Here is a 230,686-nt window from a genome sequence, read left to right on the forward strand (position 1 = left end):
GCAGGATCTCGTCCTGCAGACCTCCAAGGTTTATATTGATGCTTATGAACGCATCACCGGACAGCGCTTCGTTCCCGACGATAGCGGCGAAACGCCGCTTGCAAGGGTACGCCGGAATCTGGAGCCGTTCTTCCCCGGAGTCTGACCCGTGAGCAAAACGATCGAACAGGCGAGAAAGGGCGACAGGAAGAATGACCTTCCCGTGCGGCGCCGGCCTCGTCGTTCCGCCGAGGAAACCCGGCGGGACATTCTCGCCAAAGCCGAAGAGCTTTTCCGCCAGCGCGGTTTCAATGCGGTGGCGATTGCGGATATCGCCGCGGCGCTCGGCATGTCGCCTGCGAATGTCTTCAAGAATTTCAGTTCCAAGAACGCACTCGTTGATGCGATCGCTTTCGAGCAGATCGGCGCGTTCGAACGGGACATCAAGCCGCTGGATAAAAGCCACGAGCCGCTTTCGAGACTGCGCCATCTAACACGCACCCTGATGGAACAGCACCACCGGGATTTAAACGACAATCCCTACATATTCGAAATGATCCTGATGACGGCAAAGCAGGACATGAAATGCGGCGACTATTACAAATCCGTCATTGCAAACCTTCTGGCCGACATTATCCGTGACGGTGTCGCTGCGGGACTCTATGCCCCCGCCGACATTCCGCCCCTTGCGAACACCGTGCTCCACGCGCTTACAAGCGTAATCCATCCCGTCCTCCTAGCACGGGAAGACATCGGCAATTTAGCAACACGTTGCGATCAACTCGTCGATTTAATCGATGCGGGGTTGCGCAATCCGCTTGCTAAGTGACGATTCCCAATTTACGTCACCTTCTCGCAATTGCTTGCGAAGCGCATAAGCCTGCGCTTCTATGGGCGTGGCGGTCCGGACAGAATGAGCGAAAAGGGTCACTTCCAAGGCCTTCGCCTTTTGTGTCTGTTTCCGGACGCGCATCCGCCGAGCGACATTGCGCTTATAGTTGAATGCGATCGATACGCAGGGAAGAACAATGAGCCGACGTATTTTGCCCCTATTTGCTTCTCTGTGTGTAACCGCCCTTCTGGCGGGTTGCAGCGATGGCGGCGAGAGCAGCCAGAACGCCGCCCAAAATACGGAGCGTCCGCCGTCTCCGGTCAGCGTCATCCTGATGAAGACCGGGGAATACCCGTTGACCACGGTCCTGCCCGGTCGCGCCAGCGCGTTCCAGACAGCGGAAATCCGCCCGCGCGTCACCGGCATCATCCGCGAAATTCCCTTCAAGGAAGGCAGCGAGGTCAAGCAGGGCGATGTTCTCTACCAGATCGAGGACAATACCTATCTGGCAGAAGTGGCGCAGGCCAAGGCGAGCGTGGCGAAGGCGGAAGCAAGCGTTCCGAGCGCCGAGGCGAACCTTGCCCGTTACGAACGTCTGGTCAACAGCGGCGCGACGCAGATCGAATATGAAAACGCCAAGGTGACGCTGCTGCAGGCGCAAGCCGATGTGGCGCAGACCAAGGCTGCGCTGGAAACGGCGGAAATCAACCTCGATCTCACCAAGGTCCGCGCCCCCTTCGACGGCATCACCAGCGCAACAGCCTTCAGCATCGGCAACGTGGTGACGGCCAACCAGACGACGGCTTTGACGACGCTGCGCCGCATCGATCCGATCTATATCGACCTGATGGAATCCAGCATCAATCTTCTGCGTCTGAAAAAGGCGATCTCGTCGGGCCAGCTCGGCGGCGACACGAAGGAGACCGGTATTCACCTGACGCTGGAAGACGGCACCGAATACAAGCATGACGGCAAGATCGACATGTCCGACATGGCGGTGAGCGAAACCACCGGCACCTTCTCCATCCGCGCCCTGTTCGAGAACCCGGACGATCTCCTGCTTCCCGGCACCTATGTCCGCGCCACGCTGACCATCGGCAAGGAAAAGGGCTTCCGCATTCCGCAGCGCGCCGCGAGCCGCAACGCCAGTGGCGAACTGACGGCGAAATTCGTGACGGCGGAAAACAAGGTGGAAACCCGCACCTTCCCGTCCAGTCAGCAGTCGGGCAACGCCTGGCTGGTGACGGAAAACGTCAAGGATGGCGACAAGCTGATCGTCGACGGCTTCCAGTGGATTGCCGAAGGCGCGACTGTCGCACCGGTTGAAGTGACCATCGACGATCGCGGTATCGTCGTTCTGCCGCAGCAAGCTCCGCCTGCCGCCGCCCCCACGAAATAAGCATGAGCACGAAACCCTCGGTCGAAGCTCGTAAAAGGTAAGGCAGGACTGCCATGGCCCATTTCTTCATCCGGCGCCCCGTGTTTGCATGGGTTATCGCCATCGTCATCATGCTGGGCGGCGCCCTCGCGATCTGGACATTGTCCATTTCGCAGTACCCGGATATTGCGCCGACGACGGTTCGCGTCAGCGCGACTTATAACGGAGCCAGCGCCGAAACCGTCGAAAAATCGGTGACGACCATCATCGAGGACGGCATGACCGGCCTCGATGACCTCACCTATATGACATCGTCGTCCTCAACGGGCAGCGCCGAAGTGACGCTGACCTTCGGCAACAGCATTCTGCCTGACATTGCGCAGGTTCAGGTGCAGAACAAATTGCAGCTTGTCCAGTCGCAATTGCCCGATACCGTGCAGCAGCAGGGTATCCAGGTCAGCCGCTCGACATCGAGTATTCTGATGGTCGGGGCGCTGATCTCGACCGACGGCAAACGCAACTCGGCCGATCTCGGCGACGTGTTCTCCTCGCGTGTCGAGGACCAGATCAAGCGTCTTGAGGGTGTGGGCAGCATCAACGTCTTCGGTTCTGAATATGCGATGCGCATCTGGCTGGATCCGTTCAAGCTCAACAAATACCAGCTGACGACCGCCGACGTGACCAGCGCCATCCAGAGCCAGAACACCCAGGTTTCGGTCGGCTCGCTCGGCGCGGTACCGGCCGTCAAGGGCCAGCAGCTCAACGTGACGGTAACGGCGCAGAGCCAGCTTACCACCGTCGCCGATTTCGAGAAGGTCATTCTCAAAGTCGAGAAGGATGGCGCTACCGTTCGCCTCAGCGACGTGGCGCGCATCGAAATCGGCCAGGAAACCTATGGCGGCGATTCCCGCTCCAACGGCCGTCCGTCCGCCGGTTTCGCAGTCAACCTCGCCACGGGCGCCAACGCGCTCGATACGGCGGCCCGCGTGAAAGCGGCCCTGACGAATGTCGAGGGTTCGTTGCCCGAGGGGGTTTCGATTGAATATCCCTATGACACCACGCCCTTCGTGAAACTGTCGATCGAGAAAGTGGTGCACACGCTGATCGAGGCGATCATTCTCGTCTTCGTGGTACTTCTGGTATTCCTGCAAAACCTCAGAGCCACCTTCATCCCGATGATCGCCGTGCCGGTGGTTCTCTTGGGCACATTCGGCGTGCTTGCGTTGACAGGTTATTCGATCAACACGCTGACCATGTTCGCCATGGTGCTTGCCATCGGCCTTCTCGTGGACGACGCCATCGTCGTCGTCGAAAACGTCGAACGTATCATGTCGGAAGAAGGCCTGTCGCCGGTTGAGGCGACGGAAAAGTCGATGGGCGAGATCACCGGTGCTATCGTTGGTATCGCACTCGTGCTGACCGCCGTGTTCATTCCGATGGCCTTTTTCGGCGGATCGACCGGCATCATCTATCGCCAGTTCTCGATCACCATCGTGTCAGCTATGCTGCTGTCGGCTGTGGTCGCCATCGTTCTGACACCGGCGCTTTGCGCCACGATGCTGAAACCGATCAACCATCACAAGAAGCAGCGCGGACCGGGCGCCTGGTTCAACCGCGGCTTCGGCAAAACGACGGACGGTTATGTGTCCTCCATCGGCTATCTGCTGAAGCGTCCGCTGCGCGTGATGATCATTTTCGCGGTCGTTATCGGAGGCTGCGTCTGGTTCTTCAGCAAGCTGCCTAGCTCGTTCCTGCCGCAGGAAGACCAGGGTGTTCTTCTGACGATCATCCAGACGCCGACCGGTTCGAACATCGAACGCACCAACGAGGTGGTGAAGCAGGTTGAAAACTACTTCCGCGAAAAGGAAGCCGCCAATGTCGAATCGGTCTTCGGCGTGCTCGGCTTCAGCTTCAGCGGTTCTGGCCAGAACAACGCCATCGTTTTCACCAAGCTCAAGGATTTCGAAGAACGCACGGCGCCGGATCAACATGCCGGTGCCATCGTTCAGCGCGCCATGGGCACCTTCTTCGGTTTCCGCGACGCGCAGGTCTTCCCGCTTCTGCCTCCGGCCATTCAGGGCATGGGCACATCGAGCGGTTTCTCGATGTATCTCGTGGATAGCGGCCGCAACGGCACCGATGCCCTGACCGCCACGTCCAAGGAACTGATCGCGCTGGCGACCAGCAATCCGAAGGTCAGCTCGCTCAGAAGCGGCAACCAGGACAATGAAACGCAGATGAAGATCGTTCTCGATCAGGAAAAGATGGGAGCCATGGGGGTCGATCTGTCCTCAGTGAACCTCATGCTGTCGACGATCTTTGCCGGCCGGGATGTCAACGACTTCACGCTCAACGGCGAGCTGAAGCCGGTCTATGTTCAGGGTGATGCGCCCTATCGCATGCAGCCGGACGACCTCAAGTTCTGGTACGCCCGCAATACCAATGGCGAAATGGTGCCTTTCTCTTCCTTCAGCGAAGTGAAATGGATCAATGCGCCTCCGTCTCTCGCCCGCTTCAACGGCACGGGCGCCATCTCGCTCGAAGGCACCGCCGGTGCAGGCGTTGCATCCGGTGACGCCATGGACGAGATGGAACGGCTGACGGCGAGCCTGCCGGGCGGCTACACGGTGGCGTGGCAGGGCATTTCCTATCAGGAACGCCTTTCCGGCTCTCAGGCGCCGATGCTCTATGCGTTGTCGGTACTGATCGTGTTCCTTTGCCTTGCCGCTCTCTATGAAAGCTGGTCGATCCCCTTCTCGGTCATTCTGGCCGTTCCGGTGGGTGTCCTCGGCGCTTTGACTGCGGCCCATTTCTTCGGCCAGACGAATGACGTTTACTTCAAGGTGGGCCTGCTGACGACTATCGGTCTCGCGGCGAAAAACGCGATCCTGATCGTCGAGTTCGCCAAGGAGAGGCAGGAGCACGGGTTAAGTCTTGTGGAAGCGGCGCTGGAGGCAGCCAAGCTGCGCCTGCGTCCGATCATCATGACGTCGCTGGCTTTCATCCTGGGTGTCGTGCCTCTGGCAATCGCAACTGGAGCGGGTTCCGCCGCGCAAAATGCAATCGGAATCGGGGTTCTGGGTGGTATGCTTTCTGCAACACTGCTCGGAATTTTCTTCGTTCCGTCCTTTTTCGTCATCATTCGCCGCCTTTCAAGGCGTTAACAAAACAAAAATGGGCTGTGCCAACCGTTAATACGCTGCTAGAAATGTTGCCGATTTGGCTAATGCACGTTTCTAGGGCATATCGACCGCGCAGCCCGTTTGTCAGCAAGCCGCGCTCGGTAAGCCAACCTAAGAATTGGGAAAATTACATGCTGTCTATTCGCGCTACTCTTCCCCTGACAATGCTGCTGCTCTCAGGCTGCGTCGTCGGGCCCGACCACAAAACGCCGGAAATTCAATTGCCGGGAAAGTTTGCGGAAGCCGGAAAAACCAGTAATGGCGACATCAGCAGCGTTGCGTGGTGGACGGCCTTTAACGATAGCCGCCTCAATGGTTACGTTTCCACGGGCCTCAGTCAGAACCTGACCGTGATGCAGGCGATCGAGCGCATCAATCAGGCGCAGGCACAGGTGATCGTGGACGGCGCTGGCGGCCTGCCAAGCCTGACGGCAAGCGGCAGCCACTCGACCAGCGAGACCAAGGGCAGCTATCGAGATGTTCCCGTCACGAACGTGTCGTCGGGCGGCCTCAGCGTTTCCTGGTTCCTAGACCTCTTCGGCCGTTACCGCCGCGCCACCGAAAGCGCCAATGCATCGCTCGATGCCGCTTACTCCACGGTCGACGTTCAGCGCCTGACGCTGATTTCAGCCGTCGCCGCCGCCTATATCGACGTGCGCTACTATCAGGAACGTCTGGAGATCGCTCGCCAGAACCTGGGCTCGCGCCGCGAAACGCTCGATCTGACCAAGTTGCAGCTCGAAGCCGGTGCGGCCTCGCGACTCGATGTCGTCCAGTCCGAAGGTCTGGTCAATTCGACGCTGTCGCAGATCCCCGGCCTCGAAACCAGCTTCCGCAAGGCCGCGCACCGCATCGCGACCCTGCTCGGCATGCCGGCCTCGTCGCTCATCGCTGAACTGCAGAAGGGCGCACGCCAGCCTGTTGCGCGGGCAGTTCCCCCCACGGGTATTCCGGCCGACCTGATACGCAACCGCCCGGACATCCGCGTCGCCGAACGTAATCTCGCCGCTGCGGTCGCCACGATCGGCGTGACCGAGGCGCAACTTTATCCAAGCATAGAGCTTGGTGGTGCGATCACCCCGAGCTATAATTTCCTGAGCGGCGGCGCTAGAGGAACGGCCAATAGCTGGTCCTTCGGTCCGAGCCTAACTCTTCCGATTCTCGACGGCGGCAGACTGCGCGCCAATGTCGACATCGCCAACTCACAGGCGCGAGAGCAATATCTCGTCTGGAAGGCAACTGTTCTCAATGCGGTGGAAGAAGTCGAAAACGCCCTGGCCGCTATCAATCGCGACCAGCGTACCGTCAACGCTCTGAGAAAGACCGTCGCCTCCTACCAGGAAGCGCTACAACTCTCCACTGCCAGCTATCGTGACGGTGCATCGTCTCTGCTCGATGTTCTGGATGCTCAGCGCTCGGTCTCAGATGCACAGGCAAACCTTGCCACGGCGATCCAAACGACCGCGCAGGACTACGTCTCGCTCAACGTAGCGCTCGGCGGCGGTTACGCCGTTGGCCAGACCACGGCTCCGAAGAAGGCGCCCGGCCCGACCCGGACCGCGGCCAAGGCCATGTAAGACACGCCGCAAGGCAAAGAAAAAGCCCGCGTCTCGACGCGGGCTTTTTATTGTTCGTGATACAAAAAACACCGGTCGCCCGGTGCTTTTTTAACTGGCCGTCAGGCTCAGTTCTTGGCGCGCTCGACGTAGGAATTGTCTTCGGTCGCGATGACCACGCGGATACCGGCATCGATATGCGGCGGCACCATGGTGCGGATGCCATTGGAGAGAATTGCCGGCTTGTAGGAAGAAGACGCCGTCTGGCCCTTGACGACCGGTTCGGTTTCCGTGATTTCCAACGTGACGTGACGCGGTAGTTCAACGGCCAGCGGATTGCCTTCGTGGATGGAAAGAACGCAGGTCATGCCTTCCTGAAGATAGGCCTTCTGGTCACCCATCGTCTCGACATCGACCACGACCTGATCGTAGTTTTCCGGGTTCATGAAGTGGAAGCCTTCGCCGTCTTCATAAAGGAACTGGAAGTTCAGGTCTTCGACGAAAGCCCGCTCGACCTGCTCGGTGGTGCGCCAGCGCTCGGAGACCTTCACGCCGTCAACGATGCGGCGCATGTCCACCTGCGTGACCGGCGTGCCTTTGCCGGGGTGAAAGTTCTGCGCAGTGAGAACGACGTAAAGCTTGCCGTCCACGTCGAGAACATTGCCCTTGCGGACGGATGAGGCGATAACCTTGACCATATGACTTCCTTGTAACTCGATGAAATGCGTCGTAAAGGACTGCGTGGCAGCACCGGCCCCGGCAGACGTTTTGTCTTTTTTCTGGGGCGCAACTACCTTAAATCCGCACGAATTGCCAGCCTTCTACAGCAATTCGCGGAAGAGCGCCTAGCGGTTTTCCGCCCGGAAATGCTTTAAATGATGCGATCAGGCGTTTTGCGGGCCATTTATCCGCAATTGAGCGCCGCAGAGAAGACGGAAAAGAACTGAGAATGCGCGCAAGCAAAGAGACAATGTCGCCATGGTGGACGCCTGATGTCCACGCGGATCGACGCGCGTTTCTCATTGAGCGCAATGCGATCCAGTCGGCCTTTCGCGGCTATTTCGCCAGCGCCGATTTTCTTGAGGTCGATACCGCGACATTGCAGGTTTCCCCCGGCAACGAGGCTCATCTGCATGCTTTCGCTACGCAAGGCCTGACGCCGGCCGGCGACGCCGCGCCGCTTTATCTTCACACTTCTCCCGAATTTGCCTGCAAGAAGCTGCTCGCCGCCGGTGAAAAACGCATCACCTGTTTTGCCCATGTTTACAGAAACCGGGAAAGAGGCCCTCTGCACCATCCGGAATTCACCATGCTGGAGTGGTATCGAGTCGGCGAAAACTATGAGAGCCTAATGAAGGACAGCGCCAATCTTCTGGCGCTGGCAGCTGAAACCGCAAAGGCGAAGAGTTTCACCTATCGTGGTCGCAGCGTCGATCCGTTTCTCGAACCTGAGCGGGTAAGCGTCGCCGAAGCCTTCGAGCGATATGCCGGTGTGGACCTGCTGGCCACCATCAGCCGAAACGGCGAAACCGACAGTCGCCATCTTGCCGCGAGCCTCACCAATGCCGGCATTCGCGTGGCCGATGACGATACCTGGGCGGATATGTTCAGCCGTGTCATCGTGGAACGGGTGGAACCGGAACTGGGTTTCGGCAGAGCGACCATTCTTGACGAATATCCGACCGCAGAAGCGGCCCTTGCCCGCAAGTCCCCTGGGGATGCGCGGGTGGCGGAGCGTTTCGAGCTATATGCCTGCGGCGTTGAACTCGCCAACGCCTTTGGTGAATTGACCGACGCGACTGAGCAGAGACGGCGTTTCGAAATGGAAATGGCCGAGAAGCAGCGCATTTACGGCGAGACCTATCCGCTGGACGAGGATTTTCTGGCCGCACTCGCCATCATGCCGCCTGCAAGCGGCATAGCACTCGGGTTCGATCGGCTGGTGATGCTGGCGACAGGCGCCCCCCGTATCGATCTCGTCATGTGGGCCCCAGTCGCGGAATATGGACGATGACAGGGCTTGAGATCATAAAGACACCCGAAGCGCTTCTCGAAGCGGGGCTGATTGAAGCCGAAGCGCTGGAGAACCTGCGCGCGGTGACGCAGCGTTACGCACTCGCCATCACGCCATCGATTGCCGGGCTGATCGACAGCCGCGACCCGCAGGATCCCATTGCCCGGCAATTCGTACCGGACGCGGCCGAACTCGTTCACCTTCCCGAAGAGCGCGACGACCCGATTGGCGACGACGCACACAGCCCCGTCCACGGCATCGTCCACCGTTATCCCGACCGGGTTCTTCTAAAGGCGGTGCACGTCTGCCCCGTCTATTGCCGCTTCTGTTTCCGCCGGGAAATGGTCGGACCGCAGGGCAATGGCATGATGAGCCCGGCTGAGCTTGACGCCGCATTCGACTATATAAATGCGAACCCCGCCATCTGGGAGGTCATCCTGACCGGTGGCGATCCGCTGGTGCTTTCCCCCCGGCGCCTGTCTGACCTGATGACGCGCCTGAAAAACATACCGCATGTGAAGATCGTCCGATTCCATACCCGCGTGCCGGTGGTCGATCCCGACCGTATCGACGTGGCACTGATCGATGCGCTGAAGGCCAGCGGCAAAACCACCTATGTGGCCCTGCACGCGAATCATGCCCGTGAACTCAGCGAAACCGCAAGGCGCGCCTCGGCGCGCCTGATCGACGCCGGCATCGCGATGGTCAGCCAGACCGTCCTTTTGAAAGGCGTCAATGACGACCCGGCGGTTCTTGCCGAGTTGATGCGCGCCTTTGTCGAGACCCGTATCAAGCCCTATTATCTGCATCATCCCGATCTTGCGCCCGGCACCAGCCATTTCCGGCTAACGATCGACGAGGGCCAGCGAATCGTTTCGGCGTTACGCGGAAACGTCTCCGGGCTCTGCCAGCCGACCTATGTTCTCGACATTCCCGGCGGTCACGGCAAGGCCGCTATCAGCCGAAATGCGGCCGAAAAGACCCGCGATGGCTGTTACTCCGTTTCCGATTTCAACGGAAACGATCATATTTACCCACCGCCCGCTACCGGCGGCAATTAAAACAAACATAAAAAGCCCGCTGCACCGGGCTTTTCGTGGCGGCCTCGGCCGAAAACAAAAATTTCACAATTCCGCCCCTCTCCTGTCATCATAAAGAAAAATATTCTACCTATAACAATCAGCATTGATTTTAGTGCTGGTCTGGATTATCAGTGTGGAACTGGAGAACGAGTCTCCTGATTCTGGGCCAACACCAATACAGGGAGTGTGTCATGTCAAAACATATCAACATCAACGCAATCCTTGGTCTTGAGTCCTGGAATGCTGGATTTAAATCCACGTGTTCCCGCTGCTGTCGAATGTGACCTGACGGTCTCAATTTCCTGAAAATCAGTTCGACAACATGCTGTGTAAATAAGCCACAGCGGGAGTATACCTATGCAAAAGCAAGTTATTGAATTCGCTGGCGAACCCGTCGGCATCGTCATACCGGACAACGACCGGCTGAAGTTCATCGCGGTGAAGTTCCACGTTCACGATCTGGACGAACAGAAGTTCGACAGCGCCGACGACGTGCGGATTGCCATCCGCGATCTCGTGCGCAACCGGAATCTGGCCGCAGTCGCCTGATGCGGGAAAACTTTCGCCCGCTCACAGAACCGTCAAAATTAGGCCGCGCCAAATATCGGACCCCGAACAGCGGTCCGATGGCGCGCTCTTCTCTTGCATGCCTCTTCTCTTGCATGTCTTGCGCGATAATCCGGCTGCCTGCATTGCGCTGACCGCAGATCGCCAAATCTGCCCTGAAGAATAGAGCATAAAGGCACCCCACCTGCTTCCCATCCTCAGGCAGAAAACATTCCAGCAAAATCAAAGTGGCGCATGGCCCCCGTGCAAAATCGCACTCCTGGGGCTCTACCCCGCGGCCCGCATGTATCGTCAGATAGGCTGCATCAAAACGCGGTAAACGTCAGCGTCGTCAGCGAGCGCACGATTCCCGGAATATTGACGATGTTCTGGTTGATGAACTTGCCGATATCCTCTTCCTGCGGCAGATAGATTTTCAGCAACAGATCATATTCACCGCTGGTGGAATAAAGCTCGGAAACCAGTTCCGTTTTGTAGATGGCGTCGGCGACATCATAGGTCTTGCCGGGCTCACATTGAAGCTGAACGAAAATGGGCTTCACGGACATCTCCCGTATTTGAACTTTCGGTGCATGGCTGCTCGTGCCACGCGTCATGGCGCACTATTGGCTGAGCTGCGTCCGTCTTGCAAGGCCGGTTACCGGATTACGCCGAAAACTGGCCCGGCATGCCGTTCGCCCCAATTGCGGCCTCGGAAACGATCCATCGCCGAAAACTCTCAAGCGGAGCATAACCAGCGCGATCCGGCATGCAAGCGAGATAATAGGCTTCCTCGCTCTCCACTTGCCCCGCGACAGCCGCAACCAGACGACCGCTTCGCAACTCTTCCTCGATCATGAAGGACGGAATGAGCGACGCCCCGACACCGGCGCTTGCCGCCTCGGCAATCGTCGTGAACTGATCAAAAAGCATGCCATGCACATTGTCGAAACTGACGCAATGACTGCGAAACCATTGTTCCCAGGCGTCCGGCCGGGTCGTCATGTGCAGCAACGGGACATGCAGCAGATCGTCCGGCTTTGAAAGTCCTTGTCGCTCCTTGAAGGCCGGGCTGCAGACCGGAATGACCTTTTCATGCATAAGGAAAACCAGCTCGGTGCCCGGCCAATGCGGCAATCCGAAATGGATCGCCGCATCAACAGTGTCCGTGCGGAAATCGAATAGCGATGATCGCGTCAGAAGATTGACCGAAACGCCCGGGTGTCTGGCAATGAAATCGGGAAGACGCGGCACCAGCCAGCGCGTGCCGAAGCTCGGCAGGACGCCGAGATTGAGCGTGCCGCCATCCGGATTGGCGCGCAGGTTGAGTGAGGCCGTCGATATTCGCCGCAACGCCTCGCGGATTTCCCTTGCATAACCCTCCCCGGCCCTTGTCAGCCGGATCGTCTGCCTCTCGCGCAGGAATAGCGCCGCGCCAAGCTGCTCTTCAAGCGCCAGAATTTGGCGGCTGACCGCACCCTGCGTCAGCCCCAGTTCCCTCGCCGCGGCGGTGACACTGCCCGTCCGGGAAGCGGCTTCGAAAGCCGCCAGCAGCGAAAGCGACGGCAGAAAACGGCGTGGCGGCAGCACCATATTCCCTCACGGAATGAACTCTTGACGATATGTCGATATTCAACAGGCAAGACCGCTTGTAAAGTCTTATAAACAAGGGCTTGTCACTCATACGAAGAACAAATGAACTGGCCCGGAACATGGTGGAACGATGTATAATGACCCCCGCTCGCATGGCCTCTGGGAAAAGACCGCGCCACAGCCGCCCGTAACGCCCGCCTTGGAGGGCGCAACGGTTGCTGATGTCGTCATTGTCGGAGGTGGCTTCACCGGCCAGTCCGCCGCCCTTCATCTTGCCGAATGCGGTGTGGATGTCGTTCTTCTCGAAGCAAGGGAAATCGGCTTCGGCGGCGCCGGCCGCAATGTCGGTCTCATCAATGGCGGCATGTGGGTCATGCCGAAAGAACTGCCCGGCGTGCTGGGTTCGACTTACGGCGAACGGCTTCTCGATCTTCTGGGCAATGCGCCCCTCCTCGTTCGCGAGTTGGTGGAGAAACACGCGATTCCCTGCGAAATCGAAAAAAACGGCACGCTGCATTGTGCCGTCGACGACAAAGGGCTCGCCGAAATCCGCGAGCGCTGCGAACAATGGGCTGCGAGAGGCGCACCTGTCCGCATTCTTGATGCCGAGGAGACAGCGAGACGTACCGGCAGCACGGCCTATTCCGGTGCGCTTCTGGATACACGCGCCGGTACGATACAGCCGCTCGCTTATGTTCGAGGCCTTGCCGCAGCCGCCCGGAAAGCGGGTGCACGTCTGCACACCGAAAGCCCCGTGGTAGCGACCGAACGCAGCAACGGAAAATGGGTGGTGAAGACGCCGCAAGGGTCTGTAACCGCCAACTGGATCGTTGTGGCCACCGAAGCCTATAGCACCGGCCCATGGCAGATCGTTCGCGATGAGCAGATCTACCTACCCTATTTCAATTTCGCGACGAGACCGCTCGGCGACAACCTGCAAAAGAGCATCCTGCCCGGCCGTGAAGGTTGCTGGGATACGAAGGAGATTCTCTCATCCTTCCGCATGGACAAAGCCGGCCGGTTGGTTTTCGGCAGTGTCGGTGCGCTACGCGGCACCGGCGCCGCCATTCATCGTGCCTGGGCAAAACGATCGCTGAAGCGGCTTTTCCCGCAGCTTGGAGACACGGAATTCGAATGTGAATGGTATGGCCAGATCGGCATGACGGACAATGCCGTTCCACGGTTTCACAAATTTGCGGAGAACGTCGTCGGCTTCTCGGGCTATAACGGTCGCGGCATTGCGCCGGGCACGGCCTTCGGCACGGTGATCGCGCAGTATATTCTCGGTGAGATTGCTGAAGCCGAGTTGCCCCTACCCGTAACGGAGCCGAAAGCGCAGAATTTGCGGGGGATTAAGGAAGCCTATTACGAGGCAGGCGCACAGATCGCCCATTTCGCCGGCGAGCGTTTTTGATCGGCCTTCCAACGCACGACACGAACGTTCGGGCCGATGCTTCATTACGACGTTCGCCGTTATCGGATGCGCTCACCATCCCTCATCCCTATGCTTCTCACCAGGATTCAGCCAGCCCGCTAAGGGCTTTTTTCCACCCCGCGATATATCCTTGAAAATATAATGATTGCCCTATAGGCCTATCGATATATTCATAGGAATATTTTGAAACGGGGTAACACACCATGAGACTTTTGCGTCGCAGCTTTCTCAAAACCATTGCCGCAGCCACATCCTTCTGGATGGCGGCCTCACTCGCGGCCGTTCCGGCCCATGCAGCCGAAAAAGTCACGGTGTTTGCCGCCGCGAGCATGAAAAACGCCCTCGACGCCATCAATGCCGAATGGGCAAAGGAAAGCGGTAACGAAGCAACCGTTTCTTATGCAGCAAGCTCGGCGCTGGCCAAGCAGATCGAGCAGGGCGCGCCGGCGGATATCTTCATTTCCGCCGACCTTGCATGGATGGACTATATCGCCGAAAAGAAGCTGATCAACGCTGACAGCCGCTCCAATCTTCTCGGCAACCGCATCGTTCTCGTCGCTCCGGCTGACAAGGCAAAGCCGGTCGAGATCAAGCAGGGCTTCGATCTTGCTGCTCTGGTGGGCGACGGCCGTCTGGCCATGGGCGCAGTCGATTCCGTACCGGCGGGCAAATACGGCAAGGCCGCTCTGGAAAAACTCGGGGTCTGGTCCTCGGTCGAACAAAAGGTCGCCGGCGCGGAAAGCGTGCGTGCAGCGCTGCTGCTCGTCTCGCGCGGCGAAGCACCCTATGGCATCGTCTACCAGACCGATGCCGCCGCCGATCCGGGTGTGAAGATCGTCGGCGCCTTCCCGGAAGACAGCCATCCGCCGATCATCTACCCGGTCGCCATTCTTTCGGAAGCCAAGTCCCCGGCAGCAAAAGCCTATCTGGATTTCCTGAAATCGGCCAAGGCAACGCCCTTCTTCGAAAAGCAAGGCTTTACCGTTTTGAAATAAACTGCCTTTCGTGAGCCCAGCCTATTGGCCGCGAGAGATGACGATTGCAGGATATGGCATTGCCTTGGTGGACACTCAGCCCTGAAGAATGGACGGCAATCAGGCTCAGCCTGTGGGTGTCCTCCATCGCCATGCTCGCCAGCCTGCCTTTCGGCATTGCGGTTGCCGTGGCGCTGGCGCGCGGCCGCTTCTGGGGCAAATCGCTTCTTAACGGCATCGTCCACCTGCCGCTCATCCTGCCGCCCGTCGTCACCGGCTTTCTGCTACTCGTCCTGTTCGGCCGCCGGGGCGCAATCGGGCAATTTCTCGATAGCTGGTTCGGCATCGTCTTTTCCTTCCGCTGGACCGGGGCGGCGCTCGCCTGCGCCGTGATGGCCTTTCCGCTGATGGTGCGTTCCATCCGGCTCTCCATCGAAGCGGTGGACCGAAAGCTGGAGGAAGCGGCGGGCACATTGGGGGCAAGCCCGTTCTGGGTTTTCCTCACTGTCACGCTTCCTCTGACATTGCCTGGCATCATCGCCGGCATGATCCTGGCTTTCGCCAAGGCCATGGGCGAATTCGGCGCGACCATCACCTTCGTGTCCAATATTCCCGGCGAGACCCAGACTTTGTCCGCCGCCATCTATACCTTCACCCAGGTTCCGGGCGGCGATGCCGGTGCGTTGCGGCTAACCATTGTCTCCGTCGTGATTTCCATGCTCGCTTTGCTCGTCTCAGAGTTTCTGGCCCGCATCATCGGCAAACGGGTGAGCATGGAATGACGCTTTCGGTCACCACCCGCCATCGCCTCGGCTCCTTCGAACTCGATGCGTCATTCACCTCGCAAGGCGGCGTCACCGCGCTGTTTGGACGCTCCGGTTCCGGCAAGACCTCGATGATCCGCATCATCGCGGGCCTGCTGCGGCCGGATGAGGGACAGGTTTTGCTGGACGGCGAAGTGCTGGCCGATAGCGAAAAGCGACTGTTCGTGCCGGCCCATAAACGCCGTTTCGGTTATGTCTTTCAGGAGGCGCGGCTTTTCCCGCATCTCAGCGTGGCGCAAAATCTGCACTACGGTAGCTGGTTCACCGCAGACAAAACGAAGGTCGCGCAGGAAGACCATATCATCGACATGCTCGGCATCGGCCATCTCTTGCAGCGGCGTCCAAACAAACTCTCGGGCGGCGAAAAACAGCGCGTTGCCATCGGCCGCGCACTGCTTTCTTCCCCCAGACTGCTGCTGATGGACGAACCGCTCGCCTCGCTGGACGAGCAGCGGAAAGCCGAGATCATTCCTTATCTCGAACGGCTGCGCGACGAGACAAAAATCCCTGTTGTCTATGTCAGCCACTCTATTCAGGAGGTCGCCCGCCTCGCAGACCGCATCGTGGTGATGAAGGACGGCAAGGTGGAAGCGCAGGGAAAAGCAGCCGACGTGCTTTCCAGACCGGATTTCAGCACGCATCTCGAACGGCGTGAGGCAGGCAGCATTCTTTCCGGGCACATTGAAAGCTTTGATGAGCGGCACGGACTTGCCGCCGTGAGGCTAAAGACCATGCTGCTCCATGTTCCGGCCAAAAGGGGAACATCCGGCAGCCCGGCGCGCGTGCTTATACCGGCGCGTGACGTGATGCTGGCAACCGTAAAACCCGAAGGCTTGAGCGCCCTCAACATTCTCGAGGGTCGTGTCGCAACTGTCTCAGCCAGTGAAGACGGCATGGTCACGATTCAGGTGGATTGCGGCGGCGACATCATCCAGTCGCGCATCACCGATCTGTCACGCGAGAGGCTGCAGCTGGAACCCGGAAGACGAGTGCATGCGATCATAAAGTCGGCGGCTCTTGATCCCTATTGAGGGCCGCGGCGGGATTACGATTGGCCTCCAGCCAGTCGATATCGGCGCGCAAGGCCTCGTTCATCCGCTTTTCCATGCCGCGGTAACGCTCCAGAACCTCAGTGCCGAAAGCGGTCAGCGCCGCACCGCCGCCCTGTTTGCCGCCACGCTGCGATTCAATAACCGGTTGCCGGAACATATGGTTCAGCGCATCCACCAGCAGCCATGCGCGACGATAGGACATGTCCATCGCCCGCCCGGCGGCAGAGATGGAGCCGGTCTCGACAATCAGCTCCATCAATTCGATCTTGCCGTGCCCCAATCGCTCTCCGGGCGGAAAATCGATACGAAGAACAGGTTTCAGTGGAGCGAGGGCCTCACTCATCGTTCAAAGGCTCCGTCCATGAAGATCGCGATAGGCCTTTTGCGCTCCATCCACCGGCAAGGCCGTCGCCTCATAGACGCCACGCGCCACCGCGCGCGCCATCACGATGGTGGCAAGATGGCAAAGTTCGGCGAAATGAACGCCGCCCTCAAGCGGCTTTTCACCGGTCGCGGCCGCGAACATGGTGTCGCCGTCGCTTGGCAGATGGGCGGGCAGAACGGCGCGCGCCAAACCGTCATGCGCCATGATGGAAAGGCGATGCGCCTGCGCTTTGGTGAGCACGGCATCCGTCACCACCGCACCGATGGTCGTTGCCGTGAGATTGACCCCCTTGAGGCGCAGCGCGGTATGATCCCGCTCGAAACGATCGGGAAAACCGCAATCGCCATATTCACTCCGCACTTCAAACGGCGCGGACCAGAAATGGCGGCTCGTTCCAACCGTTGCGGAGCCGAGCGCATTGACGGCAACGATGGCCGCCACTTTGTAATCGCCGGAACTGACGGTGCTTGCGGAGCCGAGCCCGCCCTTGAAGGTGGCGGTCGTCGCACCCGTTCCAGCCCCGGCTGTTCCGAGTTCGAAGGGCGTCGCACGCGCCGCCTTGAAGGCCGCATATCCCATCTCGCGATAGGGTGAATGCAGACCCCAGCCCTTATCACCGCCATTCAGCAGATCCATCAGGATCGCCTGCGGCACGATGGGAACGCGGGTGGACCCCACCTGCAGGCCACGCCCGATTTCGCGCAGCCCGGCCTGAACGCCGCCCGCCGCATCCAGTCCGAAGGCAGAACCGCCCGACAGCACGAAGGCGTCCACCGTTTCCACCGTCATCGCGGGGTCGAGCAGGCCGGTATCGCGCCCGCCCGGCGCACCACCCAAAACAGAACCGGAAGCGATGACGGGCTTTTCGAAAACAATCGCCGTAACACCGGAGCCAAGGGCAAGATCGGTGACATTACCGACCGAAACGCCGCCTATGTCAGTCAGAAGATTTGTGAGTGCCGCCATGCCGTTTCCCTTTTCTCCCGGTATCCCGCCACCATCAGGCACTGTCAACGCAAAACGTGACGTGCCTGATGTCTACGACAAGCCGCGATCAGGAAAAGACAGCCGTTCCGATCACCGGCGTCGAGGGAACGGCCATGTCCCTCGGCTCCAGCGGCCCGGAGAGATATGCCTGATGGCCGGCTTCTATGGCGCGAGCGAAAGCCTCCGCCATGCCGACCGGATCACCCGCGCCCGCAACCGCCGTGTTGAGCAGAACGGCATCGTAACCAAGCTCCATCACCGTGACCGCATGGGACGGGCGGCCGATACCGGCATCGACAATCATCGGCACATCCGAAAAACGCGCCCGCATGGATTTCAGCGCCGTTAGATTGAGCGGTCCCATGGCGCTGCCGATCGGCGCGCACCAGGGCATCAGTACCCTGCAACCCGCCTCCAGCAGCTTTTCGGCGACGACCAGATCGTCCGTCGTATAAGGAAAGACCTCGAAACCATCGTCGCAGAGGATTTTCGCCGCCTCGACAAGTGCGAAGACATCGGGCTGCAACGTATCGTGATGGCCGATAACCTCCAGCTTGATCCAGTTAGTGCGGAACACATCGCGGGCCATCTTTGCCGTCAGCACCGCTTCCTTGACCGTGTGGCAGCCGGCGGTATTGGGCAGAATGTGGCGATCCAGCTCGCGGATAAGCTCGAAAAACTGACCGCCCTTCTTGCCGCCCGCCGTTTCCCGGCGCAGCGAAATTGTCAGAATATCTGTGTTGCTCGCCCGCACGGCGTCGGCAAGCACGGCAGGAGACGGATAGCGCGCTGTGCCGAGCAGGAGACGGGATGAGACCTCGCGGCCATAGAGCGTCAGCATGGTTTCAGCCTCCCTGCATCGGCGAGAGGATTTCGATACGGTCAAAGGCCTTCAACCTATAATCGGCGCGCTCTTCCGAATGCACCAGGTCACCGTTCACCGCCGTCGCCAGCCACTCACCCTCGTATTCGAGGCTGGCAAGCAGGCCGGCCAGCGTCTCGGCGGCGAGATCAAGCTCGTCGCCATTCACCAGAAGTTTCATGATCCCGTTCCTTTTGAGAGAGAGTTTGGCAAACGACTTCAGCCGCCTTCCGCGCCATCGCCGGCGACAGCAGAAAGCCGTGCCGGTGCGCGCCGTTGATGAAAATGGTCCGGCCATCCTGCGTGACATCAGGCAGATTGTCAGGATAGGCGGGGCGCACGCCGGTGCCCGTCTCGATGATTTCCGCCTCCGCGAAAGCCGGATGCACGGCATAGGCGGCATTCAGGAATTCCATCATTGAGCGGGCGGAAATGGCGCCCGCATCTTCCGTCTCGATCATCGTTGCGCCCACCATGAAACGACCCGGCTCGCGCGGCACGATGTAAAGCGGAATGCGCGGATGCAGCAGCCGGACAGGACGAGACAGGGAAACCTCCGGCGTGGCGAGATAGAGCATTTCTCCCCGCACACCGCGAAGATCGGAAATCCCGCCGATTGCCGCAGAGCCAGTGCAATCCACCACGCGGTCGAACGGCTCTTCATCCAACGGGATACCCATATGGAACCGTACACCCATGGTGCAGAGCCGCTCATGCAGCGATTTCAGTGCAAGACGCGGATCGAGGTGCCCCTCGCCCGGGAAATAAAGCCCGGAACGAAATCGCCCGGCAAGATCAGGCTCCAGCGCGGCGATTTCGCCCTCATCCACCCAGCGATAGCCAGCGGTCCGCGATGCGAAACGCGAAAGCTCCACCTTGTCGCGGGCTGGCGCAACGACCAGCGTACCGTGCCGCACGACAAGGCCGGGTGTCGCGTCATCCCACCAGTCGAGCGCCGCCTGACCGAGCGTCAGAACCGCCGCTTCAGCGCTTTCACGCTCGCACCAGGGCGCCAACATGCCGCCCGCATACCAGGATGCACCGCGAGAAGGTTCGGCATTGCGCTCGCAGACCTCGACAGTAACGCCGGTCCGCACCAGTTCGAAGGCCGCCGTCAAACCGGCGACCCCCGTTCCCTTGACCAGAACGCGCATGCTATTCGGCATCCGCAGGGGTCGCGAGCGGCATGTAAAGCTCACCGCCTTCCTTGAAGCGTGCGGCCATGGCCTCCAGCCCCTCCTTCTGCGCCTCGGCGCGGATATCGTGGGAAATCCGCATCGAGCAGAATTTCGGCCCGCACATGGAGCAGAAATGCGCGACCTTGTGCGCTTCCTTTGGCAACGTCTCGTCATGGAAGGAGCGCGCCGTATCCGGGTCCAGCGACAGGTTGAACTGGTCCTCCCAACGGAACTCGAACCGCGCGCGCGACAGCGCATCGTCCCGCACCTGTGCTGCCGGATGCCCCTTGGCGAGATCGGCGGCGTGGGCAGCGATCTTGTAGGTGATGACGCCGACCTTCACGTCGTTACGGTCAGGCAGGCCGAGATGTTCCTTGGGCGTGACGTAGCAGAGCATCGCCGTTCCGAACCAGCCGATCATCGCAGCACCGATGCCCGACGTGATGTGATCGTAACCGGGCGCAATATCGGTGGTGAGCGGCCCGAGCGTATAAAAGGGCGCCTCGCCGCAGGTCTTCAACTGCTTGTCCATGTTTTCCTTGATCTTGTGCATCGGCACATGGCCGGGGCCTTCGATCATCACCTGGCAATCCTTCGCCCAGGCGATCTGCGTCAACTCGCCGAGCGTCTCCAGCTCGGCAAACTGAGCCGCGTCATTGGCATCGGCAATCGACCCGGGACGCAGGCCATCACCAAGCGAGAAGGAGACGTCATAGGCGCGGCAAATGTCGCAAATCTCGTCGAAATGCTCATAAAGGAAACTTTCCTTGTGGTGATGCAGACACCACTTGGCCATGATCGAGCCGCCGCGCGAAACGATGCCGGTGACGCGGTTGACGGTGAGCGGGATGTAATGCAGCCGCACGCCGGCATGGATGGTGAAATAATCCACGCCCTGTTCCGCCTGCTCGATCAGCGTGTCGCGGAACACTTCCCAGCTCAGATCTTCGGCAATGCCGTTGACCTTCTCAAGCGCCTGATAAAGCGGCACCGTGCCGATCGGCACCGGCGAGTTGCGGATGATCCATTCGCGGATATTGTGGATGTTGCGGCCGGTCGACAGGTCCATGACGGTATCCGCACCCCAGCGGATGGCCCAAACCATCTTCTCCACCTCTTCAGCCATGGAGGAGGTGACGGCGGAATTGCCGATATTGGCGTTGATCTTGACGAGAAAATTGCGGCCGATGATCATCGGCTCAAGTTCCGGGTGGTTGATATTGGCCGGAATGATGGCGCGGCCCGACGCCACTTCCTGACGCACGAATTCCGCCGTGACATAATCAGGAATATGCGCGCCAAAGCTTTCGCCGTCACGCGCGAGCTTTTCTTTCACGGCCTCGCGCCCGAGATTTTCGCGGATGGCGATGAATTCCATTTCCGGCGTGATAATGCCCGCCCTGGCATAGGCAAGTTGCGTCACCGCCTTGCCCGCCGTCGCTTTCAGCGGCTGGTGACGCACACCGAATTCAGGCGTCAGGCGCTCGCCTGTGGCAAAGCCGTTATCCTCCGGCTTGACGTGTCGCCCCTCATAAGCCTCGACATCACCGCGGGCCACGATCCAGTCTTGACGCAGGCGCGGCAGACCCTTTTCAATCAAAACGGCATGGGCAGGATCGGTATAGGGGCCGGAAGAATCATAGACCGTCACCGGCGGTTCGCCGGCTGTGGGATGAACGGCGATCTCGCGCATCGGCACGCGGATATGGGGATGTAGAATGCCGGCTTTGTGGATTTTCTTGGAGGCGGCATGCGGCCCGGTGGTGACCGTAAGCGGGATAGTCTTGGCAGCGATATTCATCTTGAGGCTCCAAAGTTTGACAGTGGAGACCCAGTTCGAGCCGGAATGATGGAAAATACCGAATTGCCGAAACGCAACGTCATGCGCCCGCCCGACATCAGGTCTTTGCACCGTCCCTACGCCAGTATGAACTGGATCAGGTTCAACGGGTCACTGCGCATGAAAGCAGAATCTCAGCCCCTTGACGGGACACCCCTGGTGAATGGTCCCAGCAAAAAACACCGCCCGGCATTTGTCAAGGCCGACGATCCGTACTTGGCAAAGGTGCGGGAATGTCGCATGCTGCCGTTAGTTGTAATTAACCTAACGGTTTAGGCGAATATTATCGTTTGCGGCATAACGATAAGCACAAACCTACCTAATGTTGATTTCATTGGAGATACGTCGGAATGAATGCGACTATTCGTGAAATACTGGCAAAATTCGGCCAGCTTCCAACCCCCGTCGATACGATTGCAGACGAAGCCGATCTTTATGCAGCGGGCCTTTCTTCCTTTGCGTCGGTACAATTGATGCTCGGCATCGAAGAGGCATTCGACATCGAATTCCCCGACAATCTCCTGAACCGCAAATCCTTTGCGAGCATCAGGGCGATTGAAGACACCGTTAAGCTCATTCTGGATGGTAAAGAGGCAGCCTGATGAACGTCACCGTAGCGCCGCAGGATGAAACGCTGTCCGCGCGCGCGGGCCGTGTCGCGGCAATTGCCGCCAGACATGCGGATGCGGTAGATGTCACCGGCCGCTTTCCGCAGGAAGCTGTTGATGCGCTGCGACAGGAACGTCTGCTCGGCATTCAGGTCCCCTCTTCGCTGGGCGGCGAAAGCGCTTCCTTACAGGAAATCGCCGATATCTGCGCCCGGCTCGGGCAGGCATGTTCGGCAACCGCGATGATTTTCGCCATGCACCACATCAAGCTGTCAAGCCTTGTGGAACATGGCGTCGAGAGCAACTGGCATCCGGGCTTCATGCGTCGCGTTGCCAACGAACAGCTCCTGCTCGGCTCCGCCACCACGGAAGGCGGCATCGGCGGCAATCTGCGCAACTCCATCTGTGCGATCGAAGTCGAAGGCGATAGCTGCCGGCTGGAAAAGGATGCCACCGTCATTTCCTATGGCAGCAATGCCGATGCGATCCTCATCACCTCGCGCGCTCACAAGGATGCCGCGCCCGCCGACCAGGTGATGACCGTCTTCCTGAAAAATCAGTACACGCTCGAAAAGACCCATGTCTGGGATACGCTCGGCATGCGTGGCACCTGTTCGGACGGCTTCCTGTTCCGCGGCGAAGCGCCGGCGGCGCAGATATTCCCGAAACCCTTTGCCGAAATCGCCGCACAATCCATGCTTGCAAGCTCGCATCTCCTGTGGAGCGCCGTCTGGTATGGCATCGCCTCGGACGCCGTGCTGCGCGCCCAGTCTTTCGTCAGAGCCGCGGCGCGCAAATCGCCGGGCACCGCTCCTCCCGGCGCAATCCGCCTTGCTGAAGTTTCCACCAAGCTGCAGGTCGTGAAATCCAACATCATCGCCGGCATCAAGGCTTACGAGGACACCAAGAGCGACCCCGAAAAACTGATGTCCATGGCCTTTGCCGTCGCCATGAACAATGTGAAGATCTGCTCTTCGGAAACCATTCTCGAGATCATCGACCACGCCATGCTGGTCTGCGGCATCATGGGCTACAAGAACGGCACACCCTACAGTCTCGGCCGACACCTGCGCGACGCACATTCCGCCCGGCTGATGATTTCCAACGACCGCATTCTCGGCAATTCCGCCAATCTCCTGCTGGTTCACAAGCAGGACACCAGCCTCTTGGGATAAGACCATGGACATGCAAACATCGTTTCTCGATCGACTGTTCGAAGAAGGCCTGCTGATTGAAACCGGTGTGGACGGTCTTTATGGACGCAGCGGCCAGTTCGAGGATGTGATTGCCGCCTTCGAGCGGCTGATCGACCGCACCGGTGGCGCTGACGGCGCCGAAGCGATCCGCTTCCCGCCCGGCATCAACCGCGCCTATTTCGAAAAGAGCGGTTACATGAAGAGCTTCCCGCAGCTCGCCGGCACGGTCCATTCCTTCTGCGGCTGTGAGCTCGACCATGTCAGCCTGCTGAAGACGATGGATGAGGGCGGCGACTGGACCAAGGACCAGAAAGCCACCGACATCGTGCTGACGCCGGCGGCCTGCTACCCCCTTTATCCGACGATTGCCAAGCGCGGCGCGCTACCTGCCGGCGGCGGCCTCTATGACATCCAGTCCTATTGCTTCCGCCATGAACCCTCCAAGGATCCGGCGCGCCAGCAGCTTTTCCGCATGCGTGAATATGTCTGCATGGGCACCGAGGCGAACGTCACCGAATTCCGCCAGACCTGGATGGATCGCGGCGTGGAAATGATGAAAGCGGTCGGGCTCGACGTCACCATCGATATCGCCAACGATCCCTTCTTCGGCCGCGCCGGAAAAATGCTCGCCAACAACCAGCGCGACCAGAACCTGAAATTCGAACTCTTGATCCCGGTCACATCGACGACGAACCCAACAGCCTGCATGAGTTTCAACTACCACCAGGATGCTTTCGGCCAGAAGTGGGGCCTGAACCTCGATAATGGCGATGTTGCCCATACCGCCTGCGTCGGTTTCGGCCTTGAGCGCATCGCGCTGGCGCTGTTTGCGCATCATGGTCTCGATGTGAAGAAATGGCCTGCGAAGGTCGTGGAAACGCTCTGGGGCTGATCATTCATGCGGCAGATTTTTCCCGGTCTCGATCCCCAAAATTATGTGCAGCATCCGCTCCATTCCTCCGAGAGAATGTGGCCGGAAACCAATTGCTACATCGATTTGTGGATCGAAGTGCTGGCCTCGAAGGGCCTGCCGCCAGAGGCCATGTTCGGTTTCACGCTGACGCAGGATTTCGAAGGCGACCAGTTCACCTTCTTCAAGGTGCCGCTGGAAGACCTCGAGGCGCTTTATGGCGTTCGCACCACCGAGCTTGCGATCTTCGACAGGGTGGAAAATCACATCGACGCGCAGCTCGCACGCGGCCGCATCTGCCTGATCGAGATGGACAGCTTCTATATGCCTGATACCCATGGGGTGGGCTATCGGAAAGAACATGGCAAGACCACCGTCGCCATCAACCGGCTCGACCTCGAAAACCGCGAACTCGACTATTTCCACAATGCCGGCTTTTTCCATCTTGCAGGCGAAGATTTTGACGGTCTGTTCCAGCATCATCTCGCCGAGACCGACCCACCCTTCCTGCCCTATACCGAATTTGCAAAATTCGCGGATAGCAGCCCCTCGCCCGCACATATTCGCAAGACGGCCGAACGGCTCCTGAAGTTCCATTTTTCCAGACGGCCCTCCACCAATCCGGTCCGCGCTTTTGCCGGCGTTTTTCCGACGCAGGTGGAAAAGGTCGCCGACCGACCCTTCGGTTTTTTTCACAAATACGCGTTCAACACGCTGCGCCAGCTCGGCGCCAATTTCGAACTGGCGGCAAGCCACTTCGAATGGCTGGACGCGGACGGTTTTTCTGAAGCAAGAGACCACGCGCTCAAGATTTCCGAGGTTGCCAAGACCGTGCAGTTCCAGCTTGCCCGCGCCGTCACCCGCCGCAAATTTGATGCGCTGGCCACCGTGCTCGATCCAGCAGCGGATGCATGGGACGGCGTAATGGAAGCGCTTTCGACTAAACTCACTGATGCCAGCGAGGCCGCGTGAGGACTTATCTTCCCGGCGAAAGCGAGGAATCGCTGAGTGAAGGCTGGACGCTGACGCTGACACCGGCCGATGCCTATGAGACGCCGGCCGATATTCCCGCATCGCTCGAAAGCCTTCACGTTTCCGTTCCCGGCACCGTGGCGCAGGCTCTGGAGGCGGCCGGAAAATTCGACCGTCTCGCTCCGCGCCCCCTCAATGACAGGGATGCCTGGTACCGGCTGACAATGATTTCCGATGCCCGGGAGCGTGCCGCCCTGCGCTTCGATGGTCTCTCCACCATTGCTGAAATCTTCTTCAATGGCGAGCTGATCGCCGCGAGCCAGAGCATGTTCGAAAGGCTGGAAGTGCCGGTCGAACTCACGGGCGCGGACGAGCTTTGCATCTGCTTCCGGGCGCTTGCGCCGAGACTTGAAAAAACCGGCCCCCGCGCCCGCTGGCGGCCGCAGATGATGAATACCCAGGGTTTGCGTCTGATCCGCACCACCGCACTCGGTTACATGCCCGGCTGGTGCCCGGAAATCCACGCCGCTGGCCCATGGCGGCCCATCAGTCTGATCAGACAGGAAGCTGTACTTTGCACGCTCCGATCTTCACTGGACGAGGCAGGAACGGGAATTGTCGCCATCTCGCTGGAAACCAGCCGGCCCATACAATCGGCACGGCTTGGCTGCGCGGGTTATAGCGCCGATCTTTCCAAGGATGAGAACGGCAAGTTTTCCGGCGAGCTCCACATACCCGATGTCGAAACATGGTGGCCGCACACCCATGGCAGGCCTGCGCTGCACGACACGCTTTTGGAACTGGACGGCGAACAACATAGGCTGGGGCGTACCGGCTTCCGGCGGGTCGAGATCGATCATGGCGAAGACGGTAACGGTTTCGGCCTCAAGGTGAACGGTCAGCCGGTCTTCAGCCGCGGTGCGGTCTGGACGACAGCCGATATCGTGCGCCTGCCGGGAACAGGGGCCGACTACGAGCCATGGCTTAGAAAAGCCGCGGAAGCCGGCATGAACATGATCCGCATCGGCGGCACCATGGCTTATGAGACGCCGGAATTTTTCGCCCTTTGCGACGAATTAGGCATTATGGTCTGGCAGGACGCCATGCTCGCCAATTTCGATTACCCGGCAAAGGACGAGAGCCTGCGCCAGCATATCGTCACGGAAATCTCGCAGTTCCTCGAAGCCACCGCGCTTTCTCCATCGCTCACCGTCTTTTGCGGCGGCAGTGAAATGTACCAGCAGGGCGCGATGCTCGGTCTGCCGGAACAGATATGGAAGGGAACGCTCACCGAGGAGGTTCTGCCGGAACTCCTTGCCGAGAAACGGCCGGATGCAGCCTATGTCGCCAATTCCCCCTCCGGCGGTGCATTGCCCTTCTTTCCCAACGCCGGGGTCGGCCACTATTACGGCGTGGGCGCCTATTGCCGCCCGCTGGAAGATGCGCGCCGCGCCGATCTGCGCTTCGCCGCCGAATGCCTCGCCTTCGCCAATATTCCCGAACAGGAAACACTGGACAAATATCTACCCGGCATGGCCGTGCACGATCCGCGATGGAAGGCGCGCGCACCGCGGGATCGTGGGGCATCCTGGGACTTCGAGGATGTTCGCGGCCATTATCTGAACCTGCTCTACGGCGTCGAACCGGATGTTCTGCGTCGCGAAGACGGCGGCCTTTATCTCGACATGTCCCGGGCCGCCACAGCCGAGGTCATGGAGGCGACTTTCGCCGAATGGCGGCGCAGCGGCTCCTCCTGTCAGGGCGCTCTGGTCTGGACCCTGCAAGATCTCGTTCCCGGCGCCGGCTGGGGTGTCATCGATGCCACCGGCCGGCCCAAATCTGTCTGGCACGCGTTGAAAAGGGCGTTCCGCCCCATTCAGGTTACTTTTTCCGATGAGGGCACGAACGGGCTGGATATACACCTCATCAACGAGACCGGCGGCGGCCTCGAAGCCATGCTGGAACTGAGCTGCCTGCGCGAAGGTGTGCAACCCGTTGTCCACGCCAAACGACCGCTCACGCTTTTACCCCGACAGAGCCAGACCATTGCCGCAACAGATTTGTTCGGCGCCTTTTTCGACACGACCTATGCCTATCGTTTCGGCCCTCCATCCCATGACGTTACCGTCGCCCGGCTTCGCGACGTTGCGACAGGACACGTGATCGCCGACGCATTCCATTTCCCTCTCGGCCGTAAAAAGGCGCTGCACGCCGCAAACCTTCAGGTCGCGATCAGTGAAACGAGCGGCAACTGGTCTCTTGAAATCGGCACGGACCGACTGGCGCAATCCGTCCATGTCGAAGTGCAGGGTTATTACGCCTCGGAAAACTGGTTCCACCTCGGCCCCGGCGAAACCAGAAAAATCAGCCTCCTGCCGGAGACCCCGGCGACGGAAGCTCCTCCTTCCGGAGAGGTCGTCTCACTGGGTTCCAGCCGGCGATTTTCCTTCTAGGGGATGACGGCCAGGCATTTTACTGCAAATGCTCGAGAGCCAGCCGCTTCACCGCGTCGATATAGACTTGCCTTGCTTCCGGCGTTGAAAGATTGTGATCGGCATCGGGAATAATGGTCAGCGACACGTTCCTATAGGCCGCCAGTCCTTCGCCATTGGCGTCGAAGTAATATTGGAAGTGCTCCAGACCATCGTCGTTGTCGCTGTAGAGCAGATGAACGGCGGTATCATTCGCTTTCAATTTGTCGAATGCGCCATAGACGGCACGCCCTTCCTCGCTGCCCCTGCGGAACAGCCTCGCCGTTTTTGTCGAAAGCCTCTTGATCGTCGCCTTGACGATATTCAGCCCCGCACTTGCCACATCGACATCACCGCTGACGAGACGCCTGAATGTCGCGCCCTGTCGAAAGCGCTGGCTGTATTCCCCGAAGGAACGCGGGCGTTTATGCAGGGCCTCATCCACCGAGCGGCCTTTGCGCCAATGGAAGACAACCGGATTGACCGCGACCACGGCGCCGATCCGCTCATCGGCGATTGCGCTGTTGAAGGCGAGATAAGCGCCGCTGCACCGGCCCGCCGCAATGAAAGGTCCCTTACCACGCTTGCCGAGAAAATCGAGTGCGGCAGCCACGTCGTCATTTTGCGCGGTATCGTAAAGAACCTGCTCGGGCACGTTTTTGACCGGAGGGCTGTCGGCAATATTGGCGGCGTCGAAGCGAAGAGATGCCACCCCCTCGCGCGCCAATGCACGGGCCATCTGCACCGAAAGCCTGCCCCAGCCCGCATGCCGGTCATAAGCGGCGCCAAGCAGAAGAACCGAAGAAACCACCTCCCGACCATCCGGCCCGCAAAAAACACCGAAAAGCCGCCCGCCTTCTCCAAATTGCACCGGCTGCTCGATAAAACCGCGCCCACGCTGCGGAGCATTGACGGTGAAATCCTCCTCGGGGGTCACCGCACTCTCGGCATGGGTCTGGGAGAGGATCCAAACGACGAGCCGGTTGACCACATCGTCGGATATTTTCGAGAGCGTGGGGCTGGAGACGAGATCGTCGTAACCTGAAAACTCCGCCTCCTCCACCGACCCGCCAATCGCAACGAGATGCCTGGCGAAATCGGCATCCGTTACGCGGCCTGGCCGGGAGAGCACCAGAATGGTGCGCGCCGGAGCAGCGGTCAGATTTGAAAGATTGGCCTTCCTGATCGCATCCGCAACACCGGCGGGCATGGCCATGCCGGCAATCGATCCCGCCTCCGCCATGCGTTGCGTAGGCAGAAGACCGAGGCCATCATCGATCATGGAGGACCACATCGCCAACTCACGCAGATAGGCGCGGCCGGAAACGACCGGCGCCAGAAGCGCCATGGAACTCACAACGGGGACATCGGCAAACGCCTGCGCAGCGATAAGGCAGCCGAGGCCCTGAGCGACAACGACCACTTCGGCGCAGCCGGAAAGACGCTTCAGACAGTTGAGCGCCGCGCGCGCGTCGGAAATCCAGTCCGCTGCACGGCCCGCATCATCAGGATCGAAGGCGTCGCCCGCGCCCAAATAATCGAATCGCAGGCTGGCGACACCGCAAGCGGCCAACCGCTCGGCCAGCAGCCGTTGAAACTTGCGGCTGCACAGCTCCTCCATGCCCCACGGGCTGACGAAAAGAACGGCATGGCGCTGTCTGACGTCCTTGCGCGCCGGATGGAAAATCCCTGTAAGCCCATCAAAAGAGACCGGATGCGCAACCGCCCCATTCGAGGCAATGCCGGAAAGCGACAATGCATCAAGAGACGGATCGCTTGCTGTACGCTCTGAAATATCTATCGCCATCGACCTTGCCATCGTTGCGCCAGTGTCTGGCTCAACCATTACGGGATCCTTATATCGAAACGTCTTACCGCCTGATCTACAATAAAAACAACAACATTAGAGAAGTCTAAAAATATAGTCGCATTTATATCCATTGCCGCCCACCCGTTGTAAAACCGAACGCCGGGATGGCGGGCTAGTCGCGACGGGGCCGCTATTTCGCTCGAAACCGCTTGAATATACTGATAAATAGCGAGTCCCATACCTATTTGCAGGAGGAGGTTGCGCCACCCAGCCGCAGGATCGTCTAGACACCGCGCAAACCAACACCCCGGGCCACGCCCGACAGGTCATAGAAGTTTTATATGGAACAAAGCCTTACGCGTTATATCTGGTCGCACACGAGGCGGCAGCAGCTTTTCATTCTGCTGATCGTGGCTCTGTCGATGATTCCCTATTTCCTCGCCTTCGATCTGCCCAAGCAAATCGTCAACGGCCCAATTCAGGGGGATGGTTTCGAAGGGGCGAATGCGACGCAACTTTTCATGCATCTCACGGTCGATATTCCCTATTGGGGCACTGTGACATTATTCCCCGGGCTCGAACTCGACCGCATGTCGATGCTGATGGCGCTAAGCCTGACGTTTCTTGCGCTTGTTATCGTCAACGGGCTCTTCAAATATTACATCAACACATATAAGGGCCGCCTTGGCGAACGGCTCCTGCGACGTATCCGCTTCGAGCTCATAGACAAGATTTTGCGTTTCCCGCCCTCGCATTTCAAGCGGGTCAAGGGCGCTGAAATCTCCAGCATGGTGAAGGACGAGGTGGAGCCGCTCGGTGGATTTACCGGTGACGCCTTCGTGCAGCCGGCCCTTCTCGGCGGCCAGGCGCTCTCTGCGCTCTTCTTCATTCTCGTTCAGAATTTCTGGCTGGGCCTGATCGCGGCTTTCATGGCGGCGATCCAGGTGGGTATCATTCCCAAAATGCGCCGCCGCCTTATCGAACTCGGACGTCAGCGGCAGCTAAGTGCGCGCCAGCTTGCCGGACGCATCGGCGAAATGGTTGACGGTATCGGCACCATCCACGCCTATGACACGTCCAATTACGAGCGCGCGGATGCCTCACACCGGCTCGGTGACATTTTCAAGATCCGCTACGATCTCTATCAGTGGAAGTTCCTGGTCAAATTCATCAACAACTTCCTCGCCCAGCTCACGCCCTTCTTCTTTTATGCGCTTGGCGGTTATCTGACCCTCAAAGGCAGCCTTGATGTCGGGCAGCTGGTCGCCGTCATCAATGCCTACAAGGAATTGCCGGGGCCCCTGAAAGAACTGATTGACTGGGATCAGGCGCGTCAGGACGTGCAGGTGAAATACGAGCAGGTCTTCGAGCAATTCGACGCCCCGAACATGATCGACGAAAAGGTGCAGAAACTGTCTCCCGGCGCAGTCGCGGCGATCACCGCCCCGATCGTCGTCGCCAATCTGACGCTCGAGGACGATAGCGGCAGCCGGCTTCTGGAACAGGCATCGCTGAAGGTCGAGCCGGGCGAGGTTATCGCCATCGTCGGCGGCTCAGGCGCCGAAGCGCTGGCGGATGCAATCGGCCGCACGCTCTGGCCGACCTCGGGCAAGATCAGCATCAACGACGTCGATATATTGGAACTGCCGGAATCGCTGACCGGAAGACGCATTTCCTATGTCTCCTCGGACAGCTATTTCTTCCACGCCAGCCTGAAGGACAATCTGCTTTACGGCCTCAAACACGCCCCCCTTGCGGACAAGAACTATGAGGGCGCCGCGTTGGAACACCGCAAGTGGGAAATCCGTGAAGCCAGGATGGCGGGCAATCTGCTGATCGATATCAACAGCGAATGGATCGACTACGCCTCAAGTCCTGCAGGTGATGGCAAGCCGGAGAATCTCATCCAGGCCATTCTGGCCGTCCTCGACAGCGTGGAACTGTCGCAGGATATTCTCGAATTTGCGCTGCGTTCGTCTATCGATCCTTTGACCGACCTGCATCTTGCCGCCCGCATGGTGGAACTCAGGCATGTCCTGCGCACCGAGCTGGAAAAGGAAAATCTGAGCGGTCTCATCGCACCTTTTGAACTGGAGAGCTATAACAGCGAGGCGACGGTCGGCGAAAACCTGCTGTTCGGCACCATGCGGGACTCCTCCCAGACAATCAGAACCGTCATCGAGAGCGACTATTTCCGTTCGCTGATGCGCGAAACCGGCCTCGTCAAAACCCTGTTCGAAATGGGCTACACGATTGCCGAGAACATCGTGGAAATCTTCGCCGACCTGCCGGGAGACCACCCCTTCTTCCAACAGCTCACCTTCATGACGCCAGACGACATTCCGGTCTATCAGCAGATGCTGCAACGACTTCAGGGAAAGGGTTTCGACGAGGCCAATGAAAGTGAAAAGCGCGCAATGTTGCGGTTGAGCTTTTTCTACATAGAACCTCGCCAGCGTTTCGGCCTGCTGTCACCGGAGATCATGGAGCGGATCGTCGAAGTCCGGCACATGTTCCACGAGAACCTGCCCGACAGCCTGAAAAACGTAATCGAAATCTACGATCCGACCAAATATATGAGCGCCACCAGCCTGCTGGACAATATTCTCTTCGGCAAGGTCAGTCACCGCTATACTGACGCCTCGCGGCGCATCACCCGCATTGTCGCAGATGTCATGCGCAAGCAGGGTGTCTATGAACGTGTGCTGGCCGTGGGGCTGGACTTTAACCTCGGCGCCGGCGGCAAGCGCCTTGGCCCGCTGCAACGCCAGAAACTCAACCTTGCGCGCGCATTGATCCGCAAATCCGATTATTACGTCTTCAACCGCCCCCTCCCCGGCCTCGACCCCCGACAGCAGGAAGAAATTGTCGAACGGGTCATCACACTCCTGAAACAGAACAACAATAACCCCTCGATCATGTGGGTTCTCTCGAATGCACATCTTTCACGCATGTTCGAGCGGGTGATCGTTGTTCACCAGGGCCTGATCACGGCTGACGGAAGTTACGAGACTCTCGCCGAGGAAAACGGTACATTCAAGGACATGGTCGCGACATAAATCCAAGAATGTGACCGAGGTGGAACAAGAACAGGGTAAGGCAATGCTGTTTAAAGACGAAATTCAGATGTTGAAGAGGGTCCCGTTTTTTTCGGAAATGGAACCGTCGAAACTCAAGCTGCTCGCATTCGCATCCGACCGGGTGTCCTATCACGCCGGGGATATACTCTTCCGCCAGGGGGATGTCGGCGATGCGGCCTATGTTCTCCTGACCGGAAAAGTGGATGTTCTGGTCGATTCCCCATCGGGCACACTGAAAGTGGCCGAAATGACCGGTAACGCCATTGTCGGCGAAATCGCCATCCTCTGCGACAGCGTCAGAACCGCAACCGTTCGCGCCTCCACCAATGTCGAGGCTCTGCGCATCGGAAAAGAGCAGTTTTTCAAGCTCATGTCAGATTTCCCCGACATCACAATCAAGGTCATGCGCGTTCTGGCGGAACGCCTCACCCAGACGACGACCGAACTGACCAAAGCACGGGCGAGCGCCAAAACATAACCAACAATTCCTTGCTACCGTGAATGGCGATATTGGAAAAATAAATGTCGTACTATTGCAATATAAATGAAATGCTGACTGAATAAGGGGTAAAGGCAGCCGCTCCTACGAGGGCGGATAATAAGAATCTATAGAGACAACGGGCTTCATGGGAGGAAGCGTGCAAGATTCCGTTGTTATTGGGGTGTGCTATGGCGTTGGATTCCGACACAACACGTCGGGAAAGTAATAGAAATTTTCGGGTAAAGATCTGGGGTGCGCGGGGAACGCTTCCTGTTTCAGGTGAAAACTTCCGAAAATACGGCGGGAATACCATCTGCATTGAGGTGAGATGCGGCGATCACGTTCTTTTGTTCGATGCGGGTTCGGGCTTGCATCCTGCCGGCCTTGCTCTGCGGGCGGAAGGCATTACTGACGTCAACCTGTTTTTCTCGCATTGCCATTACGACCACATTGTCGGCTTCCCCTATTTCAAGCCCTTTTATAACAGCTCCAACGATGTCGCCATCTGGTCTGGTCACCTCGCTGGCACCATGACCACCCGGGAAATGCTCAAGGACTTCATGAGCCCGCCTTGGTTCCCCGTGCCGCTGGAAATTTGCTGCGCAAAAATCGACACGCGGGACTTCATGCCGGGTGACGTGCTCGATGTGCATCCCGGCCTTTCGATCAGGACCGGAATGCTCAATCATCCAGGCAACGCCATCGGATACCGGTTGGACTGGGAAGGAAAGTCCCTCGCCATCATCACCGATACCGAACATGAGCCGGGCAGCATCGACGAAACTGTGCTCGATCTGATCAGGGACGTCGATCTTTTCCTTTATGATGCCATGTTCACCGATGAGGAAATGGGCCTATACCGTGGTTACGGCCATTCCTCCTGGCAACAGGCGATCCGCCTCGCCAAGCTTGCAGGTGCAAAAAATGTCGGCTTCATCCATCACGCCCCAAGCCGCAGCGACGAAGAACTGGATAATATCGAAAAACAGGCGAAAGCCGATTTCAGCGGTGCGTTCGCGGCCATGGACGGGCAGATCATAGTGCTTTGACGCAATCTGGCTCCGGCGAAGTCAACTTGCGAGACCGCCTTCTCGAAATCCTGATTTCAATATCCTATGCGACGCGGGCATTCGAACACGCACAATTGACCGTTCCCGATCGATTGCTCCACGATATTGCCACGAGACGGCCTGCAATAAGGGTGCCACCACTTACGACATGATGATTCTGCGCCGAATGACCACATGATGGGATTTGCATGATCCGTTTCTTTTCGGAGACCAATTTGAGACGCGCCCGGATTTTATCCGGCCTCATCATATTTGCTTTCGTATTTTCCCACCTTTTCAATCACTCCCTCGCACTCATCTCCATCGATACCGCCGAACGGGCGCGAAAATGGTTCAGCCTGATCTGGCTCAATCCCGTCAGCAGCCTGCTTTTTTACGGTTCGGTCGTGCTGCATGTCTGTCTTGTTCTACGCTCGCTTTATTTGCGCAGAACACTGCGAATGCCGCTCCGCGAAGCACTTCAGGTCATCTTCGGTCTGTCTATCCCGTTCCTGATCATCGGCCACGCCGTCAATATCCGTGTGTCGCATATGCTTTATGGCATTGATGTCGGCTATTATTCGGTCATCCGCAGGCTGTGGATCAACAACCCGATACAGGGCGCCTGGCAAAGCCTCGCCTTGATCGTGATCTGGGTCCACGGATGCATTGGCCTCTATTTCTGGCTGCGTTATCGAGACTGGTATCCGCGAATAGCCGGGCTGTTCATGACGGTGGCCGTGATGCTGCCGCTTCTGGCGCTGCTGGGCTTCAGCGATGCCGGTCGATGGCTGGCGGAAATAGACAAAAAATACGCGCTTCCGCCCGGACTTGTCGACAATACGATTCAAAAGGACGAGCTGCCACTGCAGCGGGAAATGGAAACACGGATCCGTTTCATCACCGGCACAGCGGAGACGCTGTTCGTCGGCGCGGTGATGCTGGTCTTCGCCATGCGTGGCGTACGCAGCTTTCGGCAACGATTGACGGCGATAGAAATCCGCTATGAACACGGCGCGCAGGCGCATGTACCGGCCGGTCTCAGCATTCTGGAAGCGAGCCGCCTTGCCGGAATTCCGCATTATTCCGTCTGCGGCGGCAAAGGGCGCTGCTCAACCTGTCGTGTCAAGGTTCTGAACAGCAAAGGCCCGCTGCCGCCACCGGGAGACATTGAGCAAACCACATTGAGGCGCATCCATGCCGATTCCGACGTCCGGCTCGGCTGCCAGCTACGCCCCACCAGCGATATTGATATCGCGCTTCTCGTTTCGCCGCCCCAGCAGAGCGACCTGCCAGCCGATGCACAACCGGCCCGCCCCGGCCGGGAAGAAGAAATAGCCATACTCTTTTGCGATTTGCGCAACTTCACCACGCTTTCCGAAGCGAAGCTGCCCTATGATGTCGTCTTCCTTCTGAATCGCTATTTCACCATCGTCGGGCAGGCGGTAGAGCAGGCGGGAGGCCATCTCGACAAATTCATCGGCGATGGCGCCATGGCGCTTTTCGGACTTGGCGAGGACGCGGAACAAGCCTGCCGCAAAGCCATGAAGGCGGCCGCAACCATATTGCGGGATATCGCAATCCTGAACGAGGGGCTGGAGAAACAATTCACCGTCCGCCTGGAAGTCGTCGTCGGAATTCATTCCGGTCCGAGCATCGTCGGCGTCATGGGATATGGCGCGGCCAAAACCCTCACGGCCATCGGCGATACCGTCAACGTGGCAAGCAGGCTCGAATCCAAGGCCAAGGAATTCGGCGCCGCCATCGTTGTTTCCGAACCGGCCATCATTCAGGCGGGACAGGAGATTGCCGATCTCAGAAGCGAAGAAATCGCCATCCGCGGCCGCAACTCGCAAATGAAGGTCTTCCTGCTCTCGAAAGAAGAGAGCGAGCGCTATTTATGAGATAGCCCAGACACGAGTGTCGGAGCGTCCAATCTCAAATCTTGCGATACAGAAAATAGCGGTCCGTCGGTACGCTTGCCGGCACCGGCAAAGGCTTCAGCATGGGATGATCCAGAGGCAAGCCGCTGACCGCGATGCCGCCTTTCGCCAGCATGCCCGCCGCAAGATCGGGCAACCATGTGAGGGTGACGGCATCCTTTTCCGGATAACCCGTGCCGATATCGGCATGCACGAACGCCGCTTCCTTGCCAATGAAAGCTGGAGCGGTTTGCGATATTTCACCGATCACCAGATCTTCCTGCACCGGAACGGAGGAAGCATGCGCACCCATGGCCCTGTCGAAAGCGACGATGCGGCGGTTGGGAAACAGCTCCCGCAGATGATTGAAAGTGCGCCCGTTGCCAAGGCCAATTTCCATAAGCGCGCCTTCACCCGGCAGATCAAGATCAGCTGCAACATGGTTGAGAATATCCCGCTGCGCGGTCAGCCGGCGGATGAAACTATCGAGTCTGCTCATATTATCAGGCCTTGATGATGTGTTTTGCAGCCATATCCCGACGCGCGAAAACATTTCGCGTGTCAATGATAAGCGGCGCCCATTCGCTTAGAGCGGCATAATCGACGTTGTCATGGTCGGTCGCAACGAGAACGGCGTCGAAAGCGCCGATCGCCTCCCTTTCCCACGGCACGGATTTCATGCCCATCAGATGGCTATACTCCCGGGTTTTCGGGATTTCTGCAACAAAGGGATCGAAGTAGGCCGCTTCGCCGCCACGCTCCTGAATAATCTCGATGAGCTTCAGCGATGGGCTTTCGCGAATGTCAGGCACATTCTTTTTATAGGCGAGCCCGACGACCAGCACCTTCGAGCGGCTGAGCGCCTTGCCGGAATGAATATCGAGCGCCTCCGCGACCCGCCCGATGACATGACGCGGCATGCCGGTATTGATCTCTCCGGCCAGCTCGATGAATCGCGTCGGCAATTCATATTCACGCGATTTCCAGGTGAGATAGAACGGGTCGATCGGTATGCAATGGCCGCCGAGACCCGGACCGGGATAAAACGGCATGAAACCGAACGGCTTGGTCTTCGCCGCATCGATCACTTCCCATATGTCGATGCCCATTGCCTCGTAGACGACCTTGAGTTCGTTGACCAGCGCGATATTCACGGCACGGAAGACGTTTTCGGTAATTTTTACCGCCTCGGCCGTGGCGTTTGTCGAGACGGGGACGATCTTTTTAACCACCGAACCGTAAAATGCCGCCATCAGCTTTCCGGCCGCCTCGCCATCGCCAGCGACAACCTTCGGAATGGTCGAGGTCTCGAAATCGCGATTGCCGGGATCTTCCCGTTCAGGTGAAAAGCCGATGAAGAAATCGACGCCGGAGACAAGCCCGGCACTTTCCAGAATGGTCTTTACCACCCCGTCAGTCGTACCGGGATAGGTGGTCGATTCCAGAACCACGAGCTGCCCCTTGCGCAGATGGGCGGCAATATCGCGGCAGGTCTTTTCGACATAAGAAAGGTCCGGCTCGCGATATTTCGTCAGGGGCGTGGGCACGCAGATGGCGATGACATCGCATTCGGCCAGCTTGGAGAAATCCGAGGTGGCGACAAAACCTTCATCCTGTCTCACACTCGCCAGAACCTCATCGGAAACGGCCTCGATATAGCTGCGCCCGGCCTCGATCGCGGTAATTTTGCCGGGATCGATATCGAAACCGACAACCTTGAAACCGCCCCTGGCGATCGTCATGGCAAGCGGCAGACCGACATAGCCGAGGCCGATCACCCCCGCTTTGGCGCTTTTGTTTTCAATACTGGAAAGCAGGTTCCGGGAGATGTCTGGGGAAGTCAAAGCGTGTCACGCTCCGCGCATGTGCAAAAGATACCTCTCAGTTGGGCAAGAATGACGGACCTGTCAAGGCTCGGGCCTTTCAAATTCCGGTTGACGCGCGAGCCGCCGGCAACGCACAACCTTCGCCATGAAGATCGCCTTTTATGCGCCGCTCAAATCTCCCAACCATCCGGTTCCCTCCGGCGACCGGCTGATGGCTCGCCTGTTGATGAAAGCGATGACGATTGGCGGTCACGATGTTTCCGTCGCCTCGGAATTGCGCAGTTTTCTGAAACAGGCGGATGCCCCGGCAAGAGTCTTGCTCGCCGATGAGGCCGAGCGGGAAATCGAGGTCATCACGCGACGCTGGGAGCGGGAGGGCGTGCCGGATCTCTGGTTTTGTTACCACCCCTATTACAAGGCACCGGACTTGCTTGGACCGGAACTGGGCAGACGTTTCAGCATCCCCTATGTCACCGCCGAAGCGTCCTACTCGCCGAAGCGAAATGGGATGGGATGGCAGGCGGTCCAGGATGGGTTGCTGGCCGCATGGAACGCCGCCGCCATCAATATCTGCTTCACCGCACGGGATCGTGAAGGCCTCTTGCGGGCCTCGCCCGCCCTTCGCTGGGCCATGCTGCCACCTTTCATCGATGCCGAGGCCTTTCTCAGAAACTCACCCCAGCCGACACCTGCAAGGCTCATCACCGTCGCCATGATGCGGGCTGGTGACAAGCTCGACAGCTACCGCGCCCTTTCCCAAGCGCTCGCCCTGTTGCCGCAGGATTTCGACTGGACGCTGGATATCGTCGGCGACGGACCGGAACGCACGGCCGTGCAGGCCATATTCAGCGCGTTTCCCAATCGCCGTCTCGTCTGGCACGGGGAAAAAACCGCGACCGAGATCGCCATGCTTCTTTCAAAAGCCTCTCTCTATGTCTGGCCGGGCCATGGCGAGGCCTATGGTCTCGCCTATCTCGAGGCGCAGGCTGCCGGCCTGCCCGTTGTGGCCGAAGAAGTGGCTGGCGTCCCCGAAGTGGTAAAATCCGGCGCCACAGGATTACTGACACCAGAAAATGATAGAGCCGCCTATGCCGACGCGATTAAAACCCTGCTCGGCGACGACACACAGCGCAAAGAACTGGCGCAGGCGGCCCGGCAGTTCGTCAGGAATGAACGGTCTCTGGAAAACGCCGCAAAAGAACTGAACCATATACTGCTGCAAGCAAAGGCGCGAACATCATGAGTCTGGAAAAACTCGTTGCGGCACTCGACGAATGCGGGCGGCGCGGCATATCCGCCGATCTCTGGCTCCGCGACGACGATGCGGTGGAGCCGACGCCCGCGCTCGACACGTTGCTCGATCTTTGCGGCGGCTTTTCCGCTCCGGTCACGCTCGCGGTCATCCCCGAGATGACGACCGATAAGCTCGCACGGCATCTGGATGTGTCGGACATTGCCCAGGTCGCCGTGCATGGCTGGTCCCATACGAATTATGCCAGCGAGAAGGAAAAGAAACAGGAACTCGGATCGCATCGCGATCCCGCTGTCGTTCTCGATGAATTGCAATCCGGACTGGATAAACTCCACGACCTGCATGGCGGGCGTTTGGTGCCGATGCTCGTGCCGCCGTGGAACCGCATAGATGCCGGTATCGTGAAGGCACTCGCGGGCCTCGGATATCGCGCCCTATCCGTTTTCGGGCCGGAGAAAAGCACCTTGCCGCCCTGCCTGAACACCCATGTCGATGTGATCGACTGGCACGGCAGCCGCGGTGGCCGCGACGACGACGTGCTCTTTGCGGAAACCGCCGCCCGCATCCTGATGACCGCCGAAAACGGCGGCACGACCGGCATCCTCACCCACCATCTCGTCCATGATGACAATGTCTGGCGCTTTCTGAGACGGTTTTTCAAGGTGACCACCGATCATCCCGCCGCACGCTGGCGCTCTTCAAGAGACCTCATCGACGAAATCTCACCATGATTTCCAGGCAATCAGCAACCCGCTCGCCTCGGTAGAAAGTTCCCGCCTGACCGCTTCCACCGCCTCAAAAGGCGCGCGATCGGGAAGGGACGCGGCAACGAACCCCGCCGGCGCGAGGCTGATGCTCCCTGCCCGGGCGATGACGGTGAAGATCAAGGGGCCGGTCGACCACCAGGCGGGCGCGCGCGGCATGTCTTCGATAATTCCGGGGAAGGCTTCCAGCATCCTGCTGAAAACAGGATGTCCGGCAGGCGCTGCTATGAAGGAATTGGCAAGCAGCATGCTACCCTGCCCCGTGTCCCGCGGGGTTTTTTCGTCAAACGCCGTCAGCCCCGTCAGAGGCAGGAATGTATCGAAACTCGCGTCGTCCCGTGCCGGATACCAGTCGCAATCGAGATAGATTCCGCCAAACCGCTCCAGCAGCATATAACGGGCCACATCCACCGCGCCCGGATAATCGCCCTTTTCCAGCATGATTTTGAAGACGCCGTTGGAAAACACGCCTTGCCGCTCAAGATCGGCCTCCCGCCAGAGCCGATAGCCGTAACCGTGGTTCGAAGCGTGGGCGGCCCATGCCTCAACCGACACTGGCGGAGCTTTCTCCCCGATCCATATCTGGTGGATGAGCCTTGGCACATCTTCACGGCTTTTGACACTGATCGCGCGACGGTCTTGCGTGGAAAACCGCACATATTTCTCCAGCACCTGCGGCGGTGGAACCAGCGTATATTGATAACCGATCTTGGCGATCACATCGCCCTCGGCTTTGGCGAGGCGCAGCCTCGCCGCATGCAAGCGGCGCGGCAGGCCGAGCACCGTCCGCTCACCCATCAGGTGGCTGTCCTTTGCTGCAACCAGCGATAAGAGAAGCGCATTGGCTTCTACATACTGGCCGCCATTTTGCAACTGCCGGGCTTTATCCAGCTGGGCGTCGTAATATTTCTTGTCGGACATGGACCCTCATCCAGAAACGCACGTTAACATATCGCCAAACAAAAGGCGTCAGGCAAGCCGTCGTGTTTCGGAAGCCGGCTTCGAATTTGCTAAACAATTCGATGTTTCAGAGGCATAGACAGACAACAAACCCTGCGATAACGTTGATTTAAGCCCTCCTAAGCAAATTGTCACAACGCAACGATAAAGAGACGGCAAGGAACCCTTTGGCATGAGCGCAGGCGCAGATTTGCTCCGTATTGAAAATCTGCAGGTCTCGTTTTCTCTCATGGGCGGCACCATCAATGCCGTCAGGGGCACAAGCCTTCGCATTCTTCCGGGGAAAGTCACAGCGCTCGTCGGCGAGTCCGGTTCGGGAAAATCCGTCATCGGCCAGACCATCATGGGCATCCATCCCAAGACGGCGCGTGTGAATGGACGCGTGCTATTCACCGATCCGGAAAATGCCGCGGCCGGCCCTGTCGATCTGCTGCAACTGCCGAAGGACGGCCGAGAAATCCGTTCGATACGCGGAAATCGCATCGGCCTGATCTTTCAGGAGCCGATGACATCTTTTTCGCCGCTGCACACCATCGGCAACCAGATCGACGAGGCGCTCAGGATTCACAGCATCCTGTCACCGGCCGAACGCGCGGAAAAAATGCATGAAACGCTCGACCTCGTGGGGTTTTCCAACCCCAAGAAGGTCGTGAACATGTATCCCTTCGAGCTGTCGGGCGGCATGCGCCAGCGCGCCATGATCGCCATGGCGCTGATCTGTCGTCCCGCACTTCTGATCGCCGACGAGCCGACAACGGCGCTGGATGTGACGATACAGGCGCAAATCCTCAAGCTGCTACATGACCTCCAGAGCCGCCTGAATATGAGCATGCTGCTCATCACCCACGATCTCGGCGTGGTGGCGAACATCGCCGATGAGGTCGCCGTAATCTATCAGGGCGAGATCATGGAGGCCGGAACCGTCGACGATATTTTCAGGGCGCCAGCCCATCCCTATCTCAAGGGCCTCATGGCGGCCGTGCCCCATTTCGACATGAAGCCCGGCGAAAGGCTGAAGGCGCTGCGCGAAATCAACATCGACCACGAAAGCCTCGTCGGCAAGAAGACGGCCGCGTTCAATAAAACTCCCGGCCCCCTCCTTACCGTGAACAATATCAGCAAGACCTTCACTACCCGGAAATCGAGCTGGTTCAGCAAAGGCGCCGCCAACGCCACCAAGGCTGTCGACAGCGTCAGCTTCGAAATCCGACGTGGCGAATGCCTCGGACTGGTCGGCGAAAGCGGCAGCGGCAAAACCACAGTCAGCAAAATCCTCATGCGCGCCGTACGCCCGGATGAGGGTTCGGTGACCTTTCACCGGCCTGAAGGCGACATCGATGTCCTCAATGCCAGGGATGGAGACCTGAAAGAGCTGCGGTCGAAGATACAGATGGTCTTTCAGGACCCGATATCCTCGCTGTCTCCGCGCATGACCGTGGGCAACATCCTGAGCGAACCCCTAGAAATCCATGGGCGGGGTGACGCGAAATACCGCGCGGAGAAAGTTCGCGGTCTCGTCAGGGCCATCGGGCTTGGAGAAAGTGCACTCAACCGTTATCCCCACAGTTTCTCGGGCGGACAGAGGCAGCGTATCGGCATCGCCAGGGCATTGGCGCTCGGCCCCGAACTTCTCATCTGCGACGAACCCGTTTCCGCCCTCGATGTCTCCGTACAGGCGCAAATCCTCAATCTTCTTAAGGATTTGCAGCAGGATCTCGGGCTGACCTATCTCTTCATTTCGCACAATCTCGCGGTGGTGGACTATATGGCCGACCGCGTGGCCGTGATGTGCGAAGGCCGTATCGTGGAACTGGCGCCGCGCGAAATCCTGATGCGCTCTCCGGTTCATCCCTATACCAAATCCCTGCTGGCGGCCGTGCCTTTCCCCGATCTCGACCGCCCGCTCGATTTCCGCACCATCGGCAAGATCAGCGCGACGGGCAAATTCGACTGGGGTAAACAGTTTCGTGACGAGGGTGATGGCGACATGATTTCCGCCGATCTCGGCGAAGGCCATTTCGTCCTTGCAAACGGCAATGCCGATATCCGGGAGCTTCGCCCTTGATCACGCGTCGCACCACCCTTGCCCTCTTGGCTTCCGTCTTCCTGCCGGCCTATGCGCGGGCCGCCTACACCGACCCCAGCTATTTCAAGGAAAAACGGGAAAAGGGTGAATTGCCCGACGTGGCCGAGCGCCTGCCGAAAAAACCGCGCGTCATTGACATGAAAGCGCTTGGCCGCGAGCCGGGAAAACATGGCGGCTCGGTGCGTATGCTCATTGGCGGCCAGCGCGACATTCGCCTGATGCCGATCAGCAGCTATGCCCGTCTTGTCGGTTATGACGAAAAATTCGAACTGCATCCGGATATCCTCGAAAGTTACGAGGTTCAGGAAGAGCGCATCTTCACCTTCAAGCTGCGCGAGGGCCACAAATGGTCCGACGGCAGCGATTTCACCTCCGAGGATTTCCGCTATTTCTGGGAGGACGTCGCCCTCAACAGGGAAATCCACAAGGGCGGCCCGCCGATCGAACTTCTGGTCAACGAGAAGCCGCCGCTTATCGAAGTCATCGACCGGCAGACGGTGCGCTACACCTGGGATGGCCCCAATCCGGATTTTCTGGCGAAACTCGCAGCGGCCTCACCGGCGCGGCTGTTCCTGCCCGCCGCCTATATGAAACAGTTCCACATCAAATATCAGACGGCGGAAAAGCTCGCCAAGCTGATCAAGAAAAACAAGACGGATGACTGGAGCGGGCTGCATATCAAGATGTCGCGGCAGGTGCGGCCCGAAAATCCCGATCTGCCGACCCTGGATGCTTGGCGCAACACCACCGCGCCGCCCTCTGAGCAGTTCGTGTTCGAACGCAACCCCTATTATCACCGGGTCGACGAAAACGGCCTGCAGCTGCCCTATCTCGACCGTTTCCTGCTCAACGTCACCTCCTCCGATATCATCTCGGCCAAGACGGCATCGGGCGATAGCGACCTGCAATATTTCGGCCTCGATTTTGCCGACTACACCTTCCTGAAGGATGCCGAAAAGCGGTTCCCCCTGAAAGTCAATCTCTACAAGCGCTCCCAGGGTTCACGCATCGCGCTTTTGCCCAATCTCAATTGCGCCGACGCGGTCTGGCGCAGCGCTTTCCAGGATGTGCGGGTACGCCGTGCCCTGTCGCTCGCGATTAACCGGCATGAAATCAATATGGTCTGCTTTTACGGATTGGCCAAGGAAAGTGCCGATACCGTGCTCCCGGAAAGCTCGCTTTACCGGCAGGAATTTGCCGATGCCTGGAGCGCATTTGACCGCGCAACCGCCAACCGGCTGCTTGATGAAGCCGGTCTCGACAAGCGCGATGACGCGGGCTTGCGCCTTCTGCCCGATGGCCGCTCGGCTTACATCATCGTCGAGACGACAGGCGAAAGCACGCTCGAAACCGACGTGATGGAACTGGTGACGGATCACTGGCGACATATCGGTATTGCGGTTTCCGTCCGCCCCACCCAGCGCGATGTCTTCCGCAAGCGCGCCATGGGCGGCGAAGTGCTGATGTCCGTTTGGATGGGCATGGACAACGGTGTTCCGACACCAGACATGCTGCCTTCCGGCCTCGCCCCCACCGGCGATGACCAGCTGCAATGGCCGGTCTGGGGTGTGCATTATCTTTCGGGCGGCCGCGAGGGCAAGGAGCCCGATCTGCCGGAGGCGGCGCACCTGCTCGATCTGCTGAAAAAATGGCGCAGAAGCGTCACCGAGGAAGAGCGCGAGGCCATCTGGCTGGAAATGCTGGAGATTTATACGCAGCAGGTATTTTCCATCGGCATCGTCAACGGCGCGCTGCAACCCGTCGTTCACGTTAAACGCATGCGAAACGTGCCGGAAAAAGCGCTTTTCGGTTACGAGCCCACATCCTATCTCGGCGTCTATATGCCGGATAGCTTCTGGTACGACGGAGACGCCTGATATGCTGCGGTATATTTTAAAGCGCGTCCTCGTCATGATCCCCACGCTAATCCTGATCTCTATGCTGGTTTTCACCATCATCGAGCTGCCGCCGGGCGATTATTTCGAAAGCTATGTCGCCGAGCTACGCGCCATGGGCGAAACGGCAAACCTTGCCGAAATCGAGGAGCTACGCGCCCGTTACGGGTTCGACCAGCCAGCCCCGATCCGTTATTTCCGCTGGGCAACCGGCATGCTGGTCGGCGATTTCGGTTATTCCTTCGAATATCAGCTGCCGGTCAGCGATGTGGTGGGAGACCGCCTGTGGCTGACGGTGCTCGTCTCCTTCGTCACCATCATCGTCACCTGGCTTATCGCCTTCCCGATCGGCATCTACTCCGCCACGCATAAATATAGCTGGGGCGATTATGGCCTCACCTTCCTCGGCCTGCTCGGCATCGCCATTCCCAACTTCATGCTGGCGCTGATCCTGATGTATTTCGCCAATATCTGGTTCGGCATCTCCATCGGCCATCTGATGGACCGGGAATATCTGAACCAGGCGATGAGCTGGGCGAAGTTCAAATCGATCCTCGAACATATCTGGATTCCCGTCCTCATCATCGGAACGGCGGGCACCGCCGGCATGATTCGCCGCCTGCGCGCCAATCTGCTCGACGAATTGCAGAAACAATATGTGGTCACCGCCCGCGCCAAGGGGCTGCACCCCTTCAAGGTGCTGACCAAATATCCGCTGCGCATGGCGCTGAATTTCTTCATCTCAGATATCGGTTCGATCCTGCCCGCTATCATATCAGGCGCGGAAATCACCGCTGTCGTCCTATCACTCGAAACCACTGGCCCCATGCTCATCAGGGCGTTGCAGAGCCAGGATATGTATCTGGCCGGTTCGTTCCTGATGTTCCTGGCATTCCTGACGGTGATCGGCGTTCTGGTGTCGGATATTGCCCTTGCCATACTCGACCCGAGAATCCGCTTCGGAGGTGGTAACGTCAAATGACTTCGTCCATTCCGAAACCCGGCGAAACGCTGCCCCATTACGTCTCGACCGCACCCTTCGATCCTTCGCTGATCGAACCCAACACATCTGGAATGGCCGCCTTCAGCAAGGCCTCGCAGCTGCGCCTCATGTGGTGGCAGTTCCGTCAGCACAAGATCGCCGTGTGGTCCGGCGTCTTTCTGGTGGTGCTTTATCTTTCGATCCTGATCTGCGAGTTTCTGGCGCCCTATAATCTCCACACCCGCAATATTGAAAATATCTACGCCCCTCCGCAGGCCATTCACCTGTTCAATGATGGAAAATTTGTCGGCCCCTTCGTTTACGGCCGGGAAATGACGCTCGACATGGACAATCTGAGACGGATCTATCGGGATGTCCCGACGGATATCCAGCCGCTGCGTTTCTTCTGCAAAGGCGATACCTATCGCTTCTGGGGCATGTTCGAGGGCAGAACCCATCTCGTCTGCCCAGCGGAGGGTGGTGAATTGTTCCTGCTCGGCACGGATCGTCTCGGGCGTGACGTGCTGTCGCGCATCATCTATGGTGCGCGCATTTCGCTGACCATCGGCCTTCTCGGCGTCGCCATGAGCTTCGTTCTCGGCATTGTGATCGGCGGTCTGGCGGGCTATCGCGGCGGCACGTTTGACCTGATCGTCCAGCGCATCATCGAAGTGCTGCAATCCATTCCCAGCATTCCGCTGTGGCTGGCGCTTGCCGCAATCATGCCGGTGACCTGGAGCCCGATCCTTGTCTATCTCGGCATCACCATCATTCTCGGCATGCTGGACTGGACGGGCCTTGCACGCGCCGTGCGCTCGAAACTTCTGGCGCTTCGCGAAGAAGACTATGTTTTGTCTGCACAATTAATGGGTGCCGGCACGCCGCGCATCATCGGCAGACACCTTATTCCCGGCTTCATGTCACACTTGATCGCATCGGCCACTCTGACGATACCCGGCATGATTCTCGGCGAGACCGCCCTGAGCTTCCTCGGCCTCGGTCTCAGACCACCGATCACAAGTTGGGGAATTCTGCTCACGGAGGCGCGCAGCGTCAGCGTCATTGCGCTATATCCATGGCTTCTCATCCCGACGATCCCGGTCGTTCTCGTCATTCTGGCCTTTAATTTCTTCGGTGACGGACTACGTGATGCTGCGGATCCCTTCAGATAAGATGGAACACCCTTTGATAAACTGCCCTTCCGCCATCGCCTTTTTTGTGAAAGGCAAAAAGAGGTGTGGCCCATGACCTCCCGTTTGAACGACGCGCGTATTCTCATGTACAGCCACGATTCCTTCGGGCTCGGGCATCTGCGGCGGTGTCGCACCATCGCGCATGCTCTGGTGGAGGATTATCGCGGCCTCAACGTCCTCATCATTTCCGGCGCGACGATTGCCGGCGCTTTCGATTACCGCGCCCGCGTCGATTTCGTGAAAATCCCGAGCGTCATCAAGCTGCGCAACGGCGAATATACGTCCATGGACAGGCATATCGATCTTCAGGAAACGCTGAAGATGCGCCGCTCCATCATCTACCACACCGCCGAAAGCTTCCAGCCGGATATCTTCATCGTCGACAAGGAGCCCATGGGCCTGCGCGGCGAGGTGGAGGAAACGCTTGCCTATCTCAAGGGACAGGGCACCAAGCTCGTCATCGGCCTGCGCGACGTCATGGACGCGCCGCAGTTGCTTGAGGCGGAGTGGAAGCGCAACAATGTCATGACAAAGATCGGCCAGTTCTATGACCACGTCTGGATTTATGGCCCACCCGATTTCCACGATCCGCTGACGGGGCTCGACGTTCCGCAGACCGTGCGCGACAAGATGGATTTCGTGGGCTTTCTGCAACGATCCAAAACGCAGGCCGAAACCGTGGCGCATCGGCCGGAAGGCGATTATCTTCTCATCACCACCGGCGGCGGCGGCGATGGCAGTGAATTGATCGATGACGTCATCAATGCCTATCGCCATGACCCGGAACTGACCCATAAGGCGCTTGTCGTGCTCGGCCCCTATATGCCGGCGGATCAGCGCCAGCGCTTCATGAGCAGCGTTGCCGATATCCCGCATATCGAGATCATCGAATTCGACAACCGCATGGAAGACCTCGTCGCCGGGGCCCAGGCCGTTGTCTCGATGGGCGGCTACAACACCGTCTGCGAAATATTGTCCTTCGACAAACCCGCCCTCGTCGTACCGCGCACGGTGCCGCGCGAAGAGCAGCTTATCCGCGCCAGCCGCGCATCGGAGCTTGGCCTTTTCGACATGCTTCTGCCGGAAGATGCCGAAAACCCGGCAAAAATGGCCGCGGCTCTGAAAGCCCTGCCGCACCGCGCGCCGCCCTCCGTCAATGCGTGCGGGCTGAAGCTGGACGGTCTTGAAAACATATCGCGCCGGATAGCCGAATGGCTGCCGCCCGAAAGCGATAAGGCACCGATTACGCTCTCCGCGTGACCGGTTCCCCGACAAACACGGCTTCAAAAGAGACACGCGCAACGTGACCGACACAAAAAAAATCGTGGTGCTCCTCAAGGGCTATCCGCGCCTGTCCGAGACTTTCATCGCCCAGGAACTTCTGGGACTGGAGAAGGCCGGGCTGAAGCTCGAACTCATGTCGATGCGCCGTCCGACGGATAAAAAGCGCCACCCCGTTCACGATGAAATCCGCGCGCCCGTGACATACTTGCCGGAATATCTGCATGAGGAGCCGCTACGGGTTTTGAAGGCGCTTTGGGCGTGCCGCGGGAAGCCGGGCTTCACCAAGGCGCTTCGCCGCTTTTTCAACGATCTGCCGCATGATCTCAGCCGCAATCGCTTCCGCCGTTTCGGGCAGGCTGCGGTGCTCGCGCATGAATGGCCTGAAGATGCCGAATGGCTGCATGTCCATTTCATCCACACCCCCGCCTCGGTCGCCGCCTATACTCACCTCATCACCGGCACGCCCTGGACGATTTCAGCCCACGCCAAGGACATCTGGACCTCCAGCGACCGCGACCTTGCCGCCAAACTGCAAAGCGCACGCTGGGCGGTGACCTGCACTGCCGGCGGCTTCCAGCATCTGCAAACCCTTTCCGGGGCCCGGCGGAACGTGCATCTGAGCTATCATGGCCTCGATCTCACCCGTTTCCCGCATTTCGACACGTCGCGAACGGCAAGAGACGGTTCAGACGCCAAAGATCCGGTGAGGATTTTGAGCGTCGGCCGGGCGGTCAAGAAAAAGGGCATCGATATTCTCCTGCGTGCGCTCGCCTCGCTGCCGCAGGATATGCATTGGCGCTTCACCCATATCGGCGGCGGCGATGAATTGGGCGGACTGAAGAAACTCGCAGACGAACTCGGCGTCGCCGACAGGATCGTCTGGACCGGGGCCATGGACCAGAAACAGGTGCTAGAGAACTATCGCGAAGCGGACCTCTTCGCTCTAGCCTGCCGCATCACCAGCGATGGCGACCGCGACGGCCTGCCAAATGTGCTGGTCGAGGCCGCGAGCCAGGCGCTGACCTGCATCTCCACCAATATTTCCGGGATACCGGAGTTTTTCGTCAGCGGTCAAAACGGCCTGCTGACGGAACCGGAAAATCCGGCCGCTTTCGCAGAGGCGCTGCGCATGGCCATCACCGATCCGCAATTGCGCCAGCGTCTTGGCAGCGCCGCCGAAGACCGTGTGCGCACCGCCTTCGACCATCGCACCAGCATTATCGAGCTGAAGGCCCTGTTCGAGAAAGAGTGGGAAAAAACGCCATGACCGATACGGAAAAACGCCCCTGCGTCTTCTTCTACGTCCAGCACCTTCTCGGCATCGGCCATATCGCCCGCGCCAGCCGCATTGCCAACGCCCTTCAGGCGAACGGTTTCGATGTCGTGCTGGTCACGGGCGGCACGCCTGTTCCGGGCTTTCCGGGCGAGGGTATCCGCCATGTCGAATTGCCGCCCATCGCCGTCAGCGACGGCAGCTTTGCTGGCCTGGTCGACAGCTCCGGCAAACCGGTGGACGACGACTTCAAGAGGCTTAGAACCGACATGCTTATCGGGGCCTATCACGGCGCCAAACCCGATATCGTTATCATTGAAGCCTTCCCGTTCGGCCGCAGGCAGGTGCGTTTCGAATTGCTGCCGCTTCTCGATGAGATAGAAGACAGCGAACCGCGCCCGCTCGTCATGGCGTCGCTGCGCGATATCTTGCAAGAAAAGACGAAACCCGGACGGGATGAAGAGACCGTGTCGCTGGTTAAGAAACATTTCGATGCGGTGCTCGTCCATGGCGATCCGGATTTTGCCCGGCTGGAAGACACTTTTCCCCTCGCAGGCGAGATCAGGCAGCGCATCGTCTATACCGGCCTCGTCGCTCCTCTTCCGCCGCCGGAACCGGCGGAAAAATTCGATATCGTGGTTTCCGCAGGCGGAGGCGCCGTTGGCGCCGAACTCATCCGGGCTGCTCTCGAGGCTGCCCATCTACTGGATGGCATCAAGAACTGGTGCCTCGTGACCGGTCCCAACATGCCGCAGGCGGATTTCGATGCAATCTCGGCGCAGGCGGCGGGCAATGTGTCCGTCTTCCGTTTCCGCAAGGATTTCGCAAGTTTGCTCGCCGGCGCACGGCTTTCGATTTCACAGGCCGGCTACAACACCGTCTGCGATATTCTTCAGGCAAAATGCCGCTCGCTTCTGATCCCCTTCGCAGCCGGAGGCGAAACCGAACAGAGCGCCCGCGCCGAACGGCTGGCGCGGCTGGGGCTGGCGTATGTGCTGGAGGAGAAGGATATTTCGGCGCAAGCGATGGCCGATGCCATCAAGACGGCATTCTCCCTACCGGCGCCCGGCACGATCGCGCTCGATCTCGATGGCGCGGCCGGAACAGCTAGAGCGCTGCGCCGCCTTTATGATGAGCGGTGAGGATCGTCTTCAACTCGCGAACCGCCGCCTCATCGGTAATCTTGCGCCCTGCGCCGGTGAAACCGAGCTTCGCCACCCTGCTGTCCGGATCATAGGATGGAACGGCGGAACAGGATGCGTGGATTTCCGTTATCGGAAAGCGATCCCGCAATGTCTGAACGCTCTGCGGACGCACCCCGGCGCCGGGCATGATGACGATCCGGCTTGCCGCCGTCTCGGACAGGTGGGCCAGAGCCTCAATCCCTTCAAGCGCCGAACGCGCCCCGCCTGAGGTGAGAATTCTTGAGAACCCCAATGCGATGGCGGCTTCCAGCGCCTCTTCCATGTCAGGCACGACATCGAAAGCCCGGTGCAGCGTAACATCCAGCCCGTCGGCATGACGACGCAGTTCTTCAAGCAAGCCGATATCGAGCGAACCATCGCCACGCGACGCGCCGAGCACCACGCCGGAAAGGCCGGCGGCACGCGCCGCGTCGATATCGCGTTTCATCACATCCGCTTCGTCGCGGGTGAAGACAAAATCACCGGCGCGCGGCCTGATCATGACGCTCACCGGCAACCCGCAGGACGCCGCACGCTGCATGAAACCCGCCGAGGGCGTCACACCGCCGCCGGAAAGAGCCGCACAAAGTTCGATGCGATCGGCCCCGCCGCTGACCGCCGCTTCCAGACCGGCGACATCGTCCACGCAAATTTCGAGAATCATCGTAACCTCTTTCATTTGGGTGGCCGTTACCTGCGGCGGCCCTTTCCATCAAGCGCGTAAAGCATATAAACGCCGCCCAGCCCCACCATCGCACCCAATATGGAAGTCCCCGAATAGCTGGAAACCACGGTTCCAATGGCAAAAATCAACGCACCCAGACCTGCACCGAGGAAGATATTCACGGCGATCAGCGAGCTTCCGAGTCCCGGCCGGTCCGCGATCAGCTCCTGCAGGTAGGTAATTGGAATGCTGATGATCGCGGCAGCGCCCAGCGCACTGATGACCGTTTGGGCGTAGATATGCCACGGCGCTGAAGCAAGCCCCTGCAGAATGAGATAGATGGCGTAGAGCCCCGCTCCCGCCGCAAGTGTCAGCGTCTGCGGAACCTTTTTCTCGATCCAGCCCCACAGGAGAATGAAGACGATTTCCAGCGCAGCGACGATGCCCGCGACAATGCCGATATCCGCCACCGTGCCCTTGGCCTGTCCGGTTATGATGAGCGAACGCACGGAATCGTTGAGATGCAGCATCGAGCAGATGAGCGCGATGGCGATGATCCGCAGCAGCACCCGCCGGGATCCGATTTCCGCAAGCGAGGCGCGCAGGCCGAACCGCGCTTCGGTATTTGCCGATGCAGGCGTGGCGGCCCGCGGCAGGCAGAAGGCGACAAGCAGAAAGCAGACAAGCGCGCAGATGCCCGAAAACAGGAACGCCATCAGCATATTGCCGGAATTCACCAGAAAAACACCGACAATGCCCGGCACCAGCACCCAGGAAAGCGAGATGGTTGCCCGCATGATCGAATTCACCGCGATCATCTCACCCGTCGAAAGATTGCGCGCGTCGGCACGCACATGGGCGAAGATCAACGAATTCATCGCTCCGAAAATCGGCAGAAGCACCAGCTTTGCAGCGACGAAGGCGGTGGCGTTGCCGGCCAGATAGACCAGCAGATAACCGCTGACGCCGAAGAGCGCGATATAGAGCATTGGCTTGCGATATTCACCCAGCCTGTCTGCAACAATACCCATCAACACGCTGGCGCTGACATTGATGACGGCAGCAAACAGCATCAGCAGCGAATAGACGCTGTTGCTCAGCCCGATTTCGCGAATACCGATGACCGCCTGATAGGGGGCGGTCGCCGCATTCGAAAACCCGAAGAACAGGATGGCGAGCGCCCCGATGCGGATCGACGGATTGTTGATGACGATGGAAAGAGCCGACGGCATGGATATTCGCCTGAGATGATCCGGCAGGGCCGGATCGCTGGGTAAAGCTACCGGACCGCTGTCATCGCCAGCGGGCCGAAAGGATGGGCTGAGGGGTATAATCGAAATGCGGCTTCCATGGGTACAAATCGCCGTCCCGGCGGCGATTGGGAAGATTTTCGATATCCTGATTGATGACCCCTTCCGTCAGCGCCATGAGGTTGGGATTGGCGATAGGCGCAAGCTCCGGCGAAAGATAACCGGACTTGACGACCAGTAACCGCACCTCCTTTGGATTAAAGCCGAGACGGGTGAAATCGGAGATCATGTGATAAGGCCTGCGCCGCGCCGCCAGAATGACCGTGACGCCGCCGATGGCGACCACTGCCTGACGCTGGTCAGCAGCACCTGGGTCGTCCAATTTCACAACACGGGCTGCGACGGTCACGGACTGGCTCTGCGGATCGAGACTGCCGCCGATCTTCAGGGAAAGGCTCGCACCTTCGCCGGCCGCAAAACAGGCTTCGACCGCCGGCCTGTCGGTGATGCCGCCCAGCAGCGCACCCTGCCAGTTGCGCGCAATCAGCGCAGCCAGAACATCGGCGCGATCGCCAACCCCGCCGCCGGTCGGGTTATCCCCGGAGTCGGCCAAGATGATCGGCCGCGTTGCCGTGTTTTCGGCGATATCCAGAATGGCCTCGAGCGGCTCCGTCACAGGCCCGAAACGAAAATCCTGCCGGGCATTCCAGTAGGATTGCGCAATCTCGGCCGCGACCGCCTGTGCGGCCGCTTTGTCCGTTCCCGTCACCACGGCGCAGGCCGTCGCCCGGGGTTCGTCCGCCCAGACGTAGCCGATCATGAAATTCGCATCCCATATGCCGGACCGCGCATCGTAATCAGGCAGCACGGCATAGAGGCTTTTGGCGGGTTCATCCTCCGTGGAGGTTTTTTCACCCGGCAGCAGAACAGGGATTTTCGCCCAGGTCACGCCGGGTCTTTCTCCCGACTTCAGAGCCTTGAGCAACATCGTCCATGCCCGCACCATCGTCTCGCGCACATCGATATGCGGCGCAGTTCGGTAGCCGGCAAAGATATCCAACTGATCGATAATCGTCTGGCTGACATTGCCATGCAGATCATAACTCGCAGAGACTAGGACATCCGGCCCGACGACGGCGCGGGCGCTTGAAATCCAGTCACCTTCCGCATCGTCCATGCCTTCGACATTCATCGCACCGTGCATGGCGAGATAAAGCCCGCCCAGCGGCAACGACGCCTTCAGGCGTTCGAGGAACTCCCGCTTGAAAGCGTCATAGGCCACGCGTGACACCGGACCACCCGGCACCGCCCGCGCATGCAGAAGCGGCAACACGTCCGCCCCGCCTTCACCGAGGAAACTGAAATACTCGGCCTCCAGCATTTCGGCGCCGCGAAAGACGCGGAAGTCCTGCTCGCCCATCAGCACCGGCGAGTAGGTGCTGCATTCGGTATGAATTCCACCAACGGCAATACGCATGTCGGTTTCCCCTCAATAAACCGGGCTCAAGGGGACGATGGCCGCAAAACGCAGCCAGTCCTTTTGCGCCCTTGGCGTCCACGCCGCCTCGGCAATCGCTGGCAGACGGGGGAAAACCAGATGGTTGAAATAGGCGCGATTGAGGAAATGTTCGGACCAGATGCAAGCCTGAACGCCCTTCATCCGCTCCTTCAACTCCTCGGGAAATTCGCCAACGGCTTCATAGGCATAAGTATGCGAAGGCGGAACGGTGCCGGCCCAGCTCGCCCCCGGCTCCTGCCAGGCTTCATCCTGCACCATGTCGAGATAATAGGCCTGACCCGGTGTCATCACCACGTCGTAGCCCTGCTTTGCAAGCTCAAGGCCGACTTCCGGCTTCTGCCATGCCATCAGCAATGTTCCGGCCGGATCGACGCCACCACCATGGGAAACTTCGTCCCAGCCGGCAAGCTGGCGGCCGCGCTCATGCAGCATGCCCTGGATGCGCTTCATGAAATAGGACTGAATGCCGAAGGTGCCGTCGAGCCCTTCCTTTTCCATCAGCGCCTTGGCAAGCGGCGAGGCCAGCCACGACCCATCCGCAACCTCATCGCCGCCAATATGGATCAGCCGCGACGGGAACAGCTCCACCATCTCGTCGAATATCTTGCCGAGGAATTCATAGGTCGGCTCTATCGCCGGGTTGAGTGCATTGTTCGGATATCCCTGCACAGAGCGGTAGCTGTCCGGCGCCTCCTGCCCATCCGTCAGCTCCGGATAGGCCACGAGAGCCGCCGTGCTGTGGCCCGGAATATCGACTTCCGGCACGATTTCGACGTTCAATGCCGCCGCATGCGCGACGACCATGCGCACCTCATCCTGCGTGTAATAGCCCGACACCGGCTCAGCCCCGTTACCGAGCTGCGGCAGGAGCGGCGCATCCGGGCCGCGCGTGGCGCCGACGGTGGTCAGCAGCGGATAGGCCTTGATTTCCAGCCGCCATGCCTCGTCATCCGTCAGGTGCCAATGGAAGCGGTTCATGCGCAGCCATGCGAGAATATCGATAAGCCGCAGGACATCGCCTGTCGGATAGAATTGCCGCGAAACATCGAGGTGGCAGCCACGCCAACTGTAACGCGGCGCATCGCTGATGGTGCCGGAGGCCGGGAAACGGAATTTCGGATCGATGCGCGCACCATGCAGCAGCTGCGCCAGAACCGTCAGACCATATTGCAGGCCGGCAGCGGCCGAATATTCCACGACAACGGCTTCTTTGGAAAAGCTGAGGCGATAACCTTCCGCTTCCAGTCCGCTATGCCGCGTGAAACGCAGCGGTTTTCCCTCGTGAACCGGCGCGAGGCTGAAAGGCACGTGGCCGACGGCAAAGAGCCGGCGGAACAGCGAAAGCACGGTTTCCACCGCAAGCACTTCTTCTGCGCCCGCATCTTCCGCCGGGAAAAGCGCGACGGGAAAACCCTCACCCGGTTCTGCATCGATTTCAGCGGGCCATGGCTGGATCGAAAAGGGCAGATCGAGCTTGCCCTCCGGAAGCAGCACCGGCGCCGGCTCGCTGTGGCGTCCATCCATCATCAGGTCACCGACATCGACGGCGCGATGTGTGCCATCGGCAAGACTGATATAGGCAGATTTCGCGCCGTCTGTGCGATGTCGGGCGGGCCGCAGCAGGCCATCGACGGTGAAGCACCAGGATTTTCCGGACTCCAGCACGAAACCCGGCGGCGGTGCAAATTCATGGAAATTGGCATTGCGGCGCAGATAAACGGCATTGTCGCACGTAGGTTTGTCTACCGTCCGCGTCAACGACGTGTAGACGATGCGAAAATCCTTCAGCGGCTCGCGGGAAAGATTGACCAGCGTGAAGGTGAAGCCGCCGGATGCGGAGTCTGCGAGCGGATGCCACGAATTTTCAAGACGATACTGTGCGAGCGCCATGATGCTCCCCTTTATTGCGCATTGAACCCGTCAGCGGGTTTCGGTCAGTAATGTTCGGATTGCGAAAATGTCCGGGCCAGCGGCGCCTGCCCTGCCGTGAGACCACAATCGACCGGCAGGCACACGCCGCTGATGGCGGCGGCCTGCGGGCCGGCCAGAAAGGCGACGGCATTGGCCACGTCTTCAGGTTTCACGATGCGCTGCAGTGGATACCAATGCTTTGCTTCCTCAAAGACCTGAGGATTGCTTGCAGCCCGCGCTTCCCACGCCTGCGTGCGCACGGTGCCCGGTGCCACGGCGTTGGCGCGAATGCCGAATTTGCCGTATTCGACGGCGATCAGCTTGGTCAGATGGATCAGCCCGGCCTTTGCCGCGCTATAGGCAGGATGCCCGAACACCGCCATGCCATTGACGGAGGTGATATTAACCACCGCCCCCTGGGTTTTCTTCAACGCCTCTTCGAAAGCCCTGAAGCAGAGAAACGGCGCTTCCAGATTGAGCGCATTGTCCTCGCGCCATATATCGGCGGTCGTGTCATGCAGGCTGACCGCCCTTGCGGCGCCCGCATTGTTGACGAGGGTTACAACATCGCCCAGCGCCGCAACCTCGGCGGCCAGCCTTGCAAGGTCCTGCGGGTCGGTGACATCGCAGGTTTTCGCAACGAAGCGGGGATCGGAAAGCGCCGATAGCGCGCTCGAAAGGGCGCCGCGGTCGATATCGACCAACACGACCTTTGCATGGCTTTCAGCGAGCGCCGCGGCAATCGCCCGGCCAATATCACCTGCCGCGCCGGTAACGACGGCGAGCTGGTCTTTCCTGTCCTTCATCTCCTGAAACTCCCTTGAAGCTTTCCGACCCGCCACAAAACGGATCTCAGGCAAAGCAGCCTATGTTGTTTGTCAGCCCGCCTCAGTCACCGAGCAATTGTTTGTCATCCGGATCGCGATGCTCCACCAACTGCTGCTTGATGTGACGTAAAGTCACCATCGATCGTTGCCGTTGATGATAGGCAGCAAGCGTTGCCAGAACATCGACGGCGGCCAGATAGGCGTAACGCGATGAAGTGGGGCGGAAGATATTGTTCCCCTCGGGCACATTGACGGCCACCACCATGTCGGCGGCCGCGGCAACAGGCGTGTCGCTCTGGGTGAGCGCAATGGTGGTGACCCCCATTTCCCGCGCCAGCTTGAAACACTTCACCAGTTCCATGTTACGGCCAGAAAAGGACGAGCCGATGACGACATCTTCCTTGCGCGCAGCGGCGGTCATCATCAGCTGCATGCTGTGATCGGCGCTGGTCGAAACGCGCAACCCCAGGCGGAACAGCCGGTTCTGGATTTCCGAAGCGATCATCGAGGAATTGCCGCCAGCGCCGAAGGCATAGATCATGCCGCTATTGGCGATCCTGATCGCCGCTTCATCGGCAAGGGCCGGATCGAGCGTCCTGTGCAGCAGGAAAAGCGCTTCCTGCGCCTTGGCGAGCACCTCTTCCGCAACATCGGAGGGTCCCGTGCTGGAGGGTTCGGAGGTGAGATATCGGATACCCACATAGGCCGTCTTGGCGAGGCTGACCTTGAAATCCGAAAAGCTCTGGCACCCCAGCCGGCGGCAGAACCGCGTCACGGTCGGCGGAGACACTTCCGCGCGCGCCGCCAGCTCGATGATCGAGGCATTGACGGCGAATTCGAAGTCCGAAACCAGAATATCGGCAATCCGTCGCTCAGACTGCGAGAATTGTCCCCTGTCTTCCTGTATTCTTGCAAAAATATCCATGTTCACCGGTCTCCGTTCCGCCAAAACTTAAGGCTTGGCCCCGTTTCCGATGCACCCTAAGAAAGCGCGCCCGTCAACCGCATAGATCCATGAGTCAAGGATGTTTCGTCTTGCTGACGACACCACGCACACCTTTAATTTGAAAATTATTTTCTTTGTTGATTGAGAGATGAGCATATGCCAACAATCAACACCAGAGAAATCTCCAAATCTTGAAAATAATTTCAACACCGGACCGAAACCATGCGTGATCCCTTCAAAAACCCTTTTCCCGAAACAGACATCGCCCGCCATTCCATCTGGGAGATGCTGGTAACGCGTGACATCGACGCTTTTCTGGCCGCCGACTGGTCGAAGGTCGCGGATGATTTCGTCGAGGACGGCTTTCTCGGCATCAACGCCAACCGGGATGCGAACCCGGACAATTGGCGCTTGTCCTTCCCTTCGCTCAGCGCCTATCGGGACGAGTGGCTGCGGCAGGCGCAGGATTTTCAAACCCAGCAATTCGCAGAGAACCCGCGCGATGCGATCTTTGCGACCACCACGCTGGAAGAAATCGAAGTGGAAGGTGAGACCGCGCTGGTGCGCAAGAAGTTCGACGGTGGGCTTCGCAAGGCCGATGGCAGCTTCGACGTCATGAAATGGCAGACGCTCTATTATTGCCGGCTGCATCAGGGACGCTGGAAGATCAGCGGTTTCACCGGCTACATGCCCAACCCCATGCCGTGATCCAGAAGAAATCTTGACAAGCTTTGCATGCCGGGCCGAAAGCCCGGCTTTATTTTTTCGTCTGGAATGAGCAGGAAAATGCTGCTGGAGACGGATCGCCTCAGGAACAGCCGGGCATGGGGAAACAGAGAACATGGCCCGGCTCCTGCGCCTTATTGGATCAGCTTGAGGACTGAAAGATCGACGCGCCTTTCCAGCGCAACGCCGCTCTCATCAAACAGATGGCAGTCCGAAGCCTTGATACCGGTGACGATGGGCTCATCCTCGACCACAGGTGCGGAGCCGGAAAGCAACGCGCAATAATTCTCACCCGTCGGCGCGACACCATAAGCAATGGTATTGACCCCGAGCCGCTCGATCACGCTGGGTGCGACCGTGACATTGAGGTCGGCCGGTTCGAGACCGGTATGTTCCGGGCGGATGCCGAGCGTCAGCTGCGCGCCTTCAAGACCGGCGCGGGGTTCCACCGGCACGGTGACCGTCTGTCCCTCATAGTCCACAGTCACACCCTCGGCGCTGACGGATTTGCAGGTGACCTTCAGGAAATTCATTTTCGGGTTGCCGATGAAGCCGGCCACGAACAGGTTAGCCGGCTTGTGATAAAGCTCGAGCGGTGCGCCGACCTGGGCAATTTTACCGGCGTTCAGCACCACGATGCGGTCGGCCATGGTCATGGCTTCCACCTGGTCGTGGGTGACATAGATCATCGTCGCCTTCAGCGTCCGGTGAAGATTGGTGAGTTCGATGCGCATGTCGGCGCGAAGGGCAGCGTCGAGGTTGGAAAGCGGCTCGTCGAACAGGAATATTTTCGGCTCGCGAACGATGGCGCGGCCGATCGCCACGCGTTGGCGCTGGCCGCCGGACAACATGCCGGGGCGCTGCTGCAGACGCTGGTCGAGCTGGAGGATCTTGGCCACACCCTCGACCTTCTGCCTGATCTTGTCCTCTTCCATCTTTTCGACGCGCAGCGGAAAAGCAATGTTTTCAAACACCGTCATGTGCGGATAAAGCGCATAGGACTGGAACACCATGGCGATGCCGCGCTTGACCGGCGGCAATTCATTGACCTTTACGCCGTTAATGACGACGTCACCGGCGGAAATCTCCTCAAGGCCGGCGATCATGCGCAGCAATGTGGACTTACCGCATCCCGAAGGGCCGACAAAAACGACGAACTCGCCATCCCTGATGTCGAGCTGAACGCCCTTGATGACTTCGAAATGTCCATAGTTCTTGCGGACGTTGTTGAGATAAAGCTGACCCAAGACTTGCCTCTCCCGTCAGCGGCCGACATCAGGCCGCGTTCAGAGATGTTCCGAAACAGGGGCAAAGCCACACCGGATCGGGACCGTTGAAAAACAGGGGGAAAAAGCATCCTGGAAGACGCAGGCGTTCCCTCGGCGAAACTTGCCGGATGCGGACGGCTCCCGCCCGCATCCGTGCTCATGAAAGATTATTTATACTGCTCGAGAGCCGAAGCCGCTTTCTTCGCGGCATCTTCCGGTGTTGCCTGGCCCGTGACGACAGACTGCACCATCTCGATCATCGTGTCCTGGAAACCCTTGTAGTCCGTGAAGAGCGGCTCGGGACCGCCATAGGCGATACCGTCGATCAGCGGCTTCCAGAAGGGATCCTTGGCGATGAACTCATCGACCTTCGGCGACGGACGCAGCGGGGTGAGGCCGGCGCCGCCCTGCAATTCGTATTCACCCTGCGGACCAGGCGAGGTGATGAATTTGGCGAATTCGGTCGCCTTTTCTTCCACGCCCGTTCCCTTGAAGATCGCAAGGCTGTCCGTGATGAGCAGCGTGCCAGGACCCTTGGCTTCCGGGCCGAGCGGCAAGGTCGCGATGCCCCAGTTGATCTTGGTTTCCTGCAGGCGCGTGGCCGCACCAGAACCCGCCTGGATCATGCCAACCTTGCCGTCGAGGAAGATGGCGCGAATTTCGTTCTGCTCATAGGCCGTCGGGCCTTCGACGGAATAGGGCGTGATGTCCTTGTAGGCTTTCAGTGCCTCGACAACCTGCGGGCTGTCGACCGTGATCTTGTCGCCGTCGATCACCTTGCCATTATTGGTATAAACCCAGTGCATGAACTGGTGCATGGTGTTGTCAAAGGTCTTGGCGGACAGACCGTAACCGGCAACGCCGGTCTTTTCCTTGATCTGCTTGGCAAAGGCGATTTCTTCGGCCCAGGTCTTCGGCGGCGTTTCAGGATCGAGACCTGCCTGCTTGAACAGGTCCTTGTTCCAGTAGAGCGCCTTGGTCGAGAAGGCGACCGGCACGCCCCACTGCGTGTCTTCGAAAGTGACCGTATCGACGATGTTGGGATAATAGCTTTTCTTTTCGTCTTCCGTCATCGGCACCGGAACGATGAGATCGTTCTGCGCGAACTGCTTCAGCGTGCGCGAACCGACATAGGCCATGGCGACCGGCGTGCCGGCAGCGGCGAGCGTGGTCGCCTTATCCTGGCACTGGGCCCAGCCGACGACTTCCGGCACGACCTTCCAGCCTTCGTTTTTGCCTTCCCATTCCTTGATGTACTTCTCATGGATGGGGTCCATCTTGTCGCCGCAATAGATCCAGCTGATCTCCTTGTCGGCGGCGTGCGCCGTCACCGTCGTAAGGGCAGTGGAACCGGCAAATGCGAAAGCGCAGAGCGCCAATCCGTAATGTTTCAGTGCCATAGGTAGTCTCCCGTTTTGGTGGTCGTTCCGGTTGTTGATTATTTCACCGCGCCGGCGGTAAGGCCGCTGACGAGATATCGTTGCATGAAGAAGATCACGACCATCGCCGGCGCAATGCCGACGAAGCTGGCCGCCATCAACTCATTCCAGATGACTTCCTGACGACCGAAATAAGCGAAGAGGCCGATGGGCAGCGGCATATATTCGGTCTTGGAATTGAAGGTGAGCGCGAAGATGAACTGCTGGGCATAGGCGCCGATGAAGGTGGTGATGGAGACCACTGCGATGCCAGGCATCGCCAGCGGCAGGATCACCCGGCGGAAAGTATAGAAATAGCTCGCACCGTCCACATAGGCCGCTTCTTCCAGTTCCCGCGGGATACGCAGCATATAGGTGCGCAAAAGCCAGATGGCGGTGGGGATCAGGAAGGCCGCGCCGGGAATGATCATTGCCAGATAGGTGTTCAGCACACCCATGTTGCGCATCAGCCGGAAAAGCGGGATCAGAAGCACGGCGCCCGAGAACATGTTGATCGCGAGAAATGCGCCAAGCAATTGCCCTCGTCCGCGAAACTTGAAACGGGCGAAAGCATAGGAGGCCGGCACCACCAGAATAAGGACGATAATGGTGGAAATGGTGGAGATGAAGAAGGAGTTGAAAACGTAGCGGGCAAAACCGGGAACGCTGACCCACATGGTCCGGTAGGCCTCGAAGGAACCGTTTTCCGGCCAGAACGTGTAGGGCGATGAGAAAAGCAGACTGAGCGGCTTCAGCGAAACCAGAAATCCTTCCACGAAGGGCGCCAGCACGAAAGTCAGGAATACGGCGATGCCGCAATAAATCCCGACGATTTCATACCACCTGTAGCGGTTGATCATCGCATTCTTGTCGGTCATCGGCTGGCCTCCTGCGAGATGCGGCTGGTGATGCGGAAGTAGAAATAGGTAAAGATCGACAGGAAGATGCAGATCAGCACGGCGCGCGCAGCACCTTCACCGTATTTGTAAGAACCGATCGCCGTCTTGTACGTGTCGATGATCATGGTCGTGGTCTGGCCAGTCGGACCGCCCTGCGTCAGGATCCAGATGATATCGAAGGAATTGAAAGTCGAAATCAGCGAGATCATCGACATAGTAATCATCGCAGGCAGCATGAGTGGCAACGTGATGCGGCGGAAGCGGTAGAGGCGGCTTGCCCCATCTGTCCACGCGGCCTCGTAGAGATCCTGCGGGATGGCCTGAATGGCGGCCAGCAGATAGAGCGTAACCATCGGCACACCGATCCAGACGTCGGTGATGATCGTTGCCCAAAAGGCCGTATTGCCGTAGGCGAGGAACGCGACCGGCCCATCCACCAGACCGAAGTTCTGGAGCACGCCGGAAATCATGCCGAACTGGCCGTTATACATCCAGCCCCACATGAAGATGCCGATAGCCATCGGCACGATCCATGGCGGCATGGTCAGGAGACGGAACAGCGCCCGGCCAGGCACGGCCGAATTCAGCAAAACCGCACCCAGCGTGCCGATAATCATCTTTATCGAGACGGAAAAGAACGTCCAGATGAAGGTCCGCGTGATGACATCGGCAAAAGTCGCGTTGAAAATCTTCTCGTAGTTGATGAAACCGACCCAGTTCGTCGTTTTTCTAAGCGACGCATCGGTAAAGGACAGGATGAAGGTATCGACGAGCGGATAAGCAACGATAACCGTGATGTATAAAAGCGCCGGCAGAAGAAGAAGCCAGGCGAAGACGACCGCGCTGCGTTTCGCATCCATCGCGCCGCCCCCCTTAAGCAGATTTCGCGGCGGGGGATTTCAGCTGACCGTGCAGTGCAAGATCGTACTCCTCCCATACCGGCTTGAGATCGATCACCTTGCGGCCATGGCGCGCTTCGTCCATGGCAAGCGCCAGAATGCCGGCCTCAATCGCGTCGAGCGCGGAAACCGGCAAGGGCGCGCCCTTGACGATATGGGCGATGACGTCCTCCGCCATCTGCTCGTCCGCACCATAATGCTGTGAGAGCGCGGTTGCCGCAGAATAGGTCTTGGCGACGGTTTTTTCATTGGTCCGGGCATTGTGCACGTTCAGGAAGCCGCGCACGAAATCGCCCTCTGCCATGCCCTTGGCGCCGATGACGCAGAAACGGCGGAAATCGTCGGGAACGTTGAGATTGGTATGGAAGGCAAGCGATGCGCCGTTCTCATATTCGACGATGGCCGTCTGGTAATCGATGATGTCGCCGTCGCTGTCAAAAACCTTGTCGGAACCCATCCAGCCGCTCGGCTTGCGATGGTAGACCTCCATATCGTTGATGCCGTCATTCTGCGGCGCGTTTGCCGGCGTGAAGCTCTTGCGTCCGCCAAAGCTCGACACGAAACGCGGCCGCGCACCGACCACGCCATTATAGAGATCGAGGTCGTGGCAGCATTTTTCCAGCATGAACGAGCCGGAGTAATTTTCGTAGCGTCGCCAGTCGCGCATGAAGAATGCGCCGTGATAGGGCGGGATATGCTCCGAGGCCTCGATGGAAACGACATCGCCCAGCTTGCCTTCCGCCTGTGCGGCGCGCAGATCGCGGTAGAGCGGGGAATAACGCAAAACGAGACCAACGAGCAGCCGCTCGTGACCATGCTTGTTGAGCAACCGGGCAAGCTCGAGGCTTTCCTCGATGCTGACGACGATGGGTTTTTCCGAGAAGATGGTGCAGCCGGCCTCAAGTCCGATACGGATATGCTCCAGATGCATGTGGTTCGGCGAGCCGATCATCAAGAGATCGAATTTTTCGTTTGCGATCAACGCCTCGGGACTATCGTAAGTCTTGCCGGCCGAAATGCCCTTTTCCTGCAGGCCCGGCAGGCCCGCCGGCGCGGGATCGACATAACCGACGATCTCGAAATCCTTGTCGATCTCATGAAAAACGTAGCCCAGATAACCGAGACGGAATCCGAGTCCGATAATTCCCACCTTCATGAACTTTGTTCCCTGTTCATTCGTAATTCATTTTCGCAGATGCGACCATTTCTCTGCTGGTCGTCCAGATATCTGCGATAATTTCTTGCCACGATGAAATTAATTTTCACAACGGTCAAGCTAAATTCGATTTCGCAAACGCTGCCGCGAGTCGGAAACCGATTTTCCGGCGCGACGGATGCGAAACGGATCGCCGCCGACCACCGACGCAAAAAACAATACCAAAAAAATGCCAATCGTCCAGAGCAATTCCGTTATCGGGAAAATTTTTTTGGTTAATGCGAAAATATCAAGCATTAATCCTCATTATTTGGCAAAAGATCGAAAAAACCACCGATTAATCGTACAAATCCAGCAATGGTTCTATTTTGGTATTGCCGATTGCGTGGCATATGATATAGCCAGAGCCGGCCATATCGCCGACCACATGGATCGTGACAGAGGTTATGGATGAACGGGGCAGCGCTTAATCTGGACGACCTGCAATCAGGCGGCGGCCCGCTTTACCTGAAACTGCGCCAGACGATTGAAGACGCCATCAATGGCGGCCGCCTGAAGCACGGCGACGCCTTGCCGCCGGAGCGGGATATCGCCGAAAGCGCCTGCGTCAGCCGCGTCACGGTGCGCAAGGCGGTGGACGATCTCGTCCGCGACGGTCTTCTCGTTCGCCGGCACGGCTCGGGTACTTTCGTCGTCAAGCCCATCACCCGCATGCAGCAGCCCCTGACCAAGCTCACCTCGTTTACCGAGGACATGCGCCGGCGCGGCATGACGGCAAGCACCCGCTGGCTGGACAGGGGCCTGTTCCACCCGACCGGAGACGAGATGATGACGCTCGGCCTTTCCCAATCGGCCATGGTGGCCCGGCTCACGCGCCTGCGGCTTGCCAATGACCAACCTATCGCGCTCGAAGTCACAAGCCTGCCGGGCGATATTCTGCCTGACCCGCAATTGGTGGAAAACTCGCTTTATCTGGAGCTTGAGAAAAACGGCATTCGCCCGGTGCGCGCCATTCAGCGCATCTCCGCCCGTAACCTCACCGATGAGGAAACATTGCTGCTTGGGGTTCCGCCGGGCTCGGCAGCGCTTTCCGTTCAGCGAATGGCCTATCTGGAAAGCGGGCGCCTCATGGAAATATCCCGCGCGCTGTACCGCAGCGACGCCTATGACCTCGTCGCCGAACTGACGATGGGGCCCGAGTGACAAATCTCTTGATCAAGGACACGAAACGATGACAACCCTGATGCGCCAGGAAATCGATGAGATTCCCGATGCAGTCGCTCGCCTGCTGGACAATGCCAATGCCGACTTCCACGAAGCCGGAGGCAGGCTGAAGGCCCGTGACCCGGCCGTTATCGTCACCATTGCACGCGGCTCCTCCGACCACGCCGCGCATTTTTTGAAATATGCGATCGAATTGCAGACCGGTCTACCGGTCGCGTCGCTCGGCCCCTCGCTCGCCTCGATCTACCAGACGAAGCTGCGGCTGGACCGGGCGGCGGCCTTCGCCATCTCGCAATCGGGTAAAAGCCCTGACATCGTCGCTCTGTCGGAAAGCGCCCGCAAGGGCGGCGCGCTCACCTTTTCGCTTGTCAATACCCTGCCCTCCCCGCTCGGCGATGCGGCAAATCACGCCATCAATATCCAGGCGGGCCCTGAAAAAGCGGTGGCCGCAACCAAATCCTTCGTCAACTCCATCGTCGCCGGCCTCGCGATCCTTGCCGAATGGACGGAAGACAGCCTGCTCGCCAAAGCCGTCAACGCCCTGCCGCAGAATTTCGCCAAGGCCATCGCGCTCGACTGGAGCCAGATCAGCGAAGCGGTCAGGGGCGAGGAATCGCTCTATATGCTGGGCCGCGGTCCCGCCCTCGCCATCGCAGCGGAAGCCGCGTTGAAATGCAAGGAAACCTGCGAGCTCCACGCAGAGGCCTATTCGTCGGCGGAAGTCATGCACGGCCCCGTTTCGCTGGTCGCACCGAAATTTCCCGTCATCGCCTTTGCCGCACGTGACCGCGCCGAAACCTCAGTGACGGATATCGCGGCCGGCCTCGCCGGCAAGGGCGCAAGTGTTTTTGTCACCTCCGCAAAGGGCAGCCCGGCGAAGTCCCTGCCTTTCGTGGAAACCAATCATCCGCTGACTGACGCCCTGTTGCTGATCGCACCGTTTTACGGCTTCATCGAGCAATTGTCGCGTGCCCGCGGCTTCAACCCGGATGCGCCGGTGGCGTTGAAAAAGGTGACCGAAACCCAATGAGCAGCAGCAAGGCATTTGTCGGCGCCCGTATTTTCGATGGCGTCGCGTGGCACGATGGCAAAGCGCTCGTGACCGGTGATGGCCACGTTGCCGACATCGTCGACCGCGTATCCGTGCCCGCAAACGCCGACATCTTCGACGCGGAAGGACTGTTCATTGCGCCGGGCTTCATCGACTTGCAGGTCAACGGCGGCGGCGGCGTGATGTTCAACAACGAGCCGGATGTGGAAGGCATTGCCCGCATCTGCTCGGCCCATGCGCAATTCGGCACTACGGCGCTGATGGTCACCCTCATAACAGACAGACCGGATATCACAGCCAAAGCCGCCGAAGCAGGCATCGCCGCGCACGAAGCAGGGGTGCCCGGCTTTCTCGGCCTGCATTTCGAAGGGCCGCATCTTTCTGTCGCACGCAAGGGCACCCATGACCCGGCGCTGATCCGAAAGATGGAAACGGCCGATCTTGCTGTTCTGACGGGCTGCAAGGCGAAGCTTCCTTTTGTGCTGACAACCATCGCCCCGGAAAACGTAACCGAGACGCAGGTCGCAGCGCTGCATAAAGCCGGCATCGTCGTCAGCCTCGGCCATACCGATGTGGGCCTCAGCGTCGCGACGGCCTATGCCGAGGCCGGCGCATCCATGGTGACACATCTCTTCAACGCTATGAGCCCGCTCGGCCATCGCGAGCCGGGACTGGTGGGCGCGGCACTTTCCAACGGCAAGCTGGATTGCGGGCTGATCGCCGATGGTTTCCATGTCGATCCCGCAGCGATCGGCATTGCGCTTCGCGCCAAGAATGGTCCGGGCCGCATTTTCCTCGTCACCGACGCCATGTCTACTATCGGAACGGATGATGACGGTTTCGAACTGAACGGCAGGCGTGTCTATCGCAACGGCGGCCGGCTGACGCTGGCCGACGGCACGCTGGCGGGGGCGGATATCGATATGCTTTCCTGCATCCGTTTCATGCATGAAAAGCTGGCGACACCGCTGGAAGAGGCCTTGAGAATGGCGTCTGCCTATCCCGCCGAGGCGGTCGGCGCTTCCGGCAAGGGTAAGCTCCTGTCCGGATTCGATGCGGATTTCGTCATGCTGACACCCGACCTTCAGATGCATTCGACATGGATCGGCGCAGAAAAAATCCACGATGCCACCCGTTCCGGAGCCTGAATCATGATCGTTTGTTTCGATATAGGCGGAACGACCATCAAGGGTGCGATTGCCTACGCTCCCGACGATATTCGGCCCGTGCCGCGCATCCCGACGCCCAAGACCAGTTTCGAAGACTTCGCCGCCGGCCTGAAATCCATCATCGACAATAGCGGCGGCACACCCGCCTGCGTGTCGCTGTCGATTGCCGGCGTCATCGACCCCGATACCGGCAAGGCCACTGTCGCCAATATTCAGAGCATCCATGGCAGGGTCCTGAAGGACGAGCTGGAAAAGGCGCTGAACCTTCCCGTCATCGTATCGAACGATGCGGATTGCTTCGTGATCGCTGAATCGGAAATCGGTTCCGGACGGGGTCATCGCGTGGTCTTCGGCGTCATCCTCGGAACGGGTGTCGGCGGCGGCCTGGTGATCGACGGCAAGCTCATCAACAGCCACGGCGGTTTCGCCGGCGAATGGGGCCATGGGCCGGTGGCCGCGACATTGGCCGGAAATCCGCCGGTTTCGCTGCCGCGTTTCGAATGCGGTTGCGGGCTTACCGGCTGCGTCGACGCAATCGGCAGCGCCCGTGGCATGGAAAAACTGCATTCGCATCTTCACCGGCAGGCGATGACCAGCGAGGACATCATTGCGGCCTGGCAGGCGGGCGATGCGAAGGCCGCAAGAACCATCGATGTCCTTATCGATATTCTCGCCTCGCCTCTGGCAATGGTGATCAACGTTACCGGCGCAACCATAGTGCCGGTCGGCGGCGGGCTTTCGAATTCGAAGGCCCTTCTCGCCGCTCTGGACGAGGTGGTAAGGAGCCGCATTCTGAGGCGCTTCGACCGCCCTCTGGTCGTGCCCGCCATCTGCCGCATCGAGCCGGGGCTGATCGGATCCGCCGTTATCGGGCTGAAACATGAGAAAGAAGCCGAAGGCACTGCCTGAGCGGCGTCACATCGTCTCGATCTTTTCCCGGCGAAAACCCAGCCCTACCAGCCGGCCGGTCAGATGGGAAAGGAGCGGAAACCGCATGATGGCCAGCACAAAAGCTGGCGGTCCTTTCGGTTTTTCCGCATCCGCCCGTCCCTTCTTGCGGCCGATACGCATCATGCGCTGCAGAAATTGCGTGGCCTTGGTCGGGAAGGATCGCCGCTTTTCAATTGCGGCAAGATCCTCGTCGGTAACGGCGCGGCCGGATACGAGCACCGGCACCAATATATTGGCCGCCGCAACCGCATCCTGAATAGCCAGATTAATGCCGACACCGCCGACGGGGGACATGGCATGGGCCGCGTCACCAATGCAGATCAGACCCGGTTTCCACCAGCGCTTCAGCCGGTCGATACGGACGGTGAGGAGATGCACATCGTCCCAGCTCTTGAGCTCATCGAGTCTTTCGCGTGGGAAAGGGCAGATTTCCGCGACCCTGTCCCTGAAGGCTTCAATTCCCTGCAGCTTTATGTCGGCGAAAAATCCCTTTCGCACCACATAGCCGCATTGCCAGTAATCACCCCGGTTGATCATGACGAAACCCTGCCGCGAGCCGGCATGCCCCATGGTTTCCGTCGGATCGTCGGGCTGTTTGGAAAGGCGCATCCACAGCACCTCCGTCGGAATGCCGAAGCGCTGCACTTCCAACCCCGCCGCCTCACGGACGGTGGAGTTGCGCCCATCCGCCCCCACCACCAGATCGGCTTCGATCTCGATGATGCCTTCAGGTGTGCTGACCGTGAGACCCCCGACATGCTCGCCGCTCTCGATCAGTTCGGTCACCGGCGCATTCATCAGCAATCGGAAATTTTCGTATTGCCCCGCCTTGCCGACGATGAAATTGAGAAAATCCCATTGCGGCATAAAGGCGATGAAGCGGTGGCGGACCGGCAGGCGGGAAAAATCCGCGATCGTGATACGCTCGCCGCCGATAACCACATTCAGTCTTGGCGCGCGCGTATGAGGCAGGCTCAGGAACTCATCGATGAAACCGAGTTGCTCCATCAATTCAAGCGTTGAAGGGTGGATGGTGTCGCCGCGAAAATCGCGGAGAAAATCTCCATGTTTCTCAACGACGACAACATCTATACCGCTGCGCGCAAGCAGCAGGCCAAGCATCAAGCCCGCCGGCCCGCCGCCGGCCACGGCGACTGATGTACGGATATGCTGAACGGACTTGCCGTCATTTTCCGGAGCGTTTGTCGCTTCCTCCATCACCTTCCCCTTACATCCTGCTTGAGGTCCTTATCGTGTATCCGCCGTCGGGAGGTTTGCATTCTTCGGCTGCGGCCAGCCATGCGCATCGAATCGGAACAGCATTTCGGACCGGGCAAAGATAAAGGCGAAGGCCATGGCCGTCCACATGCCGAGCAACAGCCCGGCGGCGACATCGCTTGGATAATGTGCGCCGACGATGACACGCGAAACACCGATGACAAGCGCAAGCAGGAGAAACACCCAGCGGAAGCGCGGCATCAACATGGCGAAAGCGCCGAAAAACACCCCGGCGGCGGTCGAATGGCCTGAGGGGAAACTTTCATAGAGATTGTCGCCGGTAAATGGAGTGAGGCTATAGGCGCCCATTTCAAGGAGAAGCTCCGGCCTTGCCCGCCCGATCAGGAATTTCAGCGTATGGACGAGAATGCTCGCCGTTCCGATCGTCAGGAAGAAATAAGCCAGAAGCCGCCATGCCGTCCTCAGCCGTCCATTGTAGGTCTGCGCCTTTAAAACCCGTGCGGCGACATAGGCCAATATCGCCAGAAGGCCGGTGGAATAGAGCATCCAGCGGAAGGTTCCGAAATCGGTAATCGCGCGGTTAAAGGAAACCACTCCGCCCGGCAGGGCCTGCGCACTTTCGGAAAGACGCGGATCAAAAGGAATGAAGGCAAGGACCAGCACAAGGCTTGCCGCAAAGACCCACCCACTGGAAACCAGAAAACGTCGCATCGATATCCTCTCATTGTTTTTCTTGCATATGGCTTTGCCTTCCGCAAAAACAATAGCCTGGGCTTTGTCCTTGTGATGGCTGGTTTTCGCGGGTAGAGGCTAAGGAATGTTGCCTGAAAGTGCATGGCGTTTTCGGGAAAACGACGTGCACCAAGGGGTGCGAACCGGAAACGACCGACGGACTGAAAATGACGAATGCCAGTGACATGCCACGCAAGCTGACAATATTGGGTTCGACCGGTTCGATCGGCGCCAATACGCTGGATGTCGTCCGCCAGCTGGGTGGCCGCGACGCGTTCGAGATCACGGCTTTGACCGGCGCGGGCAACGTCGCGCTTCTGGCAGAACAGGCGCGGGAATTCGGCGCGCGGCTGGCGGTCACCGCCGAAGACGACAAATACGAAGTGCTGAAATCGGCCCTTGCCGGCACCGGCATCGAGGTTGCGGCGGGCAAATCCGGCCTCGAAGAGGCCGCGTCGACGGATGCCGGCTGGGTGATGGCGGCGATTGCCGGAACCCCCGGCCTTGCACCTACTGTTACAGCCGCGCAACGTGGCGCAGACATAGCGCTCGCCAACAAGGAATGCCTGGTTTCGGCTGGCGATGTTTTCCTGCGCACGGTCAAGCAGGGCGGCGGCAGGCTGATCCCGGTCGACAGCGAGCACAGCGCAATCTTCCAGTGCCTGACGGGCGACCATAAGCAGGCCGTGGAACGCATCGTGCTGACCGCATCCGGCGGCCCGTTCCGCACCTGGTCGCGCGAGGAGATGGCCAATGTTACGGCGGATATCGCCCGCGCCCATCCCAACTGGTCGATGGGGCTGAAGGTCTCCATCGGCAGCGCCTCCATGTTCAACAAGGGGCTTGAAATGATCGAGGCGAAATACCTGTTCGATCTCAGGCCCGATCAGGTGGAGGTGATCGTCCATCCGCAGTCGATCATCCATTCAATGGTGGGCTACACCGACGGCTCCTATATCGCCCAGCTCGGCTCTCCAGACATGCGCACCGCTATTTCTTATGCCCTCACCTATCCGCAACGCGGCAATCTGAACGTTGAGCGGCTGGATTTCGCAAAACTCGCGCGGCTCGATTTCGAAGCGCCGGATGAAGCCCGTTTCCCGGCGATTCGTCTGGCCCGCACCGCGCTGGAACGCGGCGGCTTGCAGGGCGCCGCCCTGAACGCCGCCGAAGAAGCCGCCTTTCACGCCTTCGTTGCGGGCAATATCGGTTTTCTCGATATGGCCGAGATCGTTGAAACGGTCATGGACCGCATGCATGACGGCCGCTCCGCCGCCACGATTGAAGATGTATTCGCAGCGGATAAGGAGGCCCGTCGCCACGCCCGCGAATTGATCGCCACCAAAGAAAAGGCCGCTTAAACGCGGCCCCGATCTACTCTTATCCAAACAGCGGCCTCACGCCACTGCACGCGCCAGCGCACAATGCGACCAGAGCTGATGCAGCGCGCCGACGAGATGCTCGATATCGGCATCGCTATGCAGCGGCGTCGGGGTAATGCGCAGACGTTCGGTCTTGCGCGGCACGGTCGGATAGTTGATCGGCTGAACATAGACGCCGTGATTGTCCAGCAGGATATCCGAAATCCATTTGCACTTGGCGGCATCGCCAACCATGACAGGCACGATGTGACTCGGGTTGTCCATATGCGGAATACCGCGTGCATCGAGAAGACCACGCAGCTTGCGCACCCGGTCCTGATGGCGGGCGCGCTCGAAGGGGCTCGCCTTCAGATGTTGGATCGAAGCAATGGCACCGGCAGCAAGAGACGGCGGCAGGGCCGTCGTGAAGATGAAGCCGGAGGCGAAGGAGCGGATGAAGTCGCAGACCGCCGTGGATCCGGCAATATAACCGCCCATTACGCCAAAGGCCTTGCCGAGCGTTCCCTCGATGATCGTCAGGCGATCCATCAGGCCTTCGCGCTCGGCAATGCCGCCGCCGCGCGGGCCGTACATGCCGACAGCGTGAACTTCATCGAGATAGGTCATGGCGCCGTAACGGTCTGCCAGATCGCAGATTTCCTTGATAGGCGCGATATCGCCATCCATCGAATAAACGGATTCGAAGGCGATCAGCTTCGGCGCATTCGGATCGGCGGCCTTAAGCTTGGCTTCGAGATCTTCGAGATCGTTGTGCTTCCAGATCACCCGCTCGCAGCGGCCGTAACGGATGCCTTCGATCATCGATGCATGGTTGAGCGCATCCGAGAAAATGATCAGGCCTGGAATTTTCTGACCGAGCGTGCCGAGGGTGGCCCAGTTGGATACATAACCCGACGTGAAGATCAGCGCCGATTCCTTGCCGTGGAGATCGGCAAGCTCCCGCTCCAACAGGACGTGATAGTGGTTGGTGCCAGAAATATTCCGGGTGCCTCCCGCACCCGCGCCACAGTGATCAATGGCGGCCTTCATGGCTTCGATGACTTTGGGGTTCTGGCCCATGCCGAGATAGTCGTTAGAGCACCAGACAGTAACGTCCTTGCGTTCGCCATTGGCGTTGTACCGTGTGGCGCGGGGAAAATTGCCCTGCTGGCGCTCGATATCTGCAAAAACGCGATAGCGTCCCTCGGAATGCAGGCTTTGCAGTTCCGTCGTGAAAAATGCCTCGAAGTCCATGCCATGCTCCAGAATTGACCAGATCGTTTTCTGCCTCGTCGCCGGGACCGTCAACCCTTTCGGGCCACATTAACCGCGTCTGCGTCAATTCGCCGTTGTTTTGAACCATTCCAATAAAGCGTTTATAGGCGCCTATGAAAAGCGCAAAATTGATTCACATCAAAAAAGCGGATTTTTGGAACCTTTTTTGCGCCGCGCCGTTGTTTGGGGCACAATCGATTTACGCTCGGAGGAATGCCTGCAAAGAGGAGGCTTCCCTAAACGACATCGAATTGTTAGTTATCTGTGGCGGTCGGAGGTAGCAGTCGCCGCAGATAAATATGGGACGCCTACCGAGCCACAAGAGCTCATTGTAACGTTGGAGAGAGTTTCATGAAAAAGGCAATCATATTTGCGCTGGTCGGCCTGTCGCTCGCAAGCTGCACGCAGACCGAAAAGGGTGCTTCCATCGGTGCCGTTTCCGGTGCGGTCATCGGCGGCGCCGTGACTGGCAACGTTCGTGGTGCGGCAGTAGGCGCAGCAATCGGCGGCGTGGGCGGCGCCCTCATCGGCAATGCTTCCGAACCGGGCTATTGCTATTATCGCGACCAGTACGGTCAGCGTTACACGGCGCGTTGCCGCTAATCGCTTCGCGAAATACCGTTGCACAGAAGCCCCGGTCACCCGGGGCTTTTTGCGTTATGGCAGGCAAAACACAAGCGCAAGGGTCCTCAAAGCAGTTTATTTATGATTAAATTGCACTGTTAACGGACAGGAAACGGGTTAGGGCGACAATAAAGGCTCAACCATAAAGCAGCTTATGCGAAGAACACGAACTAACCCGAAGACAGGTATTGCGTATCGGAAAGCTGGCACCGCGCTTGCGGTCGCCGTGACGTTCGCCCTGTATCCGGCGTTTACCCGTGATGCATTTGCCTTCAAACTGTTTGGCATGCGCCTCTGGGGTTCGGAAGAACCGGAAGTGGAGGTTATAAACCCTGTCAAATTCACCGTCACGCTTGATGCCGCGGACGCCGATAAATCCCTGAAAAACAGCCTGGAAAACAGCTCGCTCCTCCTGGCTGACAAGGACAAGCCCGCCTCCGGCGATCTCGGACTTCTGATAAAGGCAAGAGACGACAGGGACAGGCTGATCGCGGCGCTTTATGAAAACGCCCGTTATGGCGGCATCGTCAATGTTACCGTCGCCGGCAAGGATGTGGATAGCCTGCCGCCCAATCCTGTGTTCGATCATTCCGCTCCCGTACCCGTGGTGATCACGGTTTCGCCCGGCCCGGTTTTCAAACTTGGAAATGTACGGCTGGAAGGCGATGTGACCGGCCGTAACCTTGAGGAATACGGCCTGATAGCCGGGGGTGACGCCGGTTCTCTCGCCATCATCCGCGCCGGCAACAAGCTGATCGATGACCTGAAGGCCGAAGGCCGTCCGCTTGCGAAGCTGACGAAACGCGAGGCCGTCGCCAACCACGCGACGAACACGGTGGACATTACCATGGCGGCTGAAGGCGGTCCCGTGGCACCCCTCGGCACGGTCACCGTCACGGGTGAAAAAACCGTCGACGGCGATTTCATCCGCCGTTATTCGCGCCTCAATGGCGGCGAGCCCTATTCGCCGGAAAAACTGCGCAAGGCCGCCGACCGGCTGCGGCAGCTCGGCGTCTTTTCCAGCCTGACGATCAAGGAAGCGGGAACACTGGCGCGCGACGGCACCATTCCGCTGACCATCGAGGTTTCTGAAGGAAAGCACCGCTATTTCGGCGTCGGCGCACAATACTCAACCACGGAAGGCATCGGCCTTCAGGGTTATTGGGGCCACCGGAACCTGTTCGGACAGGCGGAATCGCTGCGTATCGAAGGTTCGGTTTCGCGCATCGCCGAAGCATCGAGCGTCGATGGCATGGATTATTCGGCGGGCATTACTTTCACCAAGCCCGGCATGTTCAATCCGCGAACCACCTTCAAGACCAGCCTGATTGCCAAGACCGAACACCCCGATACATACGACGCCAAGACAGTGACGGGCACAGCCGGTTTCGCCTACGAGCTCAACGATACCGATACAGCCGCAGCCGGCCTTGAGGTGCAATGGGCCGATACGGAAGACGCATTCGGCAAAAACGAATACCTCACTACCTCGATCCCGCTGGAATTCGTTCGTGATACACGCGACGACAAGCTCAACCCCACCGAAGGCTTCCGTGCCTCGCTGGCCGCCAAGCCTAGCTATGAAGCGCTGAACGGCACCTTCTTTTCCTCTTTCGAAGGCTCCATCTCGGGCTACAAGGGGATTGGCGCCGAAGACCGGCTGATCATGGCCGGAAAGCTTTCCGGCGGCGTGCTCGTCGGCGGCAGCGATCTGCAGGACATTCCCACCACAAGGCGCTTTTACGCCGGTGGCGGCGGATCGGTGCGCGGCTACAGCTATCAGGAAATATCGCCGTATAATGCCGCTGGCGACGCGACCGGCGGCCGTTCCTATGTGGTCGGCTCCGTTGAGGCCCGCATCACGGTCACCGATACAATCGGCATCGTGCCATTCATCGACGCCGGCGTGGTTTCGGATGAGGTGACCCCTGATTTTTCCGATATCCGGGCTGGCGCCGGTATCGGCCTGCGTTACGCGACGCCCTTCGGGCCTCTGCGTCTTGATGTCGCCATGCCGCTCGACAAATATGACGGCGGCAACAGTTTCGGCATTTATGCTGGCATCGGTCAGTCTTTTTAAACGCCGCAGTCGAACACCCTTACAACAGAGTGTAGATTATCCTTTATGAAAACGTTGATTCGATTGCTGAAATGGCTGGGCTACGCTGCTTTATGCGGCGTGGTGCTGGTGTTGCTTGCGGTTCTGTTCGTCGGTTTCACGCCGATGGGCGCGAGAATTGCCGCAAAGCAGATTTCATCGCTCGTTTCCACACCCGATCAGGTAATCGATATTTCTCCCCCGAGCGGCCTTTTGACCGGCCGCCTGCGGCTCGACAATGTCACTCTTTCAGACCGGCAGGGACCCTATGCGCGCGTGAACCAGATCGCCGTCGACTGGTCGCCGCTTTCGCTGCTTGCCGGCACCTTCCATGCCGACCGCGTCTCGGCCGGATCGATCGATGTCGAGCGCAAACCGCTTGCGGCGGAGCAGACATCGACCAAAAGCTCCGGTAACTCCTCGTTGCCGATCGAAATCGCCGTCGACAATTTCATCCTTCCCGATATCAGCCTTGGCACGCCGCTTCTCGGCCGTCCCTTCGACCTGAACGCGGAAGGCAGTTTGACGGCTGCGCAGGACGATATGCGGCTATCGCTCACCGCCCATCGGCTCAATGCGCCGGATGCGGAGGTGAATGCCGACATCGCCTTCCTTCCGAATGAAAACGTCCTGAAGCTGAAAGCGGAGATGAAGGAGCCCGAAGGCGGTCTTCTCGCCACGCTGCTTTCGCTTCCCGGAACACCTGCGGTGGCGATAGACCTCAACGGCGAAGGCCCGCTTTCCAACTGGACAGGAACGCTGCGCGGCAATGTCGCCGGCAACCAAGTCGTCAACGTCACCGGCCGCCATCTTCTTGCTGATGATGGCACCCGCCGTATCGAAATTGCAGGCGGTGGTCAGCCCGATCTGCTTCTGCCTCCGGCCTTCCGCCAGCTTTTTGCCGGCGAGACAAAGCTCGACGCAAACGCCGCGCTTTCCCCGCAGGGCCGCATCGAAATCGGCAGCAGCACGCTGGAGACCGGCACCCTGCTGTTGACGGCGTCAGGCACGGTCGATCCGAACGGTCAGAACGATCTCGCCGCCAATCTCATCGGCACCGCCGGCCCCGTGGATTTTCGCTGGCCGCTGGAGAATGGCGAGGTTCAGGCCCTCATCAACGGCCTCGATCTTTCCCTCAAAGGTGGCGCAGACGCCGCGCATCTCAACACGACGGTATCGTTGCGCAGCCTTTCCCTGCCGCAAGGCAGGCTCGATGACGTCAAGCTGACGGCCGAGAGCGCCGATCTCAACATCGCCAACCGCAGCGGCACAATCGCGACGGTCCTGTCCGTGGCGCAATCCTCCTTCGTCAGCCCCGATATCGACCGGCTGGTGCGGGCGCCCCTTACCGTCAAGGCGCCGCTCAGCCTCACCTCTTCCGCCATAGGCTTTGATGGCGCGACGCTGGAAAGCGCCAGTGTCGGCGGAACGCTGAACGGCAGTTTCGATCTCGCCGGCAACCGCCTGACCTCCAGCGTGCAGCTCTTCGCGCTGCCCGCCACCCTTCCACCGGTTCTCGCGGAAAAGTTCGACACCACCATCGCCCTCCAGGGCGATGTCGACGTGACCATCGGCGGACGCACCAGCCTTGAAAACCTCGTCGTCAAGTCGGGAACGATCGAAGCAACCGGCAATGTCGGCCTCGAAAACGATACATTGAGCGCCAGCCTGACGGGTAAATTTCCCGCTCTTGAAAAACTAACGCCACAGGCGAAGGGCGTCGCCGATTTTGCAATCGAGGCCAGCGGCGCGCTGGCAGCACCGGATTTCAACGTCACTCTGAGTTCCGAAAGCGCAATTCTTGCCGGACGAACACTCGAATCGCTGAAGGTCAATGCAACGGGCAAGGCCGATCCCGCCGCGCCTCAGGCAAAGCTCACCGCCAGCGGCAGTCTCGACCGACAGAAGATCGACGCCAATGCCGATGTGGTGCAGACCGAAAACGGCACGGCTATCCCCGAGCTGCACGTGGCAGTGGGACGGAATATCTTGAACGGACAGCTGCAATTCTCGCAGCAATTCCTGCCATCGGGCAATCTCTCCTTCAATTTCCCCGACCTTGCCCTTCTCGCCGCCCTCGCCGCGCAGCAGGCGGACGGCGATATTGCTGGCGATATCGCCCTGAGCAACGCCAATGGCCGGATCGCCGCAACGATCAAGGCCAATGGCGGCAGCATCCGTCAGGGCACAACAACGATCTCCAAGCTCGCCGCCGATATTTCCATCGATGACCTTCAGGCTCTCGCCATCAATGGCAAGGTCAGCGCCGATAGCGTCAATGCCGGCGCCGCCGCTATATCAGGCCTGAATGCCACCATCGGCCATTCCGGCACCACGACGCAGTTCGACGTCAACGGCCGTTACGACAACGCGCCACTGGTGGTGAAGGGCAGCGCCGAGACCGGCGGATCGCCGATGACGGTGCGCGTCGACGCCTTTTCGGCCGCCCCCAAGGGCATTGCGGTTCGCCTTGAAAAACCGAGCACCATCGCCATCCAGAACGGCACGGCCCGCATCTCCGATCTGACCGTCATCACGGGTGAAGGACGCGTCGAGGTCAACGGCACCGCCGGGTCGACGCTCGACATCAATGCCGATATCCGTTCGCTGCCCGCCAGTCTCGCAAATGCCTTCGCCGCCGGGCTGGATGCGGCAGGCAGCATCTCCGGCACGGTGACGGCCAAGGGAGAAGCATCGAACCCCGCGGTCGAATACAATCTGAACTGGACCAATGCCGAGGTCGCGCAGACACGCGCAGCAGGGCTCGCTGCGCTCGGCATCAAGGCGAACGGTCGTTTCGCCGGCGGCACCTTGCAGATCGACACCAATGTATCCGGCCAGGGCGGCATGTCGCTTTCCGGCGGCGGCTCGCTCGGCATCGCCGGCAATCGTCCGCTTTCCATGGCGTTTTCCGGCAGGCTGCCCTTCTCCGCCGTCGCAGCACAGACCGCAGCGCAGGGTCTTGACGTCAACGGCACGGCCGCCATCGACGTGAAGATCTCCGGTAGCGCTTCCGCACCCGTCGTTACCGGCAGCATTACCACCGATGGCACGCGCCTGACAGACGTGCGGCGGAACCTGACCATCAACGATCTGGGCGCCACCATCACCTTCGACCGCGACCGCGCCGTTATTTCGCGACTAACGGGCAAGCTGGCGGGCGGCGGCACGATCTCGGGAACCGGCAGCGTCGGCATAGCCGGTGGCTCAGGTTTCCCCGGCGATATATCGATTACTCTTAATCGTGCCGGTTATAATGACGGCACGCTGGTGACAACGGTGGTAAGCGGCACGCTGACGCTGAAAGGCCCGCTGCTGAATTCCCCCGTACTGGGCGGCAACCTGACACTGGACAGAAGCGCCATCACCATTCCGGAAAAACTTCCGGCCTCGCTGACGGAAATCGATGTCAAGCACAAGAACGCCCCCCCGAAGGTACGCGCTCAGGCCAAGGCGCTCGGAGCCGATCAGGGCGGCAGCGGCAGTTCGTCCACCATCAATCTCGATTTGCAGGTGAACGCACCGAGCGGTATCTTCGTGCGCGGACGCGGTATTGATGCGGAACTGACCGGCAGTCTGACCATCCGTGGTACGGCAGCCGTTCCTGTCATCTCGGGCGGCTTTGAAATGCGTCGCGGCCGGTTGGAAATCCTCACCCGCCGCCTCGATTTCACGACCGGCAATATCACCTTCGGCGGGGGCCTCGTTCCGGTTCTCGATATGAAGGCCGACTCGACGGTGGGGTCGACCACGGTCACTGTGTCGGTGTCCGGCAACGCCAATGATCCGGCCTTTGCTTTCTCCTCCGCGCCCGCCCTGCCGCAGGATGAAGTTATGGCGCAACTGATTTTCGGCCAGTCCATGTCGAAACTCTCGGCTTTGCAGATCGCAAGGCTGGCCGATGCAGCCGCACAGTTGGCCGGCGGACGTTCCACTTCGCTGTTTGACAAGCTCAGAAGCAATCTCGGTGTCGACGACCTCGATATTTCGACCGATTCCGAAGGGCAGGCCCGCGTTTCCGCCGGTAAATATCTCAACGAAAGAACGTATCTCGAGCTGCAGCAAAGCGGCGAATCCGGCGCAAAAGCCATCATCAACCTCGATGTCGGGCGGGGCGTGAAGCTGCGCGGAGAAGCGGGCGGCAATGGCGAAGGCGCAGCCGGCATATTTTACGAGAAGGAGTATTAGCATTTCCACTAAGAGGGCGTAACGATTTGACGCCCGGACAATGCGCAAAATATTCCAGGGTCGCTTCGCATTTAGGTTTGCGAAACCATCTCATGCTACGAATCATCCATTGAAGACGGAAATATTGTTTCCGGCTGTTCAGGCACCAGGCAGAACGCCGAATCCGCATATGCAAGTGTCGGTGCACTTGCGCCGGCCTCCACAGCGAGCATTGGGAAGAATTCTGATGGCAATGATTAACTCTACCAATTTTGGCGGTGAGACGCTCGAGATCATCGCATTCCGCCTGCATGATCAGGAATTCTGCGTGAAGACGACGACCATACGCGAAATTCGCGGCTGGGCTCCTTCCACGCCCATTCCCCATGCGCCGAAAGACGTCATCGGCGTCATGAACCTGCGCGGGTCTGTCATTCCGATCATCGATCTGGCTCACAAGCTCGGTATGAAGAGCACCGTCGCCAATGAAAGAAGCGCGATTGTGGTGGCGGAAGTGCACAACATGGTCATCGGCATGCTCGTCGACCGCGTTTCCGACATTTTGACGATCCCGGCAAATCAGGTTCAGCCGGTTCCGGAGATCTCGGCCTCTTTCGACAAGTCCTATTCGGAAGGCATCATCGCCAACGAACACGGCATGATCTGCTTCCTCAATCTTGCGAAAATGTTCAAGGGAACAGAAGCGGAAGATCTCGCGGCCTAATCAGGCTTTTTCGTCTGGCCTCGCCGCACGAAGACTATCTATAAATCCAGGCCGCCGGAGCACCCGCCCGGCGGTTTTGTTTTTCTTCTTTACCTCGTTTCATCAAATAAGAACATCTTAATATTATGGATGTCTAATATTATGGACCCTAGATCAGTGTCGCGCCATTACGCATATAAGGCGAACCCGATACCTGACCGAGGCGGAAAGACGGAAGTGCCTGCCTTGCTGCCTTCGGCGGCAAAACCTGTTCATTGTTCAACATGATTCGATGTGGACCGCATGTCCTGTGCGCCACGCCGCGTTGTGGACCGATTTTGGGGGACGTATAATGCTGGGGTTAGGGAAAAGCGCAGATAACAGAAATATGCTCGACGCGATATCCAGATCGCAGGCGGTCATAGAATTTGATCTCAAGGGTAACATCCTCACCGCGAATAAAAACTTCTGCGCGGCGCTGGGTTATGATCTCACCGAGATCGTCGGCAAGCATCATCGCATCTTCTGCGACAGCGAGCTTGCCGGGTCGCGGGCTTATCAGGAATTCTGGGACTCTCTCGCCCGTGGCGAGTTCCAGGCAAAGGAATATCGCCGTGTCCGCAAGGACGGATCGGTTATCTGGATCGAGGCCTCTTACAACCCGGTTTTCCGTTCGGGCAAACCCTATAAGGTCGTGAAGATCGCCACCGACATCACCGCCAAGAAGATCAGGGCCGTGGACGACGCGGGCAAACTGGAGGCGCTCTCCCGTTCGCAGGCCACAATCGAGTTTTTTCCGGATGGCACCATCATCACCGCAAACCCGAATTTCTGCGCAACGGTGAATTATGACCTCAAGGAAATCGAGGGCAGGCACCACCGCATGTTCTGCGATCCGGACTATGCCGCCTCACCCGCCTACGGTAATTTCTGGCAGCGGCTGGCAGCAGGGGAGTTCATCTCGGATGAATTTGTCCGCTATGGAAAGAACGGCAAGGAAATATGGATACAGGCTGCCTATAATCCGGTGATGGACGAAGCCGGTAAGGTGGTGAAAGTGGTGAAATTCGCCACCGATGTCACGCCGCGCATGAGCGCCATTAGTGTGCTTGCAGATGCTCTGCGGGCGCTGGCCGAAGGCGATCTTGTGCAACGCCTCGACAGCAGCTTCGTACCCAGCATGGAAAAGCTGCGCGCGGATTTCAACGAAGTCGTCGCCAAGCTGCAGGCCACCATGCAGACCATCGCCCATAATGCTTCGACAATCGCCTCAGGCTCCGGGGAAATCCGCATCGCCGCCGATCAGCTTTCGCAGCGCACGGAACAGCAGGCCGCTTCACTCGAAGAGACAGCGGCCGCGCTGGAAGAAATCACCACCACCGTTACCGATGCCAGCCAGCGCGCCGGCGAGGCCGGAAAGCTGGTGTTGCGGACGAGAGAACATGCCGAACATTCCGGAGAAATCGTCCAGCAGGCAATTTCTGCCATGGACGCGATTTCGCGTTCCTCGGGCGAAATCACCAACATCATCGGCGTCATCGACGACATCGCTTTCCAGACCAATCTTCTGGCTCTGAATGCAGGCGTTGAAGCCGCCCGGGCGGGCGAAGCGGGCAAAGGCTTCGCCGTCGTGGCGCAGGAGGTCCGCGAACTCGCGCAGCGATCCGCCGTTGCGGCCAAGGAAATCAAGTCTCTTATCAACACGTCACGCGAACAGGTCGCCAATGGCGTTGATCTGGTGGGCAGAACCGGCGGCGCGCTCAGGGATATCCAGTCCCAAATGAGCGAGATCGACACCAATGTCTCGGCCATCGTTGAAGCTTCCCGCGAACAGTCAAGCGGTCTCAGGGAAATCAATCAGGCCGTCAACATCATGGATCAGGCTACCCAGAAGAACGCCGCCATGGTGGAGGAAACCACTGCCGCCAGCCATGGACTCGCAAATGAGGCGGAAATCCTGCACGAACTGCTGCGGCAGTTCAGAATATCGCATGAGGCATCGGCACTAACCGCCCGCCCGGCCGACAAAAAGCCCGCCCCTGTCACCCGGCTCCCGACACCGCAGCCGCGATACGCCGCCGCGCCAAGGTCTCACGGAAACGCAGCCGCCGAATGGGCGGAATTCTAGGCCCGCTCTGAAGCCAAGGGCCGCCGGGAAACGGCGGCCTCAATCTTTATAGAATGATACGATCCGCCCGGGTGAAGATTTCAAAATCTTCACCCCGCACCAGCGCCACAAGTGTGATACCCGAACTCTGCGCCGTTTCAATGGCAAGCGCAGTGGGCGCGGAGATCGCCGCCAGAATCGGGCTGCCAAGGATGGCTGTCTTCTGGACCATTTCCACCGACAGTCGGCTGGTGACCACCACAATACCCCTATCGGGCGATTGGTCCGCATTAACGACCGCACCTGCGAGCTTGTCGAGCGCATTGTGGCGGCCGACATCTTCGCGGACAGCAAGCAGCCCTTTTTTAGGATTGTAGAAACCCGCGCCGTGAACTGCTCTCGTTTCGCGATTGAGGTTTTGCGCTTCATTCAGCGCTTTCACCGCGGCGACGATGTCATCACCGTCAACGGAGACGTCCACGTCGCTCAATTCCGGTACCACACGAACCGCTTGCTCTATGGATTCGATACCACAAAGACCGCAGCCGACAGGGCCTGCCATATGCCGCCTTCTTGCCCTCAACGCATCCGCATTGGCATCCTGCAAATCCACCTGAACATCGAAGCCCTGCCCCGCCTCGATCACCTCGATGGAACGGATTTCCGCCCTTGTGGATATGATGCCTTCCGTAAGACTGAAACCGACCGCGAAATCGACAAGGTCGGCCGGGCTGGCCATCATCACGGCATGGGTGCTGCCGCCATAGGAAAAGGCAACCGGCACCTCCTCGGGCACCGCCCTTTCGCCCTCCACTATGGCACCTTCGAGCAAAGCGGTTCTTGCAACCCTTCGGTAACTTGCCTTTGCCGACACGCGATCACTCCTCCATGACGAAAATCCGCCTCGTCTCGCTCAAGATACCAAAGCAGCATTTCTTCCCGGTATCATATCTAACCGAAAGCCCGGAAAATCGGAATCGATTTCCCGGATGCACCCGTTGAAGGCGCTACCCTGCCTAATCCATTGTCGGCGCGTCCATCACTGATGCGATCCCGCCAAGGCCATGCCGAAGCTATGACCAAGCCAACTGATGTTTTCTATGCGAGGCCAGCCATGCTTTGCCTGATATGGTGAGGAAACAGGCCAAAACAAAAAAGCGACCGAAACGGCCGCTTTCTGCTTTAGGTTTTTTGTGGGCAGTCATTCTTTCGAACCCGCCCGGTGCTTTCAAGCAGCGACGAGAACCTCATGCAGGTTCGTCAGTTCGTAAAGATGCTTTTCAAGCTTGGTCAAATGCTCGTGGTGATGATTACCCTCTTCGATTTCGGCCTTGGCCGCATCGATACGCTTCTGCAGCGTGTCGGGAGACATATCATCGGCCGAAACGGCCGATTCGGCGAGAAGCGTGCAGCCGGTCGGCAGAATATCGGCAAAACCACCGAAGACGACGTATTTGTGCGTTTCGCCAGAGGCAAACTTCACAGTCACCAGACCCGGCTTGATCGTGGTCATTGTCGGCGCATGATTGGCCAGAACCGTCATTTCACCCAGCGTAGCCGGAATGACGACTTCCGTAACCGTTTCGGAAACGAGCAGACGCTCCGGGGAAACGAGATCGAATTTGAAACTGTCAGCCATGGCTATTCACTTCTTTTCAATTACGCGGGCGTCGCAGACTTGTCTGTTACAACAAAGGCAAAGCCGTTCCGGTTTCGCCGTCATTGGCTGGAAGGCGCGCGGTTAAACCACGCGCCCGCCAATTCATTATTATGCAGCTTCGCCAGCCAGCTTCTTTGCCTTTTCGATGGCTTCTTCCATCGAACCGACCATGTAGAAGGCAGCTTCCGGCAGATTGTCGTATTCGCCGTTGACGAGGCCCTTGAAGCCCTTGATCGTGTCTTCGAGAGCAACCAGCTTGCCCGGAGAACCGGTGAAGACTTCAGCAACGAAGAACGGCTGCGACAGGAAGCGCTCGATCTTGCGGGCGCGGGCAACCGTCAGCTTGTCTTCTTCCGACAGTTCATCCATGCCGAGGATGGCGATGATGTCCTGAAGAGACTTGTAGCGCTGCAGGGTCGACTGAACCTTACGGGCCACTTCATAGTGCTCTTCGCCGACGATCATTGGGTCCAGCATGCGCGAGGTGGAGTCGAGCGGGTCAACGGCCGGGTAGATGCCCTTTTCAGCGATCGAACGAGACAGAACCGTCGTTGCGTCCAGGTGGGCGAACGAGGTGGCCGGAGCCGGGTCGGTCAAGTCGTCGGCGGGGACGTAAATAGCCTGAACCGAGGTGATCGAACCCTTGGTCGTGGTTGTGATGCGTTCCTGCATCTGACCCATGTCGGTTGCGAGCGTCGGCTGATAACCAACGGCCGAAGGAATACGGCCGAGAAGAGCCGACACTTCCGAACCAGCCTGCGTGAAGCGGAAGATGTTGTCCACGAAGAACAGAACGTCCTGACCTTCATCACGGAAGTTCTCAGCGATCGTCAGACCGGTCAGAGCGACGCGAGCGCGGGCGCCCGGCGGTTCGTTCATCTGGCCGTAAACGAGAGCTGCCTTGGAACCTTCGCCGCCGCCAAGCTTGTTGACGTTGGACTCAATCATTTCGTGGTAGAGGTCGTTACCTTCACGGGTACGCTCACCAACGCCGGCGAATACGGAATAACCGCCGTGTGCCTTAGCAACGTTGTTGATAAGTTCCATGATGAGAACGGTCTTGCCAACGCCGGCGCCGCCGAACAGGCCGATCTTACCGCCCTTGGCGTAAGGAGCCAGAAGGTCGACCACCTTGATGCCGGTGACGAGGATCTGTGCTTCGGTCGACTGCTCGACGTAAGCAGGGGCGTCCTGGTGGATAGCGCGCTTGGAAGCGGTCACGATCGGACCAGCTTCGTCAACCGGCTCACCGATGACGTTCATGATGCGGCCGAGTGTTTCCGGACCAACCGGAACCGAGATCGGAGCGCCTGTGTTCGAAACGCTCTGGCCGCGAACAAGACCTTCGGTCGAGTCCATGGCGATCGTGCGAACGACGTTTTCACCGAGGTGCTGCGCGACTTCGAGAACCAGGCGGTTGCCGTTGTTCTCGGTTTCGAGCGCGTTCAGGATCGGAGGCAGTTCGCCTTCGAACGCCACGTCGACAACAGCGCCGATAACCTGGGTAACCTTGCCCGCGCCGTTCACCGCTGCGGTTTTCTTGGGGGTAGCTGCCTTAGCCATTATCCTTACCCTCTTTCCTTACCTCAGAGCGCTTCCGCGCCCGAAATGATTTCAATGAGTTCCTTGGTGATCTGAGCCTGACGCTGACGGTTGTAGGAAAGCGTCAGCTTGTTGATCATCTCACCGGCATTGCGCGTTGCGTTATCCATCGCGCTCATCTTGGCGCCCATTTCACCGGCAACGTTTTCGAGCAGAGCCCGGAAAACCTGAACCGAAATGTTGCGCGGAATAAGGTCTTCCAGAATAGAAGCCGCATCCGGCTCATATTCATAGACGGCGCTCTGCGTCGCGGCATCCTCTTCCACAACAGGCGTTGCGGCGGGAATGAGCTGCAGGCCGGTCGGGATCTGGCTGATGACGGACTTGAATTCCGAATAGATCAGCGTGCAGACGTCGAACTCACCGGCGTTGAAGAGCGAGATCACCTTCTTGGCGATCTGGTCGGCATTTTCAAAACCGACCTTCTTCACGTCGCGCAGTTCGATGCGCTCGATGACGTTGGCTGCAAATTCGCGACGCAGGGCGTCGTACCCCTTTTTGCCAACCGTGATGATCTTGACCGTCTTGCCTTCCGAAATCAGCTTGCGGGCGTGATCGCGGGCAAAACGGGCGATTTGCGAGTTGAAACCGCCGCAAAGACCACGCTCAGCCGTGCAGACGACGAGCAGATGCACATCGTCTTTGCCGGTGCCGGTCATCAGCGCCGGAGCAACGTCCGCCTCGACCGCATTCGCGATGTTGGCAAGAACGGCGCTCATGCGCTGAGAATAAGGCCGGGCGGCCTCCGCAGCTTCCTGGGCGCGCCGAAGCTTCGCCGCGGCGACCATTTTCATCGCCTTGGTAATCTTCTGCGTCGCCTTTACGGAGGCAATGCGGTTTTTCAGATCCTTTAGTGAAGGCATCCGTTATCCGTCCGAGTAAAAGAGCCCTGATTTAAGAGAAAGACTTGGCGAAGTTATCAAGAGCGCCCTTGAGCTTGCCCTTGGTATCGTCGCTGATAGCCTTTTCCGTGCGGATGGTGTCGAGGATCGCCTTGCCTTCCGACCGGAGGTAGGAGAGCAGACCCTGCTCGAACTTGCCGACCTGCGCGACTGCAACCTTGTCAAGGTAACCGTTGACGCCGGCAAAGATCACCGCAACCTGTTCTTCCGTCTTGAGCGGAGAGAACTGCGGCTGCTTCAGAAGTTCGGTCAGGCGTGCACCGCGGTTCAGCAGGCGCTGCGTCGAAGCATCGAGGTCCGAACCGAACTGGGCGAAGGCTGCCATTTCGCGATACTGGGCGAGTTCACCCTTGATCGAACCGGCAACCTGCTTCATCGCCTTGATCTGGGCGGCAGAGCCAACGCGCGAAACCGACAGACCGACGTTAACAGCCGGGCGGATACCCTGATAGAACAGGTCGGTTTCAAGGAAGATCTGGCCGTCGGTGATCGAGATCACGTTGGTCGGAATGAACGCCGAAACGTCGTTACCCTGGGTTTCGATGACCGGCAGAGCCGTCAGCGAGCCAGCGCCCATTTCGTCGGAGAGCTTCGCAGCGCGCTCGAGAAGACGGGAGTGGAGGTAGAAAACGTCGCCCGGATAAGCTTCGCGGCCCGGAGGACGGCGCAGCAGCAGCGACATCTGACGGTAAGCAACAGCCTGCTTGGAAAGGTCGTCGTAACCGATGAGAGCATGCTTGCCGTTGTCACGGAAGTACTCGCCCATGGCGCAACCGGCAAACGGTGCCAGATACTGCATCGGAGCCGGATCGGAAGCCGTGGCGGCGACGATGATCGAGTACTGCAGCGCGCCGCGCTCTTCCAGAACCTTGACGAACTGGGCAACGGTCGAACGCTTCTGACCGATAGCGACGTAGACGCAATAAAGCTTGTCGCCGTCAGGGCCATTGTCGTGAATGGCCTTCTGGTTCAGGATCGTGTCGAGAATGATGGCGGTCTTGCCGGTCTGGCGGTCGCCGATGACGAGTTCGCGCTGGCCGCGACCAACCGGGATGAGCGCGTCGATGGCCTTGAGGCCGGTCGACATCGGCTCATGAACCGACTTGCGCGGAATGATGCCGGGAGCCTTGACGTCAACGCGCGAACGCTTGGCGGCATTGATCGGGCCCTTACCGTCGATCGGATTACCGAGCGCGTCAACGACGCGGCCGAGCAGTTCCGGACCGACGGGAACGTCAACGATAGCGCCAGTCCGCTTTACGGTGTCGCCTTCCTTGATGTCACGGTCGGAACCGAAGATAACCACGCCGACATTGTCGGCTTCGAGGTTGAGCGCCATGCCGCGGATGCCGCCCGGAAACTCGACCATTTCGCCGGCCTGAACATTGTCGAGACCGTAAACGCGAGCAATACCGTCACCGACGGAAAGCACCTGGCCGACTTCCGAGACTTCCGCCTCATTGCCGAAATTTTTGATTTGATCTTTCAGAATTGCGGAAATTTCCGCGGCGCGGATATCCATCAGCCAACCTCTTTCAGTGCAAGCTTAAGGGTGGAAAGTTTGGTGCGAAGAGACGTATCGATCTGGCGGGAGCCGACCTTGACGATCAGACCACCGAGGATCGACGGGTCGACGGTAACGGAAATCGTCACATCCTTGCCGGTAACGCTCTTCAGCGCCGCTTTCAGTTCAGTTTCCTGCGCCTCGTCGAGCGCATGTGCCGAGATGACCTCGGCGGTGATTTCGCCGCGATGGGCGGCAGCGATGGTGCGGTAGGCGCGGATCATGCCGGGAACAGCGAAGAGACGGCGATTATTCGCAACAACCTTGAGGAAATTCAGAGCGAGACCGGAGATACCGGCCTTTTCGCAGATAGCGGTGATTGCCTTGAACTGATCCTCGGCGGAAAACACCGGGCTCGCAACCAGACGCTTCAAATCGTCGCTTTCGTCGAGAAGTGCGCCGAACTTGTCCAGCTCGGCCTGAACCGCTTCGACCGCACCCGCTTCCAAAGCAAGCTCGAAAAGCGACGACGCATACCTTTCCGCTACACCGGATGTTCCATGGGAGGTGTCTGCCACGGGCACTTTTTCCCTGCTAATCGTCCAAGACCATCAGCGATGGGGCTCCACCGCATCAAATTCTTGAAATCGTTTCAATTTCCCCGAAAAAGACCGGAATTCCCCCCTGCCTTTTCCCAATTTCGCGGTCCGTCTAGCATAGGACGCCGGGACTCGCAACACGCGTAATAGCGGAAAGCGCCGTTTGGGCAAGGGGGAATGCGTTTAAATTTTCCGATTTCGCTCAGGATGCGGCGCATCTGCGGCACAAAAGCCAAAAAGCCCGCCTCAGACCAGCCCGAAGACGTAGCTCAACGACAGCGCAGCGAGCAGAAAGTGCACAACCAGAAGTATGAAATTCCGCATGGTTGCGCCGCCATCGGAGAGTATGGAGAGAATGCCGCCAAAGACACTGAGGCCGAAAGCCGCACCAAAGGCGAGATAGACCATGGGCTGCGCGAGAAGCAGGGCGGCGGCGCCGAGACCGAGATAGAACCCGGCAAGCGACGAGCGCGCGAGCGTATAACCATCGCGGCGCTCACCCGCTGGCTGCAGCCCGAAGGCACGCAGCGTAATACCCGGTGCAAACATAAAAAAAAGGCCCATCATGGCCGAAACTACTGCCGCTCCGAAGGCCAGCTGCTCGCCGAACTCGGCGGGAAAATAAAACTCCATCTCGTTCCCCAAATCATCTTTGATTGCCTGCTGCGTTATGACACGGTCATGACAACGGGAAAACGCCCCGTCGGCGAGTTTCAAAGGAAACTTTGCGGGTCGATATCGAGCTGCACATGCACGCTGCCGCGCTCTTTCGGGCCATTGGTCAGAAGCGTTCGCAGAAAAGACTGCATGTCGGAATTGCGACGCCCGTGCACGAGGAGGCGGAAACGGTGGCGTCCGCGGATGAGAGCCAGCGGCGCTTCCGCCGGGCCGAGCAGCATGATGCCCGTAACTTGCGGCGCGGCGGCCCTTAAACCCCGTGCATGGGTTTCGGCCTCTGCACGCGTATCGGCGGAAACGATGATGGAGGCAAGGCGTCCGAAGGGGGGCAGGACAGCCTTTTCCCGCTCCACGATCTCTCTTTCATAGAAAGCCGAAGCATCACCCGAAACGATGGCCTGCATGACCGGATGCTGCGGCTGATAGGTTTGCAGCAAGCCATGGCTCTTCAACCCTGTGCGCCCGGCACGTCCCGTCACCTGCGAAAGCAGCTGGAAGGTTCGCTCCGCCGCGCGCGGATCGCCATTGGCAAGGCCGAGATCGGCATCGACAATGCCGACAAGCGTCATCAGCGGAAAATTATGTCCCTTGGCGACCAGCTGCGTGCCGATGACGATATCCGCCTCCCCTTTGACGATCGCCTCCAGCTCCAGCCGCAACCGCTTGACGCCCATGAGATCGGAGGAGAGCACGATGGTGCGGGCCTCAGGGAAATGTTTCTCCACCTCCTCGGCAATGCGCTCCACGCCGGGGCCGCAGGCCACCAGATGATCGAAGGTGCCGCATTCCGGGCAATGATCGGGCGTTGGCTCATTATGGCCGCACTGATGGCACTGCAATTGATTGCGAAACCGGTGCTCCACCAGCCAGCTGGAACATTGCGGGCACTGGAAACGGTGACCGCAGACGCGGCAGAGCGTGAGCGGCGCATAACCGCGGCGATTGAGGAAGAGCAGCGCCTGCTCGCCCTTTTCGATGGTCTTGCCGATCCCGCGCAGCAGGACGGGTGAGAGAAACCCTCCCCGCTCGGGCGGGTGGCGGCGCATATCGACAAGATGCAGGTCCGGCATCGCTGCATCGCCGAAACGTGTATGCAGGTGAATGGTGTTATAACGCCCGGAACTACCATTGACCTGGCTTTCGACCGACGGTGTGGCAGACACCAACACCACCGGGAATTCCGCGATCCGCGCCCTTACCACCGCCATGTCGCGGGCATTATAAAAGACACGATCTTCCTGCTTGTAAGCGGGGTCGTGCTCTTCATCGACAATGATGAGACCGAGATTGTCGAACGGCAGGAAAAGCGCCGAACGTGCCCCAGCCACCACCTTAACTTCACCAGTGACGGCCTGCCGCCAGACCTTCTCGCGCATACGCGGCGACAAGTCCGAATGCCATTCCGCCGGTTTCGCGCCGAAACGATCCTGAAAACGCTCCAGAAACGCCGCCGTCAACGCGATTTCGGGCAGCAGGATGAGAACCTGCCTGCCCTGACGGAGCGTCTCGGCCACCGCCTCGAAATAAACCTCGGTCTTGCCTGACCCCGTCACACCGTCGATCAGCGAGACATGAAAACCGCCCTTGCGCACATCTTCCAGTATCTCCGAGGCGGCCTGTTTCTGTGGGCCTTCCAGGCGCGGCTCGACATAGTCTGGATCGGGTTCAGCCACCACAGGCGGCGCGGGCAGAAACACCGTCTCGAACACGCCCTGCTTCACGAGACCGTCGATGACGCTGGTTGAGACGCCGGCGGCATGGGCAAGCCCGCTCTTCGTCCAGCCATGCCCTTCCGCCGCCAGTTCCATCACCCGCTCACGGGCGGGGGTGAGGCGCTCCGGCCGACCCTCCGTCAGCCGCAGCCCCTCGATCATCGGTTCGGGATCGAAGGCGGCAGGGGCGCGCAGCGCCATGCGCGCCACGAGGCCGGGCGGAGACAGCGTATAGGCGGCAACCCAGTCCACGAAGCGGCGCATTTCCGCCTTCAGCGGCGGGCACTCGAAACTCTTGGTGATGGGCCGCAGCTTCTTCGGATCGACGCCCTTCTCGCCCGCATCGTCCCACACCACGCCGAAGACCTGCCGGGGACCGAGCGGCACCTGCACGACGGAACCCGTCTCCACCACCATATCCTCAGGCACAGAGTAGCTGTATGGCCCGGGCGCCGGCATGGGCACGAGAACGGGCACCGTGCGCGTGGGCGACGGCGGGTCGAACAGAGCCCCAAACAGATCGGACGAATCTTTTGCCATGATGTGGCGACCATGCCCCGACGACAGGAAAAAGGAAACCGCCCGGATGTAGTGGGCGCGCCTTGCAAAGTCCACCTCTTAACCAAATGCTGACCATAAGCGCATAGTTTCGGGGCATGGAATGGAGCGCCGCGTGACCGAAATCCTGACATTTGCCGAACCCGATCTCCTGAATGAACGCCAGTCCTGGCTCGCCGCCCTTGCCGGCGAACGCCGCCTTTCCGACAACACCGTCGAGGCCTATGAGCGCGACACGCGCCAGTTCCTGACCTTTCTCACCGGCTATATCGGCAAACCCGCTGCGGTCACGGATATAGCCGATCTGCGCCCTGTCGATCTGCGCGCCTTTCTGGCCAACCGGCGCAAGGAAGGTGCCGGCGCCCGTTCGCTCGGCCGGCATCTGGCAGGCTTGCGCTCCCTGCTTCAGTACCTGCAGAAAAAAGGCCTGGTGAATGCCGCCGGTGCCACTGCCATGCGCGCGCCAAAACAGCCGAAATCGCTACCGAAACCGCTGACCGACCGGCAGGCGCTGAAAATCACCACGAGTGAAGCGCAACTGAACGACGAACCATGGATCGCCGCCCGCAACGCAGCGGTCCTTTCACTGCTTTATGGCTGCGGTCTGCGCATTTCCGAGGCGCTTGGTCTTACCCCGGCCGATTTCCCGTCCGGCGCCCGCAGCCTGCGCATTACCGGCAAAGGCAACAAGACGCGGATTGTGCCCCTGCTGGCAGTGGTGACGGAAGCAGTCGATACCTACAGGACGCTTTGCCCCTATGCCCTCTCGTCGGATGAACCCCTCTTCCTCGGCGCGCGCGGCGGCAAGCTGCAACCCGCCATCATCCAGCGGGAAATGCAGAAGCTGCGGGGTGCTTTCGGCCTGCCGGAAAACGCCACACCGCATGCGCTACGCCACTCCTTCGCCACGCACCTTCTCGCCGGCGGCGGCGACCTTCGCACCATTCAGGAACTGCTGGGCCATGCGAGCCTGTCCACCACACAAGTCTATACCGGCGTCGACACCGCGAGGCTGCTGGAAATCTACGACAACGCCCATCCGCGCGCATGAAGCACGAAATGGTTAACCATAACCATTAACCAGACATCCAAGCCGCCGTTCTATAAGCGAACGACAACCGGATTGAACCGATGAATAGCCTGATAAAACCGCAAAACTTCACCGCAACCCTGATGGGCAAGACCGGCGACGCCCTGATGTGGCTGCTTGCCGCCCTGCATGTCGCCGCCGTCGCAATCCTGCTCATGACTTTGCTTTCCTTGGGGCAAGCGGAAGCCGCGCAGCAGCAGATCGCCTGCACCGGCAACGACATTCTCGTGGAAATGCGCAAGACCGATCCACAAGCCTTCGCAAAGATCGAACAGGAAGCGACCGCTATCCCGAACGGCAAGGGCAATTTCTGGCGCATCGAAAAGGCCGGAACGCCCACGTCCTATCTTCTCGGCACCATGCATGTCACCGATCCGCGTGTTCTGGAAATGCCAACCGCTGCCAGCCCGGCCTTCGAAAAAGCCGCGACGGTCATCGTGGAATCGGACGAAATCGTCGATGACAAGAAGGTCGCCGCCTCGCTGCTGAGCAAGCCTGAACTCACCATGTTTCTGGATGGCAAATCGATCACCGATATCCTCTCACCGGAAAATGTCACGCGTCTGGAAAAGGGTCTCAAGGAACGCGGCATTCCGCTGAACGCCGTTTCGCGCATGAAGCCGTGGATGCTTTCGAGCTTCGTCGCCCTTCCCGCCTGTGAATTCGCCCGTAAGGCCACTGGCCTTTCCTTTCTCGACAAGAAGCTGGCCGAAGATGCCATTGCGGACGGAAAACACCTTGTCGGGCTGGAGACCATGGTGGAGCAGCTGACGGCGATGTCGGAGCTGCCGATGGAATTTCATCTTCAGGCGCTGATCGAAACGCTCGAACTGGGCGATCGGATGGATGACATCATGACAACTATGACCGATCTATACGTCGCCGGCGATATCGGCATGACCATGCCCATGCTGAAAAGCCTGGACCCCAAAAAGGCAGCGGCCGAAAGCGAACAGGGCTACGCCGCCTTCGAACAGCGCATCATCACCGACCGCAACCATGTCATGGCGGAGCGGGCCACACCAGAACTTGCCAGGGGCAATGTTTTCATGGCCGTTGGCGCACTGCATCTGCCGGGCGAGGAAGGTCTTGTCGAATTGCTGCGCGCGGAAGGCTTCACCCTCACGCGGGTCGATTGACCGGCTCATTCCCGATGCTGACGGGCCGGACATTGGCGCAGAACGGCCGCATCGTCGCCGGCACGATGCGGCGGTGAAACGGTCCCACGACAAGAAGATAAAGCCGCCCGAACAGGTTCTTGCGCCTGACGATGGTGGTGACACTCACCAGCTAGCGGTTTTCCTTCTCTTCGAGATCGACGACGATCCGGAAATCGAGATGGCGGTCGTCGAAGCCGAGCACAGTCCGCTGTGGCGTGGATGACAGGACGGGAAAACCGCCTGCCGATGTGCCAGCCGCAATTTCTACCATTCTCAATCCGAAAAGCGCTACCACGCGGTTTCGAAGCGCCATTAGGCTGCGGATCCACGGCGGAGGATGATCGAGAAGCAGTCTGCTCACATCGAGCGACGTTATGCCCGTCCTCATCATCTCGCCCTGAAAGCGATCACACCAATCGGCGCCCGGCAATATGTCTTCGCTGTTTCGCATCTCTGTCCCCCAGCCGCCCGTTGCGGCGAGGGCCACCATCGTCTTTTTCCGGCGAACCGAAAACGTGACAAACCGCCGCTCAACCGTGTGTCATGCGCTTGAGAATATTGGTACGCCAGTAGAGCTGGTGAACCAGAACGGCGGCGACATGGCCGGCAATCAGCACCCACATCACAGCCTTGAAGGGACCGGAATGCAACTCTCCTGCCGTTGCGATACCGAAGTAATAAGCAGCGATGCCGGAAAGCGGCAGAATGAAGAACAGGACATAGAAGGTGAAATGAGCCACCTTGGCGGCAATCTGCGACACACGCGGTTCTTCAGCCGGATGCGGCGGCACGCCTTGGAAAAAGCGAAGACAGAGACGCAGTACCGCAAGCAACAGAATGGCAAAGCCGACATAGGCATGAATATTGGCCGAAGAAATCTGATCCGGTGTCAACGTCTCACCCCGCCGCATCAGCCGGTAGGCGTGCTCCATGCCATCGGGAAACAACAGGTTGAAGAAGATCAGAAGCGCCATCGACCAATGAATGATACGCTGCGGCATAGTGAAGGAAACTTGACTACGAAACGCCATTTTATTGCCTTTTATCAAAAGGTTAGACAGGCTGCGGCGCGCAGTATGGAAAACCCCGGCCTGCATGGCAAGCCGGGGTTTGGCAGATGACTGAAATTTAATGATGGAGCAACGGGCTCCAAAAACCGATCACATGTGGATCGGCTTGAAGAAGGTCGCCAGCGCCGCTTCCTTCACGGCTTCCGACATGGTCGGATGCGCATGGCAGGTGCGGCCGAGATCTTCCGAAGAACCGCCGAATTCCATCAGCACGGTAATCTCATGGATCATCTCACCAGCGCCGAAACCAACGATATGGCCGCCGAGAACCCGGTCGGTTTCCTTGTCGGCAAGGATCTTCACGAAGCCATCCGTCACCTGCATGGCGCGGGCGCGGCCATTGGCGGTGAAGGGGAACTTGCCGACCTTGTAGGCGACGCCAGCGGCCTTCAGTTCTTCTTCGGTCTTGCCGACGGAAGCGACTTCCGGCTGCGTATAGACCACGGCCGGAATGACGTCATAATTCACATGGCCGTGCTGGCCGGCGAGAATTTCCGCAAGAGCAACGCCCTCATCTTCCGCCTTGTGTGCCAGCATCGGGCCTTTCACCACGTCACCGATTGCATAGATGCCATCGACATTGGTCTTGAAGTGGCCGTCGATTTCGACACGACCGCGACTGTCCAGCACGACGCCGGCTTCCGCGAGGCCGAGACCTTCGGTATAGGGCTTGCGGCCGGTGGAAATCAGGACGACATCAGCTTCCAGCGTTTCAGCAGCGCCGCCCTTGACCGGCTCGAATACGACCTTGGCACCGGCAGAGGTCTTTTCAACGGCCGTCACCTTGGCACCGAGCTTGAAATCGAGACCCTGTTTGGCGAGCAGACGCTGAGCCTGCTTGGAGACTTCGCTGTCCATGCCGCCGAGAATGGTGTCGAGATATTCAACGACGGTGACCTTCGCGCCAAGACGCGACCAGACCGAACCGAGCTCGAGGCCGATGACGCCACCACCAACGACGATCAGCTTTTCCGGAACCTTGGAAAGGGCGATTGCACCGGTGGAGGACACGATGACGGTTTCATCGATATCGACCTGAACGCCCGGAATGCCGGCAACGTCGGAACCGGTGGCGATGACGATGTTCTTGGCTTCGATTTCTTGGCTCTCACCCTTCTCGTTGGTGACGGAAACCTTGCCGGCGGAAACCACCTTGCCCATGCCCTGGAAGGCATCGATCTTGTTCTTCTTGAACAGGAAGGACACGCCGTCGACATTGGCCTTCACCACACCGTCCTTGTGGCCCATCATCTTTTCAAGGTTCAGCTTCGGCGCGGCAACTTCGATACCGAGCGTATCGACACCATGGGCGACATGCGCGAAGGTTTCGGACGCGTGCAGCAACGCCTTGGAGGGGATGCAGCCGACATTGAGGCAGGTGCCGCCATAGGTCGCGCGCTTTTCGATCACTGCGACCTTAAGACCAAGCTGTGCCGCCTTGACCGCGCAAACATAACCGCCGGGACCCGTACCGATTACAACTACATCATATGCCATGTTCTGGTTCCTGCTTTATTGGGACAAGATATCGGATCATTGCCCAGCTTCCATTTGACCTGAAACTCAGGCCGCTTTTTCCGTTGCGAGTTTTATACCAAGAGCGATGAAGACAACACCGCTGGTGCGGTCGATCCATTGGCTGGCGCGCTGAAACGCGGCGCGCATGCGCGGCGTTGTCATGAACAGGCTGACGCCGACGAACCACAGGATAAGGCAGCTTGCCATGACGAGCCCGTATCCGAATTTGATGGTAACCGGCGTATGCGCATGAACCACCGTCGAAAAGATCGACAGGAAGAAAAACACCGGTTTTGGATTGAGCGCATTGGCGGCAAAACCGAGCGTGAAGGCCTTCAGCCCGGTCTGCGTGCTTTTTGCTCGAACGCCGCCCTCGCCTTCAGCGGTCGGCAATTCTGTCTTGCCGGCGCGCAGCGCCTTGATGCCGATATAGATCAGATAGGCGACGCCCAGCCATTTGACTATGTTGAAGAGATAGATCGACTGGGAAATGATGAGACCAAGTCCGAGGATCGTATAGGTGACGTGGAACATCAAGGATGTGCCGACGCCGAAGCTGGTGATAATGGCCTGTTTGCGCCCATGCACCATAGCCTGACGCATGACCATCGCCAGATCGGCGCCCGGCGATACGATTGCGAAAGCGAAGATCGCCATCAGGGATGCAAGTTCGACAATATATTGATGCATCACGAGCCGCCTTCAAAACATCAGCACGATAAACATGAGCGCCAGACCAAGCATTGAGCCCAGCCAGACGAACGAGCGGATATAAGGAACGCCCGTAAGATAAAGCGGGATATAGACAACACGGCAGATCAGCCAGAGCCAGGCACCAATAAGCGCTAGGCCGGATGGGTCACCCGCCATGATAACGCCGAAAGCCAGTGCCAGAAAAGCCGGATAGGTCTCCCGGAAATTGGCAGATGCGCGCGAAGCGCGACCGGAGAGCTTGCCCTGTGGCTTCTGCTCACCGTCTCTCGGACCGGCATTCCATTCACGCCCCAGTTCTCTGGTCGCCGTCATCCCCTGCAACAGGACATGCACGACGAGAAGAAGAACGCTTAGACCGATAAGCGGTAAAAAAGGCGAAGCGGCAAGAAATGTCGGCTGCACGTCTGCTCTCCCGGGTGGTCTTTCAGCGGGGTTTCACTTGAAGCCCCGCTGAAACGAAAAGCAAGAGCGATCAGAGATCGAGAACCAGACGTTCCGGATCTTCGAGGCTTTCCTTGACGCGAACGAGGAAGGTCACGGCTTCCTTGCCGTCAACGATACGGTGATCGTAGGAGAGCGCGAGATACATCATCGGACGGATGACGACCTGACCGCCGATGGCGACCGGACGCTCCTGGATCTTGTGCATGCCGAGGATGCCCGACTGCGGTGCGTTGAGGATCGGCGAGGACATCAACGAGCCGTAGACGCCACCATTGGTGATGGTGAAGGTGCCGCCCTGCATGTCGGCCATGCCGAGCGAACCGTCGCGCGCTGCCTTGGCGAGGCGGCCGAGTTCCTTTTCAACGCCGGCGATAGAGAGCTGGTCGGCATCGCGGATAACCGGAACGACAAGACCCTTATCGGTGCCGACGGCCATGCCGACGTGACAATAGTTCTTGTAGATGATGTCCGTACCGTCGATTTCAGCGTTGACGGCGGGCAGTTCCTTCAGCGCGTGGGTCACGGCCTTGGTGAAGAAGCCCATGAAGCCGAGCTTAACGCCATGCTTCTTCTCGAACACGTCCTTGTAACGGTTGCGCAGGTCCATGACGGCGCTCATGTCCACCTCGTTATAGGTGGTCAGCATGGCGGCGGTGTTCTGCGCATCCTTGAGACGCTTGGCGATCGTCTGACGCAGGCGGGTCATCTTCACGCGCTCTTCGCGAACCTGATCCTGCTCGGCGGAAACCGGACGGGGAGCAGCAGCAACCGGAGCCGGAGCGGTGGCAGGTGCGGAAACGCCCTTGGCGACGGCGGCGAGAACGTCACCCTTCAGAACCTGGCCGCGCTTGCCGGAACCATCGACCTGATCGGCAGACAGGTTGTTTTCAGCCAGCAGCTTGCCAGCGGCAGGTGCCGGCGGCATAGCGCTGGCGGCAGAAGCAGCGGGAGCCGGAGCAGCGGCGGCGGCAGGCTTTGCCGGTTCGGCAGCCGGTGCCGAGGTTGCAGCGCCGGCAGCACCTTCGGCGATCTGGCCGAGAAGCGCGTCGAGACCGACGGTCTCGCCGTTCTGCGCAACGATTTCGGTCAGCACGCCGGAGGCGGGTGCCGGAACTTCGACGGTAACCTTGTCGGTTTCCAGTTCTACGAGCGGTTCGTCGGCCTTGACGGTGTCGCCGACCTTCTTGAACCAGGTGCCGACGGTCGCTTCGCTGACGGATTCGCCGAGGGTTGGTACGCGGATTTCAGTGGCCATGATCTAGTTCCGTTATTCGGGTGTCTTTTTTGCGGGGCGATGCGGGAGAGTTCTCACTCTCCCAGCGCGTCTTCCAGGAACGCAGCAAGCTGCGCCAGATGCTTGGACATCAGGCCGGTCGCCGGAGAGGCGGCAGCCGGACGGCCCGTGTAACGGACCTTCTGGTACTTGGCGTCGATATGCGCCAGGACCCATTCCAGGTAAGGATCGATGAACGACCACGCACCCATGTTCTTCGGCTCTTCCTGGCACCAGACCATCTCCGCATTGCGGAAGCGCGACAACTCGTTGATGAGTGCCTTGGCCGGGAACGGATAGAGCTGCTCGACACGCAGTAGGTAGATATCGTCGATACCGCGCTTTTCACGCTCCTCGAGCAGATCGTAATAAACCTTGCCCGTGCACATGACGACGCGGCGGATCTTCGAATCCTTCTGCAGCTTGATCGGACCGTCCTTGATGACTTCCGCATCGTCCCACAGGAGACGGTGGAAGGAGGACTCGCCTGCAAGCTCGGCCAGCGAAGAGGTGGCGCGCTTGTGACGCAGCAGCGACTTCGGCGTCATCAGGATCAGCGGCTTGCGGAAGTCGCGCTTCACCTGGCGGCGCAGGATGTGGAAGTAGTTGGCCGGCGTCGTGCAGTTGGCAACCTGCATGTTGTCTTCGGCGCACATCTGCAGCCAACGCTCCAGACGGGCGGACGAGTGTTCCGGACCCTGACCTTCGTAGCCATGCGGCAGAAGGCAGACGAGACCGGACATGCGCAGCCACTTGCGTTCACCCGAAGAGATGAACTGGTCGAACACCACCTGCGCGCCGTTGGCGAAGTCACCGAACTGGGCTTCCCAAAGGGTCAGCGCGTTCGGACGGGCCAGCGAGTAGCCGTATTCGAAACCGAGAACGGCTTCTTCCGAAAGCATCGAGTTGATGACTTCGTAACGGGCCTGCGTCGGCGAAAGGTTGGCGAGCGGAATATAACGCTCTTCGGTCTCCTGATCGTAGAGGACCGAGTGACGCTGCGAGAAGGTGCCGCGTTCGCAATCCTGACCGGAAAGACGAATCTTGTGGCCGTCGGCAACGAGCGAACCGAACGCAAGCGCTTCCGCCATTGCCCAGTCGATGCCTTCGCCCGTCTCGACCATCTGCGAGCGGTTTTCCATAAAGCGCTGGATCGTGCGATGGGCGCTGAAGCCTTCCGGAATGGTCGACAGCTTCTTGCCGATTTCCTTGAGCTGCTTCATCGGTACGCCGGTCTTGCCGCGACGCTGCTCATCGGCATTGTCGGCAGCGCGCAGGCCGGACCACTGGCCATCCAGCCAGTCGGCCTTGTTCGGCTTGTAGGACTGGCCTGCCTCGAACTCCTGCTCGAGATGAGCACGCCAGTCGGCCTTCATCTTCTCGAATTCACCTTCGCTGATCAGGCCTTCCGCAATCAGCCGGTCGGCATAAATGCGCGCGACCGTCTTGTGACCACGGATAACCTTGTACATCTTCGGCTGCGTGAACGCCGGCTCGTCGCCTTCGTTATGGCCGAAGCGACGGTAACAGAACATGTCGATGACGACAGGCTTATGGAACTTCATGCGGTATTCGGTCGCGACTTTGGCCGCATAGGTAACCGCTTCCGGATCGTCACCGTTGACGTGGAAGATCGGCGCTTCGATCATCTTGGCGACGTCGGACGGATAGGGCGACGAACGGGAGAAGGCCGGGTTCGTCGTAAAGCCGATCTGGTTGTTGATGATGAAATGCATGGTGCCGGCAACGCGGTGACCGCGCAGACCGGAAAGGCCGAGAATTTCGGCAACCACGCCCTGACCCGCAAAAGCGGCATCGCCATGCAGCAGGAGCGGCAGCACCTTGGCGCGTTCAGACAGCGGAATGATGTCGCCGTCCCACACCTTGGCCAGCTGGTCCTGCTTGGCGCGGGCCTTGCCCATGACAACGGGGTTGACGATCTCAAGGTGCGACGGGTTGGCCGTCAGCGACAGGTGAACCTTGTTGCCATCGAATTCGCGGTCGGAGGAGGCGCCGAGGTGGTACTTCACGTCACCCGAACCTTCGACATCGTCAGGCTTGAACGACCCCCCCTTGAACTCGTGGAACACGGCGCGATGCGGCTTGCCCATCACGTTGGTCAAAACGTTCAGGCGACCGCGGTGGGCCATGCCGAGAACGACTTCTTCCAGACCTTCCTGGCCGCCGCGCTTGATGATCTGCTCCAGCGCCGGGATGAGCGATTCACCGCCATCGAGGCCGAAACGCTTGGTGCCCTTGAAACGCACGTCGAGGAACTGCTCGTAGCCTTCGGCTTCGACCAGCTTCGACAGAATGGCCTTCTTGCCTTCGGCCGTGAAGGCAACGCCCTTGTCCGGACCTTCAATACGCTCCTGAATCCAGCCTTTTTCTTCCGGGCTGGACATGTGCATGAATTCGACGCCGATGGTGGAGCAGTAGGTGCGCTCCAGAATATCGATCATCTCGCGCACGGTCGCATATTCGAGGCCGAGCACGTTATCGATGAAAATCTTGCGGTCGTAGTCGCTTTCCTCGAAGCCGTAGGACTTCGGCGAAAGCTCGTTGTAATCCTCGACGGCAACGGCAATACCGAGCGGGTCGAGCTTGGCATGCAGGTGGCCGCGCATGCGGTAAGCGCGGATCATCATGATGGCGCGAACGCTGTCACGGGTCGCCTGCAGCACTTCGGCTTCGCTGACCGGCTTGCCGGTGTCGGCGCTCTTGGCCTCAGCTTTCGCCTGAACCTTCTTTTCGATGGCCTTTTCGACCGTGGCCCAGTTGCCGTCGAGTGCGGAGACCAGTTCGCCATTTGCCGGGATCGGCCAGTTGGCACGCTTCCAGGAGGCGCCCTTGGCCGCCTTCTTCACGTCTTCCGGATTATCGGACAACGCCTTGAAGAAGCTCTGCCACTCCGGCGACACGGAAGAGGGGTCCTCTTCGTACCGGGCATAGAGCTGCTCGATATAGGCTGCATTCGCGCCGTCCAGAAACGACGTGATCTGAAACTGCTCGTTCGCTTCTTGCCTTGCCATTGTGTTCTTGCGGACTTATCCGTCCGCCTCCTCGATGCCGTTAGGGCCGTTCAACCGGCCTGCCGCTTTGATTATTGCTGTCTGCCGCCGGGGCGGTATGCCGTCTGTCTGTCGTTCTTGCGGCATCGGGCAGCGCGAGCTTTAGGCCGCGCCGCCCGTCACCGTTTCATGTGGTCTCAGCCCTTGAGGACTTCAACCAGCGTCTTGCCGAGGCGCGCCGGGGAAGGCGAAACCTTGATGCCGGCCGCTTCCATGGCTGCGATCTTGGATTCCGCATCGCCCTTGCCGCCCGAAACGACAGCGCCGGCGTGGCCCATGGTGCGACCCTTCGGAGCCGTACGGCCCGCGATGAAGCCGGCCATCGGCTTCTTGCGGCCCTTCTTGGCTTCGTCGATCAGGAACTGTGCCGCATCTTCTTCAGCCGAACCACCGATTTCGCCGATCATGATGATCGACTGCGTGGCGTCGTCAGCGAGGAACATTTCCAGGACGTCGATGAACTCGGTGCCCTTGACCGGGTCGCCGCCGATGCCGACAGCCGTCGTCTGGCCGAGGCCTTCGTTCGATGTCTGGAACACGGCTTCATAGGTGAGCGTGCCGGATCGCGAAACGATACCGACCGAACCCTTGCGGAAGATGGAGCCCGGCATGATGCCGATCTTGCATTCTTCCGGCGTCAGGATGCCGGGGCAGTTCGGGCCGAGCAGGCGGGACTTCGAACGGTCGAGGCGAGCCTTGACGCGAACCATGTCCATGACCGGGATGCCCTCGGTGATGCAGGTGATGAACGGAATTTCCGCATCGATGGCTTCGATGATCGCGTCTGCTGCGCCTGCCGGCGGAACATAGATCACGGACGCGTCTGCACCGGTCTTTTCCTTGGCTTCGGCAACTGTTGCGAAGATCGGCAGGCTTTCGCCCTTGGAACCGGTCCAGGTTTCGCCACCCTTCTTCGGATGGATACCGCCGACCATCTGCGTGCCGTAATAGGCAAGCGCCTGTTCGGTGTGGAAGGTGCCGGTCTTGCCGGTCAGACCCTGAACGAGGATCTTGGTGTCTTTATTAACGAGAATAGACATTATTTCCGGTCCCTCAATTAGCCGTTGATCGCCGCGACGATCTTCTTGGCTGCGTCGTCCAGATCGTCAGCAGCCGTAATCGCAAGGCCCGATTCGTTCAGAAGCTTCTTGCCGAGTTCGACGTTGGTGCCTTCGAGGCGAACAACGAGCGGAACCTGCAAACCGACTTCCTTCACCGCGGCGATGACGCCTTCGGCGATAACGTCGCACTTCATGATGCCGCCGAAGATGTTGACGAGGATACCCTCGACCTTCGGGTCGGCAGTGATGATCTTGAAGGCTGCCGCAACCTTCTCCTTGCCGGCGCCACCGCCGACGTCGCAGAAGTTTGCCGGCTCCTTGCCGTAAAGCTTGATGATGTCCATCGTCGCCATGGCAAGGCCAGCGCCGTTGACCATGCAGCCGATGTTGCCGTCGAGCGCGACGTAAGCGAGGTCCCACTTGGAGGCTTCGATTTCCTTGGCGTCTTCTTCGGTCTCGTCGCGCAACGCCTTGACGTCGTCATGGCGGAACATGGCGTTGCCATCGAAGGAAACCTTGGCGTCGAGAACGCGCAGATGGCCATTTTCCATGACGATCAGCGGGTTGATCTCGAGAAGAGCCATGTCCTTCTCGCTGAAGGCCTTGTAGAGGATCGGGAAGAGCGACTTGGCGTCTTCGGCAGCAACGCCGTCGAGTTCAAGCGCCTTGGAGATCGCAGCAACGTCGGCATCGGAAACGCCCTTTTCAGGGTTGATGGCGATGGTGTGGATTTTCTCAGGTGTGTCGTGAGCGACAGCTTCGATGTCCATGCCGCCTTCAGTGGAAACCACGAAAGCAACCTGGCCGACCGAACGGTCTACCAGCAGCGAGCAGTAGAGTTCGCGGGCGATATCAGCGCCGTCTTCGATATAGAGGCGGTTAACCTGCTTGCCGGCATCGCCCGTCTGCGCCGTTACCAGCGTGTTGCCGAGCATGTCCTTGGCGTGGGAAACGACTTCTTCGATGGACTTCGCCAGACGAACGCCGCCCTTGGCGTCCGGGCCGAGTTCCTTGAACTTGCCCTTACCGCGTCCGCCAGCATGGATCTGGCTCTTGACGACGTAAAGCGGGCCGGGAAGCTGCTTTGCGGCAGCTTCTGCTTCTTCGACCTTGAGAATGGCCACGCCTTCAGCAACCGGCGCGCCGTAGCCCTTCAGAAGAGCCTTGGCCTGATATTCGTGAATATTCATGGAATAATCCCTGTTTGGAGCCGCTTGAGGCTATTACTTCAGCGACGGAGCGATGTTGACGCAGGCTTCGCAAAGCCCGGCGACGGCACCGACGGATTTCTGGAAGGCGGCTTCTTCTTCCTTGTTGAGTTCGATCTCGATGATGCGCTCGATACCGCCTGCACCGATGATGGTGGGAACGCCCACATACATGTCGTCGACGCCATACTGACCCGAGAGATGGGCAGCGGCGGGCAGGACGCGCTTCTTGTCCTTGAGGTAGGATTCAGCCATTTCGATTGCAGATGCAGCCGGCGCGTAATAGGCCGAGCCGGTCTTCAAGAGGCCGACGATTTCCGCACCGCCGTCACGGGTGCGCTGAATGATCTGCTCAAGACGCTCCGCCGTCAGCCAGCCCATCTTGACGAGGTCGGTCAGCGGAACGCCAGCAACGGTGGAGTAACGGGCGAGCGGCACCATGGTGTCGCCGTGACCGCCGAGAACGAAAGCGGTAACGTCTTCAACCGAAACGTTGAACTCTTCAGCGAGGAAGAGGCGGAAACGCGCGCTGTCGAGAACGCCGGCCATGCCGACGACCTTGTTCTTCGGCAGGCCGGAGAACTTCTGCAGCGCCCAGACCATGGCGTCGAGCGGGTTGGTGATGCAGATGACGAAAGCGTTCGGCGCGTACTTCTTGATGCCGGCGCCGACCTGTTCCATGACCTTGAGGTTGATGCCGAGAAGATCGTCGCGGCTCATGCCCGGCTTGCGGGCAACACCTGCGGTGACGATGCAGACGTCAGCGCCTTCGATGGCAGCGTAATCGGAAGCACCGGTGAGCTTTGCATTGAAGCCTTCAACCGGGCCGGACTGGGCAATATCCAGACCCTTGCCCTGCGGGATACCGTCGGCAATATCGAAGAGGACGATATCGCCCAGTTCCTTCAGGCTGGCCAGATGCGCCAGCGTGCCGCCGATCATGCCAGAACCAATAAGTGCAATTTTTTTGCGAGCCATCGAATGCTTCCTCTTGAGCTTCAATTCAATTTCACCGCGCCAAACCGGCAGCCAAATTGTCGCACTTCGATTAGCCCCATTGGCTAAAATTGGCAACAGATTCTTTTGTGATCAGTATTTTCAATCGTTTAGATCATTATTTTCTTACGTAAACGTAAGAAAATACGTCACGAAAGTGTCAAAGTTTCTGCCGTTTTTCGAGATGAAGCGCCAGATAATCGGCGCTGCGCATCTCAAACAGACGCGAGGCGGTACGATCGAACTCGAAACCTTCCGTCCCCTTGCGTTTGCCGAGCAGGTCCTCCGGCATGGCGGCAGCGGAGGCAAAAAGCCTGACGCTGTGATCGTAAAGTGCGTCGATGAGGATGATGAAACGCTTGGTCTCGTTGCGCTTGTCCGCGTTCAAGAACGGGATATGGTCGATGAAGACCGTATCGAAACGATTGGCGATAGCCAGGAAGTCCGAAGCCCCAAGCGGTTTTTCGCAGAGATCGGAAAAGGAAAACCGGGCGACCCTGCCGCTGGCGCGCGGCACCAGAATGGAACGCCCCTTCATCGGTATCTCGGTCGGCGCAACAAGATGGCCGCCAGTCATATGCCGCCAGGCCATGTCCATCGCCTGATCCGCCGAACCGTCGAGCGGGGTGACATAGACCGGAAGGCTTTCCAGCTTCTCCATCCGGTAGTCGGTGGGGCTGTCCAGCGTTACCACCTCAACATATTTCTTCAGCAAGTCGACGAAAGGCAGGAACAGGCCGCGATTGAGCCCGTCTTTGTAAAGATTGTCGGGGACGACGTTGGAGGTGGTCACCAACGTGCAGCCATTGGCGAAGAGCTCGCTGAACAGCCGGGCGAGGATCATTGCATCGGCAATATCCGTGACGGTGAACTCGTCGAAGCAAAGGAGCTCCGCTTCCGCCAGAAGTTGGGCCGCGACAGGTGGAATGGGGTCTGCCTGTTTGGTTTCGCCATTTTTCAACTTCTGCCGGTGCGCATGCACACGATTATGCACATCCGCCATGAATTCATGAAAATGGCAACGCCGCTTGGAAGAAACGGGCGCCATCTCGTAGAACATGTCCATCAGCATCGTCTTGCCGCGACCGACGCTGCCATAGACATAGAGACCCTTGACGGCCGCCGCAGGTCCGGACTTGCGCGCGAACATCCAGCCAAGCGCACTTTTTTTTCTGGCGGGCTTGCGCGCTTTCAGATCGGCAAGGATACGGTCGAGATGAGCCGCCACGCCTAGCTGGGCGGCGTCGGCCTGCAAAGTGCCAGCTACCGTCAATGCGTTGAGCTGTTCAACGACACTATGGTTATAGTCAGGCAATGGCTTCATGAAAAAGCGCCCCGGACGCGGGCGCAAATCCGCACCCGCGACGAATGGAATGGCTTAGAGCGAAGAAGGCAATCCGGCTGCACCGGAAATGCTCATCGGCTGAGGCTGAGCGGCTGGCCGCTATTGGTCGTGCCGTCAAAGCGCGCATCGGCGCTTTTGTAGACACGGCCGATCGTATTGCCGGCGCGGTCCTTGAAGAGGACCATCTTGCCGGAGACTTCCCAGGAACCCATTGCCGTCAGCTCGCCCGCACAACCGCGCGTGCCGCCACGGGAGCCGGCGCCGAGATTGGTGAGTGTCAGGAACATGTCGCAATTGGCACCGCCGTTGGAAACGCGCCAGTTGCCGACCATGGATTCCTTGGTAACGTCGAGGGCCGTTGCCGGGGGCGCTGCAGAAGCGACATTCACGCCGCCAGGTGCTGCGGATGCAGGCGCCGATGGGAACTGGCTGCCGGAAGCGCCACCAGGCGGCGGCAAGGCGCCGGACTGGACCGACGGCACCGGCTGTGCCTGCAACGGCGGCGTATAACCGGGATTGTTGCTGCCATTATTGTTGTAATCGTAGGAGGTACGTTGGCAACCGGCAAGGCTCATCACAACCGCAAGGCCCGTCACCACATATCTGAATTGCATATCAAGCTCCCGATTCTCTCGCTTCCGGAAAGACAGTGATCAAACAAGAAGGCTGAATTATTACCAAAGCCTTATCTTGCGCAAGCGATGGCCGGGATAATTACCATTTCGGTCGATTTTTACCGAATTTTCCCGTGCCGGGTTGTAAAAAGGGCCACGGTCGAGACCGTGGCCCGATAGGGTTTCCGTCGTCAGCGAATCGCCTTCAAACGCGGCGCTCGACCATCATCTTCTTGATTTCCGCAATCGCCTTGGCCGGGTTCAAGCCCTTGGGGCAAGCCTGCGCGCAGTTCATGATGGTGTGGCAGCGGTAAAGGCGGAACGGATCCTCGAGATTGTCGAGACGCTCGCCGGTTGCCTCGTCGCGGCTGTCGATCAGCCAGCGATAGGCCTGTAGCAGAACGGCCGGACCGAGATAACGGTCGCCATTCCACCAGTAGCTGGGACAGGAGGTGGAGCAGCAGGCGCAGAGAATGCACTCATAAAGACCGTCCAGCTTCAGGCGATCCTCATGGCTCTGCTTCCACTCCTTGGCGGGTGTCGGCGAGACTGTCTTCAGCCAGGGCTCGATGGAGCGGTGCTGCGCATAAAAGTTCGAGAGATCGGGAACCAGGTCCTTCACCACGGGCATATGCGGCAGCGGATAGACCTTCACCGTCCCGTTGATCTCGTCCATGCCCTTGGTACAGGCGAGCGTATTGGTGCCGTCGATGTTCATCGCGCAGGAACCGCAGATACCTTCGCGGCAGGAGCGACGTAACGTCAGCGTCGGATCGATATTGTTCTTGATGTAGAGAAGCGCATCGAGAACCATCGGTCCGCAATCATCGACGTCGATATAGAAAGTGTCGATGCGCGGGTTCTGGCCATCATCCGGGTTCCAGCGATAGACGCGGTATTCGCGCACATTCTTGGCACCATCCGGCTTCGGCCAGACCTTGCCTTCGTTGATCTGGGAATTTTTGGGGAGAGCGAGTTCAACCATATCCAGTTCCTCAAATCAGTAGACGCGCGCCTTCGGCTCGATCTTTTTCGGATCGATGCCGTCGGCGATGAGGTCGGTGTGAACCGGGCGATAATCGAGCTTCACGTCGCCTTCGGCGCTGACCCAAGCAAGCGTATGCTTGCGCCAGTTCACGTCGTCGCGACCGCCGAACGGACCGTCGACGAAATCCTCGCGGGCGTGCGAACCACGGCTCTCCTTGCGCGCTTCCGCACCGTAAACCGTCGTGATGGCATTGGCCATCAGGTTGTGCAGCTCGAGCGTCTCGACCAGATCGGAGTTCCAGACCATCGAACGGTCGGTGACCTTGACATCCGGCAGCTCCTTCCAGATGGCCGACAGGCGCTGGCAACCGCTTTCCAGCGATTCCTGCGTGCGGAACACGGCGGCGTCGTCCTGCATGGCGCGCTGCATTTTGTCACGCAGCACCGCCGTCGGCGTCGAGCCATTGGCGTAACGCAGGCTGTCGAAGCGTTCCATGATCTTGTCGCAGGCCGCTGTGTCGAGAGCCGGAACCGGCCCATCGCGATCGATGACCTGGGCGGCGCGAATAGCGGCAGCACGACCGAAGACCACGAGGTCGATCAGCGAGTTGGAGCCGAGGCGGTTCGCGCCGTGAACCGAGGCGCAACCAGCTTCGCCCACAGCCATCAGGCCGGGTGCGATGCGTTCCGGGTTGCTGGCATCGGCATTCAGCACTTCACCCCAATAGTTGGTCGGAATGCCGCCCATATTGTAGTGAACCGTCGGCAGAACCGGGATAGGCTCGCGAGTAACGTCAACGCCGGCAAAGATCTTGGCGCTTTCGGAAATGCCCGGAAGACGCTCATGCAGGATCGCCGGATCGAGGTGATCGAGATGCAGGAAGATGTGATCCTTGTTCTTGCCGACGCCGCGGCCTTCACGGATTTCCATGGTCATGCAGCGGGAGACAACGTCACGCGAGGCAAGGTCCTTCGCCGAAGGAGCATAACGCTCCATGAAGCGCTCGCCTTCGGAGTTGACGAGATAACCGCCTTCGCCGCGCGCGCCTTCGGTGATGAGGCAGCCTGCGCCGTAAATGCCGGTCGGGTGGAACTGCACGAATTCCATGTCCTGGAGAGGCAGGCCGGCGCGGGCGATCATGCCGCCGCCGTCGCCGGTGCAGGTGTGGGCAGAGGTCGCCGAGAAATAGGCGCGACCGTAACCGCCGGTCGCCAGCACCACCATCTTGGCGGAGAAGCGATGGATCGTACCGTCATCAAGGTTCCAGGCAACGACGCCGGTGCAACGGCCGTCTGCCGACATGATGAGGTCGAGAGCGAAATATTCGATGAAGAATTCCGCATTGTTGCGCAGCGACTGGCCATAAAGCGTGTGCAGGATGGCGTGGCCGGTACGGTCGGCGGCGGCACAGGTGCGCTGCACCGGCGGGCCTTCGCCGTAATTCTGCATATGACCGCCGAACGGACGCTGGTAGATCTTGCCTTCTTCGTTACGCGAGAAAGGCACGCCGTAATGCTCCAGCTCATAGACCGCCTTCGGCGCTTCCATGGCGAGATATTGCATGGCGTCGACGTCACCCAGCCAGTCGGAGCCCTTCACGGTATCGTAAAGGTGCCACTGCCAACAGTCGGGCGTCATGTTGGTGAGCGATGCGGCGATGCCGCCCTGCGCTGCGACGGTATGGGAGCGCGTTGGAAAAACCTTGGTGATGCAGGCGGTCTTGAAACCCTGCTCGGCCATGCCGAGCGTGGCGCGCAGACCGGCGCCGCCGGCGCCCACCACGATCACGTCATAGGAGTGATCGACATAGGTATAGGCCTTGCCATTCTGGGAAGGTGAACTGATCGAAGCCATGGCGAACTTATCCTACGAATGCGATTTTCAGGATGGCGAAGATCGAAAGGCCACCGATGAGGATCGCGAAAAATGTATTCAGCATCAGAAGAACGAGCTTCGAAACTTCGGCGTGAACGTAGTCTTCGATGATGACTTGCATGCCGAGCTTCATGTGGATGAGGCCGGAGACCAGCACCAGAGCCATGATGACCGCAACGAGCGGGTTCGACAGCGCGGCGGCGACTTCCGGATAGGGCGCGCCGGCATATTTGATCAGGAAGATCACGAAGAAGATCAGCAGCGGAACGTTGGCGACCGCAGTGACGCGCTGGCGCAAGAAATGGTCCGTACCTTCCTTGGCAGAGCCGAGACCGCGAACCTTTCCGAGAGGTGTACGCATATCCATGAAAAATCTCCTCAGCGCACGATCAGGGCAATGACCCAGATCAGCGCGGTCAGACAGATCGACACGACCCACGAGGCCTTTGCCAGCTTGGTGGTAAAGTGCTTTTCAAAGCCATGACCCAGATCCCACATGAAGTGGCGAAGACCACCCAGCATGTGGTGAACCAGAGCCCAGGTGTAACCGATCAGGATGAGCCTGCCGATGATGGTGCCCATCGCCCAGTTGACCCAGTCGTAATAGGCAGGACCCGAGGCAAGCGCGATCAGCCACCAGGCAACCAGAAGCGTTCCGAAATAAAGCGCGCCGCCGGTGATGCGGTGCACGATGGATGCAACCATCGTCGGAATCGGCTTGTAAATTTGAAGATGCGGCGACAGAGGCCGGTTATTAGTCGCATTCGCCATCAGAACCTCGCGGCGTTTTCCCGTGCGCCCATCAGATAAGGACGCCCCCAAGCAACAGCACATGACGAAAGAATGTGCATTGCACCAACCGCGACGTTTAATCACATGGCAGCGTCACCACAAGCACATTTCACGGCCGATTCGAATTTAATCGATTGGTTCACGATTTTTTTTGGAATTTTTTTGCGTCAAAATAAAAAATCGAGCGTTTCCAGGATTTACGCCCTCGAAATATTTACCTTTACGTAATTCAGAAAAGGTGTAATTTACGATTGGTTAACCTCAAAAACCGGAGCATGAGGCTCATGTTACAGCGTCGAATCGCCGCCCTGACCATGACGGTCGCTGGCGCAATTTTCGCCTCCGTGCCACCGGCGGCGGCAGAGGATTTTTATGGCCGCCACCAATATCGGCATCATCAATCCGATGTAAGCTTCTCCACCGATGGGTTGCCATCAACCCTTCCCGGCGGCACCTATGTCGGCGGCATAGCAGCCCTGCGGGTGCGCGGGAACGGCAACTATTTCGCGATCAACAGCGGATTTTCACGAAGAGGTGCAGCCGATAAAACGGGCATTCAACTGGCCCCCAGGGCGACAATCATCTCTGTCCATGCCGAAAACGCCGACGATGTCTGCGCGTATGAGCATGGCGTCTGCATCATCAGGCCCTGATCAGATAAAACGCCACACCGTGGTCTTCTTCACTTCGCTGTCTTCCAGCGCCCGCGTCACCGGCACCTGATAGGTCGCCTCGGCGCGAAGGCGCTCTTTGGGCAGATAGGCCCGCCCCGGATCGCCGACGAGGACGCTCACACCCTTCGCCGTCAGCGCCAGAAACCACGGCACGAGAAGATCGGCAAAGTCGCGGTCGTAGAACACATCGCCCGCCAACAGGACATCGGCCTCGACCGGCTTGCCGACTAGGTCTAACCCCGTAAAGCCGATATCCACGCCATTGAGTGCAGCATTCAACCGAATGGCCGTTTCTGTCCACGGATCGATATCGGCTGCCAGAACCTTGGCTGCGCCGGCCTTCGCCGCCGCGATGGCAACCAGCCCGGAGCCACTGGCGAAATCCAGCACATACTTGCCGCAAACACTCTCAGGATGATCGAGAACATAACGAGCAAGCCCCTGCCCGCCAGCCCAGGCGAAGGCCCAAAACGGTGGCGGCAAGCCGATCTCTTGCAGCTCTTCCTCCGTCTTCAGCCACAGCTCATGAGCCTCCGTGGCAAGATGAAGACGCAATTCCGGCACATGCGGCGGATGCATAATGCCTGTGTTGTCGAGAATGAAGCGTTGGGGATCGGTCCTCACCGAAGCATCAGTCCGGTGACTTAGGCGGATTGGCGAGGCCACCCATGCGACAAACCTCGAGATACTCCTCCTCCGTCACCGGCTGCACGGAAAGCCGCATGGAGGTGACGAGAGACATCTTTTCCAGCTTCGGGTTGGCCTTCACATCCTTCAGCGAAACCGGTTGCGGCATATCGCAGACGGCACGGATATCGACGCAATCCCACTTCAGATCACCTTCAGCAGTCGAGTCCGGATGCGACAATGCACAGACTTCGACAATGCCGACGACATCCAGCCCCTCATTGGAGTGATAGAAGAAACCCTTGTCGCCAATCTTCATGGCGCGCATATTGTTGCGCGCCTGATAATTGCGCACGCCGGTCCATTCTTCACCGGCCTCACCCTTGGCCTTCTGCATTTCCCAGGACCATTTGAACGGCTCGGACTTGTAAAGCCAATAATTCGCCATATCCGATCACGCCCCCGGATTGTTGAAGACCCAGTTATAGGGCTTCACATCGACACTTTCGAACAGGCCGGCCTTGGCATAGGGATCGGCGTCGGCAAGGGCCTTGGCCGCATCGATATCGGCAGCTTCCACGATCACGAGGCTGCCATTCGGCTTGCCTTCGGCATCCAGAAACGGACCGGCGATCTTCAGCGTGCCTTCTGCATTGAGTTTGTTCAGATGTTCCAGATGGGCCGGGCGCGTTTCCATGCGCACGTTAAGATGGCCCGGCTTGTCCTTGCAGATAAAGGCAAACAGCATTGTCGTCTCCTTGCTGGAGCATGTCCCCCGAAGCGTCAGCGGTTTCGGGATCAGGACATGCGTAAAACATCATTTGACCGCCCACCTCACTCGGTGGTGATCGGCCGTGTCATCAATTGTTGCATGGCGCTCGCCACATCCAGATTGCCGTCAATGATAGCGGCCACCGCTTCGGTAACCGGCATGTCGACAGCGTGACTTTCCCCGAGCCGGGCGGCGACGGCAGCAGCGAAGGCGCCTTCCACCAGCCCGCCGGACATGTCCTTGCCCTCGCCCCGGCCAAGCGCGATGCCGAAACGCAGGTTGCGCGACTGGTGGCTGGTGGCGGTCAGCACCAGATCGCCGAGGCCCGAGAGACCGCGCACCGTGTCCGCCTTGCCGCCCATGGCGACGATGAGCCGCGACATTTCGGCAAGCCCACGCGAGATCAGCGCCGCGCGGGCGGAATCACCAAGGCCAGCGCCTTCAACAATGCCGGCGGCAATGGCGAGAACATTCTTCAGCGCCCCGCCCAGCTGCACGCCGATGCGGTCGGTCGAGGCATAAAGCCGGAAGGTCCTGCCGGAAATCGTGGTCGCAAGCCGCTCGGCAACCTCCGGGTCTTCCGCCGCAATCGCCATGGCCGTCGGCAAGCCGCGCGCAATATCCGCCGCGAATCCCGGACCGGAGAGAACCGCAATCGGATGATGCGGCAATTCCGCTTCCAGAAGTTCCGTCAGCAGTCGGCCGGAGCTGCGGTCGATGCCCTTGGCGCAGGTGACGACGATAGAGTCATTAGCCAGATAAGGACCGTAATGACGGGCCGCATCCGCATGAGCCTGTGAGGGCATGGCGAAGAGCACGATATTGGCGCCAGCCAGCACATCCGGCTCGGCCGAAAATTCAAGCGCGTCCGGCAGATCGACACCCGGCAGAGCCGCCTCGTGAACACGATCAACCTCCAGATCGGCCATCAGCGATGGATCACGGCCAAGCAAGGTGACGTCATGCCGGTTTTCCAACGCAATAACGACGGCAAGCGCTGTTCCGAAGGCGCCGGCGCCGATAACGACGATTTTTTCCCGCTGCATCAGGCCTTGGCTCCCCTTTTACCGAATCCGATCAGTGTCTCCGCGTTGCCGTCCAGCGGCCAGCGCGAGCGCGGCGGGATTTCGAGCGGATCGGGGTCACGGCCATCCGCCATGCGCTCCAGTCCCGCCCAGGCGATCATCGCCGCATTATCCGTGCAAAGCCGGTGCGGCGGCGCAACGAAACGGAAGCCATGGGTATCGCAAAGCGACTGCAGCGTCTGGCGGATTTCCTGATTGGCCGCAACGCCGCCGGCGACGACCAACGCAGGTGTCGTCTCCAGCTGCGGAAACTCCTGGCTGAAACGGGCAAGGCCACGGCCGATACGGTCCTTCAGGGTGCGCGACACCGCTTTCTGGAAGGAGGCGCAGATATCGGCAATATCCTGCTTCGAAAGCGGCGCGATGGCGGTCGCGGCCTGCCGCACCGCTGTCTTCAAGCCCGAGAAGGAAAAATCGAGCCGTGTCTCTCCCACCATCGGGCGCGGAAGCGGAAAACGGTCCGGGTCACCCTTTGCCGCCGCTTTCTCTACGGCAGGCCCGCCAGGATAGGGCAGGCCCAGAAGTTTCGCGGTCTTGTCGAAGGCTTCCCCCAAAGCGTCATCAATGGTGGTTCCCCAGCGCTCGTAGTCATCCACGCCACGCACCAGCACCAGCTGGGTGTGGCCGCCGGACACCAGCAACATCAGATACGGGAACGACAGACCATCGGTCAGCCGCGCCGTCAGCGCGTGGCCTTCCAGATGATTGATGGCGTAAAGCGGTTTGCCGGCCGCCTTGGCGATAGCCTTGCCGGTCATCAGCCCCACCAGCAGGCCACCGATGAGGCCGGGGCCGGATGTGGCGGCAATGGCGTCGACATCGGCAAGAGTGACGCCCGCCTGCTCCAGCGCCTCTTCCACCAGCGTATCCAGCGCTTCGACATGGGCGCGGGCGGCAATTTCAGGCACCACACCGCCATAAGCGCTGTGTTCCTCCAGCTGCGACAAAACGACGTCGGAGACGATCTCACCACGCCCGTCCGCATGCCGAACCACAATGGATGCAGCGGTTTCGTCACAGCTTGTCTCTATGCCAAGAATACGAAGAAAGGGGGCCATCAAATCTGTTCGTTCATTGCGATCATGCGCTGAGTTGGTCTAAGACAACTCCGGTAACAATGGATAGACGCGGATGCAAACAAAACCTTTCCGAATCGGCACGCGCGGCAGCCCGCTGGCGCTCGCGCAGGCTTACGAGACGCGCAACCGGCTGATGGCGGCGCATGGCCTGCCGGAAGAAATGTTCGAAATCGTCGTGCTGTCCACCAAAGGCGACCGGATAACCGACCGCGCTTTGTCGGAGATCGGTGGAAAAGGCCTCTTCACAGAGGAGCTGGAAAACCAGCTTCTATCAGGCGAACTCGATATGGCCGTGCATTCCTCCAAGGACATGCCGACCGTTCTGCCCGAAGGCCTCTATCTGTCCGCTTTCCTGCCGCGCGAAGACATACGCGACGCCTTCATCGGTCGCACCGCACCGAAGTTGCTGGAGCTGCCACAGGGCGCCGTTGTCGGCTCCGCATCTCTGCGCCGTCAGGCACTCATCCGCCGCCTGCGTCCGGATCTCAGCGTCATCGTTTTCCGCGGTCTGGTCGATACGCGTCTGCGCAAGCTCGAAGAAGGCCAGGCGGATGCCACACTTCTTGCTTTTGCCGGCCTGAAGCGGCTCGGCAAGGACAATGTGCCGACGGAAATTCTCGACCCGAAGGAATTCCCTCCGGCTCCTGCCCAGGGCGCAATCGGCGTGGAAAGCCGCATCGGCGATACGCGCATGGACAAACTGCTCGCTCCCATAAACGACAGGCCCACTCATGATGCCGTGACCTGCGAGCGCGCCTTTCTGGCAGCACTCGATGGTTCCTGTCGCACGCCGATTGCCGGCTACGCCACCTGCGACGGCGACGACTTGCATTTTTCCGGCCTGATCCTCACCCCCGATGGCCAGACGAGCCACGGCATCGAAATCTCCGGCAACCGCCGCGATGCGGCAACGCTCGGCCGGCAGGCCGGCGAAGATGTGCGCGCCAAGGCCGGCAGCAATTTCTTCGAAGGCTGGAGCTGAGGCGATGCGGATCGTCGTCACCCGGCCGCAGCGTTCGGGCGAAAGGACGGCCGCAAAGCTTGAAGCACTTGGCCATGAGCCGGTGCTTCTTCCGCTGTTTTATCCTGTCCACCATGGGGAACGCGCCGTCTCGGCGCTATCCGCCCCGCTGGCGGCCATCGCGGTGACCAGCGCCGAGGCGCTGCGGGCGCTGGAAACATCCCGGGACGGGCTGGCTCCCTATCTGTCAAAACCGCTTTTCGCCGTCGGCGGAGCAACGGCGGAAGCGGCGGAAAAAACCGGCTTCGAACAGATTTTCACCGCCTCCGGCGACGCCGCCAGTCTGACCGCACTGGTAGCTGAGCACCAGGTTCTGTTTTCCGAAGAAGCACCGCTGCTTTATCTCGCCGGCAGGCCCCGTGGCGCCACCTTCGAGAAGGGCCTTGCCGCCGCTGGCATTCCCTTCAGAACGGTAGATTGTTACGAGATGCTGCCCTCCGGCATTCCGCAGACAATGCTTGGGACGGCGTTTGTCGAAAGCGCTGCCGATGTGGTCCTGCTCTATTCATCGGAAGCAGCGCGGGCCTTTTTTCATCATGTATCGACGCAAAAATACGTGGCGGCGCTGGCAACGACACAAATCATCTGCATCAGCCACAACGTGCTGTCTCTCGTTCCTCAAATCTTCCGCGCAAACGCCAAGGCCGCCAGCGAGCCGAGCGAGGCGGCAATGTTTGAACTTCTGCGCCATAACTCTGGAACCTAATTCGAGCTCGCCTCTTTCCTTTGCCGCCGTCACTGACTAGGTTTAGATTACTGCAGGCAGAAATGAGGTTGTCATGGTATCGGGAAAGCCGCCACGCCACTCCAAGTCCAAAGCCGAACCGGTCACCATCGACCTGGACGCCAAAGACGTGAAAGCAATTTCCGCCGACGTGGACGCTGCGAAGACGGACGAAAAGCCCGGTGACAAAACACCGGAGGCTACAGCAGCGCCTGGAGTTTCGGCCGCAAAGTCGCAAGCAGCCGCAACGGGTAACCCCGCCCCCGTCTGGGACCAGCCCAAGAAATCCCCTATCGAGCCCGAACCCAATATCGGCAAAGCTGAATCCGGGGCCACGGCGCCCAAGGCTGAAAGCGCTGCGGGCAAACAGAAAGAGCCTGTCTCGACGGCCCCTGTTCCGCCGAAAGCCGATACAAAACCGTCGACGGGCGCCACTGACACGAGCGCCGCTGCGGCGGCTGCGGCGAAGCCGGCCTTCGGCTCTACAGCGTCCTCCAGCGCATCCAGCAGCGACGGCGCCGCAAAACCATCGACGGCAACCTCTTCCTCAGGACCGGCAAAGCCCTCCACACCACATCAGGTGGAGCGCAAACAGGCGGCGACCTCCGGCCTCATCGCGGCGGGTATCGTCGGCGGCCTTGTGGCGCTTACCGCCGCAGGCAGCATGCAATATGCCGGCATCCTGCCCTCCTTTAATGCAGGCCAGGCGGGAAGCGAGGAAATCGCCGCATTGAAAACCGATCTGAGCAGCTTACGGCAGCAGCTTGCCAATGCGCCTGCCGCCGATACCTCGGCGCTGGAACAGCGCATCGCAACCCTCGAGGGCGCAAAGGGTGAGACCCCACAAATCGATGGACTGTCGGAAAAAATCGCCGCGCTGGAATCCACCCTCCAGTCGGAGCGATCCGCGCAGGCATCGGCGACGGCGGAACTGACACGCCGTCTTGCGGATGCGGAAGCCAAGATCAATGAACCGCGCGACGATATCGAAGTCGCCCGCGCCATTGCTTCCGCCGCGCTGAAGGCCGCGATCGATCGCGGTGGGCCGTTCCTCACCGAACTCGACACGCTATCGAAGGTCACGCCTGATGATCCGGCCATCGCATCGCTGCAATCCTTCGCCGCAACCGGCGTACCATCGCGTTCCGAGTTGATGCAGAAATTCCCCGATGTCGCCAATGCGATGCTGTCGGCCATCAACCAGCCTGACCCCAATCAGGGCATTATGGAACGCCTGACGGAAAGCGCCTTTTCGCTGGTGAAGGTGCGCCCCGTCGGAAATATCGAGGGCGAGACCCCCGAAGCCCAGATTGCGCGCATGGAAAACAAGCTGCGCAACGGCGATCTGCAAGGCGCGGCGCTTGAATGGAACGGGCTTCCCGATGCCGCCAAGACGGCATCGGCCGATTACAAGAAATCGCTGGATGCGCGCATCGAGGTCGAAAATCTGGTCGGCGGCACGTTGAACCGCGCCATCACCAGCACCGGCAGGCAGGGGTAAGGGCATGACCAGAATTCTGACTTTCGCCGTTATCGTTCTGGCTCTCGGCTTCGGTTTTTCCTGGCTGGCGGACAGGCCGGGCGTGCTATCCATCGTCTGGCAAGGCCAGCTGATCGAAATGAGCCTGATGGTCGCGGCCTCCATAATTGCGGCGCTGGTCGCCGCCGTTATGCTGGTCTGGTGGGTCGTCAACGCCATCTGGACCTCGCCCAATGCCGCGCGTCGTTATTTCCGCGCCCGCAAGCGCGACCGTGGTTATCAGGCGCTATCCACCGGTCTCATTGCCGCCGGCGCCGGCAATGCCCTCCTTGCCCGGAAGATGACGGCACGAACACAGGGGTTGCTCAGCGCCGATCAAGAGCCACTGATCCACCTGCTCGACGCTCAGGCCGATCTCATCGAAGGAAAATATGACGCGGCGCGGCGCAAATTCGAAGCCATGGCGCGCGATCCCGAAACCCGCGAACTTGGCCTTCGGGGCCTTTATATCGAGGCGCGCCGTCAGGGCGCCTACGAAGCCGCCCAGCAATATGCCGAGGATGCAGCGGAAAAGGCGCCCTATTTGCCCTGGGCAGCACAGGCGACGCTGGAAAATCGTTGTCGCAACGGACAATGGGACGATGCCATACGCCTGCTCGACCAACAGAGGGCGGCCAGTGTCATCGAACGCGGCGAGGCGGAACGGCTGAAAGCGGTGCTTCTCACCGCCAAGGCCGGCGAAAAGCTGGAAAGCGACCCCGTGGGTGCCCGCGAGGATGCCAAACACGCGCTCAAGCTTGCCAAGAGCCTCGTTCCGGCAGCGCTGATCGCAGCAAAATCCTATCTGCGCGAGGACAATCTGCGCAAGGCGGCCACGGTTCTCGAACCCGTCTGGAAACACGATCCGCATCCGCAACTCGCCGAACTTTATGTCCGCGCCCGCAGCGGCGATACCGCCATCGACCGGCTGAAACGGGCTGAGCGGCTGGAAAGCCTGAAGCCCAACAATATCGAATCCCTGTTCGCGGTGGCACAGGCAGCGCTCGACGCCAAGGAATTCGCCAAGGCGCGGGCCAAGGCCGAGGCTGCCGCGCGGATTGAGCCACGCGAAAGCATCTTCCTGCTGATGGCCGACATCGAGGAAGCCGAAACCGGTGATCAGGGCCGGGTACGCTACTGGATGGCACAGGCGCTGCGCGCGCCGCGTGACCCCGCCTGGGTTGCCGATGGTATTGTTTCGGAAAAATGGCTGCCGGTGTCGCCCGTTAGCGGCCGTCTCGATGCCTTCGAATGGAAAGCACCTTTCGGGCAACTCGAAGGCCCCGTCGAGGATCTCACGATCGAAAATGCGATTGCCGCAGCACCGGCAAGGGCCGAACCGGCTGCGAAGACAATCATTGCAGAAGCAGCGCCGGAGACACGCGCCGAACCGAAACCGATCCCGGCCGCGCCGATTGAGGTCAAACCGGCCGTATCGGTCCCAAAGGAGAAAAAGCCTGTTACAATTGAGGCGCCGGTGGAAACCGATGCATCGAATGGGAAGGCGGAGGCCGTGCCGTTTTTCGGCGGCGCGCCGGATGATCCGGGCGTCAAGAAATCAGGCGCGGAAGCCGAACCCAAGACGCGGCTCAAACTCTTCTGACCAACAGGCTATCGATGTTCCAGCAAATACAATCGTTTATTCAAAACCTCGTCGGCCCGAATGTGGGTGATTTCAGCCCGGACGATCTGAGGGTTGCGGTGGCCGCCCTCTCTTTCCAGGTGATGGAAGCGGATGGCACCGTCTCGAAAAGCGAGCGTGACCGCCTGCGCGAGATTCTGCATGAATATTACCATCTCGATGGCGGCAAACTGGATGCCCTTCTCACCGCCGGCCAGGAGGCGGGCAAGGAGGCCGTCGATTATTACCGCTTCACCGCCGATATACGCCGCCATCTCGACGAAGATCAACGCGTGGAGCTTATTGGAATATTATGGGATATTGTTTACGCTGACGGCGAACGAAGCGAAATGGAAGACCATGTGATCTGGCGGGTAGCCGATCTGCTCGGTGTATCCGTGCGCGACAGGGTTCTGCAACGTCAGCAGGCCGCCACGAGGTCCGGGCCCGCTGAAGAAAGCGAAAACGAAGACGATGCTGTTTGACCCTTCCAGGCAACAGGAAAAACAACCATCGCTGCTCATCGTCCTGCATCAGGAACGTTCTACCCCCGGCCGTGTCGGCCAGATGCTGGTGGAAAAAGGGTATCGTCTGGATATAAGGCGACCCGCACTCGGCGATGACCTGCCGCAGACGCTGGAGAAACACGCGGGCGCCATCATCTTCGGTGGCCCGATGAGCGCCAACGATTCTCATGACTACGTCAAAGCCGAGATCGACTGGCTGAAGGTGCCGCTTAAGGAAAACAAGCCCTTTCTCGGCATCTGTCTCGGCGCGCAGATGCTATCCAAACATCTGGGCGGCAAGGTGGAGGCCGACAGGGACGGTAAGGTCGAAATCGGCTGGTATCCGCTTCATGCCACCGAACATGGGCGGCTTTTGATGCCGCATTGGCCGAAGATGGTCTATCATTTCCACAAGGAAGGGTTCGAGCTGCCGCGCGGAGCCGAACTTCTGGCCTCGGGCGAGACCTACCCCAATCAGGCCTATCGCTATGGAAAAAATGCCTGGGGCTTGCAGTTTCACGCCGAACTGACCCGCGCCATGATGCATAGTTGGGTGGTGCGCGGCGCCCAGAGGTTCGGCATGCCCAATGCACAGGTGGGCAGCCAGCATTTGGAAGGCCGCATGCTGTTCGACACGCCTCTCAGGGCATGGCTCGGCAATTTTCTCGATCTGGTTTTTGAAGGCAAGGCGCAGCGCTAGAGCATTTCCAGTAAAAGTGCTTAGCGGTTTTACGTTCGGAAAATGCGTAAAAACAAAACGATCTAAGCCCCATCGCCATCAGTGCGGCGCATCCAGATTGTCGATCTTGCGCAGCTTGGAAAAACCGAGCGCCCAGATGACCGCCACAGCAAGCGTACCCGCCCCGCCGATGACGACTGCGGGCACCGCTCCGACGACATGAGCCATGGTGCCGGCACGAAACTCGCCCAGCTCGTTCGATGCGCCGACAAAGACCATATTAACCGCATTCACACGCCCGCGTACCTCGTCCGGTGTCCAGAGCGCAATCAGGGTCTCGCGCACATAAACCGACACCATGTCCGATGCGCCCATGACCACCAGCGCGGCGATGGACAGCCACGCGGTCTGCGACAGTCCGAAAACCACAGTGGAGATGCCGAAGAGGCCGACGCCGGTAAACATCAGCAGGCCGGCGTGGTGACGAATGGGTTTGAAGGCCAGAATGACCGCAACGGTGATGGCCCCGATGCCAGGCGCGGCACGCAGAAGCCCAAGGCCCCATGGGCCGAGCGTCAGCACTTCCTTGGCAAAAATCGGCATCAACGCAACAGCACCGCCGAGCAACACCGCGAAAAGATCAAGCGAGATCGCGCCAAGGACGACTTTTTCCTGGGAGATGAATTTGAACCCGGCCAGCATGGTTTCGAGGCTGATGGCTTTTGCCGGGCCGCGTTGTTCCGGCTTACGGATTGCTACTGCAAGCGCCGCGGAAACAATGAAAAGCACGAGCGCTACGCTATAGGCGACGGAGGCCCCGAGACCATAAAGCAGACCACCGGCGACAGGGCCAAGAATCGACGCCATCTGCCATGAAGACGAATTCCATGCGATAGCATTCGGCAAATCCTCGACCGGCACGAGATTGGGTGCCAGCGACTGCACCGCCGGCCCCATGAAGGCCCGCTCTATGCCGAAGACGACGAGAATGGCGAAGACCGGCCAGGGCGAAAAGCTGTGCATCAGCGTGAGGCTAAGAAGCGCCGCAGCGCAGAGCGCCGCGATCAGCAGGCATATGGCCATGATGCGCCGGCGATTGTGCCGGTCGGCGACCGTTCCCGTGACGAGGATCAGAAGCAGCGACGGCAGAAATTGGAAAAGACCGATCAGGCCGAGATAAAAGGCGTTGCCGGTAACCTCATACATCTGCCAGCCGACAGAGACGCTGACGATCTGGATGGCGAAGGCCGAAAAAAACCGGGCGCTGAAAAAACGGCGATAGGAACTATGCCGGAATGCGCCAAAGCGATTATCGGCGGAAGGGAGGGACATCGGCTGGGTGCTCGCGAGACAATAGGAGAGCTTTGCAATAGAGCGATATGGCAGGAATCGCCAGCCCTCATCGATGGATGACGAAAAGTGCAGGCGGTTTTGTGCGAATTCCCGCTGCAAGGCCACAAGCCGGACTGCCATGATCGCCGGTCGATGAGGCCAAAGTTCATTACGATCAGGGGCAAGACTTGCCGGTTCACCAGCGAATGTCTAAATGTCTTGCAACCAAGATACGGAGATATTGATGCTTGCCCTGTTTCAGACCATCGATCTGGCCTTGAACCTCTATACGTGGGTGCTGATCGCCAGCGCTATTTTTTCCTGGCTTTACGCCTTCAACGTCATCAATTCCCGCAACCAGTTCGTGAACGCCATCGGCAGCTTTCTGTTCAATGTCACGGAACCGGTTCTGCGACCCATCCGCCGCATTCTGCCCAATCTCGGCGGCATCGACATTTCGCCGATCATCGTGCTCCTGATCATCTTCTTCATCCGCTCCTTCATGTGGAACACGCTTTACCCGATGGTCGCTTGAGCGGCTGCTGGCAGAAGCACGGTGATCATGTCCGCCTGACCGTCCGCCTCACACCGAATGGCGGGCGGGACGCCATCGACGGCGTGGAAAAGGATGCGGAAGGAAACACGCATCTCAAGGCCCGTGTCAGCGCCGTGCCGGAAGGCGGCAAGGCCAACAAGGCCCTGATTGTCTTCCTGGCAAAAAAACTCGGCCTGCCGAAATCTTCCATCAGCTTCGTTTCAGGCGAAACAGCGCGTAAAAAAATCCTCCGGATCGATACCGACCCGGAGGATTTCGAAGAGCTATTTAAAAAGCTTTAAGGCAGATCAGCCCTGCGCCTTGTAACGCTCAATGGCTTCAACGATCAGCTTCTTGGCAACATCAACATCCTGCCAGCCGCCCATCTTCACCCACTTTCCGGGCTCCAGATCCTTGTAGTGCTCGAAAAAGTGCTCGATCTGCTTCAGCGTAATTTCCGGCAGGTCGGTGTAATTGTGGACCTTGTCGTAACGGCGTGTCAGCTTCGGAACCGGCACGGCGAGAATCTTTTCGTCCTTACCGCCGTCATCTTCCATGATCATCACGCCGATGGGGCGGACATTGATGACGCAGCCTGGAACCAGCGGACGGGTATTGCAGATGAGAACGTCGATCGGATCGCCGTCGTCGGACAGGGTGTGCGGTACGAAGCCATAGTTACCCGGATAGGTCATCGGCGTGTAGAGGAAGCGATCGACGATCAGCGCACCGGCATCCTTGTCCATCTCGTACTTGATCGGATGTCCGCCGACCGGCACTTCAACGATGACATTCACGTCATCCGGCGGATTCTTGCCTACGGAAATTGCATCGATACGCATTCGCTTCCCTCATTCGACGGGTTGGATTTGGTTTTCGATACTGGGAAAGTCGCCGCATTGCAACATGGCTTTGGGCGGATAAGGCAGAATGCGGGATTTGAGGCTATCGCAATGGCGCATGGCCGTCCGCGAGAATGAACCCCGGCCCAAATCACCGGGGCATTATTTGTCAATTCCAGACGAAACCGACTTTGCGAAGCGACTTGCCGTCAAAGTCTTCCATGCCTTCGGCAATATCGCGGCCGCCGTGAGAGCGGAAAAAGCGGTTGGCCACATCGCTGTCTTCAAGGCACCAAACAACGATGCCGTTGCAGCCAAGCGAGGTCAGCAATCTGCGCGCTTCCGTAAACAGCAGCGAGCCAAGCCCGATGCCCTGATATTCCGGTCGGAGATAAAGTTCGTATATCTCGCCGTCTTGCGGCAGCCCGCGTGCCCGGCTGAGGCCCAGTGTCGCATATCCGGCAACCACACCGGCCACCTCCACCACCAGCATGGTTGCGGAGCCTCTGGTCGCCTTCTTCCACCAGATTTCGCCACGGCGCTCCAGCATCTGCATCAACGGCCGATGCGGGATAAGCCCTGCATAGGCCTGTTGCCACGACAGACGGTGCGCCTCGGAGATGGCGCGCGCGTCATGCGGTTCAGCACGGCGAACATCGATGGATAACGTTTTCATAACGCGATTCTGGCCCCGGCCACGGAAACTTACCAGTCATAAAGGTTAACGCCGGCAAGCTTACCCACAGCCTATTCATGTGGACGACCCTGAAAAATTAACGCATCCTTAACCTTTGGCAAAGCGCCTTTCGACTCATACGCACATAAAAACGAACGCATAAAAAAACCCGGCCAAAGCCGGGTTTTTCGAAAGCATGGATCAAGCCGATCAGCTGGCTGCAAGCTTTGCCTTTTCGAAACGCTTGCGGTCGTTCGGGTCGAGGTAGAGCTTGCGAAGACGGATCGACTTCGGCGTAACTTCGACGAGTTCGTCATCCTGAATCCAGGACAGCGCACGCTCCAGCGTGAACTTGATCGGTGGCGTGAGCTTCACCGCCTCATCCTTGCCAGCGGCGCGGATGTTGGTGAGCTTCTTGCCCTTCAGCACGTTCACGTCGAGGTCGTTGTCACGGCTATGAATGCCGATGATCATGCCCGCATAAACCTTCTCGCCGGCATCGATGATCATCGGGCCGCGATCTTCAAGGTTGAACAGGGCATAGGCGACTGCTTCGCCGGATTCGTTCGACAGCAGAACGCCGTTGACGCGGCCGCCGATTTCGCCCTTGTAAGGCTGGTAGTCGTGGAACAGACGGTTCATCACGGCCGTGCCGCGCGTGTCGGTCAAAAGTTCAGACTGATAACCGATAAGGCCGCGGGTCGGCGCGAAGAAGACCAGGCGGACACGATTGCCGCCCGATGGACGAAGCTCAACCATCTCGGCCTTGCGCTCGGACATCTTCTGAACAACGACACCGGAATGTTCTTCATCAACGTCGATGACGACTTCTTCGACCGGCTCCATAAGCTGGCCGTTTTCATCCTTGTGCATGACAACCCGCGGACGCGAAACGGCAAGTTCGAAGCCTTCGCGGCGCATGTTTTCGATCAGAACCGCCAGCTGCAATTCACCGCGACCGGAGACGAAGAACGAATCCTTATCGGCGGATTCTTCGATCTTCAGCGCAACGTTGCCTTCGGCTTCCTTGAACAGGCGGTCGCGAATGACGCGGCTCGTGACCTTGTCACCTTCGGTGCCGGCGAGCGGCGAATCGTTGACGATGAAGGACATGGTAACCGTCGGCGGATCGATCGGCTGCGCCTGCATCGGCTCCATGACGGCAGGATCGCAGAAGGTATCGGCGACGGTGCCCTTGGAGAGGCCGGCAATGGCGACGATGTCGCCCGCATGGGCTTCTTCGATCGCGGTGCGCTCGATACCGCGGAAAGCGAGAATTTTCGAGATACGGCCGTTTTCAATCAGCTTGCCGTCCTGGCCCAGAACCTTGACGGCCTGGTTCGGCTTGATCGAACCGGAGGCGATGCGGCCGGTGATGATGCGGCCGAGGAAATTGTTAGCCTCGAGGATCGTGCCGATCATGCGGAACGGCCCCTCTTCGACCTTGGGCTCCGGAACGTGCTTGACGACGAGATCCAGCAGCGGCGCGAGACCTTCGTCGGTCGGGCCTTCCGGATTGACGTTCATCCAGCCGGAGCGGCCGGAACCGTAAAGGATCGGGAAATCGAGCTGTTCGTCGGTGGCGTCGAGCGCCGCGAAAAGGTCGAACACTTCGTTGACGACTTCCTCATGGCGGGCGTCCGGACGGTCGATCTTGTTGATCGCGACGATCGGGCGAAGACCGACCTTCAGCGCCTTGCCGACCACGAATTTGGTCTGCGGCATGGGGCCTTCGGCAGCATCGACCAGAACGATGGCGCCATCCACCATCGACAGGATACGCTCGACTTCACCGCCGAAGTCGGCGTGACCGGGGGTGTCTACGATGTTGATACGGGTATCTTTCCACTCGATCGAGGTCGCCTTGGCGAGAATGGTGATGCCGCGCTCTTTTTCAATGTCGTTGGAATCCATCACGCGCTCCATCACGCGCTGGTTTTCACGGAACGAACCGGATTGCTTCAGAAGCTCGTCAACAAGCGTCGTTTTTCCATGGTCAACGTGCGCGATGATCGCGATGTTGCGAAGTGCCATTGTTTAAAATCTCTGAGGTTGGGCGCTATATTGATGAGAAACGCCAATTTAGTTTGGCGCGCTCATAACCTTTTTTTTGCAAATGCGAAAGGGGGCTCATGTCATAAGCCCCCTGCGCTCAGCTTCTAACTCAGAAATATGACAGTCTCTTATAGGAGACCGCGCTTTAAAAGCATGGCGTCCGGGCTCGGCATCTTGCCGCGGAAGGCAAGATAGGCCTCCTCCGGATCGATCGAGCCGCCAACGGAATAGATGTTATCCTTCAGCCGTCGCGCCATCTCGCTATCAAAGGCATTGCCGGTTTCCTCGAATGCCGAAAAGGCGTCGGCGTCCAGCACTTCCGACCACATGTAGGAATAGTATCCGGCGGAATAACCGTCGCCGGAAAACACATGCTGGAAATGCGGCGTCGCATGGCGCATGACGATGGATTTCGGCATGTTGAGCGCGGAAAGGACCTCACCCTGCACGGCCATCGGGTCACCGACGTTGTCGCGGGTATGAAACGCCATGTCGACAATCGCCGACGAGGTGAATTCCACCGTGCTGAAACCGGCATTGAAGGTCTGCGCAGCCAAAACCTTGTCCAGTAGCGCCCTCGGCATCGGCGCGCCTGTTTCATAATGCAGGGCGTATTTTTCGAGAATTTCCGGCACCGTCAGCCAATGTTCGTAAAGCTGCGACGGCAATTCAACGAAATCGCGCGAGACACCGGTTCCGGAAACGGAAGGGTAAGTGACATTCGACAACATGCCATGCAATGCGTGGCCGAATTCATGGAACAGAGTGCGCGCATCGTCGAGCGAAAGCAGCGCGGGTTTGCCCTCGGCCGGTTTGGCGAAATTGCAGACATTGTAGATGATCGGTATTTCTCCGACCGTGCCGTTCTTGAGGGGCAGCTTATGCTGCGACTGGAAGGAGCTCATCCATGCGCCGGACCGCTTGGAGGGACGGGCGAAATAATCGCCGAGGAACATGGCCTTCAGACCGCCCTTTTCATCGCTGATTTCGAAAACCCGCACATCCGGGTGATAGGCCGCGACGCCTTTGATTTCGACCGCCCGAATCCCGAACAGCCGCCCGGCCACATCGAAGCACGCTTCGATGATCTTTTCGAGCTGCAGATAGGGCTTCAATTCAGCCTCGGAGAAGCTGAATTTCCGTGCCCGGAGCTTTTCGGCATAATGCCGCCAGTCCCAGGGCAGCACCTCGTGATTCCTTCCCTCCTTAGCGATGATGGCGGCCAGTTCGGCCTCCTCCTCGCCCGCACGGCGCACGGCCTTTTCCCAGACCTGCCCCAGAAGACCGTTCACGGCATCCGGCGTCTTCGCCATCGTATCATCGAGCTTGTAGGCGGCGAAATTTGCGTAACCGAGAAGCTTTGCCTTCTCCTCGCGCAATTCGAGCGTGCGGCGGACGATCTCGCGATTGTCGGTCCCGCCGCCATTCTCGCCACGCGCCACCCACGCCCTGAAGGCCTGCTCGCGCAGATCGCGGCGCTCGGAAAAGGTCAGGAAAGGCTCGATGATGGATCGGGAAAGGGTAACGGCAAATTTGCCGTCCTCGCCATGCTCACGGGCAGCACCCGCCATCGCGTCTCGCAGAAAATCGGGAATGCCGGTAAGTTCCTCTTCCGTGGAAAGCAGGAGCTTCCAGTTCTTTTCATCCGCCAGCACATTCTGCCCGAATCTCGCACCGAGACCGGCAAGTTCCTCATTGATCGCCGCCAGCCGTTCCTGCCGGTCCTTCGGCAGCTTGGCGCCGGAGCGCACGAAACTCTTCCAGTGCCGCTCAAGAACACGGCTCTCCTCACCCGTCAGCCCCAGCGCCTCGTGCTTTTCCCACAAAGTGTCGATCCGCTTGAACAGGGCCTCGTTCATGCCGATCTTCGAATAGTGCCGCGACAGTTTCGGCGCGATCTCCCGCTCCAGCGCCTGGATCACGCCATTGGTATTGGCGCCTGCCCTGTTCCAGAACAGCGCCGAAATGCGCGAAAGATCGTCGCCTGCGATTTCGAGCGCGGTCACCGTGTTTTCGAAGCTCGGGGCCTCAGAATTGCCGGCAATCGCATCGATTTCGTGTTCGTGGGACAGAAGGGCGGCATCGAAGGCCGGAGCGAAATCCTCATCCCTGACCGCATCGAATTTCGGCAGACCATTATGGCCGTTCCAGTCAACGAGTGCGGGATAAAGCGCGGTCTTGGATGGCATTTCATCTTCCTTGTACAATTCCGGTTAAGCTCATATGGGCACGCCTCCACCGGCAATTCAATATGCCCGGCGGAGATGTCAGGCCGCGTGAAAAAATATGGAAAGTCCGGTCTTTTTTGCTTCAGCGTAACAATCGGCGACTATATTGCAGATCATCCAGAAACCGAACTGACGCATACTTTACCCGATTTTCCACAATATGACTTGTGCACCATTGATTATCGCCCGGATTTTAGTAAGTCTGACTTACGAAAAGGCGAAACATGGGCACTAAACGCGAAAAAGACTCATTGGCATTTTTACTGAACAGTGGCGCACGCCTGCTGAACAGTGCTTTCGAGCGCCGAATTGCTGAAGCCGGACTGGGCCTGACACCCGGCGAAGCACGCGCCCTGCTGACGGTCGCCGTCGTTGATGGCAGCAAACAATCGGATATCGCCGCCCGGCTCGGCATCGAGCCCATGACGATCTGCGCCTATCTCGACAAGCTGCAATCTCTCGATCTCATCGAACGCCAACAGGACCCGCAGGACAGGCGCTCCAAGCGTATAGTGATGACAAAAAACGCAGCCGAGATGCTGGAAGCCGTGCGCCAGGAAATCGATGAACTCGTCCGTCACGCCACACAGGGCCTGAATGACGAGGAGGTCGCGCTTTTCCGCAGCTTCCTGCAGACTCTCCGCAACAATCTCCAGCCGGAACAGTCGAGCCAGGGCTGCTGATCGCAATGTCGCCAGAAACGGTCATGTCCAGAAAGCGCACGGCCATGCTCGGTGCGTTGCTGACGGCGCTGGCACCGATTTCCATGGCCATCTACACACCCGCCATGCCGGAACTGACGCGGGTTTTCTCCACCACGGAATCCGCCGTGAAACTCAGCCTGTCGCTTTACTTCGCCGGTTTCGCCATGGCGCAACTGCTGGCCGGCCCGGCATCCGATGCCTTCGGGCGGCGAAAGGCGAGTCTCGTTTTCCTGTCCATCTTTCTGGGCGGGGGGCTGCTGGCGATCTTCGCCCCAACAATCGAGGTGCTGCTCTTCGCCCGGCTTGTTCAGGGTATTGGCGCCTCCGTCGGCATGACGGTGGCGCGCGCCGTCGTGCGCGATCAATTTACCGGCTCGGAAGCCTCCAGCATCATGAACCTTATTGGCATCATGCTGGCCGTTGGCCCAGCCATGGGCCCGACCATAGGCGGACTTTCGCTTGCGGCTTTCGGGTGGCAATCGGTATTTTTCCTCATGGCCGGCCTCGGGGCCATCGCCATCTTCACCGTCGTGGTTTTCCTGCGCGAGACGACAATCCCGGACAAGAACCTGATCCGCCCGCGTCGGCTCCTGTCGGCCTATGGGACATTGCTCACCGAGCCGCGTTTTCTTCTCGCTGCACTGGTACTCGGGGGTTCCATCGGCGCGCTTTATGCGCAGGCGACCATGCTGACCTTCATCCTCATCGACAAAGTCGGCATGACACCCACCGCCTTCGGCATCGGCATGCTGATGCAGACCGGCGCCTATTTCTTCGGCTCAATCGCCCTGCGTTATATCGCACCGAGGCTTGGTGACCGCCGTTCGGTCGTCCTTGGCCTCTGTTTTTCGGGAATAGGCGGCCTCCTTATCCTGCTGTCGGTGTTCCTGATACCGCCATCCTTTCTTTCGATCATGGGACCTGTGGCGGTCGCAACGGTCGGCATCGCCTTGCTGACGCCATCCATGGTGACGGCGGCCCTCGCCCCTTTCCCGCATATTGCCGGCTCGGCATCGGCAATGATGGGTTTCATTCAGATGGGATCTGGTTTTGCGGGCGGTGCTGCAGCCTCACTCATCGGTTCGCCGTTGACCGGCTTCGGCATCATCATCCCCGTGATGGAGTTCACCGCAATCGCCAGCTACATCGGCTTCCGCATCGTCTCCATACGAAAGACATGAAAAAACCCGCCGACGGCGTCGCCAGCGGGTTTCATTATTTCCATTTCAGCAGAATTACTTGCTGATATTGCGCTTTGCGAGTGTGCGAAGACGCAATGCGTTAAGCTTGATGAAGCCTGCAGCGTCCTTCTGGTCATAGGCGCCATGGTCGTCCTCGAAGGTCACCAGCGTGTCGGAATAGAGCGACTTGGCGCTCTCGCGGCCGGTCACCATGACATTGCCCTTGTAGAGCTTCAGCGTCACTTCGCCTTCCACATGCTCCTGGCTCCTGTCGATCAGGGCCTGCAGCATTTCTCGCTCCGGCGAGAACCAGAAACCGTAATAGATCAGCTCGGCGTAACGCGGCATCAACTCGTCCTTGAGGTGGGCCGCACCCCGGTCAAGCGTGATGGATTCGATGGCGCGATGCGCGGCAAGCAGGATGGTGCCGCCGGGCGTCTCGTAAACGCCGCGCGACTTCATGCCGACGAAACGGTTCTCGACCAGATCGAGACGACCGATGCCGTTTTCACGGCCGTAATTGTTGAGCGTGGCAAGAAGCGTCGCCGGCGACATTTCAACGCCGTTGATGGAGCAGGCATCGCCCTTGCGGAAACCAACCTTGATGACGGTTGCCTTATCGGGCGCGGCTTCCGGGGAGATGGTGCGCATATGCACATATTCCGGCGCTTCCTGCGCCGGGTCTTCCAGAACCTTGCCCTCGGAAGAGGAGTGCAGCAGGTTGGCGTCCACCGAGAAAGGCGCCTCGCCCTTTTTATCCTTGGCAACCGGAATTTGATGCTGCTCAGCGAAGTTCAGGAGGTCCGTACGGCTCTTGAACGACCAGTCGCGCCAGGGAGCGATGATCTTGATATCCGGATTCAGCGCATAGGCCGACAGCTCGAAACGGACCTGATCGTTGCCCTTGCCGGTGGCGCCATGTGCGATGGCGTCGGCGCCGGTCTTCCTTGCGATTTCGATCAGGTGCTTGGAGATCAGCGGACGGGCAATGGAGGTGCCGAGCAGATAGACGCCTTCATAAACCGCGTTTGCGCGGAACATCGGAAACACGAAATCCCGTACGAACTCTTCGCGGACGTCCTCAATGAAGATTTCCTTGATGCCCAGCATCTCGGCCTTCTTGCGCGCCGGCTCGAGTTCTTCGCCCTGGCCGAGATCGGCGGTGAAGGTCACCACCTCCGCGCCGAGTTCCGTCTGAAGCCATTTCAGGATGATCGAGGTGTCGAGACCGCCGGAATAGGCGAGAACGACTTTCTTAACGTCTTTCGGAAGTGCCATAGTGATGTCCATCTGCATGATGACGGCATTGGGACACCGCCATTTCCTTGGGATTTCGGCACTTTTACAGTGCAAGCCGAAATGTGTGAAGCGCTTTTCAGTGAGATAAGCGACAAAACAATTGATGGGCGCATACGAGGGCTGACGATGACCGGGCGTATTGATGGAAACGAGGCGATTGTCACATGCATTATGAAAATTCGCGCTTTATCATAAAGCGGCGCGATCAACTTGAAGACCGTGAATGAAACCCGTGAGGTTCAGGCAACGTTGCAAACCGCTGGAAACAGCCGAAACGACGCGAAGGAGAGACCTATGACGACCATCCACCCCGCATTCAAGGAAGATAATGTCGCCGTCATCACCGGTGCTGCCTCCGGCATCGGACTTGCCGCAGCCCGCAAATTCGCCGGTTTCGGCATGAGTGTCGTGCTCGTCGATCTAGACGGCGAGAGGCTTGCCGCAGCCCATGCGGATATTGTGGCCGTTGCCAAGAACGGCGAAGCGCAGGTTGTCGCCATTCCGACCGACGTATCCAGGCTCGATGAACTGGAGGCGCTGGAGCGCGCCGTGATCCAGCGTTTCGGACGCGTTCACGTCCTGATGAACAATGCCGGCATCCAGCCCGGCAGCGCCATTTTCGGTCCACAGGCCAATTGGGAAAATATCATCAACGTCAATCTGATGGGTGTCGTGAACGGCAGCCGTGTTTTCGGGCAGGGCATGATCGCCCATGGCGAGCCGGCGCTCATCGTCAATACCGGCTCGAAGCAGGGCATCACCACGCCTCCCGGCGATCCGGCCTATAATGTCTCGAAGTCCGGCGTCAAAACCTTCACGGAGGCGCTTCAGCACGAATTGCGTAACCTACCGAACAGCTCGGTTTCCGCTCATCTGCTGATCCCCGGCTTCGTCTTCACCGGCCTCACCGCCCATGGCAGGACAGAAAAGCCTAAAGGCGCATGGACCGGCGAACAGACCGTCGATTTCATGGTTGAAAGCATCGGTCGGGGCGATTTCTACATTCTTTGCCCGGATGGCGAGGTGGACCGACAGACCGATGAAAAGCGCATTCTCTGGGCGGCCTATGACATCGTCCAGAACCGTCCGCCGCTATCGCGCTGGCACACGGAATATTCCGCCGCCTTCACCAGCTTCCTGAAAAACTGAATGTTCCGGGCCGCCGCGATGTAACCATTGCGGCGGTTTTTCGCGTCAGTGCTCAAAAGCATTGGCAGAAATGCGAAACCGCGTTAAGCACGGCAATCTCCAGCTTTTACGGGTGCCGCGATGGATTTCGTTCCCAGCCTGCCGACATTGATCGCCTTCACCATTGCCATTCTCCTTCTGGCTGTGACCCCGGGGCCTGACATGACGCTTTGGATCAGCCGCTCCCTGCGTGAGGGCCGGACGGCAGGTTTCATGACACTTCTGGGAACCAATATCGGCATTACCGTGCACACGATGCTCGTCGCCTTCGGCGTCGCCGCCCTCATCGTCGCCTCGCCGACGGCTTTCATGATCCTGAAGACCGGCGGAGCCGCCTATCTGGTCTGGCTCGCCATCCAGGCAATCCGCAAAGGCTCGGATTTCGTGATGGTGAAAAGCGCCGGCGAAAAATCGCAGTCCTCCCTGAAGTCGGCGCTGCTGAACGGCATCTGGGTCAACCTGCTGAACCCGAAGATCATCATCTTTTTCATGACCTTCCTGCCGCAATTCGTCAGCGCATCCGATCCGCATGTGACCGGCAAGCTGATCTTCCTCGGCATCTGGTCGATCATCGTCGCGCTGCCGATCGGCATCGGCATCGTAATCGCGGCAGATGTTCTTTCAGCCTGGCTGCAACGCAACCGGAAAATTCTGCGCGGACTGGATTATACGATCGCAGGTGTCTTTTCGCTTTTCGCCGTCAAGATTTTCTTCACGCAGGCGCGCTGACGGCAACAAAAAAGGCGCCCTACGGCGCCTTTTTTACAATCAACCGATCAGCAACTCATCGTCATCGAGCTTCTGGCCGCGTATCTTGCGGAACATGTCGATCAAATCTTCGACCTCGAGATCCCTGCGGCTGTCGCCGGAAACGTCGAGCACGATCTCACCGGCATGCAGCATGATCGTGCGGCTACCATAATCCAGCGCCTGACGCATGGAGTGGGTAACCATCAGCGTCGTCAGCTTGCGCTCCGACACCACCTTGCGGGTCAACTCCATCACGAATTCGGCCATGCCGGGATCGAGTGCCGCCGTATGTTCATCCAGCAGCAGCACGTCCGAGCCGGACAGCGTCGCCATGACGAGCGAGACTGCCTGCCTCTGACCGCCGGACAGAAGGTCCATGCGGTCCTTCAGACGATTTTCCAGCCCGAGATTGAGCGAGGCGATGCGCTCCTTGAAGAAATCCCGCCGACCACGCCCAAGCGCCGGCAAAAGGCCGCGACGCGTGCCGCGCGACGCCGCCAGCGCCAGATTTTCCTCGATGGTGAGCGCGCCGCAGCTGCCCGCCAGCGGGTCCTGAAACACGCGCGCCACCCGCCCCGCCCGGCTGGCGGTCGGTTTGCGGGTAACATCGGCGCCGCCGATCATCACCTTGCCCGCCGTCGGCAGGACATCACCGGCGAGAACGCCGAGCAGCGTCGATTTGCCGGCGCCATTCGAGCCGATGACGGTGACGAAGGAGCCATCCTCAATAGTGAGGTCGATCTTGGAGAGCGCCTGCTTCTGCAGCGGCGTGCCGCGCCCGAAGACAACTTGAATATCGGAAAGGGAAATCACGATGTTGCTCCCCCGCGGCGCAGTCGGGGCAGGATCAATGCGATGGCCACCAATACCGCCGTTACGAAATTGAGATCGGACGCCTTGAGGCCCAGCACATCGCTCGACAGAGCGAGCTGGATGGCGAGACGATAGGCGATGGAGCCGAAGACACAGCCGATCAGCGCGACCAGAATACCGCGCGCGCCGAACAGTGTTTCGCCGATGATGACGGCCGCAAGCCCGACAACGATAGTGCCGACACCGGAGGTCACATCCGCAAAACCATTGGTCTGCGCGAACAGCGCGCCGCCGAGAGCGACCAGGGCATTCGAAAGCGCCATGCCGAGGTAGATCTGGTTACCTGTCTTCACCCCCTGCGCCCGCGCCATCCGGGCATTGGCGCCCGTCGCGCGCATGGCAAGGCCCGCATCGCTTTCAAGAAAACGCCAGACGAGGATGACCGCGGCCAGCACCAGCGCGCCGACGAACAGCGGCCGCACCAGATATTCCGACAGGCCGAGGCCGTAAAACGGCGATATCATCGTATCCTGATTGAGCAGCGCCACATTCGGCTTTCCCATCACGCGCAGATTGACGGAAAACAGCGCGATCATCGTCAGGATCGACGCAAGCAGGTTGAGGATTTTGAAACGAACGTTGAGGGTGGCGGTCACGATGCCGGCGGCGGCACCGGCCACCATCGCAATCGCCGTCGCAACCCAGGCATTCAGACCGGCGATGATCAGCACGGCAGCCACGGCGGCGCCGAGCGGAAACGAACCGTCCACGGTCAAGTCAGGAAAATCAAGCACACGGAAAGCGAGATAAACGCCGATCGCCACGAAAGCGAAGACCAGTCCCAGCTCCACGGCGCCCCAGAAGGCGATTTGGCTCACGGTAATGTCCTTGTTATTGCCGCCATCAGGCGGATACGGGTGCTGTCTCGCGCCACGTAAAACGGGCGGCGAATTTGCCGCCGCCCGTTATTCAGTCTGGTTTCGGTTCAGTCGATGACCTTGGTGGCGCGCTTGGTGACGCTTTCCGGGAAGGTGACGCCGGCTTTTTCGGCGGCCTTCTTGTTGATCACCAGATCAGTGCCGACAGCAACGGTTGCCGGAATATCGCCCGGCTTTTCACCCTTGAGAATGCGGACAACGACGGCGCCGGTCTGTTTGCCAACGTCGAAATAGTTGAAGCCGAGGGCGGCAACCGCACCGCGGGCGACCGAATCCGTATCGGCCGCGTAAAGCGGGATCTTGGCTTCGGAAGCAACACCGGCAGCCGCTTCGAAAGCGGAAACGATAGTGTTGTCGGTCGGAACGTAGATCACATCGGCCTTGCCGACCAGTGCGCGGGTTGCACCCTGCACTTCTGCCGATTTGGTGGCGACGGATTCAACAACCTTGAGACCCGCCTTCTCAGCCTCAGCCTTCAAGAGGGCGAGCGTCGATACGGAATTGGCCTCGGCCGAATTGTAGATGAAACCGATGGACTTGGCGTTCGGGGAGATTTCCTTGATGAGCGCCAGATGTTCGCCAACCGGGAGCATGTCCGAAAGGCCGGTCACGTTGCGGCCAGGCTTTTGCATGTCCTTGACGAGCTGTGCGCCGACCGGGTCGGAAACCGCCGTGAAGACAACCGGAATGTCGCGCGTGGCGGCAACGACGGCCTGCGCGGAGGGCGTGGAGATCGGCACGATGACGTTCGGCGCATCGCCAACGAACTGGCGCGCGATCTGCGCGGCGGTGCCGGGATTGCCCTGCGCGGACTCATAAAGGAACTTGAGGTTCTCACCCTCCTTGTAACCGGCTTCAGCAAGCGCGGCCTTGACGCCGTCACGGGCGGCGTCAAGCGCCGGATGTTCGACGATGGCGGTGACAGCAACGGTGACGTTTTCAGCCTTGGCCGGCAGAACGAGGGCGCTCGCGGCGGCGAGAGCCAGAATGAATGCGCGCATGGATATCCTCCTGTTGGTTCCCTGTTTTCGTCTTCTTAGGAACAAGACAGCCCGAAATCAATCGGAGAACCACTGCAAAACAAGCTTTCAGGCGGCAATTGCGGCTTATTCAGTCATCCGCGCCGTGGTTGGCGATCATCATCGCCTCGAAAGCCAGCCTTTCGGTCTTGCGCATCCGTTCCGATTCCGACTTCAACTGGCCGCAGGCGGCGAGAATATCGCGACCGCGCGGCGTGCGGATCGGCGAAGCATAACCTGCCTGATTGATGAAATCGGCGAACTTCTCGATCTGCGCCCAGTCCGAGCACTGATAGTTCGTGCCCGGCCATGGGTTGAACGGAATGAGGTTGATCTTGGCCGGGACACCCTTCAAAAGCTGCACCAGCATCTTGGCGTCTTCCAGACTGTCATTGACATCCTTCAGCATCACATATTCGAAGGTGATGCGACGGGCGTTGGAGAGGCCCGGATATTTGCGGCAGGCCTCGATCAGTTCCTTCAGCGGATATTTCTTGTTGATCGGCACCAGCATGTCGCGCAGCTCGTCGCGCACCGCATGCAGCGAAATCGCCAGCATGACGCCGATCTCATCGCCGGTGCGGAAGATTTCCGGCACAACGCCCGATGTGGAGAGCGTGACGCGACGCTTGGAGAGCGACAGGCCGTCGCCATCGGTGGCGATCAAAAGCGCGGTCTTCACATGCTCGAAATTATAGAGCGGCTCGCCCATGCCCATCATCACGATGTTGGAAACCTTGCGGCCTTCGCTCGGCACATAAGCGCCGACCGGCGTCGAACCGTCGGGAAAATCACCGAGCCGATCGCGTGCCAGCAGAAGCTGGGAAAGGATCTCCTCAGCCGTCAGGTTGCGCACGAGGCGCTGGGTGCCGGTGTGACAGAAGGAACAGGTCAGCGAACAGCCCACCTGGCTTGAAATGCACAGCGTACCGCGACCCTCTTCGGGAATATAGACCGTCTCGATTTCGACCGGACGTCCCGCACCGCGCGGTGGGAACCGCATCAGCCATTTGCGGGTGCCGTCATTGGAAATCTGTTCCTCGACAATTTCCGGACGGGCGATGGTAAAGGCCGCCTTCAGCTTCTCGCGAAGCTCCTTGGCGACATTGGTCATATTGTCGAAATCGGAGACGCCGCGCACATAAAGCCAGTTCCACAACTGGCTGACGCGCATCTTCACCTGCTTCTGCGGCACGCCGATTTCCGAAAGCGCCTCACCCATTTCCTCACGGGTCATGCCGATCAGCGACGGCTTGCCGGACATCAGATCGCTATTGGCGATCAACGGCGTTTTGACTGCCAGGCCGGCAGGGGCTTGCATTACAGACATTACGCTATCCCATCATTCCATGCATCGCACGACCGGCCTTTCGGATAGGCGGAAAATCGTCTGCATGTCGAGAAAATCAAAGGCGGAGCAGTTTTCGCGCATCCGCCTGTCAATGTTGCCGCGCCTTTAGCATCAAACAAGCAAAAACGCAAATGGCCGGTCAAGGACCGGCCATTGTCAGACACAATACGGTGTCAGGATTATTTGCAGCTCTCGATCTGCTTGAGAGCCGCCGAAATACCCGACAGCGAATAGGAATAGGACGTCGCGGTGCCACGGCCGGAGGTGGCCTTGACGGTCATGGACCTGCCGCCCTTCATGGCCGCCACAAGCGCCGGTTCTTCGGCGGCGTTTTCAACCCAGGCGGCCTTGTCCTTGGTGAACATGACGAAGTTTTTGTTGTCGATCGTCACATTAACCTTGGAACCCTGCTTGAGCGGATAACCCACCATGGCCTGCGGCTCATAGGAAATGTTCTGCCCCGGACGTTGCGAAACGATGAAAAAGATATCGCCGTGGTCGACATTTGCCGGCTCCTTGGCGGTCGGAATGGAAAGAACGTAGCAGACGGTGCTGTTGCCCGATTTGTACGAATAGGCACCCCATGCATTGAACTGCTGGATGCGCGTGGGCGACTGTGCAGATGCTACGCCGACGCTGGTCAGCAAAATGGCCGCTGCGGTTGCTACACTTCTTACAAACATTGAATTTCCTGCCGGGTTATTGTCTTCCATTGGCCCGAAGCATCGGCGAGCCCAGTTTCTGGATCGGCCACGTTCAGGTGCGGATCGTCTTTTCTCATTGTGGTCGGGAAGCGGTTACCAAACCGTCAACAACACGCATAAAATGCCGGAAACGTCTTGCGGTGTTACAGATTGGCGACTCCCGACGCCCTGAGGAGAAAGGTGCGAAACACCCTTCTTTCGTGTGTATGACACATAAATTCAGGCAAGAATTTGTCGCCCGTCAGGCTCGCCCGAACAGGCAGATCACAGAGGCGTTACCCGGCTTCCTGCTGCCGTTTCAGCATGGCGTCAGCCGCCTCGTAGTGCTCCATCTTGATATGGGCGCGGATCATAGCGAGCGCTGCCGTAATGACGGCGATGTCGTCAGTGAATCCGATAACGGCCAGCACATCCGGCACGGCATCCATCGGCATGATGAAATAGGCGAGCGCCGCCAGGATGATACCCTTGGCGCGCAGCGGCGTATCGCGGTCGATCGCGCAATAATAGGCCGCCGCCGCATCGCGTGCGAAAGGTACCTTCGACATCACGCGCTTCAGCTTGGGCCAGAATTTCGCACGCACGACGTTCTCGCGCTCCTCCCGCCTGTCGGCTTCACCAGGCAGAAGAATTTCACCGATTTTCACATCATCCATGATCGACGGTCCTCCGGTCACGGCTATTATATGGGATTTAAGCTCCGCCGTTCAATTGCTTCGGGCCACAGCCGCCTTCTGCATGGCCTCGGCCAGAAGAAAATCGCGCTCCGTCACACCCTGCGAATCATGGGTGGTGAGGCAGACCTTCACCCGCGAATAGACATTGGACCATTCGGGATGATGATTGAGCCTTTCCGCCACAAGTGCGGATTCGGCCATGAAACCGAAGGCTTCCGCAAAGCTTGCAAACTTGAAGGAACGGACGATAGCCGCTCCGTCCTCGCGCAGGGACCAGCCCTCTAGTTTCGACAGGGCCTGCCGGATGGCGTCCGGCTCTAGTCTGGGATATTTCATGAACTTACCTCCGCTTGAGACCCATTAACGCTTCAACGACGGGATCGACGCACAATCCATGAAACATACAGCTATTCTTTTTGTCTGCATGGGCAATATCTGCCGTTCACCGCTGGCCGAAGGGATTTTGAGACGCCTTGCCGACAGCGCGGCCATGTCTGATCAGCTCACCATCGATTCCGCCGGCACCGGCGGCTGGCACGCGGGTGACGCGCCCGATCCACGGTCCATCGCCATGGCGCGACGGCATGGCGTCGATATTTCCCGGCAGCGGGCGAGACAGGTCACCCTGGCGGATTTCGAGACCTTCGACCTGATACTCGCCATGGACGAAAACAATCTGGCGAACCTGCTGCAATCGAGCCCGGGAAGGCAGCGACACAAGATCCATCTCTTCATGGACTATGCCACTGGCTGCCGCGAGAACGTCCCCGACCCCTATTACGGGGCCGAGGACGGGTTCCTCAAGGTCTACAACATGCTCTTGGCAGGATGCAGATCGTTGCTCGAAAAGATGGAGCTGGACCGCGCCTCATGAAGCGGAAACGCCTCTTCAACGATATAGGGTCCACCGCCCACCGATTCCTTCGACGACATCAGCACGAAACGGCCGACCGTGAAGGGCGAGGTGCGGAAGTTGCCGCGTCCGGAAAGATACTGCACCACATCGTCCACGCGGGAGGAGCGCAACCGCGCCAGCGTGACATGCGGCATGAACTTGCGCGGATCGGGCGGGAGACCGATCCTCTGGCAAATCCGCTCGATTTCCGCCTGAAGCGCATGCATTTCCGGCGAGGGAGAAACCCCGGCCCAGATGGAATGCGGTTTCTTGGAACCGAAGGACCCCATACCGGTGAGGTTCAGCTGGAATTCCGGCCTGTCGATCCGGTCCAGCCTGTCCACGACCTCATCTGCGGTACGACCGTCGATGTCACCGATAAAACGCAGGGTTATGTGATAATTCTCCACATCGATCCACCGGGCTCCCGGCAGACCACCGCGCAACAATGAGAGGCTCATAGCCGCATTGCGCGGAATTTCGAGGGCGGTAAACAGTCTCGGCATGGCGAGCTCCCCGAATCTCTTGGCAGAACAAGCATAGCGAATCACGCAATGCAGGCGGGCGCAAGTGCTTATTTTTTTTGCGCACCGATTGTCGTGATGAAGCTTTCAACAACCGGCAAAGATTTTTCAACCATCGTCGCCACACCCTTCGTATTGGGGTGCATCTTGTCGTCCAGCTTCAGCGCATCATCCGTCACCACGCCATCAAGAAAGAACGGATAAAGCGGCAGGTTGTATTTTTCGGCGAGCTTCGGAAAGATCGGATTGAAGCGGCTGGCATAATCATCGCCCATATTCGGCGGTGCCATAATGCCGACCAGCAGCACGGCTATATTGCGTTTCTGGAAACCGGAAATGATGGTATCGAGGTTCTTTTCCGTCTGTTCCGGGGGAATTCCGCGCAGCGCATCATTCGCGCCGAGTTCCAGAATGACCCCGTCCGTACCATCGGGAACCGACCATTCCGCTCGCGCCAGACCACCTGAGGAGGTATCGCCGGAGACACCGGCATTGGCGATGGCGACATTGACGCCCTTGCCCTTTAATGCAGCTTCAAGCTGTGCGGTGTAGCTGTCGGTTGGCGGCAGCTGATAACCAGCCATCAAGCTGTCGCCGAGGCCGACCAGTTGCAATGTCCGTTCCTGAGCCATCGCAACAGAGCCCGAAAAGGCAGCGGCGAAAATGACGATGAAGTGAAACAGGGCAGCTTTAAATCTCATCACGGCTTTCCTAACTTGGTTCCCATTGTCTGAAATACCGACCGCATCGAGCGCCAGACCGTTTTCATCACCCTATATAGGAACGAGAATTGTGACGAAAAGCATCATAGAGCTGAAGAAAGCCGACCTCACGCTCGGCAATGCCGCCGCCTCCGTTCACGTTCTCAAGAACATCGATCTTTCAATCGGAGAGAGCGAGGCGGTTGGTATCGTCGGCCCCTCCGGATCGGGAAAGTCGACGCTTCTGATGGTGCTTGCCGGTCTCGAGAGGCTCGATAGCGGCGAAATCATCATTGCCGACACCGAACTGCACAAGCTCGGCGAAGATGCGCTGGCGGATTTCCGCGGCCGGAATATCGGCATTGTCTTCCAGTCCTTCCATCTCATCGCCAATATGACGGCGCTCGAAAATGTCGCCGTTCCGCTGGAACTGGCCAATGTTCCAAACCCGTTCGAGATCGCCAGACGCGAGCTCGTCGCTGTCGGTCTCGGCGAGCGCCTGAGCCATTATCCCGGCCAGCTCTCCGGCGGCGAACAGCAGCGTGTCGCCATCGCCCGCGCGCTTGCCCCTTCGCCGGCCGTACTGATCGCCGACGAACCGACCGGCAACCTCGATACCGATACCGGCAGGCAAATCGCCGATCTTCTCTTTGCCAAGCAGGCCGAACGGGGCATGACGATGATCCTCGTCACCCATGATCCGTCGCTTGCCGCCCGGTGCTCACGGCAGATCAAGGTGCGATCCGGCGAGATTGAGGGCGACAGCGCCCGTCCCCAGATGGCGCGGGCGGTATCGGCATGATCGGCTCCATTTTCCCCTCTTTCGCCAATATAAGAAACGCCATGAGGCTTGCGCGCCGCGAAATTCGTGGCGGCCTGCGCGGCTTTTACATTTTCCTTGCCTGCATTGCGCTCGGAACCGGTGCCATAGCCGCCGTCAATTCCGTGTCACGCGCAGTCACTAGCGCCATAGCCACCGAAGGCCAGTCGATCCTCGCCGGAGACGTCCGTTTCGAGCTGCGCAACAGGGAGGCGACGCAGGAGGAACGGGCCTATCTCGACCGCCTTGGTACCGTCGCGGTTTCCACCGGGCTGCGTTCCATGGCGCGCCTTGCCGATGGGTCTGAACAGACCCTGACGGAGGTGAAGGCCATTGACGGCGCCTACCCGCTCTATGGAACTTTCGTGGCCGCGCCGAACCGACCGCTGAGCGAACTTCTGGCCGGGAACGGCGACACCTATGGCGCCATCGCCGCGCCGCTTCTGCTGGAACGGCTCGGCATCAAGGTCGGCGATGAAATCCTGCTCGGTAATGTGAAGCTGAAACTGACCGGCACCGTGGTCGACGAGCCGGATGCTCTGTCCGACGGTTTCGGTTTTGCTCCACGACTGATGGTCAGTCGCGACGCCCTTTTCGCCTCGGGTCTCGTTCAGAACGGGAGTCTTGTCGAACATGCCTACAAGATCAGGCTGAACGATCCTTCGGCACGGTCGACGATGACCGATGCGGCCAACAAGGCCTTTCCCGATGCCGGCTGGTCCATCCGCACCAGTGACCGGGCGGCCCCATCGCTCACCGAAAACGTCAATCGCTTCTCGCAATTCCTGACGCTGGTGGGCCTCACCGCGCTCATCGTTGGCGGGGTCGGCGTCGCCAATGCCGTTCGCGTCTTTCTGGATTCCAAACGCACCACCATCGCCTCGCTGAAATGCCTGGGTGCGCCGGCCTCGGTGGTCACCATGACCTATCTCTTCCAGATCGCCTTCATCGCCGCCGTCGGCATCGTCATCGGCCTTGTCGTCGGCGCCGTCGCGCCGCTTATCGCCATGCGGTTTCTGGAGGGCGTATTGCCCGTGCCGAAGGAGCTTGCCTTTTATCCCGGCGCTCTCGGCCTTGCCGCCCTGTTCGGTCTCCTGACGACGCTCGCTTTCGCCATCGTACCCCTTGGCCAGGCGCGCGAGGTGCCGGCAACGGCGCTTTTCCGCGAACAGGGTTTCGAGGAGGGAAGCTGGCCATCCTGGCCCTATCTGGCAGCAACCGGCCTGCTGCTGGCGGCGCTCGCCGCCCTTGCCATCTTTTCTGCGGAAGACCGCTTCATCGCCTCGGTCTTCCTGGCGGCGATCGCTTTTGCGTTCATGGTGCTGAGGTTCGTTGCATCCGGCGTCAAGGCCATCGCCAAGCGCAGCCCGCGCGTTCATTCGGCTGCGCTCAGGCTGGCGATCGGCAATATTCACCGGCCAGGCGCGCTCACCCCCTCCGTCGTTCTTTCGCTCGGCCTCGGCCTGACCCTGCTCGTGACGCTGACGCTGATCGACGGCAATCTGCGTCGCGAATTGACGGACAGCCTGCCGGACCGCGCACCGAATTTCTTCTTCGTGGATATTCAGGGCAGCGAACTTCAAGGCTTCCGCGATCTTCTGAAACGGGAAGTGCCGGAAGGCGCGCTGACGGAAGTGCCGATGCTGCGCGGCCGCATCCTGGCGCTCAACGGCGAGGATGTCACGAAGATGGAGGTGCCTCCGGCCGGGCGCTGGGTGCTGCGCGGCGACCGGGGCATCACCTATTCGCAGGATATTCCCGAAAATGCGGCTCTGACAGAAGGAAGCTGGTGGGGGCCGGACTATAGCGGCGAGCCGCTGGTTTCCTTCGCAGCCGAGGAAGCTGGAGAACTGGGTCTCAAGATTGGCGACACGGTTACCGTCAACGTGCTCGGCCGCAGCATCACGGCCAAGATCGCCAATCTGCGTAATGTCGAATGGGAATCCCTCTCAATCAATTTCGTCATGGTGTTTTCGCCCAATACCTTCCGCGGCGCACCGCATGCCTGGCTTGCGACCCTTGCCGATCCTGCCGCAACCGCCAGCGACGAGGGCCGCATATTGCGAGCCGTCACCAACACCTATCCGACGATCACCAGCGTGCGCGTGAAGGATGCGCTCGATGTCGTCAACCGGCTTGTCGGCCAACTCGCCACCGCCATTCGCGCCGCTGCGGCCGTTGCGCTCATCGCCTCCGTCCTGGTCCTTGCCGGCGCTCTTGCCGCCGGAAACCGCGCCCGTACCCATGACGCGGTCATCCTGAAAACGCTGGGCGGCACACGAAACCTGCTCATCCGCGCTTTCTCCTACGAATATATGATGCTCGGCCTCGCCACCGCTGTCTTCGCGCTTTTCGCCGGCGGCGTCTCCGCATGGTTCGTGATTGCCCGTATCATGAAGCTGCCCTCCAGCTTCCTGCCGGATGTGGCGATCGGAACCCTCGTCGTCGCCCTCGTCATGACGGTGGGCATCGGTCTCATCGGCACATGGCGGATTCTCGGGCAGAAGGCAGCCCCGGTTCTCCGGCAGGCAGGCGAATGATCATCGGTTGTACGCCGCTTAACTTTAACGATTAATTCTTTGTAATGATCGCCAAAACGTGAGCGCTTTTCGCGCATATGGTGTCTTTTCGACGGGAAAAGGCCTTGTATCGGACACGATCTGCCATCATATTCGTGAGTAGGCTTGCTGAAGCTCCGCAGCGGCGCCCGGGAGGTATCCCGACACCGTAGCAATTACGGAGCTCAAAAGAGGAAACAATGGCTGACTTCAATAACTACCAGAACCGCATGGCGCAGACGCGTGCACAGTCTGGTGCGATGATCGATGAAGGTCTTCGCGCCTATATGCTGAAGGTTTATAACCTGATGGCGCTGGCTCTGGTCATCACCGGTGTCGCGGCATTCGCGACCTTTACGCTCGCGACCACCAATGAGGCTTTCGCCCAGTTGCTCTATGCGTCGCCGCTGCGTTGGGTCGTCATGCTCGCACCGCTCGGACTGGTGTTCTTTCTTAGCTTCCGCATCCAGAACATGAGCGTTTCCACTGCGCAGATGACCTTCTGGGTCTATGCGGCGCTGATGGGCGTATCACTGTCTTCGATCTTCCTGGTCTATACCGGCCAGAGCGTCGTACAGACGTTCTTCGTGACCGCTGCCTCGTTCGGCGCGCTCTCTCTTTACGGTTACACGACCAAGAAGGACCTGTCCGGTATGGGCTCTTTCTTGATCATGGGTCTGTTCGGTCTGATCATCGCATCGATCGTTAACATCTTCCTCGCGTCTTCTGCGCTGCAGTTCGCGATTTCCGCGATCGGCGTTCTGATCTTCGCAGGCCTCACCGCCTACGACACGCAGAAGATCAAGGAAATGTATTTCGATGGCGATGACGTTGCCGTGGCTGGCCGCAAGGCGATCATGGGTGCGCTGACGCTCTATCTCGACTTCATCAACCTGTTCATGTTCCTCCTGCAGTTCATGGGTAACCGTGACAAGTAAGGGCAGGAACCCAACTGGCAGACATGCAAAAGGCGGCCCTTCCGGCCGCCTTTTTATTTACCAGCTTTCTCACGGACTGCCCTTTCGCCCGTTTGTCGCATAGAGCCACAGCAGGCTGGTGGGATAGCGCGCCATCTCATCTCACTCGATGAGCTTCAAAACCTTGTCGAAGACCTTCAGAACCTGCGGCAACTCATGCCCACGTTTTAAAATGCGGCCATCCGTATTCACCACGCAATAAGCACCCTGTTTCGCCGCCAGCTTGGGGTTTTTCTCGATCCTGAAAAGCGGCATTTCACCTGAGCGCTTGAAGACGGAAAACACTGCCTTTTCCTTCAGGTGATCGATGGCGTAGTCACGCCATTCGCCCTCTCCCACCATGCGGCCATAGATGCGCAGAATCGCATCCAGCTCGCGGCGGTGAAAGGTGACCGGCAAAGGGTCCTTGTTCTTTTTATATTCGCGGAGATCGATGACGGTGGAATTGTCACGTGAAGCGGTCTGCACCTGCTGCACATCCGGTTGATCGGTCATCCAATACCTCCGATTCCACCCAAATCATCCGTGCAGTGTGAGCCTGAGAGGGCGAAATTGCAAGTCTTTGCACCGGCATGGCGTACAGGACAGGGGAATTCCGGGCAGGGTTTGACAAGCCTTCGATGCGCAGCGGAACCGGAAGACGGCAGCGCAGAACTGCGCCCGCCGTTTCTCGGACAAGCGCTGCCAACTGCAAAAGCAGGGATTAAAAATGGTAACCATTTAGGCAGCCATTTTCGCGTAGGCTGCCGTATTTCGGTCAAACCATGGCCTGAATTGGGTGGAATAGTCCTATTGTCAATTGATGCCTAGGCACCAAGATGACCCGGTCCGGTGCATTGACCCTTTACCCCCAGCCCCCAATGCCCGGACCGGATCTTCCATCGCCTTACGGGCGATCAAGGGTTTTCATTTCCAAGCAGGATACTGGCGCCGACGATTGCCGCGGGATCGCCACCGGCGTTGGCTGTCTGCAAAAGCACGGCGCAGCCGCCCTTTTTCACCTTGGCCACCACGCTCGCCGGAAGCTTCACCGTCATTGGCGAACCATCCCACATGCCGACTGTCTGCACATCATAGACGCTGTGCCAGTAGGACATTTTTTTCCCCTGGTTTTCGCCCTTCTGCACATCCACGGTCTGCTCGCGCGTGAAATACGCAACGACGACATCGGCCTTGCCGCTGCCAGCGCCAATATCGATCTCCACCTCGTCACCGGCAAATTTCGACGAAACCGGCACGTTCAGTCCCTTTCCCTCGCGCTTGAAAGCATCAAGCCTGTCATAGATACCGCGAACATCGGCACCCTTGACATGGTCGCGGCCGTTCAGAATGGCCTGCGGCGTATAGACCCCGTTACGACCGAGCGCGCGCATATAACCATATTGCCGGTCGGTATTTTCCTTCGAGGCGAGCGAATCCGTCCAGCCGAGATAGTTCCAGTAATCGACATGGTAGGAAAGACCGACGACGTCGCCCTTCTGAATCATCTTGCGCAGGGCTTCATCCGCCGGCGGGCAGGATGAGCATCCCTGCGAGGTGAACAATTCGACGACGCCCTTCACGGCCTCCTGCGCCTGCGCGGAGGTGACGAGAAACGTGCCGAGAAGACATATCGACAGAGGGAATTTCAGCGGCATTACAAAAACCTTTGTCCGGAAGAGATCCAGACGAATTGATGCGATCAATCCTGCCGGATGCAAACCGGAAAATAACGTCTAACGCCCTTCAATAGAAAGTCACGAAGGGGTGAGCGACAATCACAAAAAAAGAGACCGCAAAATGAAAGGCGCCGGGATTTCTCCCGACGCCTTCGATCGTCAAAGTATTAAGCGGCCAGATCGCGCAGAACGGTCTGCAGAATGCCGCCATTGTTCATGTAGATCACCTCATCAAGCGTATCGATGCGGCAAAGAAGCGGAACTTCCTTCACCGACCCATCGCTATATGTGATCTTGGCGATCTTCTTTTCACGCGGCTTGATTTCACCTTCGAGACCATCGATCTCGACGATTTCATCGCCCTTGAGGTCCAGGCTCGCCCAAGTCGTGCCTTCCTCGAAGACGAAGGGAACGACGCCCATGCCGACCAGGTTCGAACGGTGAATACGTTCGAAGGACTGCGCAATGACGGCCTTGACGCCAAGCAGGTTGGTGCCCTTGGCCGCCCAGTCGCGGGACGAGCCGTTACCATATTCGACACCGGCGAAGATGACGAGCGGAACACCCTCGGCCTTGTACTTCATGGCCGCGTCATAGATCGACATCTCTTCCTTGGACGGATAGTGGATGGTGTAGCCACCTTCCTTGCCGTTCGGGCCGAGCATGTGGTTGCGGATGCGGATATTGGCAAAGGTGCCACGCATCATCACTTCGTGGTTGCCACGACGCGTACCATATTGGTTGAAGTCCGCAACAGCGACGCCATGCTCCGTCAGATAGGCACCGGCAGGCGAAGCGGCCTTGATCGAACCGGCCGGAGAAATATGGTCGGTGGTGATCTTGTCGCCGAAGAGACCGAGGACGCGCGCGCCCTTGATGTTCTTGAGGCCCGAGCCCTTTTTACCCATGCCAACAAAATAGGGCGGGTTCTGAACATAGGTGGACTGGTCGTCCCAGGCATAGGTCTGGCCCGGCGGAACCTGAACGGCCTGCCAGTTCGCATCGCCCTTGAACACGTCGGCATACTTCGTTTCGTAAAGCTCACGGGTGACGTATTTCAGGATGAATTCCTGGATTTCCTTGGAGGTCGGCCAGATATCCTTGAGGTAGACCGGATTGCCGTTCTGATCGTCGCCGATCGGCTCCTTGGTCAGATCCTTCTGGACCGAGCCGGCAAGGGCATAGGCGACGACGAGCGGCGGCGAGGCCAGATAGTTCGCCTGAACGTCAGGCGAAATACGACCTTCGAAGTTGCGATTGCCCGAGAGAACACCGGCGGTGATCAGGCCCTTGTCGTTGATCGTCTTGGAGATCGCGGGCGGCAGCGGACCGGAATTGCCGATGCAGGTGGTGCAGCCGAAACCGACGAGGTTGAAACCGATCGCATCGAGATCCTTCTGCAGACCTGATTTGTCGAGATATTCGGCAACGACCTGGCTTCCCGGTGCCAGCGAGGTCTTCACCCATGGCTTGGACTTCAGCCCCTTGGCGACCGCATTGCGGGCGAGAAGGCCGGCGGCAATAAGAACGGAGGGGTTGGACGTGTTCGTGCACGACGTAATGGCGGCAATAGCCACATCGCCGTGACCGAGATCGAACTCCTCGCCCTCAACCGCATAGCGGCTGTGGAGCTGGCCGGGCTTCTTGTAGTCGTTCTCGAGAGCCGTCGCGAAATTCGGCGCGATGGTTTCGAGCGGCAGGCGGCCTTCCGGACGCTTCGGTCCGGCCATGGAGGGCACGACATCGCCAAGATCGAGTTCCAGCGTGTCGGTGAACACGAGGTCGGAACCATCGCCGGTGCGCCACATGTCCTGCGCCTTGGAATAGGCTTCGACGAGCGCGATACGGTCCTTTGCGCGGCCGGACATGGTCAGGTAATTGATGGTTTCACCATCAACCGGGAAGAAGCCGCAGGTCGCACCATATTCCGGGCCCATATTGCCGATGGTTGCACGGTCGGCCAAAGACATCGAATCGAGGCCGGGGCCGAAGAATTCGACGAACTTCGAAACCACGCCCTTCTTGCGCAGCATCTGCACAACGGTCAGAACGAGGTCGGTCGCGGTGACGCCTTCCTTCACCTTGCCGGTCAGCTTGAAGCCGATGACCTCAGGCAGAAGCATGGAAACCGGCTGGCCGAGCATGGCAGCTTCAGCCTCGATACCGCCGACACCCCAGCCGAGAACACCGAGACCATTGATCATCGTGGTATGCGAATCCGTACCGACGCAGGTATCCGGATAAGCGATCGTCTCGCCATCCTCTTCCTTGGTCCAGACGGTCTGGCCGAGATATTCGAGGTTGACCTGGTGACAGATGCCGGTGCCCGGCGGGACAACGCGGAAGTTCTTGAACGCCTGCTGGCCCCACTTGAGGAAGCGATAACGCTCGCCGTTGCGCTCATATTCGAGTTCGACGTTGCGGGCAAACGCATTCGGCGTGCCGAATTCATCGACGATAACAGAGTGGTCGATGACGAGATCGACGGGAACGAGCGGATTGATCTTTTCCGGATCGCCACCGAGAGCCTTGATACCGTCGCGCATGGCGGCGAGGTCAACCACGGCGGGAACACCGGTGAAGTCCTGCATGAGAACGCGGGCGGGGCGGTAGGCAATTTCGGTTTCGGTCAGGCCCTTGTTACCAAGCCATTCGGAAACCGCAAGGATATGCTCCTTGGTGACGGACTGGCCGTCCTCGAAACGCAGCAGATTTTCCAGCAGAACCTTCATGGAATAGGGCAGCTTGGAAACGCCCTTCAGGCCATTGGCTTCAGCCTTGGGAAGGCTGAAATAGACATAGTCCTTACCATCAACGGTAAGGACGGAACGACATTGAAAACTGTCGAGTGACTTGGGCATGGATTAAAACCCCGCTTACACTGATAGCCAACACGTTCGTGCGGACACCTATGCACTCATGCACATCAGGATGCGGGTACGACCATTTCCGCTGTCCGCACGTGAAAATTGCTCCTCGCAATCGTCAAGTCCGGCGCAAGATGATGTTCACGCCGGCCGCTGGCGTGGTTGACACCCATATAGATAATTTCGGAGAAACGTGCCAGACCATTCCACGAAGCTAATCGATTTTTTTATCGAGACGACGAAATCTGAAACGGAATCGCAGCATGGATTTGACGGCGGAAAATCTTGGCGTGCGACGTGGCGAAGATTTCATATTCATGAACATTTCCTTCAAGTTAAGCGACGGAGAGGCTCTGGTGCTGACCGGCCGCAACGGCTCGGGAAAATCCACTCTCCTGCGGACAGTCGCCGGCCTACTGCGCCCCGAACAAGGCAGCGTAAAGATAGCCGGCGAAGGGGTTGATGAGGAGATGCGGCCGTCAGAGGCTTGCCATTATCTCGGCCATCGCAATGCCATGAAAACCGAACTGACCGTTTCGGAAAACCTGCGCTTCTGGAAGGAATTCCTCAGCGACTTTGCCGGCGGCACGGGCATGATGATTGATGAGGCAGCGGAGATCGTTGGCCTTGCCGGCATTACCCACCTGCCCTTCGGTTATCTCTCCGCCGGCCAGCAGCGTCGTTTTGCCATGGCGAAGCTTTTGATTGCATGGCGACCGGTGTGGATACTCGATGAGCCGACGGCGGCGCTCGACAAAGCTGCGGACGGGATGTTTACCGATCTCGTCAAAAGCCATTTGGGGAAAGGCGGGATTGTCCTGGCTGCGACCCATCAGTCTTTGGGGCTAGAGAAGGCGCGTGAATTGCAGATGACGGGTTTTGCGGGTGTGGAGGCTTGGGCATGAACGGTTTGCGCACGGGGCATACCCCCCTCTGCCCTGCCGGGCATCTCCCCCTCAAGGGGGGAGATCGACTCGTGGTGAGCTCTCGTCCATCTGAAAGCTTGAGAATGGAGCGGCGAAATCGCGTCTTGCCGATCTCCCCCCTTGAGGGGGAGATGCCCGGCAGGGCAGAGGGGGGTAAACCACACCCGCAGAGGCCTACCCAATGACCGCCCTCTTCCTCCGCGATATCAAACTCTCCATCCGCGCCGGCGGCGGCGCGCTGATCGGCGTGCTGTTCTTCATGACAGTGGTTGCCGTCATCCCCTTCGGCGTCGGTCCTGATCTCAACCTGCTCGCGCGCATCGGCCCGGCCATCGTCTGGATCGGCGCGCTTCTGTCCGCCCTTCTCGGCCTCGACCGGCTGTTCCAGGCCGAGCGGGATGACGGCTCCCTCGATTTGATCTTGATGCAGGAAACTCCGCTAGTCCTGACCGTGGTCGTGAAATGCCTGGCGCACTGGGTCACGACCGGTCTGCCGCTGGTGCTTGCCTCCCCTTTGCTCGGCCTCTTTATGAACATGGACGAAGTGGCTATCGGCGCCGTGATGCTGACGCTTCTGGTCGGCTCACCCGCAATCACTTTCATCGGTGCGGTCGGCGCGGCAGTTGCCGTTGCCCTGCCGCGCGGGGGGCTTCTGGTTTCCATCCTCGTGCTGCCGCTCGCCATTCCCGTGCTGATCTTCGGCGTCAGCGCTTCCTATGCGGCAGTGCAGGAACCGGCGCCCTTCATGCCGCCATTCCTCATTCTGTGTGCGATCACGTTATTTTCAGCCGTGACCGGACCTTTCTTCGCCGCTTTGGCGCTGCGCAATGTTATGGATTGATGAAACCACGCCAGACGATCCCCTGTTGACAGGGATCAATTGCGGGGCGGCCATTCTCGGGTTACACAAACGGCATGAACGAGCAGACCTTCACCATCACCAAATTCAGTGATCTCGCCAATCCCACCCGGTTTCTGGCGCTGGCGGCACGTATTTTGCCATGGCTCGCTGCGCTCACGGCGCTGGTGCTGGCCGCCGGTCTTTATCTGTCCTTTACCACCGAAGGCGATTACCAGCAGGGTTACACGGTGCGCATCATGTATGTGCACGTGCCGTCCGCCTGGCTCGCAATGATGTGTTATTCGGTCATGGCGGTCTCCGCAATCGGCACCCTCGTCTGGCGTCACCCGCTGGCGGATGTCAGCCACAAGGCCGCCGCCCCCATCGGCGCGGCCTTCACGCTGATTGCGCTCGTCACCGGCTCGCTCTGGGGCAAACCCATGTGGGGAACCTGGTGGGTGTGGGACGCGCGGCTGACTTCCGTCTTCGTGCTTTTCCTGATGTATCTGGGGCTGATCGCGCTCAACCGCGCCATGGACGATCCGTCCAGAGCCGCCCGCGTCAGCGCCGTGCTGATCCTCGTCGGTTTCGTGAATATTCCGATCATCAAGTTTTCGGTCGAGTGGTGGAATACGCTGCACCAGCCGGCAAGCGTCATCCGCATGGGTGGTTCCGCCATCGATGCGGAATTTCTGTGGCCTCTTCTGACCATGGCGATCGGTTTCACGCTGCTGTTCTTCACCTTGCACATCGCCGCCATGCGCAATGAAATCTGGCGTCGGCGCGTGGCCGCGCAACGGCGTCTCGCCGCCCGTATGGCGAACCGGGAGGGCTGAGGTGATGACGCACGCCTTTTATATCGGCATGTCCTATGCGGCGACCGGCCTCGTCGTTCTCTGTCTCATCGCCTGGGTCGTTGTGGACGGCCAGGCGCGCAAACGGGAGCTGAAGCAACTCGAAACATCCGGCGTTCGCCGCAGGGCAAGAAGCGCTTCCGCAGGTGACGCGTAATGACGCAGGCGGACCACGACACCAAGGCCAAATCGACGGGCCGCACCCGTTATGCGCTGGCGCTCCTGCCGCTTCTGCTGTTTGGTGGTTTTGCCCTTGTCGCCGGCAAGATGCTCTACGATCAGGATGTGAATGGCCTGGATATCAGCGCGATTCCTTCCGCACTCATCGGCACCAAGGCCCCCGCCCTGTCGCTGCCGCCACTGGAGGGCTCGAACCTTCCGGCGCTCACCGATGCCGCTATCAAGGGCAAGCTGACACTGGTCAACGTCTTCGCTTCCTGGTGCATTCCCTGCCGGCAGGAGCACCCGCTGCTTCAGGAATTGTCAAAGGATAACCGCATCACCGTCGTCGGCATCAACTACAAGGACAAATCGGACAATGCGCTGCGCTTCCTCGGCGAACTCGGCAATCCATTTGCGGCGATAGGCATCGATCCGAACGGCAAGGCGGCAATCGACTGGGGTGTTTATGGGATTCCCGAAAGTTATCTCGTCAGCGCCGATGGCACGATCCTTTATAAAAAGGTCGGCCCCTTCGATGCCCGCAGCATAGAACGTGACCTTCTGCCCGCCATCACGGCGGCGACAGGACAGTAGCCGCCGCGCCAGAAGGATATCACGCCTTGGCAACGACCCGGAGCGCAGGCCCTTCCGCAGGCAAACGTATGCCTTCCAGCACGACCTGATCGCGACCGCCGCGCTTTGCGGCATAAAGACTGTCATCGGCCCGCTTGATGGCATCGTGAATGGAATGATCTCCCCTCGCGACAGCCGAGACACCGAAACTTGCGGTGATCTGGCTGGTAACGCCGCGGTTGCGCCAGTCGAGAGACGAAAGACCCGTGCGCATGCCATTGGCAAGCTGACCGGCCACAGCAGCCGTCTGTCCGGGCAGGAAGACCACGAATTCTTCACCACCGAAACGCGCCACCAGCGCATCCTCGGGCGCGTTTCGCCTGAGGAGATCGGAAAGGCCGATGAGCACGATATCGCCAGCCGCATGACCGTAAACGCCGTTGATGCGCTTGAAGTGGTCTATGTCACAGGCGATGATCGCGCCTTCTGGCGTATCGTTGCGAAAATCGGGAACGCGCCGGTCGAAACCGCGGCGATTTAACACGTCCGTCAGCGGATCATGTTCCGCCGCATGCTGGTGACGGTCGACGGTGACGGAAATCTGGCTCGCAAGCACCGACAACGCCAGCAGAAAGCCGAAGATGCTGGCGGCGAGCTGCATGTAAAAAGCATAGTCCGACTCGAAGAATTCGCTGAGCTCGACCATCGAGCCACCCGGCGTCATCACCAGCAGCATGCCGATGCGTACCAGCGTCTCCAGCACCACAAGACAGGCAATTCCCACCATCAGCCTATCGGCAAGCGCAGCCGGCCGCTTCCGCACGGTCCAGACCGGGATAGCAAGCAAAACGGCGCAGACGAGATCGCCAATGACGAGCTCGCGTTTCAGATCCGGCGTGACGAGAACGTGGAACGAGACCAGCAACACCGCCACGGCCACAATCGAAAGTCGCGCCTTGGTATAAAGCGGCCGTTCGAAATGGGTGAGCAGAGCGTGGCCATAAAAGAAGAAGGCGGAGAAGAACAGCAGATTGGAGAGGACCGCCTGGACTTCGAAAGGCAGGCTGCCAAGCACCAGAGGTGTGGCGAAACCAAAAGCCGCCGCAAGATATCCGATACCCCAATAGCGAGCCGAAGCGTGGCCGATCCTTTGCAGGAACAGGAACACCACGCCGAAGGTGAGCATGATGAAGGGAAGAAGATAGGCGAAATTATCTTGCAACGGGGTCTGCCGGGAAAGGGACGAGCTTTGTACGCGAAGGTTAGCGGAACGCCATTAAGAAAACCTCCCAATAAAAAGATGCTTTTGCGGCTTTCCGGCTGGAATTCCGATGGACCAGTTCACATTTGCGGGAGTGCGTTCTGCCATTCCTTAATCATGTCGACGGGCCAGACCAGCATCACCACATTCAGCGTCAGATTGTCCCGGATCAGCCAGCCCGTGAAAATCTCGAAGAAGATGGCGATCAGGACTGTCAGCCACACCGGCACGCGCGCGGCAAAGAGGAAACCCAGCGCCATGAAAACCGTATCCATCGCCGAATTCAGGATGCTGTCGCCGGTATAACCCAGCGCCATGGTCGCCGTGCGGTAGCGATCAATGATAATAGGCGAATTTTCGAGAATTTCCCACGCCGCCTCCACCAGAACCGCAAAAGAAAGCCGCATGGAAAACGGTTTGTTGCGGAACAACAGCCACGCAAACCAGTAAAACAGGAACCCGTGAATGATATGCGAGGGCGTATACCAGTCGGCCAGATGCTGGGAATTGCCCGGTGTGTTCACGCCCGGCTCGAACAGCTTTACATAACCACATTCGCAGATCGGAATGCGGCCCATGGCGTAGAGAATGACGATTTGCAGGAGAAGCAGGCCGGCGGCCACGCCGAACCATTTGAGCGAACGCGAACGGGAAGCCGGCATCTCCGCAACTGTCATTTTTCGTCCTTGTTCAGCGGCTCGACCGAATGGCGCATGACGAGCGGCATCTGCGCCATGGTGAAGATGATGGTGATTGGCATGGTGCCCCAGACCTTAAAGGCCACCCAGGTGTCTGTAGAGAACATTCGCCATACAACTTCGTTCAGCACCGCCAGAAAAAGGAAAAAGATGCCCCAGCGCAGCGTCAGCTTGCGCCAACCCTCATCCGTCAGCTTGAAGGCGGAATTGAAGACGTAACCCAGCAAAGACTGCCCGAAGAACAGGCCACCCAGCAGAATGACACCAAACAGCGTGTTGACGATGGTCGGCTTCATCTTGATGAAAGTATCGTTCTGCAACCACAATGTCAGCGCACCGAAAACGAACACCACGATGCCTGATATCAGCGGCATAATCGGCAGCTTGCGCGTCAGGACCCAGGAAACGGAGAGCGCAATCGCCGTCGCGATCATAAACAGGCCGGTGGCAATGAAAATCGGGCCACCGAACTCTGTCAGGACCGGAAAAGTGGTTGCAAGCCATTCGCCACGCGAATTGGCGAAAAAGAAAACGACAAGCGGGCCAAGCTCGAGCACGAATTTCAGGAGCGGACTGATTTCCGCCACCATCTTTTCGCTTTCCTTGGAATTGCTTTCAATATCCATACTCAAACTCCCGCAATGGCCTTGGCGAAATCTTCCGCCTCGAAGGGCTCCAGATCCTCAACGCCTTCACCCACACCGATGAAATAGACCGGCAGCTTATGTTTAGCAGCGATGGCGACGAGGATACCGCCCCGCGCCGTGCCATCCAATTTTGTCATAATCAGGCCCGAAACACCCGCCACATTGCGGAATATCTCCACTTGGTTCATGGCGTTCTGTCCCGTCGTCGCATCCAGCGTCTGCAACACGGTATGCGGCGCATCCGGATCGAGCTTGCCGAGCACGCGCACGATCTTTTCCAGCTCCGCCATGAGTTCCGTCTTGTTCTGCAGGCGGCCGGCCGTATCGATGATGAGCACATCGCTTTTCTGCGCCCGCGCCTGCTCATAAGCGTCGTAGGCAAGACCGGCCGCATCCGCACCGAGCTTGGTGCCGATGAACTGCGAGCCGGTGCGGTCCGCCCAAATCTTGAGCTGCTCGATCGCCGCCGCGCGGAACGTATCGCCGGCCGCCAGCATCACCTTGAGGCCCGAGCCGGAAAGCTTGGCGGCAAGCTTGCCGATGGTCGTCGTCTTGCCCGTACCGTTCACACCGACGACGAGGATGACATGCGGCTTGTGCGACAGATCGAGCTCCAGCGGCTTGGCGACAGGCTTCAGAACCTTGGTGATCTCGCCCGCCATGATGCGCGCCACATCCTCGCCGCTGACATCTTTGCCGTAGCGTTCCGAAGACAGGGCGCCGGTGATGCGCATGGCGGTCTCGACCCCGAGATCGGACTGGATGAGAAGATCCTCAAGCTCGTCGAGCGTATCCTCATCCAGCTTGCGTTTGGTGAAGAGCGCCGAAATCTGTGTGGTCAGCTGCGACGACGTGCGGGCAAGCCCTGCCCGCAGGCGCTGAAACCATGTCAGTTTTACCTGCGGTGCCGCAGGGGCAGGCTCCTCCCGCTCACTGGCGGACGAAAAACCTTTCGGTAGAGCTGGCGGTATAGCGGCGGGCTGGGCGGTGGTCGCAGCTTCGGCCTCGTCAAGCAGCGCATCCATCGCATCCGCATCCAACACGACATCCGCTACTTCCGGGGCAGATTCGACCTGCTCTTCGGCGGCGGCTTCCGCCTGTAGCAACGACAGCGGCACTACACCCATATCGCCGGAAAGCTCGGCACCGGGCAGAAGCGGTGCGTCCTCTTCCTCATCATCGTCGGAAAGGACCACGTCCGTCGCCTCGTCCGGGGCAGGTCCGCCGGCCGTCTCCATCTCCAGTTCGGAAACCGGGTCCTTGTCAACAGGGCCATGCGCTTCGGCGTCGCTTAGCGCCGCTTCGAAAGAAGCGTTTTCATTGTCGCGCTCAGGCGCGGCGTCCTCTTGCGGCCGCTCTCCCGTTTCGGCCTTGTCCTTGCCGAACGAAAAGACTTTTTTGATGAAGCCGAGGGCCATGGTCGTTCCCGTGTCTTTTCTCTTGTGTCGCCTCAGGCCGCATCCGCCGCCAGAAGCTTCATCTTCAGATGTTTGCCGTTGTGGCCGGTAATCGAAACCTGCGCAAGAGTGCGCGGGGCAAGATGCGGTGCCTCCACCAGCGTGAAATTGTCGGTATGGGCAAAACCGTTGTTTTCAACGAGGATCGTCTGCGCCGAACCGACCATACCTTGCAGATGCGTAAACCGCAGCGCCTCGCCGCGCTCCCGAAGCCTCGCCGCCCGCTCCTTCACCAAAGCCCGGTCAAGCTGCGGCATGCGTGCCGCCGGCGTACCCGCTCGCGGGCTGTAGGGAAACACATGCAGGCTGGAAATGCCGCATTCTTCCGCAAGCGTCGCGGCGTTTTCGAACATGTCTTCCGTCTCTGTCGGAAAACCGGCGATCATATCCGCACCGAAAGCGATATCCGGCCGAAGCGACCGCACCTCGTGACAGAAACGAATGGCGTCTGCCCGCAAATGGCGGCGTTTCATGCGTTTCAGAATCATGTCGTCGCCATGCTGGAGTGACAGGTGCAGATGCGGCATGAAACGCGGCTCGTCGGCAATCAGATCCATCAGATGGCGGTCGGCCTCGATACTGTCGATGGAGGAAAGCCGCAGCCGCAGGATGTCCGGCACCTGCTTCAGCAATGTCTTGGCGAGATAGCCGAGGGAAGGCTCGCCCGGCAGGTCCGCGCCATAGCTCGTGGCATCCACCCCGGTCAGCACGATTTCGCGATAACCGCTCTCCGTCAGCCGACGGGCCTGATCCACCACCGCACCCATCGGCACGGAGCGCGAATTGCCGCGCCCATAGGGGATGATGCAAAAAGTACAGCGATGGTCGCAGCCATTCTGCACCTGGATGAAGGCGCGCACGTGCCCGTCTATGTGCTTCACCATCTGCGGCGCGGTCGCCTTGATGCTCATGATATCGTTGACGCGCAGCTTTTCTTCCGCTGAGACGCCAAAATCGGGCAGCGCACGATAGGAGGCGCTTTTCAGCTTTTCCTCATTGCCCAGCACCGCATCCACCTCGGGCATGTCGGCAAAGGTCTGTTTTTCAGTCTGGGCAGCGCAGCCGGTAACGATGATGCGCGCGTGCGGATTGTCGCGCCGTGCACGCCGGATGGCCTGGCGCGCCTGGCGCACCGCCTCGCCCGTCACGGCGCAGGTATTGACCAGCACGGCATTGTTAAGCCCGGCCTTTTCGGCCTCCGCCCGCATCACTTCCGATTCATAGATGTTGAGACGACAGCCGAAGGTTATGACCTCGACGCCGCTCATACAGCCCCCCGCTCGACCGCATCCCGCGCCCAGACGCCCGTGACGGGATCGACGGAACCGGACCATTCCCATTCGGCAGGGCCGGTCATGATGACGTGGTTATCCTCACGCCAGTCGATGGTCAGCGGCACGCGGATGGGGCTGGAGGCGACATCGATGGTGACCTTTCGGCTGGTGCGGCCGGTACGGGCAGCGGAAACGGCCGACGCGCAGGCGGCCGAACCGCAGGCAAGCGTCAGCCCGGCGCCACGCTCCCAGGTGCGGGTGCGAAGCGCGCTGTCGGAAATGACCTGCGCCAGCGTGATATTGGCCTTTTCCGGAAACATCGGGTGATTTTCGAGAAGCGGCCCGAAACGTTCGAGATCAAACGTCATCGGATCGCGATCCACCCAAAAAATCGCATGCGGATTGCCCATGGACATGACGGCCGGCGAATGCAGGACCGGCGCATCGATCGGCCCGATCTGCAATTCGATGCGACTGGTATCGTGGAATTCCTCAGACAGCGGAATGTCGCTCCAGCGGAATCTGGGCTGACCCATATCGACCGAAATCATGCCACCTTCATGCTCGACGGCATTCAGGATGCCGGCGACAGTCTGGAAGGTGAAGCTGGTCCTGCCGGTTTCGGAAGACAGCGCCTGCACCACGCAGCGCGTGCCGTTGCCGCAAGCCTGCGCCTTGGTGCCATCGCAATTGAGGATATCGATATAAGCATCCGTGCCGCCGACACGCGGATCATGGATCGCCATGATCTGGTCGAACTGCGTGGCGGGATCGGAATTCAGGGCGATTGCCGCATCAGGCGTCACCATATCTTTGCGGCCGCGCATATCGACAACGAGGATCTTGTTGCCAAGCCCGTTCATCTTCGCAAATTCGACCGTGTCCGCCATCGCCTTAAAACCTGAAAACTGCCTGAAAACCGGGTTGCATGCGGGATTTTCCCGCGCTTTCGCCCTATATGGCGGAAAGGACGGGAAATTACCAGACTGTTGCGGCGCAAACGGGGCGGCCGTCAGGCGGAAGGCACGTCGAAAACCTCACCCGGGCGCATCGGCCGGAAACGGCTTTCCTCCACTCCCTGCTCCGTCAGCGCTGCCTTGAGGGCCACAAGCGGCGCATCCACCGCCTCATCGGTGAGTTGTACCGTACCCCAATGGTGGCCGCAGACATGCGCCGCACCGCAAAGCTTCATGCCTTCCACGGCTTCCGCCGGGTTCTGGTGCTGGCCCTTCATGAACCAGCGCGGCTCGTAAGCGCCGAAGGGCAGGTTGGCGAGGCGGAACTCGCCATGCTTCTTTCGCGCGGCGTGATAGTTGAGTCCCTCATGGAAGCCGGTATCGCCGATATGGTAAATCTTGCCGCCAGGCGTTTCGATGACGAAAGCCGCCCAGAGCGCCATCCGCCGGTCATTCAGGCCGCGCGCCGACCAGTGGTGGCAGGGCTCAAAGTGAATTTTCACCGCACTGGCATCGATCACATCGCCCCAGTCCCCCACCTCTATACGGGCCGCCTCGACACCGGTGCGGATGATGGCGTCATTGCCAAGCGGCGTGATGAAAAGCGGCTTGTGCGCCACATGCAAGCGCTTCAGCGTTTCCATATCCAGATGGTCGTAGTGATTATGCGTCACCAGCACCAGATCGATGGGCGGCAGATCCTCGAAACGGATGCCGGGCGGGTTGACCCGCTTGGGACCGGCAAAGCTGAATGGGCTCGTGCGCTGCGACCACACCGGATCGATGAGAATATTCAAACCCGCCGTCTGGATGAGAAACGAGGCATGGCCGACAAAAGTGACGCGCATGTCTTTGCCTTCGATCCGTGCTTCCGGCTTCGCGAAGGGAAAGGGGCTGGGGTAGCTTTCCGGCCATGTGGAGCGCTCGCCATTGAAGCGCCACTTCAAAAGGCCCATGAAGTTGCCGGGCGGCGTGCCGCCAGGATTGAAAAAGCGTATCCCGTCGAAATGATCGGAGACAGGGCCGCTGTAATAGGCGCTGGCGCTCGAACGGCGGGCATAAAGGCCGCCGCCTGCCAGAGCGAGCAGACCAACAGCGGAAAAACGGAAAAATTTTCGACGGTTCATGGAAGATGTATAGGTGGCGAAGAAGCAGCCTTCAAGGAGGACCCATCATGGCCGGCTGAAGATCACGCAAAGATGAAATCGGCGCTTTCGCGGCTGAATCCCGCCACCGCCTTGACTTTTCCCGCACTTTCCTGTTTATCCCGCCCATCAGCTGGCAGTTTCACGACTCCAAGCCGCCGACCGGGACCCGAAAAGGTATAAAGAGATCCCGGAGGTCAACACCCGACAGCGCGATGCGCCCTCGGGTGCTTTTTGGCTTTGCGTCTTGTTTTTGCCAGCGAAAGCACCGACGTTTCGGAGACCCCGGAACGAAGAAGGAAGAAACGATGTTTGAAAACCTCCAGGACCGCCTTGGTTCCATTCTGAATGGACTGACCGGCCGTGGCGCGCTGACGGAAGCCGATGTTGCCGCCGCCCTGCGCGAGGTTCGCCGTGCGCTTCTGGAAGCGGACGTGGCACTGGAAGTCGTGCGTTCCTTCACCGACAGGGTGCGTGAAAAGGCTGTCGGCGCAGCCGTCCTGAAATCCATCAAGCCCGGCCAGATGGTCGTCAAGATCGTGCATGACGAGCTTGTCGAGATGCTGGGCACCGAAGGCGTTTCCATCGACCTTCACGCCCCCGCCCCCGTTGTCATCATGATGGTGGGTCTGCAGGGTTCGGGTAAAACAACGACCACCGGCAAGATCGCCAAGCGCCTGACCGACCGCGACAAGAAGAAGGTGCTGATGGCATCTCTCGACACGCGTCGTCCGGCCGCACAGGAACAGCTGCGCCAGCTCGGCGTCCAGACCGGTGTCGACACGCTACCTATCATCGCCGGCCAGTCGCCGACGGATATTGCCGCGCGCGCCGTACAGGCTGCGAAACTCGGCGGTCACGACGTCGTCATTCTCGACACCGCCGGCCGCACCCATATCGACGAACCCTTGATGCTGGAAATGGCCGACATCAAGAAGAAGTCCAATCCGCATGAAATCCTGCTGGTGGCGGATTCGCTGACCGGTCAGGACGCCGTCAATCTGGCGCGCAATTTCGATGAGCGCGTCGGCATCACCGGCCTCGTGCTGACCCGTATGGATGGTGACGGTCGCGGTGGTGCTGCCCTCTCCATGCGCGCCGTCACCGGCAAGCCGATCAAGCTCATCGGTATCGGCGAGCGCATGAACGAACTCGATGAGTTTCATCCGCGCCGTATCGCCGACCGTATTCTCGGCATGGGCGACATCGTCTCGCTGGTCGAGAAGGCCGCCGAAAACATCGATGCGGAAAAAGCCCGCGCCATGGCCGAGAAGATGGCCAAGGGCAAGTTCGACCTCAACGATCTCGCCGACCAGCTTGCCCAGATGAAGAAGATGGGTGGCATGGGCGGCATCATGGGTCTTATGCCCGGCATGGCCGGCATGAAGGACAAGATGGCTTCGGCCGGCATGAACGACAAGATGTTCGACCGCCAGATCGCCATCATCTCGTCCATGACCAAGGCCGAGCGCGCCAATCCGGATATTCTGAAACACAGCCGCAAGAAGCGCATCGCCGCCGGTTCCGGCACCGATGCCGCCGAAATCAACAAGCTCCTGAAAATGCATCGCGGCATGGCCGACATGATGAAGGCGATGGGCGGCAAGGGCAAAGGCGGCATCATGAAGCAGATGATGGGCGGCCTTGCCGGCAAGATGGGCCTCGGTGGCATGATGGGCGGCGGCATGCCTGATTTGTCCAACATCGATCCGAAGCAGCTTGAAGCGCTCCAGAAGCAGGCGGAAGCCGCCGGTCTCGGCAAGCCGGGCGCGATGCCCGGTCTTGGCGGGCTACCTGGGGGATTGCCAGGTCTTGGCGGCGCAAAGCTTCCAGGTCTCGGCGGCATGCCGGGGCTTCCCGGTTTTCCGAAGAAGAAGTGAGGCACACCGGTGAACGATGTAGAGGTGAAAGCCCAGCTTTCCGAATACCGCCAGTCGATCGACAATATCGATGCCGCACTGGTTCACATTCTTGCCGAACGGTTTCGCTGCACCAAGGCGGTGGGCGTATTGAAGGCAAAATACAGTTTGCCGCCGGCTGATCCGGCGCGCGAGGAATACCAGATCGAACGCCTTCGCCGTCTTGCGAAGGACGCCAATCTGGATCCGGATTTCGCCGAGAAGTTCCTGAACTTCATCATCAAGGAAGTCATCCGGCATCATGAAGCAATCGCCGCCGAACATGGCGGCCTCGACAAGACCGCCTGAACGGCGGACAAGCCATCCTAAGGAGTATATCACATGGCACTTAAAATTCGTCTCGCACGCGGTGGTTCCAAGAAGCGCCCGTACTACCAGATCGTCGTTGCTGACGCCCGTTCGCCCCGCGACGGCCGTTTCCTCGAGAAGGTCGGTTCCTGGAACCCGATGCTCGGCAAGGACAACCCGCAGCGCGTTGAGCTGAAGGCTGACCTCATCAAGGAATGGATCGCCAAGGGCGCACAGCCGACCGACCGCGTTCTGCGTTTCCTCGCTGAAGCCGGCCTTGCCGAGCGCGCCGCTCGCAGCAACCCGGAAAAGGCAAAGCCGGGCAAGCGCGCTCTCGAGCGTATCGCTGAAAAGAAGCAGAAGGCTGAAGATGCAGCCGCTGCTGCTGCGGAAGCCTCTGCTGCAGAATAATCTGCACGGAAACTTTTGAAGAACGGGTGGTGTGGTTTTCCATGCCGCCCGTTTTTTGTTTATTTTGGCGTCAACAAACCTTAAAGCTGACGCAACCAACACCAGAAGACGGACGGCCCGATGGCAAAGCTGGAAAACCCGGTACTCATGGCAAAAATCGGCGGCGCACAGGGCCTGCGCGGCGAAGTCCGTGTCAGTACCTATACGGACGACCCCATGGCGCTGGGCGATTATGGCAATCTGGTTACCGCCGATGGTCGCGTCTTCGAGATTCTGGAATTGCGCGAGGGCAAGAATGTCGTCGTCGTCCGCTTCAGAGGCATCAACGACCGCAATGCGGCGGAGAGCTTGAACGGTCTGGAACTCTTCATCGACCGCGACAATCTGCCTGACGACGAGCTTGACGATGACGAGTTTTATTATGCCGATCTCGAAGGGCTGGAAGCCGTCGATGCGGAGGGCAGAAGTTATGGCGCCGTCAGCGCCGTCTATGATTTCGGCGCAGGTGACCTGCTGGAGCTGAAAGGTGCAGGCCGACGCCCTGCCCTCATTCCCTTTTCGGAAGCAGCCGTGCTGGAAATCGACCTCGAAGCCGGTCGCATTCTCATCGATCCGATGGCCGCCGGACTGATCGACAATCCCGATGACAAGGACGAAACCGGCGTATCGCCTTTCGGCAAGAAATAAACCATGACCTTCAAGGCTACCGTTCTGACGCTCTACCCGGAAATGTTTCCGGGACATCTCGGATATTCGCTGGCGGGCAAGGCGCTGGAGCGGGGGCAATGGTCACTGGACGCCGTGCAGATCCGCGAATTTGCCACCGACAAACACAGAAGCGTCGATGACACGCCGGCAGGCGGCGGCGCCGGCATGGTGCTGAAACCCGACGTTCTGGCGGCGGCCATCGACCATGTTTCCAATGGCGATACACGCCCGCGGCTACTGATGAGCCCGCGCGGCAAGCCTCTGTCGCAAAACCGTGTGCGTGAACTGGCGGCCGGAGAGGGCGCGATTATCGTCTGCGGTCGTTTCGAGGGTGTCGACCAGCGGGTGATAGAGGCGCGCGGGCTGGAGGAAGTGTCGATCGGCGATTACATCCTCTCCGGCGGTGAGCCGGCGGCGTTGACGCTTCTTGACGCCGTCGTCCGTATCCTGCCCGGCGTTATGGGCAACGATCTTTCCGGTGTTCATGAGAGCTTCGAGGGCGGACTGCTGGAACATCCGCATTATACCCGCCCGCAGGTCTGGGAAGGCCGTGACATCCCCGCCATTCTTACTTCCGGCAACCACGCCGTCATCGACAGGTGGCGTCATGAACAGGCGCTGAAGCTGACGCAGGAAAGACGTCCGGACCTTCTGGTAAAGGCTCAGGCCGAAACGAAATAATAGGCCGTCAGCACCAGCCCGACGGCGATCACCAGCCAGCGGATGATCCATTGCGGCACCCGCCGTGCCGTATGCACGCCCGCATAGCCGCCAAGTGCGGCCGCGGGGAACATGATGAGCGCCGCCCACCAGGAAACGACGCCGCCGCTGACGAAGATCGCGATTGCGATAACGGCGATCACGACTGACAAGAGGTTTTTCAGCGCATTCAGATGATGATAGCTGCCTCCCGAGGTTATTCCGAGAATGGCCAGCATCATGATGCCCATGCCAGCGCCAAAAAAACCGCCATAGACGGAAGCGAGTCCCTGGAAAATGAGGCTCGGCAGATTGCCGGGCGAACGTTCGACGCTCGCTTTTGGCCTCAGCCACGGGCCGGCAGCGAAAACGGCGGTTGCAGCGAGAAGTAGCCATGGCACAAGCTGGCGGAAGGAAGGATTGTCGAGCGACAAAAGCAGAAGCGATCCGGCCAGCCCGCCAACGACTGAAACGGCAGACAGAAGGATTGCCTCGCGCCAATGGGCGCGAATTTCAGGCCCATAGGCGATGACAGAGGTGACGTAGCCCGGAAACTGCACGATGGCTGACGTGGCGTTGGCGACGATCGGCGGCAGGCCGGCCAGCGTCATCGCGCCGAAGGTCAAAAAAGTGCCGCCACCGGCAATGGCATTAACGACACCCGACAGAAAGCCGGTGGCGAACAGCATGAGAATAACGAATACGGACATAGCCCCTCCCAAGGTTCCCATGCCATATCCGCCAGCGCGCTGCTTCGCAACTGCCGGAACGCGGCGCGTAATTGATAAAATATTGTCATGAAAGGGATGACAAACGGCGCTGCCTCGTGTATGTGCCCGCGTGGAAATGGGAAATATCCCAACCGAAAGCAAAGAATGGCGAACCCGCTCCTGCCGCAAGGCATGGTCTGAAGGCATTGACCGACAGACGAACCGTTGAGCGCTCTGGCTGTTTCAGAAGAAATCAGAGGTTAACATGACCAATATTATTCAGCAGCTGGAAGCCGAACAGGCCGCCAAGATCGAAGCAAAGCGCACCCTGCCCGAGTTTTCTCCGGGCGACACCCTGCGCGTCAACGTGCGCGTTACCGAAGGTAACCGTACCCGCGTACAGGCTTACGAAGGCGTTTGCATCGCCCGTTCCGGCGGCGGTCTTTCCGAAAGCTTCACCGTTCGCAAGATTTCCTACGGCGAAGGCGTCGAGCGCGTATTCCCGATCTACTCCCCGCTGGTCGAAGGCGTTGAAGTCGTTCGCCGCGGTAAGGTTCGCCGCGCGAAGCTCTACTACCTGCGCGACCGTCGCGGTAAAGCTGCCCGTATCGTTGAAAACACCGGTACGCGCGCCCGCAAGCTGAACGAGTCCGAGCGTCAGGCGCTTGCCGACGAGAAGGCGCGTCTGGAAGCCGAAAAGGTAGCAGCAGCTCAGGCTCTCGCCGCCGAAAAGGCAGCAGCCGAAGCCGCAGAAGCCAAGGCAGCGGAAGAAGCAGCAAAGGCTGCTGAAACCGCAGCGGAATAAGATTTCCATTTCGATGGATTGATCAAAAGGCGGCCTTCGGGCCGCCTTTTTTGTTGCGCTGATGTAGCGCAACAAGCCATGCGAGGAAAATGCCGCTTGAAAGCCGCGTTTGGCAAGCATTGGCTGGCCAGAGAGAATACCGACGTTCTTTCAGTCATTTGCTTCGCCGAAAGATCCGGCAGATTTCGACCGGCAACAAATGCTGACCTGATTTCCCGCAAAACTGTTTTAGCCAATCTTCGAACAGCATTGCCTAATTGCATTTATTGTGCAATTTTCTAGCCGTTTCAGGTGTTATTATGTTTTTATTTAATTCTTTTTTAACAAAAAATAAGTCCGCTTTTTTCGCCGTTGGTCTCGCCAGTGCGTTGATGAATGTTCTTAATCTTTCCGGCTCGCTTTTCATGCTGGAAGTTTACGACCGCATTTTGCCAAGCAAGAGCATTCCATCCCTTGTGGCGCTGGTCGTTCTCCTGATCGTTCTCTACGCGTTTCTGATGGGGTTCGACGCGCTGCGAGGACGCATATTGTCGCGCATCTCGGACAATATGGACGACGCCCTCAATCAGAAGCTTTTCAGGGCGTCAATCACTGCCCCGCTCCTTGCCTCGGGGAAGATCGATGGGCTGCAGATCGTCGGCGATCTCGATCAGATCCGCCAGTTTCTCTCCGGGCCAGGTCCGGCGGCTTTTTTCGATATTCCCTGGCTGCCCATCTATCTGCTGATCTGTTTCGCCCTGCATCCATGGATCGGGTTTGCTGTGCTCGGCGGCGCCTTGGTTCTTATCGTACTGACGCTTCTGACTAATTGGTTGACCGAAAGGGCGACAAAACAGGCTTATACTGCACGAGGCCAAAGAAACGTCCTCGTCGGCAGCAGCCAGCGCAACATTGAATCCATCAAGACCATGGGCATGATGGGGGCGGTGACATCCATGTGGGACGAGCTACATTCCAGATATCGCGCCGTTACCCTGTCGACATCCGATACGGCCGGCATGCTCGGCGCCATGTCGCGAACATTCCGGCTGCTGCTGCAATCCGGCGTCATGGCGATCGGCGCCGTTCTTGTCATCGACGGCAATGCATCGGCGGGCGGTATCATCGCAGGGTCGATCCTCTCCGCAAAGGCGCTCGGCCCTGTCGAACATGCGATTGCGAACTGGCGCAGCTTCATGACCGCAAGACAGGGCTGGAAACGCGTCAACGAGTTCCTGGAACTGGTGCCCGAACCCTCGCCGCCGCTCTCCCTGCCCCGCCCGCAATATACCGTAGCGGTTGACCGTGTAACCGGTGGACCGCCAAACGGCGCGCGCGATACGGTTGCCGATATTTCCTTCACGCTGAACGCGGGCGATGGTCTCGGCATCATCGGCCCAAGCGCCTCCGGCAAATCCACGTTGGCACGCTTGATGACCGGCATCTGGCCCTATGAACGCGGTTCCGTCCGCTTCGATGGGGCCGCGCTCAACCAGTGGGATTTCGAGTTTCTCGGCAAATCCGTCGGCTACATGCCCCAGCAGGTGGAGCTGATGCCCGGGACTGTGGCGCAGAATATTGCGCGCTTCGACCGCGATGCGACAGCGGAAGCGGTTGTCGCCGCGGCCAAGGCCGCACAGGTGCATGAGCTGATCCTGAACCTGCCCAACGGTTACGATACCTATATTGGCGACCGTGGCGAGGCTTTATCGGGCGGACAAAAACAGCGCATCGGCCTTGCCCGCGCCCTGTTTGGCGAGCCTTTTTTCGTTCTTCTCGATGAGCCGAACTCCAATCTGGACAGCGAAGGCGAAGCGGCCCTGCGCAACGCCATTGGCGACATCAGGGCGCGCGGCGGCATCGTCGTCGTGATTGCCCATCGCCCCAGCGCCATTGAAAGCGTCAATCTGGTGATGGTGATGAGCAACGGTCGGATGCTGCGTTTTGGCACGAAGGAGGAGGTGCTCGCGCAAATACTGCGGCAGAATATCCGCCAGGTGCCTGAGGAGGAAGAGACGCGCAAGATTGAAAACCGGGTGAGCGAAAATGGTTGAGACGGAAAAAACCGGCAGGACAAATGCCTCCATTCTCAAACACTCGACCGCGGTGGTCGTTCTGGCGCTCGGCCTGTTGGTCGGATTGGGCGGGTGGGCTGCTTTTGCAAAGCTTGCCGGTGCGGTGGTCGCCACTGGCCGGGTCGTCGTTGAAGGCAATTCCAAAAAGATCCAGCATCTTTCCGGTGGCATCGTCAGCGAGATAAATGTCGCCGAAGGTGACAGGGTCGAAGCCGGTCAGATCCTGTTGCGGCTGAGCGCGACCGTCGTGCAGGCGAACCTCTCGATCGTTGAAAATACGCTTGCGCAACTCTACGCGCGACGGGCTCGTCTGCGTGCGGAAATTGCCGAGGCGACGTCTTTCACCGTGCAGGAAGATCTGGCGGCCCTGACGAGTTCCAAGGCGGCCAAAACCTTTATCGACAGCGAACAGAACCTCTTCAACAGCCGTCGCAACGCCTTGATCGGCATGAAGAAGCAGCTGGCAACTCGCAAGGATCAGCTCGCCGACGAGGCTCGCGGCCTCGAGGTGCAGGTGCAGGCAACGGACAATGAGCTTACCATCGTCAAAGAAGATGTTTCCAAGACGGACGAGCTCTTCAAAAAAGGGCTTGTCACGCTTCAGCGCCTCAATCTCCTCAAGCGCCAGCTTTCCAATCTCGAAGGCCAGCAGGGCCAATACATCGCCGCCCGGGCACAGACGGTGGGCAAGCTGAGCGAATTGGACCTGCAATTGCTTCAGCTCGATGAAGACCGGAAATCGGAAGTCACGAAAGATCTGACATCGATCGAAGCGACCGTTGCGGAATATGAAGAGAGGCTGGCGGCAACGCGCGATCAGCTGGATCGCCTTGACATCCGCTCACCGATCGCCGGCCGCGTCTACCAGCTTTCAGTGCATAATATAAACGGTGTCATTCAACCGGGCGAAGTGCTGATGCTGGTGGTGCCTGAGCAGGATGAGCTTGCCATCGAGGCCAATATAACCCCACGGGACATCGATCAGATTTACGTCGGACAGCCGGTTACCATTCGTTTCACGGCGTTCAATCAAAGCACGACGCCGGATTTCAGCGCGCAAGTTGCTGTCGTCGCCCCCGACCTGCAGATGGATTCCCGGACCGGCACATCTTATTACGCGCTGCGTATCAAACCCGACAAGGCCGGAATGGGTCATCTGCCCGGCGGGAAACTATATCCCGGCATGCCGGCCGAAGTATTCATACAAACCAGCGAAAGGAGTGTTCTTTCTTATTTTGTAAAACCGTTCCAGGACAGGCTCAAAAAGACCTTCGTACAGGAATAAGCAGTTTCCATTGCATAATTTTTCGAAAGGAATTTTCGCAACACGCTAAAGACGCACTTTATTCAAAAAAACAATTTCTTATATTGTATTATCATTTTTTACGTATTAAATATTACCCGCAATATTTATTACAAATTTAATTTCAATTCATCGATTTCTCAAAAATTTATGGGAGTGTAAAATGGCGTTAAAAGTAACTTTTGGTAATGGTGGCGCTGCTTCGGTCTCTTCGCTCACCAATCTGGTCGATCAGGAAGCTTATAAGCTCCTAACCGAATCCACAGCACAGGTCAAAAACGGTTCTTCGCTCGACTCCGGCGTGGTCAATGTCGGCGCGGTATCCGTTCCCGGCACCGGCGCGGGCGGCACGGTCGATGTCGGCTATGATCCCAGCTCGAACAGCTTCAAATTTGACGTGTCTTCGACATGGAATTCGGTAAAAAACGCTCTCGCCCAGTCCGACACTTCTGAAAACCTTATCTTCAAGGATTTCGTTCAGGTCGATGTTCATCTCGGCGGCACCGGTTCGTCCAACGTTGAAGTTCTCAATGCCAAGCGTGGCAACATCTCGACCGGCGAAGGCAATGACACTGTCACCGTCTCTGTCATTTCGAACGACAAGGCTTGGGTAAACGCCTTCAACATCGACACGGGCGCGGGCAACGACACCATCGTGGTCAAGGCGGGCACGGCATTCGATGGCGGCGTTGCTGCCGGTACCAATGTCGTGAACGGTGGCGCTGGCGTCACCGACGGCAGCTTCACCTCCGTCAAGATCGACGCCGGCGCAGGCAACGACTCTATCGACCTGAGTGGCGTAAACCTCGCCTCCTCGCTGGTAACCGGCGGTAAGGGCATCGACCACATAAAGGCAAGCGGTGGCGCCGATACCTTCGTCTTCAATCTCGGCGACATGGCCAAGAGCTTTGCGACCGACACTATCGAAGGCTTCAACACGGCCATGGACAAGCTCAAGCCGGTCGGTACGGTACTCGACAACTGGGCGGTGTCGACGATCGATAACGACACCATCCTCACCTACAACGTCACTGGCGAGCACAAGGGCGAAAAGATCGTTGTCGCCGGTGTCCACCTGACCGGTAGCGACTGGTTCACCGCGTAATTCTCTCGAAGAGAATTCATTATTTGCCGCTTAAAATGATCGTGGCCCGGAGACATCCGGGCCACGATTTTTTGCATATGCGGCGATCGGCAACCGCTTCAGATGTCGCAATATTCCAAAATCAGGCCGCTTTGACCTGATTGCCCATTCTGCGCGTTGCGATGATGACCAGCACGCCTGCTAGCGCCAGGCAAAAGGCAAGGAAGAACATCGGCGCAATGGTGCTGCCGGTCTCATCCTTGATCCAGGGCACCACGTTCTGCGCCACGAAGCCACCCAGATTGCCGACGGAATTGATCGCGGCGATGCCGGCGGCCGCACCTGCTCCCTTGAGGAAGCGGCCGGGCAGGCTCCAGAACACCGGCTGGCCGGCAAAGATGCCGGCAGCGGCGATGCAGAGGAAGGCGAACTGCAGCACCGGGTCACTGAGCAAGGCCGACATCAACAGGCAAAAGGCGCCAATGAAGGCGGGGGCGACGATATAGGGCGTCTTGTTCTTTGCCTTGTCGGCTGCCAAAGGCACGACGAACAGGGCAACGGCAACGATCACCCAAGGGATGATGTTGATGAAGCCATTGGCGGTGTTGGAAACGCCGAAGCTCTTCACGATGGTTGGAAGCCAGTAGCTGAGACCATAAGCGGCCAGCGGGAATCCGACATAGCAGAGCGCCATGAACAGAACGCGCGGATTGACCAGCGCCTTGAAGCCATCCTCTGCATGCTCCTCCATGCCCTTGTTCTCTTGGGCCAGCCGGTTCTTCAACCAGTCCTTTTCATCCCGGCTCAGGAACTTCGCCTTTTCGGGTGTATCGTCCAGATAAAAGAAGGTGACGATACCCGCGATCACCGCCGGAATACCGGTCGCGAGAAACACCCATTCCCATCCGGCATAGCCGAGGAAACCATCCAGATCGAGCAGCATGCCGCCGAGCGGCGCGCCGATGGCATTGGCAAGCGCGCTGAAAATCATGAACAGGCCGATCATACGGCCGCGATAATCGCGCGGGAACCAGAGCGTCATCAGGAACAATACACCCGGGAAGAAGCCCGCCTCGCAGAGTCCGAGCAGGAAGCGCAGGATGTAGAACATCGTGGCGTTCTGCGTGTAGGCAAGGGCGATGGTGACGGCGCCCCAGGAAACCAGAATGCGGGCAAACCATTTGCTGGCGCCGAAACGGTTGAGGAACAAGTTGCTCGGCACTTCGAAGATGAAGTAACCGATGAAGAACAGCGAAGCGCCAAGGCCGTAAGCATATTCGCTAAGGCTCAGCGCATCGACCATCTGCAGCTTTGCGAAGCTGACATTCTGGCGGTCGATATAGGCAATGAGATAGAGAAGGCCAAGAAACGGCATCAGCCGCCAGGTGATCTTCGAGATAAGGGCTTTTTCGGATACCATATGCTTTCCCTCCCTTCGATTTCTCGTCGAAACGCAAATGATAAGGGAACCCATCTATATGTGCGCCGCAAAATAGGCAAGTTGCATTGCATCATAACCATTGAAGATCCGTTGCAAGACAAGACTGTTGAGGCCATTCAGCAATGATGCAGCGCACATGGAAAATGCCAAGCCGTGGCGTTCCGTGCTCTGCGCATTCATGTTGCCGTTAAACCGGCGATCTGCTATGAAGGCTGCCATGGGATCTAAATTCGGATGTCTCGCGCAGAATGTTTATGTGCTGCAGGACCACAAGCGTCTGCCGGCACGGTTTTTTGCGCGTGTTTCCGGGGCGCTCACCAGCCGACTTAGGCTCGCCTGACAGCACCGCTGTCCACGCCATTCTGAACCCTGGTTACACTTTTCCATGACAAGGCATAGAGCCATGAGCGCACCCCGCACCTTATATGACAAGATCTGGGACGACCACGTCGTCAATCGCGACCCAGACGGAACCTGTCTTCTCTACATCGACCGTCACCTCGTCCATGAGGTGACGAGCCCGCAGGCCTTCGAAGGCCTGCGCATGGCCGGTCGCCCCGTGCATTCGCCTGCCCGCACGCTGGCCGTTGTGGATCACAACGTTCCGACCACGGCCGACAGGCTGGAAGGCATCAAGAACGAGGAAAGCCGCATTCAGGTGGAAGCGCTTGCGCAGAACGCCAAGGATTTCGGCGTCGAATATTATTCCGAGCGCGACAAGCGCCAGGGCATTGTCCATATCGTCGGCCCCGAACAAGGTTTCACCCTGCCCGGCATGACGATCGTCTGCGGCGACAGCCACACCTCGACCCACGGCGCCTTTGGCGCACTGGCGCATGGCATCGGCACCTCGGAAGTGGAGCATGTTCTGGCGACGCAGACGCTGATCCAGAAGAAAGCCAAGAACATGCTGGTGCGTGTCGACGGTAAAGTTCCTGATGGCGTTACCGCCAAGGACATCATCCTCGCCATTATCGGGGAGATCGGCACGGCGGGTGGCACCGGCCACGTGATCGAATTTGCCGGCGAGGCGATCCGCTCGCTCTCCATGGAAGGCCGCATGACGGTCTGTAACATGACCATTGAGGGCGGCGCGCGTGCGGGTCTTATCGCACCGGATGAAACCACCTTTGATTACATCAAGGACAAGCCGCGCTCGCCGAAGGGTGAAACGCTGGAACAGGCCATCGCCTATTGGAAAACGCTGAAATCCGACGAAGGCGCCCATTACGACAAGGTCGTGGTGCTGGATGCGGCCAACCTGCCGCCCATCGTCTCCTGGGGTTCGTCTCCGGAAGATGTGACCTCCGTTGAAGGCATTGTTCCCAATCCCGATGACATCGAGGAAGAAAACAAGCGCGCCTCCAAGTGGCGTGCGCTTGAGTATATGGGCCTGAAGCCCGGCACGCGCATCACCGATATCGCCATCGACCGCGTCTTCATCGGCTCCTGCACCAATGGCCGCATCGAGGATTTGCGCGCGGCGGCGAAGATCGTTGACGGCCGTAAAGTCGCTCCCACCGTTTCGGCCATGATCGTGCCGGGCTCCGGTCTCGTGAAGGAACAGGCGGAACAGGAAGGTCTGGACAAGATTTTCCTCGAAGCCGGTTTCGAATGGCGCGAACCGGGCTGCTCCATGTGCCTTGCCATGAATGATGACCGCCTGAAACCCGGCGAACGCTGCGCCTCCACCTCGAACCGCAATTTCGAGGGCCGTCAGGGCTATAAGAGCCGCACTCACCTTGTCTCGCCAGCTATGGCGGCAGCGGCGGCGATCGCCGGTCATTTCGTCGACGTGCGTGAGTGGCAATGATTGCCGCATGATGGCTTGAACAGCAAACCCCGGAGCGATCCGGGGTTTTTGTTTATTCGGAAATAATCTTCACACGCTGGCCGGGCTGCAGCGTCGCCGTGGCGCTCATGGCATTGATCATGCGGAACATGTCGAGCTTCCGGTCGGTTCCCATCATCCGCGCCGCCATCGTCGCCACGGTTTCACCGGGCTTCACAGTCACCACCCGCACCCTCAGCGGCTTCAGCGAGGCAATTTCCTGCGGCGTCATCTTGCGGAAGCTGGTGCGCAATATGTTGGCGATAGAATCGAGCTGGGTATTGCCCTTCGGCACGGCCGTCAGGAAACGGAATATCTGCTGGCCGACACGAATGACGGTCACGTCAAAGTCCCATTTATCCGCACTTGCCCGGGCTGTCGCAGCCTCCAGACCGTTGATCTTCGTTTCCTTGACGGTTTCCGGCAACAGGCCGGCAACCCAGCCGCTGGTCAGATAATTGGCAAGGCTCGTCTGTTTCGGATCGGCGACGCCGTCGAAACGGATCGCCATATCGCCCGGTCCCGTCGCCAGAACGGCCTCGACCTTGTTGTCGATGACGAAACCTTCCGGCACATCGAAACGAATGCCAAGCGTTCCGTGCAGGAATGTCTGGCCGCGGACATAACCCTCCTGCGGGCTGTCGCCATAAAGCAGGCCGTCTATGCCATCCAGAAACCAGTCGCGACCACGATCCCCGACCTGGCCGTCCTGGCCGAAGGCGCGTGCATGACGCCGCGCAAGCTCGATGCGCTGCGGCGTGTTGGGGTGGCTGGAAAGAAAGTCGAGGCTCTGGTCGTTTTCAGGGTCGGCCGAGGAGAAGCGCGCATAGGCCGCCATGGAATCCAGAAAACGCGGCGAGGCAAAGGGGTCGTAACCGGCCTCGCCCAGCATGCGCACGCCGATCACATCCGCCTGCAATTCCTGCTGGCGCGAAAAGGCCGCGAGCCGCAGCTTGCCGCGCGCAAGCGCCTGCTTGCCAGCAAGATCGCTCGACAGCACTTCGGCAACCACGCGGCTGGCAATCACCTCCGCCTCTTCGCGGCGCTGGCGTTCGATGCCGTGATTGGCGGTGACATGGCCCATTTCATGCGAAAGCACGGCGGCCACTTCCGAAGCATCGTTGGCAAGCGCTAGCAGTCCGCGCGTCACGTAAAGATATCCGCCCGGCAGCGCAAAGGCGTTGATGGCCGGCGAGTTAAGGATAGTGATGCGGTAGGACTGTTGCGGGTTTTCCGAAACAGCCGTCAGAGCACCGGCGATGCGGGCGACAAGCCGCTCCGTCTTAGCGTCACGATATTCGCCGCCATAACTTGCCACGATGCGCGGATGTTCCCGTGCACCCATCTGGGCGCGCGGATCATTCTTCTGCACTTGTTCGACCGTTTGCGGATTATCCGACGGCCGCAAGGTGGACTGGTATGCCGGGCTGAAGAGAGACTGACACGACGACAGGAACACGGCAGACGCCGTCAGCACGGAACAGGCGACAACCATCCTGCCCGAACGGCGAAGGCCTGAACGGGAGAAGAGCCTCCCCTCTGCGGTCATGCTATTTCTCATTCTCTATGCCTGCCCCTAACGTTCCTGATCATCCGTTAATTGCAGACCAGAATAACAGATTCGCCCCAACGGGCGATGAATGCCGAAACGGTAAAAACGATCCATCAAGTCCGGATTATTCCTGAAGAACGCAATAATTCCCATCTTTTCTCGGGCAACAACTTGAAACTGGCAAGTGCAAATTAGCGCCATTGAAGTCATCTAAATCGATTGCCAGCGGCACACGTCGAAAATAAGGCGATCACCCGTTCAGAAAACTGTCCACCGCCTTCACATTTTGTGTGGCGAAGAAATCTGCGGTAGAGCCGACATAGACAACCCGGCCGCGATCAAGAAAAACCACCTGCTGCGCCAGCTTCTTTATGTCGTCAGGATGGTGGGTGACAATAATCACCGTGTTTTTTGTTTCTCCATGCAAGTCGAGAAGCAGGGAGGCCATACCTGCCCGCAGTCCCGGATCGAGTGCGGCAAATGGCTCGTCGAGCAGCATGACCGGTTTTTTTCTGACCAGCGCGCGCGCCAGCGCCGCCCTCTGCCTTTCTCCGCCGGAAAGCGTGCCCGGCAAACGTTTGTCGAAACCCGCAAGACCGACGCGGACGAGGGCCATCTCAATCCGTTCCCGGTCTTCCACACGTAATTTCAGCCCGGGGCTGACACCGAGAGCGACATTGGTGAAGATATCGAGATGGGCGAAAAGATTATTATCCTGGAAGATCGATGAGACCGGTCTCTCCGAAGGATCGAGCGCCGCCATGTCCTGCCCACCGATCATCACGCGGCCGGAATCCGGCACCTCGAAACCGGCGACGAGGTTGAGAAGCGTCGACTTGCCCGAACCGGACGCGCCAACGACAGCGGTTATCCGGCTCTGCGGGAATGTGCAATCGAGGTCGAAATCCTGCGTTCCAAGCCGCAGCCTGACCTTGTTGAGTTCAACGGCAAAATCCTCGCCGGTCATATGCTCGCCCTTGCTGATGGGGATTGCCGCGCAACACCGCCTGCGGCAAGCAGCAGGCAGACGATACCGAGAAGGAAGGCATAACCGGCGGCGTCATTGGTACGATAGCTGCCCATGCTGCTGTAAACCAGCCATGGCAGGGTGACGAAACTTTCCGACCCGAACAGGGCAACCGCACCTAAATCGCCGAGAGACAGGGCCATGGCGAAGGAAAACGCCATGGCCAGCGGCCGCCACAGAACCGGAAGATCGGCGAACCGCAGCCGCGTCAAGCCCTGAAGCCCGAGACTGGCGGAAAGCCGGCCGGTGCGCAAAAAATGACTGGTGAAAGCCGGTTCCAGCACCCGCATGGCAAGCGGCAAAGCCATCAGCATATTGATGAGCGCCACGAGGACCGGCGCATAGAAGCTGACATCGCCGAAAACCCGCAATAACAGGAACCACCCGCTTCCCAATACGACAGGCGGCACCAAAAGCACCAGCGAAGACCCCGCCCCCAGCATGGCGGAGAGGAAGCGCAGGGGTTGCCCCGCCTGCCGTCTGGAGCCTATCGCCTGTCGCGCGCCGATGATCGCCATGCAGCAGAGCACAACAAGAGCTGCGGACAGTGCGGCAATTGCAAGACTGGCCACCGCCGCGCGCAGGAAAATCGGCGCGGACAGAAGGCGCGGCAGATCGGCCCTCAAACCCGAAACAGCGATGGCAGCAAGCGGCAGCCCGATCAGCAGAACAGCGAACACGATTGCCACGCCATCCCAAAGACGGGCGCCGACGCCTTTTCCATCGAAACGGCGAAGGGAACGGCCAAGCGAGGGAATCTCCGCTTCGGGCGACGGCAAAAAGGCAAGAAGGCCGAGCAGAATTGCGGTGAGGGCAATCTGCAAAACCGAAAGCGCAATCGCCCGCTGCGGATCGAAATCGAACCGCAGCGCCTGATAGATCGCCACCTCCAGCGTCGTTGCCGCCGGCCCGCCGCCCAAAAGAAGAACGAGCGTGAAGCTGGTGGCGCACAGCATGAAGACAAGCCCGGCAATACCGGGGATGAGACGCGCGACCGCCGGCCATTCGATAAAACGGAAAATCGAAACCGGACCCATACCGAGGCTCGCCGCCATGCGCCAATATTCGCCCGGAATACGCTCCAGCCCGGCCAGCATCAGCCGCACCGAAAGCGGCAGATTGAAAAACACATGGGCAATAAGAATGCCGGAAAGACCGTAAATGCTGAACGGCTCATCCGCCCCGGCAAAAACAAGGGCCGAATTCAAAACGCCCTGCCTGCCCCAGATGGTGATGATACCGAAAGCGCCGACGATCACAGGCAGACCCATCGGCACCGCCATCAGTCTGACGATCCAGATTCTTCCTGGAAACTCGCGCCGACGGCAAAGCGCCAGTGCCACCGGCAGGCCGAGAAAAAGGGAAAGAAGGGTGGAGAGCGTTGCCTGATAAAGCGTGAAACGCAGGATGCGCAGCGTATAGGCATCCATGATGCCGGCAGCGGGCGCGCCGGCATCAAAAGACAGGAGAGCCGCAACCGCGAGCGCCATGAACAGGAAAACGGCAGCAAAAGCCGCCGTTCCGAAAATGATCGACCGTCGGTAATCGCGACGCGGCATCATGCGCGGGTGTGCCCCTTCCTCAATTCATGCTCATGGCGGCAAGCCATTCATCGATCCATGCCTTGCGGTTCCTCGCTACCTCTTCCGGATCCATCAGGAAAGTCTTCTGCGGCACCACGAGTTTGGAAAACGCCTCCGGCAAAGGCTTAGAGGTCGCCGCGACCGGCATCATCCAGTTGTTTTCCGGAATGGCATCCTGAAAACCGGATGTTAGCGTGAAAGCGAGGAACTGCTTTGCCAGTTCCTTGCGCGGCGCGTTTTTGAGGAGACCGGAAACCTCGATCTGGATGTAATGTCCTTCGGAAAAGGCGGCGGCCTGATAACGATCCGTTTTTTCAGCGACCATGTGATAGGCGGGCGAGGTGGTGTAGGAGAGCACCATCGGCACCTCACCCTTGGTGAAGAGGCCATAGGATTCCGACCAGCCCGGCGTGACGGTGAGAATGCGCTTCCTGAACTTTTCCCAAGCCTCCGGGGCCTTGTCGCCGTAAACCGATTTCACCCATAGCAGCAGGCCGAGCCCCGGCGTGGAGGTGCGCGGATCCTGAATGACGATTTTCTGCGAGGGGTCGCCTTCCACGAGGTCTTTCAGGCTCGTCGGCGGGCTTTTCACCGTCTGCGTATCATAGATGACAGCGAAATGACCGTAATCATAGGGAATGAAAACATCGTCCGTATAACCGCCCGGCACTTTGGCCGCCGATGCATCGATGCCGCTGACATCGAACAGACCGGTCTGTTTTGCTTCCGCGACAAGATTGGTGTCGAGACCGACGACGACATCCGCCTTGGACCCCGCCCCTTCAAGCTTCAGACGATTGAGCAGCGCCACGCCATCGGCCACGCCGACGAAATTGACCGTGCAATTACAAACCTTCTCGAAGGCCTCCTTCACCTTGGGGCCGGGACCCCATTCGGAAACGAAACTCTCATAGGTGTAGACGGTTAGTTCCTGTCTATCCTGTGCAATGGCAAGACCGGGCAGAAACAGCGAGGCGGCAACGAGGGAATTCAGGAAAAGACGACGGTGCACGGGTATCTCCTCAAAAAACGATAGGGAAATAGCCGTCTGCGTTAAAGCCGTCTAATCCCTCCGCCGGTATGAACCGGATCAGGTTCTTCGGGTTGGCAAGCCTCTCAGCCTTTTACACCAAAGCGCAAAAGACACCCCGTTAGATCAAGATGATGGTGTAATCCCGCCGTCCCTGATTGGCAAGATGGCCGAGGTCAGCCCTGTTCCGTCATATGCACCAGTTCCCAGACATGTCCGTCGGGGTCCTGAAAGCTGCCGGCATACATGAAGCCATGATCCTGCACGGGCTTCCAGCTGCCACCGCCGGAGGCGAGCGCCGTGGCGATCATCCGGTCGATTTCCTCCCTGCTTCCGGCGGAAAGACAGGTCAGAACCTCGGTGGTTCGCGTCGCATCGGCAATGTCGCCGTTGATGAAATCGCGGAAACGTCCCTCCTGCAGAAGCATCACGAAGATATTCTCTTCCACGATCATGCAGAGTGTGTGGTCATCTGAATATTCCGGGTTGAAGCTGAAACCGAGAGCAGTAAAGAAGTTTCTTGACGTCTCGATGTTCTTGACCGGCAGATTGACAAAAATCATGCGCATTTTTCAACTCCTCCAAGCGAACGCCGGCATAGAACGGCAATTCTGCTTTTCTGTCAAAGGCCGAAGGAGGACCGGCAAAGGAAGGACTGATGCCTTCAGCCCTCCAGTTCCTCGCGAAGCATCTCCAGTTCCAGCCATTCTTCTTCCATGACTTCCAGCTTGTCGCGCAGCTTCGACATTTCCTGCGCCAGCGTGTTGAAAGCCTCCGGATCTTTTGTGAAAAGTTCCGGATCGGCCATGCGCTGCTCGCGTTTTGCGATTTCGCTTTGCGCCTTCTCCATCTCCTTAGGCAGATTTTCGAGCGCGAATTTCTGCTTGAAGGAAAGCTTGCCCTTCGCCTTTACAGGCTCCTGTGAAGCCGAGGCGGAAGATGCCGCTTTCGCCTTTTCCTGCTTCTCAGCCTTGCGCTTCTCGTCCGACGCCCCCTTGCGCTGCGCCATCATGTCCGAATAGCCACCGGCATATTCGATCCAGCGCCCGTCAGGCTGGTCGGGATTAACAGGGGCGATGGTGGAGGTAACGGTACGGTCAAGAAAATCGCGGTCGTGGCTGACGAGAATGACCGTGCCGGAGAAGCCGGCGACGATTTCCTGCAACAGATCGAGTGTTTCGATATCGAGATCGTTGGTCGGCTCGTCGAGGATCAGAAGATTGGTCGGCCGTGCCAGAATGCGCGCCAGAATAAGGCGCGCGCGCTCGCCACCGGACAGGTTGCGGATCGGCGTGCGGGCCTGTTCCGGCTGGAACAGAAAGTCCTTCATATAGCCCGTCACATGCTTCAATTCGCCGCTAACCAGCAGATTTTCGCCGCGGCCATCGGTCAGATAATGCGCGAGCGTATCGTTGGGATTGAGATCCTCGCGCTTCTGGTCGAGCGTCGCAATCTCCAGATTGGTGCCAAGCTTCACCGTGCCGCTATCGGGCTCCAGCTGGCCGGTGAGCATCTTCAGAAGCGTGGTTTTACCGGCGCCGTTCGGGCCGACGAAGCCGATGCAATCGCCGCGATGGACGCGCAGCGAAAAGGGCGCGACGATCACGCGCTCGCCGTAAGCCTTGGTGATGGCCTCGGCCTCGATGACCAGTTTGCCGGATTCACGCCCTTCGGTAACGGTCGCCTGCACCGTGCCCTGCGGCCCCTTGTGGCCGCGATATTCCGCACGCATCGCCTGAAGCTCGCCGACACGGCGCATGTTGCGCTTGCGCCTTGCGGTCACGCCATAACGCATCCAGTGTTCTTCGCGCTCAATGGCCTTGCCGAGCTTGTGCTGCTCCAGCTCTTCCTCTTCCAGAACCTTGTCGCGCCATTCCTCGAAATGGGCAAAGCCACGATTGAGACGGCGGGACTGGCCACGATCGAGCCACACGGTCGAGGTCGAGACCTTCTCCAGAAAGCGCCGGTCGTGCGAGATCAGCACCAGCGCACTGCGCGTCTGCTGCAGCTCGCTTTCAAGCCATTCGATGGTGGGAAGATCGAGATGGTTGGTCGGCTCGTCCAGCATCAAAATATCCGGCTCAGGCGCCATGACGCGGGCAAGTGCCGCACGGCGCGCCTCGCCGCCTGAGAGGCTCTCCGGATTTTCCTGTCCGGTAAGGCCCAGATGTTCGAGAAGATAGGTGACGCGATAGGGATCGTCACCCGGTCCTAACCCCGCTTCCGCATAGGCCTGGACGGTGGCGTAACCGGCAAAATCCGGTGCCTGTTCCAGATAACGAATGGTGGCGGCGGGGTGCCGGAAAACCTCGCCCGACTGCGCCTCGACGAGACCCGCGGCGATCTTCATCAGGGTGGACTTACCGGAACCGTTGCGCCCGACAAGGCAGATGCGATCGCCGGGTTCCACCTGGAGATTGGCGCCGTCGAGCAGCGGGGTCACGCCGAAGGTCAGCTTGATATCGTCGAGTTTCAAAATTGGGGGTGCCAAGGCGTCAGGCTCCGGTCAGGTCATAAGGGCGGGCGAGCACGATGGCTTTTCCGCTTTTCAGCGAGAAATGCACGGGGCCGCCATTCGCGACATTGGAAATAGTGCGGGACGAACCGAAAGCAAGCGCGAAATCCTTCAACGGATAACGCACATTGCCGATATCGAGCCCCTCAAGGGCGGTAAATCCGGCAACCGAAAACAGCGAAGCGGGCGGCAGATCAATGGCGAGCGAACCGGCAAGCAGCGGCCTCGCCTCTTCCTCACCAGAGGTCAGCGTCACCTCGAAACCGCGCTCCGCAAGCGCTACGGCATAAAGAAGGTGTTGCAGAGCATGGTCGCTTCGTGCGCCGCCAAGCGCGCCCACCAGCAGCAGCGAATGCGCGCCGCGCGACAGTGCCTCGGAGACCGCGATCTCACCATCTGTCACTGCCTTTGCCGCCGGATAGGGTTGCCGCGTCACATCGGGCCAGGCGTTGAGCAGCTCTTCATTGGCGGAATCGAAATCCCCAACCCACAGCTCGGGCACAAGGCCAAGCGGCCCGGCATGGCGCATGCCGCCATCGGCCGCAATCACACGGCTGTCCGCGACCGCCTCTTTCAGACGACCGGTAACCGTGACATCGCCGCCAAGCAGAATGGTGAAGCGCTCTTTGTTCATGCCCTGCCTTACCGCACCTCGGCCGAAAATGGAAAGCAGAAACCCGATGAAATCAGCCTATATTGATTTTCGCCGGCTTCGGGATTATGAAACCCCTCAGTGGTGATTTGCCGACCGGCTTGCAGCCACTTTAAAGAAGTCGCTAAAGGGTCGAGGAAAAGGGCAATTTCCTGGGACCGGTCGCGATTTCGCTGCCGGTTTTTTTGTTTTCGCAACGTTCTTTACGCGACCCGGAAAAGAGAGTTCGACATGCCGATCAAGATTCCCGATACGCTTCCCGCCTTTGAGACCCTCGTTCATGAGGGCGTGCGGGTCATGACCGAAACGGCGGCCATCCGGCAGGATATCCGCCCGCTCCAGATCGGGCTTCTCAACCTCATGCCGAACAAGATCAAGACCGAAATCCAGATGGCGCGCCTCGTCGGCGCCTCGCCGCTGCAGGTGGAATTGTCGCTCATCCGCATCGGCGGCCATCGCGCCAAGAACACGCCGGAAGAACATCTCCTCTCCTTCTACGAGACGTGGGAAGAAGTGCGTCACCGCAAGTTCGACGGTTTCATCATCACCGGCGCGCCGATTGAGCTGCTGGAATATGAGGACGTCACCTATTGGAATGAAATGCAGAAGATATTCGAATGGACCCGCACCAATGTTCATTCGACCCTCAACGTCTGCTGGGGCGCGATGGCCGCCATCTATCATTTCCATGGAGTGCCGAAATACGAGCTGAAGGAAAAAGCTTTCGGGGTCTATCGCCACCGCAACCTTTGCCCCTCCTCGATCTACCTCAACGGCTTTTCGGACGATTTTCAGGTTCCGGTATCACGCTGGACGGAAGTTAGGCGCGCCGATATCGAAAAACACCCCGACCTCGAAATCCTGATGGAATCTGAGGAAATGGGCGTGTGTCTGGTGCATGAAAAGGCAGGCAACCGTCTCTATATGTTCAATCATGTCGAATATGATTCGACCTCATTGTCCGACGAATATTTCCGTGACGTGAATTCCGGCGTTCCCATCAAGCTGCCGCATGATTATTTTCCGCACAATGATCCGGAACTAGCCCCGCTCAACCGTTGGCGCAGCCATGCCCATCTGTTTTTCGGCAACTGGATCAACGAAATATACCAGACGACGCCCTACGATCTCGAATCCATCGGCAAACTCGCTGCGTAAATTGCGGATTGCGAATTGCCGGAAAATGACGCAACGTCCGCCGGCAATTCATGGCAATCGGGAGAATGACGTTATGAGCGACGCGGCGGTGCGGGAGAATTTCGGTTTCACGGCGACCGGCGAAAAAGTCGAACGCGTCACCATCTCGAAAGGCGGGCTGACGGCCAAGATCATCAGCTGGGGCGCCGTTATTCAGGATCTGCGTCTTGAAGGCCACCAGCCGCCCCTCGTGCTCGGCTTCGACAAGTTCGAGGACTATAAATATTCCTCCTATTTCGGCGCCACCCCCGGCCGCAACGCCAACCGTATTGGCGACGGCCGGTTCTCGATCGACGGGCACGAATACCAGCTGGAGCTCAATGAAAAGGGCGTAAGCCACCTGCATGGCGGTAGCGACGGCATGGGCAAACGCAACTGGATGCTGATGGAACATGGCGAAAGCCATGTGGTTCTGCAGATTATCGACCCCGATGGCCGCGCCGGTTATCCCGGCAATTGCACGGTCACGGCCACCTATACGATCCTCGACGGCGGCGTGCTTTCGGTGGTCTATGAAACGGTGACCGACCAGCCGACCATCGCCAATGTCTGCCAGCATTCCTACTTCAATCTCGATGGCGCAGACACCGCACTTGGGCATGAGATCAGCATCGCGGCTGATTTTTACCTGCCCACCAACGACAAGCAGATACCGACGGGCGAAATCCGCTCCGTCGAAGGCACCGTCTTCGACCTGCGCCACCCGACACCGATGCGGCGCAAGGAGAATGGAGAGCAGGTTCTCTACGACCATAATTTCTGCCTCTCGCCAGAGCGCCGCGCCAAGCGCAAGGTCGCCCGCGCCTATTCGTCGGCCTCCGATATCGCCCTTGAAGTTCACACCACCGAACCCGGTGTGCAGTTTTATTCGGCCTTCAAACTGGATGTTCCGGTTCCCGGCCTCGATGGCCGTCGCTATGGCCCCTTTGCCGGTTTCTGCCTGGAAACGCAGATATGGCCGGACGCCGTCAACCACGCGGATTTCCCGCACGCCATCCTGCGGCCAGGCGAAACCCTGCGACAGGAAACCGATTATATTTTCAAGAAAGGCTGAAGCGGCACGCCGGGATCAATCCAGCACGCAGCCGACGTAGCCGCCGGAGGCGCGGGCGCGCCGTTCGATGAGGCTAGCAAGCCGTTGCAGCCCGCGTCCCGGCTTGCTGGCGACGCGGTCGATTGGATTGGGTAATGACACAGCCAGCAGCGCCGCCTGACGGGAGCTGAGTTTTGCGGCCGGCACCTTGAAATGGTGCTGGGCGGCAGCCTCGATACCGTAAATTCCCGGCCCCCATTCCGCAACGTTGAGATAAATCTCCATCATCCGCTTTTTCGACCACACGAAATCGGCGGCAATCGCCAGCGGCAATTCCAGCCCCTTGCGCAAAAACGAGCGGCCGTTCCATAAGAACAGATTCTTCGCCGTCTGCATCGGAATAGTGCTGGCGCCGCGGGTGGAAGCCCCCTCAAGCGCATCGCTGACCACGGATTGCATCTGGTTCCAGTCCACGCCGCCATGGAAACAGAATTGCCCGTCCTCGGACATCATCACGGATTGCACGAGGCGCGGCGAAATATCCTCAAGCGGCACCCAGCGTCTATCATAACCCTGCAGAGTGACCATATCGGTCAGCATCAGCGTCGAAACAGGCCGGATGAATGGCAACGCATAAACCGGAATCAACAGATAGGGCAGAATCAGCAAAACCAGCATGGTCATGACGATACGCTTTGCCAACGTGCGAAAATCCACCTTCTGCCTGCTTCGGTCTTCCGCCAGCACGGCATATTCTGCGTCGCTTTCAGGCGTACTGCTCAATATCCGTCCCCGCGCCCCACGCCAATTGAAGCCTTTCATAGTCCATTGCCGCCTTGAAGGCGAGTCCGGTGACACCGTTGCGACCCCGGAATCACGAAAAGGTTTGCCTGCATTCGTCCGGCATGCCAAAGAGCGCGCATGGACGCTCAGATGACGAATTTCGAAACGAGACTGCGCGAAAACGCGGCAAAAACCGAAGCCCTGCTTGGCCGCCTGCTTTCCGGCGACGCCCGCGCGGATGAGATCACGCGCCCGCAAAACCTGCTCGACGCCATGCGCCATGGCGTGCTGAACGGCGGTAAACGCCTGCGGCCCTTCCTCGTCATCGAAAGTGCTGCCCTTGCGGGCGGGAATGCCGAAGCCGCCCTTTATGTCGGCGCGGCACTGGAATGCCTCCATTGTTATTCGTTGGTTCATGACGATCTGCCGGCCATGGACGATGACGACCTGCGCCGCGGCCAGCCGACGGTGCATCGCAAATTCGATGAGGCAACCGCTATTCTCGCGGGTGACAGCCTGCTGACGCTTGCCTTCGACATCATCGCCTCGGATGACAATCCGCTAGCCGCGGAACGCAAGGCCGCGCTCGTGCTTTCGCTTGCCCGCGCAGCGGGCATAGGCGGTATGGCTGGCGGCCAGGCGCTCGATCTCGCTGCGGAAAAGAAGGCACCCGATGAAGCCGGCGTCACTACATTGCAGGCTATGAAAACCGGCGCACTGTTACGTTTTGCCTGTGAAGCGGGCGCAATTGTTGCTGGCAGCGACATTTCCGAAAGGCAAAGGCTGCGTCTCTTCGGCGAAAAGATCGGCCTCGCCTTCCAGCTTGCCGACGACCTTCTGGATTTGACGGCCGACGCCGCCACCATGGGTAAGGCCACCGGAAAGGATGCCGCTCGCGGCAAGGGAACGCTTGTGGCGTTGCGCGGCGAAGACTGGGCACGTCGCAAACTGCAGGAGCAGGTGGCGGAAGCCAGCGAACTCTTGGCCCCTTATGGCGAAAAGGCCGCAATTCTCATCGCGGCCGCCAGATTCATCGCTGAACGAAAAAGCTGAGCGGCTTCCACTCAGCTTTTCATCACCCAATCAGCCCTTGAGCGGCGAAATCAGCACTTCGACGCGACGGTTCTGGGCGCGGCCATCCGGCGTTGCGTTCGAGGCGATCGGCTGCGACGGGCCGAAGCCGAGCGTCGAAATACGGCGCTGGTCGACGCCGCGCGCGCCGAGATAATTGGCGACCGACGCAGCACGACGTTCCGAAAGGCCCTGATTGTAACCGGCGCTGCCGGTAGAATCGGTATGGCCGTTGATGTCGATGAGCGTGCGGTTGAACTTGTTAAGCACGATGGCGACAGAATCGAGCGTCTGATAGAATGGCGGGATGACCTGATCCTGGTCCGTCGCGAAGGTGATGTTCGACGGCATGTTGAGAACGATGCTGTCGCCACGGCGGGTAACCGAAACACCGGTTCCCTGAAGCTGGGCGCGAAGCTCTGCTTCCTGGCCATCCATGTAATTGCCGATGGCGCCGCCGGCGAGCGCGCCGATGCCCGCACCGATGAGCGCTGCATTGCGGCGACCGGTCGGCGAACCGCCGACAGCCAGACCACCCAGAGCACCGACCACGGCGCCGATGCCGGCGCCGCCCGCCGTGTTCGAAATCTTCTGCTCACCCGTATAGGGATCGGTGGTGGTGCAGGCGGAAAGATAGGTCCCGCAAAGGGCGACGATCGCGATTTTTTTGATCATGTGTTTTGATGCTCCGAGAGGTTCAGGAGGTATGACAATGGAATTCCGGCCTTTTCACGCTACTCTTTACTCCGCCGCATCTTTCCGGCCAAAACGCTTTTCGATGTAATCGATCACAAGCGCTTCAAAATCGGCGGCGATGTTGGGACCACGCAGGGTCAGCGCCTTTTCGCCATCAATAAAGACGGGCGCTGCCGGGCTTTCGCCGGTTCCGGGCAGCGAAATGCCAATATCGGCATGTTTGCTTTCGCCGGGCCCATTGACGATGCAGCCCATGACGGCAACGTTGAGCGCCTCGACCCCGGGATATTTTTCCCGCCATATCGGCATGTTTTTGCGAATGTCGTTCTGGATGTTCTGGGCCAGTTCCTGAAACACGGTAGACGTGGTGCGCCCGCAGCCAGGACATGCCGCAACGACCGGAATGAACTGCCGAAAGCCCATGACCTGCAGCAGTTCCTGCGCCACCTGGACCTCGCGGGTGCGGTCGCCATTCGGCTCCGGCGTCAGCGAAACGCGGATCGTATCGCCGATGCCATGCTGAAGCACGTAACCCATGGCGGCGGACGAGGCGACGATGCCTTTCGAACCCATGCCCGCTTCGGTCAGGCCGAGATGCAGGGCGTGGTCGGAGCGTTCCGACAGCATGGAATAAACGGCGATCAGGTCCTGCACCTGGCTGACCTTGGCCGACAGGATGATGCGGTTGCGCGGCAGGCCGATTTCTTCGGCAAGCTCGGCGGAAATCAGCGCCGACTGAACGATCGCTTCTCGCGTTACCTGACGGGCGGAGAGAGGGAAGCCTTGCTCCTTGTTCCTGTCCATCAGGGTCGTCAGCAATTCCTGATCGAGCGAGCCCCAGTTGACGCCGATTCGCACCGGCTTGTCGTAACGGATCGCCATTTCCACGATCTCGCCGAACTGCTTGTCCTTCTTGTCCTTGAAGCCGACATTGCCCGGATTGATGCGGTATTTGGCCAGCGCCTCGGCACAGGCAGGGTGATCGGCGAGAAGCTTGTGGCCGATATAATGGAAATCGCCAACAAGCGGCACATCAAGCCCAAGACGCAGCAACCGCTCGCGGATTTTCGGCACCGCGGCCGCACTCTCGTCGCGGTCGACGGTGATGCGCACGATTTCCGAACCGGCGCGGAACAACGCCGCCACTTGGCTGACCGTGGCGTCGATATCCGCCGTATCGGTATTGGTCATCGACTGCACGACGACGGGCGCGCCGCCACCGACGATGACACCGCCCACGTCTACGGCGACGGATGCGCGGCGGGGCTTGGGATCGTAATCGGCATGTGACGTCATGGCGGTCTCTGGAGCTTGCGGCAAGGTCTGGCAATTGAGGTGAAACAAGGGGGCCGGCTTGTCAACACCCAACGCATGAGAGCTTCTACTTTACCGCAATCATGGCAAAATTCGAGACGCCTATTCCTTGCCCGCGCCATCCGCATGGCGCGCGAGCCGCGAAAGCAGCAGAACCACCACATGCAAGAGCGGCAAGGCGATGAAAACGCTGGCAAGGCCGGTATGTTCGGCAATGAAGCCGATGGCCGATGGCGCCACCAGAATGCCGGAATAGCCCATGGTGGTGACCACCGAGAGACCAATGCCAGGCGCCAGTCCCGGCATGTTGCCGGCGGCGGAAAAGGCAATCGGCACCATGTTGGAAATACCGATGCCGGCAATCGCGAAGCCGATGATCGCAATAGTGGAATTTCCCGCAAGACCGGCAATCATAAGACCGATAATCGACATGGCCGAACAGAAGCGCAGGGTCGCCACGGCGCCGAAGCGGTCACGCACCAGATCGCCGGCAAACCGCATCGCCGCCATGGTCATGGAAAAGGCCGCAAAGGCAAAACCGGACTGCGATACGGAAGCACCGAGTTCATTGCGCAGATAAAGCGCGCCCCAGTCGAGGATAGCGCCTTCAGGAATCATCGAGAACAGAGCCATCAGGCCGATGATCCACGGCAGCGGCGTGAGCGGCAGGCCACCTTTCGGGCGCTCCTCCTCCGGATGCGGACGATCCGCAAGGACGCGCGGCCACGCAATGACCAGCAGCACGAGCGCGATGACGGTTAGCGCAATGGCGTGTCCCTGCACACCGATGGCCGTGATGAGATACCCGCCAAGACCGGCGCCGATCAGGCCGCCGAGGCTCCAGAAAGCGTGGCACGACGACATGATGGCGCGGCGCATATCGCGCTCCACCGCTACCGCATTGGCGTTCATGGCGACATCCATCGCCCCCGTCAGCCCGCCGAACAGGAAAACCGCGATCACCCCCGCCCAGACGGTGCCGGCCCAGGAGATGAAAAGCAGCGTCGGCAGAAAGATGGCGGCGGTGACAAGGCTGACCGTACGCGAGCCGAAACGGGCGATCTGCGATCCTGCAATCGGCATAAAAACCAGCGAACCGATACCGAAAACCAGAATGATCAGGCCGAGCGCACTTTCGCTGAGGGACAGACGTGCGGCAAATTCCGGAATCTTCGGCGCCCATGAGCCCATCATGAAGCCGTTCATCAAAAACAGCAGCGAAACGCCAAGCCTGTGCCGCGTCAGATAGGATGAGCGTGTGCCTGTCGGCGAAAACGTCGTGGGGCCATTCATCGGCAATATCCTTCAGACTTGACCATGAGAAAACGGGGCAGCGTCATCTTCGCCGCAATAAACGTCTACGCCTTGTGCCGAAAGCGACTCGACCAATGCACGGTCGGCATCCCGTTCCAGCACGAGGCAAAGCGGTGGGGAAAAATCATGAACGTGGAAAGCAGCCTTATGGCCGAGCTTTTCCGTGGTGATGGCGGCGATCACCCGCTGGCTGGCACTACAGGCAAGCCGCTTGAACACCGCATCCTCGAAAACATCCGCCGAAAGGCCCGTCTCGGCCGCAACGCCGCAAACACCGAGGACACATAGATCTGGCCGCATCAGTTCAAGCTGCCGAAGCGCCATGGCATCGATCGCCGCACCAACGGCAGGATCGACCTTGCCGCCAATCAGCACCAGATCGATATCGGCCCGCCCCGTCAGTTCAGCTGCGATGGCGGGCGTATTCGTCACCACCGTCAGGTTGAGCCCGGCGGGAAGCGCCCTTGCAATGGCGAGATTGGTGGACCCGGCATCAATGAAGACGACCATGCCCGGCTCGAGAAGCGGGACAACGGCGCGCGCCAGCAGGGCCTTGCGGTCCGCATCCTCGGCAATACGCGTTTTCAGCGGCACCGTCTTGCTGTCGGAAAGCAACGCCCCGCCATAAACCCGTAAACATTCGCCACGGGCCGCCATCTCACGCAAGTCGCGGCGCACGGTGTCTTCGGAAACGCCGAAACTCTGCGCGAGATCCTGCGCCAGCACCCGACCGCTTTGCCGCAACTGCGCAAGGATGAGCGCCTGCCGCTCGCTAACAAAATGATCGCTCATCGGAACTCATGCATAAACAAGAATAAACGTGCAAGAACATGCATATTTGAGTTTTTTCGGTTACGCAATAAAAAACGCCCGCCGAAGAGGCGGGCGTCTGACATTGCATCAATGATCAGATACGGCTTTATTCCCCGTAAGCGATCAACAAATCCTTCGCATCGATCTGATCGCCGGGGCGCACCAGAACTTCGGCGATCTTGCCATCGCGTTCGGCGTGAAGCGCGGTTTCCATCTTCATGGCCTCGATGGAGAGCAGCACGTCGCCGGCCTTGACATCCTGACCCTGGTTGACGAAGACGCGGCTGATCACGCCCGGCATTGGCGCGCCGATATGGACGGCATTGCCGGGTTCCGCCTTGCGGCGCACCGCAGAGCCGGAAGCGCCATGGGCGCGATCCGGCACCTTGATGCGGCGCGGCTGACCATTGATCTCGAAGAACACCGTCACCATGCCCTTGTCATCAACGCCGGACGAAGCCTGATTGACGACGACAAGCGTCTTGCCGCGCTCGAGATCGGCAAACAGCTCTTCGCCATCTTCCATGCCGTAGAAATAGGCATGGGTCGGCAGCACGGAGACCGGACCATATGTCTCAGCAGTCAGCGCGAAATCGGTGAATACCTTCGGATACATCAAATAGGATGCGAACTCGAAGTCATCGACCTTGCGCTCCAGCTTGGTCTCGATCACCTTCCGTTCGGCATCGAGATCGGCATCTTCCAGCAGGGAACCCGGACGGACGGTATAGGGCGCTTCGCCCTTCAGCGCCTTTTTCTGCAGGGCTGCCGGCCAGCCGCCCGGCGACTGCCCAAGATCGCCCTTCAGCATCGACACCACCGATTCCGGGAAAGACACTTCACGATCAGGGTTTTCAACATCGGCCACCGTCAGATCCTGACTGACCATCATCAACGCCATATCACCGACGACCTTGGAAGACGGCGTCACCTTGACGATATCGCCGAACATCCGGTTGGCGTCGGCATAGGCCTGCGCCACCTCGTGCCAGCGGCTCTCAAGCCCCAGCGAACGGGCCTGTTCCTTGAGGTTGGTGAACTGTCCACCCGGCATTTCATGCAGATAGACTTCCGAGGCTGGTCCCTTGAGATCGCTCTCGAAGGCGGCATACTGGTTGCGCACGGCCTCCCAATAGAAGGAAATGCGGCGGATCCATTCGGTATCGAGACCCGTGTCGCGCTCCGAGCCCGCCAGCGCCTCCACAATCGAGCCAAGGCAAGGCTGCGACGTATTGCCGGAGAAGGCGTCCATTGCGGCATCCACGGCGTCGACACCGGCATCCACGGCCGCAAGAACGGTCGCGGCGGAAATGCCCGAAGTATCATGGGTGTGGAAATGAATCGGCAGACCGGTCGCCTCGCGCAGCGCCTTGAACAGAACCTTGGCGGCAGCCGGTTTCAGCAGGCCCGCCATATCCTTGACGGCGATGATATGGGCGCCGGCCTTTTCCAGCTCAACGGCGAGGTTGGTATAATATTTGAGATCATATTTCGGACGCGCCGAATTCAACAGGTCGCCGGTGTAGCAGATGGTCGCCTCGCAGAGCTTGTTCTCCTCGGCAATTGCATCCATCGAGACGCGCATATTCTCCACCCAGTTCAGGCAGTCGAAGACGCGGAAGAGATCGACCCCACCCTTTGCGGCCTGACGGACGAAGTATTTCACGACGTTGTCGGGATAGTTCTTGTATCCAACGCCGTTCGCGCCGCGCAGAAGCATCTGCAGCAGCAGGTTTGGCGCGCCTTCGCGGATCAGCGCAAGACGCTCCCATGGGTCTTCCGTCAGGAAGCGCATGGAAACGTCGAACGTCGCACCACCCCAGCATTCCAGCGAGAGAAGCTGCGGCAGCGCCTTGGCGTAAACGCTGGCGACACGGGCGATATCATGGGTACGAACGCGGGTGGCCAAAAGCGACTGGTGCCCGTCACGCATGGTCGTATCGGTAACCAGAACGCGTTTTTCATTGCGCATCCAGTCCGCAAAGCCTTTCGGGCCAAGCTTGTCCAGCAGTTGTTTGGTGCCATCGGGCGTCGGCGCGTCGATATAGGGCACGACCGGCTTTGCCGCCTTTTGGGAGGGCTTAGCACGACCCTTGGTTTCCGGGTGGCCGTTGACAGTCACATCGGCAAGATAGGTCAGGAGCTTGGTGGCGCGGTCCTGACGCTTGACCTGCGCGAACAGTTCCGGCGTCGAATCGATGAAGCGAGTCGTATAGGTGTTGTTGCGGAAACTGTCGTGACCGATAATGGCTTCGAGGAAGGTGAGGTTCGTTGCCACACCGCGAATACGGAATTCGCGCAGCGCGCGATCCATGCGGTTGATCGCTTCATCCGGTTGCGGCGCCCAGGCCGTTACCTTGACGAGCAGCGGATCGTAATAACGGGTGATGACAGCGCCGGTATAGGACGTACCGCCATCCAGACGGATGCCGAAGCCCGAGGCGGAACGGTAGGCGGTGATACGGCCATAGTCCGGAATGAAATTATGTTCCGGGTCTTCCGTCGTGATACGGCACTGCAGCGCATGGCCGTTGAGACGGATGTCCTCCTGGCGCGGCACGCCGGATTCCGCCGTGCCAATGGCGGCGCCTTCGAGAATGTGGATCTGCGCCTTGACGATATCGATACCGGTCACGACTTCAGTGACGGTATGCTCCACCTGGATGCGTGGATTGACCTCGATGAAGTAGAATTTGCCGGTATCGGCGTCCATCAGATATTCGACCGTGCCGGCGCCGATATAATTGGTGGCGGCGGCAATCTTCAGGGAGTAGGCAGCCAATTCCTGACGCTGCGCTTCGGTGAGATAGGGCGCGGGCGCACGCTCGACCACCTTTTGATTGCGGCGCTGGATCGAACAATCACGCTCGAACAGATGCACGACATTGCCATGCGTATCACCGAGAATCTGGCTTTCGACGTGACGCGCACGCTCGACCAGCTTTTCCAGATAGACCTCATCCTTGCCGAAAGCGGCCTTCGCCTCGCGCTTGGCCTCCGTCACCTCGCGGGCGAGATCCTCTCGTCTGCGGATGGCGCGCATGCCGCGTCCGCCGCCGCCCCAGGAGGCTTTCAGCATGACCGGATAGCCGATTTCCGCAGCCATGCGCTCCACTTCCGCCATATCGTCGGGCAGTGGATCGGTAGCGGGAACAACGGGGACGTTGACCGAGATCGCCAGATTACGGGCAGCCACCTTGTTGCCGAGCTGGCGCATCGTATCCGCCGTCGGCCCGATGAAGGTGATGCCGGCCTTGTTGCAGGCCTCCACGAATTCGGGGCTTTCAGACAGAAGACCGTAACCGGGATGGATCGCGTCCGCTCCGGAAAGCTTGGCAACACGAATAACCTCCTCAATCGAAAGATAGCTCTCAATCGGCCCCATATCCTTGGCGAGATGCGGCCCCCTGCCGACCTGATAGGATTCGTCCGCCTTGAAGCGGTGCAAAGACAGCTTGTCCTCTTCCGCCCAAATCGCAACGGTTTTAATCCCAAGCTCGTTCGCTGCCCGGAAAACGCGGATCGCAATTTCGGATCGGTTGGCAACAAGTATTTTCGATATTTTCAAGACGGTCTCCCCACACGCCAAAACAAAATTTCTGCTGCACTGCGGAATTAAGCAGCAAAACCCTGTCTTGGAAAGAGCAATTCCGGCGAGAACTGTCCTGTTTGCGCTAGCTCAGCAAACCATGGCGAAAAGCAAGCGCTACGGTGTGCTGTCGGTTCTTGGCGCTGAAACGGCGCTGGATCCCGTTGATGTACCAGTCGACCGTGTGGTTGGAGATCGATAGTTGGCGTCCAATTTCGGTGGAAGTCATACCGTCCGCCATCAGCGTCAACACCTCCATTTCGCGCCTCGTAAGCTCGAGAGCGGAAACGTCAGGGGCATTGCTGAAACCATGGGCCTGCCCGGAAAGATCGAGAAGGCGCCAGAACACGGCACGCGTGGCCGCATCCAGTAACTCCACCTGCAAAGAGGGCAATTGCCGATCCTGGCCGCCAATGAACACCGCACCGATGAAGCCCGCACGGCCGTGCACGGGAAAGGCGTAACCACCCTGCAGACCGTACCGGCCGGCATCGTGGAAAAACACGCTCGCCCTTTTGCGATGCATCGCACGCGGCAGCCCCTCCAGCGCTTCCTTCCACTGAAATGGCTTGTGCACCATGCCGATCACTTTGCGGACGGGATCGACAAGATTGTATTTTTTTGCCCTGTAGACCTCCAGCCAGCCTTCGGGCAGGTGTTGCGCGAGGATGTGTCCGGTGGAGGCGAGCTCACCGGTCATCCGCCTGCTGACGAGAAAATATTCGAAACCGTATTCGCGAATGAGCGTTACAAATTCAGAGCGAACGCGGTCGGCGCTTCCCGCTTGGTAACACGCAGAGATGAAGTGAAGAATATCATGCATAAAGACACGGGGTCCGGAGCTTGGCTTGAAGGGAATGACACGAAGGACATGGTCCCGCGATGACGTCATGTTACTCGGGCGCCGGTCGGTTGAGATTGAACATATCGTCGTTAGCAATCCCTGAAACGAAGATGCGAAATCTTGTGACGGCAGGCCTCCGGAAACATCAGGTTCGGTTTTTTTCGGTTCGCACGCGCGGTCGATCTGTTAAGCCGCCATTCAGACAGAAAGAGCGATAATTACACAAATTTCGCCGTCTCATGCAACCTTGCTAAAATAACTTGCCTTGAGGCCGAACAAACAACCGCTCGAAAAAGACGCTCGGACTGGATTGAAAATTTGACCTTGTTTCAGGTTTACACACGCGCGCTGCGCTATCTGACCGTTCATAAATGGCGGGTGACGGTGGTCGTCATCGCCAACGTCATTCTTGCAGCGATCACCATCGCCGAACCGGTGCTGTTCGGCCGGATCATCGACGCCATCTCTTCCGGCACAAATGTCGCGCCCATCCTCATTTTGTGGGCGGGTTTCGGTGTCTTCAACACTGTCGCTTATGTGGCTGTTGCCCGCGAGGCCGACAGGCTGGCCCATGGCCGGCGCGCGTCGCTTCTGACGGAAGCCTTCGGACGCATCATCTCAATGCCGCTCTCCTGGCACCATCAGCGCGGCACCTCCAACGCCCTGCACACGCTTTTGCGCGCCAGCGAAACGCTGTTTGGCCTGTGGCTCGAATTCATGCGCACGCATCTGGCCACCTTCGTCGCACTGGTGCTGCTTGTGCCGACAGCCATGTCCATGGACCTGCGCCTCAGCTTCGTGCTGATCGGCCTCGGTATCGTTTATTGGTACATCGGCAAGTGGGTGATGAGCCGCACCAAAGACGGTCAGGCTTCGGTCGAAGAGCATTATCACAGCGTTTTTGCCCATGTCAGCGACTCCATCAGCAACGTGTCGGTGCTGCACAGCTACAACCGCATCGAGGCCGAAACGAAAGCGCTGAAATCTTTCACCGAAAAGCTGCTGAGCGCGCAATATCCGGTGCTGGACTGGTGGGCCTTCGCCAGTGCACTTAACCGCACGGCCTCCACCGTTTCGATGATGATCATCCTCGTCATCGGTACCATGTTGGTGAAGAACGGTGAGTTGCGCGTTGGCGATGTCATTGCCTTCATCGGTTTCGCGAATCTCCTGATCGGCCGTCTGGACCAGATGCGCCAATTCGTGACGCAGATTTTCGAAGCCCGCGCCAAGCTCGTGGATTTCTTCGTGCTGGAAGATTCCGTCAAGGAACGGGAAGAACCGGGCGATGCGCGCGAATTGTCGAATGTCTCCGGCACCGTGGAGTTCCGCAACATCAATTTCGGTTTCGCCAACACCAAGCAGGGCGTTCACGACGTTTCGTTCACGGCCAAGGCCGGCGAGACAGTCGCGATCGTAGGGCCGACGGGCGCTGGCAAGACCACGCTCATCAATCTCCTGCAGCGGGTCTACGACCCCGATTCCGGCCAGATACTCATCGATGGAACCGATATTTCGACGGTGACGAAAAATTCGCTCCGCAACTCCATCGCCACGGTGTTTCAGGATGCGGGCCTGCTGAACCGCTCCATTCGCGAAAACATCCGCCTCGGCCGTGAATCGGCCACCGATGCGGAAGTGGTGGAAGCAGCGGCGGCAGCAGCGGCGACGGATTTCATCGACAGCCGCATCAACGGCTATCTGACCCAGGTGGGTGAACGCGGCAACCGCCTGTCCGGCGGCGAGCGCCAGCGCATCGCCATTGCACGCGCCATCCTGAAAAACGCCCCCATTCTGGTTCTCGATGAGGCAACCAGTGCGCTGGACGTGGAAACCGAGGCCCGTGTGAAGGCCGCCGTGGATGCGCTGCGAAAGAATCGCACGACCTTCATCATCGCGCACCGCCTTTCCACGGTCCGCGATGCCGATCTCGTTCTTTTCCTCGATCAGGGCCGGATCATCGAGAAGGGCACCTTCGATGAACTGACCCAGCGCGGCGGTCGCTTCACCTCGCTACTGCGCACCAGCGGCCTGCTAACGGAAGACGAAAACCAGCAACCCCGGCCAAAGGCTATTGCCTCCTAAGGGTCTGGCTGACGGAATGAATACAGGGCGGACAGCATGTTGTCCGCCCTTTTTCTTTGTGCGCTTCCCGGCGACCCCGCCAGATCACAGGTCGCCTATCAAAGAATTCCGGTCAAGGAACTTGCCAGCCAGAAATCAATCTGCGCGCATGGGAGGACAGTTCCCAGAAAGGCAACGATAGCTGCGAGTTTGATCAGGAAAACTCCAAGCACCACGCCAAGCGTCATTCCGACGCTCGTCTTCCGTGGGCAGCGCGCCAGCCAACACGACAACGTTAACGAAAGAATGGTGAGCAACGCCAACAGCGCAAGTTCTGTGAAAGATGCACTGAATTCCTGGATAATTCCCCTCCGATCGACCGACTATTTGTGACTGCTGCTTTCTCGAAAGGATTGACGAGACAGTCCGTACCGGACGATCCGGCACCGCGCCATCGAAGCCTTCGCCAATATGAGCCTGTCTCGGCGCTGCAGCACCTTCCAGCCAGTGCTGCGAAGGAAGCCCGGTGCCATGCTATGATCCGACCCATAAGCTGAGTCGGAGGTCAGGGTAGCCCCATAAAGATTCAGGCCCCCGCGTTACCACGGGAGCCTGAGTTTATAGGGGAACGGAGACCTGATCGTCTTAGTCGAAGGGAATCACCCGATCATCTGCCGACAGGACCTTGCCATCGACGGAAACGGAAACTGCCGCCGTATCTGCCTTGCGGCTGACGACGATGTCCTTTGCCTTCCCGTCGAGCGTGATCTTCACCGAGAAACCGCTCCAGTCCTCTGGCAGCGACGGCGAAATATGCAGCTTTCCGTTGGTGCGGGTGATGCCGAGAATACCCTCGACGGCCGCACGATAGAGCCAGCCGGCAGAACCCGTGTACCAGCTCCACCCGCCACGGCCGGCGTAGGCGCCTTCACCGTAGACATCCGCAGTCACCACATAGGGTTCGACCCGATAGGTTTCCGACGCCGCCGCATCGAGCGCATGATTGACGGGGTTGAGCAGCTGGAAGCAGTTCCATGCCTCCTGCGCACGACCTTGCTTGGCAAGCGCAAGAACCACCCAAGTCGCCGCATGGGTATATTGTCCGCCGTTTTCGCGCACACCCGGCGGATATCCCTTGATGTAGCCCGGATCATGCGGCGCACGCGAGAAGGGCGGCGTGAACAGCCGGATGATGCCGGTCTTTTCATCGACCAGATGCGACATGACCGCATCCATCGCCTGCTGCGACCGAGCCTCTTCGCCTTCGCCGGAGAGAACGCTCCAGCTCTGGCCAAGCGAATCGATCCTGCATTCCTCGCTTTCGGACGAGCCTAGCGGTGTGCCGTCATCGAAATAACCGCGCCGGTAATAGCTGCCATCCCAACCCGCTGTTTCCAGCGCATTGCGCAGCCTTTCCCGATGCGACGACCATTTGGCGACGCGGTCAGTATCGCCGCGCTTCTCGGCGATCTCGACGAAGTCTCGCAATGCGCCTGACAGGAACCAGCCGAGCCAGACGCTCGTGCCCTTGCCGCCAACGCCGACACGGTTCATGCCGTCGTTCCAGTCTCCGCCGAGGATCAGCGGCAGGCCGTTCTCCCCGGTACGGTGAATGGCGAGATCAAGCGCTAGCGCCGCATGTTCGTAAAGCGTGACGGACCTGTCGCTCGTCTCCGGCTGGAAGAAAGCATCGTGCTGGCCGGGCATCAATACCGGGCCCTTAAGGAAGGGAATGCTCTCATCGAGGATGGCGACATCGCCCGTGGCCGAGACATACTGGTTGATGGCATAAGCGAGCCAGACCACATCGTCCGAGATGGTCGTGCGGACACCGGCACCAGTCAGCGGCAGCCACCAGTGCTGTACATCGCCTTCCGGGAACTGGCGGCCAGCCGCGCGCAGGATCTGCTTGCGGGCAAGCTCCGGCTGGTAAAGCAGGAAGGCCAGCGTATCCTGCAACTGATCGCGGAAGCCGAAGGCGCCGCTCGACTGGTAGAAAGCCGTGCGCGCCAGAATGCGGCAGGCCAGCGCCTGATAGGGCAGCCAGTTATTGACCATGTGGTTGAAGCCCGCATCAGGCGTGGAAACCTGCAACTGGCCGGTAAAGCCCGTCCAGAATTCCTTGCTCGCGTCTAATACCGTCTGGAAGTCCGCCTGGCGGGCATCCTTCACCAGTACTTCGGCCTCTTCCGCATTGTCGGCATCGCCGAGAATGAAGGTCATGTGCCGTTCTTCGCCGGGCTTCAGGTGGATTTCCTGCATCAGTGCCGCGCAGGGATCGCCATCGACCTCGGTGGTGCCACTTAGCGCCGCACCGGACACGATGCCCTGCGGCGCCTGTGCCGAACCGAAACGACCGATGAATTCCCGGCGGCTGGTGGTAAAGCCGCTTGCCTCGCTATCGAGTGTCAGGAACGAAGTGCGGGCGCTATAGTCGATGCTGTAGGGATTCGACGCGAAGATCGCGTTGCTGCCCGCATCATGCCTGCTCAGGATGAACGGCGCGGATTTCTGGCCGTTATTGCCGAGCACCCACTCGACATAGGCATAGACCTTGAGACGGCGGCTTTTCGAACCCTTGTTGCGCACGATGACCTGCGAGAACTTGACCGGTTTTTCACGGTCAACGGTCTGCGTCAGCTCGACTTCGAGCGTATCCGCCACGCCGGTCAGGATCGAATAACCGAGACCATGGCGAGTTTCGAACATGGCTGCAGGATCGCGCGACAAGGCGGCACAGGGCGTATAGAGCTTTCCTGTTTCCACATCGGCGACATAGAAGGCCTCGCCCGGCCGGTTGATAACAGGGTCATTGGTCCAGGGCGTCAACTGGTAGTCACGCGAATTGCGGCTCCAGCTGAAACCGGCGCCTTCGGCCGAAATATGGAAGCCGAAACTCTCGTTCGAGATAACGTTGATCCATGGATGCGGCGTGGACTGCCCGCCATTCAGACGCACCACATATTCCTGGCCGGTTTTGGCAAAGCCGCCGAAACCATTCCAGAAATCGAGATCGCCGGCGTCCTCGACCGGTTCCGTAACAGGGAAGGCCGGGACCGGCAGACGGGCCTGTGCCGCGTCACTCGTGCCATCCGGGCCGCGATGGGCCGCAAACAGCGAGACTGCGCGGTTGATCTGGTCAACGATCTTGCCGTTGCGAACATGCAGCACGACACGCGACGCGGCGAGAAGCGCATTCCATGTTTCTTCGTCCATCAGGTCGCGGCGTACCGAGAAGACATGTGGACGTCCGCCATCGGCAGGATTGATACGGCGCTGCGCCTCGGAGATATGATCGAGCGCATGCTGCATGTCCTGGGCATAGGACGCAGCGCGTTCGTTGACGATGACGAGATCGAAGATCACGCCGCGTGAACGCAGATATTCGTGGGCACTCAGCGCCTCACGGGCGATATCCATGTCCATGTCGTCATTGATGCGCAGGCTGAAGATCGGGAAATCGCCCGAAATGGCAAGCGGCCACAGAGAGCGCTGCGAGGCGAGGCCCGTTTTCAGCGTTTCCGAATCCGCACGCAGATGCATGTCGGGATAGGTCAGATAACGACCGAGATGCTGGAAGGCGGCAGCCTGCTGCGAGGTGACACCCACATGGCGCATCTGCACCTGCGTGCGTGTCCAGGCATGCACGAGTTCATGGGCGAAGGCATCCGGATGACGATAGCGATCGATCGCCTTGTCGACTTCCTCGCGGCTTGGCGCGGCGATCGTCCAGAAGATCACGCTCACCTTCTTGCCGGCCGGCACGCGCACGGTGCGCCGAAGGGAGAGGATCGGATCGAGCGTGAAACCGTCGGTGCTGGAGAGCGTTGCACCGGCATCGAAAGCCGCGGCTTCGCGCAGCGACCGTCCGCGACCGATGAACTTGGCGCGATCCGTTTCGAATTCCGTCGGGCGCGACGGGCCGGCATTGTCGGCGGCCAGATGCGCGATGACGGTGCCAGGCTCGTTCGGGCTGCGACGGTTGCGCCAGGCGCGGATGACGTCGCCGCGGCGGCCGATTTCCGTCTGCACAAACATGCGCGAGAAGAGCGGATGGGCGTTGTCATCATCCTCAGACGCGATGACCGGCTCCATATAGGATGTCACTTCGATGTAGCGATCCTCGGAACCGACGTTCAGCAGGGTGATACGGCGGCCTTCGGCATCATGCTCAGTGGCGACGATGCATTCGACAACACTCTGCAGATCGCCTGTTGTCTTGTGGAACTCGGCCTTGTCATCGGTAAAGATCGTCTTGGTCTTTTCACCCTCGATGACACGCGGCTCCGCCGTCGCACTCCACCATTGTCCATTGGTGGTATCGCGCAGGAAGATGAAGGTGCCCCATCGATCGTCTGTCGGATCGGCTTTCCAGCGGGAAATCGCCTGTCCGTTCCACTTCGAATAACCCGCACCAGTCGAGGTGAGCATCGTCGAATAATGGCCGTTCGAGAGGAACACCACTTCGCGGTCGCGCACCGCCGGATCGGCAATGGAGCGCACTTCCGCACGCAACAGGTCGGCCTGTTCCTTGCCGGGGGTTTCCGGCTCGTATTTGGCGCTCATGACGGGCACTTCGCGTGGCGCCTTTTCCTGCAACAGCAGTTCGGCCGCCTCGATCACCGGATCGGAATGGAAGAGTTCGCGCAGCACGCCGTCGAAAGCGACGTTGGCGACGGCCGCAATCGACATGCCGTGGTGGTGAGCATAATAGTTATAGACCACCGCACAGACCTTGCCGTCCGGTACGCGCGTCGGCGTGAAATCCACCGCATCATGGAAACCATATTGTCCAAGCGCGCCCAGCTTGCGCAGCTTGTCGAGGTTTTCGAGTGCACCGTCGGGATCGTACTGGCTGGCGAGGATCGACGCATAAGGCGCGATCACCGCATTCTGGCCGAGACCACGCTTGAGGCCAAGGGTCGGTACACCGAAGTTGGTGTACTGATAGTTCATGTTGTGATCGCGGGCGTTGAACGCCGCTTCGGAAATGCCCCATGGCGTGCCGAGGCGGCGGCCATGGTTCATCTGTTCCTTGACGATCAGATTATTGGTCTGGTTGAGGATGCCGCCCTGACGCTCCTGCATGACGAGCGGCGGCATCAGATATTCGAACATCGAACCCGACCACGACACCAACGCGCCCTGCGCACCGATTGGCACGACCTGACGGCCAAGACGATACCAGTGTTCGGTCGGCAGATCGCCCTTGGCAATGGCAAACAGGCTGGTCAGGCGGCATTCGGAAGCCAGAAGGTCGTAGCAGGCCTCGTCGAGCTCCTTGCTTTCGACGCGGTAACCGATCGACAGAAGACGGCGATCCTTGCGGTAAAGGAACGTGAAATCCATCGAGAAGGCGAGGTTGCGGCTGCGGTCGCGCAGCGATGCGAGACGTTGTCGCAGCGGCTCCATGTTGGTGAGGTCGATGGCGCTGTCTGAAATATGCGCCTCGCAGCAATCGACGAGCAATTGCGCCCAGCGCGTCACTTCCGCGCTCTGCGCGGATTTCACCTCGTGATCGACGTTGGTGGCGAGTTTCTGGATATCGCGCGCAAGAACCGCGAGATTGATGACACGGATCGAGGCGAATTCATGCTCGCGCTTGACGGACGCAAGGGCGTTCGAGAAGCCGATGATGCGCTCTTCAAGCCGGCGATGCAGCGGTCGCAGGTTCTTGCGATCGTCCGGCAATGCCTTCAGCGTTTCGCGCAGAATGCCGGCAAGATCACCAATACCGTCCAGATTACCCTGAAGATGCGCGGACGGCGCCTCCGCCCAATCGCGGCAGGCGGACGAAACCGCAATCAGATGGCCGGCGAGGTTGCCGCTATCCACTGCCGAAACATAACGCGGCCCAAGCGTCTGCAAGGTGTCGGTATGATACCAGTTGTAGAGATGACCGCGATACTTCTCCATCTTCTCGACGGTCTGGATCGTGTTCTCGATCCGCTCCAGCGTATCGGCAAAGCTGATCCAGCCGAACTGGCGCGCCGAAATGATGGAAAGCAGATAGACGCCGATATTGGTGGGAGAGGTACGCGAAGCGACAATCGGCTCCGGCGTTTCCTGGAAGTTGTCCGGCGGCAGGTGATTTTCGTGCGCTGTCACGAAGGTCTCGTAATAACGCCAGGTGCGACGCGCGATCTTGCGAAGTTCGAAGGAGACATGCTCCGAAACGAACAATCGGTCTTCGGTTTCAGCAGACTGGCTGACATACCAGGCGACGGCCGGGGACAGAACCCAAAGAAGCGTAAAAGGGATACCGATCAGGAAGGCGTTGTCGCCCGGCAGCGACGCAAACAACAGCCCCAGCATGGCCACGACAGGCGCATGCCACATCTGGCGGTAATAATCGACGATGCCGCCCTGTGCGCTCGACTGCATGCTGGCGGCGGTGCGCCATTCCAGCATCAGCTTGTGGCTGACGAGCAGGCGGTACAGCGAACGTGCAATCGCATCCGTCATCATGCAGGCGGCATCGGCGATGAAGACGATGCGCAGCGCAACCTGTGCGTTGGTGGCGCGGATTTCGGACCAGATGGTGTGGAAATGCGCCTGTGGCACGATATCGGTGGAGCGCGGCACGAGTCCGGACAGCAAGGAAAGCGTAGGCGCGACGAACAGCGAGAAGATCAGCAGAATCTGCCAGATCAGCGCACCGAGCGGATCCATGAAATACCAGCCGAGGATCGAGGCGAAGAACCAGGCGATCGGCGTCAGCGAGCGACGCAGATTGTCGACCATCTTCCAGCGGCCGATGGCGGTAACGCCGCGGGCACGATCGAGGATAAAGGGCAGAAGCTGCCAGTCGCCGCGCGCCCAGCGATGCTGGCGCGACACTTCCACCTCATATCGGGTCGGGAAGTCTTCCACCAGCTCCACATCGGTGACGAGCGCGCAGCGCGCAAACGAGCCTTCGAGCAGGTCGTGGCTGAGGATGGAGTTTTCCTCGATACGGCCCTTCAGCGCCGCCTCGAAGGCATCCACATCGTAAAGACCCTTACCGGTAAAAGTGCCTTCAGACGTCAGGTCCTGATAGACGTCGGAAACGGTAAAAACGTAAGGATCGATACCGCGATTGATCGAGAAGACGCGCTGGAAGACGGAGGCGTCCTTGCCCGTCGTCAGCGAGGGCGTCACACGCGGCTGCAGCAGACCGTAGCCTTCGACAACTCGTCCGGATTCCGGATCGATCCTGGGGCGGTTGATCGGATGGTGCATCTTGCCGACGAGCTTGGTCACCGCATCGCGCATCAGGCGCGTGTCGGCATCCAGCGTCATGACATATTTGACATCGGTCGGCACGATGTTCGCACCGCCAAGGAAAGTCGTATCCTTGTCGCCGCGCAGCAGCATGTTCAGCTCATGCAGCTTGCCGCGCTTTCGCTCCCAGCCCATCCAGCAGCCTTCGGCCGGATTGTAGAGGCGGCGGCGGTGCAGCAGGTAGAAGCGCGTCTTGCCGTCAAAGGCATAACGGCTGTTCAGCGCCGCAAGCTCGCGCTTGGCATAATCGAGAATTTCGAGATCGTCGTCGGACTGTTCATATTGCGCATCACGCCAGTCGCCCACCAGCGAGAAGTAGATCTCGCCATGCGGATTGGCGAGATAATGCACCTCGATATTGCGCATCATCTCGTCGACGCTATCGCGGCTGGTCAGCATGCAGGGCACGGCAACCAATGTGCGGGCATCCTGCGGGATGCCATTCTTGAACTCGTATCCGACGAGCCGGAACGGTTTCACGAAGAAAGTGACGAGCGTGTTGAAGAGGCCGGTTGCGCCTTCGGATGCCGGCAATGCGAACATCAGCAGGAAGGCGGTCACAACATACCAGGGCATACCGGCTTGCGCCAGGAACCAGCCGACGGCGAGCATGGCGAGCGCGGTGATCAGCAGCACCGGCGCCGCAATCGCGAGCCAGTTGAACTTGCGCATGGCCCGGACGATATGCTGCGACACCAGGGGCCGGTACCCCAAAGCCTTTTCGAGTTCGAAGCGGCGCTGGCCCACAAGCACGGAGCCGACATTGACGCGATGGGTTTCATCCGCACCGGCCGGCGTCTCCGAACGCGCCATTTCGACAGCGGCGCGCGCAACCTCGACTTCGGTCTTGGGTGAGCGGCGCGCCAGAAGTTCGATTGTATTGCGGTAGGTGTTGCGTGAACCGAAATCCAGAACCTCGTAGTCGGTCTCTTCGCGCAGGACCTTGTCGATGTGGCTGACTTCCTCGAACCACACCGACCATTCGGTGTCGTCGATTTCACGCAGGCTCTTAACGATGTTGCCCATCGTCACATTGCCGGATGCTAAGCGATTATGTTCCGACATCATGATGTTTTCGGCGTCGGTACCGGCAGCATGAAGACGCTCTTCAAGCCAGGCAACGGCAAAACCTGAGGTCTGCGAGCCGTTCCTCAGACGATAAAGGAACTGCGTCGCGAAAGTCGGGTCGTCGACCAGCGAATCGACCTGCTTGAGAAGCGCTGCCGAGGCTTCCGCATCGTTGAGTCGAATGATTTCATCGACGACTTCATTCGCCTTCTGGCGCATGCGACGCGAACGTTCCACACGGATGGAGATGCGGCGAAGATTTTCGATGAGCACAAAACGGATGATCGACGGCAGAGCCCACAATTCGCCGATCTGCAGCGTCTTTGACGTCTGGTAGCCATCCACCAGCGCCGTCATGTTCTCGCGCGAAACCGTGCTGTGGGTATGGGCGACATAAAGCCAGCCGAGCGCCACAACCCGCGGGACAGTCACCCCGCCAACCGTCATCGTCGGCAGCTGGCGATAGAACTTGCGCGGAAAATCGCGACGGACTTCCTGGATCGCCTCTTCGATGACGTAATGGTTGTCGAGCAGCCATTCCGCCGCCGGCGTTATTGTCGCGCCATTTTCCGCATCGACGGCAGTCGTACGATAGACCCTGAGGATTTCCTTCTCGTTCTCGCGGTGACGCTCGAAGAAATCGAACTCCATGAAGCCGGGAAGGCTGTCGGCGCCATCGCGCGAAAGCGCGGCGCCCGCATCATGCAGTTCCTCGACCGTCATATAGGACGCGCGGATCGAATCGTTGTGATCGATCTGCTTCGTCTCTGAATCACGGGCGGCGGCGGTCGGGGTAATATGAAATGACATCGGGCTCGTATTCTGAACTTTATGGAAACTGGTTCAACTTGACCGGCAATTCGTCCGTGGCGGGAACACACACGAAAATCGGGCCACGCTATATTTATGACTTATCCTGAACCTTCGGTGAACCGGACCAGACGCTGTGCGGAACGGATCGTCAAGCGCATAACATCCGCAGGCACATCATGCTGCAGCGTCATTATTCCGGGATGTGTGCGAAGCTGGAGATCGACGCGGACGGGGCGCTTTCGATGAAGAGAAGAAAGCGGCGTCGTTCGGCCCGGCATTGCCGTTCCGACCGGATTTCGCACCCTCCCCGATGGCGAAAATTGTTCGCGCAACGTCCGATAATCCCCCGTTGACAACCTGAAAGGCAACACGAACCGAGAAGGTCCGCGCCACATCCGAAAGAAGCTAATGCCCCAGGACGTCAATAGTTCCATGCCACCTGTCGCGGCACGATGCAAGCGCTGAATTTCAGCGCGTTTCAGGGCAGGCCACGCCCCTTACGCATGGCTGCATATGCTGCTATGTCATTTGCAAAAGGCGCCGGAAAAACGGCCGAACCCGGGACTTTAAAAAATGACCAGACAGACCGCAAATCTCGTATCCTTTGCCAATCATATGGCGGATGTGGTGGCCATTCGCCGCCACCTGCACCGCAATCCCGAAATCGGCCTTTCGGAGTTCAAGACGTCGGATTTTATTGCCGAACAGTTGGCCGCGCTGGGCTATGAGGTTACGCGGGGGCTGGCCGGAACGGGTGTCGTTGCTACCCTGCGCAATGGCGACAGCACCCGCACGCTCGGCATCCGCGCCGATATCGACGCCCTGCCGATCCACGAGGAAACCGGGGTGGATTATGCGAGCGCCAATCAGGGCGTAATGCACGCCTGCGGCCATGACGGCCACACCGCCATGCTGCTCGGCGCGGCGAAGATCATTGCGGAGCGTAAAAATTTCAACGGAACCCTGCATCTGATTTTCCAGCCCGCGGAAGAGAATTTCGGCGGCGCCCGCATCATGATCGAGGACGGGCTGTTCGAACGTTTTCCCTGCGATGCGGTTTTTGCCCTGCATAACGATCCCGGTGTGCCCTTCGGGCAATTCGTGCTGCGTGACGGGCCGATCCTTGCCGCCGTCGACGAGTGCAAGATTACCGTCAACGGCTACGGCGGCCACGGCGCCGAACCCCAGGATGCAGCCGACCCCATCGTTGCCGGCGCAAGCATCATCATGGCGCTGCAAACCGTGGTGTCACGCAACATCCATCCACAATTATCGGCGGTCGTCACGGTTGGCGCGTTCCATGCCGGTGCTGCCAGCAATGTCATTCCCGAAACGGCGGAAATGCTGCTGACCATCCGCTCCTTCGATCCGGGCGTGCGCGACGAGCTGGAAAAGCGCATCCGGGCGATAGCCGAAGGCCAGGCCGCCAGCTACGGCATGAGCGTCACCATCGACTATGAGCGCGGATATAACGCAACGATCAACCACAAGACGGAAACGGACTATGTCGCCGATCTCGCCCGGCGTTTTGCCGGGGCTGACAAGGTGGCGCAGATGCAGCGGCCGTCGATGGGTGCGGAAGACTTCGCCTATATGCTGGAGAAACGGCCCGGCTGTTATTTCTTCCTCGGCACCGCCCGCACCGATAACGACCCGCCGCTGCATCATCCGAAATTCGATTTCAACGACGATATCCTGCCGATCGGAACCGCATTCTGGGTCGATCTGGCGGAAGATTACCTGAAGGCGTGAATGGGCATGAAAAAGGCCGGTCGGAGGAGCGACCGGCCTTCTCAAATTACCTGATGAGAAAATCGGGAGGATCAGGGAACGAGACCGAAGATGACGGCGGCGACAAAAGCCACACAGACGCCGACAAGAGCCGCATGTACCGAATCTTTCCAGTTGCGCGGCGACTGGGGCTGCGAGACAAAGTCTTTTACTTTTCCTGCCTTGGAATAAGACATTGTATACTCCTTGCCTGCTCGGCCCTTCAAAGCGGGCATTGCTTATCTCGCTTGTAAAATAGCTTTATTCCCCACTGTTTCCGTAGAGATAAAATTCCATAAGATTGGCGCATCGGGAAAAATACCGATTGCGACTTGCCCACCGGCAAGCATCAATCTACCCATGGCGCAGGATCAGCGCGGCGGAGGGCATCTCCTCTCAAAACCACTGGCGGGCACGGAAAACACCATGACGGATATCGACGCCATCATCATCGGAGCCGGGGTGATAGGGCTGGCGACAGCGCGCGAACTGGCGATACGTGGCCTTTCCGCCATTATCCTCGAAAGCGGGAAGGAATTCGGCTCGGCCACCTCCTCCCGCAACAGCGAAGTCATTCACGCCGGGCTCTATTATCCAACCGGAAGCCTCAAGGCCCGACTTTGCGTGGAGGGCAAGGAGCGGCTTTACGCCTTCTGCCAAAGCCACGGCGTTTCACATCGCCGCTGTGGCAAGCTCATCGTCGCCACGCGCGATGAAGAGGTGGCCATGCTCGCCGCCCTGCGCGAAAAAGGCATAGCTAACGGCTGCGACGACCTTGAGCTAGTCGATGCGCGACAGGCGCTCCTGCTCGAACCCGCACTCGCCTGCGTCGCAGCCCTGATATCGCCCTCGACCGGTATCATCGACAGCCATGGTTATATGCTGGCGCTCCTTGGAGACGCGCAGGATCACGGCGCTGCCCTTGCCCTGAACGCACCCTTCGAAAAGGCAGAAGTGATCCGCGATGGTTTCCGGATTCACGTCGGAGGCGCAGAGCCCACCAGCCTGACATGCCGGCTGCTCGTCAATTCTGCCGGCCTTGTCGCACCGATGGTGGCGAGGAAGATCGAAGGAGTGCCGGACGAAGTGATCCCGCAGGCGCGTTTCGCCAAGGGCAGCTATTTTTCGCTGGCTGGCAAGTCGCCCTTTTCACGGCTGATCTACCCCGCGCCGCACACCCATGGTCTCGGCGTGCATCTCACGCTCGATCTCGCTGGCCAGACCCGTTTCGGGCCGGATGTGGAGTGGGTGGACACAGTCAACTATGCCGTCGACCCCTGCCGCATGGAGGGTTTTGGAGACGCTATAAGGCGCTATTGGCCGGGTCTTCCCGATGACGCGCTGATCCCGGCCTATTCCGGTATCCGGCCGAAGATTTCCGGTCCGGACGAACCGGCCATGGACTTCCGCATAGATGGGGCGGAAACACACGGTCTTGCCGGCCTCGTCAATCTTTTCGGCATAGAAAGCCCCGGACTTACCGCCTCGCTGGCAATTGCCGGGGAGGTCGCAGCACGCTTCGAGGCCTGATCTCAACCTCACCCGAAACGGGACAGCGCGCCGGCCATGATCTGCGGATCGATATTGCCGCCGGAAGCAACTGCGATCACCGTTTCGCTTTCCAGTTCATCGCCATGAAATAGCGCCGCCGCCAGGGCCACCGCGCCGCCGGGTTCAACAACGATCTTCAGCCGGTTGAAAGCGAGAACCGTCGCACGCAGCGCCTCATCTTCGGTCACGACGACGCCTTTTCCGCAAAGCCCCGCCATGATCGGGAAGGTGATATTGCCGGGCTGCGGCGTGACGATCGCGTCGCAGATCGAACCCGACGTCGTGGCGTTACGCTCGATCCTGCCCGAGGCAAGGGAGCGGGCCACATCGTCGAACCGTTCCGGTTCTGAAGTTCTGACCTTGTAGTTCGGCGCTTTTGCCGAAAGCGCAAGGGAGACGCCGGATGTGAGGCCACCGCCACCGCAAGGCACCAGAACCTCCGCCGCATCGATGCCCAGTTCCGCGCCCTGTTCAGCAATCTCCAGTCCCACTGTTCCCTGCCCGGCAATGACCAGCGGTTCGTCATAGGGCCTTATAAGCGTCAGCCCACGCTCGTTCGAAAGGCGATCTCCAATGGCATCGCGATCTTCGTTTGCCCGGTCATAAAGCACGACCTCTGCGCCATAAGCGCGGGTATTTTCGATTTTGATCTTCGGCGCATCCGACGGCATGATGATAACGGCAGGAACATTGTGCAGCTTCGCGGCAAGCGCCACACCCTGCGCATGGTTGCCGGAGGAAAAGGCGATCACGCCCTTGGCGCGCACCTCCGCCGGAAGGCCGGAGACGGCCGACCAGCCGCCGCGAAACTTGAAAGAACCGGTTCGTTGCAGGCATTCAGCCTTCACGAACAGCTTTCGCCCGGCAATTTCGTCCAGAAAAGAGGATGAAAGAAGCGGTGTGCGAACCGCATGGTTGCCGATGCGCCCACGCGCGGCTTCTATCATCGAAATATCTGTCATGTCATGCCCCTGTGATGCGGATTTGCGGGTACATTAAGAGGTCGCACTCAATTGCGAAACCGCCTGGAAAAGAAAAATCCCCAGGCATGGCCGGGGATTTTGTCCTATGCGATCAATGATTGTGCCGGGGCATCTTCTCGGCAATCCGGCGGAAATCTGCGGCACCTTCCAGAACCGCGCCATCCGAAAGCTGGGTTACGGATTTACGATAGATGCGCTGCCATGGTGTCGCATCCGCGGGAACAGCGGGAATGCCGTCAGCCTTGCGCGCTTCCAGCTCCGCCTCCGCCACCAGCGCATTGCACTCGCCTTCATTGAAATCGATGCGGATCACATCGCCGGTGCGCAGCCATGCCAGTCCGCCGCCCGCCGCGCTTTCCGGCGAGGCGTTGAGGATGGACGGGCTGTCCGCCGTTCCCGACTGCCGGCCGTCGCCGATCGTCGGCAGGCTGGTGATACCCTTTTTCAACAACGCATCCGGCGGCTGCATGTTGACGACCTCAGCCGAACCCGGCCAGCCGAGCGGCCCCGCACCGCGAATGACGAGAATAGTGCGCTCATCGATATCAAGGGACGGATCGTTGATACGGGCGTGATAGTCTTCCGAACCGTCGAACACCACACATTTGCCCTCGAAAATTCCCTCGCGGCCCGGCTCGCTCAGATAGCGCTGGCGGAATTCCGCCGAGATAACGCTCGTCTTCATGATGGCGAAATCGAACAGATTGCCCTTGAGAACGAGGAAACCGGCCCTTTCTTTGAGTGGCTTATCGTAAGGCAGGATCACGTCACGGTCGGTGGATTCCCGGCCTTCAAGATTTTCCGCCATGGTTTTGCCGGTTACGGTCGGACAGCCTCCATCGAGCTTGCCTGCGTTGAGAAGCTCCCACATGATGGCGGGCGTGCCGCCGGCGCGGTGATATTTCTCTCCCAGCCATTTACCGGCCGGCTGGACATTGGCAAGGAGCGGAATGTCGTAGCCGTGAACCTGCCAGTCCTCCTCGCGAAGCTCCACGCCCGCATGTTTCGCCATGGCCGCCAGATGTGGCTGGGCATTGGTGGAGCCGCCAATCGCCGAATTGACGCGGATCGCGTTCAAAAACGCCTCGCGCGTCATGATGTCGGAGGGCTTGATGTTCTCGACAACCAGCTCGACGGCACGGCGGCCGGTGCGATAGGCCATCTGGCCGCGTTCACGGTAAGCGGCCGGGATCGCGCCGCAGCCGGTGAGCGACATGCCGAGCGCCTCCGCCATGGCATTCATGGTGGACGCGGTGCCCATGGTGTTGCAATGGCCGACCGAAGGCGCGGATTCGAGCGCCGCCTGCAAGAATTCCTCGCGGGTGATTTCGCCAGCACCGTATTTACGGCGCATGCGCCAGATGACGGTGCCAGAACCGACCAGATCGCCGTCATGATAACCGTCGAGCATCGGCCCGCCGGATAGAACGATGGCTGGAATATCCACCGTGCTTGCCGCCATCAGCGCCGAAGGCGTAGTCTTGTCGCAGCCCGTGGTCAAAACGACGCCGTCGAGCGGATAACCGTAAAGCACCTCCACGAGGCTCAGATAGGCAAGATTGCGGTCGAGCGCCGCTGTCGGGCGCTTGCAGTTTTCGAACATCGGATGGGTCGGAAACTCGATGGGAATGCCGCCCGCGTCACGAATACCGTCCCGCACCCGCTTGACCAGCTCCACGTGGACGCGGTTACAGGGCGTCAGGTCGCTGCCGCTCTGGGCGATGCCGATGACCGGCTTGCCGGAGCGCAGTTCTTCCGGCGTCACGCCGTAATTCATGAAACGCTCCAGATAGAGCGCCGTCATGTCGAGATGGTCGGGATTATCGAACCAGTCCTGCGACCGCAAACGGCGCATCGGTGTCTTGTCGTCGCTCATGAGATCGCTTCAGCCCTGTTCCCGATTGTTCAGTTTTTCGAGGTAAAGCAGGATGCCGCTATGATCGATATCGGCCCCGCCATCACCGACGAAATCATCGAATTCCCGCGTGACTTGCTGGGTGAGCGGCAGGGTGAGAGCGAGATCCTTGGCCGTCGCCAGCACGCCGTTCAGATCCTTGAGCTGGAACTTGGACGGACCGCCCGGCACAAAATTGCGCTTCACCATGCGGTCGCCATGCAGTTCCAGGATCCGGCTTTCGGCAAAACCGCCGCGAATGGCGTTACGGAACCCTTCACGCGATGCGCCGCCCGCTTCCACCAGCATCATCGCCTCGGCAACCGCGCCGATGGTGATGGCGACGATCTGCTGGTTGGCGAGCTTGCACAGTTGGCCGGCACCCGAGGGACCGACATAGGTGAGCCGGCCCATCGGCGCGAAAACATCGGCAAGACCCGAGATCAGCGTCTCGTCCCCACCGGCCATGATGGCGAGCGTACCGGCCGTCGCGCCCGGCACACCGCCGGAAACCGGCGCATCGACGTGATGGATGCCCAACGACTGAAGCCGGGAGGAATGTTCTCGCGCAATCGGCGGCGCAATCGAGCTGCTGTCGATCACGACAGCACCCTTTTTCAGCGCTTCGGCCATGCCGGCCTCGAAAAGCACCTCGCCCACGGCCTTGCCGTCGCTCAGCATGGTGATGACGATATCGGCGCCCCTGGCTGCCTCCGCCGGCGATGCAGCGACGACCGCGCCATCGGCAACAAGCGCCTCGGCCTTATCGGCGCTACGGTTCCAGACGGTGACCGAAAAGCCGGCGCCCAGCAGACGCCGGGCCATCGGCCCGCCCATCAGGCCCGTACCGATAAAGGCGACAGACCGCTTCTTCTCCTCCCCGCCAGCACTCATTTCAGTGAACCTCCCAGTTCGTCCTCGATATGAACCTGAATGATTTCTTCGAACGAGCTTTCAGCCGTAAAGCCGAGTTCGCGGGCGCGCTTGGCTTCGAAACCGGGGGCCCAGCCTTCACACATGCGCATGATCATCTCATTCGGCTCGCGGCGGATGAGGGCAACGGCCTTTTCGCCGGCGACCTTGCGCAGCGCTTCGATCTGCTCGCCGACGGTGGCGCTGAGGCCTGGCATCGACAGGTTGCGACGCGGGCCGACCTTTTCCACGTCAATCGTTGCGCCATGGATGAGGAAGCCGACGGCGGAACGCGGCGAAGCGTGCCAGTGGCGAATGCTCTCAGGCACCGGCAGCACCGCTTCCTGGCCGACCAGCGGCTCGCGCAGAATATTGGAGAAGAAGCCGGAGGCGGCCGCATTCGGCTTGCCGGGGCGGATGCAGATGGTCGGCAGGCGAATGCCGATACCATCGAAGAAACCGCGACGGCTGTAATCGGAAAGCAGCAGCTCGCAGATCGCTTTCTGCGTGCCGTAGCTGGTCAATGGCGTGGAGTGGAACTCGTCCGGGATCGGATAGGGCAGCGGCGCGCCGAAGACGGCGATAGACGAGGTGAAAACCACGCGCGGCTTGTAACCATCCTTGCCGTTGGCGATGCGGATGGCGTCGAAGAGATAACGCGTGCCGTCGAGGTTGATGCGGTAGCCCTTGTCAAAATCGAGTTCAGCTTCGCCGGAGACGATGGCGGCAAGGTGGAAGATGACGTCCGGCCGGACTTCGACCAGCTTTTCAGCCTCACCCGGTGCGGAGAGGTCGGCCGCGCGTGCATCGACAGCACCAGAAAAGCCGGTAGGCGCTTCAGGCTGGAACACGTCGATAAGCGTGAATTTCTCGACCGGCTTGCCGCCCAGCGATCCATCCTTGACGAGACGCTGCGTCAGCTTGCGGCCAACCATGCCTGCGGCGCCGATGATTGCGATATGCATGTCTTCCTCCTCTTTGTCCCGACCATTCTCCCGAGACCGAAAAAACATCATCGGCCGACCGACCGATAAATTAGCTTGTAAGGTTGTCTGATAACCTTATATGATCGAGTTGAAAATAGTATTTTTTTACAAACTGGAAAAAGCAAGGGCGCCGGCAAAATCAAGGCACGTCCCTTGCCCGGGCACTTTAGGGCGGATTGGACGGAGAGGGTGAAATGACGATCGTGAGCGAACACGATATCGAGGAACTGCGGTTCTCGCTGAAGAACAGGCTGGGCGAAGCTTTGCTGCTGACATCGCAAGAGGACATGCTGCGCTATTGCCGCGACTGGCATGGCGACGTCACCAGCTCGGCCGTGGCCGTTATCCGCCCCCGTTCGACGAAGGAAGTTTCCGACACGGTCAGCGCCTGCGCCGAACTCGGCCTCTCCATCATTCCCCAGGGCGGGAATACCGGTCTGGTGCTCGGCGGCATTCCCGATGCCCCCAAGCGTCAGGTCGTATTGAGCCTCGAGCGCATGAACGCCATCCGCACCATCGATAGCGACGATTTTTCCGCCGTCGTGGAGGCCGGCTGCATTCTCTCGGAATTCAAGGATGCGGTTGAGGAAAAGGGTATGTTCTTCCCGCTGTCGCTCGGCGCACAGGGCAGCTGCCGCATCGGCGGCAACGTCTCCACCAATGCGGGCGGCATCAATGTCCTGCGCTACGGCATGACCCGCGAACTGGTGCTGGGTCTGGAAGTGGTCCTTCCAGATGGCACCATCTGGAACGGGCTTTCGACGCTGCGCAAGGATAATCGCGGCATCGATCTGAAGCAACTCTTCATCGGCTCGGAAGGAACGCTCGGCATCGTCACAGCCGTTGCCGTCAAGCTTTACCCTAATCCTGAACATGTCGAGACGGCGCTGCTCGGCCTCGATTCGCTTGATGATGCCATCAAGCTTTACCGCCGCGCGCGCCGCGAATGCTGCGACCTGATGTCCGCCTTCGAATTCATGCCGCCTGTCGCCTTCACGCTGGCGATCGAAGCTATACCCGACCTGAAAATGCCGATTGCCGGCGATTACCCCGCTTACGTGCTAATGGAAATTTCAGGCTCCGGTCTGGTGGACACGGCCGACCTGATGGGCCGCTTCCTTGAGGGTGTGATGGAAGACGGCTTGGTGCTGGACGGCGTGATCGCTTCTTCACGGGCACAGGCGCAATCGCTGTGGCTGTTCCGCGAAGGCATGAACGAAGGGCAGGCGCTGCGCGGCGCACATATGCGCACCGACATTTCCGTGCCCTTGTCGAAACTCGCCGCTTTCGTGGCAGAAGCCGAGGCGGAACTGGCGGAAAAACTGCCGGAGTGCCTGGCGGTTTCCTACGGCCATGTCGGAGACGGCAACGTCCACCTCAACGTGCTGCCGCCGAACGGTTCGACGCCGGAAGAGCGCGAAGCATTTATCTACAAGTCCAAGACACTCGTTAACGAGGTCCTCGACCGCTACATCGGCAGCATCAGCGCCGAACACGGCATCGGCCGCCTGAAACGCTCTGATTTCGAAAGCCGGCTATCTGATGTGCAGCGCCGGATGATCACGGGTCTGAAAAACGCCTTCGACCCTGATTTGCGGATGAATCCCGGTTGCCAGATAACCCTGCAACCGGATAGCTAATCGAGGACGGCGAAGGCGGCTGAAAGCGCCGCCTTTGAAAACCCCGCGGACGGCGAAGGAGGAAGTCGCCTACCGCGGGAAAACGAACCAATCGTTTCTGTGGAACGGGAGCAACCATGACGCTGGAGTTCAGTCAGATTCATCGCAACGACCATCTGCCCGGCCGGATCGCTGCGGAGATTGCGCGCGAAATCAATGATTCGAAGCTCGGACCGGGCGACAGGTTGCCAACCGAACATGTTTTGGCAAAAACCTTCGGGGTCAGCCGCTCGGTCATCCGCGAGGCGATCGCGCAATTGCGCAACGAAGGTTTTGTTGAAACCCGGCAGGGCGTTGGCGCATTCGTCACCGATCCCCGGCAAAGACTGTCCATCCGAATCGAGCGATCGCGGCTGAACGATCCGGAAAATTTCCGCGATCTTTTCCAGCTTCGCATGCCACTGGAAATAGAAGCAGCCGGGCTGGCCGCACTGCACCGCAGCCCGCAGCAGTTGACGCGGCTAGCGGCAGCTTTGGAAAAGATGAAAACCGCCGACGATTGGTCGACGGAAGGCGTCGCGGCCGATCTTGACTTCCACCGCATTCTGGCGGAAGCGACTGAGAACGAATATTTCCTGATGTTCCTCGGCTTCATCGCGGAACGCATCAGCTCCGCCATCAATATTGCTTTTTCGCGTGCAGTTTTTGGTGAAATTCTCGAGGTGACGATCGCCGAGCATGTGGCAATCTACGAGGCCGTCGAGAAGGCCGATGCCACAGCTGCCAAGAACGCCATGCGCAAGCACCTGATCGGTGCTGCAAGTCGGGTCAATCTCGAACTCGACATCTTCTGAGCCGCAAATGAGCAGGCCGAAAAAGCTATAGGACAGGTTTACGATTTTCCGGTAATTGAGGCACGGAACACGATAATTTTGTCGGCGTAGCCGCTAGACTCGCAGCAAAAGTCATACTAAGAAGAATAAGATTAGGTTGTCAGACATCCAGACAATAAGACCGCAGGAGGCGGCCTGTGGGGTGCTGAAGGGGAGAACTACATGACCGGAAAAAGGTCCATCGACGCTGCCGCAATTTTGCCTGAAGATTTCGAAAACGCGCTGCTCGTCGGCCGCGTCTGGTCGAAAAGCGAAGACGGCCCCTGCCCTGTCCTGCTGAAGGGCGGCGTGCTTTATGACCTCACTTCGATTTCCCCAACCATGTCCGAACTTCTGGAAAAGACGGATCTGGTGCAGAGGCTCGCCGACACCGGCTCTCTTGTCGCACTCGGCGCGCTGGAAGCGTTTCTGGACGGTTCCGCCGGCGAACTCCTTGCCCCCAACGATATTCAGGCTGTCAAGGCCGCCGGTGTCACTTTCGCCGACAGCATGCTGGAACGCGTGATCGAGGAGCAGGCCAAGGGCGATCCGCTGCGCGCGCAGGAAATTCGCGGACGACTGGCGCCGGTTCTCGGCGACAATCTCAAGGGACTTGAGGCCGGCTCCGAAAAAGCTGCCGAAGTGAAGAAACTGCTCCAGGAAATGGGCCTCTGGTCGCAATATCTGGAAGTGGGCATCGGCCCGGATGCGGAGATATTCTCCAAGGCGCAGGCCATGGCTTCTGTCGGCTGCGGAGCGCTGATCGGCGTTCACCCGAAGTCGCAGTGGAACAACCCGGAGCCGGAAGTGGTGCTCGCCATCACCTCAGACGGCCGCATCGTCGGCGCAACGCTCGGCAACGACGTCAACCTGCGCGACTTCGAAGGTCGTTCCGCCCTGCTGCTCAGCAAGGCGAAGGACAATAACGCATCCTGCGCGATCGGTCCCTTCATCCGCCTGTTCGACGGAAACTTCACCATTGAAGATGTGAAGAGGTCGCAAATCTCGCTTTTGGTCGAGGGCGAAGACGGTTTCACCATGACGGGCGTCAGCCCGATGGAGGCGATCAGCCGCACGCCGGAAAACCTTAGCTCCCAGCTCTTGAACCGTAACCACCAATATCCTGACGGCGCCGTCTTCTTCCTCGGCACGATGTTTGCGCCGGTCAAGGACCGCCATGGCCCAGGCCTCGGCTTCACCCATTCGAAGGGTGACCGTGTCGAAATCTCCACGCCCAAGCTCGGTAAGCTGATCAACTGGGTCACGACGACGGACGAATGCCCGGAATGGACGTTCGGCACCGCGGCCCTGATGCGCAACCTGGCGAAACGAGGGCTGCTCTAGATATTTCTTCGGGAGGGGAAAATGCAGAAGATCATCAATCTCTTTTACCGGATTCTCGAAATCATTCTCGTCCTGCTGCTTGCCGGCATGGCGATCATGGTCTTCGTCAACGTCGTCATGCGTTACACGATGAATTCGGGCATAAACGTCTCGGAAGAATTGTCACGCTTCTTTTTCGTGTGGCTCACCTTCACCGGCGCCGTCGTCGCCTTCAGGGAACATGGTCACATGGGTATCGAAACCATGGTGATGTTCCTGTCGCGCCGCGGCCGCATCCTCTGCATGATCTTATCAAACATTGTCATCCTCACCTGTTCCGCCATCTTCTTCTGGGGGACGTGGAAGCAGTCTGGCATCAATGCCAGCATGCATGCGCCAGTCACCAAGCTATCGATGATCTGGGTCTACGGCATCGGCATGTTCACCGGCGCCCTGATGTTCATCATTGCGCTGGAACGTCTGTACCGGCTCGTTACGGGCCGCGTGACGGAAGACGAAATCGCCCAGTTCGCGGGCGAAAACATGACGATCGAACAGCTTTCGGAGCGCTGATACCATGACACTCCTCGTTTTTGTCGGCTCTCTGCTCGGCGCTATGGCGATTGGCGTTCCCGTCGCTTTCTCGCTGATGTTTTGCGGCGTTGTGCTCATGTGGTATATGGGCATGTTCAATACCCAGATCATCGCTCAGAACATGATCGCCGGCGCGGATACATTCACGCTGCTCGCCATCCCTTTCTTCATTCTGGCCGGTGAACTGATGAACTCTGGCGGCCTCTCCCGCCGCATCATCGATTTTGCGATCGCCTGCGTCGGTCATATCAGGGGCGGTCTCGGGATCGTCGCCATCATGGCGGCCATCATCATGGCCAGCATCTCCGGCTCGGCCGCAGCCGATACCGCGGCGCTTGCCGCAATCCTCATCCCGATGATGGCGAAGGCCGGTTACAACGTGCCGCGCTCGGCAGGTCTCATTGCTTCCGGCGGTATCATCGCTCCGGTCATCCCCCCCTCCATGGCCTTCATTGTTTTCGGCGTTGCCGCCAACGTCTCGATCACCCAGCTCTTCATGGCGGGGATCGTACCGGGCCTGCTGATGGGCCTTTCATTGGTCGCAACCTGGTTGTTCGTCGTCCGTAAGGACAACATAACGCCGCTTCCGAAGACCACGGCCAAGCAACGCATGCGGGCAACAGCACGTGCCGGGTGGGCGCTCGGTATGCCGGTTATCATTCTCGGAGGGATCAAGGCCGGCATCATGACCCCGACAGAAGCCGCTGTCGTGGCCGCTGCCTACGCCCTGTTTGTCGGCATGGTGGTCTACCGCGAACTAAAGCCGAGTGAGCTTCCGCACGTGCTCCTGCGCGCAGCCAAGAGCACCTCGATCATCATGTTCCTGGTCTGCGCCGCACTCGTCTCCGCATGGCTTATCACGGCTGCAAACATTCCGAACGAGGTTGTCGGTTACATCGAACCGCTGATCGACCGTCCGATGTTCTTGATGTTTGCGATCATGGTCCTGATCCTGGTCGTCGGTACTGCGCTCGACCTGACACCCACCATCCTGATCCTGACGCCCGTTCTGATGCCGATCATCAAGCAGGCGGGCATCGACCCAGTCTATTTCGGCGTCCTCTTCATCATGAATACCTGTATCGGTCTCATCACGCCCCCTGTTGGCGTCGTGCTGAACGTCGTCAGCGGCGTCGGTAGGGTTCCGTTGGGCCGCGTCACGGCGGGCGTACTGCCTTTCCTGCTGACACAGGTCGCCGTGCTGTTCCTTCTGGTGATTTTCCCGGACATCGTCCTCGTACCACTGCAGTATCTCCGTTAACCCGCAACCCGCTTCTCGCAAACAATCCAAGGGAGGATATTATGAGAAAGCTTCTTCTGACCACCACGGCAATCGCTTTCGCAGTTGGCACTGCTGCCCCGGCAATGGCCGAATTCAACAGCCGCAACATCCGTGTTTCCAACGGCATCAACCAGGACCATCCGGTCGGCAACGGCATCAAGGCCATGCAGGCCTGCCTCGACGACAAGTCGGGCGGCAAGCTGAAGCTAACCGCATTCTGGGGCGGCGCGCTCGGCGGCGACCTCCAGGCGACCCAGGCCCTGCGCTCCGGCGTTCAGGAAGCGGTCGTAACGTCCTCGTCGCCGCTCGTCGGCCTGATCCCGTCGCTCGGCGTCTTCGACCTGCCGTTCCTGTTCTCCAACGCCAAGGAAGCCGATGCCGTCATGGACGGCGCCTTCGGCGACATGATGAACAAGAAGCTGGAAGAACAGGGCCTCGTAAACCTGGCCTACTGGGAAAACGGTTTCCGCAACCTGTCGAACTCCAAGCGTGCCGTGAACAAGTGGGAAGATTTCTCGGGCCTCAAGGTCCGCGTGATGCAGAACAACATCTTCCTCGACACCTTCCAGAACCTCGGCGCCAATGCAACGCCGATGGCCTTCGGCGAAGTCTTCTCGGCGCTGGAAACCAACGCGATCGACGCGCAGGAAAACCCCTATGTGACGATCGACACCTCCAAGTTCTACGAGGTGCAGAAATACGTCACCGAGACGAACCACGCCTATACGCCGTTCCTCTTCCTCTTCTCCAAGCCGATCTTCGACAGCTACACGCCCGAAGAACAGGCCGCCCTGCGTGAATGCGCGGTCGTCGGCCGCGACGAAGAGCGCAAGGTCATCCGCGAGCTGAACCAGAAGTCGCTGGAAAAGATCAAGGCGGCTGGCCTCGAAGTGAACACGCTGTCTCCTGAAGAACAGGCGCGCATTCGCGAAAAGTCGATGGTTGTCTACGAAAAGCACAAGGCTGAAATCGGCGCCGACATCGTCGACGCCGTTCTGGCGGACCTGAAGAAGATCCGCGGCCAGTAATCCTGACTGAATACAACTAAAAACACCCGGAGGTTCCGCCTCCGGGTGTTTTTGTTTGTGAAAATCGCCAATAGAAAAAAGGCTGCCGGAGCAGCCTTTCAACGGATCACGCCGTACGGTTCTGCCGGTTGGCGATGAGGTCGTCGACAACGGCCGGATCGGCTAGCGTCGACGTATCTCCCAGCGCACCAAAGTCATCCTCGGCGATCTTGCGCAGGATACGCCGCATGATCTTGCCGGAACGGGTTTTCGGCAGGCCCGGCGCGAACTGGATTTTATCCGGTGTCGCAACCGGGCCGATTTCGTTGCGGACGTGCTTCACCAGCTCCTCGCGCAATGAATAATCGCCGTTCTGGCCCGCCATCAGCGTGACATAACAATAAATGCCCTGCCCCTTGATGGGATGCGGATAACCGACAACGGCTGCCTCCGAAACAAGGTGATGCGACACCAGCGCCGATTCCACTTCAGCGGTGCCGAGACGGTGGCCCGACACGTTCAGAACGTCATCCACGCGGCCAGTGATCCAGTAATATCCATCCTCGTCACGACGGCAGCCGTCACCGGTGAAATATTTGCCCTTGTAGGTGGAGAAGTATGTATCGACGAAGCGCTGGTGATCGCCATAGACGGAGCGCGACTGGCCCGGCCAGCTGTCGATGATGCACAGATTGCCGTCCGCCGGTCCTTCCAGCACATTGCCTTCGGCATCGACCAGCTGCGGCTGCACGCCGAAGAACGGCCTTGTGGCCGAGCCGGGTTTCAGATCGGTCGCGCCCGGCAGCGGCGAAATGAGAATGCCGCCGGTTTCCGTCTGCCACCAGGTATCGACGATCGGGCTCTTGTCCTCGCCGACCACATGGTAATACCACTCCCAGGCTTCCGGATTGATCGGCTCGCCGACCGTGCCGAGAAGCCGCAGGCTGCTGCGCGAGGAGCGCTTCACGAACTGGTCGCCCGCCCCCATCAGCGATCTGAGCGCTGTCGGCGCCGTATAGAAGATATTGACCTTGTGCTTGTCGATGACTTCCCAGAAGCGGCCCTGATCCGGGAAGTTCGGAACGCCTTCGAACATCAGCGTCGTCGCGCAATTCGCAAGCGGCCCGTAGACGATATAGGAATGGCCGGTGACCCAGCCGACATCGGCCGTGCACCAGTACACCTCACCGTCCTTGTAGTCGAAGACATATTCATGCGTCATCGACGTATAGACGAGATAGCCGCCCGTGGTGTGCAGCACGCCCTTCGGCTTGCCGGTGGAGCCGGACGTATAGAGGATGAACAGCGGATCTTCCGCGCGCATCTTCACCGGCGGGCAATCCGGTTTCACGGTAGCGATTTCCTGATGGTACCAGATGTCTCGGCCCGGCGCCCAGCCGGTCTTGCCACCGGTGCGGCGTACCACCAGAACCTTGTTAACGATGACATATTGCTTGGCGGCAATATCGATCGCCTTGTCGGTGTTTTCCTTGAGCGGGATCGGCTTGCCGCCGCGCACGCCTTCATCGCAAGTGATGACGAAGGTCGATTCGCAGTCGACGATACGGCCGGCCAGCGCTTCTGGCGAGAAGCCGCCAAAGACGACGGAGTGGACCGCACCGATGCGCGCGCAGGCGAGCATCGCATAGGCCGCTTCCGGAATCATCGGCATATAGATCGTGACGCGGTCACCCTTCTTGACGCCGTGCTTCTTCAGCACGTTGGCCAGACGGCAGACATAGTCGTAGAGCTGATTATAGGTGATCTTCTTGTCGATATAGGGGTTGTCGCCTTCCCAGATGATCGCCGTGCGCTCGCCATGCGTCTTCAGATGCCGGTCGATACAGTTATAGGAAACGTTGGTCAGGCCATCCTCGAACCACTTGATCGGCACGCGCCCCTTGAACGACGTATTCTTGACCTTGGTATAAGGCTTGAACCAGTCGATCCGACGGCCGTGCTTGTCCCAGAACTTTTCAGGATCCTCGACGCTCTCCTGGTACCATTTCTGGTAACGCTCATTATCGATGAGCGTGCGGGCTTTCGCCGACTTGAGCACCGGGTAGATTTTGGCAGACATGAACTCCTCCTGGAACCGGGTATGGCTTCTGACGCGGCCCGAGACTCCCACCTCAGGCATGTGTTGAATTCATAGCAGGTCAATTGCGCACGGCAATTAGACAAAGGTCATTTGTTTCGCAAAGAATTGCAATTATGATGCAATCCGGTTATAGAGCGGCAATATCCCGGAAATCAGTGGTTGATACCACGCCCGCGACACCGGCGCGGACGGACAGAAGGACTGTATCTATGGCTCAACAATTGCTCATGCCAAAGGCAACGGCTGTATGGCTGGTTGACAACACCGCGCTGTCGTTCGATCAGATCGCCACGTTCTGCAAACTGCATCCGCTCGAAGTCAAGGCCATTGCCGACGGTGAAGCCGCGCAGGGCATCAAGGGTCTCGATCCGATCGCGACCGGACAGCTCTCCCGTGACGAAATCGCCCGCGCGGAAGGCAATCCGAACCACAAGCTCAAGCTTTCCGAGCCTAAGGTTCGCGTGCCGGAATCCAAGCGCCGCGGCCCGCGCTACACCCCGGTTTCCAAGCGTCAGGATCGTCCGAACGCTATTCTCTGGCTCGTTCGCAACCACCCGGAACTGAAGGATGCGCAGATTTCGCGTCTCGTCGGCACCACAAAATCGACGATCGAACAGATTCGCGACCGCACCCACTGGAACTCGGCCAACCTGACGCCGATGGATCCTGTGACGCTCGGCCTCTGCAGCCAGATCGATCTCGACCTCGAGGTCGAACGCGCCTCGCGCGGCCGTCCGCTGCCGACTGCCGAAGAACTGGATAACACGCTGCAGCCGGCAACGGCGACGGAAGGTCTGGACTACAGCTTCCAGCGCGAGGAAGACGAGCAGATCGACGCCGATGCGGTCTTCAAGAAGCTCAGCTCGCTGAAATCCACGCAGAAGGACGAAGACGAGGACGATCACTACTGATCGGACGTCTTTTAGAGTTTAAAAACCCGGCCTCAGCGCCGGGTTTTTAATTTGCAACCTTATCGCGCACCGAAGATCGCCGAACCCACACGAACACTCGTCGCGCCGAATTCCACGGCAGTTTCGAAATCGCCCGACATGCCCATGGAAAGCTTCTCAAGCCCACATTGTTTGGCAAGCTTCGCCAGAAGCGCAAAATGCGGGCCCGGATTTTCATCCGCCGGCGGAATGCACATCAGTCCTTCGACCTGCAATTTCAGCTCATCCCGACAAAAATCCACGAAAGCTACGGTCTCACGCGGGTCGATACCCGCCTTTTGCGGCTCAAGGCCAGTATTGACCTGCACATAAAAACGAAGGCTGCGACCCTGTTTACGGCATTCTTCGGCAAGCGCGCGGGCGATCTTCTCCCGGTCGACACTTTGCACCACATCAAACAGCGCCACGGCGTCCGCCGCCTTGTTGGACTGTAGCGGGCCGATCAGATGCAACTCGATATCAGGCGTCTTCTGCTTAAGCGCCGGCCACTTGCCCTGCGCTTCCTGCACGCGGTTCTCGCCGAACACGCGCTCACCGGCATCGATGACCGGCTGGATCGCCTCCGCGTCGAAGGTCTTCGAGACCGCGACGAGGGCAACATCCGCCGCCTTGCGTCCGGATTTTTCCGCAACATCGGCAATGCGCTGCCTGACATCCTCGAGACGTGCTTCGATTTCCATCACAAGACCTTCATTTGAACCATTCGCAACGCTAACTAGCCACCGATTGCCTTGATGCCAAGCGCCTTTAGCACCATTTGAGGCACGCTGGCCAAGATTGAACGTCCGAACGTCCCGCCAAACTTGACGCCCCGGTCGTTTCATGGTGAAGGTCAGCGCACATTTTTCCCCTCGATACCCGGAATTTTAGACAATGGCCATCGAACGTTACAATCCTCGCGACGCCGAGCCGCGCTGGCAGCAAAAATGGAACGAGGACAAGGTTTTCGTCACCGACAACAGCGATCCGCGCGAGAAATATTACGTTCTAGAGATGTTTCCCTATCCTTCGGGACGCATCCATATGGGCCATGTCCGCAACTACGCGATGGGCGACGTCGTCGCCCGTTACAAGCGCGCCCGCGGTTTCAACGTCCTGCACCCGATGGGCTGGGACGCCTTCGGGATGCCTGCCGAAAATGCGGCCATGCAGAACAAGGTTCATCCCAAGGACTGGACCTACCAGAACATCGCCACCATGCGCGGCCAGCTGAAATCCATGGGCCTGTCGTTGGACTGGACCCGTGAGTTCGCCACCTGCGATGTGGAATATTACCATCGCCAGCAGGCGCTGTTCGTCGACTTCATGGAAAAGGGTCTGGTCTATCGCAAGCAGTCCAAGGTCAACTGGGACCCGGTCGACCACACCGTTCTGGCCAACGAGCAGGTGATCGACGGCCGCGGCTGGCGCTCCGGTGCGTTGGTGGAACAGCGCGAACTGACGCAATGGTTCTTCCGCATCACCGATTTTAGCCAGGACCTGCTGGACGAGCTGGATACGCTCGACCAATGGCCGGAAAAAGTGCGCCTGATGCAGAAGAACTGGATCGGCCGTTCCGAGGGCCTGTCGCTGCGCTGGCGGACGGTTGCCGACACGGCGCCGGAAGGTTTCTCCGACATTACCGTCTATACGACACGCCCCGACACACTGTTCGGCGCCTCCTTCCTGGCGATCGCCGCCGACCACCCGCTGGCCAGAGAACTGTCCGCGAACAATCCGGCGATTGCCGAGTTCTGCGACGAATGCCGCCGCCATGGCACCTCGCTCGCAGCGCTCGAGACGGCTGAAAAGAAGGGTATCGATACCGGCGTTAAGGTCGTGCACCCGCTGGACCCCAGCTGGGAACTGCCGGTCTATGTCGCCAACTTCGTGCTGATGGATTACGGCACCGGTGCGATCTTCGGTTGCCCATCGGGTGACCAGCGCGATCTGGATTTCGCCCGCAAATACGGCCTGCCGGTCGTGGCCGTCGTCGCCCCTGAAGGCCCCGATGCCGCAAACTTCACCATCGATGATACCGCCTTCACCGATGACGGCGTGATGATCAACTCGGGCTTCCTGAACGGCATGAAGACGGCTGACGCCTTCGAGGCCGTCGTGCAGAAGCTTTCCACGCAGACGCTCGGCAATACGCCGCAGGCAGAGCGCAAGGTCAATTTCCGCCTGCGCGACTGGGGCATTTCCCGCCAGCGTTATTGGGGTTGCCCGATCCCGGTCATCCATTGCGAAGTCTGCGGTGTGGTCCCGGTTCCGAAAAAGGACCTGCCGGTCAAACTGCCCGATGACGTGACGTTCGACGTGCCCGGCAACCCGCTGGACCGGCACCCCACCTGGCGCCATGTCTCCTGCCCGCAATGCGGTCATGACGCGCGCCGCGAAACCGACACGATGGATACATTCGTCGATTCCAGCTGGTATTACACGCGCTTCACCGCGCCGTGGGAAGACGCGCCGACCGACCCGAAGGTCGCCAATCACTGGCTGCCGGTAGATCAATATATCGGCGGCATCGAGCATGCGATCCTCCATCTGCTCTATTCGCGCTTCTTCACCCGCGCCATGCGCGAAACCGGCCATGTCGGCGTCAAGGAACCCTTCAAGGGCCTGTTCACGCAGGGCATGGTGGTGCACGAGACCTATAGCCGCGGCGAAGGCACGGCGCGCGAATGGGTGCCGCCTGCGGAACTGCGGATCGAGGAAAGCGACGGGGCTCGCCGCGCATTCCTGCTCTCGTCCGGCGAAGAGGTGAAGATCGGCTCCATCGAGAAGATGTCGAAGTCGAAGAAGAACGTGGTTGACCCGGATGACATCATCGCATCCTACGGCGCCGATACCGCACGCTTCTTCGTCCTGTCGGACTCTCCGCCCGATCGTGACGTCATCTGGTCCGAAGCCGGTGTGGAAGGCGCAAACCGGTTCGTCCAGCGCGTCTGGCGCATCATCGGCGAAGCGGCGGAAGAGCTGAGAACCGTCCAGCCGAAGCCTGCGACCGAAGGCGAAGGGCTGGCGGCCTCCAAGGCGGCCCACAAAACGCTGAAAGCTGTGCAGGAGGATCTGGACAAGCTCGCCTTCAACAAGGCCATTGCCCGCATCTATGAACTGGTCAATGCACTCGCCGGTCCCCTTGCGGATGTCGCTGCGGGCGGCAAGTCTAATGACGTCAAGGCGGCAGCGCGTGACGCCGTCGAAATCCTCATCCGCATCATCGCCCCGATGACGCCACATCTGGCGGAAGAATGCTGGTCCGTACTGGGTAACACGGGCCTCGTGGCCCAGACGCCGTGGCCTGCCTTCGTCGCTTCGCTGGTCGAGGAAAACGATGTCGTCATGCCCGTGCAGGTCAACGGCAAGAAGCGTGGCGAATTGACAATCGCGCGCGATGCGGATCAAGATGCGGTCCGCACGGCCGCCCTTGCGCTGGATGCCGTCAAATCCATTCTTGCCGGTGGCGAGCCCAAGAAAGTCATCGTGGTTCCGCAGAGGATTGTGAACATTGTTGTCTGACGTTTTTTCAAGATGGAGCCGCGCCGCGGCAGCGATTTCCGTCGTGACGATGGCTGGTCTTCTGGCGGGCTGCCAGGTGCGCCCGCTTTATGGGGAAGCTTCCGGCACCAAGGAAAGGCTGGCGGCCGTCAGCGTCTCCGATATCGGCGGCAGGGCCGGGCAGGAAGTCCGCAATCAGCTGATCTTTCTAATGGCTGGCGGCGCAGGCCAACCGGCCACGGCTCAATATAACGTCAAGGTTTCCGTAAGCTCGAGCGCTACCTCGACGGAAGTGCAGAATTATGACCTGACGACCCGCTCGAACAATAATTACGATGGTCCTTACCCTGGTCGTGTCGTGATGAGTGGTCAATATGTGCTGACGCGGGTTTCCGACGGTCAGATCCTGCGCTCCGCACGCCGCAGCGTAACGGCGCAGGTGGATCTGCCGCAGCAGGAATTCGCCAAGATCCGGGCAACTCGCGACGCCGAAAACCGTGCGGCCCGGGAACTTGCCGAAATCATCCGCACCGATATCGCCGCCACCCTCGGCCGCTGAGAGCGGCGGCCGTGACGGAGATAAAGTCCCATGAATTTGAGCGCTTCGCCGAAAACCCGGCGGAGCGCTTTCGTGTTTTCGTGCTTTACGGCCCGGATCGCGGTCTCGTGTCGGAACGCGCAGGCGTCATCGCCAAAAAGACCGGTATCGATCCCGATGACGCTTTCGCATCGCTGAAACTGACCGCATCCGATCTACAGGGCGACCCCGGCCGTTTACTCGACGAGGTGAATGCCATCGGCCTTTTCGGCGGCGAAAAACTCGTCTGGGTTAAAGGTGCTTCGTCCGAAAAGGCGCTGGTGGACGCCCTCCAGATTCTGGCGGAAACGCCACCGGAAGCGAGCTTCCTCATCATCGAAGCAGGCGACATCAAGAAGGGTACGGGACTGCGCAAGATCGCAGAACCGGCGCGCTCCATCGCAGCCATCCCCTGCTATGCCGACGATGCGCGCTCGTTGAACGCATTGATCGATCAGGAACTCTCAGCCGATAATCTGCGTATTGCGCCGGCCGCACGGCAGAGGCTGATCGAATCCCTTGGCGGCGACCGTATCGCCTCGCGCAACGAAATCCGCAAACTGGCGCTCTATTGCCGTGGAGCCGACGTGGTCGAGGAGGACGATGTACTGGCGATCATCGGAGACGCCAGCACGGTTTCCGCCGACGATGCTGTCGACGCCATTCTGAAAGGCGACAGAAACGCCTTCTTCCACGCAACGCAGAAGATCGTCTCTTCGAAGACCCCGATCTTCCTCGTCCTCCAGGGATGCCTCAGGCAATTCCAGTTGCTCGACCAGATGAGGGCCGAAATGGATGAGAAAAAACTGCAGGCCGGTCAGGTCATGCAGACACTTGGGCGCCACATTCATTTCCGCAGAAAACCCATCATCGAAAGAGCGCTGCGAACATGGCAGCCAGCGGCGATCGCCCGCGAGATGAACCGTCTGCAGGCCGCTATCCTGCAAAGCCGTCAGCGGCAAAGCCTGGAGGAAAGCGTGGCCCTTCTGACATTGCTGTCGACCACGCTGCAATCCGGCCGCAGCGGATGACGCTCAGCAAAAAGCCCTCGCAGCAACAACTCGAGGGCTTTTTAAATCATGGTTTTCGCTGTCAGGCCGTAAAAATCAGTCGCCCTGGCCGGGTTCGGCGGAGAAATAGAGATCGAGCTTACCTTCGACGCCGTCCATCTCCTTGGCTTCCGGCATCGGGTCACGCTTGATGGTGATATTAGGCCAGATCGCCGCATATTCGGCATTGAGCTTCAGCCATTTGTCAAGGCCCGGCTCCGTATCGGGCTTGATGGCTTCGGCGGGACATTCCGGTTCGCACACACCGCAATCGATGCATTCATCGGGATTGATCGCGAGGAAATTTTCACCCTCGTAAAAGCAGTCGACGGGGCAGACCTCAACGCAATC

199 protein-coding genes, 1 pseudogene and 3 riboswitches (2 of these 203 only partly in view) are annotated in these 230,686 nt (G+C 59.2%); of the genes and pseudogenes, 91 read left to right on the forward strand and 109 right to left on the reverse strand.

Annotated features, from left to right (window positions below; all coding sequences use genetic code 11):
* The 5 genes from O9X91_RS06880 to O9X91_RS06900 all read left to right on the forward strand — a co-directional run.
* Positions 1-145 carry the 3' portion of a phosphoribosylaminoimidazolesuccinocarboxamide synthase gene (locus O9X91_RS06880; RefSeq protein ID WP_077985576.1) on the forward strand. It extends 806 nt beyond the left edge of the window, so 145 of the gene's 951 nt are visible here — the last part of the coding sequence; its start codon lies off the left edge, out of view; the stop codon is at positions 143-145.
* A gap of 3 nt (positions 146-148) precedes the next feature.
* The gene (locus tag O9X91_RS06885; protein ID WP_142913022.1) at positions 149-808 is read left to right on the forward strand and encodes a TetR/AcrR family transcriptional regulator; all 660 of its coding nucleotides are present in this window, start codon (positions 149-151) and stop codon (positions 806-808) included.
* 199 nt (positions 809-1,007) lie between these two features.
* Positions 1,008-2,210: an efflux RND transporter periplasmic adaptor subunit gene (locus tag O9X91_RS06890; RefSeq protein WP_077985574.1), complete on the forward strand. Its 1,203-nt coding sequence runs from the start codon at positions 1,008-1,010 to the stop codon at positions 2,208-2,210.
* A 53-nt stretch (positions 2,211-2,263) separates the two neighbouring features.
* On the forward strand, positions 2,264-5,353 hold the full coding sequence (locus O9X91_RS06895; protein ID WP_142913021.1) for an efflux RND transporter permease subunit: 3,090 nt from the start codon (positions 2,264-2,266) through the stop codon (positions 5,351-5,353).
* Between the two features lie 149 nt (positions 5,354-5,502).
* Positions 5,503-6,948 (forward strand): efflux transporter outer membrane subunit, encoded by a 1,446-nt coding sequence (locus O9X91_RS06900; protein WP_137412218.1) that lies wholly within the window; start codon positions 5,503-5,505, stop codon positions 6,946-6,948.
* Between the two features lie 107 nt (positions 6,949-7,055).
* On the opposite strand, the gene efp is transcribed toward O9X91_RS06900, so the two are convergent.
* Complete coding sequence (gene efp, locus O9X91_RS06905; protein WP_065114199.1) at positions 7,056-7,625, reverse strand: elongation factor P; 570 nt, start codon at positions 7,623-7,625, stop codon at positions 7,056-7,058.
* Positions 7,626-7,876: 251 nt separating this feature from the next.
* On the opposite strand from efp, the gene epmA reads away from it, so the two are divergent.
* From epmA to O9X91_RS06920, 3 genes are all read left to right on the forward strand, one after another.
* Complete coding sequence (gene epmA, locus O9X91_RS06910) at positions 7,877-8,941, forward strand: EF-P lysine aminoacylase EpmA (RefSeq protein ID WP_142913020.1); 1,065 nt, start codon at positions 7,877-7,879, stop codon at positions 8,939-8,941.
* Positions 8,938-10,002 carry a lysine-2,3-aminomutase-like protein gene (locus O9X91_RS06915; protein ID WP_142913019.1) on the forward strand — a complete coding sequence of 355 codons (1,065 nt, stop codon included), beginning with the start codon at positions 8,938-8,940 and terminating at the stop codon, positions 10,000-10,002. Before epmA ends, O9X91_RS06915 begins: the two co-directional genes overlap by 4 nt.
* Before the next feature lie 378 nt (positions 10,003-10,380).
* Positions 10,381-10,572: a hypothetical protein gene (locus tag O9X91_RS06920; protein WP_003492264.1), complete on the forward strand. Its 192-nt coding sequence runs from the start codon at positions 10,381-10,383 to the stop codon at positions 10,570-10,572.
* A gap of 323 nt (positions 10,573-10,895) precedes the next feature.
* Here the strand turns inward: O9X91_RS06920 and O9X91_RS06925 are convergent, their stop codons facing one another.
* Both O9X91_RS06925 and O9X91_RS06930 read right to left on the reverse strand, forming a co-directional pair.
* Positions 10,896-11,132, reverse strand: a complete 237-nt coding sequence (locus O9X91_RS06925; protein WP_003521320.1) for an Lrp/AsnC ligand binding domain-containing protein — start codon at positions 11,130-11,132, stop codon at positions 10,896-10,898.
* Positions 11,133-11,235: 103 nt separating this feature from the next.
* The gene (locus tag O9X91_RS06930; protein ID WP_142913018.1) at positions 11,236-12,162 is read right to left on the reverse strand and encodes a LysR family transcriptional regulator; all 927 of its coding nucleotides are present in this window, start codon (positions 12,160-12,162) and stop codon (positions 11,236-11,238) included.
* 130 nt (positions 12,163-12,292) lie between these two features.
* On the opposite strand from O9X91_RS06930, the gene O9X91_RS06935 reads away from it, so the two are divergent.
* The 4 genes from O9X91_RS06935 to modC all read left to right on the forward strand — a co-directional run bounded on the left by O9X91_RS06935 (position 12,293) and on the right by modC (position 16,426).
* A complete protein-coding gene (locus tag O9X91_RS06935) occupies positions 12,293-13,576 on the forward strand; it encodes an NAD(P)/FAD-dependent oxidoreductase (RefSeq protein WP_142913017.1) in 1,284 nt (427 codons plus the stop codon).
* Between the two features lie 224 nt (positions 13,577-13,800).
* A complete protein-coding gene (gene modA, locus O9X91_RS06940; protein ID WP_077985567.1) occupies positions 13,801-14,592 on the forward strand; it encodes a molybdate ABC transporter substrate-binding protein in 792 nt (263 codons plus the stop codon).
* Between the two features lie 53 nt (positions 14,593-14,645).
* Positions 14,646-15,353: a molybdate ABC transporter permease subunit gene (gene modB, locus O9X91_RS06945; protein ID WP_137412224.1), complete on the forward strand. Its 708-nt coding sequence runs from the start codon at positions 14,646-14,648 to the stop codon at positions 15,351-15,353.
* A complete protein-coding gene (gene modC / locus O9X91_RS06950; protein WP_269833627.1) occupies positions 15,350-16,426 on the forward strand; it encodes a molybdenum ABC transporter ATP-binding protein in 1,077 nt (358 codons plus the stop codon). Before modB ends, modC begins: the two co-directional genes overlap by 4 nt.
* Here modC and O9X91_RS06955 read toward each other — a convergent pair.
* The 6 genes from O9X91_RS06955 to thiC all read right to left on the reverse strand — a co-directional run bounded on the left by O9X91_RS06955 (position 16,395) and on the right by thiC (position 21,660).
* Complete coding sequence (locus tag O9X91_RS06955) at positions 16,395-16,790, reverse strand: winged helix-turn-helix domain-containing protein (RefSeq protein WP_269833628.1); 396 nt, start codon at positions 16,788-16,790, stop codon at positions 16,395-16,397. The genes modC and O9X91_RS06955 overlap by 32 nt on opposite strands.
* 3 nt (positions 16,791-16,793) lie before the next feature.
* Positions 16,794-17,798, reverse strand: a complete 1,005-nt coding sequence (locus tag O9X91_RS06960; protein WP_269826503.1) for a P1 family peptidase — start codon at positions 17,796-17,798, stop codon at positions 16,794-16,796.
* An 88-nt stretch (positions 17,799-17,886) separates the two neighbouring features.
* Complete coding sequence (locus O9X91_RS06965) at positions 17,887-18,660, reverse strand: thiazole synthase (RefSeq protein WP_137412228.1); 774 nt, start codon at positions 18,658-18,660, stop codon at positions 17,887-17,889.
* Between the two features lie 4 nt (positions 18,661-18,664).
* Positions 18,665-18,862, reverse strand: coding sequence for a sulfur carrier protein ThiS (thiS, locus tag O9X91_RS06970; protein WP_077985561.1), 198 nt, complete (start codon positions 18,860-18,862; stop codon positions 18,665-18,667).
* Complete coding sequence (gene thiO, locus O9X91_RS06975; RefSeq protein WP_269833629.1) at positions 18,831-19,835, reverse strand: glycine oxidase ThiO; 1,005 nt, start codon at positions 19,833-19,835, stop codon at positions 18,831-18,833. Before thiO ends, thiS begins: the two co-directional genes overlap by 32 nt.
* 1 nt (position 19,836) lies before the next feature.
* Entirely contained in the window at positions 19,837-21,660 is a 1,824-nt protein-coding gene (gene thiC / locus O9X91_RS06980; protein ID WP_269833630.1) for a phosphomethylpyrimidine synthase ThiC, read from the reverse strand.
* A gap of 95 nt (positions 21,661-21,755) precedes the next feature.
* A riboswitch (TPP riboswitch) is annotated at positions 21,756-21,867 on the reverse strand.
* Between the two features lie 182 nt (positions 21,868-22,049).
* Here thiC and O9X91_RS06985 point away from each other — a divergent pair.
* From O9X91_RS06985 to O9X91_RS07005, 5 genes are read left to right on the forward strand one after another with little or no spacing between them, the layout of a single operon-like run.
* Complete coding sequence (locus O9X91_RS06985) at positions 22,050-22,301, forward strand: acyl carrier protein (protein ID WP_003521307.1); 252 nt, start codon at positions 22,050-22,052, stop codon at positions 22,299-22,301.
* Entirely contained in the window at positions 22,301-23,482 is a 1,182-nt protein-coding gene (locus O9X91_RS06990; protein WP_137412231.1) for an acyl-CoA dehydrogenase family protein, read from the forward strand. The genes O9X91_RS06985 and O9X91_RS06990 overlap by 1 nt, the downstream gene beginning before the upstream one ends.
* Before the next feature lie 4 nt (positions 23,483-23,486).
* The gene (locus O9X91_RS06995; RefSeq protein WP_077985559.1) at positions 23,487-24,395 is read left to right on the forward strand and encodes an amino acid--[acyl-carrier-protein] ligase; all 909 of its coding nucleotides are present in this window, start codon (positions 23,487-23,489) and stop codon (positions 24,393-24,395) included.
* A gap of 6 nt (positions 24,396-24,401) precedes the next feature.
* Positions 24,402-25,385, forward strand: a complete 984-nt coding sequence (locus tag O9X91_RS07000; RefSeq protein WP_142913009.1) for a DUF1839 family protein — start codon at positions 24,402-24,404, stop codon at positions 25,383-25,385.
* A complete protein-coding gene (locus tag O9X91_RS07005) occupies positions 25,382-27,838 on the forward strand; it encodes a beta-mannosidase (RefSeq protein WP_142913008.1) in 2,457 nt (818 codons plus the stop codon). Before O9X91_RS07000 ends, O9X91_RS07005 begins: the two co-directional genes overlap by 4 nt.
* 19 nt (positions 27,839-27,857) lie before the next feature.
* Here O9X91_RS07005 and O9X91_RS07010 read toward each other — a convergent pair whose 3' ends face one another.
* A complete protein-coding gene (locus O9X91_RS07010; RefSeq protein ID WP_269833654.1) occupies positions 27,858-29,663 on the reverse strand; it encodes an alpha/beta hydrolase family protein in 1,806 nt (601 codons plus the stop codon).
* Between the two features lie 344 nt (positions 29,664-30,007).
* On the opposite strand from O9X91_RS07010, the gene O9X91_RS07015 reads away from it, so the two are divergent.
* The 4 genes from O9X91_RS07015 to O9X91_RS07030 all read left to right on the forward strand — a co-directional run bounded on the left by O9X91_RS07015 (position 30,008) and on the right by O9X91_RS07030 (position 36,180).
* Positions 30,008-32,725, forward strand: coding sequence for an ABC transporter ATP-binding protein (locus O9X91_RS07015; protein ID WP_137412235.1), 2,718 nt, complete (start codon positions 30,008-30,010; stop codon positions 32,723-32,725).
* A 43-nt stretch (positions 32,726-32,768) separates the two neighbouring features.
* Positions 32,769-33,224: a cyclic nucleotide-binding domain-containing protein gene (locus O9X91_RS07020; RefSeq protein ID WP_077985597.1), complete on the forward strand. Its 456-nt coding sequence runs from the start codon at positions 32,769-32,771 to the stop codon at positions 33,222-33,224.
* A gap of 191 nt (positions 33,225-33,415) precedes the next feature.
* Complete coding sequence (locus O9X91_RS07025; RefSeq protein WP_269833631.1) at positions 33,416-34,276, forward strand: MBL fold metallo-hydrolase; 861 nt, start codon at positions 33,416-33,418, stop codon at positions 34,274-34,276.
* 209 nt (positions 34,277-34,485) lie between these two features.
* On the forward strand, positions 34,486-36,180 hold the full coding sequence (locus O9X91_RS07030) for an adenylate/guanylate cyclase domain-containing protein (protein ID WP_142913005.1): 1,695 nt from the start codon (positions 34,486-34,488) through the stop codon (positions 36,178-36,180).
* A 34-nt stretch (positions 36,181-36,214) separates the two neighbouring features.
* On the opposite strand, the gene O9X91_RS07035 is transcribed toward O9X91_RS07030, so the two are convergent.
* Together O9X91_RS07035 and O9X91_RS07040 are read right to left on the reverse strand one after the other, a co-directional pair.
* Positions 36,215-36,697 carry a class I SAM-dependent methyltransferase gene (locus O9X91_RS07035; protein WP_077985552.1) on the reverse strand — a complete coding sequence of 161 codons (483 nt, stop codon included), beginning with the start codon at positions 36,695-36,697 and terminating at the stop codon, positions 36,215-36,217.
* Between the two features lie 4 nt (positions 36,698-36,701).
* Positions 36,702-38,042 carry a nucleotide sugar dehydrogenase gene (locus O9X91_RS07040; protein WP_162520511.1) on the reverse strand — a complete coding sequence of 447 codons (1,341 nt, stop codon included), beginning with the start codon at positions 38,040-38,042 and terminating at the stop codon, positions 36,702-36,704.
* A gap of 127 nt (positions 38,043-38,169) precedes the next feature.
* Here O9X91_RS07040 and O9X91_RS07045 point away from each other — a divergent pair, with 127 nt between their 5' ends.
* Positions 38,170-39,267: a glycosyltransferase family 4 protein gene (locus tag O9X91_RS07045; protein ID WP_142913004.1), complete on the forward strand. Its 1,098-nt coding sequence runs from the start codon at positions 38,170-38,172 to the stop codon at positions 39,265-39,267.
* Positions 39,264-40,007 (forward strand): polysaccharide deacetylase family protein, encoded by a 744-nt coding sequence (locus O9X91_RS07050; protein WP_142913003.1) that lies wholly within the window; start codon positions 39,264-39,266, stop codon positions 40,005-40,007. The genes O9X91_RS07045 and O9X91_RS07050 overlap by 4 nt, the downstream gene beginning before the upstream one ends.
* On the opposite strand, the gene O9X91_RS07055 is transcribed toward O9X91_RS07050, so the two are convergent.
* The gene (locus O9X91_RS07055; protein WP_162520510.1) at positions 39,999-40,961 is read right to left on the reverse strand and encodes a glycosyltransferase family 32 protein; all 963 of its coding nucleotides are present in this window, start codon (positions 40,959-40,961) and stop codon (positions 39,999-40,001) included. The two genes, O9X91_RS07050 and O9X91_RS07055, sit on opposite strands and share 9 nt — an antisense overlap.
* Before the next feature lie 211 nt (positions 40,962-41,172).
* On the opposite strand from O9X91_RS07055, the gene O9X91_RS07060 reads away from it, so the two are divergent.
* The 7 genes from O9X91_RS07060 (at position 41,173) to O9X91_RS07090 (ending at position 50,855) form a co-directional block, all read left to right on the forward strand.
* A complete protein-coding gene (locus O9X91_RS07060) occupies positions 41,173-43,065 on the forward strand; it encodes an ABC transporter ATP-binding protein (protein ID WP_269833632.1) in 1,893 nt (630 codons plus the stop codon).
* Positions 43,062-44,963 carry an ABC transporter substrate-binding protein gene (locus O9X91_RS07065; protein ID WP_269833633.1) on the forward strand — a complete coding sequence of 634 codons (1,902 nt, stop codon included), beginning with the start codon at positions 43,062-43,064 and terminating at the stop codon, positions 44,961-44,963. Before O9X91_RS07060 ends, O9X91_RS07065 begins: the two co-directional genes overlap by 4 nt.
* Position 44,964: 1 nt before the next feature.
* Positions 44,965-45,963 carry an ABC transporter permease gene (locus O9X91_RS07070; RefSeq protein ID WP_269833634.1) on the forward strand — a complete coding sequence of 333 codons (999 nt, stop codon included), beginning with the start codon at positions 44,965-44,967 and terminating at the stop codon, positions 45,961-45,963.
* A complete protein-coding gene (locus O9X91_RS07075) occupies positions 45,960-47,135 on the forward strand; it encodes an ABC transporter permease (RefSeq protein ID WP_077985546.1) in 1,176 nt (391 codons plus the stop codon). The genes O9X91_RS07070 and O9X91_RS07075 overlap by 4 nt, the downstream gene beginning before the upstream one ends.
* Positions 47,136-47,207: 72 nt before the next feature.
* The gene (locus tag O9X91_RS07080; protein ID WP_269833635.1) at positions 47,208-48,416 is read left to right on the forward strand and encodes a glycosyltransferase family protein; all 1,209 of its coding nucleotides are present in this window, start codon (positions 47,208-47,210) and stop codon (positions 48,414-48,416) included.
* Between the two features lie 43 nt (positions 48,417-48,459).
* Positions 48,460-49,707: a glycosyltransferase gene (locus O9X91_RS07085; protein ID WP_165691374.1), complete on the forward strand. Its 1,248-nt coding sequence runs from the start codon at positions 48,460-48,462 to the stop codon at positions 49,705-49,707.
* Entirely contained in the window at positions 49,704-50,855 is a 1,152-nt protein-coding gene (locus O9X91_RS07090; protein WP_142912999.1) for a glycosyltransferase family protein, read from the forward strand. The genes O9X91_RS07085 and O9X91_RS07090 overlap by 4 nt, the downstream gene beginning before the upstream one ends.
* Here O9X91_RS07090 and O9X91_RS07095 read toward each other — a convergent pair.
* The 6 genes from O9X91_RS07095 to O9X91_RS07120 all read right to left on the reverse strand — a co-directional run bounded on the left by O9X91_RS07095 (position 50,821) and on the right by O9X91_RS07120 (position 57,993).
* Complete coding sequence (locus O9X91_RS07095) at positions 50,821-51,561, reverse strand: copper homeostasis protein CutC (RefSeq protein WP_269834288.1); 741 nt, start codon at positions 51,559-51,561, stop codon at positions 50,821-50,823. The two genes, O9X91_RS07090 and O9X91_RS07095, sit on opposite strands and share 35 nt — an antisense overlap.
* Before the next feature lie 26 nt (positions 51,562-51,587).
* Entirely contained in the window at positions 51,588-52,793 is a 1,206-nt protein-coding gene (locus tag O9X91_RS07100) for an MFS transporter (protein ID WP_142912997.1), read from the reverse strand.
* A 61-nt stretch (positions 52,794-52,854) separates the two neighbouring features.
* Positions 52,855-54,288, reverse strand: coding sequence for a M81 family metallopeptidase (locus O9X91_RS07105; RefSeq protein ID WP_142912996.1), 1,434 nt, complete (start codon positions 54,286-54,288; stop codon positions 52,855-52,857).
* Positions 54,289-54,300: 12 nt separating this feature from the next.
* Positions 54,301-56,220: a beta-N-acetylhexosaminidase gene (locus O9X91_RS07110; RefSeq protein WP_142912995.1), complete on the reverse strand. Its 1,920-nt coding sequence runs from the start codon at positions 56,218-56,220 to the stop codon at positions 54,301-54,303.
* 44 nt (positions 56,221-56,264) lie between these two features.
* Complete coding sequence (locus O9X91_RS07115) at positions 56,265-57,047, reverse strand: SDR family oxidoreductase (protein ID WP_269833637.1); 783 nt, start codon at positions 57,045-57,047, stop codon at positions 56,265-56,267.
* 82 nt (positions 57,048-57,129) lie between these two features.
* On the reverse strand, positions 57,130-57,993 hold the full coding sequence (locus O9X91_RS07120) for a MurR/RpiR family transcriptional regulator (protein WP_077985539.1): 864 nt from the start codon (positions 57,991-57,993) through the stop codon (positions 57,130-57,132).
* A gap of 243 nt (positions 57,994-58,236) precedes the next feature.
* Between O9X91_RS07120 and O9X91_RS07125 the strand changes: the two genes are divergently transcribed.
* Positions 58,237-58,722, forward strand: a complete 486-nt coding sequence (locus tag O9X91_RS07125; RefSeq protein ID WP_137412248.1) for a hypothetical protein — start codon at positions 58,237-58,239, stop codon at positions 58,720-58,722.
* 152 nt (positions 58,723-58,874) lie between these two features.
* Here the strand turns inward: O9X91_RS07125 and O9X91_RS07130 are convergent, their stop codons facing one another.
* From O9X91_RS07130 to O9X91_RS07155, 6 genes are all read right to left on the reverse strand, one after another.
* Complete coding sequence (locus tag O9X91_RS07130) at positions 58,875-59,987, reverse strand: ABC transporter ATP-binding protein (protein ID WP_142912993.1); 1,113 nt, start codon at positions 59,985-59,987, stop codon at positions 58,875-58,877.
* Between the two features lie 188 nt (positions 59,988-60,175).
* On the reverse strand, positions 60,176-61,408 hold the full coding sequence (locus O9X91_RS07135) for an ABC transporter substrate-binding protein (RefSeq protein WP_077985536.1): 1,233 nt from the start codon (positions 61,406-61,408) through the stop codon (positions 60,176-60,178).
* A 38-nt stretch (positions 61,409-61,446) separates the two neighbouring features.
* Positions 61,447-62,304, reverse strand: coding sequence for a carbohydrate ABC transporter permease (locus O9X91_RS07140; RefSeq protein WP_077985535.1), 858 nt, complete (start codon positions 62,302-62,304; stop codon positions 61,447-61,449).
* Positions 62,301-63,185 (reverse strand): carbohydrate ABC transporter permease, encoded by an 885-nt coding sequence (locus O9X91_RS07145; RefSeq protein WP_142912992.1) that lies wholly within the window; start codon positions 63,183-63,185, stop codon positions 62,301-62,303. Before O9X91_RS07145 ends, O9X91_RS07140 begins: the two co-directional genes overlap by 4 nt.
* A 13-nt stretch (positions 63,186-63,198) precedes the next feature.
* Positions 63,199-64,380, reverse strand: a complete 1,182-nt coding sequence (locus O9X91_RS07150) for a Gfo/Idh/MocA family protein (protein WP_077985533.1) — start codon at positions 64,378-64,380, stop codon at positions 63,199-63,201.
* Between the two features lie 120 nt (positions 64,381-64,500).
* On the reverse strand, positions 64,501-64,677 hold the full coding sequence (locus O9X91_RS07155) for a hypothetical protein (RefSeq protein ID WP_244614246.1): 177 nt from the start codon (positions 64,675-64,677) through the stop codon (positions 64,501-64,503).
* Between the two features lie 153 nt (positions 64,678-64,830).
* On the opposite strand from O9X91_RS07155, the gene O9X91_RS07160 reads away from it, so the two are divergent.
* The 4 genes from O9X91_RS07160 to O9X91_RS07175 are packed head-to-tail and all read left to right on the forward strand — an operon-like array spanning position 64,831 to position 68,733.
* The gene (locus tag O9X91_RS07160; RefSeq protein ID WP_077985532.1) at positions 64,831-65,583 is read left to right on the forward strand and encodes a GntR family transcriptional regulator; all 753 of its coding nucleotides are present in this window, start codon (positions 64,831-64,833) and stop codon (positions 65,581-65,583) included.
* A gap of 28 nt (positions 65,584-65,611) precedes the next feature.
* Positions 65,612-66,634, forward strand: coding sequence for an SIS domain-containing protein (locus O9X91_RS07165; RefSeq protein ID WP_142912991.1), 1,023 nt, complete (start codon positions 65,612-65,614; stop codon positions 66,632-66,634).
* On the forward strand, positions 66,631-67,803 hold the full coding sequence (nagA, locus tag O9X91_RS07170; RefSeq protein ID WP_173990226.1) for an N-acetylglucosamine-6-phosphate deacetylase: 1,173 nt from the start codon (positions 66,631-66,633) through the stop codon (positions 67,801-67,803). The genes O9X91_RS07165 and nagA overlap by 4 nt, the downstream gene beginning before the upstream one ends.
* Before the next feature lie 3 nt (positions 67,804-67,806).
* Entirely contained in the window at positions 67,807-68,733 is a 927-nt protein-coding gene (locus tag O9X91_RS07175; RefSeq protein WP_077985529.1) for an ROK family protein, read from the forward strand.
* A gap of 6 nt (positions 68,734-68,739) precedes the next feature.
* Here the strand turns inward: O9X91_RS07175 and O9X91_RS07180 are convergent, their stop codons facing one another.
* Positions 68,740-69,993, reverse strand: coding sequence for an FAD-dependent oxidoreductase (locus O9X91_RS07180; protein WP_269834289.1), 1,254 nt, complete (start codon positions 69,991-69,993; stop codon positions 68,740-68,742).
* 30 nt (positions 69,994-70,023) lie between these two features.
* Positions 70,024-70,725, reverse strand: coding sequence for a phosphatase PAP2 family protein (locus tag O9X91_RS07185; RefSeq protein WP_137412253.1), 702 nt, complete (start codon positions 70,723-70,725; stop codon positions 70,024-70,026).
* A 188-nt stretch (positions 70,726-70,913) separates the two neighbouring features.
* Between O9X91_RS07185 and dxr the strand changes: the two genes are divergently transcribed.
* Entirely contained in the window at positions 70,914-72,107 is a 1,194-nt protein-coding gene (gene dxr / locus O9X91_RS07190; RefSeq protein ID WP_142912988.1) for a 1-deoxy-D-xylulose-5-phosphate reductoisomerase, read from the forward strand.
* Positions 72,108-72,143: 36 nt separating this feature from the next.
* Here the strand turns inward: dxr and hemA are convergent, their stop codons facing one another.
* Complete coding sequence (gene hemA / locus O9X91_RS07195; protein ID WP_142912987.1) at positions 72,144-73,361, reverse strand: 5-aminolevulinate synthase; 1,218 nt, start codon at positions 73,359-73,361, stop codon at positions 72,144-72,146.
* 372 nt (positions 73,362-73,733) lie between these two features.
* Here hemA and O9X91_RS07200 point away from each other — a divergent pair, with 372 nt between their 5' ends.
* The 5 genes from O9X91_RS07200 to O9X91_RS07220 all read left to right on the forward strand — a co-directional run bounded on the left by O9X91_RS07200 (position 73,734) and on the right by O9X91_RS07220 (position 83,102).
* A complete protein-coding gene (locus tag O9X91_RS07200; protein ID WP_004443753.1) occupies positions 73,734-73,985 on the forward strand; it encodes a YMGG-like glycine zipper-containing protein in 252 nt (83 codons plus the stop codon).
* 175 nt (positions 73,986-74,160) lie between these two features.
* Entirely contained in the window at positions 74,161-76,086 is a 1,926-nt protein-coding gene (locus tag O9X91_RS07205; protein ID WP_142912986.1) for an autotransporter assembly complex protein TamA, read from the forward strand.
* 45 nt (positions 76,087-76,131) lie between these two features.
* Positions 76,132-80,292 (forward strand): translocation/assembly module TamB domain-containing protein, encoded by a 4,161-nt coding sequence (locus O9X91_RS07210; protein ID WP_269833639.1) that lies wholly within the window; start codon positions 76,132-76,134, stop codon positions 80,290-80,292.
* Between the two features lie 226 nt (positions 80,293-80,518).
* Complete coding sequence (locus tag O9X91_RS07215; RefSeq protein WP_003504949.1) at positions 80,519-80,995, forward strand: chemotaxis protein CheW; 477 nt, start codon at positions 80,519-80,521, stop codon at positions 80,993-80,995.
* Between the two features lie 331 nt (positions 80,996-81,326).
* Positions 81,327-83,102 (forward strand): methyl-accepting chemotaxis protein, encoded by a 1,776-nt coding sequence (locus O9X91_RS07220; RefSeq protein WP_077985524.1) that lies wholly within the window; start codon positions 81,327-81,329, stop codon positions 83,100-83,102.
* 46 nt (positions 83,103-83,148) lie between these two features.
* Here the strand turns inward: O9X91_RS07220 and fdhD are convergent, their stop codons facing one another.
* The 8 genes from fdhD to O9X91_RS07260 form a co-directional block, all read right to left on the reverse strand.
* A complete protein-coding gene (gene fdhD / locus O9X91_RS07225) occupies positions 83,149-83,955 on the reverse strand; it encodes a formate dehydrogenase accessory sulfurtransferase FdhD (protein ID WP_269833640.1) in 807 nt (268 codons plus the stop codon).
* A 354-nt stretch (positions 83,956-84,309) separates the two neighbouring features.
* Entirely contained in the window at positions 84,310-84,720 is a 411-nt protein-coding gene (locus O9X91_RS07230; RefSeq protein ID WP_003492358.1) for a F0F1 ATP synthase subunit epsilon, read from the reverse strand.
* Positions 84,721-84,849: 129 nt separating this feature from the next.
* Positions 84,850-86,304 (reverse strand): F0F1 ATP synthase subunit beta, encoded by a 1,455-nt coding sequence (atpD, locus tag O9X91_RS07235; protein WP_063948353.1) that lies wholly within the window; start codon positions 86,302-86,304, stop codon positions 84,850-84,852.
* A gap of 23 nt (positions 86,305-86,327) precedes the next feature.
* A complete protein-coding gene (locus O9X91_RS07240; protein WP_077985522.1) occupies positions 86,328-87,206 on the reverse strand; it encodes a F0F1 ATP synthase subunit gamma in 879 nt (292 codons plus the stop codon).
* 31 nt (positions 87,207-87,237) lie between these two features.
* Entirely contained in the window at positions 87,238-88,767 is a 1,530-nt protein-coding gene (gene atpA, locus O9X91_RS07245) for a F0F1 ATP synthase subunit alpha (RefSeq protein ID WP_077985521.1), read from the reverse strand.
* A complete protein-coding gene (locus O9X91_RS07250; RefSeq protein ID WP_193559319.1) occupies positions 88,767-89,333 on the reverse strand; it encodes a F0F1 ATP synthase subunit delta in 567 nt (188 codons plus the stop codon). The genes atpA and O9X91_RS07250 overlap by 1 nt, the downstream gene beginning before the upstream one ends.
* A 261-nt stretch (positions 89,334-89,594) precedes the next feature.
* Positions 89,595-89,981, reverse strand: coding sequence for an AGROH133_08824 family phage infection protein (locus tag O9X91_RS07255; protein ID WP_137412261.1), 387 nt, complete (start codon positions 89,979-89,981; stop codon positions 89,595-89,597).
* Between the two features lie 80 nt (positions 89,982-90,061).
* Entirely contained in the window at positions 90,062-92,278 is a 2,217-nt protein-coding gene (locus O9X91_RS07260) for a primosomal protein N' (protein WP_191217236.1), read from the reverse strand.
* A 121-nt stretch (positions 92,279-92,399) separates the two neighbouring features.
* Here O9X91_RS07260 and O9X91_RS07265 point away from each other — a divergent pair, with 121 nt between their 5' ends.
* Entirely contained in the window at positions 92,400-93,347 is a 948-nt protein-coding gene (locus O9X91_RS07265; RefSeq protein WP_269833641.1) for a tyrosine recombinase XerC, read from the forward strand.
* A gap of 80 nt (positions 93,348-93,427) precedes the next feature.
* Positions 93,428-94,525 (forward strand): TraB/GumN family protein, encoded by a 1,098-nt coding sequence (locus O9X91_RS07270; RefSeq protein WP_269833642.1) that lies wholly within the window; start codon positions 93,428-93,430, stop codon positions 94,523-94,525.
* On the opposite strand, the pseudogene O9X91_RS07275 reads toward O9X91_RS07270, so the two are convergent.
* From O9X91_RS07275 to sdhC, 16 genes and pseudogenes are all read right to left on the reverse strand, one after another.
* A pseudogene (locus O9X91_RS07275) lies at positions 94,509-94,997 on the reverse strand (DUF2867 domain-containing protein). The gene O9X91_RS07270 and the pseudogene O9X91_RS07275 overlap by 17 nt on opposite strands.
* A gap of 79 nt (positions 94,998-95,076) precedes the next feature.
* Positions 95,077-95,577, reverse strand: a complete 501-nt coding sequence (locus O9X91_RS07280) for a cytochrome b (protein ID WP_142912979.1) — start codon at positions 95,575-95,577, stop codon at positions 95,077-95,079.
* 129 nt (positions 95,578-95,706) lie between these two features.
* The gene (gene lpdA / locus O9X91_RS07285) at positions 95,707-97,113 is read right to left on the reverse strand and encodes a dihydrolipoyl dehydrogenase (RefSeq protein ID WP_137412267.1); all 1,407 of its coding nucleotides are present in this window, start codon (positions 97,111-97,113) and stop codon (positions 95,707-95,709) included.
* 66 nt (positions 97,114-97,179) lie between these two features.
* The gene (locus tag O9X91_RS07290) at positions 97,180-97,824 is read right to left on the reverse strand and encodes a LysE family translocator (RefSeq protein ID WP_269833643.1); all 645 of its coding nucleotides are present in this window, start codon (positions 97,822-97,824) and stop codon (positions 97,180-97,182) included.
* A 12-nt stretch (positions 97,825-97,836) separates the two neighbouring features.
* The gene (locus O9X91_RS07295; RefSeq protein WP_077985513.1) at positions 97,837-98,250 is read right to left on the reverse strand and encodes an MAPEG family protein; all 414 of its coding nucleotides are present in this window, start codon (positions 98,248-98,250) and stop codon (positions 97,837-97,839) included.
* A gap of 70 nt (positions 98,251-98,320) precedes the next feature.
* Positions 98,321-99,547 carry a 2-oxoglutarate dehydrogenase complex dihydrolipoyllysine-residue succinyltransferase gene (gene odhB / locus O9X91_RS07300; protein ID WP_142912977.1) on the reverse strand — a complete coding sequence of 409 codons (1,227 nt, stop codon included), beginning with the start codon at positions 99,545-99,547 and terminating at the stop codon, positions 98,321-98,323.
* A 53-nt stretch (positions 99,548-99,600) separates the two neighbouring features.
* Positions 99,601-102,597, reverse strand: a complete 2,997-nt coding sequence (locus tag O9X91_RS07305; protein ID WP_077985511.1) for a 2-oxoglutarate dehydrogenase E1 component — start codon at positions 102,595-102,597, stop codon at positions 99,601-99,603.
* A 176-nt stretch (positions 102,598-102,773) separates the two neighbouring features.
* Entirely contained in the window at positions 102,774-103,676 is a 903-nt protein-coding gene (sucD, locus tag O9X91_RS07310; protein WP_003492390.1) for a succinate--CoA ligase subunit alpha, read from the reverse strand.
* Between the two features lie 17 nt (positions 103,677-103,693).
* Complete coding sequence (gene sucC / locus O9X91_RS07315; RefSeq protein WP_004443803.1) at positions 103,694-104,887, reverse strand: ADP-forming succinate--CoA ligase subunit beta; 1,194 nt, start codon at positions 104,885-104,887, stop codon at positions 103,694-103,696.
* Positions 104,888-104,920: 33 nt separating this feature from the next.
* Positions 104,921-105,883: a malate dehydrogenase gene (gene mdh, locus O9X91_RS07320; RefSeq protein WP_003523512.1), complete on the reverse strand. Its 963-nt coding sequence runs from the start codon at positions 105,881-105,883 to the stop codon at positions 104,921-104,923.
* A 178-nt stretch (positions 105,884-106,061) separates the two neighbouring features.
* Complete coding sequence (gene zapE, locus O9X91_RS07325; RefSeq protein WP_142912976.1) at positions 106,062-107,225, reverse strand: cell division protein ZapE; 1,164 nt, start codon at positions 107,223-107,225, stop codon at positions 106,062-106,064.
* Positions 107,226-107,317: 92 nt separating this feature from the next.
* On the reverse strand, positions 107,318-107,860 hold the full coding sequence (locus O9X91_RS07330; RefSeq protein ID WP_142912975.1) for a protease inhibitor Inh/omp19 family protein: 543 nt from the start codon (positions 107,858-107,860) through the stop codon (positions 107,318-107,320).
* Between the two features lie 205 nt (positions 107,861-108,065).
* Positions 108,066-108,845 (reverse strand): succinate dehydrogenase iron-sulfur subunit, encoded by a 780-nt coding sequence (locus O9X91_RS07335; protein WP_004443810.1) that lies wholly within the window; start codon positions 108,843-108,845, stop codon positions 108,066-108,068.
* Between the two features lie 15 nt (positions 108,846-108,860).
* Positions 108,861-110,702, reverse strand: a complete 1,842-nt coding sequence (sdhA, locus tag O9X91_RS07340; RefSeq protein WP_142912974.1) for a succinate dehydrogenase flavoprotein subunit — start codon at positions 110,700-110,702, stop codon at positions 108,861-108,863.
* Positions 110,703-110,709: 7 nt separating this feature from the next.
* The gene (sdhD, locus tag O9X91_RS07345; RefSeq protein ID WP_077985506.1) at positions 110,710-111,090 is read right to left on the reverse strand and encodes a succinate dehydrogenase, hydrophobic membrane anchor protein; all 381 of its coding nucleotides are present in this window, start codon (positions 111,088-111,090) and stop codon (positions 110,710-110,712) included.
* Between the two features lie 11 nt (positions 111,091-111,101).
* Complete coding sequence (gene sdhC / locus O9X91_RS07350) at positions 111,102-111,494, reverse strand: succinate dehydrogenase, cytochrome b556 subunit (RefSeq protein WP_077985505.1); 393 nt, start codon at positions 111,492-111,494, stop codon at positions 111,102-111,104.
* Positions 111,495-111,799: 305 nt separating this feature from the next.
* Between sdhC and O9X91_RS07355 the strand changes: the two genes are divergently transcribed.
* Positions 111,800-112,168 (forward strand): hypothetical protein, encoded by a 369-nt coding sequence (locus O9X91_RS07355; RefSeq protein ID WP_162520518.1) that lies wholly within the window; start codon positions 111,800-111,802, stop codon positions 112,166-112,168.
* On the opposite strand, the gene O9X91_RS07360 is transcribed toward O9X91_RS07355, so the two are convergent.
* The 5 genes from O9X91_RS07360 to tsaD all read right to left on the reverse strand — a co-directional run bounded on the left by O9X91_RS07360 (position 112,169) and on the right by tsaD (position 115,731).
* Positions 112,169-112,813 (reverse strand): class I SAM-dependent methyltransferase, encoded by a 645-nt coding sequence (locus O9X91_RS07360; protein ID WP_077985503.1) that lies wholly within the window; start codon positions 112,811-112,813, stop codon positions 112,169-112,171.
* A gap of 7 nt (positions 112,814-112,820) precedes the next feature.
* Positions 112,821-113,264 carry an EVE domain-containing protein gene (locus O9X91_RS07365; protein WP_003492407.1) on the reverse strand — a complete coding sequence of 148 codons (444 nt, stop codon included), beginning with the start codon at positions 113,262-113,264 and terminating at the stop codon, positions 112,821-112,823.
* A gap of 6 nt (positions 113,265-113,270) precedes the next feature.
* Positions 113,271-113,564 (reverse strand): YciI-like protein, encoded by a 294-nt coding sequence (locus O9X91_RS07370; RefSeq protein WP_052818748.1) that lies wholly within the window; start codon positions 113,562-113,564, stop codon positions 113,271-113,273.
* A gap of 86 nt (positions 113,565-113,650) precedes the next feature.
* Entirely contained in the window at positions 113,651-114,634 is a 984-nt protein-coding gene (locus tag O9X91_RS07375) for an NAD(P)H-dependent glycerol-3-phosphate dehydrogenase (protein ID WP_077985502.1), read from the reverse strand.
* On the reverse strand, positions 114,634-115,731 hold the full coding sequence (gene tsaD, locus O9X91_RS07380) for a tRNA (adenosine(37)-N6)-threonylcarbamoyltransferase complex transferase subunit TsaD (RefSeq protein WP_077985501.1): 1,098 nt from the start codon (positions 115,729-115,731) through the stop codon (positions 114,634-114,636). Before tsaD ends, O9X91_RS07375 begins: the two co-directional genes overlap by 1 nt.
* 73 nt (positions 115,732-115,804) lie before the next feature.
* Between tsaD and hemC the strand changes: the two genes are divergently transcribed.
* From hemC to O9X91_RS07410, 6 genes are all read left to right on the forward strand, one after another.
* Positions 115,805-116,734, forward strand: coding sequence for a hydroxymethylbilane synthase (hemC, locus tag O9X91_RS07385; protein ID WP_142912972.1), 930 nt, complete (start codon positions 115,805-115,807; stop codon positions 116,732-116,734).
* A gap of 4 nt (positions 116,735-116,738) precedes the next feature.
* Positions 116,739-117,479: a uroporphyrinogen-III synthase gene (locus O9X91_RS07390; RefSeq protein ID WP_142912971.1), complete on the forward strand. Its 741-nt coding sequence runs from the start codon at positions 116,739-116,741 to the stop codon at positions 117,477-117,479.
* Between the two features lie 73 nt (positions 117,480-117,552).
* Positions 117,553-118,998 (forward strand): COG4223 family protein, encoded by a 1,446-nt coding sequence (locus O9X91_RS07395; RefSeq protein WP_142912970.1) that lies wholly within the window; start codon positions 117,553-117,555, stop codon positions 118,996-118,998.
* Positions 118,999-119,002: 4 nt separating this feature from the next.
* Positions 119,003-120,619 carry a heme biosynthesis protein HemY gene (locus tag O9X91_RS07400; protein ID WP_142912969.1) on the forward strand — a complete coding sequence of 539 codons (1,617 nt, stop codon included), beginning with the start codon at positions 119,003-119,005 and terminating at the stop codon, positions 120,617-120,619.
* A 14-nt stretch (positions 120,620-120,633) separates the two neighbouring features.
* On the forward strand, positions 120,634-121,122 hold the full coding sequence (locus O9X91_RS07405) for a tellurite resistance TerB family protein (RefSeq protein WP_142912968.1): 489 nt from the start codon (positions 120,634-120,636) through the stop codon (positions 121,120-121,122).
* Positions 121,112-121,843: a glutamine amidotransferase gene (locus O9X91_RS07410; RefSeq protein ID WP_142912967.1), complete on the forward strand. Its 732-nt coding sequence runs from the start codon at positions 121,112-121,114 to the stop codon at positions 121,841-121,843. Before O9X91_RS07405 ends, O9X91_RS07410 begins: the two co-directional genes overlap by 11 nt.
* A 78-nt stretch (positions 121,844-121,921) precedes the next feature.
* Here O9X91_RS07410 and O9X91_RS07415 read toward each other — a convergent pair whose 3' ends face one another.
* A complete protein-coding gene (locus tag O9X91_RS07415) occupies positions 121,922-123,154 on the reverse strand; it encodes an MFS transporter (RefSeq protein WP_077985588.1) in 1,233 nt (410 codons plus the stop codon).
* Between the two features lie 244 nt (positions 123,155-123,398).
* Here O9X91_RS07415 and O9X91_RS07420 point away from each other — a divergent pair, with 244 nt between their 5' ends.
* Both O9X91_RS07420 and O9X91_RS07425 read left to right on the forward strand, forming a co-directional pair.
* Positions 123,399-123,689, forward strand: a complete 291-nt coding sequence (locus O9X91_RS07420; RefSeq protein ID WP_003523487.1) for a YggT family protein — start codon at positions 123,399-123,401, stop codon at positions 123,687-123,689.
* Positions 123,686-123,991 carry a DUF167 domain-containing protein gene (locus O9X91_RS07425; RefSeq protein WP_162520505.1) on the forward strand — a complete coding sequence of 102 codons (306 nt, stop codon included), beginning with the start codon at positions 123,686-123,688 and terminating at the stop codon, positions 123,989-123,991. Before O9X91_RS07420 ends, O9X91_RS07425 begins: the two co-directional genes overlap by 4 nt.
* Positions 123,992-123,997: 6 nt before the next feature.
* Here the strand turns inward: O9X91_RS07425 and ppa are convergent, their stop codons facing one another.
* From ppa to O9X91_RS07445, 4 genes are all read right to left on the reverse strand, one after another.
* The gene (gene ppa / locus O9X91_RS07430) at positions 123,998-124,531 is read right to left on the reverse strand and encodes an inorganic diphosphatase (protein ID WP_003523485.1); all 534 of its coding nucleotides are present in this window, start codon (positions 124,529-124,531) and stop codon (positions 123,998-124,000) included.
* A gap of 169 nt (positions 124,532-124,700) precedes the next feature.
* Entirely contained in the window at positions 124,701-125,207 is a 507-nt protein-coding gene (locus tag O9X91_RS07435; protein ID WP_077985493.1) for a GNAT family N-acetyltransferase, read from the reverse strand.
* Positions 125,208-125,417: 210 nt separating this feature from the next.
* Positions 125,418-127,241 (reverse strand): translational GTPase TypA, encoded by a 1,824-nt coding sequence (gene typA, locus O9X91_RS07440; RefSeq protein WP_077985492.1) that lies wholly within the window; start codon positions 127,239-127,241, stop codon positions 125,418-125,420.
* Positions 127,242-127,390: 149 nt separating this feature from the next.
* Positions 127,391-129,451 carry a M3 family metallopeptidase gene (locus O9X91_RS07445; RefSeq protein WP_142912965.1) on the reverse strand — a complete coding sequence of 687 codons (2,061 nt, stop codon included), beginning with the start codon at positions 129,449-129,451 and terminating at the stop codon, positions 127,391-127,393.
* A 263-nt stretch (positions 129,452-129,714) separates the two neighbouring features.
* Between O9X91_RS07445 and O9X91_RS07450 the strand changes: the two genes are divergently transcribed.
* Complete coding sequence (locus O9X91_RS07450) at positions 129,715-130,173, forward strand: MarR family winged helix-turn-helix transcriptional regulator (RefSeq protein WP_077985491.1); 459 nt, start codon at positions 129,715-129,717, stop codon at positions 130,171-130,173.
* 5 nt (positions 130,174-130,178) lie between these two features.
* The gene (locus O9X91_RS07455; protein WP_173990264.1) at positions 130,179-131,375 is read left to right on the forward strand and encodes a multidrug effflux MFS transporter; all 1,197 of its coding nucleotides are present in this window, start codon (positions 130,179-130,181) and stop codon (positions 131,373-131,375) included.
* Positions 131,376-131,429: 54 nt separating this feature from the next.
* Here O9X91_RS07455 and O9X91_RS07460 read toward each other — a convergent pair whose 3' ends face one another.
* On the reverse strand, positions 131,430-132,653 hold the full coding sequence (locus O9X91_RS07460) for an argininosuccinate synthase (RefSeq protein WP_142912964.1): 1,224 nt from the start codon (positions 132,651-132,653) through the stop codon (positions 131,430-131,432).
* A 315-nt stretch (positions 132,654-132,968) separates the two neighbouring features.
* Between O9X91_RS07460 and O9X91_RS07465 the strand changes: the two genes are divergently transcribed.
* On the forward strand, positions 132,969-133,823 hold the full coding sequence (locus tag O9X91_RS07465) for an SDR family NAD(P)-dependent oxidoreductase (protein ID WP_142912963.1): 855 nt from the start codon (positions 132,969-132,971) through the stop codon (positions 133,821-133,823).
* 120 nt (positions 133,824-133,943) lie between these two features.
* Positions 133,944-134,591, forward strand: coding sequence for a LysE family translocator (locus O9X91_RS07470; protein ID WP_077985490.1), 648 nt, complete (start codon positions 133,944-133,946; stop codon positions 134,589-134,591).
* A 39-nt stretch (positions 134,592-134,630) separates the two neighbouring features.
* On the opposite strand, the gene O9X91_RS07475 is transcribed toward O9X91_RS07470, so the two are convergent.
* The 7 genes from O9X91_RS07475 to O9X91_RS07505 form a co-directional block, all read right to left on the reverse strand.
* Positions 134,631-135,425, reverse strand: a complete 795-nt coding sequence (locus tag O9X91_RS07475) for an ABC transporter ATP-binding protein (protein WP_077985489.1) — start codon at positions 135,423-135,425, stop codon at positions 134,631-134,633.
* Positions 135,422-136,303 (reverse strand): ABC transporter permease, encoded by an 882-nt coding sequence (locus tag O9X91_RS07480; RefSeq protein ID WP_077985488.1) that lies wholly within the window; start codon positions 136,301-136,303, stop codon positions 135,422-135,424. Before O9X91_RS07480 ends, O9X91_RS07475 begins: the two co-directional genes overlap by 4 nt.
* 107 nt (positions 136,304-136,410) lie before the next feature.
* Positions 136,411-137,364: an ABC transporter substrate-binding protein gene (locus O9X91_RS07485; protein ID WP_077985487.1), complete on the reverse strand. Its 954-nt coding sequence runs from the start codon at positions 137,362-137,364 to the stop codon at positions 136,411-136,413.
* Between the two features lie 109 nt (positions 137,365-137,473).
* On the reverse strand, positions 137,474-138,646 hold the full coding sequence (gene rlmN, locus O9X91_RS07490; protein WP_142913030.1) for a dual-specificity RNA methyltransferase RlmN: 1,173 nt from the start codon (positions 138,644-138,646) through the stop codon (positions 137,474-137,476).
* Between the two features lie 266 nt (positions 138,647-138,912).
* On the reverse strand, positions 138,913-139,416 hold the full coding sequence (locus O9X91_RS07495) for an invasion associated locus B family protein (RefSeq protein ID WP_077985486.1): 504 nt from the start codon (positions 139,414-139,416) through the stop codon (positions 138,913-138,915).
* 296 nt (positions 139,417-139,712) lie between these two features.
* Entirely contained in the window at positions 139,713-140,093 is a 381-nt protein-coding gene (locus O9X91_RS07500) for a YkvA family protein (protein WP_077985485.1), read from the reverse strand.
* A 51-nt stretch (positions 140,094-140,144) separates the two neighbouring features.
* Positions 140,145-140,450: a 4a-hydroxytetrahydrobiopterin dehydratase gene (locus O9X91_RS07505; protein ID WP_142912962.1), complete on the reverse strand. Its 306-nt coding sequence runs from the start codon at positions 140,448-140,450 to the stop codon at positions 140,145-140,147.
* Positions 140,451-140,508: 58 nt separating this feature from the next.
* Between O9X91_RS07505 and O9X91_RS07510 the strand changes: the two genes are divergently transcribed.
* Positions 140,509-140,988, forward strand: coding sequence for a low molecular weight protein-tyrosine-phosphatase (locus O9X91_RS07510; RefSeq protein WP_142912961.1), 480 nt, complete (start codon positions 140,509-140,511; stop codon positions 140,986-140,988).
* Here O9X91_RS07510 and thpR read toward each other — a convergent pair.
* Both thpR and O9X91_RS07520 read right to left on the reverse strand, forming a co-directional pair.
* Positions 140,922-141,515 (reverse strand): RNA 2',3'-cyclic phosphodiesterase, encoded by a 594-nt coding sequence (gene thpR, locus O9X91_RS07515; RefSeq protein ID WP_077985482.1) that lies wholly within the window; start codon positions 141,513-141,515, stop codon positions 140,922-140,924. The two genes, O9X91_RS07510 and thpR, sit on opposite strands and share 67 nt — an antisense overlap.
* A 68-nt stretch (positions 141,516-141,583) precedes the next feature.
* Positions 141,584-142,234 (reverse strand): arylesterase, encoded by a 651-nt coding sequence (locus O9X91_RS07520; protein WP_142912960.1) that lies wholly within the window; start codon positions 142,232-142,234, stop codon positions 141,584-141,586.
* A 91-nt stretch (positions 142,235-142,325) separates the two neighbouring features.
* On the opposite strand from O9X91_RS07520, the gene O9X91_RS07525 reads away from it, so the two are divergent.
* The 3 genes from O9X91_RS07525 (at position 142,326) to O9X91_RS07535 (ending at position 146,550) form a co-directional block, all read left to right on the forward strand.
* Complete coding sequence (locus tag O9X91_RS07525; RefSeq protein ID WP_142912959.1) at positions 142,326-143,036, forward strand: ABC transporter ATP-binding protein; 711 nt, start codon at positions 142,326-142,328, stop codon at positions 143,034-143,036.
* A complete protein-coding gene (locus O9X91_RS07530) occupies positions 143,033-145,594 on the forward strand; it encodes an ABC transporter permease (protein WP_142912958.1) in 2,562 nt (853 codons plus the stop codon). The genes O9X91_RS07525 and O9X91_RS07530 overlap by 4 nt, the downstream gene beginning before the upstream one ends.
* A gap of 218 nt (positions 145,595-145,812) precedes the next feature.
* Complete coding sequence (locus tag O9X91_RS07535; protein ID WP_142912957.1) at positions 145,813-146,550, forward strand: Bax inhibitor-1/YccA family protein; 738 nt, start codon at positions 145,813-145,815, stop codon at positions 146,548-146,550.
* Positions 146,551-146,691: 141 nt separating this feature from the next.
* On the opposite strand, the gene O9X91_RS07540 is transcribed toward O9X91_RS07535, so the two are convergent.
* The 3 genes from O9X91_RS07540 to acnA all read right to left on the reverse strand — a co-directional run bounded on the left by O9X91_RS07540 (position 146,692) and on the right by acnA (position 151,108).
* Positions 146,692-147,084, reverse strand: a complete 393-nt coding sequence (locus O9X91_RS07540; protein ID WP_003523170.1) for a DUF2794 domain-containing protein — start codon at positions 147,082-147,084, stop codon at positions 146,692-146,694.
* A gap of 401 nt (positions 147,085-147,485) precedes the next feature.
* Positions 147,486-148,226 (reverse strand): DUF1223 domain-containing protein, encoded by a 741-nt coding sequence (locus tag O9X91_RS07545; protein WP_003523168.1) that lies wholly within the window; start codon positions 148,224-148,226, stop codon positions 147,486-147,488.
* A gap of 188 nt (positions 148,227-148,414) precedes the next feature.
* Positions 148,415-151,108, reverse strand: a complete 2,694-nt coding sequence (acnA, locus tag O9X91_RS07550) for an aconitate hydratase AcnA (protein WP_077985476.1) — start codon at positions 151,106-151,108, stop codon at positions 148,415-148,417.
* Positions 151,109-151,377: 269 nt separating this feature from the next.
* Between acnA and ccmA the strand changes: the two genes are divergently transcribed.
* The 5 genes from ccmA to O9X91_RS07575 all read left to right on the forward strand — a co-directional run bounded on the left by ccmA (position 151,378) and on the right by O9X91_RS07575 (position 154,491).
* Positions 151,378-152,019, forward strand: coding sequence for a heme ABC exporter ATP-binding protein CcmA (ccmA, locus tag O9X91_RS07555; protein WP_142912955.1), 642 nt, complete (start codon positions 151,378-151,380; stop codon positions 152,017-152,019).
* Between the two features lie 202 nt (positions 152,020-152,221).
* Positions 152,222-152,881: a heme exporter protein CcmB gene (gene ccmB, locus O9X91_RS07560; RefSeq protein ID WP_269833644.1), complete on the forward strand. Its 660-nt coding sequence runs from the start codon at positions 152,222-152,224 to the stop codon at positions 152,879-152,881.
* A gap of 74 nt (positions 152,882-152,955) precedes the next feature.
* A complete protein-coding gene (locus O9X91_RS07565) occupies positions 152,956-153,717 on the forward strand; it encodes a heme ABC transporter permease (RefSeq protein WP_269825426.1) in 762 nt (253 codons plus the stop codon).
* 4 nt (positions 153,718-153,721) lie between these two features.
* Positions 153,722-153,892, forward strand: coding sequence for a heme exporter protein CcmD (ccmD, locus tag O9X91_RS07570; RefSeq protein ID WP_142912953.1), 171 nt, complete (start codon positions 153,722-153,724; stop codon positions 153,890-153,892).
* Positions 153,892-154,491: a DsbE family thiol:disulfide interchange protein gene (locus O9X91_RS07575; RefSeq protein WP_269833645.1), complete on the forward strand. Its 600-nt coding sequence runs from the start codon at positions 153,892-153,894 to the stop codon at positions 154,489-154,491. The genes ccmD and O9X91_RS07575 overlap by 1 nt, the downstream gene beginning before the upstream one ends.
* A 19-nt stretch (positions 154,492-154,510) precedes the next feature.
* Here the strand turns inward: O9X91_RS07575 and O9X91_RS07580 are convergent, their stop codons facing one another.
* From O9X91_RS07580 to O9X91_RS07610, 7 genes are all read right to left on the reverse strand, one after another.
* The gene (locus tag O9X91_RS07580; protein ID WP_269834290.1) at positions 154,511-155,692 is read right to left on the reverse strand and encodes a GGDEF domain-containing protein; all 1,182 of its coding nucleotides are present in this window, start codon (positions 155,690-155,692) and stop codon (positions 154,511-154,513) included.
* A 119-nt stretch (positions 155,693-155,811) separates the two neighbouring features.
* The gene (locus O9X91_RS07585) at positions 155,812-156,408 is read right to left on the reverse strand and encodes a DUF2585 domain-containing protein (RefSeq protein WP_269833647.1); all 597 of its coding nucleotides are present in this window, start codon (positions 156,406-156,408) and stop codon (positions 155,812-155,814) included.
* A complete protein-coding gene (locus tag O9X91_RS07590) occupies positions 156,405-157,055 on the reverse strand; it encodes a septation protein A (RefSeq protein ID WP_063951440.1) in 651 nt (216 codons plus the stop codon). Before O9X91_RS07590 ends, O9X91_RS07585 begins: the two co-directional genes overlap by 4 nt.
* A 2-nt stretch (positions 157,056-157,057) precedes the next feature.
* Positions 157,058-158,494 carry a signal recognition particle-docking protein FtsY gene (gene ftsY / locus O9X91_RS07595; RefSeq protein WP_269833648.1) on the reverse strand — a complete coding sequence of 479 codons (1,437 nt, stop codon included), beginning with the start codon at positions 158,492-158,494 and terminating at the stop codon, positions 157,058-157,060.
* Positions 158,495-158,526: 32 nt separating this feature from the next.
* Positions 158,527-159,801 (reverse strand): tRNA (N(6)-L-threonylcarbamoyladenosine(37)-C(2))-methylthiotransferase MtaB, encoded by a 1,275-nt coding sequence (gene mtaB / locus O9X91_RS07600; RefSeq protein ID WP_269833649.1) that lies wholly within the window; start codon positions 159,799-159,801, stop codon positions 158,527-158,529.
* A complete protein-coding gene (gene dapF, locus O9X91_RS07605) occupies positions 159,798-160,697 on the reverse strand; it encodes a diaminopimelate epimerase (protein WP_269833650.1) in 900 nt (299 codons plus the stop codon). The genes mtaB and dapF overlap by 4 nt, the downstream gene beginning before the upstream one ends.
* 122 nt (positions 160,698-160,819) lie before the next feature.
* Positions 160,820-161,890 (reverse strand): MBL fold metallo-hydrolase, encoded by a 1,071-nt coding sequence (locus O9X91_RS07610; RefSeq protein WP_142912947.1) that lies wholly within the window; start codon positions 161,888-161,890, stop codon positions 160,820-160,822.
* 326 nt (positions 161,891-162,216) lie between these two features.
* On the opposite strand from O9X91_RS07610, the gene ffh reads away from it, so the two are divergent.
* The 5 genes from ffh to trmD all read left to right on the forward strand — a co-directional run bounded on the left by ffh (position 162,217) and on the right by trmD (position 165,915).
* Complete coding sequence (gene ffh, locus O9X91_RS07615; RefSeq protein WP_137412297.1) at positions 162,217-163,788, forward strand: signal recognition particle protein; 1,572 nt, start codon at positions 162,217-162,219, stop codon at positions 163,786-163,788.
* A 9-nt stretch (positions 163,789-163,797) separates the two neighbouring features.
* Positions 163,798-164,115, forward strand: a complete 318-nt coding sequence (locus O9X91_RS07620) for a chorismate mutase (RefSeq protein ID WP_077985465.1) — start codon at positions 163,798-163,800, stop codon at positions 164,113-164,115.
* Positions 164,116-164,148: 33 nt separating this feature from the next.
* Positions 164,149-164,526: a 30S ribosomal protein S16 gene (gene rpsP, locus O9X91_RS07625; protein WP_003520510.1), complete on the forward strand. Its 378-nt coding sequence runs from the start codon at positions 164,149-164,151 to the stop codon at positions 164,524-164,526.
* 120 nt (positions 164,527-164,646) lie between these two features.
* On the forward strand, positions 164,647-165,213 hold the full coding sequence (gene rimM, locus O9X91_RS07630) for a ribosome maturation factor RimM (protein WP_137412299.1): 567 nt from the start codon (positions 164,647-164,649) through the stop codon (positions 165,211-165,213).
* Between the two features lie 3 nt (positions 165,214-165,216).
* Positions 165,217-165,915, forward strand: coding sequence for a tRNA (guanosine(37)-N1)-methyltransferase TrmD (gene trmD / locus O9X91_RS07635; protein ID WP_137412300.1), 699 nt, complete (start codon positions 165,217-165,219; stop codon positions 165,913-165,915).
* Here the strand turns inward: trmD and O9X91_RS07640 are convergent.
* Positions 165,897-166,643, reverse strand: coding sequence for a sulfite exporter TauE/SafE family protein (locus tag O9X91_RS07640; RefSeq protein WP_077985462.1), 747 nt, complete (start codon positions 166,641-166,643; stop codon positions 165,897-165,899). The two genes, trmD and O9X91_RS07640, sit on opposite strands and share 19 nt — an antisense overlap.
* Before the next feature lie 265 nt (positions 166,644-166,908).
* Between O9X91_RS07640 and rplS the strand changes: the two genes are divergently transcribed.
* The 4 genes from rplS to O9X91_RS07660 all read left to right on the forward strand — a co-directional run bounded on the left by rplS (position 166,909) and on the right by O9X91_RS07660 (position 171,910).
* Positions 166,909-167,448 carry a 50S ribosomal protein L19 gene (gene rplS / locus O9X91_RS07645; RefSeq protein ID WP_003520506.1) on the forward strand — a complete coding sequence of 180 codons (540 nt, stop codon included), beginning with the start codon at positions 166,909-166,911 and terminating at the stop codon, positions 167,446-167,448.
* A 299-nt stretch (positions 167,449-167,747) separates the two neighbouring features.
* Positions 167,748-169,481 (forward strand): type I secretion system permease/ATPase, encoded by a 1,734-nt coding sequence (locus O9X91_RS07650; RefSeq protein ID WP_142912946.1) that lies wholly within the window; start codon positions 167,748-167,750, stop codon positions 169,479-169,481.
* Positions 169,474-170,787: an HlyD family type I secretion periplasmic adaptor subunit gene (locus tag O9X91_RS07655; protein WP_142912945.1), complete on the forward strand. Its 1,314-nt coding sequence runs from the start codon at positions 169,474-169,476 to the stop codon at positions 170,785-170,787. The genes O9X91_RS07650 and O9X91_RS07655 overlap by 8 nt, the downstream gene beginning before the upstream one ends.
* Before the next feature lie 181 nt (positions 170,788-170,968).
* Complete coding sequence (locus O9X91_RS07660) at positions 170,969-171,910, forward strand: calcium-binding protein (protein WP_269834291.1); 942 nt, start codon at positions 170,969-170,971, stop codon at positions 171,908-171,910.
* Positions 171,911-172,031: 121 nt separating this feature from the next.
* On the opposite strand, the gene O9X91_RS07665 is transcribed toward O9X91_RS07660, so the two are convergent.
* Together O9X91_RS07665 and O9X91_RS07670 are read right to left on the reverse strand one after the other, a co-directional pair.
* Positions 172,032-173,309 carry an MFS transporter gene (locus O9X91_RS07665; RefSeq protein ID WP_077985458.1) on the reverse strand — a complete coding sequence of 426 codons (1,278 nt, stop codon included), beginning with the start codon at positions 173,307-173,309 and terminating at the stop codon, positions 172,032-172,034.
* Between the two features lie 54 nt (positions 173,310-173,363).
* On the reverse strand, positions 173,364-173,549 hold the full coding sequence (locus O9X91_RS07670; protein ID WP_162520503.1) for a hypothetical protein: 186 nt from the start codon (positions 173,547-173,549) through the stop codon (positions 173,364-173,366).
* 184 nt (positions 173,550-173,733) lie between these two features.
* On the opposite strand from O9X91_RS07670, the gene leuC reads away from it, so the two are divergent.
* Positions 173,734-175,143 (forward strand): 3-isopropylmalate dehydratase large subunit, encoded by a 1,410-nt coding sequence (leuC, locus tag O9X91_RS07675; RefSeq protein ID WP_077985457.1) that lies wholly within the window; start codon positions 173,734-173,736, stop codon positions 175,141-175,143.
* Positions 175,144-175,195: 52 nt separating this feature from the next.
* Here leuC and O9X91_RS07680 read toward each other — a convergent pair whose 3' ends face one another.
* The 7 genes from O9X91_RS07680 to O9X91_RS07710 form a co-directional block, all read right to left on the reverse strand.
* The gene (locus O9X91_RS07680) at positions 175,196-176,710 is read right to left on the reverse strand and encodes a M48 family metalloprotease (RefSeq protein ID WP_193559318.1); all 1,515 of its coding nucleotides are present in this window, start codon (positions 176,708-176,710) and stop codon (positions 175,196-175,198) included.
* A 253-nt stretch (positions 176,711-176,963) separates the two neighbouring features.
* The gene (locus O9X91_RS07685; RefSeq protein ID WP_137412304.1) at positions 176,964-177,680 is read right to left on the reverse strand and encodes a thiamine ABC transporter ATP-binding protein; all 717 of its coding nucleotides are present in this window, start codon (positions 177,678-177,680) and stop codon (positions 176,964-176,966) included.
* A complete protein-coding gene (gene thiP, locus O9X91_RS07690) occupies positions 177,677-179,302 on the reverse strand; it encodes a thiamine/thiamine pyrophosphate ABC transporter permease ThiP (RefSeq protein WP_142912943.1) in 1,626 nt (541 codons plus the stop codon). The genes O9X91_RS07685 and thiP overlap by 4 nt, the downstream gene beginning before the upstream one ends.
* A gap of 19 nt (positions 179,303-179,321) precedes the next feature.
* A complete protein-coding gene (thiB, locus tag O9X91_RS07695) occupies positions 179,322-180,335 on the reverse strand; it encodes a thiamine ABC transporter substrate binding subunit (protein WP_142912942.1) in 1,014 nt (337 codons plus the stop codon).
* A gap of 38 nt (positions 180,336-180,373) precedes the next feature.
* Positions 180,374-180,484, reverse strand: a riboswitch (TPP riboswitch).
* Between the two features lie 45 nt (positions 180,485-180,529).
* Entirely contained in the window at positions 180,530-180,922 is a 393-nt protein-coding gene (locus O9X91_RS07700) for a VOC family protein (protein WP_077985451.1), read from the reverse strand.
* Positions 180,923-181,017: 95 nt separating this feature from the next.
* The gene (locus tag O9X91_RS07705; RefSeq protein WP_142912941.1) at positions 181,018-182,844 is read right to left on the reverse strand and encodes an ABC-F family ATP-binding cassette domain-containing protein; all 1,827 of its coding nucleotides are present in this window, start codon (positions 182,842-182,844) and stop codon (positions 181,018-181,020) included.
* A 4-nt stretch (positions 182,845-182,848) separates the two neighbouring features.
* Complete coding sequence (locus O9X91_RS07710; protein ID WP_142912940.1) at positions 182,849-183,502, reverse strand: thiamine diphosphokinase; 654 nt, start codon at positions 183,500-183,502, stop codon at positions 182,849-182,851.
* Positions 183,503-183,591: 89 nt separating this feature from the next.
* Positions 183,592-183,668, forward strand: a riboswitch (SAM riboswitch).
* 83 nt (positions 183,669-183,751) lie between these two features.
* On the opposite strand from O9X91_RS07710, the gene metA reads away from it, so the two are divergent.
* Both metA and O9X91_RS07720 read left to right on the forward strand, forming a co-directional pair.
* Positions 183,752-184,678 (forward strand): homoserine O-acetyltransferase MetA, encoded by a 927-nt coding sequence (gene metA, locus O9X91_RS07715; protein WP_137412307.1) that lies wholly within the window; start codon positions 183,752-183,754, stop codon positions 184,676-184,678.
* Between the two features lie 73 nt (positions 184,679-184,751).
* The gene (locus O9X91_RS07720) at positions 184,752-185,771 is read left to right on the forward strand and encodes an aldose epimerase family protein (RefSeq protein ID WP_142912939.1); all 1,020 of its coding nucleotides are present in this window, start codon (positions 184,752-184,754) and stop codon (positions 185,769-185,771) included.
* 15 nt (positions 185,772-185,786) lie between these two features.
* On the opposite strand, the gene mtgA is transcribed toward O9X91_RS07720, so the two are convergent.
* Positions 185,787-186,434, reverse strand: a complete 648-nt coding sequence (gene mtgA, locus O9X91_RS07725) for a monofunctional biosynthetic peptidoglycan transglycosylase (RefSeq protein WP_245307259.1) — start codon at positions 186,432-186,434, stop codon at positions 185,787-185,789.
* A gap of 237 nt (positions 186,435-186,671) precedes the next feature.
* Here mtgA and O9X91_RS07730 point away from each other — a divergent pair, with 237 nt between their 5' ends.
* Positions 186,672-187,586 (forward strand): polyprenyl synthetase family protein, encoded by a 915-nt coding sequence (locus tag O9X91_RS07730; RefSeq protein WP_332909289.1) that lies wholly within the window; start codon positions 186,672-186,674, stop codon positions 187,584-187,586.
* Positions 187,587-187,616: 30 nt separating this feature from the next.
* Here O9X91_RS07730 and O9X91_RS07735 read toward each other — a convergent pair whose 3' ends face one another.
* From O9X91_RS07735 to O9X91_RS07760, 6 genes are all read right to left on the reverse strand, one after another.
* Positions 187,617-188,279, reverse strand: a complete 663-nt coding sequence (locus O9X91_RS07735) for a YiaD family glycine zipper/OmpA-like lipoprotein (protein WP_077985445.1) — start codon at positions 188,277-188,279, stop codon at positions 187,617-187,619.
* A 66-nt stretch (positions 188,280-188,345) separates the two neighbouring features.
* Positions 188,346-189,596: a flavodoxin-dependent (E)-4-hydroxy-3-methylbut-2-enyl-diphosphate synthase gene (gene ispG, locus O9X91_RS07740; RefSeq protein WP_077985444.1), complete on the reverse strand. Its 1,251-nt coding sequence runs from the start codon at positions 189,594-189,596 to the stop codon at positions 188,346-188,348.
* 120 nt (positions 189,597-189,716) lie between these two features.
* Positions 189,717-190,907, reverse strand: a complete 1,191-nt coding sequence (locus O9X91_RS07745; protein ID WP_269833652.1) for an MFS transporter — start codon at positions 190,905-190,907, stop codon at positions 189,717-189,719.
* Between the two features lie 12 nt (positions 190,908-190,919).
* Positions 190,920-191,720 carry a DeoR/GlpR family DNA-binding transcription regulator gene (locus O9X91_RS07750; protein WP_269833653.1) on the reverse strand — a complete coding sequence of 267 codons (801 nt, stop codon included), beginning with the start codon at positions 191,718-191,720 and terminating at the stop codon, positions 190,920-190,922.
* A 127-nt stretch (positions 191,721-191,847) separates the two neighbouring features.
* The gene (pyc, locus tag O9X91_RS07755; RefSeq protein ID WP_269833841.1) at positions 191,848-195,309 is read right to left on the reverse strand and encodes a pyruvate carboxylase; all 3,462 of its coding nucleotides are present in this window, start codon (positions 195,307-195,309) and stop codon (positions 191,848-191,850) included.
* Positions 195,310-195,415: 106 nt separating this feature from the next.
* Positions 195,416-196,153 carry a helix-turn-helix transcriptional regulator gene (locus O9X91_RS07760; protein ID WP_077985440.1) on the reverse strand — a complete coding sequence of 246 codons (738 nt, stop codon included), beginning with the start codon at positions 196,151-196,153 and terminating at the stop codon, positions 195,416-195,418.
* 339 nt (positions 196,154-196,492) lie between these two features.
* Here O9X91_RS07760 and O9X91_RS07765 point away from each other — a divergent pair, with 339 nt between their 5' ends.
* Complete coding sequence (locus tag O9X91_RS07765; protein ID WP_077985439.1) at positions 196,493-198,259, forward strand: glucan ABC transporter ATP-binding protein/ permease; 1,767 nt, start codon at positions 196,493-196,495, stop codon at positions 198,257-198,259.
* 98 nt (positions 198,260-198,357) lie between these two features.
* On the opposite strand, the gene O9X91_RS07770 is transcribed toward O9X91_RS07765, so the two are convergent.
* Both O9X91_RS07770 and O9X91_RS07775 read right to left on the reverse strand, forming a co-directional pair.
* Complete coding sequence (locus tag O9X91_RS07770) at positions 198,358-198,486, reverse strand: hypothetical protein (protein WP_269824805.1); 129 nt, start codon at positions 198,484-198,486, stop codon at positions 198,358-198,360.
* A 397-nt stretch (positions 198,487-198,883) separates the two neighbouring features.
* Positions 198,884-207,379, reverse strand: coding sequence for a glycoside hydrolase family 94 protein (locus O9X91_RS07775; RefSeq protein ID WP_269833840.1), 8,496 nt, complete (start codon positions 207,377-207,379; stop codon positions 198,884-198,886).
* A 576-nt stretch (positions 207,380-207,955) separates the two neighbouring features.
* Between O9X91_RS07775 and O9X91_RS07780 the strand changes: the two genes are divergently transcribed.
* A complete protein-coding gene (locus O9X91_RS07780) occupies positions 207,956-209,134 on the forward strand; it encodes a M20 aminoacylase family protein (protein ID WP_162520502.1) in 1,179 nt (392 codons plus the stop codon).
* Positions 209,135-209,205: 71 nt separating this feature from the next.
* Here O9X91_RS07780 and O9X91_RS07785 read toward each other — a convergent pair whose 3' ends face one another.
* Entirely contained in the window at positions 209,206-209,349 is a 144-nt protein-coding gene (locus O9X91_RS07785; protein ID WP_003505150.1) for a hypothetical protein, read from the reverse strand.
* Positions 209,350-209,578: 229 nt separating this feature from the next.
* Between O9X91_RS07785 and O9X91_RS07790 the strand changes: the two genes are divergently transcribed.
* The gene (locus O9X91_RS07790; RefSeq protein ID WP_142912930.1) at positions 209,579-210,682 is read left to right on the forward strand and encodes an NAD(P)/FAD-dependent oxidoreductase; all 1,104 of its coding nucleotides are present in this window, start codon (positions 209,579-209,581) and stop codon (positions 210,680-210,682) included.
* Positions 210,683-210,690: 8 nt separating this feature from the next.
* On the opposite strand, the gene O9X91_RS07795 is transcribed toward O9X91_RS07790, so the two are convergent.
* The 4 genes from O9X91_RS07795 to denD all read right to left on the reverse strand — a co-directional run bounded on the left by O9X91_RS07795 (position 210,691) and on the right by denD (position 215,457).
* The gene (locus O9X91_RS07795) at positions 210,691-211,665 is read right to left on the reverse strand and encodes a threonine ammonia-lyase (protein WP_137412315.1); all 975 of its coding nucleotides are present in this window, start codon (positions 211,663-211,665) and stop codon (positions 210,691-210,693) included.
* 112 nt (positions 211,666-211,777) lie between these two features.
* Positions 211,778-213,562 (reverse strand): IlvD/Edd family dehydratase, encoded by a 1,785-nt coding sequence (locus tag O9X91_RS07800; RefSeq protein WP_269824802.1) that lies wholly within the window; start codon positions 213,560-213,562, stop codon positions 211,778-211,780.
* Between the two features lie 9 nt (positions 213,563-213,571).
* Positions 213,572-214,474, reverse strand: a complete 903-nt coding sequence (locus O9X91_RS07805) for an NAD(P)-dependent oxidoreductase (protein ID WP_077981318.1) — start codon at positions 214,472-214,474, stop codon at positions 213,572-213,574.
* Positions 214,471-215,457 carry a D-erythronate dehydrogenase gene (denD, locus tag O9X91_RS07810; RefSeq protein ID WP_077981325.1) on the reverse strand — a complete coding sequence of 329 codons (987 nt, stop codon included), beginning with the start codon at positions 215,455-215,457 and terminating at the stop codon, positions 214,471-214,473. Before denD ends, O9X91_RS07805 begins: the two co-directional genes overlap by 4 nt.
* 215 nt (positions 215,458-215,672) lie before the next feature.
* Here denD and O9X91_RS07815 point away from each other — a divergent pair, with 215 nt between their 5' ends.
* From O9X91_RS07815 to O9X91_RS07840, 6 genes are all read left to right on the forward strand, one after another.
* Positions 215,673-217,118, forward strand: coding sequence for an FAD-binding oxidoreductase (locus tag O9X91_RS07815; RefSeq protein ID WP_269833839.1), 1,446 nt, complete (start codon positions 215,673-215,675; stop codon positions 217,116-217,118).
* Between the two features lie 116 nt (positions 217,119-217,234).
* The gene (locus tag O9X91_RS07820; protein ID WP_077981316.1) at positions 217,235-217,951 is read left to right on the forward strand and encodes a FadR/GntR family transcriptional regulator; all 717 of its coding nucleotides are present in this window, start codon (positions 217,235-217,237) and stop codon (positions 217,949-217,951) included.
* A 201-nt stretch (positions 217,952-218,152) separates the two neighbouring features.
* A complete protein-coding gene (locus O9X91_RS07825; protein ID WP_137412318.1) occupies positions 218,153-219,313 on the forward strand; it encodes a fumarylacetoacetate hydrolase family protein in 1,161 nt (386 codons plus the stop codon).
* A 21-nt stretch (positions 219,314-219,334) separates the two neighbouring features.
* Positions 219,335-219,865, forward strand: coding sequence for a TRAP transporter small permease (locus O9X91_RS07830; protein WP_077981314.1), 531 nt, complete (start codon positions 219,335-219,337; stop codon positions 219,863-219,865).
* A 4-nt stretch (positions 219,866-219,869) separates the two neighbouring features.
* Positions 219,870-221,147 (forward strand): TRAP transporter large permease, encoded by a 1,278-nt coding sequence (locus O9X91_RS07835; RefSeq protein WP_077981313.1) that lies wholly within the window; start codon positions 219,870-219,872, stop codon positions 221,145-221,147.
* 41 nt (positions 221,148-221,188) lie between these two features.
* Positions 221,189-222,196 carry a TRAP transporter substrate-binding protein gene (locus tag O9X91_RS07840; protein ID WP_137412319.1) on the forward strand — a complete coding sequence of 336 codons (1,008 nt, stop codon included), beginning with the start codon at positions 221,189-221,191 and terminating at the stop codon, positions 222,194-222,196.
* 106 nt (positions 222,197-222,302) lie between these two features.
* On the opposite strand, the gene acs is transcribed toward O9X91_RS07840, so the two are convergent.
* A complete protein-coding gene (gene acs / locus O9X91_RS07845) occupies positions 222,303-224,255 on the reverse strand; it encodes an acetate--CoA ligase (RefSeq protein ID WP_077981324.1) in 1,953 nt (650 codons plus the stop codon).
* Positions 224,256-224,485: 230 nt separating this feature from the next.
* Here acs and O9X91_RS07850 point away from each other — a divergent pair, with 230 nt between their 5' ends.
* Positions 224,486-225,187, forward strand: a complete 702-nt coding sequence (locus tag O9X91_RS07850; protein WP_162520501.1) for a DUF1013 domain-containing protein — start codon at positions 224,486-224,488, stop codon at positions 225,185-225,187.
* Positions 225,188-225,246: 59 nt separating this feature from the next.
* Here O9X91_RS07850 and O9X91_RS07855 read toward each other — a convergent pair whose 3' ends face one another.
* Entirely contained in the window at positions 225,247-225,906 is a 660-nt protein-coding gene (locus tag O9X91_RS07855; RefSeq protein WP_142912927.1) for a YggS family pyridoxal phosphate-dependent enzyme, read from the reverse strand.
* Positions 225,907-226,099: 193 nt separating this feature from the next.
* On the opposite strand from O9X91_RS07855, the gene leuS reads away from it, so the two are divergent.
* Genes leuS through holA form a run of 3 tightly spaced genes read left to right on the forward strand, consistent with a single transcriptional unit; the run spans position 226,100 to position 230,317 of the window.
* Complete coding sequence (gene leuS / locus O9X91_RS07860) at positions 226,100-228,730, forward strand: leucine--tRNA ligase (RefSeq protein WP_142912926.1); 2,631 nt, start codon at positions 226,100-226,102, stop codon at positions 228,728-228,730.
* Positions 228,723-229,268, forward strand: coding sequence for an LPS assembly lipoprotein LptE (locus tag O9X91_RS07865; protein ID WP_162520500.1), 546 nt, complete (start codon positions 228,723-228,725; stop codon positions 229,266-229,268). The genes leuS and O9X91_RS07865 overlap by 8 nt, the downstream gene beginning before the upstream one ends.
* Positions 229,269-229,279: 11 nt before the next feature.
* Positions 229,280-230,317 carry a DNA polymerase III subunit delta gene (gene holA / locus O9X91_RS07870; protein WP_142912925.1) on the forward strand — a complete coding sequence of 346 codons (1,038 nt, stop codon included), beginning with the start codon at positions 229,280-229,282 and terminating at the stop codon, positions 230,315-230,317.
* A gap of 75 nt (positions 230,318-230,392) precedes the next feature.
* On the opposite strand, the gene fdxA is transcribed toward holA, so the two are convergent.
* Positions 230,393-230,686: the 3' portion of a ferredoxin FdxA gene (fdxA, locus tag O9X91_RS07875; RefSeq protein WP_035222116.1), read on the reverse strand. It continues 45 nt past the right edge of the window; the window shows 294 of its 339 coding nt (coding positions 46-339); the start codon falls outside the window, past its right edge; its stop codon occupies positions 230,393-230,395.

The sequence above is a fragment of the Agrobacterium salinitolerans genome (assembly GCF_027498475.1).
GTDB lineage: Bacteria > Pseudomonadota > Alphaproteobacteria > Rhizobiales > Rhizobiaceae > Agrobacterium > Agrobacterium salinitolerans.

What these genes read in the sequence shown, in the direction of transcription:
- O9X91_RS07510 (WP_142912961.1), top strand. Translation starts at nt 140,509, where the DNA reads ATGAAACATACAGCTATTCTTTTTGTCTGCATGGGCAATATCTGCCGT.
- denD (WP_077981325.1), bottom strand. Translation starts at nt 215,457, where the DNA reads ATGCATATCGCAATCATCGGCGCCGCAGGCATGGTTGGCCGCAAGCTG.
- O9X91_RS07220 (WP_077985524.1), top strand. Translation starts at nt 81,327, where the DNA reads ATGCTGGGGTTAGGGAAAAGCGCAGATAACAGAAATATGCTCGACGCG.
- O9X91_RS07640 (WP_077985462.1), bottom strand. Translation starts at nt 166,643, where the DNA reads ATGTCCGTATTCGTTATTCTCATGCTGTTCGCCACCGGCTTTCTGTCG.
- O9X91_RS07485 (WP_077985487.1), bottom strand. Translation starts at nt 137,364, where the DNA reads ATGCGCGCATTCATTCTGGCTCTCGCCGCCGCGAGCGCCCTCGTTCTG.
- O9X91_RS07335 (WP_004443810.1), bottom strand. Translation starts at nt 108,845, where the DNA reads ATGGTTGAACTCGCTCTCCCCAAAAATTCCCAGATCAACGAAGGCAAG.
- O9X91_RS07610 (WP_142912947.1), bottom strand. Translation starts at nt 161,890, where the DNA reads ATGAACCGTCGAAAATTTTTCCGTTTTTCCGCTGTTGGTCTGCTCGCT.
- O9X91_RS07465 (WP_142912963.1), top strand. Translation starts at nt 132,969, where the DNA reads ATGACGACCATCCACCCCGCATTCAAGGAAGATAATGTCGCCGTCATC.
- O9X91_RS07505 (WP_142912962.1), bottom strand. Translation starts at nt 140,450, where the DNA reads ATGAAATATCCCAGACTAGAGCCGGACGCCATCCGGCAGGCCCTGTCG.
- O9X91_RS07015 (WP_137412235.1), top strand. Translation starts at nt 30,008, where the DNA reads ATGGAACAAAGCCTTACGCGTTATATCTGGTCGCACACGAGGCGGCAG.
- O9X91_RS07230 (WP_003492358.1), bottom strand. Translation starts at nt 84,720, where the DNA reads ATGGCTGACAGTTTCAAATTCGATCTCGTTTCCCCGGAGCGTCTGCTC.
- O9X91_RS07020 (WP_077985597.1), top strand. Translation starts at nt 32,769, where the DNA reads ATGCTGTTTAAAGACGAAATTCAGATGTTGAAGAGGGTCCCGTTTTTT.
- O9X91_RS07305 (WP_077985511.1), bottom strand. Translation starts at nt 102,597, where the DNA reads ATGGCAAGGCAAGAAGCGAACGAGCAGTTTCAGATCACGTCGTTTCTG.
- dxr (WP_142912988.1), top strand. Translation starts at nt 70,914, where the DNA reads ATGACGAATGCCAGTGACATGCCACGCAAGCTGACAATATTGGGTTCG.
- sucC (WP_004443803.1), bottom strand. Translation starts at nt 104,887, where the DNA reads ATGAATATTCACGAATATCAGGCCAAGGCTCTTCTGAAGGGCTACGGC.
- O9X91_RS07500 (WP_077985485.1), bottom strand. Translation starts at nt 140,093, where the DNA reads ATGGATGATGTGAAAATCGGTGAAATTCTTCTGCCTGGTGAAGCCGAC.
- O9X91_RS07255 (WP_137412261.1), bottom strand. Translation starts at nt 89,981, where the DNA reads ATGGAGTTTTATTTTCCCGCCGAGTTCGGCGAGCAGCTGGCCTTCGGA.
- ftsY (WP_269833648.1), bottom strand. Translation starts at nt 158,494, where the DNA reads ATGGCCCTCGGCTTCATCAAAAAAGTCTTTTCGTTCGGCAAGGACAAG.
- O9X91_RS06895 (WP_142913021.1), top strand. Translation starts at nt 2,264, where the DNA reads ATGGCCCATTTCTTCATCCGGCGCCCCGTGTTTGCATGGGTTATCGCC.
- O9X91_RS07855 (WP_142912927.1), bottom strand. Translation starts at nt 225,906, where the DNA reads ATGGAAATCGAAGCACGTCTCGAGGATGTCAGGCAGCGCATTGCCGAT.
- O9X91_RS07460 (WP_142912964.1), bottom strand. Translation starts at nt 132,653, where the DNA reads ATGGCACTTCCGAAAGACGTTAAGAAAGTCGTTCTCGCCTATTCCGGC.
- atpA (WP_077985521.1), bottom strand. Translation starts at nt 88,767, where the DNA reads ATGGATATCCGCGCCGCGGAAATTTCCGCAATTCTGAAAGATCAAATC.
- sucD (WP_003492390.1), bottom strand. Translation starts at nt 103,676, where the DNA reads ATGTCTATTCTCGTTAATAAAGACACCAAGATCCTCGTTCAGGGTCTG.
- modA (WP_077985567.1), top strand. Translation starts at nt 13,801, where the DNA reads ATGAGACTTTTGCGTCGCAGCTTTCTCAAAACCATTGCCGCAGCCACA.
- ccmD (WP_142912953.1), top strand. Translation starts at nt 153,722, where the DNA reads ATGACGCACGCCTTTTATATCGGCATGTCCTATGCGGCGACCGGCCTC.
- mtgA (WP_245307259.1), bottom strand. Translation starts at nt 186,434, where the DNA reads ATGACCATGCTGGTTTTGCTGATTCTGCCCTATCTGTTGATTCCGGTT.
- O9X91_RS07140 (WP_077985535.1), bottom strand. Translation starts at nt 62,304, where the DNA reads ATGACCGACAAGAATGCGATGATCAACCGCTACAGGTGGTATGAAATC.
- O9X91_RS07665 (WP_077985458.1), bottom strand. Translation starts at nt 173,309, where the DNA reads ATGGTATCCGAAAAAGCCCTTATCTCGAAGATCACCTGGCGGCTGATG.
- O9X91_RS06900 (WP_137412218.1), top strand. Translation starts at nt 5,503, where the DNA reads ATGCTGTCTATTCGCGCTACTCTTCCCCTGACAATGCTGCTGCTCTCA.
- ffh (WP_137412297.1), top strand. Translation starts at nt 162,217, where the DNA reads ATGTTTGAAAACCTCCAGGACCGCCTTGGTTCCATTCTGAATGGACTG.
- O9X91_RS07470 (WP_077985490.1), top strand. Translation starts at nt 133,944, where the DNA reads ATGGATTTCGTTCCCAGCCTGCCGACATTGATCGCCTTCACCATTGCC.
- metA (WP_137412307.1), top strand. Translation starts at nt 183,752, where the DNA reads ATGCCGATCAAGATTCCCGATACGCTTCCCGCCTTTGAGACCCTCGTT.
- O9X91_RS07090 (WP_142912999.1), top strand. Translation starts at nt 49,704, where the DNA reads ATGACCGATACGGAAAAACGCCCCTGCGTCTTCTTCTACGTCCAGCAC.
- trmD (WP_137412300.1), top strand. Translation starts at nt 165,217, where the DNA reads ATGACCTTCAAGGCTACCGTTCTGACGCTCTACCCGGAAATGTTTCCG.
- O9X91_RS07435 (WP_077985493.1), bottom strand. Translation starts at nt 125,207, where the DNA reads ATGAAAACGTTATCCATCGATGTTCGCCGTGCTGAACCGCATGACGCG.
- O9X91_RS07850 (WP_162520501.1), top strand. Translation starts at nt 224,486, where the DNA reads ATGGCTCAACAATTGCTCATGCCAAAGGCAACGGCTGTATGGCTGGTT.
- O9X91_RS07745 (WP_269833652.1), bottom strand. Translation starts at nt 190,907, where the DNA reads ATGAATGGCCCCACGACGTTTTCGCCGACAGGCACACGCTCATCCTAT.
- O9X91_RS06915 (WP_142913019.1), top strand. Translation starts at nt 8,938, where the DNA reads ATGACAGGGCTTGAGATCATAAAGACACCCGAAGCGCTTCTCGAAGCG.
- O9X91_RS07750 (WP_269833653.1), bottom strand. Translation starts at nt 191,720, where the DNA reads ATGAGCGATCATTTTGTTAGCGAGCGGCAGGCGCTCATCCTTGCGCAG.
- O9X91_RS07175 (WP_077985529.1), top strand. Translation starts at nt 67,807, where the DNA reads ATGATCGTTTGTTTCGATATAGGCGGAACGACCATCAAGGGTGCGATT.
- O9X91_RS07110 (WP_142912995.1), bottom strand. Translation starts at nt 56,220, where the DNA reads ATGGCGCTCGCACAGTATCGTCTTGAAAATTCGTGGCATCCGCTCGCA.
- O9X91_RS07375 (WP_077985502.1), bottom strand. Translation starts at nt 114,634, where the DNA reads ATGCAGCGGGAAAAAATCGTCGTTATCGGCGCCGGCGCCTTCGGAACA.
- O9X91_RS07420 (WP_003523487.1), top strand. Translation starts at nt 123,399, where the DNA reads ATGCTTGCCCTGTTTCAGACCATCGATCTGGCCTTGAACCTCTATACG.
- ispG (WP_077985444.1), bottom strand. Translation starts at nt 189,596, where the DNA reads ATGACGTCACATGCCGATTACGATCCCAAGCCCCGCCGCGCATCCGTC.
- O9X91_RS07830 (WP_077981314.1), top strand. Translation starts at nt 219,335, where the DNA reads ATGCAGAAGATCATCAATCTCTTTTACCGGATTCTCGAAATCATTCTC.
- O9X91_RS07395 (WP_142912970.1), top strand. Translation starts at nt 117,553, where the DNA reads ATGGTATCGGGAAAGCCGCCACGCCACTCCAAGTCCAAAGCCGAACCG.
- O9X91_RS07070 (WP_269833634.1), top strand. Translation starts at nt 44,965, where the DNA reads ATGCTGCGGTATATTTTAAAGCGCGTCCTCGTCATGATCCCCACGCTA.
- O9X91_RS07520 (WP_142912960.1), bottom strand. Translation starts at nt 142,234, where the DNA reads ATGAGATTTAAAGCTGCCCTGTTTCACTTCATCGTCATTTTCGCCGCT.
- hemC (WP_142912972.1), top strand. Translation starts at nt 115,805, where the DNA reads ATGCAAACAAAACCTTTCCGAATCGGCACGCGCGGCAGCCCGCTGGCG.
- thiC (WP_269833630.1), bottom strand. Translation starts at nt 21,660, where the DNA reads ATGAATATCGCTGCCAAGACTATCCCGCTTACGGTCACCACCGGGCCG.
- rlmN (WP_142913030.1), bottom strand. Translation starts at nt 138,646, where the DNA reads ATGTCCGGCAAGCCGTCGCTGATCGGCATGACCCGTGAGGAAATGGGT.
- ccmB (WP_269833644.1), top strand. Translation starts at nt 152,222, where the DNA reads ATGACCGCCCTCTTCCTCCGCGATATCAAACTCTCCATCCGCGCCGGC.
- thiO (WP_269833629.1), bottom strand. Translation starts at nt 19,835, where the DNA reads ATGCGCGTTCTGGTCAAGGGAACGGGGGTCGCCGGTTTGACGGCGGCC.
- leuS (WP_142912926.1), top strand. Translation starts at nt 226,100, where the DNA reads ATGGCCATCGAACGTTACAATCCTCGCGACGCCGAGCCGCGCTGGCAG.
- acs (WP_077981324.1), bottom strand. Translation starts at nt 224,255, where the DNA reads ATGTCTGCCAAAATCTACCCGGTGCTCAAGTCGGCGAAAGCCCGCACG.
- O9X91_RS07660 (WP_269834291.1), top strand. Translation starts at nt 170,969, where the DNA reads ATGGCGTTAAAAGTAACTTTTGGTAATGGTGGCGCTGCTTCGGTCTCT.
- O9X91_RS07770 (WP_269824805.1), bottom strand. Translation starts at nt 198,486, where the DNA reads ATGACGCTTGGCGTGGTGCTTGGAGTTTTCCTGATCAAACTCGCAGCT.
- O9X91_RS07585 (WP_269833647.1), bottom strand. Translation starts at nt 156,408, where the DNA reads ATGACAGTTGCGGAGATGCCGGCTTCCCGTTCGCGTTCGCTCAAATGG.
- odhB (WP_142912977.1), bottom strand. Translation starts at nt 99,547, where the DNA reads ATGGCCACTGAAATCCGCGTACCAACCCTCGGCGAATCCGTCAGCGAA.
- O9X91_RS07290 (WP_269833643.1), bottom strand. Translation starts at nt 97,824, where the DNA reads ATGCATCAATATATTGTCGAACTTGCATCCCTGATGGCGATCTTCGCT.
- O9X91_RS07590 (WP_063951440.1), bottom strand. Translation starts at nt 157,055, where the DNA reads ATGGATATTGAAAGCAATTCCAAGGAAAGCGAAAAGATGGTGGCGGAA.
- O9X91_RS07565 (WP_269825426.1), top strand. Translation starts at nt 152,956, where the DNA reads ATGAACGAGCAGACCTTCACCATCACCAAATTCAGTGATCTCGCCAAT.
- O9X91_RS07780 (WP_162520502.1), top strand. Translation starts at nt 207,956, where the DNA reads ATGACCAGACAGACCGCAAATCTCGTATCCTTTGCCAATCATATGGCG.
- O9X91_RS06990 (WP_137412231.1), top strand. Translation starts at nt 22,301, where the DNA reads ATGAACGTCACCGTAGCGCCGCAGGATGAAACGCTGTCCGCGCGCGCG.
- tsaD (WP_077985501.1), bottom strand. Translation starts at nt 115,731, where the DNA reads ATGGCCCCCTTTCTTCGTATTCTTGGCATAGAGACAAGCTGTGACGAA.
- O9X91_RS07365 (WP_003492407.1), bottom strand. Translation starts at nt 113,264, where the DNA reads ATGGCGAATTATTGGCTTTACAAGTCCGAGCCGTTCAAATGGTCCTGG.
- O9X91_RS07075 (WP_077985546.1), top strand. Translation starts at nt 45,960, where the DNA reads ATGACTTCGTCCATTCCGAAACCCGGCGAAACGCTGCCCCATTACGTC.
- O9X91_RS07680 (WP_193559318.1), bottom strand. Translation starts at nt 176,710, where the DNA reads ATGACCGCAGAGGGGAGGCTCTTCTCCCGTTCAGGCCTTCGCCGTTCG.
- sdhA (WP_142912974.1), bottom strand. Translation starts at nt 110,702, where the DNA reads ATGGCTTCGATCAGTTCACCTTCCCAGAATGGCAAGGCCTATACCTAT.
- lpdA (WP_137412267.1), bottom strand. Translation starts at nt 97,113, where the DNA reads ATGGCATATGATGTAGTTGTAATCGGTACGGGTCCCGGCGGTTATGTT.
- O9X91_RS07455 (WP_173990264.1), top strand. Translation starts at nt 130,179, where the DNA reads ATGTCGCCAGAAACGGTCATGTCCAGAAAGCGCACGGCCATGCTCGGT.
- O9X91_RS07540 (WP_003523170.1), bottom strand. Translation starts at nt 147,084, where the DNA reads ATGACCGATCAACCGGATGTGCAGCAGGTGCAGACCGCTTCACGTGAC.
- O9X91_RS07410 (WP_142912967.1), top strand. Translation starts at nt 121,112, where the DNA reads ATGCTGTTTGACCCTTCCAGGCAACAGGAAAAACAACCATCGCTGCTC.
- typA (WP_077985492.1), bottom strand. Translation starts at nt 127,241, where the DNA reads ATGGCACTTCGCAACATCGCGATCATCGCGCACGTTGACCATGGAAAA.
- O9X91_RS07260 (WP_191217236.1), bottom strand. Translation starts at nt 92,278, where the DNA reads ATGGCAAAAGATTCGTCCGATCTGTTTGGGGCTCTGTTCGACCCGCCG.
- O9X91_RS07060 (WP_269833632.1), top strand. Translation starts at nt 41,173, where the DNA reads ATGAGCGCAGGCGCAGATTTGCTCCGTATTGAAAATCTGCAGGTCTCG.
- O9X91_RS06930 (WP_142913018.1), bottom strand. Translation starts at nt 12,162, where the DNA reads ATGGTGCTGCCGCCACGCCGTTTTCTGCCGTCGCTTTCGCTGCTGGCG.
- O9X91_RS07535 (WP_142912957.1), top strand. Translation starts at nt 145,813, where the DNA reads ATGGCTGACTTCAATAACTACCAGAACCGCATGGCGCAGACGCGTGCA.
- O9X91_RS07120 (WP_077985539.1), bottom strand. Translation starts at nt 57,993, where the DNA reads ATGGATATTTTTGCAAGAATACAGGAAGACAGGGGACAATTCTCGCAG.
- rpsP (WP_003520510.1), top strand. Translation starts at nt 164,149, where the DNA reads ATGGCACTTAAAATTCGTCTCGCACGCGGTGGTTCCAAGAAGCGCCCG.
- atpD (WP_063948353.1), bottom strand. Translation starts at nt 86,304, where the DNA reads ATGGCTAAGGCAGCTACCCCCAAGAAAACCGCAGCGGTGAACGGCGCG.
- O9X91_RS07105 (WP_142912996.1), bottom strand. Translation starts at nt 54,288, where the DNA reads ATGCGTATTGCCGTTGGTGGAATTCATACCGAATGCAGCACCTACTCG.
- O9X91_RS07735 (WP_077985445.1), bottom strand. Translation starts at nt 188,279, where the DNA reads ATGATCAAAAAAATCGCGATCGTCGCCCTTTGCGGGACCTATCTTTCC.
- rimM (WP_137412299.1), top strand. Translation starts at nt 164,647, where the DNA reads ATGGCAAAGCTGGAAAACCCGGTACTCATGGCAAAAATCGGCGGCGCA.
- O9X91_RS07355 (WP_162520518.1), top strand. Translation starts at nt 111,800, where the DNA reads ATGTTACAGCGTCGAATCGCCGCCCTGACCATGACGGTCGCTGGCGCA.
- O9X91_RS07030 (WP_142913005.1), top strand. Translation starts at nt 34,486, where the DNA reads ATGATCCGTTTCTTTTCGGAGACCAATTTGAGACGCGCCCGGATTTTA.
- O9X91_RS07825 (WP_137412318.1), top strand. Translation starts at nt 218,153, where the DNA reads ATGACCGGAAAAAGGTCCATCGACGCTGCCGCAATTTTGCCTGAAGAT.
- O9X91_RS07200 (WP_004443753.1), top strand. Translation starts at nt 73,734, where the DNA reads ATGAAAAAGGCAATCATATTTGCGCTGGTCGGCCTGTCGCTCGCAAGC.
- O9X91_RS07575 (WP_269833645.1), top strand. Translation starts at nt 153,892, where the DNA reads ATGACGCAGGCGGACCACGACACCAAGGCCAAATCGACGGGCCGCACC.
- O9X91_RS07655 (WP_142912945.1), top strand. Translation starts at nt 169,474, where the DNA reads ATGGTTGAGACGGAAAAAACCGGCAGGACAAATGCCTCCATTCTCAAA.
- O9X91_RS07415 (WP_077985588.1), bottom strand. Translation starts at nt 123,154, where the DNA reads ATGTCCCTCCCTTCCGCCGATAATCGCTTTGGCGCATTCCGGCATAGT.
- thiS (WP_077985561.1), bottom strand. Translation starts at nt 18,862, where the DNA reads ATGAAACTTCTGGTGAATGGCGACGAGCTTGATCTCGCCGCCGAGACG.
- O9X91_RS07080 (WP_269833635.1), top strand. Translation starts at nt 47,208, where the DNA reads ATGACCTCCCGTTTGAACGACGCGCGTATTCTCATGTACAGCCACGAT.
- thiP (WP_142912943.1), bottom strand. Translation starts at nt 179,302, where the DNA reads ATGATGCCGCGTCGCGATTACCGACGGTCGATCATTTTCGGAACGGCG.
- O9X91_RS07720 (WP_142912939.1), top strand. Translation starts at nt 184,752, where the DNA reads ATGAGCGACGCGGCGGTGCGGGAGAATTTCGGTTTCACGGCGACCGGC.
- O9X91_RS07370 (WP_052818748.1), bottom strand. Translation starts at nt 113,564, where the DNA reads ATGCTGTTTGCCTTTATCTGCAAGGACAAGCCGGGCCATCTTAACGTG.
- thpR (WP_077985482.1), bottom strand. Translation starts at nt 141,515, where the DNA reads ATGCCGAGACTGTTTACCGCCCTCGAAATTCCGCGCAATGCGGCTATG.
- O9X91_RS07205 (WP_142912986.1), top strand. Translation starts at nt 74,161, where the DNA reads ATGCGAAGAACACGAACTAACCCGAAGACAGGTATTGCGTATCGGAAA.
- O9X91_RS07445 (WP_142912965.1), bottom strand. Translation starts at nt 129,451, where the DNA reads ATGCCATCCAAGACCGCGCTTTATCCCGCACTCGTTGACTGGAACGGC.
- zapE (WP_142912976.1), bottom strand. Translation starts at nt 107,225, where the DNA reads ATGAAGCCATTGCCTGACTATAACCATAGTGTCGTTGAACAGCTCAAC.
- O9X91_RS07280 (WP_142912979.1), bottom strand. Translation starts at nt 95,577, where the DNA reads ATGGCGTTTCGTAGTCAAGTTTCCTTCACTATGCCGCAGCGTATCATT.
- O9X91_RS07730 (WP_332909289.1), top strand. Translation starts at nt 186,672, where the DNA reads ATGGACGCTCAGATGACGAATTTCGAAACGAGACTGCGCGAAAACGCG.
- O9X91_RS07035 (WP_077985552.1), bottom strand. Translation starts at nt 36,697, where the DNA reads ATGAGCAGACTCGATAGTTTCATCCGCCGGCTGACCGCGCAGCGGGAT.
- O9X91_RS07145 (WP_142912992.1), bottom strand. Translation starts at nt 63,185, where the DNA reads ATGGATGCGAAACGCAGCGCGGTCGTCTTCGCCTGGCTTCTTCTTCTG.
- mtaB (WP_269833649.1), bottom strand. Translation starts at nt 159,801, where the DNA reads ATGAGCGGCGTCGAGGTCATAACCTTCGGCTGTCGTCTCAACATCTAT.
- O9X91_RS07010 (WP_269833654.1), bottom strand. Translation starts at nt 29,663, where the DNA reads ATGGCGATAGATATTTCAGAGCGTACAGCAAGCGATCCGTCTCTTGAT.
- O9X91_RS07390 (WP_142912971.1), top strand. Translation starts at nt 116,739, where the DNA reads ATGCGGATCGTCGTCACCCGGCCGCAGCGTTCGGGCGAAAGGACGGCC.
- O9X91_RS06995 (WP_077985559.1), top strand. Translation starts at nt 23,487, where the DNA reads ATGGACATGCAAACATCGTTTCTCGATCGACTGTTCGAAGAAGGCCTG.
- O9X91_RS07685 (WP_137412304.1), bottom strand. Translation starts at nt 177,680, where the DNA reads ATGACCGGCGAGGATTTTGCCGTTGAACTCAACAAGGTCAGGCTGCGG.
- O9X91_RS07710 (WP_142912940.1), bottom strand. Translation starts at nt 183,502, where the DNA reads ATGAACAAAGAGCGCTTCACCATTCTGCTTGGCGGCGATGTCACGGTT.
- O9X91_RS07795 (WP_137412315.1), bottom strand. Translation starts at nt 211,665, where the DNA reads ATGACAGATATTTCGATGATAGAAGCCGCGCGTGGGCGCATCGGCAAC.
- O9X91_RS07450 (WP_077985491.1), top strand. Translation starts at nt 129,715, where the DNA reads ATGGGCACTAAACGCGAAAAAGACTCATTGGCATTTTTACTGAACAGT.
- O9X91_RS07820 (WP_077981316.1), top strand. Translation starts at nt 217,235, where the DNA reads ATGACGCTGGAGTTCAGTCAGATTCATCGCAACGACCATCTGCCCGGC.
- O9X91_RS07840 (WP_137412319.1), top strand. Translation starts at nt 221,189, where the DNA reads ATGAGAAAGCTTCTTCTGACCACCACGGCAATCGCTTTCGCAGTTGGC.
- epmA (WP_142913020.1), top strand. Translation starts at nt 7,877, where the DNA reads ATGCGCGCAAGCAAAGAGACAATGTCGCCATGGTGGACGCCTGATGTC.
- O9X91_RS07210 (WP_269833639.1), top strand. Translation starts at nt 76,132, where the DNA reads ATGAAAACGTTGATTCGATTGCTGAAATGGCTGGGCTACGCTGCTTTA.
- O9X91_RS07160 (WP_077985532.1), top strand. Translation starts at nt 64,831, where the DNA reads ATGAACGGGGCAGCGCTTAATCTGGACGACCTGCAATCAGGCGGCGGC.
- O9X91_RS07265 (WP_269833641.1), top strand. Translation starts at nt 92,400, where the DNA reads ATGGAGCGCCGCGTGACCGAAATCCTGACATTTGCCGAACCCGATCTC.
- O9X91_RS06960 (WP_269826503.1), bottom strand. Translation starts at nt 17,798, where the DNA reads ATGGCGGCACTCACAAATCTTCTGACTGACATAGGCGGCGTTTCGGTC.
- O9X91_RS06920 (WP_003492264.1), top strand. Translation starts at nt 10,381, where the DNA reads ATGCAAAAGCAAGTTATTGAATTCGCTGGCGAACCCGTCGGCATCGTC.
- O9X91_RS06985 (WP_003521307.1), top strand. Translation starts at nt 22,050, where the DNA reads ATGAATGCGACTATTCGTGAAATACTGGCAAAATTCGGCCAGCTTCCA.
- O9X91_RS07775 (WP_269833840.1), bottom strand. Translation starts at nt 207,379, where the DNA reads ATGTCATTTCATATTACCCCGACCGCCGCCGCCCGTGATTCAGAGACG.
- O9X91_RS07785 (WP_003505150.1), bottom strand. Translation starts at nt 209,349, where the DNA reads ATGTCTTATTCCAAGGCAGGAAAAGTAAAAGACTTTGTCTCGCAGCCC.
- O9X91_RS07000 (WP_142913009.1), top strand. Translation starts at nt 24,402, where the DNA reads ATGCGGCAGATTTTTCCCGGTCTCGATCCCCAAAATTATGTGCAGCAT.
- O9X91_RS07815 (WP_269833839.1), top strand. Translation starts at nt 215,673, where the DNA reads ATGACGATCGTGAGCGAACACGATATCGAGGAACTGCGGTTCTCGCTG.
- O9X91_RS07165 (WP_142912991.1), top strand. Translation starts at nt 65,612, where the DNA reads ATGACAACCCTGATGCGCCAGGAAATCGATGAGATTCCCGATGCAGTC.
- O9X91_RS07240 (WP_077985522.1), bottom strand. Translation starts at nt 87,206, where the DNA reads ATGCCTTCACTAAAGGATCTGAAAAACCGCATTGCCTCCGTAAAGGCG.
- O9X91_RS07790 (WP_142912930.1), top strand. Translation starts at nt 209,579, where the DNA reads ATGACGGATATCGACGCCATCATCATCGGAGCCGGGGTGATAGGGCTG.
- O9X91_RS06965 (WP_137412228.1), bottom strand. Translation starts at nt 18,660, where the DNA reads ATGCTGACGCTCTATGGCCGCGAGGTCTCATCCCGTCTCCTGCTCGGC.
- O9X91_RS07700 (WP_077985451.1), bottom strand. Translation starts at nt 180,922, where the DNA reads ATGCGCATGATTTTTGTCAATCTGCCGGTCAAGAACATCGAGACGTCA.
- O9X91_RS07115 (WP_269833637.1), bottom strand. Translation starts at nt 57,047, where the DNA reads ATGAAGGACAGGAAAGACCAGCTCGCCGTCGTTACCGGCGCGGCAGGT.
- O9X91_RS07495 (WP_077985486.1), bottom strand. Translation starts at nt 139,416, where the DNA reads ATGTTTGTAAGAAGTGTAGCAACCGCAGCGGCCATTTTGCTGACCAGC.
- O9X91_RS07405 (WP_142912968.1), top strand. Translation starts at nt 120,634, where the DNA reads ATGTTCCAGCAAATACAATCGTTTATTCAAAACCTCGTCGGCCCGAAT.
- O9X91_RS07055 (WP_162520510.1), bottom strand. Translation starts at nt 40,961, where the DNA reads ATGTCCGACAAGAAATATTACGACGCCCAGCTGGATAAAGCCCGGCAG.
- rplS (WP_003520506.1), top strand. Translation starts at nt 166,909, where the DNA reads ATGACCAATATTATTCAGCAGCTGGAAGCCGAACAGGCCGCCAAGATC.
- hemA (WP_142912987.1), bottom strand. Translation starts at nt 73,361, where the DNA reads ATGGACTTCGAGGCATTTTTCACGACGGAACTGCAAAGCCTGCATTCC.
- dapF (WP_269833650.1), bottom strand. Translation starts at nt 160,697, where the DNA reads ATGGCGGACACGGTCGAATTTGCGAAGATGAACGGGCTTGGCAACAAG.
- O9X91_RS07330 (WP_142912975.1), bottom strand. Translation starts at nt 107,860, where the DNA reads ATGCAATTCAGATATGTGGTGACGGGCCTTGCGGTTGTGATGAGCCTT.
- O9X91_RS06890 (WP_077985574.1), top strand. Translation starts at nt 1,008, where the DNA reads ATGAGCCGACGTATTTTGCCCCTATTTGCTTCTCTGTGTGTAACCGCC.
- O9X91_RS06935 (WP_142913017.1), top strand. Translation starts at nt 12,293, where the DNA reads ATGTATAATGACCCCCGCTCGCATGGCCTCTGGGAAAAGACCGCGCCA.
- modC (WP_269833627.1), top strand. Translation starts at nt 15,350, where the DNA reads ATGACGCTTTCGGTCACCACCCGCCATCGCCTCGGCTCCTTCGAACTC.
- O9X91_RS07150 (WP_077985533.1), bottom strand. Translation starts at nt 64,380, where the DNA reads ATGAAGGTGGGAATTATCGGACTCGGATTCCGTCTCGGTTATCTGGGC.
- O9X91_RS07760 (WP_077985440.1), bottom strand. Translation starts at nt 196,153, where the DNA reads ATGCATGATATTCTTCACTTCATCTCTGCGTGTTACCAAGCGGGAAGC.
- O9X91_RS07270 (WP_269833642.1), top strand. Translation starts at nt 93,428, where the DNA reads ATGAATAGCCTGATAAAACCGCAAAACTTCACCGCAACCCTGATGGGC.
- O9X91_RS07400 (WP_142912969.1), top strand. Translation starts at nt 119,003, where the DNA reads ATGACCAGAATTCTGACTTTCGCCGTTATCGTTCTGGCTCTCGGCTTC.
- O9X91_RS07650 (WP_142912946.1), top strand. Translation starts at nt 167,748, where the DNA reads ATGTTTTTATTTAATTCTTTTTTAACAAAAAATAAGTCCGCTTTTTTC.
- O9X91_RS07835 (WP_077981313.1), top strand. Translation starts at nt 219,870, where the DNA reads ATGACACTCCTCGTTTTTGTCGGCTCTCTGCTCGGCGCTATGGCGATT.
- nagA (WP_173990226.1), top strand. Translation starts at nt 66,631, where the DNA reads ATGAGCAGCAGCAAGGCATTTGTCGGCGCCCGTATTTTCGATGGCGTC.
- O9X91_RS07155 (WP_244614246.1), bottom strand. Translation starts at nt 64,677, where the DNA reads ATGCTTGATATTTTCGCATTAACCAAAAAAATTTTCCCGATAACGGAA.
- acnA (WP_077985476.1), bottom strand. Translation starts at nt 151,108, where the DNA reads ATGCCCAAGTCACTCGACAGTTTTCAATGTCGTTCCGTCCTTACCGTT.
- mdh (WP_003523512.1), bottom strand. Translation starts at nt 105,883, where the DNA reads ATGGCTCGCAAAAAAATTGCACTTATTGGTTCTGGCATGATCGGCGGC.
- O9X91_RS07180 (WP_269834289.1), bottom strand. Translation starts at nt 69,993, where the DNA reads ATGGAGGAAGCGACAAACGCTCCGGAAAATGACGGCAAGTCCGTTCAG.
- ccmA (WP_142912955.1), top strand. Translation starts at nt 151,378, where the DNA reads ATGGATTTGACGGCGGAAAATCTTGGCGTGCGACGTGGCGAAGATTTC.
- O9X91_RS07215 (WP_003504949.1), top strand. Translation starts at nt 80,519, where the DNA reads ATGGCAATGATTAACTCTACCAATTTTGGCGGTGAGACGCTCGAGATC.
- O9X91_RS07670 (WP_162520503.1), bottom strand. Translation starts at nt 173,549, where the DNA reads ATGGCAGCCTTCATAGCAGATCGCCGGTTTAACGGCAACATGAATGCG.
- O9X91_RS07050 (WP_142913003.1), top strand. Translation starts at nt 39,264, where the DNA reads ATGAGTCTGGAAAAACTCGTTGCGGCACTCGACGAATGCGGGCGGCGC.
- O9X91_RS07185 (WP_137412253.1), bottom strand. Translation starts at nt 70,725, where the DNA reads ATGCGACGTTTTCTGGTTTCCAGTGGGTGGGTCTTTGCGGCAAGCCTT.
- O9X91_RS06955 (WP_269833628.1), bottom strand. Translation starts at nt 16,790, where the DNA reads ATGAGTGAGGCCCTCGCTCCACTGAAACCTGTTCTTCGTATCGATTTT.
- O9X91_RS07805 (WP_077981318.1), bottom strand. Translation starts at nt 214,474, where the DNA reads ATGAGTGCTGGCGGGGAGGAGAAGAAGCGGTCTGTCGCCTTTATCGGT.
- sdhC (WP_077985505.1), bottom strand. Translation starts at nt 111,494, where the DNA reads ATGGCGAATGCGACTAATAACCGGCCTCTGTCGCCGCATCTTCAAATT.
- ppa (WP_003523485.1), bottom strand. Translation starts at nt 124,531, where the DNA reads ATGCGTATCGATGCAATTTCCGTAGGCAAGAATCCGCCGGATGACGTG.
- O9X91_RS07025 (WP_269833631.1), top strand. Translation starts at nt 33,416, where the DNA reads ATGGCGTTGGATTCCGACACAACACGTCGGGAAAGTAATAGAAATTTT.
- O9X91_RS07135 (WP_077985536.1), bottom strand. Translation starts at nt 61,408, where the DNA reads ATGGCACTGAAACATTACGGATTGGCGCTCTGCGCTTTCGCATTTGCC.
- O9X91_RS07045 (WP_142913004.1), top strand. Translation starts at nt 38,170, where the DNA reads ATGAAGATCGCCTTTTATGCGCCGCTCAAATCTCCCAACCATCCGGTT.
- leuC (WP_077985457.1), top strand. Translation starts at nt 173,734, where the DNA reads ATGAGCGCACCCCGCACCTTATATGACAAGATCTGGGACGACCACGTC.
- O9X91_RS07800 (WP_269824802.1), bottom strand. Translation starts at nt 213,562, where the DNA reads ATGAGCGACGACAAGACACCGATGCGCCGTTTGCGGTCGCAGGACTGG.
- O9X91_RS07095 (WP_269834288.1), bottom strand. Translation starts at nt 51,561, where the DNA reads ATGATTCTCGAAATTTGCGTGGACGATGTCGCCGGTCTGGAAGCGGCG.
- O9X91_RS07530 (WP_142912958.1), top strand. Translation starts at nt 143,033, where the DNA reads ATGATCGGCTCCATTTTCCCCTCTTTCGCCAATATAAGAAACGCCATG.
- O9X91_RS07125 (WP_137412248.1), top strand. Translation starts at nt 58,237, where the DNA reads ATGCGTGATCCCTTCAAAAACCCTTTTCCCGAAACAGACATCGCCCGC.
- O9X91_RS07100 (WP_142912997.1), bottom strand. Translation starts at nt 52,793, where the DNA reads ATGCCGTCGGCTCTTTCCATCGTCATCAACAATCCGTCGATCCGCATC.
- sdhD (WP_077985506.1), bottom strand. Translation starts at nt 111,090, where the DNA reads ATGGATATGCGTACACCTCTCGGAAAGGTTCGCGGTCTCGGCTCTGCC.
- O9X91_RS07545 (WP_003523168.1), bottom strand. Translation starts at nt 148,226, where the DNA reads ATGCCGCTGAAATTCCCTCTGTCGATATGTCTTCTCGGCACGTTTCTC.
- modB (WP_137412224.1), top strand. Translation starts at nt 14,646, where the DNA reads ATGGCATTGCCTTGGTGGACACTCAGCCCTGAAGAATGGACGGCAATC.
- efp (WP_065114199.1), bottom strand. Translation starts at nt 7,625, where the DNA reads ATGGTCAAGGTTATCGCCTCATCCGTCCGCAAGGGCAATGTTCTCGAC.